Origin of the sequence: Agrobacterium vaccinii (genome assembly GCF_021310995.1) — a bacterium.
GTDB classification, from domain to species: Bacteria; Pseudomonadota; Alphaproteobacteria; order Rhizobiales; family Rhizobiaceae; genus Agrobacterium; species Agrobacterium vaccinii.
In genome coordinates, this window is sequence record NZ_CP054150.1 from 1 (window position 1) to 228,212 (window position 228,212).

Genomic DNA, 228,212 nt, shown 5'->3' on the forward strand with positions numbered 1-228,212 from the left:
ATGCAATTGAATTTGGTGATGGGTGCGGTATCAAACGGGGACCGCACACCAAAGGCATGTGATGCAGCTGGTACTGATGCGGCAAGGGACAACCAGGTTATGAAGCAAGACGCGCTGTTTGAACGTTTTAGCGCGCGGCTTAAGGCGCAGGTCGGACCGGAAGTTTATGCGAGCTGGTTTGCTCGCCTGAAGCTCCACTCCGTTTCCAAGAGCGTCGTACGGTTTACCGTTCCAACGACATTTTTGAAATCATGGATCAACAATCGCTACATCGATCTCATCACGACGCTCGTTCAGAGCGAGGATGCCGATGTCTTGAAGGTCGAAATTCTCGTGCGTTCGGCAAGCCGTCCTGCACGTCCTGCTCCGGTCGAAGAACGCGCCCAGCCCGCCGCTGATGTGAGCGCATCCGTCCAGAGAGCAAAGCCCTTCATTCCGCCACAGCCATCGTCAAGCGCGCAGATCTCAGGTGCTTCCGCACCGGTGACCCGCCACGCTGGCTCCGGCCCGCTTTTCGGTTCGCCGCTCGACAGCCGCTTTACCTTCGACACGTTCGTTGAAGGTGCGTCCAACCGTGTGGCTCTGGCTGCTGCAAAGACCATCGCTGAGGCCGGTGCGGGTGCCGTGCGGTTCAATCCGCTTTTCATCCATGCAGGTGTGGGTCTCGGAAAGACCCACCTTCTCCAGGCCATCGCCAACGCTGCCGTCGACAGCCCGCGCAATCCGCGCGTCGTCTATCTGACCGCAGAATACTTCATGTGGCGCTTCGCAACCGCGATCCGCGACAACGACGCGCTGACCCTGAAGGACACACTGCGCAATATCGACCTTCTGGTCATCGACGACATGCAGTTCCTGCAGGGCAAGATGATCCAGCACGAGTTCTGCCATCTGCTCAACATGCTGCTCGACAGTGCCAAGCAGGTCGTGGTTGCCGCTGACCGCGCACCATGGGAACTGGAATCGCTTGATCCACGCGTTCGCTCGCGTCTTCAGGGCGGCATGGCCATCGAAATCGAAGGCCCCGACTATGATATGCGCCACGAAATGCTGACCCAGCGCATCGCGACTGCCCGTCAGGAAGACCCAGGCTTCGATATTCCAGAAGAAATCGTCTCCCACGTGGCCCGTAGCGTTACCGCCAGCGGTCGCGAACTGGAAGGCGCTTTCAACCAGCTGATCTTCCGCCGTTCGTTCGAACCGAACCTTTCGGTGGAGCGCGTCGATGAATTGCTGGCGCATCTGGTCGGCACCGGCGAAGCCAAGCGTGTGCGCATCGAGGACATCCAGCGCATCGTTGCCAGACACTACAACGTCTCGCGCCAGGAACTGGTCTCCAACCGCCGCACCCGCGTTATCGTCAAGCCGCGTCAGGTGGCCATGTATCTCGCCAAGATGCTGACACCGCGCTCCTTCCCGGAAATCGGTCGCCGCTTCGGCGGACGCGATCACACAACTGTTTTGCATGCGGTCCGCAAGATCGAGGAACTGATCGGCGGCGATACGAAACTCGGCCACGAGGTCGAGCTTTTGAAGCGGTTGATCAACGAAAACAACGCGTGAATGTGGTGGTCGGGGAACCCCGACCATTCCATCAAAGACCGGCCGCATTTTCAAAAGCGAAAGCCGGTCTTTCTACTTGTAATTGAGCCATACGTGTGATTATTTCACGACAGCTTTAACGCTGCTTCTTTTCAATTCAGCACCCTTACGGGTGCAAAATGCATATATTTTCACTGTGATTTGAGACGACGGAAAGGCACGATATGTCGGCTTGGCATTTGATTGTTATCATTGCTCTTATTGCCTTCCCGCTGATCTTCGTCTTCAGGCCGCCGCCACCCGGACCCAACAGGTTCGGTGCACCGGCCATGCCGATGACGTTTGGAGAGGCTTTTGCCAGCTTCTTCAGAAACTACGTCAATTTCCGCGGCAGGGCGTCCCGATCGGAATACTGGTTTTCTTTCCTATTTGTGTCGGCCAGCTCGTTGGGTGTCGACACGATTGATAGTCGTGGGTTCCTGAGTCTGATCTGGTCTTTCATTCTGTTTTTACCGATGATCGCAGTGTCTACGCGTCGCCTTCACGACATCAATCGCAGTGGATGGCACCAGCTTCTCTCGGGATTTTTCCCGATCGGATCGATCGTCGTGATCGTCTGGTATTGCACGGCGGGCCGAGACGAGACCTGATCTAGGCTAAGGAGTGGAGTTTCGTCATCGACCCGCGTTCTTCGTGAGGCTTGCGCATCGCGATCCAGAGGTGGGTGACGGGTACGAGCAATGTGCCGCCGCCAATGATGGCAAAAGGCAAATTTGTCCAGCCACCATCGCTGACGCCCACAGCCGCCATGACGGTCGTCGCGAAAATGAGCGGCGCCAGCCCGCAATAAAAACCGATCCGAAAATCACGGCGGTGTGCTGACAGCTCCTGCGCACCCTTGAAGAGATAGATGTGCGAGAGCTTTGCCAGTTTCCATAGGGCGATGACACCGGTCACGGACAGCGCCGCGGCTAAGATGACGATTACTCCGATGAGAAGAACAGGCGCAGCTTCTCCATTCGCATCAACGAAGTAAGTCATGAGCCAAACCGGACTGAACAGGATCAGTAAGCCTGCGTAAGGCGCGCTGATCACCGCCACCAGTCCATATGTCAGGTAGAAGGGCGCTGCGAAGATAATCAGTTCCACGAAATAGACGACGCGGGCCACGATCTGCGATGTCTGACGCTCCTTCATAGTAAGACCTCCAGTGTCTGATCGGCAGCCTGCTTTTCACTGCTCAATCTGCGCCAGTTCTTTGAGGCGTAGCGGTGGGCCTGTTTCAGGGCGACCCAGAGTGCCAATTGCTTGACGGGTGCCAGCCATCCATGTGCGACGAATTCGCTTCGTCGCTCGACACGGGTCATGTTCGGCCCGATGGCAACCAGTGTGAATTCATCCTCCAGATTGCCGATCCAGTCCTTGCACCAGACGGTGCTGCCGATCATGCGGTAACGCAGTTTCTCGTTGGGAATGTAATCCAGAATGCGCTGATCGATGGTGCCGCGATCCGTGGTGCATTGGCGCGTGTTGCCCAGAGCACCGTATCCCTCCAGCACCTTGCAACTGACGGGCTTGGGAATGCCGAAGCGAAACAGGAAGGGTTTCGAGCTGTCCATTCTGGCATGGAGAAAATGCGGCCAGATATGGTGCGGGGCGCTGTTGAAAATCCATTGCGAGTGAATCTGCATGATCTGATCTCCTTCATTTCTACAATTAGGTAATCAACTAATTATTGTCCTGTCAATAGTTAGTTGATTGTCTAATTGATTAATGGTAGAAAGAGCCATGTCCATTCAGTTGATTTTCGAGGCACTGGCCTCCCCCGTCAGGCGAAAAATCCTGGCTTATGTCGCGCATCATGAGATGAACGCAGGCGATATCGCCGCCCGTTTCGAGATGTCGAAACCGTCGATTTCACAGCATTTACAATTGCTTGAACATGCGGGACTGGTCTCGTCTGAGAAGCGTGGCAAGTATGTCTATTACCGACAGGTGTCGGACACACTGGCCAATAGCCTGACCGGTTTCGTGCAGGACATCTGCCCGATTGGCGCACCCTTGCGGCGCGAAAGTGCGGAGAATGCGCGTAAGGCGCAGGAAAACGATGTGGGTGCGAAGTCCGAATAACGGACTACCTCAACACGCCAGATCAGCCACCACGGAATCCAGAATGAGCATGCCTGATGGTGTGCAGCGCAGGCGTGAATTGCCCAGACGCTCGATGAAGCCGTGTTGCAGCAGGAAGTCTTCCTTGTCGGGATCGAGGTCGCGGCCGGAGAGATCGCTCCAGCGGGCAAGATCAACGCCTTCGCGCAGGCGCAGGCCCATGAGCAGAAGCTCATCGGACTGTTCTTCGACACCCAGCATTTCCTGATCCAGAATGCCATGGCCATCGCGTTCGACGGCCTCAAGCCAGGTTTCCGGGTGGCGTTCGGTGGCGGTGGCGAGTTTTGCGCCGCCTTTGGTCAGACGCCCATGCGCGCCGGGGCCGATGCCGGCATAGTCGCCGTAGCGCCAGTAGGTCAGGTTATGGCGGCTTTCAGCACCCGGTATGGCGTGGTTGGAGACTTCGTAAGCGGGCATGCCGTGTCGCGCGGTGATTTCCTGCGTTGCCTCATACAGCAGCGCGGATTGGTCCCCATCGGGCACGATCAACTTACCTGCCTTGTGCAGACCGTAAAAAGCGGTGCCTTCCTCGATGGTCAGCTGGTAGAGCGACAGGTGATCGACGGCATAGGAAATGGCTTCGACGAGTTCCTTTTCCCATTCCTCGACCGTCTGGTTGGGGCGGGCATAGATGAGATCGAACGACATGCGCGGGAAGATCTCGCGGGCCAGCCGGATGGCTTTCAGCGCATCGGTGACATCATGCAGGCGGCCCAGAAATTTCAGGTCACGGTCGTTCAGCGCCTGCACGCCCATGGAGACACGGTTGACGCCAGCGGCGCGATAACCGCGAAAACGCTCCGCTTCGACGCTGGACGGGTTGGCTTCCATGGTGATTTCGATGCCATCGGGCACATGCCAGAAACGGGCGATGCCATCCAGAATGGCGCCAACGGTCTGCGGGTCCATCAGCGATGGCGTGCCGCCGCCCAGGAAAACGCTGGTCACGACCTTTGCGCCGCTCAGCTGCCGCATCGTGTCCATTTCACGCAGGAAGGCGGCAACGAAACGGTCCTGATCCACAGGCTTGTGGCGGACATGGCTGTTGAAATCGCAATAGGGGCACTTGGCCGCGCAGAAGGGCCAATGCACATAGATGCCGAAACCGGGCTCACCGGTATCGGGCAGCAGCGTCGCATCGGGGGCAGGGGAGAACCTGCTCCCGAGATCGATCATCATGCGTCCAGACAGGTTTCGACGAATGTCTTGAAGGCGCGGGCGCGGTGGGAGAGCGCCTGTGCGTCACCGGGCTTCCAGCCATGCTTTTCCTCGGCTGTCATCTCGCCGAAGGTCGTCTCGTGTCCTTCCGGCTGGAAGATTGGGTCGTAACCGAAGCCGCTGGCACCACGCGGTGGCCATGCAACGGTCCCTTCGATCTCGCCGCGGAAGAATTCGGTATGGCCATCGGGCCATGCGAGGCACAGCACGCTGACAAAGCGGCAGGTGCGGGCGGAAGGCTCCGTCGCGCCGCGCTCCTGCAACGCATCCTCCACCTTCTGCATTGCCATGGCGAAATCGCGGGTACCGTCAGCCGTTTCCGCCCAATTGGCGGTGTAGACGCCGGGATTGCCGTCGAGCGCATCGATCACCAGACCGCTATCATCGGACAGCGATGGCAAACCGGACGCTTGCGCAGACGCCAGCGCCTTGATGGCGGCGTTTTCCTCGAATGTCGTGCCGGTCTCGTCGGGTTCTGCGAAATTCAGCTCCGCAGCCGACTTGGCGGAAAAACCGAGAGGGCCGATGAGATCGGCGATTTCAGTAATCTTACCCTTGTTGTGGCTGGCAACGACGATGGTTCTGGTGTCGAGTTTGCGCATGGTTTTGATGTCCTGGCTCAGGCAATCGTCTGCTTTTGCAGCTCAACGAGTTCCGCGCAGCCGGTCTTGGCAAGACCGAGCAGCGTCAGGAATTCCTCTTCCGAGAAAGGCGCGCCTTCAGCCGTGCCCTGAATTTCAACGATGCCACCGGAACCGGTGATGACGAAGTTGGCGTCGGTTTCAGCCGAAGAATCTTCTAGGTAATCGAGATCGATCACCGGCTGGCTGGCGAAAATACCGCAGGAAATGGCGGCGATATGGTCTTTCAGGACCTTCTCGACCTTGATCATGTTCCGCGTTTCCATCCACTTCAGGCAGTCGTGAAGAGCAATCCAGGCGCCGGTGATGGAGGCTGTGCGGGTGCCGCCATCGGCCTGAATGACATCACAGTCGATGCTGATCTGGCGTTCGCCCAGCGCCTGAAGATCGACCACGGCGCGCAGCGACCGACCGATCAGCCGCTGGATTTCCTGGGTGCGGCCACCCTGCTTGCCGGACGCGGCTTCGCGACGCATGCGCTCGTGTGTGGAACGCGGCAGCATGCCGTATTCGGCTGTCACCCAGCCCTTGCCGCTGTTGCGCAGCCATGGTGGCGTCTTTTCTTCAAGGCTGGCGGTGACGAGAACATGCGTATCGCCAAATTTGACCAGACAGGAGCCTTCTGCGTGCTTGGAGAAGTTGCGCTCAAAAGAAACTTTGCGCATCTGATCGAGTTTTCTGCCTGAAGGCCGCATGTGGTTCGTCTCCGTGTTGATCTGCGCCTTCTAAGGCCGCAGCACCGGTTTTGCAAAGGAAAAGCGGGTCTCAGCACCGCCACCTTGGAATTTCCGTTTTCACTTGTGCAAGCGAATGACTATATTCCTTACAGTACTGAATTGATGAAGAGCTGGCGAATGGGCGTTTCTCCTCCGATTGGAACAGAACCGGGTGCGCTGCTGGATGATCGCTCACGCGAGATTTTCCGGCGCATCGTCGAAGGCTATCTCGAAAATGGCGAGCCACTGGGCTCGCGCAGCCTTTCGCGCCTGCTGCCAATGTCTCTGTCTCCCGCCTCCGTTCGCAACGTCATGAGCGATCTGGAACAGCTTGGCCTGATCTATTCGCCGCATATCAGCGCCGGCCGCTTGCCGACGCAAAGCGGGCTTCGCTTCTTCGTAGACGCCTTTATGCAGGTGGCCGATCTGCCTGCCGAACAGCGCGCCAGCATCGACCGGCAGATCGGCCCGGTCTCAGGGCGCGAACAATCGATAGAGGGTCTTCTGACGGAAGCGAGCCGCATGCTCTCGGGCATGTCGCGGGGCGCCGGTTTGGTGCTGACGACCAAAAGCGACGCCGTTCTCAAGCACGTGGAATTCATTCGCCTGGAGCCGACCAAGGGTCTCGCCATTCTGGTCGGCGACAACAATCAGGTCGAGAACCGTATCATCGAACTGCCCGCCGGGATTACCTCGTCGCAATTGACGGAAGCGGCCAATTTTATCAACGCGCATCTTTCCGGGCAGACGCTGCCGGAACTGCGCAACCAGCTTCTGCGTCAGAAGTCTGAGCTGCAAAGCGCGCTGAGTACGCTCGCGCAGGATCTGGTGGAGCGCGGCCTGGCTGTCTGGTCGGGCGATAATGAAGAGGGTAAACTCGGGCGGCTCATCGTACGCGGACGCTCCAATCTTCTGGAAGGGCTGGCCGGCGAAGAAGACATCGACAGGGTGCGGCTGCTGTTCGATGATCTCGAGCGCAAGGACAATCTGATCGAGGTTCTCAATCTGGCCGAGACAGGGTCTGGCGTGCGGATTTTTATCGGATCGGAAAACAAGCTGTTTTCCCTGTCGGGCTCATCTCTGATCGTCGCGCCCTACAGGGATGATGAGAACCGGGTGGTGGGTGCGGTCGGCGTCATCGGTCCGACACGGCTCAACTACTCCCGTATCGTGCCGATGGTAGACTATACCGCCCAGATTATGGCCCGACTTTCCAGCCAAAGACGCTGATCCTCAAAAGACATCACCGAATCCGAAACGGATTTGCCCGCGAGCCTTGATTTTTGCCCGGCAAAGCTCGATATCGGGCTCAACCCATGAACACATGTGAAGCTGGAGAACGTCATGACCGATGACAACAACAAGACCGGACCTGACGCAGACGTCGTAGACGAGGCTGCCGACACTGCTGCTGTTGAAGACGCAGGGCAAGAGCAGGCAGAGCCAGATCCAATCGACGTCTTGAAGGCCGAAAACGCCGATCTGCGCGATAAATTTCTGCGCCTCGCTGCGGAAATGGACAATCTGCGCCGCCGCACCGAGCGCGACGTGAAGGATGCCAAGGCCTATTCCGTTGCAGGCTTTGCCCGCGACATGCTGGCCGTTTCCGACAATCTGCGCCGTGCCCTCGACACCATCCCCGAGGAGCTGAAGACGAATTCCGAAGCTGGCATTGCCGGGCTGATCGAAGGCGTCGATATGACTGAGCGCTCGATGCTATCGGCGCTGGAGCGTCATGGTGTGCGCAAGATGGATGCGGAAGGACAGAAGTTCGATCCGAATTTCCACCAGGCTATGTTCGAAATTCCCAATACGGCGGTTCCGAACAACACGGTCGTGCAGGTCGTCCAAGCGGGCTTTACCATTGGCGATCGCGTGCTGCGCCCAGCGATGGTCGGCGTTGCCAAGGGCGGCCCCAAGGGTGATGCGCCCACAGCGGCTGAGCCGGGCACGAGCGGCCTGAACGAAAAAGACGCGTAATGTAGACGGTCCACCCCGGTCTATGGCCGGGGTGGACCGCTATCAGGCGGTTTTATGTCTTGGCTAGATCGAACTGGCGATCCAGCCAGTCATAGGCGTAATCCTGCTGAACAGCTTCGAAGGCATGGCCACCGGGCCAGATTTTGCTCTCGAAACCATGCCCAGCGCCCCACGCGTCCCAAACCCCACTCATTTTCTGAAAAGCCGTTTTAACGGACGCGAGCGGAAACAGCGTGTCTTGCTCGCCTGCGAAGATCAGCATCGGGTTGGGTGCGCAAAGGCTTGCCACATCCGGGTAGTCCATATGCTGCATCAGCCCCGGATGGGTCATGTGCCAGGCTGACCCTCCACGACAATGATTATTGCCGGGTTCCATCAGGCCCTCAGCCGTCGCCATCCAGTTGACCGCACTCACAGCCTTGATTGTATCGCTCAGCGCTGCTGCCTGCCAGGCGCGGAACGCACCCATTGAAAAGCCGATAGCCGCGACACGGGTGCTATCCACTTGGCGGAGGCTACTGAGAAAATCCGCAGCGCGCGTATCCTCCAGTGCCATCAAGCCCGCCAATGAACTGCCCATGTTGAAAAGATTGGCGGCAAGAGCCTGCTGGCCATCATAGGTCAGGGGGCCGCGGTCTCCCCAGCCCAGGGCATCGGTCACCAGCACGACATAACCACGGCGGGCAAGTTCATCCGCCGGAAAGCGCCCGGAAAAGAACCTTGCCGTCCATGCCTTGGCGGATGTCAGGCGGGCATCGTCGTCCCAGGGCTCCACAAGCTTTTCCTTGCCGATATCGAACTGCGATCCATGGTCGTGATAAAAAATCGCTGCTGGAAACGGGCCTTCGCCCTTTGGCACCAGCAGAAAGGCCTGTACCCGACTGTCAGAGGTCAGGTTGAAGGCGATCTTGTGTGCGATGTAGCTGCCACGATCCTTGGAGGCCATCGTGGACGGTGTGAACGGGGTATCGTCTGGCTGTTGCTGGGTCAACGCGTGAAGTTTGGCCCGTGCCGTGGCCTTCCACGCGCAAACATCGTCTTCGCCGGGTCGCCAGCTAAGAGGAAAATGAAGTCTTTGCTTTAGCGAGGCGGAGAAGACCGGCAGATGATCGGGCATTACACCCTGCGTCTGGGCGCGAGTACCCGTTTCAGACGTAGGGTCGCTGCTGTTCTCCATCAGCCCGTGACCTGTGCCACGCACTCAGGCCGCTGTGGCCTGTTCCTGGTTGAGGAAGGTATAAATCGCCGTGTCGGATTCCGTTGCCCGCAGTTTGGCAACCAATTCAGGGTCACGCAGCACGCGCGCAATACGCGACAGCGCCTTCAAATGGTCGGCACCAGCGCCTTCTGGCGCCAGAAGAAGGAACACCAGATCGACCGGCTGGTCGTCGAGCGCTTCGAAATCGACGGCATTTTCCAGGCGTGCAAAAACGCCCACGATGGTGTTGATGCTGGCCAGCTTGCCGTGCGGGATGGCAATGCCATGGCCCACGCCGGTCGAGCCCAGCCGCTCACGCTGCAATATGACGTCGAAAACTTCCCGCTCAGGCACTCCGGTGATCCTGGACGCTCTTGCCGCCAATTCCTGAAGGAGCTGCTTTTTGGAATTGACCTTGAGGGCGGGAATAATCGCATCTTGTTGCAGCAAATCTGCCAACGCCATTCTGTTTATCCTTCATGCCATCGAGACGAAGGGAGTGCCACCGCATGGCGGCTGCACTCCCGATGTCCTGTCAGACTATTCAGTTCTTGATCGTCGCCGCGTCAATCCAGCCGATGTTTCCATCGTTGCGGCGGTAAACGATATTGAGTTCCTTGCCCGGGCTGCGGAACAGCAACACCGGCTCGTCTGTCATGTCCAGCGCCATGACCGCGCTTGCAACCGTCATCGTCTTGACCTGCTTGGAGGTCTCGGCAACGATGGTCGGTGCGAAATCTTCCGGCAGCTCGTCGTCCTCATCCGGCACGGCATCCATCACGGTATAGGGAAATTCTTCCATGATACCATTTGCCGAAGCGCCGTTGTGGTGGTCCTTCAGTTTTCTTTTATATCTGCGAAGGCGCTTTTCTATCCGCGCCGCTGCCGCATCGAAACTCGCCTGTGGATCGTTGGCCTGTCCCGCTGCATGCAAGACGACCCCGGTATCGAGGTGGATCTTGCAATCGGCATCGAAACGCGCGCCAGATTTCTCCACAGTCACTTGACCGGAATACCCCCCGTCAAAGTATTTGGTAATCGCCAGGCTAATGTTGTCCTCGATCCTCTGACGGAACGATTCGCCGATATCCATATGTTTACCAGATACACGCACACTCATGGAATTTTTCCTTTTTCAGTGATTTGCGTGTACCAGCTTACGTCAAGCGACGCGCTCATCCAAGCGTTTCGAGTCCGTTTCGGTCTCATTCCGGCTTGGCGCAAAAGCGCCGCATGTATTTAACGGTTGATCCGGCCCCTGCCCTCTATGCGGCGAGCTTCTAGCCTCGCGGGCATCAAGAGTCAATTAACATTATTAACAAATTGAAATATATGAATTTTTCGTTACGAAGCGGTAACTTTTGCCATGGCTTTTTTCTCCCGACGCCGCTGTACGGATGACGGAATATTCATCGCTTCACGATATTTTGCGACCGTTCGCCGCGCCAGTTCGACACCGTTTTTTTTCAGAATTTCGACGATATCATCGTCTGAAAGTACGGCATCTGGCGCTTCTTGCGTGATCATGATCCTGATGCGGTGCCGCACGGCTTCAGCCGAATGGCTGTCGCCGCCCTCAACCGCCCCAATTGAAACGCTGAAGAAATATTTGAGTTCGAACAGGCCGCGCGGCGTAAGCATGTATTTGCGTGACGTGACCCGGCTGACGGTGGACTCGTGCATCTTGATCGCGTCGGCCACCTGTCTGAGGTTGAGTGGGCGCAGGTGATCGACACCGTGCAGCAGGAATGCGTCCTGCTGCCGCACGATTTCGCTTGCAACCTTCATGATGGTCTTGGCGCGCTGGTCGAGACTGCGGGTCAGCCAGCTTGCGGTCTGCATGCACTCGGACATAAATTCTCCATCCTCGCCCTCACGGCATTTGAGTTTGGAGACCTGAGCAAAATAGGTCTGGTTGACAAGGACGCGGGGGAGGGTTTCCGGGTTGAGCTCTATCAGCCAACCTCCGTCGGAGGACGGCCTGACGATGATGTCGGGCACGATGGTTTCCGAAATCCCGGTCTCAAAGCCTGCGCCCGGTCTGGGGTTGAGCGACCGGATTTCGGCGAGCATGTCGAGGAGGTCTTCTTCGCCCACCCCGCAAAGCCGCTTCAGAGAGACGAAGTCACGTTTCGCCAACAGCTCGAGATTGCTGACGAACGCTTTCATCGCCGGATCGAGGCGATCCTTCTGTGCCAGTTGGATGGACAGGCATTCGCTGAGCGAGCGGGCAAAAATACCGGGTGGATCGAGTGCCTGTAGCGCGGTGAGGACGGCATTCACGTCACGCTCGTCTTTGCCAAGGCGCTCAGCAATCTCGTTGACGGCGTCCGCAGCCAGATAGCCGGTCTCATCCAAGTGATCGAGCAGGGCATCCGCGATCACCCGGTGCTGAAGAGAGGTGACGGTAAAGGGCAATTGTTGACCAATATGGTCCCGCAGACTGGGCTTGCCCGCAACAAAATCGTCGAGATCATAGGCCTCGGAAGACTCGGCGCCCGGCATGGATTTCCACTGGCCGATCAGCTCCGGTGCATCCGCCTTTGGCGCTGCGCTATCATCTGGAAAGACGTTCTCGAAATTCGTGTCGAGCTGCTCGTTGAGACTGCTGGCGCGGTCGCCGTACCACTCTTCGGGATCGTGAGCGCTTTCGGAGAACTGGTCTGTGGTGAGTTCCGCCTGGGCATAGCTGTCTTCGACGGATGCAGAAGCGCTGCCCAAATCGCTATCGTTTGCCACAATTTCCAGCAGCGGATTTTTTTCAACTTCCTGAGCGATGAATTGTGTCAGCTCGATATGGGTCATCTGAAGCAGCTGGATCGACTGCATCAGTTGCGGGGTCATGACCAGAGACTGGCTCTGACGCAGCAAAAGACTGGCGGACAAGGCCATGGCGGACGCTAAACTCCCATAAACCCTTTACCCGTCGATATTTTTGAAAAAATCTGAACGGGGAGGTAGAACTTGGCCCAAAAATTGCTTTTTATTTTTGTTTGGTCAAGCTCAACTGTCAGGTCGAGTGGAAGATTCTTTGCGTGGACCGTTAACCGGACCTAAGTTTTACGGCCAAGTGACTTACAGGCTGAAATTATTGCCGAGATACAGGCGGCGGACGTCAGCATTGTTGACGATTTCCGAAGCGCGACCATGGGTCAATACTTCCCCCGCATGGATGATATAGGCGCGGTCGATCAGACCCAGTGTTTCACGAACATTGTGGTCGGTGATGAGAACACCGATGCCGCGGGCTGTGAGGTGACGCACCAGATTCTGGATGTCGCTGACCGAAATCGGGTCAACACCTGCAAAGGGTTCATCCAGCAGCATGAAGGTCGGGTCGGTCGCCAGCGCACGGGCGATTTCCAGACGGCGACGCTCACCACCAGACAGCGCGACCGCTGGCGACTTGCGCAGTTGCGAAATGTGAAACTCTTCCAGGAGTTCATCAAGCTTGCGATTGCGCTTCTTCTCGTCGCGCTCATGCACTTCGAGAACCGCACGAATATTGTCTTCGACCGTCAGTCCACGAAAGATCGATGCTTCCTGCGGAAGATATCCGACGCCGAGCCGCGAGCGGCGATACATCGGCATGCCGGTCACGTCATTGCCGTTGATGGCGATCTTGCCGCTATCGACGGGAACGAGGCCGGTGATCATGTAGAAACATGTGGTCTTGCCAGCGCCGTTGGGGCCTAGAAGGCCCACGGCCTCACCACGACGCACGACGAGCGAGACACCATTGACGACACGGCGGGTGTTGTAGGTCTTGGTCAGGCCGTGGGCGATCAATGTGCCCTCGTACCGCGCCTTGTCACCGGGAGCGATATCCGCCTCGAGTGCGCGTGCGGAGCCTGCGCCGAACAGCTTTGACATGGATGGTATCTTCACGGGCTGGGAACTACTGCTTTTTCTGGGACTTGGGGTCGAGCATGATGCGGACAGGCCCGCCACAGCTTTCGAGCTTTGCTTCACCCGTGTTCATCAGGACGGTCAACTTACAGCCGGTGAAGACATTGGTGTCCTGCGAGAGAACGACCTGTTTTCCCGAGAGAATGAACGTCTGCGCCGCCATGTCGAATTCACCCTTGTCGGCTGTCGCCTTCTGGGTGCCCGATGTCAGGTAAACAGAGTTATCGACGAAGATCTTGTCGATATCCGCACCGCCGCTGGTGATCGATGAATTGGCAGCAGCGCCTTCGCCGTTGCTTTTATAAAGCACGGTCATCTTGCCCGCCTGCAACGTCGTCGTTCCCTGCACGACCTTCACATTTCCAGTGAAATAAGCCTTGCGCTCTTGATCGCGCACTTCGAGCTGGTCGCTCTCGATGGCGATGGGCTGATCGTTGGAAAGCTTCAGGCCCTCCATCTTGCTCGTCGCATTTTGCGCCGCAGCAGGGCCTGCAAGACAGGCCAGAGCGATGGCAGAAGCGAAATAGGCAGCATTGACGTAACGGGCTGGGCGCGAAATCTGCATCATCTGGGTCGGGCTCTCACTTGCCTGCGTTCTGAATGGTGGATGCAGCTATACGTGCCCGTACCTGCCCCGAGAATGTAATCGTCTTGCCATTATCTGCTATATGCAAACTTTCTGCAACAATTGAACCTTGAGTGGTGGTGATGGTAACAGGCGTCGAGCTGTCCATCGTTCCGGCTTTCAGGTCCACATCCGCAGACTGGAACTTTGCTTGTATGCCATTGCTGAGATTGATGTCAAAGGGCGCTGTCATTTTCAGCCGGTTGGTGGCGCGGTCGAAAATGCCTTCCTGCGCCACGACCTGCGCGACGATGTCGTTCATCGGCACCGCTGCAAGCACTTTTTCCAGCGTCATCAGGTTGGGGCTGGCAATATCCTGCAAGGCCCGTTCGGCGTTCATCGAATAATCGAAGCCCTTGTTGTTGCGTCCCGCAAGTGCGGGCTTTTCCATGACGATCTTGCCATTCTCGACCGTCGCGCTTTCCAGCGAAACCTCATCCGGCAACCATGTCCGCGCCAGCGAGACAGCAATAAAGGTGAGCGATATCAGTGCTGCGCCAAGCGGAAGAATGATCTTCAGCTTCTTGACGCGAGACGAATGACGCAACGCCAGCGCATAGGCGCTTGCCTGTCCGTCAGACAGGGGAAAACCGGGCGCTGGCTGGCTAAGTCGTTCAAGCATCATCTGGGTCCGGGGCAAATCTCGTCGCTATAACGCACATATTAGCGACTTTATCATGGGTTGCACTTGTCTTTGGCACGCGGCACTTGCCCTGCCAATATGGTTTTTCTCAGAATGAGCGCAAGAGCTACGATATTTTTATCAAAACAAAGCTTTCCGTTTGTTTCTTGGCAAGAGGTGGCTACAAGGCTCATATGGCTGGCATAAATCGTTGACGGCGTCCTGAGTTAAGGTGAGCAAATGGATCAGACAGCAATCGCAGATCGCAGACAATTGCGGCGCAAGCTGACATTCTGGCGCGTCGCTGCCGTTCTTCTTCTGGTGGCGGGATGTTTCGCGATCTACCGCTTCGCCTTTGCCGAACCGACGACGAGTGTGCGCCCGCACATTGCACGTGTCGAAATCAGTGGTCTCATTCAAGACGACACCGAGTTGTTGGAGCGCTTGCAAAAGATTGCAGACAGCGACAGCGCCAAGGGCCTGATCGTTTCCATCTCCTCTCCCGGCGGCACCACCTATGGCGGCGAGCGCATTTTCAAGGCGATCCGTGCGGTGGCCGAAAAGAAGCCTGTTGTTTCCGACGTCCGCACATTGGCAGCTTCCGCTGGCTACATGATCGCCACGGCGGGCGACACGATCATTGCCGGTGACACATCGATCACTGGCTCGATCGGCGTTATTTTCCAGTATCCGCAGGTCAAGCCTCTGCTCGACAAACTTGGCGTCTCCTTGCAGGAGATCAAGTCATCGCCGATGAAGGCGGAGCCTTCGCCGTTCCACGAGCCGCCGGAAGAATCGAAGACCATGATCCGCAACATGGTCATGGACAGCTACGGCTGGTTCGTTGACCTTGTCGCAGACCGCCGCAAGCTGCCGCGTGAAGACGTGTTGAAGCTTGCCGATGGCTCCATCTTCACCGGTCGTCAGGCCGTTGCGGTCAAGCTCATCGATACGCTGGGTGGTGAAAAGGAAATTCGCAGCTATTTCGAGAGCCGCAAGGTCGCCAAGGATCTGCCCATCGTCGAATGGACGGCTCCGCCCAAGCGCTCGCCATTTTCACTCTTCAGTCTTGCGGGCATCGCAAAAATGCTCGGATATGACGAATTTCTGCCTTTCAACGTGCCTCGCCAGCTGGGTGCCGACAAGTTGTTTCTTGACGGTCTTGTTTCGGTTTGGCAGGTTGGGGAACGTTAAAAATCCAATTCTTTCAGGGGGCAACCGTGATTAAGTCTGAACTGGTGCAGATTGTTGCTGCGCACAACCCGCACCTTTACCACCGTGACGTGGAAAATATCGTCAACGCCGTGCTCGATGAGATCACGGATGCGTTGGCGGCGGGCAACCGTGTGGAGTTGCGCGGCTTCGGTGCCTTTTCAGTCAAGAATCGCCCCTCACGTTCGGGACGGAACCCACGCACGGGTGAGTCCGTTTTTGTCGAGGAAAAATGGGTTCCCTTCTTCAAGACCGGCAAGGAGCTGCGCGAGCGTCTCAATCCGGGCATGAGCGACGTCGAAGACGAGGACTAAAAATCCATGGTGCAGATCGTTTGGCGATTTGCGCTTTGGAGAACGGTTGAGACCGAGCAGTCGGGCTCCTATCTGACGTCCATGCAGGTTTGTCTGAAGGCCCCTAAAGACGGAGTATCGTTGGATGTCTAAGAAGATCGTCAATCTCGTGGTTCTGGTGCCACTCGCCATCATTCTGGTGGTGTTGTGCGTGGCCAACCGGCAGACCGTGACACTCGCGCTCAATCCTTTCCGGCCCGATGACAGCGTTCTGTCCTTCTCCGCGCCGTTCTTCGTCTTCATATTCCTCGCCGTTATTTTCGGCATCTTTCTCGGCTCTCTGGTCACATGGTTTTCGCAGGGTAAGTATCGCAAGCGCGCCCGCACCGAAGCTAAGGAAGCCGTGCGCTGGCATGACGAAGCCAACCGGCAGAAGGCAGCCGCTAATGCGGTGGTCATCGCCCCGTCCACGGATGTGCGCATCGCCGCCAAGTGAGGTCTCCACGACGTGATCGGTGTTGAAACCGCAGCCCTTTGATAATATTGCGCTGTGATGCTATTCGCTGTCGCATAAAATGCGGTCAGACTTGGAAAGAACCCCGTTGAAGAAAAAAGACAACCGCCCGGGCGCCAAGTCGCGCGCGGGGCAGGAACCCCGGCAGCGCAATGCCGGTAAACCGGCAAGGCAAAAAGAGACCGCTCCTCGCAGCCGCGCGCCGGACCATGTTCGCGCTGCCGCCAGCGCGCCGTCCAAACCCGGCAAACCAGCTGCAAAGGCGGGCGTTCAGGACAGTGTGAAGATCAAGGTCGCGCCACAAGAGACCGAGCAGGTTCCGCCACGGCCCCTCAAGCAGCGGACGGGTGATCTGCCGGGTGAACAGGTTCCGGTCATCCTGGAATCGCTGGGCGCTGGTGATTTTCACCTGATCGATACGGGCAACGGTCTTAAACTCGAGCAATATGGCAACTACCGCATCGTGCGGCCCGAGGCGCAGGCGCTCTGGCGTCCAAGCTTGCCCGAGCGCGTTTGGGAAAACGCCGACTCCATCTTCACCGGCGATACGGATGAAGACGGCATGGGCCGCTGGCGCTTTCCCAAGGAGCAACTGGGCGAAACATGGCCGCTTTCGCTTCTCGGTGTCAACTTCCTCGGTCGTTTCACCGCCTTTCGCCATGTCGGCGTGTTCCCGGAACAAATCGTTCACTGGGAATGGCTGAAACACACGATCGAGACGGCGGGTCGCCCGCTCAGGGTTCTCAATCTCTTTGGTTATACCGGTGTCGCCTCTCTGGTGGCTGCGGCTGCCGGTGCGGAAGTGACCCATGTGGATGCTTCCAAGAAAGCAATCGGCTGGGCGCGGGAAAATCAGGCGCTGGCGGGGCTGGAAAACGCACCGATCCGGTGGATTTGCGAAGACGCGATGAAGTTCATCCAGCGCGAAGAACGGCGCGGCAACACGTACGACATTATTCTCACTGATCCGCCGCACTTCGGCCGTGGCACCCATGGTGAGATCTGGCAACTGTTCGAGCATCTGCCACTGATGCTGGACGTCTGCCGCGATATTCTGTCGCCCAAGGCGCTGGGTCTGGTGCTGACGGCCTATTCGATCCGGGCCAGTTTCTATTCCATGCATGAGCTGATGCGCGAAACCATGCGCGGCGCAGGTGGCGAAGTTGTCTCCGGCGAACTCGTCATCCGCGAGGCCGGTCTTGACGGCAAGACGCGTGGCCGTGCGCTTTCCACCTCTCTCTTCAGCCGCTGGGTGCCGAAATGATCGATGACCGCCGTGAAAACAGACCGGGCCGGGTAGGGCAGGTCAAAGAGGTCACCAGCCTTGCCAATCCGATCATCAAGGACATCAAGAACCTGACCCAGAAGAAGGGCCGGGAAGAAACCAGCACCTTCATGGCCGAAGGGTTGAAGCTGGTGATCGATGCGCTGGAACTAGGCTGGACGATCCGCACGCTGGTCTACGCCAAAAATGCCAAGGGCAAACCGCTGGTCGAACAGGTTGCAACCAAGACGGTTGCCAAAGGCGGGCTTGTTCTGGAAGTGACCGAAAAAATCCTGTCCTCCATCACACGCCGCGACAATCCGCAAATGGTGGTCGGCATTTTCGATCAGAAATGGACGCCGCTGAGGGATATCCAGCCGCAGGACGGTCAGACCTTTGTTGCGCTTGACCGCGTGCGTGATCCCGGCAATCTCGGCACCATCATTCGCACCGCCGATGCGGCGGGCGCATCCGGCGTCATCCTCGTCGGCGATTGCACCGATCCGTTTTCGCTGGAAACAGTGCGCGCCACCATGGGTTCGGTCTTCGCCATCCCCGTCGCGCATGCGACAGTAGAGGAATTTCTGGCCTGGAAGAAATCCGCTGGTGCCAGTGTCGTTGCCACCCATCTTGCCGGTTCGGTCGATTACCGAACCATCGATTACAAGCGCAAGCCGACCGTGATCCTGATGGGCAACGAACAATCCGGCTTGCCGCCGGAACTGGCGGCGAAGGCAGACCAGCTGGCGCGCATTCCGCAGCAAGGGCGTGCCGATTCTCTTAATCTGGCGATTGCAACGGCAGTGATGCTGTTTGAAGCCCGCCGTCATCTTCTCGAACTCGCACCGGTAAAATGATGGCCAAACCCGCTCTGTTCTCCAAGCCTATCCCGGCAATCGCGCTGATCGTCTGTGCGCTGATCGCAGACCAGATCATCAAGCTTCTGGTAGAAGCCTATCTGCCCTTGCAGCAGATGGTGCCGGTCATGCCCTTCTGGGCGCTCTACCGCACCTATAATCTCGGTGTTGCCTTTTCCATGCTGGCTGACATGGAAGGCTGGTTCATCGTCACCATGCGCCTGGCCATCGTCGGTTTCGTCATCTGGCTGTGGCGCAAGACGGATGCGGACCGCACCTTCGCGCATCTGGGCTTCGCGCTCATCATCGCTGGTGCCGCCGGTAATATCTTCGACCGTTTTCTATACGGCCATGTCATCGATTATATTCTCTTCCACACCGACACATGGTCCTTTGCCGTGTTCAACCTTGCCGATTCCTTCATCACCATCGGTGCCGGTTGCGTCATTCTGGATGAGATATTGCACGCCAGGGCAACCCAGCGCGCCAAAAACGAGGAACGCTAAAAGTTTAGCGTTCAAGCCAAGCCAATCCAAACGGCTGGCGTGGTAGCTATGTGGCATGAGCGAACTGGCGAAACTGAAAGATCAGCTTTCCGAAGCCTTCGGCCCGACTAAGGCGGATGCGGTTTTGCCCGTCGTTTCGAAAACGACGAGTCCGCCAGAAGCGGGCGCACTTGCCTTTTACAACAAAATCCTGCGCCGGGTGACGCTGTTTACCGCAGGCTGCGGCTTTGCGTTTGCAAGCGCTGTCTATCTCGGTGGAGATGCGGCGCTCTATATGGCGGCGATCTCCGTTGCTATCTGCGTGTCCTGCGCCTTTTACATGATGGTCCGGTCCTCCATGCTGCGTCAGGCCTCCATGCGCGATGCGACGGTGATCGAGGCGCGACAGAGGCAGAACGCGGCACTGATGGCTGAAATCCATGAGGCCATGGGCGACATCGTGGTCACTCGCGATCTGGAGCGGCGTATCCTGCACACCAATACGGCCTTTTGTGAAATGACCGGCTGCGCCTCACCGCAGGGCAAAACATGCGAGGAAATCGGCATCGCCTTTCGCCCCGGCGGCAAGGCGCATTGTTACGACGTGGAAATCGCCACGCCCTACGGCCAGCGCATTTTCACTTGGCACGACGTCGTTGCCAATGATGCAACGAGCAGCCGTCTTGTCATCAACAGCATCGCGCGTGATGTTACCGATGAAAGAGCCGCCATCGTCAGCCGTGAAGATGCGAGGGTCCGGGCTGAGAATGCCAATGCTGCCAAGGGCAGGCTGCTGGCAACGGTCAGTCACGAAATCCGCCTGCCACTATCGGGCATCCTCGGCATGAACCATCTGCTCGCACAAACGCAGTTGAACCACGAGCAGCGAAACTATTTGAATGGTATGCGTGAATCTGGGCAAGCACTGGTGCAGCTCGTCGAGGACCTCTTAGATTTTTCGACCATGGAGGCCGGTCGTTTCAGGCTGAATCCGCGCGCCGAAAACCTTCGTCAATTGATCGAAAGCGTGGTGGAGATGCTGGCCCACCGCGCCCATGAGAAAGGCATCGAGATTGCCTCCATCGTGACGCCTGATGTTCCCGATTACCTGGATTTCGACCCGGCACGGCTTCGCCAGGTGCTGTTCAACCTCATTGGCAACGCGGTGAAGTTCACCAGCAAGGGCGGCGTGCTTGTTCAGGCCCAGATGGCGGATGGCGAACTTTCAATCGCTGTCGAGGATACCGGGCCGGGCATGAGCGGCGCGGAGCAGGCGCGGATTTTCGGTGAATTCGAACAGGCCGGGCCAACCTCCCAGCGCAGCGCTGGCACCGGGCTTGGCCTCGCCATATCGGCCCGGATCATCCGTGAGTTTGGAGGCGCACTCAAAGTCGCCAGCCAACGGGGCAGGGGAAGCGTGTTCACGCTCACATTCAAGCCTGCCCCGTTGGCGCAGACCCTGCCGTCACATCGCGCGGAGGCTCTGAGAAAGGCAAACGTTCTGCTGCTTTCTCCGTCAGGCACGGTCGCAAAGGCAACGGTGACCTCTGTCGAAGCGCTAGGTGGATCGTGCCTGCACGCTTCGACGCGGCGCGAACTGGAAGCATTGCTTAGCCGATCGCCTGACGCATTCCAGCGATTGACGGATATCATCATAGACCACCGTGTGGCCCCACTGTTTCAAGAGACTTTGGAAACTTGGCCGAAAGAGCCGGACCGCCCTGTGAGACGCATTCTGTTGGTCAACCCGGAAGAGCGCGCTGCGCAAAAACAGGATGCCTTCGACGCCTGGCTGATCCGGCCTCTGCGCGAAAAGTCGCTGACAGATGTCTTGTCGGGACGCTTCAGCGGCGTTGAGGGTCGCGATGCAATCAACGACAATCACCATCCTGGCTTCGGTTTTGCCAACGTCCTCGATGACACGGCGTATGAGCTCGATGTGCTGGTGGCGGAGGACGACCCCGTCAACCTGCGCATTCTACGCGCTGTTCTGGAAAAATCCGGCTGCAAGGTGCGTTCGGTTGCTGATTTTACAGGCCTTACTCAGAGCCTCGCCAGTGGACCGGATAATCTGCCGGACCTCATCATCTCCGACCTCAATATGCCGGGTGGCGATGGCATCGATATCCTTCCCGGCCTGTGCGCGTCGCTGAGCGGTCATAACATTCCGATCATCGTGCTCAGTGCAGATACGACGCCGGGTATGCAATCGATTTTATTGGCTGGGGGCGTCGATATCGTGCTCGCAAAACCCGTCGAACCAAAGCGCCTGATCGAGGAAGTGCTTCGATTGTTTCCTCAAAAAGGGACTGGCAGATTTTAGGTGTCACCGCAGGCCATTGCGCGGCTAACTGTCACTGTTTTGTCGTCAATAAGTGATTTATGACAGCCAGAACGAAACGGTGGTGGGGCGATTCTCCATGGTCACGGAAATTCTCGAACACGACATTCGCGAGCGCAATGTCATTGCTGGCGTCAGACCTGCGTCGCAGACGCGGAATGATGATGTCTTCGGGCGTATCGGCTCGCTGGAAACGCGGCTTGCCAGAAACGAGCGCGAAGTCGACGCTGCCCAGCATGTTCGCTACCGCGTCTTCGTCGAGGAAATGGGTGCGCGTCTTCCAGCAGACGCCATGCGCCGTAGCCGCGACATCGATGCTTTCGATGCGGTGTGCGACCATCTCCTGGTTCTCGACAACGCCATCGAAGGCGACTCGGAAGATCAGATCGTCGGCACCTACCGTCTGTTGCGGCAGGAAACCGCCTTTGCCCATAACGGCTTCTACTCCGCAAGCGAGTTCGATATCGAGGGTTTGATCGCCCGCCATCCCGGCAAGCGATTCATGGAATTGGGTCGCTCCTGCGTCCTGCCGGAATATCGCACCAAGCGAACCGTGGAGTTGCTTTGGCAGGGAAATTGGGCCTACGCCGTCAGGCACCGCATGGACGCCATGATCGGTTGCGCCTCCTTTCCCGGTGTTCAGCCGGAAGCCCACGCTTTGCCTCTGTCTTTCCTGCATCACAATTGCGGTGCCAAGGGCGAATGGTCGGCATCTGCCTTGCCTGAGCTTTACCGTGAAATGGACATGATGCCCACGGAAGCCATCAATCCGCGCCGTGCGCTTTCGGCCATGCCCCCCTTGATCAAGGCCTATATGCGCATCGGCGCCACATTCGGCTCCGGTGCCGTGGTCGATCACGCTTTCAACACCACCGATGTGCTGGTCATCTTGCCGGTCTCATCCATTGCTGGGCGGTACATCAATTATTACGGCGGCGAGGGCTATCGTTTTAACGGATAGGGCCTGAATATCAGCAGCTTCCTGTGGGCAGGTGGTCCGGGTGTGTTGTCCTGATGGGGCGGGACCGTTAGTCTCTGCGCTCGTTTCCCGCAACACACAGCGATATTGAAAAGCCATTGACGGACGTTCACTCCACTGCCTCGCTCATCTCAGAGGAAAGCCGCGCCTCGGCTACTCCGATGATGGAGCAATATATCGAGATCAAGGCGAACAACCCCGGTTCGCTTCTGTTCTATCGCATGGGCGATTTTTACGAGCTTTTCTTCGATGATGCGGCGGAGGCGTCGCGGGCACTGGGCATTACACTGACGAAACGCGGGCAGCATCTGGGGCAGGATATTCCCATGTGCGGTGTTCCCGTCCATGCCGCTGACGACTATCTGCAAAAGCTCATTCTGCGCGGCTATCGCGTTGCCGTTTGCGAGCAGACCGAAGATCCTGCTGAAGCCAAGAAGCGTGGCTCGAAATCCGTTGTTCGTCGTGATGTCGTCCGGCTGGTCACACCCGGCACGCTGACGGAAGACAAGCTGCTCTCGCCGACGGAATCCAATTATCTGATGGCGCTGGCCCGTATCAAGGGAAGTTCCGAAGCGCAGTTCGCACTTGCCTGGATCGACATCTCCACGGGTGTTTTCCGCTTGGCAGAAACGACGCTGACGCGGCTTCTGGCCGATATATGGCGCATCGATCCGCGCGAATTGATCGTTGCCGACAGCCTGTTTCATGATGAGGAACTGAGGCCGGTTTTCGATGTGCTGGGTCGTGTCGCCGTGCCGCAGCCCTCCATTCTGTTCGACAGTGCAACGGCCGAAGGACGCATTGCGCGCTATTTCGGTGTCGCCACGCTGGATGGCTTCGGAAGTTTTTCCCGCATCGAAATGGCTGCCGCAGCCGCAGCCGTTGCCTATGTCGAAAAAACGCAGATCGCAGAACGCCCGCCCCTGGGCGCACCGGAGCGCGAAAGTGCGGCCTCGACCCTGTTCATAGATCCGGCCACCCGCGCCAATCTGGAGCTGACGAAAACCCTTTCGGGTGAGCGCGATGGATCGCTGCTGCACGCCATCAACCGCACCGTGACAGGTGGGGGCGCGCGGCTCTTGGCCGAGCGGCTGATGTCGCCTTTGACGGACCCGGAGCAGATCAATACCCGTCTCGACGCCGTTGCCTATCTGCTTGATGATGTTCCCCTGTGTGACGAGTTGCGGGAGGCGTTGAAGCATGTGGCAGATATGCCGCGCGCGCTTTCGCGTCTTGCACTTGACCGTGGCGGGCCGCGTGATCTGGGTGCGATCAAGGTGGGGCTTTCTGCCGCTGCCGACGTCGCGACATTGCTGGATCACGGCTTGCTGCCGGATGAGTTGGCCGATGCGCTTGCAAATTTGAAGGCGCTTCCGACGACGCTTGAGCAGACGTTGAATGCGACGTTGTCGGATGAATTGCCGCTCTTAAAGCGCGATGGCGGTTTCGTGCGCGATGGTTGGAGCAACGAGCTGGACGAAGTCCGCGCACTACGCGACCAGTCCCGTCGGGTCATCGCTGGCTTGCAACTGCAATATTCCGAAGAGACTGGTATCAAGTCGCTGAAGATCAAGCACAACAATGTGCTGGGTTACTTCATCGAGGTCAGCGCCGGACATGCCGATGTCATGATGGTGGGTGATGAGGCGAAGGCCCGCTTCATCCACCGCCAGACGATGGCTGGCGCCATGCGCTTTACCACGACTGAGCTTGCCGATCTGGAAAGCCGCATTGCTAATGCCGCAGCGCAGGCCCTGACCATGGAATTGCAGGCCTTCGACCAGATGGTGCGCGCCGTCGTATCGCATTCAGAGGTCATCAAGGCTGGTGCTCTGGCGCTTGCGGTGATCGATGTTGCAACAAGCCTTGCCTGTCTGGCGGCAGAGCAGGCCTATTGCCGACCGGTCATCGATGGCTCCATGATGTTTGATATCAAGGGCGGACGCCACCCGGTGGTGGAGCAGGCGCTTCGCCGCCAATCGAGCGGGCCGTTCATCGCCAATAACTGCGATCTGTCATCGGTGGGCGGTCATCGCAACGGCGCCATCTGGCTGCTGACAGGCCCGAACATGGGCGGTAAATCGACATTCCTGCGCCAGAATGCGCTGATTGCCATTCTCGGCCAGATCGGCTCCTTCGTGCCGGCAGAGTCTGCCCATATCGGCATCGTCGACCGCCTGTTTTCCCGTGTCGGCGCATCGGATGATCTGGCGCGCGGTCGCTCGACCTTCATGGTGGAGATGGTTGAAACGGCGGCTATCCTTAATCAGGCCACGGATTGTTCGCTTGTCATTCTGGATGAGATTGGACGCGGCACGGCAACCTTTGACGGGCTCTCTATCGCCTGGGCCGCGGTGGAGCATCTCCATGAGGTCAACAGGTGCCGTGGCCTCTTCGCCACTCATTTCCATGAGTTGACGGTGCTGTCGGAAAAGCTGGGGCGTCTCTCCAACGCAACCATGAAGGTGCGGGAATGGGAAGGCGACGTTATCTTTCTGCACGAGGTCGGGCCCGGTGCTGCCGACCGTTCCTACGGTATTCAAGTCGCGCGGCTGGCGGGCCTGCCGGCGTCTGTAGTCGAGCGTGCCAAGGACGTTCTGACCAAGCTGGAGGATGCTGACCGCAAGAATCCGGCAAGCCAGTTGATTGACGATCTGCCACTGTTTCAGATGGCGGTGCGGCGCGAGGACAGCCGCTCGGCTGGCAAATCGAAAGTCGATGAAGCGCTCAAGGCTTTGAACCCGGATGAAATGACGCCGCGGGAGGCGCTCGATGCGCTTTATGCCCTCAAGAAACAACTTGGCAACGCTTGAGCCTTACAGTGCCTGTCCATCACGTCTTAAAATCGCTATAGGGCTATGGCAAAAGCGCAGTCCGTATGAAATGGATATCGGCATCAATGGCCATCAAGGACCTGGATTTTACCGCAATATTGGACGTTGCGGCTCTCAAGCATGAGTGTGACGCTATCTTTCAGGGAGAAGGGAAGCGCGTTTCCGATGTCCGCGCAGACCTTTTGCCGATCTTCAAGAGGGCAAGCGGGCAAGGACGCGACAAGGCCCGCGAGCTGTTGAATACCGAAGGCGGTGGCATCGATTGCGCCCGTCGCATTTCCTGGCTTCAGGATCGCCTCATCGAAGTTCTCTATGATTTGGCCTGCCAGCATGTCTATCCGGCTGACGCGCCCCAGGTGGCGATCACGGCTGTGGGCGGATACGGGCGTGGCACTCTGGCGCCGGGCTCCGATATCGATCTCCTGTTCCTGCTGCCGCCCAAACACACGGCGGATATGAACAAGGCCATCGAATTCATTCTCTACATTCTGTGGGATGTCGGCTTCAAGGTTGGCCACGCGACCCGCACAGTGGACGAGTGCATTCGTCTGTCCAAGGCCGATATGACCATCCGTACCGCCATTCTTGAAATGCGGGCCATCTGCGGAAAACAGACGCTGGCCGATGAACTCGAGCGTCGGTTCGAAACCGAGGTCGTCACCAATAGCGGCCCGGAATTCATTGCCGCAAAGCTGGCGGAGCGCGATCAGCGCCATCGCAAGGCAGGCGACACGCGCTATCTAGTGGAGCCCAATGTCAAGGAAGGCAAGGGCGGTCTGCGCGACCTCCATACGCTGTTCTGGATTGCCAAATATTACTACCACGTGCGTGATACCGCAGAACTGGTGAAGCTGGGCGTGCTCTCCAAACGCGAGCTGAAGCTGTTCGAAAAGGCGGATGATTTCCTCTGGACCGTGCGTTGCCAGATGCATTTCATCACCGGCAAGGCAGAGGAACGCCTGTCATTCGACATCCAGCGTGAAATTGCGGGATCACTGAATTACCAGCCGCGTCCCGGCCTGTCGGCTGTCGAGCGCTTCATGAAGCACTACTTCCTGGTCGCCAAGGATGTCGGCGATCTCACGCGCATTCTCTGCGCCGCCTTGGAAGACAAGCAGGCGAAAGATGTACCCGGCCTGTCGGGCGTGTTCAGCCGCTTTGCCCATCGTTTGCGCAAAATACCGGGGTCTGACGAATTCGTGGAAGATCGTGGCCGCATCGCGCTTGCCAATGCCGATGTTTTTCGCCGTGACCCCGTCAGCCTTATCCGGCTGTTTCATGTGGCCGATATCAACAATCTGGAACTGCACCCGGATGCGTTGCGGGTGGTGACCCGCTCGCTGGCGCTGATCAACCACGAACTGCGCGACAATGAGGAAGCCAACCGGCTGTTCCTGGCAATCCTCACCTCGCGACGGGACCCTGCACTGACGCTGCGCCGCATGAACGAAGCCGGTGTGCTGGGCAAGTTCATCCCGGAATTCGGCAAGATCGTCGCGATGATGCAGTTCAATATGTATCATCACTACACGGTCGATGAGCATCTGATCCGTTCCGTTGCCGTGCTGTCCGAAATCGAGAAAGGACAGGCGGTCGATACCCATCCGCTGGTCAACCAGTTGATGCCTGCTATCGAAGACCGCGACGTCCTCTATGTCGCGGTGCTGCTGCACGATGTCGCCAAAGGCAGGCAAGAGGATCACTCCATTGCCGGTGCCCGGGTGGCGCGCAAACTCTGCCAGCGCTTCCGCCTGACCAGCAAACAGACGGAAACCGTCTTCTGGTTGATCGAGCAGCATCTCTTGATGTCGATGGTGGCGCAGACCCGCGACCTTCACGACCGCAAGACGATCACCGACTTTGCCGACAAGGTGCAGTCCATGGAGCGGCTGAAAATGCTGCTGATCCTCACCGTCTGCGACATCAGGGCCGTGGGGCCGGATGTTTGGAACGGCTGGAAAGGCCAGTTGCTACGCACGCTCTACTACGAGACCGAGCTTCTTCTCTCCGGCGGTTTCTCGGAAACGTCCCGCAAGGAACGCGCCAAGATCGCCCGTCAGGCACTTTACGATTCCCTGACGGATTGGGGTCAGAAGGCACGCCGCAAATACACGGCGCTGCATTACGAGCCCTATCTCTTGTCGGTCGATCTGGACGATCAGATTCGCCATACGCGGTTTTTGAGAGAAACGGACAAACAGGAAAAAGTCCTGTCCACCATGGTCCGAACGCACTCCTTCCACGCCATTACCGAAATTACGGTGCTGGCGCCTGACCACCCGCGTCTGCTGTCGATCATTACAGGTGCTTGTGCCGCTGCCGGTGCCAATATTGCCGACGCGCAAATCTTCACGACGTCGGACGGGCGGGCGCTGGACACCATTCTCATCAACAGAGAATTTCCGATCGACGAGGATGAGACGCGGCGTGCCAACAATATCGGCAAGATGATCGAGGAGGTTCTGGCGGGCCAGAAGCGTATTCCAGAAATCATCGCGACCCGCACCAAGAGCCGCAAGAAAAGCAAGACATTCAACATTCCGCCATCCGTCACCATCTCGAATGGTCTGTCCAACAAGTTCACGGTCATTGAGGTCGAATGCCTCGATCGTACCGGCCTTCTGGCAGATATGACGGCTGTGCTGGCCGATCTTTCGCTGGATATCACATCGGCGCGCATCACCACCTTCGGCGAGAAGGTGATCGATACGTTCTACGTGACCGATCTCTTCGGTCAAAAGGTCATGACAGACAATCGCCAGGCGAGCATTGCCTCACGCCTGAAGGCCGTCATGGCCGAGCAGGAAGACGAATTGCGCGACCGCATGCCGCCCGGCATCATCGCACACCCCGATGTCGCAGCCTTGCCTGCCGCACGTACCGCGAAGGCTTGAAGATAGAATGGGTTTGATCGCCAAATTCGCAACGGTCGGCGCCGCGACGCTGGGCAGCCGCCTCTTCGGTTTCGTCCGTGAAATGCTGATGGCCGCCGCAGTCGGTACCGGGCCGGTGGCGGATGCGTTCAACGCAGCGTTTCGGTTCCCCAACACCTTCCGTCGCCTGTTTGCCGAGGGTGCCTTCAACTCCGCCTTCGTGCCGCTGTTTGCCAAGGAAATCGAAGCCAACGGCATGGAGGGCGCAAAGCGCTTTTCGGAAGAAGTCTTCGGCGTTCTCTTCACGGTGCTGATGGCGCTGACGATCATCATGGAACTGTCGATGCCCTTCATCGTGAAAACGGTGATTGCGCCGGGCTTCGTTGAAGATCCAACCAAATTCGACAATACCGTGCGTCTCGCAACCATCATGTTCCCCTATCTCGCCTGCATGTCGCTGGCGGCGATGATGGGCGGCATGCTGAACTCGCTTCATCGCTATTTTGCAGCGGCCATCGCACCTGTTTTTCTCAACATCATTCTTATCGGCGTGCTGGGTATGGCCTGGTGGAAGAGTTTCGATCCGCTTCAGGTCGGCTATGCTCTCTCCTGGGGCGTGATGGCCGCCGGTTTCGTGCAACTGGCCATCGTTTGGATTGCCGTGCGCAACGCCGGTATCAAGATAGGCTTTCGCCGCCCGCGCATGACCGGCAACGTCAAGCGCTTGTTGGTGCTGGCCCTGCCTGCTGCGATCACAGGCGGCATCACCCAGATCAACCTGTTGATCAACACCAATATTGCATCCGGCGGTGAGGGCGTTATCTCCTCCCTGGCCTATGCGGACCGTATCTACCAGTTGCCGCTTGGTGTGGTCGGTATTGCCGTTGCAACGGTGCTGTTGCCGGAACTCGCCCGCGCGCTACGGGGTGGGCAGCAGGTCGAAGCTGCCAACCTGCAAAACCGCTCCGTCGAATTCGTGATGTTCCTGACCCTTCCGGCCGCTGCCGCTCTGCTGGTCATGGCCGAACCTATCGTCCGTTTTCTGTACGAGCGCGGCAACTTCTCGCCATCTGCAACCGTGACAGTCGCTGAAATTCTCGGAATCTATGGCCTCGGGCTTCCAGCCTTCGTGCTGATCAAAGCCTTCATCCCAGGCTTCTTCGCCCGTGAAGATACCCGCACGCCGATGATCTTTGCAGCGATTTCGGTCGTCGTGAATGTGTCCATGGCGCTCACCCTGTTTCCATCCTATGGCGGACCGGGCATTGCGACGGCGGAGATCACCGCCGGTTGGGTCAATGCCGCTCTTCTCTTTGGCATGCTGTTGTGGCGCGGACACTGGAAACTCGATATTCCGCTCCTGACCCGCATTCCCCGGCTGCTGGTTGCTGCCGGTGTGATGGCGGTCGCCATTCACTATGCGCTCGCCCATCTGTCCTTCGAATTGTCAGCCGCATCCTCTATCGCGGTGCGAGCAGGCACCCTCGTCGGCCTCGTCTTTGCGGCAATGGTGCTGTATTTCGGTCTTGCCTTCCTGTCCGGTGGCGCAAGCCTTGCCATGGTCAAACGCGGGTTGAAGCGGCGTCAGATGAAGAAGGAAACTCAAACCGAGCCCACCGAAATCCCTTGATTGCAGGCCGTTGCGGGTGCATAAGCGCGGCCAATTTGAAACCCAATCCGAAACATGGGGCAAGGCCCTCCACAAGCCTTATCGAGGACGATGATGAACGCATTCAAGCCACTGGTTTTCTCAGGTGTTCAGCCAACCGGAAACCTGCACCTCGGCAATTATCTCGGTGCCATCCGCAAATTCGTTGCGCTTCAGGAAGACAATGACTGCATCTACTGCGTCGTGGATATGCACGCCATTACTGCGCAGCTGGTGCATGCGGACCTGAAGGCGCAGACACGTTCCATCGCGGCGGCCTTCATTGCGGCAGGTATCGATCCGGTCAAGCATATCGTCTTCAATCAGTCCGCCGTGCCGCAGCATGCGGAACTGGCATGGGTGTTCAACTGCGTTGCGCGCATCGGCTGGATGGAGCGCATGACCCAGTTCAAGGACAAGTCCGGCAAGAATGCCGAACAGGTCTCGCTGGGTCTGCTTGCCTATCCAAGCCTTATGGCTGCGGACATTCTGGTGTATCGCGCGACCCACGTTCCCGTCGGTGACGACCAGAAACAGCATCTGGAACTGGCGCGCGATATCGCCCAGAAATTCAACATCGACTTTAGCGCCAATATTCGCAATGCCGGTCTCGGTGTTGATATCACTGTCGGCAACGAGCCCGTTCACGCCTATTTCCCGATGGTCGAGCCGCTGATCGGCGGACCCGCTCCACGCGTGATGTCCCTGAAGGACGGCACCAAGAAGATGTCGAAGTCCGACCCGTCGGATCTGTCGCGCATCAACCTGATGGACGATGTCGATACGCTGTCGCGCAAGATCAAGAAGGCGAAGACGGACCCGGATGCCTTGCCAAGCGAAGTCGAGGGTTTGAAGGGTCGCGCCGAAGCTGAAAACCTCATCGGCATTTATGCGGCCCTGTCCGACAAGACCAAGGCTGAGGTTCTCGCGGAATTCGGCGGGCAGCAGTTCTCGGCCTTTAAGCCTGCGCTTGTAGACCTGGCCGTCAACGTTCTCGCGCCCATCAACAGCGAGATGCGTCGCCTTCTGGATGACACCAGTCATATCGATGCGATCCTGAAGCAGGGTGGAGAGCGGGCACGTGCGATTGCGGAAAAGACGATGGACGATGTGCGTGACATCATCGGCTTTCTGCGCTGAGGTGTGACGCTTGCTTGCGCAAGAGCATTTTTTAATCTCTGCATCTGATATAAGGTCCGCCCGGGCCACCGGGTGGCTTTGTCCTGCCGCTGCGAAATAGGAGTGCGCTATGGTATCGAAACGACTTTCGCGTCTCGAAGGACACCGTCGTAAGTTTCTGGCGGTCATCGATGGCACCCCCGAATGCGAGCGGGCCGTCCACTATGCCGGTCGCCGCGCCAAGAACTCCAACGGCGCACTCGTGCTTCTCTATGTCATCCCTGAAGGGGACTTTCAGCAGTGGCTGGGCGTGGAGCAGATCATGCGCGCCGAGGCTCTTGAGGAAGCGGAAGCTTCGCTGGCGAAAGTGGCTCAGAGAGTGCGAGAAAGCGTCGGCATCGAGCCGGAAGCAGTGATCCGCGAAGGCAACGCGGCCGACCAGATCCATGGCCTGATTGAGGAAGACCGCGACATCGCCATTCTCGTGCTGGCCGCTGGCTCCACCAAGGATGGTCCCGGTCCGCTGGTATCGTCGATCGCTGGACGCGGTGCTGCGTTCCCCATTCCCGTGACGGTGCTGCCCGATACGCTGAGCGATGAGGAAATCGACGCCCTCTGCTAAAAGGCGACAACGAAGCATTGATGTGTCGGGTAGATTTCTTGACTATCATTATCATGTCAGCACTTGAAGTGAGCCCATATTCGGCATACTTTGGAAGTGTTCTAAATTCCGGGCTGTCTGAGGATTGTCCCGAAGGAGATTGAGATGTTCATTCAGACAGAATCCACGCCCAACCCGGCAACGCTGAAATTTCTGCCGGGAAAGGTCGTTCTGGAAAACGGAACGGCGGAATTCCTGAATGCAGCGCAGGCGCAGGCGTCGCCTCTGGCCGCGGTTCTGTTCGAAATTCCCGGTGTGACGGGCGTTTACTACGGGTTCGATTTTATCACTGTCTCCAAGGATGGCGCCGAATGGCAGCATCTCAAGCCAGCGATCCTCGGCTCGATCATGGAGCATTTCATGTCGGGTCGTCCCCTGATGGGCACGGCCGTATCGGCAGAAATTTCCGATGAAGAGGAAGAGTTCTTCGAAGCGGGCGATGAGACCATTGTCGCCACGATCAAGGAACTTCTTGAGACCCGCGTTCGCCCGGCTGTGGCGCAGGATGGCGGCGACATCACGTTCCGTGGTTTCCGCGATGGCACGGTGTTCCTCAATATGAAGGGTGCGTGCTCCGGCTGCCCATCCTCCACCGCAACACTCAAGCATGGCGTTCAGAACCTGCTTCGCCACTTCGTTCCCGAAGTGCAAGAGGTCGAGGCCGTCTGACCAGCGGATGCTTTGGCGATGATTGTTCTGTCCATCGATACCTCGGGTGTGGATTGCTCCGCCTGTCTCTATGACAGCGCGGGTGATGCTGTGCTGGGCCAGGTCACCGAAAACATCGGCAAGGGCCACGCCGAATTGCTGATGGGCATCATAGAAGGCGCCTTGCAGCAGGCTTCGCTAACCCTGCAGGATGTCGGGCGCATCGCGGTCACCATCGGACCGGGCTCTTTTACGGGTATTCGGGTCGGCGTTGCCGCGGCGCGCGGATTTGCTTTATCCCTGGGCATAGAGGCCGTGGGTGTCACGACACTGGAAACGTTGGCCGCACATCACCTGCGTACGCATCCCGGACAACCGGTCGCAGTCGGGCTCGATGCCAAGCGCGACGAAGCCTATCTCCAGATGTTTGCTGCAGATGGATCACCATCAACTGAGGCCGCCCTTGTTTCGTTGACGGATGCGAAAGCGGCGCTCGTCGGCTTTAACGGTGAGGCCATCGGCTCAGCCGCGCCGCTTCTGGCCGGTGGCGAGACCGGCTCAGGCCCAGATCATTTCGACATCGCGACGGTCGCCCGCCTCTGCGCTTCGAAGCCACAGGGCCTGCCCAAGCCGGCTCCTCTTTATCTGCGTGGGCCCGATGCCAAGCCGCAATCGGGATTTGCACTGGAACGCCGCTCGGTTGCCTGATAGTGCCCGTTTCTATTGTGAACGCGGATGATTCCCTGAAATGTTCGACGATTATCTAAGCTGGAAACCCTTTTTCGAGATCGTGCCGATGGAGCATGGCGACTGCGTCGATATCGCCGCACTGCACGCGACGCGCTTTCCACGCGCCTGGAACGACGGCGAATTTTCCGGTCTTTTGAGCCAGTCCAGCGTTTTCGGCGCGGTTGCCCGCCAGACGAATGCCTTTTTCAGCAAGCCGTTGGGGGGCTTCGTGCTCTCGCGCGAGGCAGGCGGCGAGGCGGAAATCCTCACCATTGCGGTTTCCGACAAGTTTGCGCGTGTCGGCCTTGGCTGGCGGCTGATGCAGACGGCCATGCGTGAAGCGTCGATGCGGGGTGCCGAAACCATGTTTCTGGAGGTCGATGGTGCCAATGGATCGGCCATCGGCCTCTATCAGAAGCTTGGGTTCAAGACGGTCGCGGAACGCCGGGCCTATTACACCGCCAAGGATGGCACGAAATCCATGGCGCTTGTCATGCGGCGCGATCTTCGCTAGTTCGTGATGCAAGTTAACGCAGCGCAGTGGCGCATTCCAACGGACGAGCCTGGAAGACGAGACGTGATAGACCTTTCAAAAACGCTGGAAGAATTATGTGCCGAGCGCGGTATGCGCATGACGGATCAGCGCCGCGTCATTGCGCGTGTCCTTCAGGAATCGGCTGATCACCCGGATGTCGAAGAACTCTATCGCCGCTCGTCCGCTGTCGATCCGCGCATTTCGATTTCCACCGTCTATCGCACGGTGAAGCTGTTCGAAGATGCGGGCATTATCGAACGGCACGACTTTCGTGATGGTCGCTCGCGTTACGAGACGATGCCGGAAGAACACCACGATCACCTCATCGACCTCAAGCACGGTGTTGTGATCGAGTTTCACTCTCCCGAAATCGAAGCGTTGCAGGAAAAGATTGCCCGCGAGCATGGGTTCAAGCTGGTGGACCACCGGCTTGAACTCTATGGTGTGCCGTTGAAGCCCGAAGAGCGTTAGGCAGACCGGGCTGCGGAGCAGGTGAAGCGATGACGTGGCTGCGGGTTATCTATCTGGTTGTCCTGATGTCGCTGGTCACGCTGGTTCTGTTACCGGTGCAAGTGCTTGGCCTGTGTTTCGATTGGCCCCTCCGTCGCACGTTGCCGAGAGTGTGGCACAGCTTTGCCTGCCACGCGCTGGGCATCAAGGTACACGTTCACGGCAGCGTCGAAAGCGCAACGCCGCTGTTGCTGGTGGTGAACCACGTCTCCTGGAAAGATATCATGATACTCGGCAGCATCGCCGACGTGGCCTTTATCGCCAAGACCGAAGTGCGGGATTGGCCGGTTTTCGGCTTGTTGGCACGGCTGCAAAAAACCATTTTCATTGCGCGTGAACAAAAGCGCAGCGCAGGCGCGCAGGTCAACGAGATCGCCGAACGGTTGGCCGCCGGTGAAATTGTCGTTTTGTTTCCCGAAGGCACGACGTCTGACGGCAATCGTCTTCTCACCGTCAAATCCTCGCTTTTCGGCGCGGCGTCGAGCGCGGCAGAGCAGGTGCCTGGGCGCATCGTTCATGTGCAGCCGGTTGCGATTGCCTATACCGGCATCCAAGGCATGGCGATGGGCCGATATCACCGCAGCGTTGCGGCCTGGCCGGGCAGCTTGGAGCTTCTGCCCTCGCTGTTCGGTCTGCTGAAGGCAGGCGCAATCGATGTCGATGTGTCCTTTGGCGAAGCGATCCCTTTCCGCGAAGGCGACAATCGCAAAGCCTTGAGCACTGAGGCGACCTTGGCAATCCGGTCCATGCTGAATTTTTCTCTGCGCGGCGGCTGGCGAAAGTCCCGCTGATCCCGCATTTTTCTATTTAATATAGCGACCGAAATCATTAGATAAGCGTCATGACCCAGGAAATGATTGGCCTAGAGGCCGCCCCGCTTGCCGTGCGCGAAGGTGCTAACAGCCGCAAGGTCTTCATCAAGACCTATGGCTGTCAGATGAACGTCTACGATTCCGTGCGCATGAGCGATGCTCTGGCCAAGGACGGCTACGTGCAGACCGAAGACATGGGCGAGGCCGATCTGGTTCTTCTCAACACCTGTCACATCCGCGAAAAAGCCGCCGAAAAGGTCTATTCCGCGCTCGGCCGTCTTCGGGATATGAAGAAGACCCGTGAAGAACAGGGCCGCGAATTCGTCATCGGTGTTGCCGGTTGCGTGGCTCAGGCAGAAGGCGAGGAAATCCTTCGCCGCGCGCCTGCCGTGGATGTCGTCATCGGTCCCCAGACCTATCACCGCCTGCCGGATGCCCTGAAGCGTGTTCGTGGCGGTGAACGGGTCATCGAAACGGACTATGCGGTTGAAGACAAATTCGAACATTTGCCGCTGGCGGAAAAGCAGACGCTGCGCAGCCGCGGTGTCACCGCATTTTTGACGGTGCAGGAAGGCTGCGATAAATTCTGTACCTTCTGTGTCGTGCCCTATACGCGCGGATCGGAAGTATCGCGTCCGGTGCAACAGATCGTCGACGAAGCGATGAAGCTTGTCGATGCCGGTGTGCGAGAAATCACGCTGCTTGGCCAGAACGTCAATGCATGGCGCGGCACAGGTGCTGCTGGAGAACAACTGGGCCTGGCCGAGTTGCTATATAAACTGGCGGAAATTCCCGGCCTCGCGCGGTTGAGATACACGACCAGCCATCCCCGTGACATGGATGAGCAACTGATCGGTGCCCATCGTGATCTGCGCATTTTGATGCCGTATCTGCATCTGCCCGTTCAGTCCGGCTCGGATCGTATTTTGAAAGCTATGAATCGCCGTCACACGGGTGACGAATATATTAGGCTTATCGAAAGAATTCGTTCTGCCCGCCCTGATATCGCCATGTCGGGAGACTTTATTGTTGGCTTCCCGGGCGAGACGGATCAGGATTTCGATGATACGCTCGCTCTCGTGGAACAGGTGAAATACGCACAGGCATTTTCGTTCAAATATTCCACGCGACCGGGAACGCCCGGTGCGGATTTGACCGATCAGGTGCCTGAGGAGGTAAAGGCTGAACGGCTGGAACGCCTGCAAGCCTTGTTGATGAAACAGCAGCACGAATTTGCCGGTTCGCTGGTCGGCAAGACGATGGATGTGTTGCTGGAAAAGCCCGGTCGGATGCCAGGACAATTAATCGGTAGATCTCCCTGGCTTCAATCTGTGAATCTTGATGCAAACGACATGAAAATCGGCGACATTATTCATGTACGAATCACCGCAACGGGTCCAAACAGCTTGTTTGCCGAGGTGGCATAAAGCTAGAGTGAGGAACCGACACTGATTAGGACGGGAGCCTGACCGCTTGAACGCACACGAATTGGTATCACCCCCATCGCGCCAGCCACGCACAGCCGCGACCGACGCCAATCACTTCGTCCTCACGTTCGAGAATAACAGGATAGCCGGAGAGCTATTCGGTCAGTTCGATCAAAACCTCAAATTGCTGGAGCAAAAGCTCAATATCGATGCCCGCCCGCGTGGAAACTCGGTCGCGATCACCGGCGATGTCGTTGCCATCAATCAAGCGCGACGCGCACTGGATTCTCTTTATGAGCGGCTGCTGAAGGGCGGCACTGTGGAGGTTTCCGATGTCGAAGGTGCCATTCGCATGGCGATGGCTGCCGACGACCAGCTCACTCTTCCTACAATGGAACGCAAAGCCAAGATATCGATGGCTCAGATTTCCACGCGCAAAAAGACCATCGCTGCCCGCACGCCGACGCAGGATGTTTATATGCGGGCGTTGGAGCAGTCCGAACTCGTCTTCGGTGTTGGTCCTGCTGGTACGGGCAAGACCTATCTCGCCGTGGCTCACGCAGCGCAGCTGCTGGAGCGGGGCGTGGTGGATCGCATCATCCTGTCGCGTCCAGCCGTCGAAGCCGGTGAGCGACTGGGCTTTCTGCCCGGCGACATGAAGGAAAAGGTCGATCCTTATCTTCGTCCGCTCTACGACGCGCTTTACGACATGATGCCGGGTGACAAGGTGGAGCGTGCCATTCAGGCTGGCGTCATCGAAATCGCACCGCTCGCCTTCATGCGCGGACGCACGCTCGCCAATGCTGCCGTCATTCTCGATGAGGCGCAGAACACCACGACTATGCAGATGAAGATGTTTCTGACGCGTCTGGGTGAAAACGGCCGCATGATCGTGACCGGTGACCCAAGCCAGGTGGACTTGCCACGCGGCGTGAAATCCGGCCTCGTGGAAGCCCTTCAAATCTTGCCGGATGTCGAAGGCGTATCGGTCGTCCGCTTCAAGGATGTGGACGTCGTTCGCCATCCGATGGTCGCACGTATCGTCCGCGCCTACGAAGCCCAGACGGCGGTGCCGGACGAGAGCCTGCCCAGAGGCGCATGAAGCAGAACGATGACGTTACTGGATATTCAGATCAGCGTAGAGGCTGAGCGCTGGTCTTCTGAAGAAGAATTGCTGACATTCAGCAGCCAGGTTTTAAATCCGGCTGCTGAATTCTTGCGGGAAAAGGAAGAGCAGCCTTTTCCAAAGATGCCAACGGAACTGTCTCTGGTTTTCACCGACGACGCGGCAATTCGCGAAATCAATGCGGAATGGCGTGACAAGGACAAGGCAACCAATGTGCTGTCTTTTCCCGCCTATCCGCTGGAACCGGGCGGTATGCCGGGCCCGATGCTGGGTGATATCGTCATCGCCCACGAGACCGTTGCTCGCGAGGCTCTTGATCTGGAGAAGAGTTTCGAGGATCATCTGACCCATCTTCTGGTGCACGGATTTTTGCACCTCTTTGGTTACGATCACATCGAAACCGATGAAGCCGAAGAAATGGAGGGGCTCGAGACTCGCATTTTGGCGACGCTTGGTCTATCTGATCCGTATGCGGGACAAGATCCGCTTTGATTTAACAGTTTGGGACCATGAACGAACATTCTGCAAGGCCGCCCCAGGAGGGCAAAGAAACCGGGGAGCAATCCTCATCGGAGGAGGGCAGTAGTCCCTTACGTCAGGACTACCAGGCCAAACCCAGAGCCACGCTCTGGTCTCGCATTTCGCGGCTGTTGAAGCCGTCGCAGGGCGAGCGTCTTCGCGAAGACATTACGGACGCGTTGATGACCGATACGGAAATCGGTGCCGCGTTCACGCCCGAAGAGCGGGCGATGCTCAACAATATTCTACGTTTCAGGGAAGTCCGGGTCGAGGACATTATGATCCCGCGTGCCGATATCGACGGGCTGGATCAGGATATGACCATCGGCGAAGCGATGATCCTGTTTGAAGAAACCGGGCGCTCCCGTATGCCGGTTTACGATGAAACGCTGGATAACCCAAAGGGCATGATCCACATTCGCGACCTCTTGTCCTTCATCGGAAAGCAGGCCCGCAACAAGCGTCGCGTCGGTTCCCGCCAGACGACGAATGCCGAAGGCAAGGTCACCAAATCACCACGCGCCAACTTCGACCTCGCCCGTGTCGATCTGGAAAAGACGCTGGCGGAAGCCGGTATCATCAGAAAAATTCTCTTCGCACCGCCGTCTATGCTGGCATCAAGCCTACTGAAAACCATGCAGGCGCAGCGCACGCAGCTTGCGCTCATCATTGATGAGTATGGCGGCACGGATGGTCTCGTGAGCCACGAAGACATCGTGGAGATGGTTGTCGGCGATATCGATGACGAGCATGACAAGGACGAGACGATGTTCTCGCGCCTGTCCGCGGATGTCCTGATTGCCGATGCACGCGCAGAATTGACCGAACTTGCCGAGGCCATCGGCCACGATTTCGATGTGCGTGAGCATATCGAGGAGATCGATACGCTGGGCGGGCTGATCTTTTTTGCGCTTGGTCGTATCCCGGTCAAGGGCGAAGTCGTTCGTGCCGTGGCAGGTTTCGAGTTCCACATTCTCGATGCCGACTCCCGCCGAATCAAGGGCGTACGCATCGTTCGCAACCAGTCTTCGGAAGGTGAAGACGATCAGGCTCCGGCGGATGCAGCGAGCAGTGTCGTTCTGGCACTGCCACCACCATCACAAAGCCATGCAGATAACGCTACTGCGTAAGCAGTGACGTCGATCGATCAGAATGGCTGTAGAATAATAATTCTGCGGCCATTCTGGTTTTGGAACGACGTCATCCTGTGGCGCGGGATGCTGTGGACGCGCGGTTTTTTTTACAGTAAATCCCGTTGAGCAGACGGTGTCGCCTCCCGTGTATCTTGTGTCGGATGGTGCCTTAAAAAGGTGGAGACTAAGATGGAGCGACTGGCGGGCAGGATCATGCTGAGCAGTGGTTTTGGCCGTGTTGTCATGACCATCGGTGCCGGTGCCATCGGTGCTCTTGCGTTTCCACCCTTTGGCTTTTTCGCGTCTCTGTTCGTCTCGTTCACGCTGCTGGTCTGGCTGATCGATGGTGCCACGGGCAATCCCGATGGCGGCCTATCGTCGCGTGGCTGGAAAACCTTCGTCATCGGCTGGCTGTTCGGGTTCGGCTACTTCGTGGCGGGTCTGTGGTGGCTTGGCAACGCCCTGCTTCTGGAGGCAGACGAGTTCGCCTGGGCCTTGCCGCTTGCCATCCTTGGATTGCCCGCCTGCCTCGCCATCTTCTACGGCTTCGCCGTCATGCTCGCCAATCTGCTCTGGTCGGACGGATGGGGACGTATCGCCGCTTTGGCCGCTGCCTTCGGCCTGATCGAATGGCTGCGCAGTTTCCTGCTGACGGGGTTTCCGTGGAATACGGTCGGCTACGGGCTGATGCCGTTCCCTTTGATGATGCAGACATCGAACCTCATCGGCATATTCGGCATGTCGATGCTGGCTGTTTTCGTGTTCTCCAGTCCGGCGCTGCTTGGGACGAAAAAAGGCTTGCTTCCGGGCCTTGGTATCGCGCTTCTCATGATGGCGGTGCATCTCGGATATGGTGCCTATCGCCTACAGCAGCCATTGAACTCAGACAGTGATGCGCTGACGGTCAGGATCGTACAGCCGGGGATCGACCAATCCCGCAAGATGCTGAATGCCGACCGCGCCGAGATATTCAAGGAACATCTACGCCTGTCAGCACTGCCGGTGAAGGACGGCGAGAAGCGCCCTGACATCATTGTCTGGCCGGAAACCTCCGTACCCTTCATTCTGACGCAGAACCCGGATGCGCTGGAAGAGATCGCCAAGACACTGGACGATGGTCAGATATTGCTGACCGGTGCGGTGCGCATGGAAGATGCGGGTGCAGGACACGCGCCGCGGTATTACAATTCCGTCTATGCCATCGATAGTCAGGGGCAGATCATCGGTGCGACGGACAAGGTGCATCTTGTACCCTTCGGAGAGTATGTACCGTTCGAAAACGTGCTGAGAAACTTCGGCATCGACAATCTGATCAGCCTGCCCGGCGGCTTTTCGCCAGCCGCAACACGCGAGCCGATCACGCTGCCCTCGGGCAAGAAGCTTCACTCGTTCATCTGCTATGAGATCATCTTTCCCGGCGAGGTGCCCGCCGATATCGCCACGTCGACGGCGATCGTCAACGTGACGAATGACGGCTGGTTCGGCGATACGCCGGGTCCCTACCAGCATCTCCAGCAGGCCAGAATACGTGCTGTCGAAACCGGTATTCCGGTGATTCGCGCGGCCAATACCGGCATTTCTGCCATTATCGACCCTCTGGGGCGAATTGCCGCAGGTCTTGACTACGGTCAAAAGGGAATAATCGGTTCCACTTTAAGTGGTGCCGCCACTGGCGCGTTCACTGGAGATATGCGACAGATACACTTTTGGTTGTTCTTTGGAATATTGCTCGTGTGCGCGGTGATTGCTCGGACTGGTTTGATGAAATCGAAGAATTGACCAAAAACCCCTAAAATTGCATAGTGAACTTGTTAGGTTGCACAACGCACGTGATATGTTTCGTGCGGCGACAATCCTACTATTCAGGATTTGAACAGGCGTGTAGTCGATAACCCGAATAAACTGAATGTCAGGACCACGACAATGACAGAGAACAAGAAGAAGCCAAACCCGATCGACATTCACGTCGGAAGCCGTATTCGCCTCCGCCGCACGATGCTGGGCATGAGCCAGGAAAAGCTGGGCGAAAGCCTCGGCATTACATTTCAGCAGATTCAGAAATACGAAAAAGGGACGAACCGCGTCGGCGCCAGCCGTTTGCAGAACATCTCTGGAATTCTCAATGTCCCCGTGTCGTTCTTCTTTGAAGATGCGCCGGGCGATCAGGGCGTCAGCGCCACCGGCATGGCCGAAGCAAACAGCTCCAACTATGTCGTGGACTTCCTGTCCTCGTCCGAAGGGCTCCAGCTGAACCGCGCTTTCGTCAAGATCAACGACCCGAAGGTTCGCCGCCGTCTCGTCGATCTGGTCAAGGCTCTCGCTGCCGAAGGCGACGCGGAATAACGCATTTACCATTGCGCGATTTTTAAAACGGTCCTTCGGGGCCGTTTTTTATTGCGTAAGGATGAGTTAGGAATTCCGATATAAAGATATATTTATGTCGTTGTGTCCTTGTTTTTTGCGAGCAAAATGACTAACAAACCGGAAGACACTTCTTTGAGGGGAATCCCGCATGCGCGCTAATTACCTGTTCACCAGCGAGTCTGTTGCTGAAGGTCACCCTGACAAGGTGTGTGACCGTATTTCCGATGAAATCGTCGATCTCATCTACCGCGAGGCCGCTAAGACCGGGGTTGATCCCTGGACAGTGCGCATCGCCTGCGAGACCCTCGCAACGACGAACCGCGTGATCATCGCCGGTGAAGTGCGTGTTCCCGACACGCTGTTGAAAAAGGACAAGGACGGCAACGTTCTCAAGGACGCGAGCGGCCATCCTGTCATCAACCCCGCCAAGTTCAAGGCCGCCGCCCGCAAGGCCATCCGCGATATCGGCTACGAGCAGGACGGCTTCCACTGGAAGACGGCCAAGATCGACGTGCTGCTGCACCCGCAGTCTGCCGACATTGCGCAGGGCGTGGACAACGCGTCCGACAAGCAGGGCGACGAAGGCGCTGGCGACCAGGGCATCATGTTCGGTTACGCCTGCAAGGAAACGCCGGACCTGATGCCGGCCCCGATCTATTATTCGCACCGCATTCTCCAGCTTCTGGCAACTGCCCGCAAGAGCGGCGAAGGCGAAGCAGCCAAGCTCGGCCCCGACGCCAAGAGCCAGGTGACCGTGCGTTACGTCGATGGCAAGGCATCTGAAGCCGTATCCATCGTGCTTTCCACGCAGCATCTCGATGCCAGCTGGGACTCCAAGAAGGTCCGCTCCGTCGTAGAGCCCTACATCCGCGAAGCGCTGGGCGAATTGAAGATCGCCGACGATTGCCAGTGGTACATCAACCCAACCGGCAAGTTCGTGATCGGTGGTCCTGACGGCGACGCTGGCCTGACCGGCCGCAAGATCATCGTCGACACCTATGGCGGTGCTGCCCCTCACGGTGGCGGCGCATTCTCCGGCAAGGACACGACCAAGGTCGACCGTTCCGCAGCCTATGCTGCCCGCTACATTGCCAAGAACGTTGTGGCTGCCGGATTGGCAGAGCGTTGCACGATCCAGCTGTCCTACGCCATCGGCGTTGCCCAGCCACTGTCGGTCTATGTTGATTTCCACCAAACGGGCAAGATGAGCGAAGACGAGGTCGAAGCCGCGATCCGCAAAGTCATCGACCTCTCGCCGTCCGGCATTCGTCGCCACCTTGACCTCAACAAGCCGATCTATGCCAAGACGTCGTCCTACGGCCATTTCGGTCGCAAGGCCGGTCGTGATGGATCCTTCTCCTGGGAGAAGCTGGATCTGGTCAAGCCGCTCAAGGATGCGTTGAAAGCCGCTTAAGGCTTGTCAATCGCTACCGATTGAGAGATACGGTCTGAACGTTTTGAGACCCGCACAGCGCAGATGAACAGGCGCGGTGCGGGTTATCCATTTGTCTGAGAGTGTTGAAATGACGGAAGAGCGACGTTCACGCGCAACGGAAGCGTTTTTTGGTCGGCGTAAAGGCAAGCCACTGCGCAACCAGCAGGTCGATACGATCGAAAACCTCTTGCCGTTGCTGAAAGTCGATCTTGAGACGCAGCCGCCGAAAAATCTCGCGGCCCTGTTTCCTGCGGATGTGAAAACCATCCGCCTCGAAATCGGCTTTGGCGGTGGCGAGCATCTCATACACCGTGCCTCCGAAAACCCTGCCACCGGCTTCATCGGCGTCGAGCCCTTCGTCAATTCCATGGCGAAGCTTCTCGGCAGCGTGAAAGAGCGCGAGCTGATGAACATCCGTCTCTATGACGATGACGCGACGCAGTTGCTCGACTGGCTGCCGGATGCCTGCATCGACCATATCGATCTGCTTTATCCCGACCCGTGGCCGAAAAAGAAGCACTGGAAGCGTCGCTTCGTCTCAGACGTCAATCTCGCGCGGTTTCATCGTGTGCTGAAGCCCGGCGGCAAGTTCTGCTTCGCCTCGGATATCGATACCTACATCAACTGGACGCTACAGCATTGCGCTAGCCATGGCGGGTTCGAATGGACGGCGCAGACATCCGCCGACTGGACGACGCCGTTCGATAACTGGCCGGGCACGCGTTACGAGAACAAGGCGAAGCGCGAGGGTCGCAGCTCCGCCTATCTCACCTTCATCCGCACCTGAGTTTAGATTTTAGCATCTACCTCGGATGCGACGGGTATCGACGGCTGTGCTCCGGGCCGGGTGCAGGCCAGAGAACCGGCAACGGCGGCGCGACGAAGGGCTGCCTCGAAATCGAGACCCGCATCCAGGCTCGCAGCCAGATAACCGCAAAACGTATCACCCGCACCGACCGTATCGACCGGCTCGATCTTCAGGCCCTTGGCCTTGACGAGCTTGCCATTGCGAACGGCGATTACGCCTTCCGCACCCAGCGTGACGATCAGCGTCTGGCCGGTTTCGTCATGAAGGGCGGCGAGTTCCTTTTCCCGCTGGTCAGCGGAAAGGCCATTTCTGCCGATCAGCAATTCGAACTCGGTTTCATTGGCAATGACGACATCCGTCAGTCGCGACAGGCGCTGCGCCTCAGATGTCAGCGGCGCGGTGTTGATGAGCGTCGTGACACGTTTTGCCTTGGCGGCCTTGAGTGCTGCTTCGATGGCCTCGGCTGGTATTTCGAACTGCAACATCAGGATGTCGCCTGCCGTCATCTCTGAAACAGTTCGTTCCGCATCGGCTGCCGACACTTCGCCATTGGCGGCGGGGATGACCGAAATCATGTTTTCCCCGCCCTCACCAATCAGAATAACGGCGGTTCCGGTTGGCACGGCAACGGACTTGACCAGCGACAGATCGGTTCTGGCATCGCGAAGCAGGGTCAGGGCCGGGGCTGCGAAGGCGTCGTCGCCAACGGCACCCGCCATTTTCACCGTGGCACCGGCACGTTTCGCAGCCAGCGCTTGATTGGCGCCCTTGCCACCGGCGGCGGTGGAGAAGGTCTTGCCGGTCACGGTTTCACCCGGTTTTGGCAGACGGTCGGAAATGGCAACGAGGTCCATGTTGATGGAGCCGAAAACTGTGATCATGCGGGTCATTCCATAAGAGGCGAAAACGAAGGCGACTTTGCAGAGTGGATCACTCGTCGTCAACCACCCTCAGCTTGGTGGCACCGGCGCGCACATCCGCGATGCGCCGCAACTGTTCGGCTTCGAGATGAGCAATTTCCTTTTGCGACGGCGCGAAATCGAGGCTTTCGATCTTGATGCCGCGCGCCAAGACCTTGTCGGACGAGGTCAGCATCATGTCCACGTCCTTCTGCACCAGCCCGAAATGCGCCTGCAATTTGCGCGTCCGCTCATCCAGACGCCGCACATCGTCCATCAGCATCGCCACTTCGCCTTGAATGAGATGCGCCTGTTCGCGCATGCGCTGGTCTTTCAACACCGACTGGATGACCTGAACCGACAGCATCAACAGCGACGGCGAAACGATGACGACGCGCGACCGGTGGGCGCGCTGCACGAGGTTTTCGAAGTGTTGATGAATATCGGCAAAGATGGATTCAGAGGGCACGAAGATAAAGGCGGTGTCCTGGGTTTCGCCTGAGATGAGATATTTGTCCGCCACATCGCGGATATGCACTTCCATATCGCGACGAAATTGCTGGGTGGCGGCGCGTTTGGCCTCTGGCGTATCGTCGGCCTTCAGCGCATTCCACGCTTCCAATGGAAATTTCGCGTCGATGACCAGTGGCGGCGCGTTGTTCGGCATTCGGATGGTGCAATCGGGCCGGAAGCCGTTCGAAAGCGTCGGCTGCAAACTGTAGGAGCCGGAGGGCAGGGCGTCGGCAATCAGCGCTTCCATACGCGCTTGGCCAAAAGCGCCGCGCGTCTGCTTGTTGTTGAGAATGGCCTGCAGGCCGATCACGTCCTTGGCCAGATCCTGAATATTGCCCTGCGCGGCATCGATGACGGCGAGGCGTTCCTGCAATTTGCTGAGGTTTTCGTGCGTCGAGCGGGTCTGCTCCGTCAGCGTGGTGCCGATGCGCTGAGACATGCCATCCAGCCGGTCGTTCAGCGTCTGGCTCATTTCGTTCTGGCGGGCGCTGAGGCTCTCCGTCATGGCGGCGATGCGGCCATGCAGCTCCGACTGGGTTCTCAAAAGCTCGGTGATTTCATCCCGCGATTGATCGGGCGCGGGCGGTTTGCGCCACATGAACGCCGCAGCCACCAGACAGCCCGCAATGAGAATGCCGAGGAGAGCGCCAACCGATATCTGGAGGCTGCCGAGACTGAAAGCTGTCGTACCAAGCGCATTGAGATCGATGTTCATATCCAAATCTAACAGATTTCGTGTGATTCGTCAGATCAAAACAAGAACATTTCTGGGGCGTAAATGAGTCCCGTTTGCCGCTGCTCATGTCGCTAATATTGGCCTTTATTTTTTGTTTCCTCCAAAGATGAGATGCGTTATGGGGAAGCCATGACGATCAAACCTCTTATTATTTTGCCTGATCCACTGCTGCGCCAGCAATCCAAGCCCATCGAACAGGTGGATGCCGAGATCACGCGTCTGGCCGACGACATGCTGGACACGATGTATGATGCGCCGGGTATCGGCCTTGCCGCCATCCAGATCGGCGTGCCGCGCCGCATGCTGGTCATCGACATCTCACGCGAGGATGAAGACCGCAATCCGGTTGTGTTCATCAACCCGGAAATCCTCAAAGTGTCGGACGATGTCTCGGCCTATGAGGAGGGCTGTCTGTCCATTCCCGACTATTATGCCGAGGTTGAGCGCCCGGCTTCGCTGACGGTTGGCTATATCGATCGCGATGGCAAGCAGCAGACGGTGGAAGCCGATGGCCTTTTGGCAACCTGCCTTCAACATGAAATGGACCATCTCAACGGTGTTCTGTTCATCGACCACATTTCCCGCCTGAAACGGGATATGGTCATCAAGAAATTCACCAAAGCGGCCCGCGCAAAAATCTGATCTGCCTGTCTACAAGCATTGGCAGATCAGGCAGCAGGGCAGGGGGCGAGCATGGCACTGCGCATCATTTTCATGGGAACGCCGGAATTTTCCGTTCCCACCCTGCGCGCACTGGTCGACGCGGGCCATGAGATCGCCGCTGTCTATACACAGCCGCCACGACCCGGCGGTCGTCGCGGGCTCGACCTCCAGAAATCACCCGTGCATCAGGCCGCCGAACTGCTCGGCATTCCGGTTTTGACGCCGCTGAATTTCAAGGCGGAAGAAGACCGGGCGGAATTCAAGGCGTTCAACGCAGACGTGGCCGTCGTCGTCGCCTATGGCCTGCTGCTGCCTGAGGCCATTTTGAACGGCACCCGTCTCGGCTGCTACAATGGTCACGCCTCGCTGCTTCCGCGCTGGCGGGGTGCCGCCCCCATTCAGCGCGCCATCATGGCTGGAGATACCGAAACCGGCATGATGGTAATGCAGATGGAAAAGGGGCTGGACACTGGCCCCGTGGCGCTGACCGCGCGCGTTGCCATCGGCCCGAACATGACGGCTGGCGAATTGCATGACAGCCTGATGCTGGCGGGCGCGCGGCTAATGCGCGAGGCGATGCTGAAGCTGGAAGATAATGACTTGTCACTGACACCGCAGTCGGAGGAGGGCGTTGTCTACGCCGCCAAGATCGACAAGGCCGAGACCCGCATCAATTTCTCCTGGTCCAGCCAGGATGTGCACAATCACATTCGCGGCCTCTCGCCTTTTCCAGGTGCGTGGTTCGAAATGCAGATCGGCGGCAAGGCCGAACGCGTGAAGGTGCTGGAAACGCAGTTGGCAAGCGGCATGGGCGAGGCGGGCTCCGTTCTGGACGGTGCCCTGACCATCGCTTGCGGCAGCGGCGCGGTTAGGCTGGTGCGTCTGCAAAAGGCGGGCGGCAAGCCGATGTTGGCGCAAGATTTTCTGCGCGGCACTCCAGTTGCTGTCGGAACGAGGCTCGGCTGATGCCACGCTTCCGCATGACCGTCGAATATGATGGTTCCCCTTATTTCGGCTGGCAACGGCAGACCAATGGGCCGTCGGTTCAAGGCGCGCTGGAAGCAGCCGTTCTGTCGTTGACGACGGAAGTCGTGAGCTTTCGCGGCGCGGGCCGTACAGACTCAGGCGTTCACGCCAAGGGACAGGTCGTGCATGTTGATCTCACCCGCGCCTGGGAGCCCTACAAGCTGCGCAACGCACTAAACGCGCATCTTGCCATGGCGGGAGAGGCTGTCTCGGTTCTGGACGTGGAAGCCGTCACCGAGGATTTCGACGCGCGCTTTTCAGCACTCCGCCGCCATTACCTTTACCGCATCATCTGCCGCAAATCCCGGCTGGCGCTGGAACATAAGCGGGCCTGGTGGGTATCGAAAGACCTCGACCATGAGGCCATGCATGCGGCGGCCCAAACGTTGGTGGGTCGGCATGATTTTACAACCTTCCGCTCCGTGCATTGCCAGGCCAACAGCCCGGTCAGAACGCTCGACCGGCTGGATGTGACGCGCGACGGCGACCTGATCGAAATACGCGCGACGGCACAAAGCTTTCTGCACAATCAGATCCGATCTTTTGCCGGCACGCTGAAACTGGCCGGTGACGGCGGCATGACGGTTGAAGACGTGAAGGCAGCACTGGAGGCGCGTGACCGCAAGGCCTGCGGCCCGGTTGCGCCGCCGGACGGGCTCTATTTCATGCAGGTGGATTATCCCGATGTGATACCGCCACGGAAACCCAGACCGGAGATGACCAATGACGGTGACGATCTATCATAACCCCGCCTGCGGCACCTCGCGCAACACGCTGGCCATGATCCGCCAATCGGGCGAAGAACCTATCATCATCGAATATCTGAAGACGCCGCCGTCGCGCGATGAGATCGTCTCTCTTGCTGAAAAGATCGGTGTGCCGCTGCGCGGCCTTCTGCGGGAAAAAGGCACGCCCTATGCGGAGCTTGGGCTTTCGGACGAGAGTTTGAGCGATGATGCCTTGCTGGATGCCATCGAAGCACATCCAATCCTGCTCAATCGGCCTATCGTGGTGACGGACAAGGGCGCACGTCTTTGTCGCCCATCGGAACTGGTGCTGGAGATTCTGGACGAAGGCAGCATTGGTAGCTTCACCAAGGAAGATGGCGAGGTTGTACCTGGGCGCTGATTTTTGCAGAAGCCAGGCGAAAAGTAGGCGTTGCGGGTTTGGCTTACCCCCCTCTGTCCTGCCGGACATCTCCCCCACAAGGAGGGAGATCGACTCGTGGTTAGCGCTCGCCCATCTTGAATGCTGCGGATAGAATGGTGAGCGTGCGCCTAGCCTATCTCCCTCCTTGTGGGGGAGATGTCCGTCAGGACAGAGGGGGGTAAGCCAAGCCCGCCATCGCCTATAATGAAAAGATTCACACCCCGGCGTCAGCTCGGATAGACGCCCAGAAAGCGTTGCAGCACTTCAGACAGGATCATGCCGGGAATAAGCAGCGTCATAACGAGTGCGGCGACCAGCAACGGCTGGTCCCGCACGAAGAATTTGACGATGCGGGAAAAGCTGAACACCAGCGCCAGCAGCAGCGAAAACCACAGGATTGCGACCAGCCCCTGCAAGGACGGCACCAAAAGCGCAATCAGGATCAGCGTGGCATAGGCATAGGAAAATGGCAGCGATAGCCAGTTGGCGACGACCACGAGCGCCGGGAATTTCTGCTTTGCGCCAAATGCCACCAGCAGAAACCCGATGAGGATCAGCGGCACCATCCAGCAGATGGCCTCGACCATCGCCAGCCGCAGGAAGAAGATGGCCCCGGTGCCGACACCCTTCGGCAGGACCGACAAATAGGCTTCATGCCACCAGTACCAGGACAGCGCCATGGACGGCAGACACCAGAGCGCCGCATAAAACGACCGCCCCACGCCCCGATCCGTCAAATCCAGCAACCGCCCCCCGGCCGGATCGCCCAGAAACAGCAGCCACAGGCCTCTGACGTAGAGGGTTATCTCGTTATACGAAGGCATGATGTTCCCGTGTGCTAACCGCAAATCTATTCATAGGCAGCGGATACCCCTAGAAAGCTCGCGAGAGCAGTGTTGATCACATACTGCGGTGCGAGTGTTAGAACGAGAAGACAAAGGATTTGCCAAGCATGTGCGCCACTTGCAGTTCTCAAGACAGTCCAGAGCCATGCGGCGAGAAAAAGAAATCCTAAAGCAAGTACAATAAGAGAGACTGTCGAACTCAAATTGTCTACCTGATCCAAGAGATATGCGAGATAAATGATCGCCACTGACAGGTAGTTTGATGGGACCAGAAACCAGTTCGTGATGACGATCAGTGCGCTTGCGGATAGGTTTATTCTCAACAGCGGAACACACAAAAAGATCAGAAGCGGCGTTACAACGAGGGCGACGGCTTCGATTGCGCCAACTTTGGCGTAGAACCCGACGCTGCCTTGATCGGCATCCGGCATTTCAGTGAGAAATTCCAGTCTTTGAAAGATTAAGTAGGCGATGATTGCCGGAAGCGACCAGATCATCGCAACAAACGAACGTGCTACACTAACAAACGATGTACCAAAAGCCTGCATACCCCGGGGATCGCCTTTTCCCAGCAACCAAAGGCCTCTCAAACTGCGCGTCGCCTCGCTACGCGACGGCATGGTCAAACCAGCGTTTGATGAAGACCTCGTAGATGCGGGTCAACGTTTCCACATCCGCAACCGCCACGCGCTCATCCACCATGTGCATGGTCTGGCCGACGAGGCCGAACTCGACCACCGGGCAGTAATCCTTGATGAAACGGGCATCCGACGTGCCGCCTGTCGTTGACAGCTTCGGCTCGTTGCCGGTGACCTCTGCGACGGCGCCCGACAGCGATGAGATCAGCGCATTGTTGCGGGTCAGGAAGACGTGGGAGGGGCGGTCGGCCCAGATGATGTCGTAGTTGACCGGCGAGCGTCCCGGGCGCAGCGCGCCGTCGGCGGCAGCCTCATCCAGGCGACGGATGATTTCGGCGCGTAGTGTCTCTGCCGTCCACGTATCGTTGAAACGGATGTTGAAGGCAGCCGTCGCCTTGGATGGAATGACGTTTGTGGCCGCATTGCCGGTGTCGATGGTCGTGACTTCGAGGTTGGATGGCTGGAAATTATCCGTGCCTGTATCGAAGGGCGGATTCATCAGCGCCTGGGTCAATTGCAGCATGCCGCGAATGGGATTGTCGGCGAGATGCGGATAGGCGGCGTGGCCCTGCACGCCATGGACGACGATGCGACCGGACAGCGAGCCGCGGCGACCGATCTTGATCATGTCGCCCAACTGGTCCGGGTTGGTGGGCTCTCCCACCACGCAGGCATCCCATGTCTCGCCCTTGGCTGCCGCCCACTCCAGAAGCTTGGAGGTGCCATTGATGGATGGTCCCTCTTCATCGCCGGTGATGAGGAAGGATACGGAGCCCTCGGGCTTTCCATGTTTTTCGATATGGCGGGCGATGGCCGCGACGAAGCACGCGATGCCGCCCTTCATATCCACGGCGCCGCGCCCGAACATCTCACCACCTGCGATTTCAGCCGCAAAAGGCGGATGGCTCCAGGCGGTCTCGTCACCCACGGGCACGACATCGGTATGGCCTGCAAACATCAGATGCGGACCTTGATCACCAAGCCGTGCATAGAGATTTTCGACGTCAGGCGTTCCCTCTTCCGTTGCCATCACACGCTCCACCGCAAAGCCGAGTGGCGTCAGCAGCGTGTCGAGCAGCGTAAGCGCTCCACCTTCCGCTGGTGTGACCGACGGGCAACGGATGAGGGCGGCGAGATTGGCGACGGGATCGGTGGCGTGCATGGATATCTACTTTATCAGTCGCGCAGCAACTCGTTGATGCCGGTCTTGGAGCGGGTCTTCTCGTCAACGGTCTTGACGATGACCGCGCAATAGAGGCTTGGACCCATCTCGCCATTCGGGAAAGGCTTGCCCGGCATGGTGCCAGCAACGACGACCGAGTAAGGCGGCACTTCGCCATAGGTGATTGAGCCGGTGGCGCGGTCCACGATCTTGGTGGACTTGCCGATGAACACGCCCATGCCGAGGACGGCACCTTCGCGAATGATGCAGCCTTCAACGACTTCCGAACGAGCGCCGATGAAGCAATTGTCTTCGATGATGGTCGGGCCAGCCTGAAGCGGCTCGAGTACGCCACCAATGCCGACGCCGCCGGACAGGTGCACATTCTTGCCAATCTGCGCGCAGGAGCCGACGGTTGCCCAAGTGTCGACCATGGTGCCTTCATCGACGTAAGCACCGAGATTGACGAAGGACGGCATCAGGACGACGTTCTTGGCAACGTAGGCAGAGCGACGCACGACGGCATTCGGTACGGCGCGGAAGCCTGCCGCGCGGAACTGGTTTTCACCCCAGTTTTCGAATTTCGAGGGCACCTTGTCCCACCATGTGGATTCGCCGGGGCCGCCGGTTACGATTTCCATGTCGTTGAGACGGAAGGAGAGCAGCACGGCTTTCTTCAGCCACTGGTTCACGGTCCAGTTGCCATCGGCCTGCTTTTCGGCAACGCGCACTTGGCCGCCATCCAGCAGGTTCAGCGCGGTTTCGACGGCATCGCGCACTTCGCCCTTGGTCGATATGTTGACACTATCGCGATTATCGAATGCGGTTTCGATGATTGTTTCAAGGGAGCCAAGATCCGAGATGCTCATGAGAATTCCTTAAACTTCGCTGACTATCGTCACATACAGGGAAACATCCGCACCGCTGGCCGGACATGGTCAATTGCTCTAAGCGAGTGTTTCAAGGGCGTCAATGTGATTTGGCGCGGCTATACGAAAGGCATGGACATGGCAAAACTGAAAAATGGCAAGTTGCGTCGCAAGGACGGCGTCTGGGACCCTTTGAAATCCAGCTCGGATGACAAGCAACAAGCAGAAGGCCTGCCCAAAACCCCGCAATCCGCTTCGCCATCCTATCGTCTGGCCTATGCCGACACCGATTTTCTATGCCGCGAAGAGTTGCGCCCCATCCGGCTGCAACTGGAACTGATGAAGCCGGAAATGATCCTGACCGAGCGCGGCATCAAATCCACCGTCGTGCTGTTTGGCGGTGCGCGTATTCCCGAGCCGGGCGGCAAGGCCTGGGCGGCGCGCAACGAAACGCAGAGGAAGAACCTGGAAGCTGCCTCGGTTTATTATGACGAGGCCCGCAAGTTCGCTAAACTCTGCGCCGGCGAATCCGAAAAGCATGATCACCGCGAATATGTCGTGATGACGGGTGGCGGACCGGGCGTGATGGAAGCGGGCAACCGCGGTGCATCGGAAGCCGGCGCCCCGTCCATCGGCCTCAACATTCTGCTGCCGCACGAGCAGGCACCCAACCCGCATGTGACGCCGGAACTCAGCTTCAATTTCCACTATTTCGCCATCCGCAAGATGCATTTCCTGATGCGCGCCAAGGCGGTCGTGGTGTTTCCCGGCGGCTTCGGCACCATGGATGAGCTGTTTGAAACACTGACCCTGATCCAGACCAAGCGCATGGCACCCATCCCGCTCATCCTGTTCGGTGAGGCTTTCTGGCGTTCCATTATCAATTTCGAAGCGCTGGCCGATTTCGGCACCATTGCGCCCGATGATATGGAGCTGCTGCATTTCTGCGAAACGGCTGAGGATGCGTGGAAGGTTGTTGCGGATTTTTATGAGCTTTGAATGAAGGCGCTGCTTTGCCACCGTCATCCCGGCCTTGAGCCGGGATCCAGCCGCCGCGCGTCTGCGCGGCGACAAGAGTCTTTTGCGATCAAGGACTTGATCGCACTGGACCCCGGCTCAAGGCCGGGGTGACGGAAAAAACGAATCAAATCCGCGCAAAACGCTCCGTCAGAAGCGCAAAGAACCCATTCGCGTCCACATCGCGCATCACGCGGGCGTTGGGCGCGCGGCCTGTCACCTTCCACCAGTCGACAACCGTCATTCCGATTGTGAGTTCGGAATTCACTTCGATTTCGACGTTGCAATCTCGGCCATCGAAGAGTTCCGGCTTGATGAGATAGGCAATCACGGTCGGGTCATGCAGCGGGCCGCCGTCGGAGCCGTATTTCTCCACGTCGAAGCGCTCGAAGAACTCCAGCATTTCCGCCATGGCAATCGCAGGGCGCGTGCCGATATCGCGGATGGCGGCAACGCGGGCCTTGGTGGTCAAAAGCTTGTGCGTCACATCGAGTGGCATCATGACCAGCGGAATGCCGGAGCGGAAGACGATGTCGGCGGCCTGCGGATCGACATAAATGTTGAATTCGGCAGCAGGCGTGATGTTGCCGCCTTCGAAGAAACCGCCGCCCATCAGCACCAGTTCTTTCACGCGCGGTGCAATATCGGGCGCCTTCTGCAAGGCGGTGGCGATGTTGGTCAGTGCGCCCAAGGTGCAGAGCGTGATGGTGCCCTCTGGCTCGCGGCGGATCGTGTCGATGATGAAGTCGATAGCGTTTTGCGATTGCGCTTCGAGAACCGGCTCCGGCAGAGTAGGGCCGTCCAGCCCGGTGCTGCCGTGCACGTGTTCGGCGGTGATCGAGGCGCGGACCAGTGGGCGCTCGCAGCCTTCATAGACAGGGATTTCGGTGCGGTCGCACAGTTCCAGCATGATGCGGATGTTGCGGCTTGTCAGTTTCAGCGGCACGTTGCCGGCAACGGCACACAGACCGAGGACTTCGATTTCATCCGGGCTCGCCAATGCCAGCATGATGGCGGCTGCGTCGTCCTGTCCCGGGTCGGTGTCGATGATGATTTTTCTGCGCTCGGCCATGATTGTCCTGTTTTTTATATGACACGCCTTTTCAAGCCTGTTTCGGAGCCTTGTCAAGCACGCGGCAGTTCAGCCTTTTCGCGGCGTGACGTTCTTGCGTTGCAAACAGCATGTTCCCATATGAGGGAGTGCCGCCGCAACGGGGCACAGGATCGTCGCTTGGGTACAAGGACTGAACAGATGAGTCGCATGACACCTTTCACGCACCCGCTGATGCTGGGTTTCGATGCCATGGAAAAAACGCTGGAGCGCATGGCAAAGGCGAATGATGGTTATCCCCCCTATAATATCGAACGCCTGGCAGCCGAGGGAAACAGTCCTGAGCGCCTGCGGATCACCATTGCGGCCGCTGGTTTTTCCGAAGACGATCTGGAGGTGACGACGGCTGACAATCAGCTCGTCATCCGTGGACGCCAGCAGGAACAGGATGCGAAGGACTATCTTTATCGCGGTATTGCCGCGCGGCAGTTCCAACGGGTTTTCGTGCTCGCGGATGGCATGCAGGTCAATGATGCGCGTCTGCGCAACGGGTTGCTATCCATCGATCTGACGCGCCCTGAAATCTCCAACGTGGTGAAGAAAATTAACATTTCCGTCTCACAGTAGGATTCTGACGCCAAACGATTCATCACGTCGCTGCGTCTTAAGAATGTGGAGGCTGAAATATGCTCTTGAAAGAAGCGCATGCGCGTTTGACCAAGTCACAGCTGGCTCATATCGGGGCAGGCGAAGTCGGATACATCAGAAAGATGCGTGCCGAAGAAGTGAACCGTTGTTTTCCAGAAGCACCCAATATCGATCCCGGCCTTGATCTCTGGGCGCTCTTTGGTGCCGATGGTACGCCGATCCTTTTGACGGACAACCGCTCCAGCACCTTCTTCAAGGCCGCCGAAGACGAGCTCCGCACCATCAGCGTGCACTGAGAAAAGTCTTTCAGTAGATCATGTCTAAGGCGCCCTCGGGCGCCTTTTGCGTTTGCCTTACATCACGTCTTCGGGCGGTCTGCCGGGGCGGGGATGATAACGCGGAAAGGTCCAGCCGAAGATCAGCGCGCCGCTTCTGATCGCGAATGCTGTGAGAACCCCAGCAGCGGACGCGGCCAGAAGCGGCAGGCCGATTGCATGGGCCGCTGTGAAAACGCAGGCTCCTGCCAAAGCGCAGCTGATATAAACCTCTGGCCGCAGCAAAACGGATGGCTCACCGGCCAATATGTCACGAAGAACGCCGCCGAATGTTGCGGTCAAGGTGCCGGTCACGATCGCCACGGTGGGTGATCCGCTAGCTGCAAGTCCTTTTGCGGCGCCCATGACGCAATAGGCCGAGAGACCGATAGCGTCGAGCCAGATCAGCAGCTTGTACCGCGATTCCATCAGGTGCGCAGTGAGATAGACCAACGCTGCGATAACGACGCAGACGAGAATATAGGTCGGGTTGACCACCCAGAAGACCGGAGCGCGGCCCAGCACCAGATCTCGCAGCGTACCGCCGCCAATGCCGGTGACGGCGGCAAAAAACAGAAATCCGATAAGATCGAGCTGTTTGCGCGAGGCGGCAAGTGCGCCGGTTGCGGCAAAAACGGCAACGCCCGCATAATCGAGAAAGGCCAGAAGGGTCATGGGCAGGCGCTCCTCAGAGATATGTCGCGCAGGGTCAGTGTCACGCAAGGGACGGGATGTATGCTTCGTCGCCGGATCGAATAGCGACTGGCCGATGCTGTCGCATCCATAGCCCAAACAGACCTAAAGGAAAATGCCGTGAAACGCCTTCTCTTCGTAACGCTTCAAGCGCTGGTATTTCTGGTCGTTCCGGTTGCGGCACTGGCGCAGCAGGAACTCGTCAGCGATCCTGAAATTTACGAAAAGGACCATTTTCGCCAGGAATGCAAAGTGGCGGAATTCGGCGAGGGTTTCATCACCCGGCTGGATATCAACAATGATGGGCTTATGGATGCCATCACCAATCGCGGCGAGTTGACCTGCGATGGCGACAAGGCGCGCAGCTGCAACGATGATGGCTGCCCCTATAATTTCTACGTGCAGGTCAAGGAAGGCGGCTATCTGATGATCGCCACCGCTACGATCTACAGCTATGATTTCGTCCAGCGTTTCGGAAACATGGTCTTCGTGCTGAAAATGCACCCGCGATATTGCGAGCGGACGGACAGCGAGCCTTGCGAAATGACGGTGCGCGTTCGCGGCACGAATTTCGTCACCATATCCCGCAAATAGACGGCGCTTGTTTATCGTGTGGTCTTGATCGCAACGCCTTGATTGTATCGGCGTCGCAGCGCAGGCGGCATGAACAGGCTGGCAAGTGCAACCACAAAGACCAACAGGCTGACGCAAGCCAGCGCAATCGTGGCATAGGTCGTCGCAAGAACAGCGCCGCAGATCGCGCCCGCAACCATGCCGATCCAGGGCACCATCTGGATCGTCCAGTCCAGTTTGCGTTCGCCTAGAATGAACCGTCCGATGCCGCGCCCGAAACGGGAGAGCGCACCTGTGACATAGGTGAGCCCAATGGGCAGGCCTTCGATATGTTCGACGGCGGCATTGATCATGCCCATGGCAAACACGACCAGATAGAACTGGGTCAGCTTCATATCCTGCGTTTGCAGAAGAGCGGCGGCGGCGAGCAACAGGCCGACGCAGCACAGAACCGTAAACACGCGCCTTTGCGACTTGTAGGCGATCACGATGCCGCCTGCATTGCCAGCGACGAAGGTGACAATGGCTAGTAGCAAAATGCTGGCATGCGCGTAGTCGCCAGCCTGAAGCGACAGCGCCGCGCGGGTGGTGTTGCCCGTCATGAACGACACGAAATCTCCAGACATCGTCAGGCCGATCGCATCCGTCATTCCGGCGATGAAGGATAGGGCAGCCACCAGCGCAATGCCGGTTGCCGTGCGTCTTGCGCGGATGATCTGTCGCCGTCTCTGTCTGGTCATGGAAATCTCGCGATCCGCGGTCCGGTATGGTTCAGAAAGGGTAGGCTCACAAGATTTCAACCTCGTTAAACGGAGTGTCGGCCAAGCCATATGGCTATGAGCAAGCCGGGATGATATCAGGCATTACAAATGCAACGGGATGATTGGGCCTATGGCTGAAACCCCTCGGGTTCAGGAAAAATCGCTACATGACCGCATCATCGGTGATGTCGAGGGCCGAATTCTATCTGGCGAATGGGCGCCCGGGCATCGTATCCCGTTTGAGCATGAGTTGACGCAGGACTATGCCTGTTCACGCATGACGGTGAACAAGGCGTTGGGCGAGCTTGTGAAAAAAGGGCTGATCGAGCGGCGTCGCCGATCGGGTAGCTTCGTCACCCAGCCGCACGCGCAATCCGCAGTTCTGGAAATTCACGATATCCAGCGCGAGGTACAGGCGCTCGGTCTCGTCTACGCCTATCGGCTGGATAATCGGGAGCTGAGAAAATCGACTGCGGCGGATCGAAAGGCATTGGAGGTCAAGGCAGGGGCACCGGTTCTGGCTTTGGCGTGTCGTCATTTTACCGGCGAGGTGCCCTTTTGCCTCGAGGAACGCGTCATCAACGTCGCATCCGTGCCGGAAGCACGCAATGCAGACTTCTCCACCATCGGGCCGGGTTCATGGTTGTTGAAAATGGTGCCTTGGAGTGCTGCCGAACACCGCATTCGCGCTGTTTCCGCCGATCGCAGGGTGGCCGAAGCCTTGGCAATACCCACGGGAACCGCCTGTCTGGTCATCGAGCGACGGACATGGAATGGCCAGACCTACATCACCCATGTCACCGTAACATACCCCGGCGACCGCCACGAATTGGTCGCGCAATTCATGCCATCACAACAAATGTGAACGCCTCAGTGAGGCTCTTTTCGTAAAAGAAGAGTTTACACCGCAGGTTTTAGCAATGTATTAGTTGCCAATCGCACTCAACTTTGTTAGCGGCTTTTCAAGAAGGCTGGCTTAGCCGAGGTTTGGGGTTGCTGGCTCTGGCCAAAGAAGATCGGCGCATTGTTACGGACATCCGGGAATATCATGATGGCATCTGAAAAATTGACCCTTTCGTCAAACTCAACGGCTCTGTCGAGCAGACGGCGCGCGTCTGCCGCAGCCCTCATGCTGTCGGTCGTTGCCTGCCTCTATGCCGGATCAACGGTGGCGCAGACCACGGCACCCGCCCCCAACGAGCCAGCTCCCGCAGCTCAGACGGCAACGCCGCCTGCCCCATCACAGGCTCAAGAGCCTGCCGCCGCGCCTGCGACGGAAAATTCGGCGCCGCAGACCCCCGCAGCGCCAGCACAACCATCCCAGCCAGCGGCACCTTCAGCGCCCACGGCACAGCAGCCAGCCTCTGGTACGGTCGATCAGCCACTCGTTCAGCCCACCATTGCGGACCAGGCCCCACAGACGCCTGCCACGCCTGAGCAGCGCACCGACATCCCGCATAACCTGTCCCCCTGGGGCATGTTCATGGCCGCCGACTGGGTGGTGAAAAGTGTCATGATCGGGCTGGCGATTGCCTCGCTGATCACCTGGACGGTCTGGGTTGCGAAAACCATCGAACTGGCGGGCGCGCGCATTCGCGCCAAGTCTACGCTCAAGATCGTTCACAAGGCCAAGACCTTGTCGGAAGCCACGGATGCTGTGGAAAAGAAAGGTGGCCCGAGCGCGCTCATGTTGCGCATGGCGACCCACGAAATGCAACTGTCCGATGCCGTGGTGGAGCACACCGACGGCGGCGGCATCAAGGAGCGTGTGTCCTCCGTTCTCGGACGTATCGAGACCCATGCGGGCCGCCGCATGTCGCGCGGCACCGGCATTCTGGCGACCATCGGTTCGGTATCGCCTTTCGTCGGCCTGTTCGGCACGGTCTGGGGCATCATGAACTCGTTCATCAGCATCTCGGAATCGCAGACGACCAATCTTGCCGTCGTCGCACCTGGTATTGCCGAAGCGTTGCTGGCAACCGCCATCGGTCTTGTTGCCGCCATTCCAGCGGTGGTGATCTATAACGTGTTTGCGCGCTCGATCACCGGTTATCGCCATCTGCTGGCCGATGTCGCCGCCGGTGTCGAACGCCTCGTCAGCCGCGACCTCGACTTCCGCCGCATTCCGCCCGGCAACGCCGCCAAGCCAGCCGTTTCGCTCGTGGGACGCTGATCATGGCTGGCGGCATTCGTGAAAGCGGTGGAGACGAACTCTCCGAAAACCATGAGATCAACGTCACGCCTTTCATCGACGTGATGCTGGTATTGCTGATCATCTTCATGGTCGCGGCCCCGCTGGCGACGGTGGATGTGAATGTCGATCTGCCCGCCTCTTCGGCCAAGCCTGCGGAGCGCCCGGACGAGCCGCTGTATCTGACGGTCAAGGACGACCTGTCGCTCAATCTTGGCAATGACGCCGTGGCGCGCGAGGCGCTGACTGCAAGCCTCGATGCACGCACCGGCGGCAACAAGGATACCCGCATTTTCCTGCGGGCTGACAAGGCTGTCGATTACGGGCATTTCATGGAAATCATGAACATGTTGCGCGATAGCGGTTATCTGAAGATCGCGCTGGTGGGACTTGAGAATGCTGCCGCCGCAACGCAGCCTGCACCGTCTGCTCCCGGTACGCCTGCACCCGCACCCGCTGGAGCCACGCCATGAGTGCCACGTCTTTTCCCCGTTCCGGACGCTCCCGGCTGGGAGAAGTGGCACTTTGGACGGCTGCCGGTCTGCTGACATTGTCCGTGCATGCGGGCGCTGCCTATTATCTTCTACAGGAGCAACCTGAGCCCGATGCCGATGGTGGACCGCCAGCGGCGATCATGATCGAGCTCGCGGCCCTTCCCGAAGCTGTCGAAACCGAGGAGACGGTGGAGGCAAACGATATGGAAGACGCGCAGGAGGTGCAAAGCGAGGTTCCTGAAAAGGTGGAAGAAGTCCCGCCAGAGGAGGCACCCCAGCCACAGCCACAGCCCGAACCCGTTGTCGAGGAAACGCCGCCTGAACCGGAGCCGATGCCTGAACCGCCACAGGAAGTGACGGAGCCTCTGCCGCAAGAGGTGCCCGAACCGGTGGAAGAAATCGACCCCATTCAGCAAGAGCAGATGGCCGCCCTCGAAAATGTCGAGGTGCCGTTGCCTGTCATGCGTCCACCACCGGCTCCGGTCGAGAAAAAGGTGGAAAAGAAGAAAGAGCCTGAGAAGAAGAAGGTGGAACGCAAGCAGACAGCCGCACCGCAACCGTCGGCTGCGAAGGAAACCGCCAAGGTCGAGACGACGCAATCCAACCGCACGGCGGCCTCACGGACAAGTTCCGGTTTGTTTTCGTCTTCCATGACGCCAGCGAAATGGCAGTCAAGAGTCGTTGCTCAGATCAGACGCAAGAAGCCGCGAGAGCTCCCTGCTTCAGGTGTGAAAGTTTCCGTTTCTTTCAAGGTCAGCGAATCCGGGACTTTGAGCGGGGTCAGGCTACTTGGTTCAACCGGGGATGCATCACTCGACCAGCAGATCGTAGCCTGGGTCGAGCGCGCTTCGCCGGTCGCCGAGCCACCGCCGGATGTGAACCGAAATGTGACGCTTCCCATCACAATCAAATAGAACGTGCCGCGGTCGTCTAAAAAAGATTTCGCTTCGCTGCTGCGCGCGCTATGGCTGGATTTTACCCACCGCAGGTCAAGCCAGCCATGAAATTCAGCATTGCCCAGGCGGAAGAATTCGTTTCTTCCATTTTTGAAAAGAACGGCGTTTTGCCGGAGAATGCACGCTCCGTTGCGCGTGCGCTCATTGCGGCAGAAGCCGCAGGGCAGGGCGGTCACGGCATTCGCCGATTGTCCGCCTATATCAGCCAGTTACGCGTCGGCAAGATCGACGGTCAGGCGAAGCCCGTTGCATCGCAGCCGCGTCCTGCGGTTCTCAGCGTCGATGCCGGTCACGGCTACGCTTATCCGGCTATTGATATGGTCGTCGAGCGGCTGCCAGCCATCGCGCGCACTCAGGGCATCGCGCTGGGGGTCATCGGCAGATCACATCATGCCGGCGTGATGGCGTTGACGGTCGAGCGTTTTGCAGACCAGGGTCTTGTCGCCTTCATGGTTGCGAATGCACCGGCATCCATGGCGCCTTGGGGCGGAATAAAGCCGCTCTATGGCACCAACCCCATCGCATTTGCGGCACCGGTTGAAGGCGCTGACCCGCTCGTCATCGATCTGGCGCTCTCCAAGGTCGCACGGGGACGAATCATGGCGGCGCGGCAGAAGGGTGAGACGATACCCGATGATTGGGCGCTTGATGCCAGCGGGCGCCCGACGACCGACCCGGATGAAGCGATCAAGGGCACGATGTCGCCTGCGGGCGATGCCAAGGGTGCCGCCCTTGCCTTGATGGTGGAGGTCATGGCCGCAGGGCTGACCGGTGGCAATTTCGGTTTTCAGGCATCATCGCTGCTGGATGATACCGGGACTGCGCCGTCGCTTGGACATACCATCATCGCCATCGACCCGACGATTGCGGGCGATCATATCTTTGCCAAGCGACTGGCCTTGATGGCAGCCGAGATCGAGGGACAGGAAAATGCGCGTTTGCCGGGGCGAAGAAGCCAGGGCATTCGCAAGCAGTCACTGGAATATGGCATCGTCATCGACGACGATATCATGGCCGAGATACGAACCCTGTGATCACCGCCGGGCGCTGATGTGGTGCTGAAGCAACTCGACGAAAGCGGTGCCCGCTGTCTCCAGCGCGCCGCTGTTGTCGATCGTGACGACATCGAAATCACCACGGACATCGAGTGAACTGCGTTGCAGCCTGCGAAGAATGTCGTCACGGCTTTCTCTACCGCGACCCTCAAGCCGCGCGGCCAAAACATCAGGGGTGGCGACGACATTGACGACTGTCAAGTTGGGAAAAACAGCCTTGAAATGTCCTAGCGCGGAGCGTGAACCGTTGGCGATGACGATGTTGCCTGCGGCAAGCTTGTTCTGCACCGATGCCGGAATACCGTAACTGAGACCATGAGCCTGCCACGACACGCAGAGTTCGCCCTCCGCGAGACGACGCGCAAACGTCTCATCGCTGACAGCGTCATGATTTTCCCCTCCCGCATCGCTGTCCCGGGTGATGACGCGGCGCACGAAATGGACATCGTCGCGATCGCGAAACCGGCCTGCGGCGAAGTCCATAATCGTATCTTTCCCCGCGCCGCTTGGTCCCACGACCACGATCATCACGCCGGAGCGCGGAGAAAGACGAGTGGAAGTCGGGGCAGGGTCACTCATGCCACGCGCCTGCCCTGTCGCCACACGGAACGAACAACGGGCACGCCATCGTCCCGATGGACGCGCACGAGATCGGCTCGCAGACCGGGGGCGATGCGGCCACGATCGGCAAGCCCCACCGTACGGGCCGGTGTCGCGGTCACCATGGAAAGCGCCCTTGGAAGGGTCATGCCTTCGACCTGATCCGCCAGAAGGAAAGGTGCATGAAGCAGACTGAATGGGACATAATCGGACGACAGGACGTCGAGAACACCGATCTCGGCGAGATCTCGCGCGGCGATGTTGCCGGAATGGGATTTGCCCCGGACGATGTTCGGCGCACCCATCAAAACACTCATGCCTGCACCGTGTGATGCCTTGGCGGCTTCGACGCTGGTGGGAAACTCGGCCAGCTTCACACCGTGACCGATGGCCTCATCGACATGCGCCAGCGTAGCATCGTCGTGACTGGCAATGGTTATGCCGCGTGCCAAGCACTGCGCGGAGAGGTAGTCGCGGTGCTTGGTGGAGTATTTTGTCGACGCCGCGACGCGGCGATCCACGAACGCCTTGAAGACCTCGTCGCTGAGGCCACGTTTTTTTTGATAGAAAACGACATACTGATCCATGGTCTGGAATTGCCGTTGGCCCGGCGAATGGTCCATCAACGAAATCAGCTTGACCTGCGGATCGCTCTCGAAGTCTTCGAAATGATCCAGCACATCGGCAGACGCGACTTCACAGCGAAGATGCAGAAGATGATCGGCCCGCAGCCGATTTTCGCTCTGGGCCTGCTCTATGGCATCCGCCATGTCGCGCATCTCGCCACGGGCAAAGCCGCCATCCTCATCCGAGCCAAGCCGAAGGCAATCGAAGACGGTGGTGATGCCTGACGATGCCACCTGCGCATCATGGGCCTGAATGGCTGCAATCTTGTTCCACGTCACACCGGGACGGGGAGAATAGTGTTGTTCGAGGTGGTCTGTATGGAGTTCCACCAGTCCGGCGATGAGGTAATCGCCTTCGAAGTCCTCGCCCATACGTGATGCGCCTTCGCTGATATCGGCAATCACGCCATCACGGATCAAAACCGAGCCTTGGATGATCTCGTCTTCTAGGACGATGCGGGCGTTGGAGAATACCTGTTCGGTCATGCTGTCGCTTCTTTCGTATCATCTGCGTTCGGCGCGGCAAGTGGCAACCACGTGTGAGCGATGAAGGGCTCGCCACGCGCCTTTTCAATGAATAGACCAAGCCCGGAAATGGTGAGTGGACGATCTGTAAACTCGGAAAAAGTCATCGTCAGAACCGTCGACATATGGTCGCGCTCGACCTCATCCACCGGCCCGGTCAGCGTCATATGGAAACGAAAATCATCCATGACATGCGGATAGCCCCAGAGAGAGAGGTTCTGCCGCTGGCTTTCCGTGAGGTTTTGCGGCCTGCGGCGCGCGATGTCGCTGTCGGACAATGGCGCACGGAAAGGATCGAAGTAATCCACGACGTCAGCTGCAAAATCCTGAAGCGGCTGGTAGGGCGCTTGCGGCACCAGCGCGAAGAACGGCCCCAGAGAACCAACCACCAGTGTAGGAATGTCTAGGGTATGCCGTGTCGCGGCAAAAGCGTGAAGGGCGGCCAGAAGATCGGCTTCGCGGCGCTTTTCGGAAAGCTCGAAGGGTGCTTTCAGCGTGGCGTGGAAACCGTACCGACGTGGCTCGGCGGTGATATCCGCATAGGCCTCGTGTTCATTATGGGTCACACCGGAAAACGCGTTGCGCCCCAGCCATCGAGATGCCTTTTCGGTGAGGGCATCATGTTCGGCGGGTGTAAAATAGATGGCGTAGCGCACGTTGGTCGCACTTTCGGTATCAAGGATCAGGATAGTATCTGGAATGACTCGCCCTGGCGAAGCAAGGCCGCAAGAGCGAATTAGAGCCTCTACGTGACGGAATGATGATAGAGCCGAAAAACTCCGCGTGGCGGATGCGTTTTAGGGTGAGGTGGCCAGCTTGCTGGATGGTCTCCGAAATCGAGATGAAACTTCTTCAAACATTGTGCGTTAGTCTTGCAAGTATTCACGGATGCAAGGAGCACAGGCTCATGGAAATCGGAATTCTCGTCGCACTGTTCTTTACAGTATTTGCCGCATCAAGCGTAGGTTGCGCCTATTGGTTCGGCGAACATCGTAATTTTTAAAGTCAGTCACAGCGCAATATTTTTTATTGTGCTTAATCGTTCCGACTATATTGCCTATAAAATAACGAAAGCGCCGCAAGCTTTAAATTGCAGCGCTTTTTTGTTTCTGCGCAATATCAATGCGCGGCGGACATATCGCCCAGCACTTCCTTTGAAGCAACGGTGGAATCCTCATTCAGCTTGTAGACCATGGGAACACCCGTCGCGAGGTTGAGCTTGAGGATTTCTTCCTTGCTCAACTTATCCAGCACCATGACCAGCGAGCGCAGCGAATTGCCGTGGGCGGCAACCAGAACCTTTTCGCCACGCAGCACGCGCGGCAGGATTTCCGTCAGGTAATAGGGCCAGACGCGGGCACCGGTGTCGCGCAGGCTTTCGCCGCCTGGAGGTGGAATATCGTAGGAACGGCGCCAGATATGAACCTGGTCTTCGCCCCATTTTTCACGCGCATCATCCTTGTTCAGACCGGACAGATCGCCGTAGTCGCGTTCGTTCAGCGCCTCGTCCCTAATGGTCTGGAGGTCAGGCTGGCCGACATTGTCGAGCACCATCTGGCAGGTTCTCTGGGCGCGGATGAGCGACGAGGTGTAGGCGATATCGAACTTGATGCCGTAATCGGCAAGTGCCTTGCCGCCTGCATTGGCCTCCTCAACGCCAAGCTCCGTTAGATCGGGGTCGCGCCAGCCGGTGAAGAGGTTCTTGAGGTTCCAGTCACTTTGACCGTGACGAACGAGGACGAGGGTTCCGCTCATATCGATTGCTCTCCGAGTTGATTATTGGTCTTTCGCCAGACCGAGAACGTCCAGCATGGAATATAGGCCGGGCTTTTGCCCATGCGCCCAGACGGCAGCAGCGATGGCGCCGCGCCCGAAAATCGTGCGGTCTGCCGCGTGGTGGGTGAGCGTGACCTGCTCTCCCTCTGCGGCAAAAATAACCGAGTGGTCGCCGACGACCGACCCGCCGCGCAATGTCGCAAAGCCGATCGTCCCGCTTTCACGAGGGCCTGTGTGGCCATCACGCACGCGCACGGAATTGGATGCGAGGTCGATATCCCTGCCTTTCGCAGCCGCCTGGCCCAAAAGCAGGGCAGTGCCAGAGGGGGCATCGACCTTGTGCTTGTGGTGCATTTCGAGAATTTCGATATCCCAGCCATTGGCGTCCAGCGCTTTTGCCGCCTGCCGCGTGAGAACGCTGAGCAGGTTGACGCCGAGGCTCATATTGCCGGATTTGACGACGCGGGCGTGGCGGGCCGCCGCTTCGAACTTCTCCTCATCCGCCACCGAGCATCCCGTGGTGCCGATCACATGGACGATGCGGGCCTGCGCGGCAAGACCCGCGAAAGCAACGCTGCCAGCGGGCGAGGTGAAATCGATGACCCCCTCGGCATGAACGAAAGCCTCGAGCGCATCGCTTGTTATTGCAACGTCGATAGGACCAAGACCGGAAATCTCACCGGCATCACGACCGATAAAGGGTGAGCCTTCGCGCTCGACGGCGGCATGAAGCTGGACACCCGGCGTTTCGTGGATCAGACGGATCAGGGTTTGACCCATCCGTCCAGCCGCGCCGACCACCACCAGTTTCATGCCATTGCCGCTCATACTGCCCTACCTGTAGGTTTCGTTCAAAGACCGCGAACGCCCGTCGCCTGAAGATTGTTTAGGCGAGCGTAAAGACCATCTTCCTGCCGCGCAAGCGTCTCGTGAACGCCTTCTTCCACCACCAGTCCTTCGTTCATCACCACGATCTTGTCAGCCTTGACCACGGTCGACAGACGGTGCGCAATCACAATGACCGTGCGACCCGTCATTGCGGTATCGAGTGCTTTTTGCACCACGGCCTCCGACTCCGTATCCAGCGCTGATGTCGCTTCGTCCAGTAGCAGGATCGGTGCATTGCGGACCAGAGCGCGGGCGATGGACAGGCGCTGGCGTTGACCGCCGGAGAGCGTCATGCCGTTTTCGCCGACCGCCGTTTCGTACCCTTGTGGCTGGGCAAGGATAAAGTCATGCGCAAAGGCCAGCCGTGCTGCCTCTTCGATCTCCGCATCTGTTGCCTCGGGCCTGCCATAGCGGATGTTATCGCGGATCGTTCCTTCGAAGAGATAGGGCTGCTGCGAGACATAAGCGAGGTTCTGGCGGACGGACATGGTCGTGACATCGGCGATATCTTGGCCATCGATCAGAATCGTACCGGCGCTTGGATCGTAAAAGCGCGGAATGAGATTGATGATCGTTGATTTTCCGGCACCGGATGGACCCACGAGAGCGGTCGTCTTACCGCCCTCTGCAATGAAACTCACGCCACGCAGGATCGGGCCGCCGTCTTTGTACGAGAAGACCACGTCACGCAATTCCACCGTCGCATTCGAAATCTTCAACGGTTGCGCATCGGGCTTCTGGCGTTGCACCGGCTCCATATCGAGAATGTCGTAGATCATCTGTGCGTTGACGACAGCGCGTTCCAGCGAAATCTGAACGCGTGCAAGACGGCGTGCAGGATCATAGGCAAGAAGAAGCGCCGTTACGAAGGCAAAGAAAGCGCCCGGAGGGACATTGTCATAGATCGCACGATATGCGGCATAGGCAAGAACACCTGACACCGCGAGACCAGCAAGGGTTTCGGTCAAGGGCGCGCTTTTTTCGGTCAGCCGTGCGATGCGGTTGGCACGCGATTCGGCGGAATCGATCACCGCATCGACACGGGTTTCCAGCTGCTTTTCCATCGTGAAGGCTTTGACGATGGCAATGCCCTGTAGCGTTTCCTGCATGGCACCCAAAACGCGGCTGTTGAGGATAACGGCATCGCGCGTTGCGCTACGAAGTCGCTTGGAGATGTAGCGTAGTCCCAGCACGAGCGGCGGGGCGATGAAGACAATGACGATGGAAAGGATGGGATCTTTTATGATCATCACGCAGACCAGCGCGATGAAGGTGAGCAGATCGCGCGCAACCGTCGTCACTGTCAGATTCATGACATCGCGAATGCCGCCGATATTTTGACTGACCTGGGCTGCCAAGTGCGCGGAACGAGACTCGCTCAGATATCCAACCGACAATGTCATCAGGTGGGAATAGAGCCGCTTCTGATAGCGCGCGACAATATTGTTGCCGATCTTTGAGAGGGCTACGGACTGGCCGTAAGTCGCTATTCCGCGGATGAAAAATGCGGCAAAGATGGATGCGCAGATGATCCAGACAAGATCGGCCCGTCGGTTGACGAAGGCCTCATTGATGATGGAATCCATGATCCACGCTGTGAACGCGGTTGTACCAGCGACGGCCAGTAGGCAGAAAATCGCAAAGGCATAGCCGCGCATATGATCACGGGCATTTTCGGCAAAAATGCGTTTCAGGACTGACGTGATGGTATCGGTATCCATAGGATGCCGTTTTTTGGCGGTCTTCAAGCGTTCATCCACCTTGTGCGGTTGCGGCGGACATGCCGCCCATTCAAGCGGCGTCTATATCCACTCGGGCCGGATTTGACCAGTCCTGACTTTACCCTGGGTGCTGCCAGCGCCGCCCATCCAGCGTCAGGCCGAAATCCGAAGGTGTACGGGCATAGGTCGAAAGACCCGCCAGCGCCGCCTGGGGGTGGGTGACCACATGAGTGGGGATGGCGCGCATGAGGACCTTGTGCGGCGCCTTGTCTTCGAACGCGGCGCGGAACTCCGGCAGTCGCAAGGCGGGAATGATTTTCTGCGATATGCCACCCGCCAGATAAACGCCGCCACGCGCCATGAAGATCAACGCCATGTCGCCCGCGATGCGGCCGAGATAGGTGCTGAACAACGACAGGGTTTCCTTGGCTTCCCGGTTTTCGGCGCTCAGGCCCTTGGCCGTTACGTCTGCGGGATCGGAAAAGACGGGCGTTATGCCGTCGGCCTTACAAATGGCGCGGTAGAGATTGACGAGCCCGCGTCCACAAAGGATTTGCTCGCCTGCGATACGCCCTTCAATGGCGTCGAGATGCGGAAACACCTGATAGTCGCGTGCGCTGCGCGGGCCGATATCGACATGGCCGCCTTCACCGGGAACCGGAAACCACATGTTGCGGGCGTAAACCAGGCCTGCGACGCCAAGCCCGGTACCGGGTCCAAGCACGACACGCGACGCCGTCATATCCGGATTATGGGGGCCGATGGTTTCTCTGTTGTCGCCATCAAGCGACGCAATGGCCAGAGCCTGCGCTTCGAAGTCGTTGATGACGATCACGTCCTTGAGGCCGAGATTGACGAGCATTTCCTTCGGCTTGACGACCCAGTGGCAGTTCGTCAGCGGTATCTCGTCGGTCTCGATCGGACCGGCGACAGCAAGGATCGTGGACACCGGCAGCAAGGCGGTGTGGTTCAGAACCGCATTCTGGATCGCATCATCGATCGATGCGTAATCGGCGGTCTTGACGCTGGTCAGCTGGGTGGGTTCGGCGTTCGCATCCGGCAGAATGCAGAAGCGCGCATTGGTGCCGCCGATATCTCCGATGAGAATCGGAAAGGAAAGTGTGTCGTTCTGCTTGGTCATCGCTGCTCCTGGATGGCCCTGAAATCAATGTGTCGAATGAAAATCGGTCAGCTGTTCGGCCGTGGCGCGGTTCAAGGCCATGGGGATGTCATAGACGGTCGCAAGGCGTGTCAAAGCCTTGACATCGACGTCGTGGGGTAGGGAAGACAAGGGATCGATGAAGAAGATCAGCATGTCCACATCGCCCGTCGCGATCATCGCGCCGATCTGCTGATCACCGCCCAGCGGGCCGCTTTTCAGGCGCACGACGTTCAGACCCGGGCAGGCATCCTGCACCCGCCCGCCGGTGGTGCCGGTGGCAACGATCCTGAATTGCGAGAGAGCGGCCTGATGCCGACGGGCGAAATCCGCCATGTCGTCTTTTTTCTGGTCATGCGCGATCAATGCGATACAGCGTTGCCCTGTCATATGGTATCTGCGCCCCAGCCTTGTTCAGATCGCATTTTCTAAATCGATTTGAAGCCTTCTAGCGCAATTTCACACCGTTTGGAAAGCCGGGCTACCTTAATTCGACGAAGGGCGGGACGATGGTCGCGGCACATCCGCAGGCGGCATGGGCACGCTTGATCTGGACGATTGCGGCACGATGTCCTGTGCTTGGGACGACGGCGCAGACGGCGCGTAGGAATTTTGAGCCGCGACACTTGCCCTGCCTGCCGAGGGAGCCGCTGCGATCGCCGCACAGGCTTTCGGCAAATCGGACACCATCATTGGACGCGGCGGCTTTGGTGGCTTGGCATTCGGGTCTTTCTTCGGTGTCGCCCAAGGCTCCTTGGTAAACCACCATGCCAGCGACTTGTCGCAGCCATCGCCCGCGCCCACGGGTGCCTGCGGCTTGCAGTTCGTTGCGCCGGGCGGGCATTCCAGACGCACATGGAAGTGCTCGTCGTGCCCGTAGATCGGCCTGATCTTGCCCATATAGGTACGGTCGCCGGTCCATGTCTGGCAGAGCTTCTGCTTGATGGCCGGATTGACGAAGATGCGCTCCACCTGCGGATAGCTCGCTGCCATCATCACCAGCTTGGCATTGAGCGGCGACCATTTGCGATCATCCACCGTCAGGAACTTGCTTTTGTCGAGCATGGAGATGAACGGCGTGCTTTCGCGCTGTTCTGCGCTCATGATGCGATCCGGCATGGGACGCCACCAGATGTCGGCATCGAGACCGATCTGGTGCGAGGCATGACCCGTCAGCATCGGGCCGCCACGCGGCTGCGAGATATCACCAATCAGAAGGCCGGGCCAGCCGATCTTTTGGGCATCCTGCGCAAAGCGCTCGATGAAGGAAATCATCTGTGGCTGGCCCCAGCGACGATTGCGAGAAAGGCGCATTGCCTGAAAACCCTGGCCTTCGGTGGGAAGCGCCACGGCACCCGACTGGCAACCCTTGGCATAGGAACCGTAAGAAGCGGAGGGACCAGCGGAGGGAAGGGCGATATTGCCGAAAACCTGTTTTGCCGGACCATCCTGCGCAAAGGCTGAAACGCTATCCATGGCCAGCATGGACATCATCGAAAGTGCCAGGAATGATGCCTTGCCCACGCCTCTTGCCATTTTTTCCATATCGTCCGCCGCCTGCGATGCTTGAAATGATTCTGTCGGAAATATTACGCTGGAACCGGAATTTGGTGAAAGCATGTTTGGCCGATTTTCGCGGCGTAAACGGCTTGTGACCCAAATCCCCTATATTTTGCCAATGTTTGTCTTATGGTGCACGGCAATGAAAACGAAAAGGACTGTCGCTTTATGGCATTGGCAAAGTTGAAATCCGGTGTGTTCGCTCTGGCTGCTCTATCATGTGTTATGACGCCGATAGCGGCACGGGCTCAAGACAGCGAAAACTGGCGCAGCGGGATTTCGACAATTGGCGAACTGAAGCACCCTAATGGGTTTGAACGATTTGATTACGTAAACCCGAATGCGCCCAAGGGTGGAACGCTACGCCTATCGACCGCTGGCACCTTCGATACGGTCAATCCGCTTCTGGCAAAAGGCGAACTTGCGACGGGGCTTGGCGCTGTTTTCGATACGTTGATGAAATCCTCAGAAGAGGAACTATCCTCATCGTATGGCCTTCTGGCCGAGGCGGTCAGCTTTCCAGACGATATTTCCAAGGCCAGTTTCCGGCTGCGAAAAGAAGCGAAGTGGTCCGATGGTCAGCCGGTGACGCCCGAAGATGTCGTTTTCAGTTTCGAAAAGGCGAAGGATTTAAGCCCGCAACTGGCAACTTATTACACCCATGTCACTAAGGCCGAAAAGACCGGTGAACGTGAAGTCACTTTCACCTTCGATGAAAAGAATAATAAGGAACTTCCTCAGATCGTCGGCCAGATCATGGTCGTTCCGAAACACTGGTGGGAAGCCAATGGTGCCGACGGAAAGCTGCGCGACATTTCCCGTGGCACGCTGGAGCCCGTCATGGGGTCTGGCCCATATAAGATCGCGTTCATCGCACCGGGTTCGACCATTACCTATGAGCGGCGCGACGATTATTGGGGTAAGGACGTCAACATTAATGTTGGGATGAACAACTTCAAGACGATCACTTACACCTTCTATACAGACCGCGATGTCGAGTTTCAGGCGTTCAAGGCCGGGAATACGGATTTCTGGCAGGAGAATTCCGCAGGGCGCTGGGCAACGGGTTATGATTTTCCGGCCGTGAAAGACGGTCGTATCAAGAAAGAAGAGTTGCCCAACATCTATCGTTCCGTTGGCATAATGCAGGCACTCGTGCCGAATGGACGACGCGACAAATTCAACGACCCAAAAGTCCGGCTGGCCTTGAACTACGCCTTCGACTTCGAAGAAATGAACCGCACGCTGTTCTATAACCAGTATCAACGCATCGGCAGTTTCTTCATGGGTAGCGACTTAGCATCGTCTGGCCTTCCTCAAGGAAAAGAGCTGGAAATTCTGAACGAAGTCAAAGATCAGATTCCCGCCGACATTTTTACAAAGGAATATACGAACCCGGTAGGCGGCGATCCCTCAAAACAGCGCGACAATCTTCGTGAAGCCGTAAAGCTCATGAAGGAAGCCGGTTATGAGCTTCGTGGCAACCGAATGGTCAACGCGTCCACGGGCCAGCCTTTTGAGTTCGAAATCCTCGTTGATTCCGCAGCGATGGAGCGCGTAGTGGTCACTTACGCGCAAAATCTAAGAAAGATCGGAATCAACGCCACAGTCAGAGTGGTGGATACGTCGCAATACACAAATCGTACCCGGTCTTTTGATTTTGACATGATCGTCAATCTCTGGGCTCAGAGCGCGAACCCAGGAAATGAGCAGGCAGATTATTGGGGCTCGAAGGCGGTCGATCGCCAAGGTTCCAAAAACTATGCGGGCATCAGCAACCCAGCTGTCGATGCAATCGTTCGCAAGATTATCTTTGCCGCAAACCGCGATGACCAAGTCGCAGCCGTCAAGGCGCTGGACCGCGTGCTTCTTGCTGGAAACTACGTGATCCCGCAATTTTATCGCGGTGAAATGACGCTGGCCTACTGGAATACGCTGGTACAACCCCAGACACTGCCCCGATACGGGATCGGTTTCCCCGATGCTTGGTGGTCTGCAAACGCCGCAAAATAACGTGGGCCTTGCTTTATAAGGCAAGCCTTGATTCACATGAGCGATTACGAATCACGACGCCTGCGGTCCTTACCGCAGGCCCGAAAGGAAACGGTTTGACGAAGCCGATGACAACCGAGCCTCTTGCCATGCTGGGACGCGCCTGATGGGAGCCTATATTCTGCGGCGTCTGGCCCTGATGATACCAACCATCATCGGCATCATGGGCATTTCCTTTCTCGTCATTCAGTTTGCACCCGGTGGTCCGGTCGAGCAGGTCGTCGCTCAGCTTTCCGGCTCAGGTGACAGCGCGTCTGACCGCCTGTCTGGTGGTGGTGACCTCATGGGTGGAGGGATGGATGAAAGCGGCTCGAAATATCGCGGCGCGCAGGGTCTCGATCCGGACCTGATTGCCAAGCTGGAAAAGCAGTTCGGTTTCGACAAGCCGCCGCTCACCCGCTTTCTTGAGATGATGTGGAATTACATCCGCTTCGATTTCGGCGACAGTTTCTTCCGCAATTCCTCCGTCATCGACCTCATCATCGACAAGCTACCGGTGTCGATCTCGCTCGGCTTCTGGATATTGATCATCTCCTATGCCATTTCGATCCCGCTCGGCATCAAGAAGGCCGTTTCGGATGGCTCGAAATTCGATGTCTGGACATCGGGAATCGTCATCGTCGGCTATGCGGTGCCGAGCTTCCTGTTCGGCATTTTGCTGATCGTGGTGTTTGCGGGCGGTTCGTTCTTCGACTGGTTCCCCTTGCGAGGGCTGACATCGGATAACTTTGCCGAACTGACATGGTGGCAGAAGATCATCGACTATTTCTGGCACCTGGCGCTGCCGCTCACCGCGCTCGTCCTTTCGGCTTTCGCCACCACAACGCTGCTGACAAAGAATTCCTTCATCGATGAAATCAAGAAGCAATATGTGGTCACGGCCCGCGCCAAGGGTCTGTCGGAACGAAAGGTTCTCTACGGCCACGTCTTCCGCAACGCTATGTTGATCGTCATTGCCGGTTTCCCGGGCGCCTTCATCTCGGCTTTCTTCACCGGGTCGCTGTTGATCGAAAACATCTTCTCGTTGGATGGCCTTGGACGGCTCGGTTATCTCTCGGTCGTCAACCGCGACTATCCGATCGTGTTCGGCACCCTGTTCATCTTCTCGCTGATGGGTCTCGTCGTCAGCCTCATCTCCGACATGATCTACACCTGGATCGATCCGCGCATCGACTTCGAGCGGAGGGACGTGTGATGACCATGACAACGAGTCTCGTAACCGATGCTCCGCCTCAAAAGCGTCCGTTCTTCTCGCCGACAAGCGTGCGGCGCTGGCAGAATTTCAAGGCCAACCGCCGTGGTTACTGGTCCTTCTGGCTGTTCCTCGTGATCTTCGGTCTCAGCCTGTTTGCCGAGTTTCTGGCCAATGACAAGCCGATCATCGCCTCCTACAAGGGCGAGATTCTGGTGCCTGTGATGGTGGATTACCCGGAAGAGAAATTCGGCGGCTTTCTGGCCCAGACGGATTACAAATCCTCCTTCATTCAGGATGAAATCAACGCCAATGGCTGGATGATCTGGCCACCGATCCGCTATTCCTATCAAACGGTCAATTCCAACATTCCGCATTCGGCACCCACAGCACCCTTCTGGCTGATGGATGAGCAGGAGCGTTGTTCCGGTTATCCGCAAGGCGCGGCTGATCCAGGCTGCACGCTCGGTAATCTCAATTGGCTGGGCACGGACAATCAGGCGCGCGACGTGGCTGCCCGTGTCATCTATGGCTTCCGTATCTCCGTGCTGTTCGGTCTGGCGCTTACCATTGCTTCTGCCATCGTCGGTGTCAGCGCCGGTGCGGTGCAGGGCTATTTCGGCGGTTGGACGGACCTTCTGATGCAGCGTTTCATCGAAATATGGTCGTCCATGCCGGTGCTCTATATCCTGCTCATCATCGCCGCTATCCTGCCGCCCGGCTTCTTCGTGCTGCTGGGTATCATGCTGTTGTTTTCCTGGGTGGGCTTTGTCGGCATCGTGCGTGCCGAGTTTCTGCGCGCCCGCAACTTTGAATATGTTAACGCCGCCCGCGCGCTGGGCGTCGGCAACGGCACCATCATGTACCGCCACCTGCTGCCCAATGCCATGGTCGCGACACTGACCTTCCTGCCGTTTATCCTCTCAGGCTCGATCACGACACTCACCTCGCTCGACTTCCTTGGCTTCGGCATGCCGCCCGGCTCGCCATCGCTGGGCGAACTGATCGCGCAGGGCAAGAACAACCTTCAGGCCCCCTGGTTGGGGCTCACGGCCTTCTTCACCATGTCCATCATGCTGTCGCTGCTGATTTTCGTCGGTGAAGCGGTGCGAGATGCCTTCGATCCGAGAAAGACATTCCGATGAGTGCCGTAAAGGATACGATGACCGCTCCGCTTCTTTCCGTCCGTGACCTGTCCGTTGCCTTTCATCAGGGCGGCAAGGAGAGCGTGGCCGTCGATCATGTGTCGTTCGATATCATGCCCGGCGAGATCGTCGCGCTGGTGGGGGAGTCGGGCTCGGGCAAATCGGTAACGGCGAATTCCATTCTGAAGCTTTTGCCATACCCTGCCGCCAGCCATCCCTCCGGGCAGATTCTGTTCGAAGACAAGGATCTGCTGAACGCCTCGATCCGCGAGCTTCGTGCGGTTCGCGGCAACGACATCACCATGATCTTTCAGGAGCCAATGACCTCGCTCAATCCGCTGCACAGCATCGAGCGGCAGATTGGCGAAATCCTCGAGCTTCATCAGGCCATCACCGGCATCGAGGCGCGCAAACGGACGCTGGAACTGCTGTTGCAGGTCGGTATTCGTGAGCCGGAAAAGCGGCTGAAGGCCTATCCGCACGAGCTCTCCGGCGGCCAGCGTCAACGCGTGATGATTGCCATGGCGCTCGCCAACCGGCCGAAGTTGCTGATTGCGGATGAGCCGACGACGGCCCTCGACGTGACGGTGCAGGCGCAAATTCTCGAATTGCTGGGCGATTTGAAGAACCAGCATGACATGTCCATGCTGTTCATCACCCATGATCTCGGCATCGTGCGCAAATTTGCTGATCGCGTGTGCGTGATGACCAAGGGTAAGATCGTGGAGACCGGCACGGTCGAGCAGGTCTTCACCGATCCGCAGCACGCCTATACCCGTCACCTTCTGGCCGCCGAACCGAAGGGCGAACCGCCGCTGTCCGATAGCAGCAAGCCCGTGGTCATGCAGGGAGATGACATCAAGGTCTGGTTCCCGATCAAGGCCGGACTGATGCGCAAGGTGGTGGATCACGTCAAGGCGGTGGATGGAATCGATATGACCCTGCGCGCCGGTCAGACGGTGGGCGTTGTGGGCGAATCCGGTTCGGGCAAGACGACGCTAGGACTGGCGCTGTCGCGACTGATTTCGTCCAAGGGGCGGATCAGCTTTATCGGCCAGTCCATCGATGGCTATTCCTATGCGATGATGAAGCCGCTCAGAAACCGGCTTCAGGTGGTGTTTCAGGACCCCTATGGTTCGCTGAGCCCACGCATGTCGGTGGGTGAAATCATCGCCGAAGGTCTGCGGGTGCATGAAAAATCGCTGTCTGCGGATGAACGGGACCGGCGCGTGGCGCAGGCGCTGGATGAGGTGGGCCTGGATACCGCCACCCGCTGGCGCTTCCCGCACGAATTCTCCGGCGGCCAGAGACAACGCATCGCTATTGCCCGCGCCATGGTGCTCAAACCGCGCTTCGTGATGCTGGACGAACCGACATCGGCGCTGGATATGAGCGTGCAGGCGCAGGTGGTAGACCTGTTGCGCGATTTGCAGGCCCGGCATGATCTGGCCTATCTCTTCATCAGCCACGACCTGAAGGTTGTCAAAGCGCTCGCCAACGACATGATCGTGATGCGCCACGGCAAGGTGGTGGAGAGTGGCCCAGCAAAGTCGATCTTCGAAGCGCCGAAGGAAGACTATACGCGCGCGCTGATGGCGGCGGCTTTCAACATCGAGGCGGTCAAAACGGCAGCGATCAGCGAGTAGGCGTTTTCAAGAACATGCTGGCCTTCTTGGGCCAGCCCACGTACGATGCAACGAGAACGTGGAAAACAATGAGGCGTGATGTCATCATGACGGCGCGAGATATACTTTATCAGCTTGTGGATGCTTTCCGTTAGCGACTCTGCCGCGAACCGAAGATGAAACAACCTGCTGGTGAATGATGGTCGATATTGATTACGCAAAAAGATTTTTCGAAGAAAACCCCGATATTGAAATTCTTGAAGCCTTTGTCATTGACGTAAATGGTGTGCCGCGCGGCAAGTGGATACCGCGTGAACGGGCCATCGATGTGCTGGAAAAAGGCATGGCCGTGCCGCGCTCCGTCTACGCGCTGGACATCTGGGGCCGCGATGTCAACGCAGCCGGTCTTGCCGAAGGCACCGGCGACCCCGATGGTCTATGCTTTGCCGTACCTGAAACGCTGTCACGCGTGACATGGCTGGGGCGTCCCACGGCGCAGGTTCTGCTGGCCATGAAAGACCCTGACGGCAACGGTTTTTACGGCGATCCGCGCAATGTGCTGGCGCAGGTTCTAGCAGGGTTTACCCGACGCGGACTGACGCCGGTCGTGGCTACCGAACTCGAATTTTATCTGATCGATCCTGTTCGCTCCGCGCTAGACCCCGTGCGCCCGCCGCGCAGCCGCGAGGGACGCTGGCATACGGGCCAGACGCAGGTTCTTTCCATCTCGGAATTGCAGGATTTCGAGGGTGTCTTCCACGATATCTCGACGGCGTGTCGCGCGCAGAATGTCGGGGCTGACACGACGTTGCGCGAAAACGGTCCTGGCCAGTATGAAATCAACCTCAACCATGTGCCGGATGCCCTGCGGGCAGCGGATGATGCCGTCTTCCTGAAGCGCATCGTTAAGGGCGTGGCCCGCAAGCACGATCTCGATGCCACCTTCATGGCCAAGCCTTACGGCATGCAGGCGGGCAATGGCATGCATGTGCATTTTTCCATGCTGGATAGAGACGGCAACAATATCTATGCGGGCGAAAACGGACCCTCCGAAGCGCTGATGCATTCGGTCGGCGGCCTCCTAGAGAATATGGGAGAGAGCATGGCGGTGTTTGCACCGCACGCCAACTCCTACCGCCGCCTGCGCCCCAGCGAACACGCGCCGACCTATGCCTCCTGGGGTATCGATAACCGATCTGCCGCCGTGCGTGTCATCGTCGCCAGCAAGCCTGCGACCCGCATTGAACACCGTGTGGCCGGTGCCGACACCAACCCCTATCTGGTGCTGGCCATGATCCTGAGTGCCGCCCTTGCCGGCATGAAGGAAAAGCGCCAGCCTGGTGGCGCGATCTCGGGCGACAGCCACGCCATCAACCATGAGCCGCTGCCGACCAACTGGGATTATGCGCTTCAGCGTTTCACCCGTTCCAGCTTTGCCTACGCAACCTTCGGGCAGAAATATCGCACGCTATACTCGGCCTGCAAACAGCAGGAACTCTCCGAATTTTCTCTACGCGTAACCGACGTCGAATACGACGCATATATCAGGACGGTTTGAGATGGCGAAAGTGACTGACACTCCAAATCCCGGCCACACCACGTCATGGTACGCGGCGTCCGCCAACACCAAGACCGTCCGCACAGCGCTTCAGGGCGATCAGGATGCTGATGTCTGCATTATAGGTGCAGGTTTTACCGGCCTGTCGGCTGCGTTGGAACTGGCGCAAAAGGGTTTCTCCGTCATCGTTCTGGAAGGTGAGCGGGTTGGTTTTGGCGCGTCCGGGCGCAACGGCGGCCAGATCGTCAACGGCTACAGCCGCGATCTTTATACGATTGCCCGACGTTATGGCGCGCAGAAGGCGGCGCAGTTAGGCGCGATGTCGCTCGAGGGCGGGCAGATTATCCGCGAGCGGGTGGCGAAATACGGGATCGATTGCGATCTGGTCGATGGCGGCTTCTTCGCGGCGTTCACACCAAAGCAGATCACCGAGATGGCGGACAATAAGGCCAATTGGGAAAAGCACGGCCATACCGGGCTTGAAATGGTCTCCAAGGCCGAGGTCGGTAAATACGTGAAGTCGGATCGCTATGCGGGCGGCATGATCGACCGCTTCGGCGGGCATATCCATCCGTTGAACTACGTTCTGGGCGAAGCAGCAGCGATCGAAAGCCTCGGCGGGCGCATCTTCGAAAACTCGCGCGTGATTGCGGTCGAGCAGGGCACGAACCCGGTGGTGCGGACGGCGCAGGGCAAGGTTGCTGCGAAATATGTGCTGGTCTGTGGCAATGCCTATCTCGGCGGACTGCTGCCGGAAATCGGTGAGCGGATGATGCCGGTGTCGAGTCAGGTGATGGCGACGGAGCCGCTGGATGCGGCTCTGATCGAAGATCTCCTGCCTGCCAATTACTGCGTTGAAGATGCCAATTACATCCTCGATTATTACCGCCGCACCTCCGACAACCGCCTGCTCTATGGCGGCGGTATCGGTTATGGCGGCAGCGATCCCGCTGACCTCACCAGCGTCATCCGCCCCAATATGCTGAGAACTTTCCCGCAATTGAAAGATACCAAGATCGATTTTGCATGGAGCGGCAACTTTGCGCTGACGCTGACGCGTATTCCGCATATCGGGCGGCTGTCATCCAACGTCTATTTTTCGCACGGCGATAGCGGCCATGGCGTGACGACCACGCAACTTCTGGGCAAGATTTTGGGTGAAGCGGTTGCGGGGCATGCGGAACGCTTTGATGTCTGGTCGTCGCTGCCGAACTATCCGTTCCCCGGCGGCAAGACATTCCGCGTGCCGCTGACCATGCTCGGCGCATGGTGGTACGGCCTTCGCGACAAGCTGGGTGTTTAGAGTAATTCAAGCAAAAGTATGAAGCGGCTTTGTGTCCGGAATTGCGTGAAAACCTATAACGCGGATAAGCCCTTCAAGGCGTTGTCGGTGATCTCGTCTGGCGTGGCGTCGATACTGACCGTGACAACGCCGGGTTCTCCGGTTGGCACTTCCAGCGTGGCGAGCTGCGTCTTCAAGAGCGAAAGCGGCATGAAGTGGCCGGTGCGCGCCCCCATGCGTTCGGTCAGAAGCGCTTCGCTGCCTTCGAGATAGACAAAGGCCAAGGGGCCGCCGCAGGCGCCACGCAGGCGGTCGCGATAGGTCCTCTTGAGGGCAGAGCAAGAAACGACGATGCCACCTGCTTCAAATCCTTTGCGCAGTTCAGCCCCGACGAGATCAAGCCATGGCCAGCGGTCATCATCGGTGAGCGGCGTCCCGGCAGCCATTTTCTCGACATTGGAGGCCGGGTGAAGCTTGTCACCCTCCATAAAGGGAATGCCCAACCGTTCTGCCAGCTCTTCGCCAACGGTAGACTTGCCGCAACCGCTGACGCCCATGACGATGATTGCCTGTTTCACGATGACCTCTGCATTTCAAATTCGATCTTCATCCGCTTACAGCATGAGGCTATCGGGCGGACATCTTTTCTCTTCACAAATCAGTAGCCCGCACGCCGGGCCGCCTTTGCCTCCAGCATGGATAGCCCGCTATGGATCAGCACGGCAAGGGCTGCGACGATCATACCGCCCTGAAGAATGAAAGCGAGATTGTTGGATTGCAGCCCGGCAATGATGACTTCGCCCAGCGTGCGTGCCGCAACCGTCGAGCCAATGGTGGCGGTGGACAGACTGATGACGGCAGACAGGCGGATACCTGCTAGGATGGCGGGAAGCGCGAGCGGCAGCTCGATCCGCCACAGGCGCTGGAAGCCGGTCATGCCAGACCCACGCGCCGCTTCGACAATAGCGGGGGGAAGGGTGGTGAGGCCGGTGATCGTGTTTTCGAAGATCGGCAGCAGGGCATAGAGAAACAGCGCCATCAGCGTCGGCTTCTCGCCAAAGCCCATGATCGGCACGGCAAGCGCCAGCACCGCGACGGGCGGAAAGGTCTGGCCGATATTGACGATACTGCGTGACAGCGGCAGGAATTCCCGCCCGAATGGCCGGGTGACGAGAATGGCCAACGTCCCGGCGATGATGATGGCCGCACCCGTAGCAATCGCGACCGTCGTCAGATGAGACAGCGTTAGCGAGAGAAGATTGGCCTGTATGTAGATGGCCGGAGCATTGGTCTGAACAAGAGGCTTGAACACGGGTTCGAAAAGCTCTGGCTTCACGAGGAAGGTTATGAGCAAGAGGCTGAGTGCGGCCAGCAGAAAGGGACCAAGCCGCTTTGTCATGCAGACCCCGCCGCATTGTGCAGCAAGACCTCGCGGCGAATGCGCCCTGCCGCCTGTCCATCCGGTCCGGTTACGGGAAGCATGTCACGTCCGGTCCACAGCATGGCCGACAGCGCATCGCGTTGGCTGGTCGCTGCAGGCAAAGGCTCACCTTCGGCCTCTCCCGGCTCCACGATCTCGCCGACGGTTGCGACCGATAGCAGCCGCAGCGGTCTCTCCCTCTCACCGATCATGGTGCGCACGAAATCCGTCGCCGGTTTGCGCACCAGTTCGGCGGGTTTGCCGTATTGAACGATTTTGCCCTTGTCCATGACGGCGATGCGGTCTGCCAGATGAAAGGCCTCGTCCATATCATGGGTCACGAGCACGATGGTAACGCCAAGCTTTTTCTGGATCGCCAGCAAATCGTCCTGCGCCTTGGCGCGGATGATTGGGTCCAGCGCGCCGAAGGGCTCGTCCATCAGGAGAATATTCGGCTCTGCCGCCAGCGCGCGGGCCACACCGACGCGCTGCTGCTGGCCGCCAGAGAGCTCGTTGGGAAAGCGGTTTGCGTAAAGGGCCGGGTCGAGCTGAAAAAGCTCCAGAAGTTCGGTCACTTTGGCATCGATCCGGGAACGGTCCCAGCCGATCAGTTCGGGAACGGTGGCAATGTTCTGCGCCACGGTGCGGTGCGGGAAAAGCCCATGACCCTGAATGGCGTAGCCGATGCTGCGGCGAAGCTGATAGCCGGGCATATCCAGAATATTCTGCCCATCGATGCGGATGATGCCGGATGTTGGCTCGACCAGACGGTTGATCATGCGCAGAAGCGTCGTCTTGCCGGAACCCGAGGTGCCGACGATGACGGTGATGCTACGGGCATCAATCGTTAGTGAAACATTATCGACAACGGTCGCGCCGTCATAGTCCTTGGTCAGATTTTCGACCTCGATCATGCGTTGCTCCCGCGCCTGAAAAGATTGCTGTCGATCAGCGCATCCAGCAGGATGGCGGCTGTGAAACCGAGAATGACTGTGGGGATTGTGCCCAGCAGAACGAGATCCATAGCCGTCTGGCCGATGCCCTGAAACACGAACACACCGAACCCGCCGCCGCCGATGAGGGCTGCGATGGTGGCAAGGCCGATATTTTGGACGAGAACGATGCGAATTCCGGTGAGAATGATCGGCAGCGCCAGCGGGAGATCCACTTTGATCAGCCGCTGCGCGCTCGTCATGCCAAGACCACATGCCGCTTCGCGCACGGAATTCGACACGCCATCCAGACCGACGACAGTGTTGGAGACGACCGGCAGCAGTGAATACAAGAACAGCGCAACGAACGCTGGCGCCATGCCGATGCCGCGAATACCGAGGTCGGATGCGCCGGGGACATTGGCGGCAATCCAACCGAGCGGCGCGATCAGAAGGCCAAACAGCGCGATAGAGGGAATGGTCTGGACGATGTTGAGGCTGTTCAGCACACCGGCGCGGAGCTTCCGCACCTTGTAGCAGAGAACGCCGAGCGGAATTCCAACTAGAACGGCGGCGACAAGTGAGCCGATGGCGAGCTGGACGTGCCGGAAGGCTTCCGTCCAGAAAATATCGGCGCGGCTTTGATATTCCTTCAACAGGGAAAGATCGTTCCATTGCCCGGAGGCGAGCATGGTGCCGACAAGGGCGAGCGCGATGACAAGTAGCAGCACGCGAATGGCGGGTTTGGGATCGAGCCGTGCAATCGCGTCCGTCGCCATAACGATCAAACCCGCCATCAACAACCAGAAGCCGCTGGCCGGGGAAACGCGGGCGTACGTGTTTTCAGCGGGGGTAAGATGGGAGGCGGCAAGGCCAATTACGAATGCGAGGGTGGCAAGGCCAATCAGTGCCGAAACGAGCCTGAGTTTCGTTTCACTACAAAAAAACGCCATCGCCGCTGCGGCTATGACGATCGCGATGAGGCCATATCCGGCAAGGGGCGGCAGCGCATCGAGAATGCCGCGCGTCTCGCCCTGGATGATGCGGTTGGCGCGAAATGTTGCGAAAGGCAAAGCTACCAGAGCATAGATCAGCAATGCAGCGATCAGCGCCCCCACCTTGTCGGGCTTAAACGTCAGACGTTCAGGGGCAGGGAGGGCGCGCTGCAAAGTCGCCTCTTATTGTATGAGGCCGTTCTTCGTCAAAAAGTCCAGCGCCACGTTTTTCGCCTGTTCACCACCGACCTGTACGCGACCGTTCAGTTCCTGAAGGGTCTTGAGATCGAGTTTTTCGAACACCGGCTTCAGCAGCTGCTCGATATTGGGATGTTCTTTTAGAACCGCTTCGCGAATGATCGGTGCGGGCTGGTAGACCGGCTGGACATTCTTGTCGTCTTCCAGCACCACGAGACCGGACGGGGCAATGCCGCCATCCGTACCATAGACCATCGCCGCATTGGCGTTGTTGGTCTGGTTGGCGGCTGCAGCAATAGTTGCTGCCGTATCACCGCCAGAGAGGGTGATGAGCTGATCGGACTTCAGCGTGAAGCCGTAGGTTTTCTGGAAAGCTGGCAGCGCGGCTGCGGAATTGACGAATTCCGACGACGCGGCAAGAACCATCTGGCCGCCACCAGAGACGTATTTTCCGAGGTCGCTCAGCGTCTTCAGATTGTTCTTATCGGCAATATCCTTGCGGATGGCGATGCCCCAGGTGTTGTTGGCAGGCGAAGGTGCCAGCCAGACGATCTTGTTGGCGTCGTAATCCAACGTCTTGGCCTCTTCATAGGCTTTCGCGGAGTCCTTCCAGAGCGGATCGTCGGCCTTTTCGAAGAAGAAGGCGGCATTGCCGGTGTATTCTGGATAGATATCGACCTCACCCGCTGTGATCGCCTTGCGAACGACTGGCGTTGCACCAAGCTGGATGCGGTCTGTCGTTTCGATGTTGTTTTTGTTGAGAACAGTCAGAATGATGTTGCCGAGAACGCTGCCTTCGGTGTCGATTTTGGACGATACGACGACCTGGGCCTGTGCAATCGATGCATAGAGGGCGAGCGCCAGTCCGGCGCCAGTCAGCTTCATCAAACGCTTCATCAACAATCTCCATGGAAACGGGTGCGGGCCGAGGGGAACGCGCTATGTCGATGAAATCCATGTTCCCCAATTCAGTAGGCGGTAACGAAACCGAGAGCCAAATGGTTCCATGCGAATTTTAATTTATGCGTAGAGGCTAATTTGACTTCAGTCTGGTTTCCGGCGCGCATCTTTTCCCATGACAAGCGGCATCAACACAGAGAGGAAAAGCAGCCGCAGCACGTGGTGGGAACCGACATAGGCGGTGTCAGCATGCATCATGACAGCCATGGCGGCCATGGTTTCCAGACCGCCCGGTGAAAACGCAATCATGACCGTGTTGAGCGGCACGCCAGTCAGTCTCGACACGAACACTGCAATCACAGAAGCGAGCAGCATAACGACAACCGTTACGACGCCGCCTGCGACGAAGGCCTTGCGCATGTCGCGCAGTGACGCACGGGAAAAGCGTGTGCCAATGAGGCTGCCGAGAACAATATAGGTGGGCTGGCTGAGCCAGTTCGGCACACCACCGCTGGTCAGGCCGGTAATATGGATGCCGATCGATACGGCGACACCACCTAGCAACAGCGCTGCCGGAAAGCGCCAGCGCATGAACAACCAGCCGACGGCCAAGGATGCCAGAATGGTAAGGCCCAGAACGACCGGATGCATTGGTGCAGCCAGGATAGGTGGTTCAATGCTGATGAGATCGAGATATTCAACGATTAGGGGCACGGCGAGGGTGAGGGCCAGCACCCGTACGCTCTGGATGACGCTGACGGTTGCCAGATCGCTCTTGGTCTCCGCCGTCAGGCTGATGATGTAACTGAGGTGGCCAGGAGAGGCGCCCAGCATGGCCGTGGTGCGGTCGTAGCCAAAACCGCGCAAGACCCAGTAGGCGACATAAAGAAGAATGACGACGGTGACGAGAACAGCCAAGAAGCTGAGCGGCCATGCTTTCGCGGCATCAATCACCTCCGGGGTTACGCTCGTGCCCATGGAAATGCCGACGATGACGAATGTAGCGTTGCGCAGCAGATTGGGCACCGAGAGCCGCAAACCCGCAAGTCCTGCAAGCGTGACAGCCAGTGCAGGGCCGCAGAGAAACGGAGCCGGAAAGTTGAGGGCGAACGCAACCAGAGCGCCGATGCTGCCGATTATGGCAGTGAGGATAAAACTCTGGAGGTCTGGCTTGATGATCATTGCAAATACTAAAGGAATCGAAGAGGCGAATTTCGGTTTCCAGTTGCACCTTTTGGGCCGCCACCGTCAACCTTCAAGCCGTGGAAAAAAGAAAACCCGCGAACGAGGTCCGCGGGTCGAAAAATATCGCTGTTGTCTCGTTCAGGCTGCGGGCGCTGCCACCACTGCGGCGGGACGGCGCTTGGCCATCGTGTCTTCCAGACCCAGCAGGAAGCTGATCTGTGGGCGTGCCTTGACGAGATCGTCAATGGAATATTGCGTCAGGACATCGAAGAATGCGTTCAGCGCCTTGCGAAGTGCGGAGTTGAGGCCGCAGCTATCGACCAGTGGACACTCGACTGCACCATCTTCGAAGCACTCGGCCATGGCAAAGCTGTCTTCGGTAACCTTGACGACGTCGAACAGGCTGATCTTGTCCGCCGCACGACCAAGCCTGACGCCGCCATTGCGACCACGAACGGTTTCGACCAGGCCAGCCTTGTTCAGCGGCTGAAGAATCTTGAACAGGAAGAGTTCCGAAACGCCGTAAGCCTTGGCGATCTCTGGAATGCGGCTGAGGTGGCCATCGTTGGCAGCGCAGTACATCAACATGCGGACGGCGTAATTGGTCTGTTTGGTCAAACGCATGCTGGTCTCCTAACTCCTGTAATGTGGAGTTATATAGTCGCTTTTACAGTTTAGAACAATTCCAGAAATTAAAAATTCTCTAACGGAATTTTCAAACTCAAAATTGCCCCGTTGACCGCCCATTCGATTCATGAACAAACAACTCAAGAATCCAACTTATCGGAGGCATTCCCCATGGCAAGGACGAAATCCATCATTTGTGCGATTGCGGCGACGGCATCGGTTGTTAGTTGCGGAATGTCCACAGCTTTTGCGGGTGGGGAGGTCAACGTCTACTCCTATCGCCAGCCGGAGTTGATCCAGCCGTTGCTGGATGCCTTCACTAAGGAAACCGGTATCGAGACCAATGTGCTGTTTCTGGACAAGGGACTGGTCGAGCGCATTCAGGCCGAGGGCGTCAATTCGCCCGCCGATATTCTGCTGACCGTCGATATCGCCCGTCTGGTCGAGGCAAAGGAAGGCAAGGTTACACAGCCCGTCTTGAATGATCCGGTCATCGAAAAGGACATTCCCGCTAATTTGCGTGATCCAGAAGGCGAGTGGTTCGGACTGACGACCCGCGGGCGTGTGGTCTATGCCTCCAAGGAGCGCGTTACGCAGAAAGACATCACCTACGAGGAGCTTGCCGACCCGAAGTGGAAGGGCAAAATCTGCATTCGTGATGGCCAGCACTCTTATAACATCGCGCTGTTTGCATCCATGATCGCTCATCATGGTGTGGATTACACACGCACATGGTTGACCGCGCTCAAGAACAATCTGGCCCGCAAGCCCGATGGGACGGATCGCAGCCAGGCGAAATCGATCTATTCCGGTGAATGCGATATCGCTCTCGGCAACACCTATTACGTCGGGCTCATGCTGACCAACGAGCAGGAGCCGGAGGAAAAGGTCTGGGGTAATGCTGTTCGCGTTATTTTCCCGAATGCGCAGGATCGTGGCACACACGTCAATATTTCCGGTGTGGCAATGACCAAATATGCGCCCAACAAGGACAATGCCCTGAAGCTGATGGAATTCCTTGCATCCGGTGAAGCGCAGGAAATCTATGCCAAGCAGGTGTTTGAGTATCCCGTTTTGCCTGGCGCTCAGCCCTCAGACGTCGTGAAGAACTTCGGACCGATCAAGCCCGATACATTGTCGCTGACGGAAATTGCCGCTCACCGTAAGGAAGCATCCGAACTGGTGGACGAAGTTGGCTTTAATGATGGTCCGTCGAACTAGCGAGCAGCAAAGCAGCTGGGGAGTGCCGTTTTCAAAGCGGCACTCGACGTGAAGTGATCAGCGGCGCTTGCGGCGCAGGCGAATGACCACGTCCACATGGGCAATTTCCATGCCTTCAGGCGGCTCCGGCAGATTGCCGATTTGCAGATTGTTGACCGGAATATCGAGCACTTCGTTTTCACCTTCGACAAAGAAGTGATGGTGATCCGAAACATTGGTGTCGAAATAGGTTTTTGCACCCTCGACCGCCAGAACGCGAATGAGACCTGCCTCGGTGAACTGGTGCAGCGTGTTGTAAACCGTCGCAAGCGAGATGGGGACACCAGCAGTCACTGCCTCATCATGCAATTCCTCGACGGTCAGGTGACGGTCACCCTTGGCAAACAGAAGGTCGCCCAGCGCGACGCGTTGGCGCGTCGGGCGCAGGCCGAAACGGCGCAACCGTGTTCCAATGTCCAATGTGGCGTCAAATGCCATACAATGCTGCCCCAAGCGGTAAATAAAACCCAATCGAAGTAGCATATAACTTTTACGCGCAGTCCTTTCAATAGTTTCCGGTGTGGCGGGCGCGGCAATTGGCTGCAAACCGGTGCTTTTTGCAATTTTCCTCTGGTTCCTGTCTTACGCTTCCTGTATGCGGGCGCCATATTGAGGCAAGGCTTCGACGGAAGACATGAAGGTTTCCAAATGCAAGTTGCCCTTGTGGCGCTTCATTTTAAACCTAACTTGATCTACAGAAGTCGTGCAACGAACAGTCAACGGGGAAACGGAAGCGATATGGCAACGAGGCAATCCAGCTATAACTATGAGGAAATTCTCGCATGCGGACGTGGCGAGTTGTTCGGCCCGGGCAATGCACAGCTTCCTCTGCCTCCTATGCTTATGGTTCACCGCATCACTGAAATTTCCGAAACCGGCGGCGCCCACGACAAGGGCTTCATCCGCGCGGAATACGACGTCTCGCCGGATGACTGGTATTTCCCATGCCACTTTCAGGGCAACCCTATCATGCCAGGCTGCCTCGGTCTCGACGGCATGTGGCAGTTGACGGGCTTCTTCCTCGGCTGGCTGGGTGAAGAAGGTCGCGGCATGGCGCTGTCCACCGGCGAAGTGAAGTTCAAGGGCATGGTTCGCCCTGAAACCAAGCTCTTGCAATACGGCATCGATTTCAAGCGCGTCATGCGCGGTCGCCTTGTGCTCGGCACCGCCGATGGCTGGCTGAAGGCCGATGGCGAAACCATTTATCAAGCGTCTGACCTGCGTGTCGGCCTGTCGAAAGAAAAGACCGCCTGATCCCTGACGTTTGAAACGGGCGGTTTTTTCGCCCAAAACAGACACGTCAGTCGGCAAACACAGAAAAGGTCAACTTTATGAGAAGAGTTGTAGTCACCGGCCTCGGTATTGTTTCATCCATCGGCAGCGATGCCGCAGAGGTTACGGCGTCCTTGAGAGATGCAAAGTCGGGAATTTCGTTCTCGCCGGATTTTGCCGAGCATGGCTTCAAATGCCAGGTCTGGGGCAAGCCGTCTCTCGACCCGACCGATCTGGTTGACCGTCGCGCCATGCGCTTCCTGTCCCAGGGCGGTGCGTGGAACCATGTGGCCATGAAGCAGGCGATTGCAGACTCCGGTCTGGAAGAGAGCGTCATCAGCGGCAACGAGCGCACCGGCATCATCATGGGCTCGGGCGGTCCGTCCACCCGCACCATCGTTGAAGCCTCCGACATCACGCTGAAGAACAACAGCCCCAAGCGCATCGGCCCGTTTGCCGTGCCGAAGGCCATGTCGTCCACAGCATCCGCGACGCTTGCCACCTGGTTCAAGATTCACGGCGTCAACTATTCCATCTCCTCGGCCTGCTCGACATCGGCGCACTGCATCGGCAATGCCGCTGAAATGATCCAGTGGGGCAAGCAGGACGTGATGTTTGCTGGCGGACACGAAGACCTCGACTGGTCCATGTCGAACCTGTTCGATGCCATGGGTGCCATGTCGTCCAAGTATAACGACACGCCATCGGTCGCCTCTCGCGCCTATGACGTCAACCGCGATGGCTTCGTCATCGCTGGCGGTGCCGGCGTTCTGGTTCTGGAAGAACTGGAACATGCCAAGGCACGCGGCGCCAAGATTTACGCAGAAATCGTCGGTTACGGGGCAACATCGGATGGTTACGACATGGTCGCGCCATCGGGCGAAGGCGCCATCCGCTGCATGCGTCAGGCGCTGGCAACGGTGAAGGGCGATGTCGATTACATCAACACCCACGGCACATCCACACCCGTTGGCGACAGCAAGGAAGTCGGCGCGATCCGCGAAGTGTTCGGCGACAAAATCCCGCATGTGCAGTCGACCAAGTCGCTCACCGGCCACTCGCTGGGTGCCGCAGGCGTTCAGGAATCCATCTACGGTCTTTTGATGATGCAGGAACGTTTCATCGGCAAAAGCGCCCATATCGAAACGCTCGATCCGGAATTCGAAGGCGTGCCAATCGTTCGCGAACGCATCGACAATGCCAAGATCGATACGGTTCTGTCGAACTCCTTTGGCTTCGGCGGCACCAACGCCACGCTCGTCTTCCAGCGCTACAACGGATAATTGCCCATGAACGGCATCATGCAGGGAAAGCGCGGCCTCATCATGGGTGTCGCAAACAATCACTCTATCGCCTGGGGCATCGCCAAGGCGGTGGCTGCTCAGGGCGCAGAACTGGCCTTCACCTATCAGGGCGAAGCGCTGGGCAAGCGTGTGAAGCCGCTTGCGGCGGAAGTCGGCTCTGACTTCATCGTACCCTGCGACGTGGAAGACATCGCCTCGGTGGATGCCCTGTTCGAAACTGTGCGTGAACGCTGGGGTTCCATAGATTTCGTGGTCCATGCTATCGGCTTTTCCGACAAAAACGAATTGAAGGGGCTTTACGCCAACACCACGCGCGAAAACTTCAGCCGCACGATGGTCATCTCCTGCTTCTCGTTCACTGAAATCGCCAAGCGTGCCGCCGAACTGATGACCGATGGCGGCTCGATGTTGACGCTGACCTATAATGGTTCGCAGCGTGTGATCCCAAACTACAACGTCATGGGGGTGGCAAAGGCGGCTCTCGAAGCGTCCGTGCGTTATCTGGCTGCCGACTATGGCCCGAAGGGCATCCGCGTCAACGCCATCTCCGCAGGTCCGGTTCGCACGCTTGCCGGTGCCGGTATTTCGGATGCGCGCGCCATATTCTCGTGGAACCAGAAGAACGCACCGATGCGTCGTACGCCTGATATTGATGATATCGGCGGTTCCGCGCTGTATCTCCTGTCGAACCTGTCACGTGGTGTCACCGGTGAGTGCCACTATGTCGACGGCGGTTTCAACATCACCTCGATCCCGACGCTCGAAGTGCTCTACAACGCTGACAGCGAGTAAGGCCCGTCATACTCCGTCATCCCGCACGTGATGCGGGATCCAGTGTGATCAAGTCCTTGATCACAGAAAGACTCTTTCGCACAGCAGACGCGGTGCTGCTGGATTCCGGCTCGAGGCCGGAATGACGGAGAGTGTAAACGGGTCATTTGCATTTTCGCATTAGACCGTGCCGAAACCAAACAACTCTTCCGGGTTGGTCACCAGCGCCTTTCGGCGGGCCTCGTCCGAAGGCAACCACGACAATACGGTATCCATGAGATCGGCATCGTCAGGATACTCTTCCTTCGTCTTGGCATTGTTGTGCGGCCAATTGGTGCCCCAGATGATGCGATCCGGTGCATAGGTGGCGATGTCATGGGCAACGGCTGCGATGTCTTCGAAGTCAGGCCCACCGGAATGGCTGGACTCGTAGCAGCCAGCAAATTTGAACCAGCAATTGCCTTTGTCGATCAACCGCTTCAGCGCTGCGATCTGCGGGCTGTCCGGCGTCACGCCTGCGAAGAACTTGCCGTGATGGTCCAGTATCCAGCGGCTTTTGATGGCGCCGAGACGTGTCTCGTGGTCGAGAATGTTGGAGCCGTCGAGCTGAACTGCGATGCACCAGCCGAGTTCCTGCGCAAGACTATCGACCTCTTCCAGATGGCTGAGATCGACAGCACCACCCGGCAGATCCATGATCCGTGCTCCAACGACACCCACATCGCAAAGCTCCTGCAGTTCGTCGAGGGGTGTATCACGCGTAATGACGGCAACGCCGCGCGCCATAGTGCCCATGGCCCGCAGACAGGCGATGAGATTGCCGTTATCGCGTTGATGAGCATTGCCCTGCGTGATGACGACACGATCGATGCCGAGCCAGTTCATCAGACGGCGGTACTCATCCGGCCCCGGCGTGCCCTCGGGAACAGGTGGACCACCTGCCTGCTGGGGAAAGCCCGGCAAATACATGTGCATCTGCGTATCGATCGTGCCCCTCGGCACGGTCACGCGTGGCGACCGACCTTCGAATGTTCTGGTGATGGTCATGATTCTCCTCCGGGCGAAAACGCCCCCTCGATTTGGCGCGACGGGCGCGTGCCCTCCACGGACGCCACCGCGCTCACCTTCCTTACTTGATTAGCGGTCCGTCTGCCGCAGCATGGCACGATAGCGCTGCTGGCTGCCCTTCAGATGCTGGCGCATGGCTTCCCGGGCGGCAGCTGCGTCTCCATCCGAGATGGCGTTGACGATGACCTCATGCTCCTTTTGAAGCTGCTGAAGGTAGGACGCGGCTGTTTTCTCGGACTGTGACGAGCGCAGGGCTGCGCGCGGAATGACGTTCTGGCCCATCACTTCCAGGAACTCACGGAAGCGCGGATTGTTGGTGGCGTCGGCAATAGCGAGATGCAGCTTGAAATCCGCCTCCGATGTCGGCTCGCTGTTTTCGATGCAAGTCTGCACGGCCGACAGACAGCGCATGATCGCTTCTTCCTGGGCGGGCGAGCGGCGAACGGCAGCAAGTTCGGCGGCTTCGGTTTCGACGGCTGCGCGCAGTTCAAGCAATTCGATGATCGATGAAATGCGGTCGTGATCCACATCCTGAAAAGGCTGGGGTTGCTGCGTCGGCAGCGTCAATACGAATATGCCTGCGCCGTGGCGGGCTTCCACCAGCTTGTCTGCACGCAATGCTGCGACAGCTTCACGCACGACGGTCCTGCTGACCTTGTAGAGTTCCGTCAGGCCCGCCTCGCTGGGCAGCTTGTCTCCCGGCTTGTATTCTCCAGACAAGATGGCGTGCCGCAGCGCATCTGCCGTCTGGCTGACGAGCGAGCCACCGGAACGACCGATTGAGGATTGTTCTTTCACGCCGCTTTCGGCGGTTTCATGGACGCTGGCCAAAATGAACTCCGGGCAATTCGAGACATCGCTGACGCGCGTCGTCTCCATTATTGATTAAGATTTCTGCAAATATCCCGTAAATGCGGGGAATTGGCAATATTTATATTATTTCCAGCATCCATTGATATGATCTCCGGCTGCTGGCTCTGAACGCCAAATCACACTGATACTGGAAATGCAAAGTTTTCAGGAAAGACAATTTAAACGAAGCCGCGCTACAGTTCTATCGCATAAAAGCTTTGCGGCAGACATGCTTTCCCGTCATGAAGATAGAAAAAGCTCTATGCGATCACTGTTTTCCAAAGCAAAATTGGCTCGGAAATTTGCACGCTCGCGCGATGGCGCAGCGGCTATCGAGTTCGCTATTCTTGCCATTCCCTATTTTCTCATCGTTTTTGCCACGATCGAAACCTTTCTGGCCATGATGGGCGAGCAGCTTGTGTCCAATGCCACCGACACGATGGCGCGCAGATTGCGCACCGGGCAGATTGCCAGCACGATCACAAGGGACGAGTTCAGGAAGCAATTCTGCGCGGAAGTGTCTATCCTCATTACCTGCTCGACGGATGAGATCAGGACGCCGAAAAAACTCTACATCGATCTTAGAAAGTTCTCGACCTTTGCCGATATTCCAAAGACGGTTCCGTTGATGCTGAACGGTCAGTTCTACGATCTAGACGAATCGGCGTTCGGGTTTTCGCCGGGTGGGCCCAAAACGATCAACATGCTGAGGGTCTATTACCGCTGGCAGGTAACCACGGATCTGGTCCGCCCATTCCTCACCAGAATTCGCCCTAAAGATGGCTCCATGCCCTCGCATTTTCTGATCGTCGCGACGGACGCCTACCTCAATGAGGCCTATCAGTGAGGGCGCGGATATGAAAAGCGGGATATCTTCCATTCTTCGCAAATTTATAGAGACACTGACGCGCCTCAAACGTGACCGCCGGGGCGTCGGCGCGGTGGAGTTTGCGATTGTCTTCCCGCTTCTCGTTGCCCTCTACATCACGGCCTTCGAGCTGACGATCGGCTTTAGCATCTACAAGCGCGCCACGCGCGCTGCCGGTGCCATCGCCGATCTGGTATCCCAGCCTCAGACGGTCAACAAGGCCTATCTCGGCACGATGAGAGATGTGGCCGGTGCCATATTCGTGCCCTATAAAACGACGGGAATGAAGTTGAAGATCACCGGCATACAGGTCGATGCCAACAAGGTGGCGAAAGTCAGTTGGTCATGGGATGAGAGCGACCGAAAGCCCTATCCTGTCAATTCCATCGTCAACATTCCCGCCAACCTGAGACAGGCCAATGCCTTTCTCATCCACGCGGAACTGACCGTGCCACACACATTGCTCATGGTGATGTCGACACTGTCGTCGAAACTGACACCGATCACCATCGGGCGCGACTATTACTTCGCCAAGCGTGAAGCTGACCCGATTACCTGCTCAGACTGCTGAGCGTATGTGAAGCACGTTCGTAGATGATAAAAAGCCGCGACCACTTTTCAGCAGTCGCGGCTTTTTCATTCATATAGTTCTGCCACTTAGTCCGCCGGCATGTCCAGTGTTCGGCTGAAGTAGAGCGCGACGATGGTGCAGAGCGCGCCGGACAGAAGATAGATGCCCACCGCAAACAGGCCGAACTTGGACGAGAAGCCGAGCGCCACGAGCGGTGCAAATCCTGCACCGATCAGCCACGAAATATCAGACGTCAGTGACGCGCCGGTATAGCGGTACTCGCGGCTGAACCTGGAGGCGAGGGCTCCACCCGACTGTCCGAAGGAAAGACCAAGCAGAGCAAAGCCGATAAGGACGAAGAGATAACGGCCGATATCGCCAGATGACAACAGAACCGGCGCTATGAAGCTGAAAACCGCGATAAGACAGGCCGCGATACCGATCAGCTTGCGACGACCGATTTTATCCGAGAGCACGCCGGAAACGACAATCATGCCGCCAGCGATAATGGCGCTGACGAACTGCACGAACAGAAAGTCTGATACCCTCTGGTTCGTGTTGAGCGATACCCAGCTAAGCGGAAACACCGTGACGAGGTGGAAGAGTGCAAAGCTTGCCAGCGGCACGAAGGCACCTGTCAGAACCACGCGTGATTGGTTGCGCAGCATCTCGAACATCGGCTTCGGCTCCAACTCATGCTGTTGCAGCATGGTCTGGAACTCTGGCGTCACGATCATGCGCAGCCGGGCAAACAGTGCCAGAACGTTGAGCGCGAGTGCGACGAAGAACGGGAAGCGCCAGCCCCAGGCGAGGAACTCCGGGTTGGACAGCTGCGTGGTGAAGATGATGAAGAAGGCGCTTGCCAAGCCAAAGCCCATGGCTGCACCCAATTGCGGCATCATCGCATACCAGCCGCGCTGCTTCTCCGGCGCATTCATGGCAAGCAACGATACCAAGCCATCCCACGCGCCACCCAGGCCAATGCCCTGGCCGATACGGAACAAAGCCAGAAGAAGAGGCGCGAGCATGCCTGCATCCGCATAGGAGGGCAGGAAGCTGATGGCCATGGTGGAGCCACAGAGAGTGAAGAGCGCGAGTGTCAGTTTGACGGCGCGGCCGAATTTGCGGTCAACCTGAAGGAAAAGCAGGGAACCGATGGGCCGTGCAATGAACGCAAGCGAGAAGACGGCGAAGGAATAAAGTGTTGCGGTCAGCGGATCGACGAAGGAGAAGAAGACGTGAGGGAAGACCAGCGCAGATGCGATGGCATAGACGAAAAAGTCGAAGAATTCCGTCATTCTGGCGAGAATAACCGCGATCGTAATGCGATCCGGGTCTACAGCCACCGGCGTTGTCGGTTGGCCTTTGCGCCCATTGTGGTCCGTATAGGACGTATCGGTGTAGCTCATAAATTCCCTCCTGCGTATGGGCATGCCATGACCATAACGACCGACGCTCCTCTATCGCCGACGTTATGCGACGGATTGTCACACAGGGGTTCAAGGGCGTCAAATGAAGATTACAGATGAGGGGTTGCTCGCACGCTATCCTATGAGATAATGGCTCATTCTCTGCGTTCCGGTGCCCCTCCGAGCGCCGCAATGATTGCGGTTCGAAAACTTATGTTGCACCGCGACAAACTACCTCATGTCATTTATGACGTTTGATAAGTATACGCCACAATACCAAAAACAGTACGAGTACCAGAACGTGCGCACGCTCATGAAAATTCCATCTGCCCTCCTGGCCATTTCGTCTCTGCTGCTGTTAAGCGGCTGCGATCTCGTTGTGATGAATCCTTCGGGTGATATCGCCGTCCAGCAGCGCGACCTCATCATCACCTCCACCGTGTTGATGCTCCTCATCATCGTTCCGGTCCTTGCTCTCACGCTGTTCTTTGCGTGGAAGTACCGCGCATCCGCCAAGGCGGAGGATTACGATCCGGAATGGCACCACTCCACGCGTCTCGAAATGGTCATCTGGTCTGCGCCGGTCGCGATCATTCTGATGCTCGGCACCGTGACGTGGATTTCCACGCACCGTCTCGATCCTTACCGCCCGATCGAACGCATCGATCAGGACCGTCAGGTCACCGCCGACATGAAGCCGATCACGGTCGAAGTCGTGGCGATGGACTGGAAGTGGCTGTTCTTCTACCCGGAACTGGGCATTGGCAGCGTCAATGAATTTGCAGCGCCCGTCGATGTTCCCATCAACTTCAAGATCACCGGCACCACGGCGATGAACTCGTTCTTCGTGCCAGCGCTTGCCGGTCAGATCTACGCCATGGGCGGCATGCAGACCAAGCTTCACGCTGTGATCAACAAGGAAGGCGTCTATGACGGCTTCTCGGCCAACTTCTCCGGTCCCGGTTTCTCGCACATGCGCTTCAAGTTCCATGGCATGAGCCAGCAGGGCTTCGACCAGTGGGTTGCCAAGGCGAAGGATGGCGGCAAGGGCTTCGGTCGCATGGAGTATCTCGAATTCGCAAAGCCGAGCGAGCGCGAGCCCGTGCAGTATTTCGCCAATGTCGATCCAGAGCTTTACGACGCCATCCTCAACCGCTGCGTCGAGCCCAACAAGCTGTGCATGCGTGACATGATGCACATCGACGCCAATGGCGGCGGCGGCAAGGAAGGCATCGATATCGCAAAGGCGCTGAACTCCGTGGTCTGCACGCCGCTTTCGCCTTACGGCGTCGCGTCCGGCCCACAGTCTGTACCGGCGGCCATCGAAGGCCAGACATTCGAACCGGCAGCTCTGCCCGATACGAAGGCAGCACTGCCGTCCGCAGGCAAAAGCGCGGGCTGAGTGATGAATTGCATGGGGGCCGCGCGAAGTTCGCGCAGCTCTGGGCGTCCCGGTTCGTCGGGAACGTAGATTCAATGATGTGGGTGCTGCTGTTCGCCAAGTGGACGAACGGCGCCCCGAAAATCGCAAGAGGCTAAAATGGTCGTCAATACCGATCAAACGTCGTTCCTTTTCGGGAAGCTGACGTGGGAATCCATCCCTTTCCATGAGCCCATTCTGATCGTGACCTTCGCGGTCGTGGCGCTCGGTGGCGCAGCCGTTCTTGGCGCGCTCACCTACTTCCGGCTCTGGGGCTATCTCTGGAAGGAATGGTTTACATCTATCGATCACAAGAAGATCGGTATCATGTACATCATTCTGGCCCTCGTCATGCTGCTGCGTGGCTTTGCCGACGCCATCATGATGCGCCTCCAGCAGGCCATCGCCTCTGGCGGTTCCGAAGGTTATCTCAACCCGCATCACTACGACCAGATTTTCACCGCCCACGGCGTGATCATGATCTTCTTCATGGCGATGCCGATGATCACCGGTCTGATGAACTATATCATTCCGTTGCAGATCGGTGCGCGTGACGTTTCCTTCCCGTTCCTAAACAACTTCTCCTTCTGGATGACCACGGCTGGTGCCGTCATCACCATGATCTCACTGTTCATCGGTGAATATGCGCAGACCGGTTGGCTGGCCTATCCGCCGCTGTCTGGTATTCAGGGAAGTCCGAGTGTGGGCGTCGACTATTATATCTGGGGCTTGCAGATCGCTGGTGTGGGAACGACGCTGTCGGGTATCAACCTGATCGTCACCATCATCAAGATGCGCGCGCCGGGCATGACGCTGATGCGCCTGCCTATCTTCGTCTGGACATCGCTGTGTTCGAACATCCTGATCGTGGCGTCCTTCCCGATCCTGACCGGCACACTCGCTCTGCTCACGCTCGACCGTTATGTTGGTACGAACTTCTTCACCAACGATCTCGGTGGCAACCCGATGATGTATGTCAACCTCATCTGGATCTGGGGTCACCCGGAAGTTTACATTCTCGTGCTGCCAGCCTTCGGCATCTTCTCCGAGATCGTGTCGACCTTCTCCAACAAGCGCCTGTTCGGTTATGCCTCGATGGTCTATGCGACGGTGGTTATTACCATTCTCGCTTACGTCGTGTGGCTGCACCACTTCTTCACCATGGGTTCGGGTGCCAGCGTCAATGCCTTCTTCGGCATCACGACGATGATCATCTCGATCCCGACGGGTGCGAAGATCTTCAACTGGCTGTTCACGATGTACAAGGGTCGCATCACCTTCGATGTGCCGATGCTGTGGGCCATGGGCTTCATGATCACCTTCGTCATCGGCGGCATGACGGGCGTTCTGCTCGCTGTTCCTCCTGCTGACTTCGTGCTGCACAACTCGCTGTTCCTGATCGCCCACTTCCACAACACGATCATTGGCGGCGTGGTCTTCGGTGTTCTGGCTGGTATCGCTTACTGGTATCCGAAGGCTTTTGGTTACCGTCTCGATCCTTTCTGGGGCAAGCTGTCCTTCTGGTTCTGGTTCGTCGGCTTCTACTTCGCCTTTATGCCGCTCTACGTGCTCGGCCTGATGGGTGTCACTCGCCGCCTCAGCCAGTTCGAAGACACGTCGCTTCAAATCTGGTTCATCGTTGCCGCCTTCGGTGCATTCCTCATCGCACTCGGTATCGCCTCCTTCCTCATCCAGCTCGTCGTCAGCTTCCTGCGACGCGAAGAGCTGCGTGATGTGACCGGCGATCCCTACGGTGGTCGTACGCTGGAATGGTCCACGTCTTCGCCGCCGCCTGCCTACAACTTCGCTTTCACGCCGGTCGTGCATGAAATCGATGCCTGGGCGCACATGAAGAAGCACAATGCGGAGCGTCCGGTCGATGGTTTCATCCCCATCCACATGCCGAAGAACACCGGCACAGGCGTCATCATCAGCGCGATCAGCGTCGTTCTCGGCTTTGCCCTGGTGTGGCACATCTGGTGGCTGGCAATCGTATCCTTGGTTGCGATCATCGCGGTCTCCATCGCCCACACCTTCAACTACAATCGCGACTATTACATCCCGGTTTCGGATGTGACGGAAGTCGAAGCAGAACGTACGAAGCTGCTGGCAACTCAGGCGTAACAGAATGTCTCAAGCACCTGCCCAGAGCGCCAATGGCGCGGAAAAGCCGGTCTTCTACCTGAAGGAAGACCACCACCCGGAAAACGGTACATCCATCGGTTTCTGGCTGTATCTGATGAGCGACTGCCTGATCTTCGCAACGCTCTTTGCAACCTATGCCGTCGTCGGTCGCAGCTATGCGGCTGGCCCATCGGGCGCTGATCTGTTCGATCTGAAACTGGTAGCGATCAACACCGGTTTCCTTCTCTTCTCATCCATCACCTATGGCTTTGCCATGCTGGAGGCACAGAAGAAGAAGATCAACACGACGCTGATCTGGCTCGCCATTACCGGCCTGTTCGGTCTCGCCTTCCTCGGGCTGGAACTTTACGAGTTCTACCACCTGATCCACGAGGGTGCGACACCGCAGCGTTCGGCGTTCCTGTCCGCCTTCTTCGCATTGGTCGGTACGCACGGTCTGCACGTCACTTTTGGCGTCATCTGGCTGGTGACGCTCATGGTGCAGGTCAAGAAGTTCGGTCTGCATCCTGAAAACATGCGCCGCCTGACGTGCCTGTCCATGTTCTGGCACTTCCTCGACGTGATCTGGATCGGCGTCTTTTCCTTTGTCTATCTGGTTGGAGTTCTGTGATGAGTGCAAACACACACGACCATAGCCACGATCACGGTCATGCACACACACATGGCGACGATCACCACCACGATAGCGGCGAAGATCACGGCTCCTTCAAGAGCTACATGATCGGCTTCATCCTCTCGGTCATCCTGACGGCGATTCCGTTCTGGCTGGTCATGGGCGATGTTCTCGAAAGCCGTACCACCACTGTCATCGTCATCATGATCTTCGGCGTGATTCAGGTGTTCGTGCACATGATCTACTTCCTGCACATGAACACCAAGTCGCAGGGCGGCTGGACCTTCATGTCGCTGCTGTTCACGCTTGTTGTGGTAATGATCACGCTCGTCGGCTCGCTCTGGGTCATGTACAACATGAACAAGAACATGATGCCGACCATGACCATGGAGCAGATGCGCAACATGCCGTAACCGGTACCGTTGCAACAATATGGTGGCCCGCTCGAAAAGCGGGCCGCTCTTCTCCGAGAGACAGAAAACCCCATGAATCGGAGAGCGGATTCATGGGGTTTTCTGTTGAGCGGGAAAGCTCCGATGACCATTCAAAATGAAACAGCGTCCCGCAAGGGGATCCGCCCTGCGGCCATCGTCGTCATCTTCATGACAATTGTCCTGACCGGCTGCCTGCTGGCGCTCGGCACATGGCAGGTGAACCGCTTGGCGTGGAAACGCGATCTGATCGCCCATGTGGAAGAGCGTGCCCATGCCGCCCCCGTGGAAGCGCCTGTGGCCAGCGAGTGGCCCACTCTGACCGACCCGTCGCGATACGAATATCGCCGCGTTCATCTGTCTGGCACCTTCCGCCATCAGGATGAGGTTCAGATCTATACGGTCTCCGATCTCGGCCCCGGCTACTGGGTGCTGACCCCACTGCAACGCGACGATGGCTCCTCTGTCATCGTCAACCGCGGCTTCGTCCCCACCGACAAGCGTGAGCCTTCCGCACGCCCGCAAGGCGAGGTCGAAGGCCGCGTCGATGTCGTGGGCTTGATGCGTGCGCCAGAGACGGGCGGGCTGTTCCTGCGCACCAACGATCCGAAGAACGATCGCTGGTATTCGCGCAATATTGCCCAGATTACCGAGACCAAGCAGATCGCAAATGCCGCGCCCTTTTACGTCGATGCGGATGCGACACCTAATCCGGGCGGCTTCCCCATCGGTGGCAAGACCATGCTTACCTTTCCCAACAACCACCTGTCCTACGCCATCACTTGGTACATTCTGGCGGGCATGGTGGTGGCTGCGGGATGGTATGTCACGCGCAACCTCAATGCGCCGAAGACAGCCAGCAAGGACGACCCCACGGGCGTTCAAGAGAGTGCTTAAAGAAAGCGTTTCACCTTTTCTCTCGCGGTGATTATATCACTCGTTTGTTATCGCGGCCCTTTGCGCCGCGCTTTTTGTGGTGACGTATGGCACGGGCTTTTCTCCTCGTTCTGGATTCCTTCGGTGTCGGTGGCGCGCCGGATGCCGAGCAATATGGCGATCTCGGCTCCAATACGCTGGGCCACATCGCCGAGTTCTGCGCCGCTGGTGCTGCGGATCGCGCGGGCCTGCGCTCCGGGCCGCTGAAATTGCCGAACATGTCGGCGCTCGGCCTTTTGAACATCGCCCAGCTTTCCAGCAGTGAGGCGCCAGCGGGCATGGAGCCGCCCGAACGCATCTATGGCATCCACGGCTGCGCCAACGAGGTCTCGAAGGGCAAGGACACGCCATCTGGCCATTGGGAAATTGCAGGCACGCCGGTGCGTTTCGATTGGGGTTATTTCCCGACGGAAGGCGAGGCCTTTTCGCCCGAACTGGTTGCTGCCATTTGCGAAGAGGGTCATGTCCCCGGCATTTTCGGCAACTGCCACGCATCCGGCACGGACATCATCGCCCGGTTTGGTGCAGAGCATATCAGGACCGGAAAGCCGATTTGCTATACCTCATCGGATTCCGTGTTGCAGATTGCAGCGCACGAGACGCATTTCGGGCTGGAACGATTGATCGCCCTTTGCCAGACCGTCCGAAAGATAGTCGATCCGCTTAATATTGGCCGCGTCATTGCCCGGCCCTTTGTCGGTGAAACCGCCGCGACCTTTGAGCGGACCGGCAACCGCCGCGATTTTTCCGTTCTGCCACCGGAGCCGACTTTGCTCGACCGCCTGGTAGAGAGGGACCGCAAGGTGCTCGCCATCGGCAAGATCGGCGATATCTACGCCCATCAGGGCGTTACCCGCGTCATCAAGGCCAATGGCAATGACGCGCTGATGGATGCGACATTGCAGGCGATGGAAGAGGCCGAAGACGGCGATCTCGTCTTTACCAATTTCGTCGATTTCGACATGATCTACGGCCACCGCCGCGATGTGGCGGGTTATGCGGCAGCTCTCGAAGCCTTCGATGCGCGTCTGCCGGAAATTCACCGCAAGATGCAGCCCGGAGATATGGCCATCCTCACCGCCGACCATGGTTGCGACCCGACATGGCGCGGCACCGACCACACCCGAGAGCGCGTGCCGATCATGGCCTTCGGTCCCGGCATTCGAGAACGCAATATCGGGATCCGCTCATCCTTTGCCGATATCGGCGAAAGCATCGCGTCCCATCTCAGCATACCCACGGGCCGCCACGGCAGGAGTTTCATGTGACGTCGCATTTGTTGAAAGCAGAGATACATTGCCATCTGGAGGGTGCCGCCCCGCCTGTGCTGGTGGCACGGCAGGCAAAGAAATACGGCATAGACAGCAGCGGATTCCTGCGCGATGGCGCCTACATCTGGACGGATTTTGCCGAATTCATCCGCTGCTACGATGCCGTGGCCCAGGTCTTCAAGACCGAGGAAGATTACGCGCTTCTGGCGGAAACCTATCTGAACGAACTCGCCGGCGAAAACACCATCTACAGCGAACTCATCATTTCGCCCGATCACGGCGACCGTATCGGCCTGGGCGCGGATGCCTATCTCTCTGGGATCGCGGCAGGCATTGCGGCGGCGAAGGAAAAGACCGGCATCGAAGCGCGCATCATCGTGACAGGCGAGCGTCACTTCGGCCCCGAAAGCGTGATTGCCGCTGCCGAATACGCAGCGCGTGTCAGGCACCCGTTGATCACCGGCTTTAACATGGCAGGTGAAGAACGTATGGGCTGCGTGGCGGATTATGCCCGCGCCTTCGATATTGCCCGCGATGCCGGGCTTGGGCTCACCATCCATGCGGGCGAAGTCTGCGGCGCGTTCAGCGTGGCGGATGCCCTCGATCTCGTCAAACCGCAGCGGATCGGCCACGGCGTGCGCGCCATCGAGGACGATGCACTGGTTGCGCGGCTGGTGGACCTCGGCACGGTGCTGGAGGTTTGCCCCGGCTCCAATATTGCACTCAACGTCTACCCGGATTTTGAAAGCCACCCCTTGAAGCGCCTTCGCGATGCGGGCGTGCGTGTCTGCATCAGCTCCGACGATCCACCGTTTTTCCACACGTCGCTGGCGCAGGAATATGAGATCGCCCGCCATGCTTTCGGCTTCAGCGATGCGGAGATCAATGCCATGACCCGTACATCGCTGGAGGCCGCTTTCGTGGATGAGGACACACGCGCGACGCTGCTTGCCACGCTGTATGCGCAGTCTGAAGCAGCATAAATCGAGCGGGACCGGAGGTGCAAAATGTGCTTCCGGTCTTGCGAAAACCGCTCATTCGGTGAAATACAGAGACATCATAGATAAAAGAAAAGGCCAGCTTCATGGACGGCGTCACCGTTATCGCTCATCCCCTCGTGCAGCACAAACTCACCATCATGCGCAAGAAGGAAACCTCGACCGCCGGTTTCCGCCGTCTGCTGCGGGAAATCTCGACGCTGCTGTGTTACGAGGTCACGCGCGATCTGGAAATGACGATGGAGACCATCGAAACGCCGATGCAGACCATCGACGCGCCGGTTCTGGAAGGCAAGAAGCTAGTCTTCGCCTCCATCCTGCGCGCTGGTAACGGCCTGCTGGAAGGCATGCTGGAGCTCGTGCCATCTGCCCGCGTCTCGCATATCGGTGTGTACCGTGATCACGATACGCTGGAAGCGGTGGAATATTTCTTCAAGGCACCCGATAATCTCGATGCACGCCTGATCATCGTTGTCGATCCGATGCTGGCAACCGGCAACTCCTCCATCGCTGCCGTGGACAAATTGAAGGAACGCGGCGCAAAGAACATGCGCTTCCTCTGCCTGCTCGCCGCTCCCGAAGGCATCAAGAATTTCCGTGAAGCGCACCCTGACGTGCCGATCTTCACGGCCTCGATCGACAGCCATTTGAACGAACAGGGCTACATCATGCCCGGTCTCGGTGACGCGGGTGACCGCATGTACGGCACGAAATAAACAATAAAAAAGCGCCCTCAACGAATTGAGGGCGCTTGGTATCTCGGTCGGCGTTACTTCATCGTCGGCATGACGAATTCAGCACCGCTCTTGATGCCCGAAGGCCAGCGTGCCGTGACCGTCTTGGTCTTCGTCCAGAACTTGATCGAATCTGTGCCGTGCTGGTTGAGATCGCCGAAGCTCGAAGCCTTCCAGCCGCCGAAGGAGTGGTAGGCCAGCGGAACCGGGATCGGAACGTTGATACCGATCATGCCGATATTAATGCGGCTGGCAAAATCGCGGGCCGCATCACCATCGCGGGTGAAGATCGCAACGCCGTTGCCGTATTCATGCTTCATCGGCAGATCGAGCGCGTCCTCATAGTTCTTGGCACGAACGACCGAGAGAACGGGTCCAAAGATTTCCTGCTTGTAGATGTCCATGTCGGTGGTGACGTGGTCGAACAGGCAGCCGCCGACGAAATAGCCGTCTTCATAGCCCTGAAGCTTGAAGTTGCGGCCATCGACAAGAAGCTTCGCACCCTGTTCCACACCGCTATCGATCAAGCCTTGAACGCGGGTCTGAGCTTCCTTGGTGATCAACGGGCCCATATCAGCCTTGTCATCGGTATAAGGGCCGATTTTCAGTGCTTCGATCTGTGGAATAAGCTTTTCCACCAGACGGTTAGCTGTCTCGTCGCCCACGGGAACAGCAACGGACACCGCCATGCAGCGCTCGCCAGCGGAACCGTAACCGGCACCCATCAGGGCACTGACGGCCTGATCGAGATCGGCATCCGGCATGATGATCATGTGGTTCTTCGCGCCACCGAAGCACTGAGCGCGCTTGCCGTTCATCGCTGCCGTGCCATAAACATAGCGGGCGATCGGTGTGGAGCCGACAAACGAGATCGCGCCAATATCCGGGTTGGTCAGAATGCCGTCAACCGCGCTTTTGTCGCCATTGATGACATTGAGGATGCCAGCGGGAAGACCAGCTTCTATCATCAGTTCTGCAAGACGGATCGGGAGCGATGGATCGCGCTCGGAAGGCTTTAGGATGAAGGCGTTGCCGCAGGCAATGGCTGGCGCAAACATCCACATCGGGATCATGCCGGGGAAGTTGAACGGCGTAATGCCAGCGCCGATGCCAACCGGCTGGCGGATGGAATACATATCGATGGCAGGGCCAGCACCTTCGCTGAACTCACCTTTGGAGAGATGCGGAATGCCACAGACGAATTCGCAGACTTCAAGACCGCGAATGATATCGCCCTTTGAATCTTCCACCGTCTTGCCGTGTTCGCTGGAGAGCAGCGTGGCCAGCTCATCCATGTTCTGGTTCAGCAGCTCAACAAATTTGAAGAACACGCGCGCACGGCGCTGCGGATTGGTCGCTGCCCATTTCGGCTGGGCGGCCTTGGCGCTCTCGACGGCGGCCAGAATTTCCGCATCGCTAGCCAGAGAAAGCGTCGCCTGCACTTCGCCCGTTGCCGGATTGTAGACATTGGATGTGCGGCCGCTGGTGCCAGCAACATGCTTGCCGTCGATGAAATGGCCGATCTGCTTCATGGGTGTTCCTCCTGATTTTTTGATGGTCCCACCTTTGCGCTTTGAATTGCACAAATCAATAACCTCGCATAATCATCCGTTGTGCGTAAATTAAAGCGTGACGTCACTTGAGATAAAAGATGTACCTCAATTTTTGCAAACCGGAGAAGCAGTTCAATGGCGGACAATCGAGGTGTCAGGATGGCCGAGATCGAAATAGACCCATCTTATCTGGAAGACTATCGACGCCAGTTGGCGGAGGAAATTGAAGCATCCGTCAGGATCGAGGATGGTGTGCTGGCGTTAAACGCTGTCGCCATTAAAGGCAGCCCCGAGAAAATTCGGGTTCTCGAAATCTACCGGGACGTCGCGGCATATGAGGCACATCTTCAGACGCCTCACTTTCTGACATACAAGAACGGCACCGCTGGCATGGTCACGAAGCTCACGCTTTTCGAGGTCGATGCTATCATGATGTGCAGCAAATCATGAACTGGGATGATGTCCGCATCTTTCTGGCCGTTGCGCGCACGGGGCAGATCCTGGCTGCGTCCCGGCGTCTCGGGCTCAATCACGCGACCCTGTCCCGGCGGCTGACCTCTCTGGAAGAGGCGTTGAAGACGCGGCTCTTCATTCGCGGTACCACTGGCTGCGAGCTGACCGAGGAGGGCGGGCGCTTTCTTGTCTCCGCCGAGCGGATGGAGGCAGAAATGCTGGACGTTCAGGCGAGCCTTGGGCGGGGCGATGCGGCAGTCAGCGGTACGGTGCGGATCGGCGCACCGGATGGTTTCGGCGTCTCTTTTCTGGCGCCGCGGCTGGGGCAACTGACGGCTCGTCACCCGGAACTGAAGATCGAACTCGTGCCGGTACCGCGCTCCTTTTCGCTTTCACAACGCGAGGCGGATATCGCCATCACCATCGAAAGGCCGGAGCAGGGGCGGCTGGTCTTTTCGAAGCTCACCGATTATTCGCTCGGCCTCTATGCCTCAAGGGCTTATGTCGAAAAACATGGGCGCCCGGAAGATATCGATGCGCTAAAGCAGCATCGCCGCATCGGTTATGTAGAAGATCTGATCTTCTCCCCATCCTTGAATTTCACCGGCGAGATCATGCGGGATTGGGATGCAAGCTTTGCCATATCGAGCGCCATCGGCCAGACCGAGGCGGTGCGGTCAGGGGCAGGCGTCGGCATACTGCATGACTATATAGCACGGGGAGAGGCAGAACTTGTGCGCCTTTTGCCCGGCATTTCCATCCGCCGTTCCTACTGGACAGCCTTTCACGAAAACGCGCGACAACTCGCCCGCGTCAAGACGGTCGTAGAATTTCTGCAAGAATGCATTGCCGGGGAAAGGCGGATGTTCCTGTAACTGGTCTTTCGGCAGCGTCCTGTCAGACGGCCCGCAAAGAGATCAGATGGAAAGCCGCATGTCCGGTGATGATCTGAGCTTGCCTATCGATCAATGCGGCATCCAGAGCATCGAGAACGACGACCTGACCCTCCGTTTTCAAGGAAATTTGACCCGTTGCGAGGATAAAAATCGTGTCGCCGATTGGTGAGGGATCGATGAGGACGTCCGAGGACTTCCGTTCCACCCGATGCGAAAACCTGCCGCGACGGGTCATGACATTGAGATCGGTAATGGGTCCATCGACAAGGACAGCATCGACCGGAACATCGGCAGTAAAGCTGAGAGGTTCGCTGGTTTCGGTCAGCACGATCGGCACGGCCCCATTTATTGACAGCGACATGCCGCTTCCGTCCAAAATGGATAGCGTTCGATCAATACCGGGAAAAATCGAAAATGGCCCGTCACTGGCAACCATCGCCATGCTGATGCGCCAGTCGAAATCATCGACTGAGGCATCTGGCGGAAAGACGGCGATCTCCACCGTCTCCCCGCCACCGTTCTTCCAAGGCATGCGCTTGTATTCACTTGCGCGGTAGAGCTTCATGGCGTTCAGTTACCGAGAATACCTGGCAGACGAAGTCCCTTTTCCCGGGCGCAGTCCAACGCAATTTCATAGCCTGCATCGGCATGACGCATCACGCCGGTGGCCGGGTCGTTCCACAACACTCGATCCAGACGCCGTGCCGCATCTTCCGACCCATCGGCGCAGATGACGACGCCGGAATGCTGCGAAAAGCCCATGCCCACGCCGCCGCCATGGTGCAGGGAAACCCAGGTTGCACCCGATGCGGTATTCAGCAGCGCGTTCAACAGCGGCCAGTCGGAAACGGCATCTGATCCGTCCTTCATTGCTTCCGTTTCACGGTTGGGTGAGGCAACGGAACCGCTGTCGAGATGGTCGCGGCCGATGACGACGGGGGCTTTCAGCTCGCCGCTTTTGACCATGTCGTTGAAGGCGAGCGCCAGACGGTGACGATCACCCAGGCCCACCCAGCAGATGCGGGCAGGCAGGCCCTGAAAGGATATGCGCTCGCGCGCCATATCAAGCCAGTTGTGCAGATGCGTGTTGCCGGGGGTGAGTTCCTTCACCTTGGCATCGGTCTTGTAGATATCTTCGGGATCACCCGAAAGCGCTGCCCAGCGGAACGGGCCGATGCCCCGGCAAAACAGTGGGCGGATATAGGCAGGCACGAAACCGGGGAAGGCGAAGGCATTTTCGAGGCCTTCTTCCTTGGCGACCTGGCGGATATTGTTGCCGTAATCGAGTGTCGGAACGCCTGCATTCCAGAAATCGACCATGGCCTGAACCTGAAGCTTCATGGAAGCGCGCGCCGCAGCTTCTACTGCTTTCGGGTCGCTCTCCTGTTTGGCGCGCCACTCCGCGACGGTCCAACCGATAGGCAGATAGCCGTGAACAGGATCATGTGCCGAGGTCTGGTCGGTGACGATATCAGGGCGAATGCCGCGCTTGACCAGTTCGGGGAAAATCTCCGCCGCATTGCCAATGAGGCCAACGGATTTCGCCTCACCTGCCGCCGTCCATTGGTCGATCAGCGCCAAGGCCTCATTCAGCGTATGGGCTTTGGCATCGACGTAGCGGGTGCGCAGACGAAAATCCACGCGTGTCTCATCGCATTCCACCGCAAGGCAGCAGGCCCCGGCCATGACGGCAGCCAGCGGCTGTGCGCCGCCCATGCCGCCCAGCCCGCCGGTCAGGATCCATTTGCCCTTGAGATTGCCGTCATAATGCTGGCGACCGGCTTCCACGAAGGTTTCGTAGGTGCCCTGCACGATGCCCTGCGTTCCGATGTAAATCCACGAACCGGCGGTCATCTGGCCATACATGGCCAGTCCCTTTTTATCGAGTTCGTTGAAATGCTCCCACGTTGCCCAATGCGGCACGAGGTTGGAGTTGGCAATCAGCACGCGCGGCGCATCCGTGTGAGTGCGAAACACGCCCACGGGCTTGCCGGATTGGACCAGCAACGTCTCGTCCTCGTTGAGGTCCTTCAGCGTTGCGACGATGCGGTCGAAATCCTCCCAGGTGCGGGCGGCCCGGCCAATGCCGCCATAGACGACCAGTTCATGCGGTCGCTCCGCCACGGCAGGGTCGAGATTGTTCATCAGCATGCGCAACGGCGCTTCGGTCATCCAGCTTTTGGCGTTGAGCTCGGAGCCTCGGGGACTGCGAACTTCCCGTTCGTTGTGGCGCGGATTGGTCATGATGGTCTCCCCATATCGTTGGCGTGCAGCGCAAAGTCTTCCATGCGGGTCAGAATGTCTTTGAGGTGAATGCGAAGCTTTCCAGCCTTTTCAGCATCATAGGCAAAGGGCGGTGCTTCCGTTGCCAGATGCGTGGATTGCGCCAGTTCCATCTGAATGGCGTGAACCCCGCTTTCCGGCTTCCCATACTGCCGCGTCGTCCAGCCACCCTTGAAGCGACCATTGAGCACAGACGTGTAGCCTTGTGCATGCGCTGTCACATCGACGGCGATGGCTTCGATAACGGGGTCGCAGGTGCGGCCCATATCCGTGCCGATATTGAAATCCGGCAAGGCACCGTCGAACAGGAAGGGAATATGCGAGCGGATGGAGTGGCAATCATAGAGAATGGCGATGCCATGGATGGCTTTTACTCGCGCAATTTCCGCGGCAAGGGCTGCGTGATAGGGCGCGTGGAATGTCGCCAGACGTTGGGCGATATCCGCTTGCGTCGGCTCTTGCCCCTCTTTCCAGATCGGCTTGCCATCGAAATCGGTTGTCGGAACCAGACCGGTCGTGTTCTGGCCCGGGTAGAGGCTGGAGCCCTGCGGATCACGATTGGCGTCGATGACATAGCGGTGGAAGGTCGCGGGCACGGTGGTCGCATCATCCAGCAACCCGGCATAGAGATCGTGAATGTGCCAGTCGGTATCGGCAAGAATTTTTCCGTTGTCGTTCAGACGGTCCCAGATATCCGGGGGCACATCGGTTCCCGTGTGCGGCAGGCCGAGAATGACCGGCGAGGAGCCATGGTGCGTTTCGAAAACAGGCATCCTCACGCCTCAAGCTTCGGCAGAATGCCCTGGGAGATGACGGACACCAGCGCACCGGACGCGATCAACTCCGAGGCTGCTTTCAGGTCGGGGGCCATGTAGCGGTCGTCATCCAGCGACGGGATGACAGCGCGCAACACGGCCATCGCCTTTTGTAGCTCCGGGCTCGTCTTCAGCGGGCCGCGCAGTTCCACGCCCTGAACGGCAGACAGCGCCTCGATGCCGATGATAGCAAACAGGTTGTCCGTCATCGCCAGCAGGCGACGCGCGCCGTGGCAGGCCATGGACACATGGTCTTCCTGATTGGCGGATGTGGGCGTGGAATCGACGGATGCCGGGTGCGACATCTGCTTGTTTTCGCTCATCAGGGCCGCAGACGTGACCTCGGCAATCATCAGGCCGGAGTTCAGCCCCGGCTTTTTCGACAGGAAGGCGGGCAGTCCGTAGGACAAGGCGGGATCGACCAGCAACGCGATGCGACGCTGGGCAATCGCACCGATTTCGCAGATGGCGAGCGCCGTCTGGTCAGCAGCGAACGCCACAGGTTCGGCGTGGAAGTTGCCGCCTGAGACGACAGAATTGTCCGAGAGAACCAGCGGGTTGTCGGTGACGGCATTGGCTTCGATTTGCAATGTGTGAGCGACCTGACGCAGCAGATCGAGGCAGGCACCATCCACCTGTGGCTGACATCTGATGCAATAGGGGTCCTGCACCCGCTCGTCGCCTTCGATGTGGCTCACGCGGATTTCAGAGCCTTCCAGCAGATTGCGAAGTGCTGCACCTGCATCGATCTGGCCCTTGTGGCCACGAAGCGTGTGGATATCAGGATGGAACGGCGCGGATGAGCCCATGGCCGCATCGGTGGACAGCGCGCCGGTAATCAGCGCTGCCTGCGCGGCGCGATGGGTGCGGAAAAGGCCTGCCAGCGCCAATGCAGTTGAGGTCTGCGTGCCGTTGATCAGCGCCAGACCCTCTTTGGCGGCCAGCACCACCGGCGTGAGTCCCGCGTTGGAAAGCGCGTCGGCTGCTGGCATGAGCATGCCGCCATAAAAGGCTTCGCCTTCACCCATCATCACCGCGGCCATGTGCGCCAAGGGTGCAAGATCACCAGACGCCCCGACCGAACCCTTTTCCGGGATGGACGGGATCACGCCCTTTTCCAGCATGCCCTCGATCAGCCGCACCAGTTCCAACCGCACGCCAGATGCACCGCGACCCAGTGAAATCAGCTTCAACGCCATAATCAGGCGCACGACATTTTCGGGCAGTGCTGAACCCACGCCGCAGCAATGCGACAGGATGAGATTGCGCTGAAGGGTAGCCACATCGGCTGAATCGATCTTGATGGAGGCGAGTTTGCCGAAGCCGGTGTTGATGCCATAGACAGGGGCGTTGCCTGCCGCGATTTCAGCGATGCGTTTCGCTGCGCGCTCAATGCCTGCATCGAAGGATGGGTCGAGCTTAGCCGAACCATTGTTCCAGTAGATATCGGCAAGATCGGCCAGCTGTACGGAGCCGGGATGAAGCGTGATGGTCATGATGTGATCTGTCCCTTGAAAATACGGGCATGAAGCGGATTGAAACCGATGCGGTAGACGAGCTCGGCGGGACGCTGGATATCCCAGATCGCGAAGTCGGCGGATTTCCCGACCTCCAGCGTTCCGGTCTCTGACAGCAGACCCAGTGCTTTGGCGGCATTGCGCGAGGTGGCAACAAGGCATTCCTCGACCGTCAGGCGGAACAGGGTGGCACCCATATTCATGGTCAACAGCAGCGAGGTCAGCGGCGATGTGCCTGGGTTGCAGTCTGTGGCGAGCGCGATATCCGCGCCCGCATCGCGAAGAGCCTGCACCGGTGGCACCTGCGTCTCGCGAAGCGCATAGAACGCGCCGGGCAGCAGCACCGCAACCGTTCCGGTCTTGCCAAGCGCTTCGGCACCCGCCTTATCCAGATATTCGAGATGATCGGCAGACAATGCCCCGTAGGTGGCTGCAAGTTGTGAGCCGCCGAGATTGGAGAGCTGCTCCGCATGCAGCTTCACCGGCAGACAAAGCGATTTGGCTTTGTCGAAAACCATGCGCATCTCTTCAACGGAAAAAGCGATTCCTTCGCAAAAGCCGTCGACCGCATCGATGAGACCCTCGGCATGGCCGCGTTCCATTCCCGGCAGTACGACGTCCGCTATGTATTCGGCATTGCGGCCTTTGTATTCGGCGGGTGTGGCATGGGCCGCCAGATAACTGGTCAAGATTCGAACGGACCGCACTGTGGCCAACCGGCGCGCCACACGCAGCATTTTCAGCTCTGTCTCGATATCCAGCCCATAGCCGGATTTGATTTCGATGGTGGAAACGCCTTCCGCCAGCAGCGTATCCAGTCGCGGCAGAGCCTGCGCAAGCAACTCGTCTTCTGACAACGCCCGCGTATCGCGAACCGACGACACGATGCCGCCTCCTGCCCTGGCGATGTCTTCATAGTTCGCGCCCTCCAGCCGCATCTCGAATTCCATGGCGCGGTTGCCGCCGAAGACGAGGTGGGTGTGGCAATCGATCAGGGCAGGGGTAATCCAGCGTCCCTCGCAGTCGAAGCTCTCGGTTGCCCGCTTGAACTCGGCGGGCAAATTCGCCTCCGGGCCAGCAAAAACGATCCGCCCATCCTGGACGGCAAGCGCGCCTTTTTCGACAAATCCAAGGCCCGGCATCGAAGGATCGAGTGTCGCAAGCCGCGCGTTTCGCCACAGCGAAACAGCTGTTCCGCGTTCGCTATTTTCTGGAATGGAGTTGCCGTTCATGCTGAGTTTTCCCTTCCCTTATGTTTTAATATGTATATACATAATGGATGGAGAGGCAAGAGCCGTGATGTAAAAATTGGGGAGCCGAAATGATCCTTCATGCTGAAGCCGCTTTGTTGTCAGATGGTTGGGCGGATAATGTCCGGGTGAAAATTGCCGATGGCAAAATCGTTTCGCTCGACATCGGCGCACCGGCGCAAGGTACTGACGAACGGGCAAAGGTCATCCTCCCCGCAATGCCGAACCTGCACAGCCACGCTTTTCAACGGGCCATGGCAGGCATGGTGGAAAGGCGCGGCAGCACCGCAGACAGTTTCTGGAGCTGGCGCACCCTGATGTACCGCTTCGCGCTGACCATGACGCCGGACCAGATGGAGGCGGTGGCTGCGCAGCTTTACATGGAAATGCTGGAGGCCGGTTTCGGTCGTGTCGGCGAGTTTCATTACCTTCATCATGACAAGGGCGGCGGTCATTACGCGAACATCGCGGAACTCTCAGAGCGCATAGCGTCGGCAGCGTCCCAAACGGGTATCGCGCTGACACTCCTTCCGGTCCTCTACGCTCACTCCGGCTTCGGCGGGCTCGAACCGTCGGAGGGGCAGCGACGATTCATCAATTCGACGGAGAGCTTTGCGCGTGTTCTTGAGGGCGCTGCGAAGACCGTTTCCTCGTTGCCTGAAAGCGTCGTCGGCGTTGCGCCGCACAGCCTGCGCGCAGTGACCCCGCACGAGTTGACTATCGCATCGCAGCTTGCCCCATCAGCACCGCTTCATATCCACATATCCGAACAGGTGAAGGAAGTCGAAGATTGCATTGCGTGGTCCGGCAAACGACCGGTGGAATGGTTGCTGGACAATGCCGATGTCACCGATCGCTGGTGTCTGATCCACGCCACCCATATGACCTCAGAAGAGACGGTAGCCGTGGCCCGAAGCGGTGCAATCGCAGGCCTATGCCCCATGACCGAGGCCAATCTGGGGGATGGTACATTCCCGGCCCGGGAGTTTCTGGCATCAGGCGGCGCTTTCGGCATTGGCTCAGACAGCAATGTGCTGATCGGTGTTTCCGATGAGCTTCGGCAACTGGAATATTCCCAACGGCTTCTGCATCGCGCCCGCAATGTGGTGGCACCCGCAAATGGCTCCACCGGCAGGACGCTTTTCGATGCTGCCTTAAAGGGTGGCGCTCGTGCATTGGGAGCCAAAGCGGGTATCGCAGTAGGGCATGCCGCCGATTTCGTTTCGCTGAACACAGCAAATGCGCCGTATCTTGAGTGCGACAATCTGCTCGACGGCTGGATATTCGGTGGCTTGGTAAAGCCGGAAACGGTGTGGATCAACGGCAAGGCTGTCGTTCGCGATGGCCTCCATGTAAGGCGTGAAGCGATCTCAGCGCGTTTCCGTGAGACGATGAAAGAACTTTTGTCGCAATAGATAACTCTAATGTACGCATGGAAGCGTCCTTGGGCTTGACTTGGAAAAGGACCTCGCGGAGATCATTGTGATCTAGGGAGTCCGGAGGCAAAATGCCCAATTTCATTCGTCAGCTTTCTCCCACGGGTCTCGGGGTGGCTGTCATGCTGCTCGGCATGCTTCTTTTTGCGTTGAATGACGCCATGGGCAAATGGCTGGTATCGACCTACAGCCTGGGGCAAGTCGTTCTGGTGCGCAGCGCTGCTGCCATTATCGTGCTGATTCCCATCCTGTCGCGAGCGGGTTTAAGCAATGTCATCCGCGTCGAGCGTCCGACCTTGCAGGCCGCCCGCGTGTTCTTTTCCACAGCTGAACTCTTCTGTTTCTATTTCGCCGTCAAAGCGCTTCCCTTGGCGGATGTCATGACCTATTGGCTGGCGGCCCCCATTTATGTTGCAGCGCTGTCGCCGTTTCTGTTGGGGGAGAAGGTTGGCTGGCGGCGCTGGACGGCGATTGCGATTGGCTTTTTCGGCGTAGTAATCGCGCTGCAACCAAGCTCGGCATCCCTGACGTCGGCGGCGCTCTTTTCCATTCTCGGCAGTGCGGCTTTTGCTTTCATGATGCTGTCTGGTCGTCAGTTGCGCAACACGCCGGATACGGTGCTGGCCTTCTGGCAGATCGTCGGGGCAGCGGTTGCCGGTGTTGTCGCCATTGCCATCACGCCTTCGGGTTGGGTGCCGCTGAAATCCGGCTTTGACCTGTCCCTGCTGGCTCTGCTGGGCATCGTTGCCATGACGGCGCATGTGCTGGTCAACCGCGCGCTAAAGCTGGCCGATGCCGCAACGGTGGCGCCCTTGCAATATACGCTGCTGCTCTGGGCCGTGGTGTTCGGATGGCTGATCTTTGGCGATGTGCCGCAGTCCAGCATCGTCATCGGCGCTGGACTGATCGTGCTGGCGGGCCTTTATATCTTCTTTCGGGAGAACACACTCAAACGCAGGCAGGCGAAGTCCGCCAGCCCGCCTCTGGATGACCTAGTCTAGGCTTTCAGATCAACGCGCCAGCCAGCCGCCATCGACCGGCAGAACCGTGCCGTGAATATAGTCCGCAGCGCTGGAGGCGAGGAACACGGCGGCGCCGCCAAGCTCTTCCGGCTTGCCCCAATGGCCAGCGGGAATGCGCGCCAGGATCGCCGCATTGCGATCCGGGTCGTTGCGCAGGGCTTCCGTGTTGTTGGTGTCGAAATAGCCAGGCGCGATGGCATTGACGTTGATGCCCTTGGCCGCCCATTCACAGGCCAGAAGGCGGGTCAGACCCGCGAGCCCGCTTTTGGATGCGGTGTAAGATGGAATGCGGATACCGCCCTGAAACGACAGAAGCGAGGCGATGTTGATGATCTTACCCGGCTTGTTTTCCGCAACAAGGTGGCGGGCGAAAGCCTGGCTGAGGAAGAAAACCGTCTTCAGGTTCACATCCATCACCGCGTCCCAATCGGCTTCGGTGAAATCCAGCGAATCGGCGCGCTTGATGATGCCCGCATTGTTCACGAGAATATCGGCGCCGCCAGCAAGGCGCACAGTCTCGCTGATGACCTCTCCAACAGGCGCGATGGATGACAAATCCGCCTTGATGCTGTGGCTCTTGCCGCCAATGGCTGCAATTGCCTCTTCCGTCTCCGTCATGGAGGACCGTCCGACCAGCGCCACCGTTGCGCCCGCGCCAGCCAGCGCCGTGGCGATGCCCTGTCCAAGCCCGGTATTGGCACCCGTGACAATCGCTGTCTTGCCGGTCAGGTCGAAGGAAATCGTCATTGCGCTGCTCCATGCATCATGAATTCGTTGGCTTACCCGTATTTATCGCAAGCAGATTAGGTGAGCAAGAAACAAATAGTATCTCTTTTTAAAATGATACTACAACATGACGTCCCGCAACTTTTGTTTGTAAAACAGGCTTGGAAAAACTTGAAACAGTGGGATTACGTCGAAAAAACAACTTTTATCTTGACGAAATCACGAAGTTGCGAGACTAACAAAGGCATTCCCAATCCCCTGACATCGGGATTTGGGAACCGAACTTTGGTGCCGGGCCCCTCTGGCGAGAGTTTTACGGCGCTCTCGCGATGTCGGTACCGCCTGCTTATGACGCCGGCGGATTTAAACCCATGAAAAATCTGACCATGCATTCCATGCGTGCGCTTTGTGCCATGCCTGCTCCACGTTTTCCCGTTCGCCCAGCCAGCACGGGAGCCCTGTGATGACACCGACAACCAAATCCTCACTCACCTATTTCAAATGGGCCTTCATCGTCACGGTCGTCGGCCTTCTGCTGGGCGGTTGGCTCGGCTGGGAAATGACGGGCACCGTCAGCGGTACGGCCACGATTTTCTTCATCTGCGCGGTTCTGGCGGTTCTTGAGATATCGCTGTCCTTCGATAACGCCATCGTCAACGCCAACAAGTTGAAAGACATGACGCCTGAGTGGCAGCATCGCTTTTTGACCTGGGGTATTCTCATTGCCGTTTTCGGCATGCGTATCGTCTTCCCGCTGCTCATCGTCGTTATCGCGGCCAATGTCGGTCCGTGGACGGCCATGGTCATGGCGGCGACCGAACCGGAACGTTATGCGCAGATCATGAAGGACGCACATCTGCCGATCGCGGCCTTTGGCGGCACCTTCCTGATGATGGTGGGTCTCAGCTTCTTCTTCGATCATGAGAAGGACGTGCATTGGGTGCGCTGGTTCGAAGAGAAGATCGCGACCTATTCGTCGATCAAGGGCATCGAGATCGCTTTCGTGCTGATCGTCATGCTGGTCTTTTCGCGCATCATCGCCAATAGCGCTGATCCAGCGCTGGGTCCTGAAGCAGCTACTCTCTTCTTCAGTTCGGCGGTCTGGGGTCTGTTGACCTTCCTTCTGGTCGAAGTTCTCGGCGGCATTCTGGACCGTAGCCAGCAGGTGCTGGAAGGCGCGGCAAAGGGCGGCTTCGGCGCGTTCCTTTACCTTGAAGTGCTGGATGCCAGCTTCTCCTTTGATGGCGTCATCGGCGCTTTTGCGCTCACCTCAAACCTCTTCATAATCGCCATCGGTCTTGGCATCGGTGCCATGTATGTGCGCTCTATGACCATTATGCTGGTCGAAAAAGGAACGCTGGCGGAATACCGCTATCTCGAGCATGGCGCGTTCTATGCCATCCTCATCCTCTCGGTCATCATGTATGTGCAAAGCCTCGTCCATATTCCAGAAGTCATCACCGGTCTGGGTGGCGCAACGCTCATCGGTATCTCGCTGTGGTCTTCCATTCGCTACAACAAGCAGGAAAAAGCACGGGAAGTCGAAGGCGCGCAGGGTGCCGAGATTTAACGCTATTAACGCCGCTTAACTCTTCGAGTGAACGGCGCGGAATTGTGCGATTGAAGAATATCGCTTAAAATATGAGCTTCGGCGGTGCCTCCGCCGAAGCTTTTTGTTTGTAAGGGCAGGATTAGCGGGCATTTCTGCTGCAAAACCTAACTGGCACGCTTGATGCGTGTATCTCTTCAAGTCCAGAGGGGACGCTAGCTCGAAAACGAGCGCAAGAGCCGCCGCCACATCGATGCGCACGTCAGTGCAGACACGGTGGGCGGCGGTTTTGTTTTGTTCATTGATTTGCGCCAAAATCCGCTGGTGACTTTTTGGGATTGCAAACGTACGGAGTTGGATACGTGTCTGTCGAACTGTCGCCAAGTCAGGCGCTGAACCTCTGGCACCGGGTGGTGCTGGCGCAGGTCGAGGAAGATGCCCCGGATCTGACAGCCCGGCAGATGGCGATCCTGCTGCATATCTACCTCGTGCCACCGCCGCATACCGTCAGAGGGCTGGCCTCGGTCCTGGGCGTCACCAAGCCCGTCATCACCCGCGCACTGGACAGCATGGGTGCGTTAGGGCTTGTAGACCGCGCGCGCGATGAACGCGATCGCCGCAATGTCGTCATCAAACGCACAGTGGCCGGTGCGCTTTATCTGGAAAAATTCGGCGATCTGATCATCGAGCATGCCCGCAGGGCTTAGCGTGCCGCTTCAAAAAGGTGTATGCCGGTGAGAGAATACGCAAATGACGGCGAGCAGGACGCATCGATATGACACCCACGGAAACCACACTCGACCGCCGCCTCAACATCTTCCGCTCCGATCTAGCCGATGAGGCACTCAAGGGTCAGGTGGAGGCGGAACGGTTTGTCAGCGGTACTCCATCGCAGATCACGGTTCCGGTCATCGGTCTCCGTCCAAAGCCGGATTTGACTGCCGGCATCGATACGGAATTGCTGCTGGGTGAAACCATCAGGGTGTTTGAAAAAGCCAATGGCTGGGCCTGGGTTCAGGCGGATGCAGATGGCTATGCTGGCTATCTGCCGGAAACCGCATTCGGTGAGACGGTTGCACCCACCCACCGCATCATCGCGCCCCGCACCTTTCTTTACCCCGCTGCTGAACTCAGAAAGCCACCGATTGCGGCACTGTCTATGGGCAGCCAGCTACACTTTGTCGGAGAAGCCGAAACACGCGGCACACGGTATCTGATGACCGAAAACGGGGAGGGAGTCATTGCTGCCCATTGCATTAGCGTCGAGCAGGTGCTGGCGGAAGACTATGTGTCCATAGCCCTGCGCTTTGTGGAAACGCCCTACCTCTGGGGCGGGCGGTCAGGCTTTGGTATCGATTGCTCCGGTCTGGTCCAGTTTTCGATGGCCATGGCGGGCAAATCGGTTCTGCGAGATACGGATATGCAGGTCCGCTCCCTCGGCACCGAGATCACCCGCGAAGAACTGCGGCGTGGCGATCTTGTGTTCTGGAAGGGCCATGTCGGCATCATGGAAGACGAGGAGACGCTTCTCCACGCCAATGGCCGCACCATGACTGTCTCGCGGGAGAATCTCGATGAGGCGATCAAGCGTATCGGCTGGCTCTACGAGATGCCGACGGCCTACCGCCGCCCTTGAGTTTTCACGAAAACGTTTGCATCCATCCGCTGGCTTGGCGCGGTGACCGTTCTATATAACAGGGATAGAACATTCGGCAGGACCATTCCTATGGCACGACCAGCACTCCGCATCGCGGCTTTTCTTTTCGCCAGTTTCTCACTTGCTTCGAGCGGTCAGGCGCAGACCGTTTATGAAAATGGTTACCTGCCAGCGCCGGATGCCTACGCCAATCTGCCGGGTGTGAAAGACCCTAAGACGCTGCAGCCGAAGGAGCGCTACAACTGCCACTCCGCCCCTGTGATTTCGAGCTATTCGGATGGCCCTTACCGCGATGTCTTCGGCAATCGTGGTCTGGCAGTGCAGGGCTACCGTTGCACCGGTTCCGCCGGCGTGACTGCGACAGGCAACCGCGTGCCGACATCGAAGGACTGGTATCCCGGCATCAATCCGCCTGCGGTGGATTTCTAACGGTCAGCGAGAACCGTCTTTGCTGAAACCGGTCTGGACTTGCCGCTGTTTTATCAGATAAGTCTTTTTCTCGGGAGCAGATCAGGCTCCTGAAGGCTTAAAGCCTTTCGAAATGCGCGGCGACATCGGCCCTTCTTAATTTATGGAGCCCGGTGCGGGGGATAGCAGCAGCAATGACGAAGACAGACATAGCGACCCGTGTTCACAACCACACCTGGAAGCTGGACCCCATCGTCCGCAGCCTCATCGATACCGACTTCTACAAGCTATTGATGTTGCAGATGATCTGGAAGCTCTATCCAGAGGTGAACGCGACATTCTCGCTCATCAACCGCACCAAGACAGTCAAGCTTGCCGATGAAATCGACGAGATGGAACTGCGTGAGCAACTTGATCATGCCCGGAGCCTGCGTCTTTCCAAAAAGGAAAGCATCTGGCTGGCGGGTAACACGTTCTATGGCCGTTCGCAGATTTTCGAGCCAGAGTTTCTCTCGTGGCTGGATAGCTACCAGCTGCCGGAATACGAACTGTTCAAACGCGATGGGCAGTACGAACTGAATTTCCATGGGCGCTGGATGGACACCACACTGTGGGAAATTCCCGCCCTTGCTATCATCAATGAGCTTCGCTCGCGCAGCGCCATGCGGTCGCTCGGCTATTTCACGCTTGATGTTCTCTATGCGCGCGCAAAGGCCAAGATGTGGGCAAAGGTGGAGCGTCTGCGCGAACTTCCCGGCCTTCGTATTTCCGATTTCGGCACTCGCCGTCGCCATAGCTTCCTGTGGCAGCGCTGGTGCGTGGAAGCGTTGAAGGAAGGCATCGGCCCGGCATTTACCGGCACGAGCAACGTTTTGCTGGCGATGGATTCCGACCTAGAAGCCGTCGGCACCAATGCGCATGAGCTGCCGATGGTTGTCGCTGCCCTCGCACAGAACGACGAAGCTCTGGCCGCAGCGCCCTATCAGGTCATGAAGGACTGGAACCGGCTTTATGGCGGCAACCTTCTGATCGTGCTGCCGGATGCTTTCGGCACTGCTGCGTTTTTGCGCAATGCGCCGGAATGGGTGGCGGACTGGACGGGTTTTCGCCCCGATAGTGCACCGCCGATCGAAGGTGGCGAGAAGATCATCGACTGGTGGCAGAAGATGGATCGCGACCCGAAGAAGAAGCTGCTGATCTTTTCGGACGGTTTGGATGTGGATGCCATTATCGACACCTATAAGCATTTCGAGGGACGCGTCCGAATGAGTTTCGGTTGGGGCACCAATCTGACCAATGATTTTGCCGGATGCGCGCCCAACACGATTGAAAGCCTGAAGCCGATTTCCATCGTCTGCAAGGTTATCGACGCCAACGGACGCCCCGCCGTCAAGCTTTCCGATAACCCGCAAAAGGCGACCGGAGAACCTGAGGAGGTTCAGCGTTACCTGAAATTCTTCGGTCAGGAAGACCGTAAGGAGCAGGACGTGCACGTCTGAGCAGGGAGCGGTTTGCCGCTCCCTTGCCAGTTACTTCTTCGCGAAATTGCGTGAGATATATTGAAACAGCGCGCGAATGGCCTGCGCTTCTCCGCCGATGGAGGAATGTGGACGCTCGCTGAGCGACCACCCGTAAATATCGAAATGCGCCCATTTCTTCGTCTGCGTTACGAAACGCTTGAGGAAAAGCGCTGCCGTGATCGAACCGGCCATGCCTCCTGCTGGCGCATTGGTGATATCGGCTGCACGGGAGCGGATATCCTTGTCGTAGCCCATGTAGAGCGGCAGGCGCCACAAGGGATCATCCACATCCATGCTAGCATCGCTGATGCTGTGTGCGAGATCTTCATCATCCGTGAAGAACGGTGGCACATCGGGGCCGAGCGCCACGCGGGCGGCACCTGTCAGCGTCGCCATGTCGATGATGAGATCCGGCGCATCCTCGTCGGCATAGGCAAGCGCATCCGCCAGCACGAGACGGCCTTCCGCATCGGTATTGTCGATCTGAACGGTCAGGCCTTTACGGCTCTGATAGATATCGCCGGGGCGGAAGGCGTTGGCCGAAATGGAGTTTTCCACGGCAGGCACGAGAACGCGCAAATCGATCGGCAGGCGGGCGTCCATGATCATGAGCGCCAGACCAAGCACATTGGCCGCCCCACCCATGTCCTTCTTCATCAACGCCATCGAAGACGATGGCTTGATGTCGAGGCCGCCGGTGTCGAAGCATACGCCCTTGCCCACCAGCGTCAGGCGCGGATTGCCCTTTTTGCCCCAAGTCATCTCCAGCAGGCGCGGCGCGCTTTCGCTGGCACGACCGACCGCATGGATCAGCGGAAAGTTTTCTTTCAGCAGGTCTTCGCCTGCCACAACCGAAACCTGCGCCTTGTAGTGGGCAGCCAGACTGCGGAATGCGATCTCAAGCTGGTCCGGCCCCATGTCGTTGGCAGGCACGTTGATGAGGTCACGGGCCAGATAAACACCCGCCAGAATCCGCTTGATCTCCGCATCTTCTGCGTCGCGGGGGATTAACAGCTTCGCGCCGTTGCTCTTTGACGTGCGGTATTTATCGAAACGATAGGCGCCAAGGCCAAAGCCCAACATCAGACGGTTGACCGTCAGCGGGGCGGTCTCGATGTGCCAGTCGCCTTCGGGCAGCTCCCGCGCCAGCTTGCCGGTAATGAAAGGAAGCTCCGACGGGTTGGTGCCGAGCCCTAGAAGTGCGCCGCCGAGGGCACCTTCTGCGGATGGAATGAGCAGAATTGCGCCTGCATCTGCCTTGAAGCCCGCTTTACGCGCCCAATCGAGAGCAATCGGATCAATCGCGCCCTGTTCGATGTGAGCGGGTGTCACTGCAAAGACAGGCAGTGTTTTTCCCGCTTTGGAACTGAAAGGCGTAGTGCGATCGATAAATTGATAAGGAGGCATTCGACTGCTTTCGTAAAGGTCTGAATCGGCAAATTAACATTCTGTTAGGGTTAACAGATTATTGCTGGAGCGAGGGTTGCGTCGAGCGAAATCGCTTCGTGTCACCCGTTTCGATCATAACCGAGAGCCGGGGGCAATGTCGTGATTGCTGTTTCTTCCCTTCCAGAGCGCCCAAACGTGCTGTTGCGCGGCGTCTGCGCGGCCGTGCTTGCCCTGTCTCTTGCGGGATGTTCCACCAACAAGCCAGACCGTATGTCGACCGGCTCGGTGGCGCCGGTATCCCGTTCCTACGACCAGATGAACATGGAGCAGTTACGGCAGGCGGAAGCATCCACCGGCAAGGCCTATGAGCATAATCCAAGGGATCGCAACACGGGCCTCAACTACGCCAATCTGCTGATGATGACGGGGAAGAACACGCAGGCCCTTGCTGTCATGCAGCAGGTCGCCATCGCTTATCCGACAGATCGTGACGTTCTTTCTTCCTACGGCAAGGCACAGGCCGCTGCCGGTCAGCTGGAACAGGCACTCAACACCATCAACAGGGCGCAGACACCGGATCGCCCGGACTGGCGTCTTTATTCGGCAGAAGGCGCTGTGCTGGATCAGCTTGGCCGCTCATCCGAAGCGCGGGCAAAGTACCGGCAGGCGCTCGATCTGAAACCGAACGATCCGAGCATTCTCTCCAATCTGGGAATGTCTTACGTGCTTCAAAGCGATCCGCGCACGGCTGAGACCTATATGCGCTCCGCCGCGTCCCAGCCCGGAGCCGACAGCCGTATCCGCCAGAATCTTGCACTGGTCGTCGGGCTTCAGGGACGCTTCGAAGAGGCGGAACGCATTGCGATGCAGGAACTGTCCGCCCAACAGGCGCAGGCCAACCTGACCTATTTGCGCGGCATGCTATCCCAGCAGAATGCATGGTCGCAGCTTTCCGACAAGAACAAGAGAACGGCAACGAATTAAGTTTGTTGCCATGGTCCTCAAAAGGCGGTCTGCGGGCCGCCTTTTTGCTGCGCGCAGACCGGTTCAGAACGTATCCGAAATACGAATTCCAGCAGGGCCGAGAATGACGGCGATCAGCACCGGCAGGAAAAACAGGATCATCGGCACGGTGAGTTTGGGCGGCAGAGCGGAGGCTTTCTTCTCGGCTTCGTTCATGCGCTCGTCGCGGCCTTCCTGTGCAAGAACGCGCAGCGCCTGCGCCAGGGGCGTGCCGTAACGCTCTGCCTGGATCAACGCCTGCACCACGCTTTTTACGCCATCCAGCTGCGTGCGAAGTCCCAGGTTTTCGAGTGCGGTACGCCGATCCTGAAGGAAGGACAGCTCTGCCGTGGTCAGCACCATTTCCTCGGCAAGTTCAGGCGACTGCTCCGCTAGTTCTTCGGCCACACGCCGCATCGCCGCTTCCATTGATACGCCCGATTCCACACAGATCAACATCAGGTCCAGCGCATCCGGCCATGCGCGTTTGATCGATTTCTGGCGCTTGGACATTTGATTGGAAACGAAGATGTTGGGTGCATAAAAGCCCAGATAGCCAAAGCCCAGCACCGCCATCAGCCGAATTCCGAACGGCCTGCCGTCGAGATTTCCCATGACGAAGACCCAGAGAAAAGCCAGCACGAGGAACACGAAGGGCAGAATGAAGCGGGCGGCCAGAAAAGTGTTCAAGGCGTTTTGGGATCGGTAGCCCGCGGCCCGCAGCTTGTTGACCGTATTGGCGTCAACAAGCGCTTCGCGCAGATTGAAGCGTTCGACGATCCGGCGAGCGGATTTGTTGTTGTTCGACCGTAACGAGGCCTTTTCGCCTTTGGCTGCCTCGCTCATCCGGTTGCGTTCCCGGCTTCGGATCAGGTCGCGTTCCGTGGACACGGCTTTCATGCGTTTGCCCAGATCGCCCTTCTCGAAATAGGGAATGGCAAGCGTGTAGAAGGTTGCAAAAACAGCGACGGCAACGAGGACGGCCACGATGAGATGCGGGTTGGTGAGGCTGGATGCGAGTTGCTGGAACATAGTGCTACCGCCTCAAATATCGAAGTTGATCATCTGGCGCATGACGATGATGCCGATGGACATCCAGATCGCCGACGCGCCGAGAATGAGATGACCGCGCGGATCGGTGAACAGCACCATGATGTAATCCGGCGATGTCAGATAGACGAGCAGCGCCACGATAAAGGGAAGGGCGCCGATGATGACGGCGGATGCCTTGGCCTCCATCGAGAGCGCGGAGACCTTGGCCCTCATCTTGCGTCGTTCACGCAGCACTTTGGACAGGTTGGCCAGCGCTTCGGAGAGATTGCCACCCGCCTGTGCCTGAATGGTGATGACGGTGCCGAAGAAGTTGACCTCGGGCAGTGGCATTGTCAGCATCATGCGGTTGATGCCTTCGGGAATGGTCATGCCCACCTGCTGCGCTTCCACCACGCGCTGGAACTCGGTTTTGACCGGCTCCTGCCCGTCCGAAGCGATCAGCCGTACGGAATCGTTGAGCGGCAGGCCGGATTTGATGGAGCGGTACATCACATCGAGTGCATTCGGAAACTCTTCCAGAAACCTGTTCTGTCGGCGCTTGACCAGAAAACCGAGGATCCAGCGAGGAAGGCCAAGCGCGCCGACAAAGCCGCCACCGAGTGCTAGATAGATGGGCGCACCGTAAAGCAGGGCGACGAGGAAGACGGCGATCCCAAGACCACATCCCAGGACATAGAATTTGCGCACCGAAATCGACAGTCCGGCCTGAACCAGCCTGCCGCGCACACTCGTGTCCCGCCGATCCTTGGTTTTCTCGTTCTGCTTCTTTTCAAGATCCTTGAGGGTGTCCTGCACGGATTTGCGACGCTTGCTCAGTTCCTGAACACGGTCACGTGCGGCCTTGATCTTGGTATGGTCGGTTTCTGCGGCCTTGACCCGGCTCACGCGGCTTGCGGTTTTCTTTTCAACTTCGATCTGCGGGAAAAGGAAGACATAGGCCATCGCTCCTGCCGATATGGCGACCAGGATCACGAGCAACACCACCGTCATATTCATTCTACAGTTCCGTTCTGATCCTGCTTATTGAGACTGGCTTTCCATTTCATCGAGGGCGGCGGCCAGGCGCTTTTCCTCGTTGAAATAGCGTGCCCGATCCCAGAAATGCGGTTTGCTGATGCCGGTCGAAACATGGCGGCCGATCAGACGTCCGCTCGCATCTTCGCCATCCATCTCGTAGCGCATCAGATCCTGAGTGATGATCACGTCGCCTTCCATGCCCAGCACCTCGGTGACCTGCGTGATGCGGCGCGAACCGTCGCGCAGACGCGCAGCCTGAATGATGACATCGACGGAGGAGGAGATGATTTCGCGGACGGTCTTTGCCGGAAGACTGAAGCCACCCATGGCGATCATCGATTCCATACGGCTTAGGCATTCGCGCGGGGTGTTGGCGTGGATCGTTCCCATGGAGCCGTCATGGCCCGTGTTCATCGCCTGTAACAGGTCGAAGACTTCGGGCCCACGCACTTCACCGACGATGATGCGCTCAGGGCGCATACGCAGGCAGTTCTTGACGAGATCACGCATGGTGATTTCACCTTCGCCCTCAATGTTGGGCGGACGGGTTTCAAGCCTTACCACGTGGGGCTGCTGCAACTGAAGTTCGGCAGTGTCTTCGCAGGTGATGACACGTTCGGTCTTGTCGATATAGCTCGTCAGGCAATTGAGAAGCGTCGTCTTGCCTGAGCCGGTGCCGCCGGAGATGACGACATTGCAGCGAACACGCCCGATGACCTGAAGAAGAACGGCACCCTCCGGTGTGATGGCTCCAAAGCGCACCAACTGGTCGAGCGTGAGTTTGTCTTTCTTGAACTTCCGGATCGTCAGTGCCGGGCCATCGATGGCGAGCGGCGGGGCGATGACGTTGACGCGCGAACCGTCCGGCAGGCGAGCGTCGCAGATCGGGCTCGATTCATCGACGCGGCGACCGACCTGGCTGACGATACGCTGGCAGATCGACAGGAGCTGAGCATTGTCGCGAAACCGTATGTCGGATTCGATGGTTTTACCGCCCACTTCGATGAAGGTCTGGCCGGAACCGTTAACCATGATGTCGGCGATGTCGTCACGCGCCAGAAGCGGCTCCAGCGGACCGTAACCCAGAACATCGTTGCAGATGTCTTCCAGCAGTTCTTCCTGCTCGGAAATCGACATCGCGAAATTCTTGATGGTGATGATATCGTTGACGATATCGCGGATTTCTTCGCGCGCACTTTCAGTGTCGAGTTTCGCCAGTTGCGACAGATCGATGGTGTCGATCAGCGCCGAGAAGACCTGCGCCTTTGTCTGGTAATATTCGTCGGTCCGCGTGCGCTTGCGCACCTGTGGGGGCGGAGAATGAGACGGGGCTGCTGGCGAGGGTAGGACCAGTGTCTCCACCGGCTCAGCACGCGGAGCCGCGACAACGGGCGACGGGGCAGGGGAGGATGCCGCCGGTCCACTGTTTGTGCTTCGTGAGAAGCCTTCGTTGCCACGTTTTCCGAACATAGATGTCTTCCGGTCTGTCTTTGCACGGCCATGCCGCGCATCACTTGCGTTTTATAAGGTCCATGAATTTGCCAAGCCCCGCCCGCTTCGCCTTTCGCGCCGAAGAACGGCCCGTGACGATGTGGGAAATCTGAGAGAACGTCTCGGCAATCGGCGACTTTGCATCGATTTCGCTGATCATCCGCCCGCTATTGGCAGCGTTGCCGAACAGTTGAACATCGAATGGAATGATGGCGATCGGCTCGATCTCCAGCGGTTCGAAAAAGTCGGCAGGTGCAATCTCGGGCCGCTTCACCATGCCAACCTGATTGAGCACCAGATGCGGAACCTTGTCGTTGGGTCGAAGCTTTGTCAGCGCATCCAGAAGGTTCTTGGTGTTGCGCAGATTAGCGAGGTCCGGCACTGCCGTGATCACCACCTCGTCGGCTTCGGCCAAAACGGTTTGCGTCCAGTCAGACCAGATGTGCGGAACATCGAGAACCGCAACCGGCGCACTGCGCTGTAAAAGCTCAAGCAGAGGCTGGAAGGCCAGCCGCTCGAAATCATAGGATCGGTCGAGAAGCGACGGCGCGGCAAGCAGCGAAAGATGCTCGGAGCATTTGGTCAGCAGACGGTCGAGAAACATTTCGTCCAGACGCTCGGGCGCGTAAACCGCCTCGGCGATGCCCTGAGCAGGGTCCTGATCGAAGTCGATATTGGCGGTTCCGAACGGCAGGTCCAGATCGGCGAGAATGGTTTCCGTGGAAAACAGCTGCGAGATGCCGAAGGCGCAATTGTGCGCGATGGTCGACGAGCCGACGCCGCCCTTCGCGCCGATGAACGCGATGTTACGACCCAACGGTTCGGCCTCCGGGTCAACGAAGATCGCCGAGATCGACGCCAGCAGATCCGGCATTTTCACCGGCGCAACGAGATATTCCGAAATGCCATTGCGGATGAGATCGCGGTAGAGCGTGATGTCGTTATGGCGGCCGATGATGATCACGCGGGTCGTCGGGTCGCAAACTTCTGCCAGCGGTGCCAGGTCGTTCAGCAGCGTCGAAGGCTCGCGCGCCGTTTCCAGAACGATTAGGTTGGGCGTCGGGCTTGACGAAAACATCGTCGCTGCCGCTTCGATCTCGCCATTGGTGACGCGCAGGCTGACCTTGTTCATGCGGCGGTCGCCCGAAAGGCGCTCCATCAGGCGCTGCATGCCCTCGCTTTCGCAGAATGCATGGATGGAAATGCGGGGCAGAGGTCGCAGACCCTCCAGATCGCCCGTGCGCAGGGGCTCTTCGGCGTAGGGTTCGTCCGGGTTTGCGTGCTGAATATCGTAGTTTACCGGGTTCATTGTGTTTCCTGTTGCCGCATCCGCTCTGGCTTCACGTCACTCTGTCGTTGCCGTTGTCTTGCCTGCGCGATAGTTGCCAATCACCACAGAACGACGCTCTGCATCGATCGGGCTCATACCGCGCGGACCGACAAGGTCCATCGGGTTTGCCACCTGCGCTGCCAGATTGTTTTGTGATGCACAGCCGAAATTGTACCAGTTCTTGTTGGAATAGGTGTTATCCGAAAGGTCTTCCGGCCATTGCCCGCACTGCCCGGTCATCGCCGTGATGGCCACGTAGCTCAACCGGATGGGAGCAGCATCCCCCGAGGGTGCGGCACCATAGGGCGTCTCCACGATCTTGGTTGCCGGAATGCCGGAAGAGGCCAGCACGGACCGAATTTGCCGTTTCAGGATCGAAGCCGCAGCGGAGTTTGCCGAGCCCATGGGAATCTGCATCTGCACGACGCCCGATGAGGTGGAGGAATAGCTCTGCGCAAAGCCCTTGATGCTGTCGGCCATGCCGACCGTTAAACGGTTGTCGCCAGCAGAAACCGGGATATCCAAGGAGTGCTGCGCTTCCGAAAGCGTGATCGGATGGCGGGTGCGGTAGTCATCTGGAATGGCGCCTGTCGACATCGGGTCGCGTGCGCAGCCCTGCGCCAGCATTGCCGTCGTCAGTAGCGCGGCAACGAGGCTGACGCGGCGGATCGTGTGGCGTTGCGCGAGAGGTTTCATCTGGTGCATCTTTGTCATTTGTAGATAAACCCTACCGAGCCCTGATAGGGCTGTGTGTGAGCCTGCTGCCTGTTGCCGTAAACCTTGTTGACCCGGTTCATGAAGTACATGGCGGCATCGTTTTCCGGGTTGAAGTTGTCGTCGGGCCGGGCGATCTCGTTGCGCGATACCGGTCGCACCAGATAAGGCGTGGCGATGATGACGAGCTCTGTTTCGTTGCGAATGAAGTCCTTGCTGCGGAATAGGGTGCCGAGAATCGGAACCTTGGACGCGCCGGGCAGACCGGACATCGCCTGACGCACATTGTCCTGCACCAAACCAGCAATGACGATCGAGCCGCCAGATGGAAGCTCGACGCTTGTGGAGGCCTCGCGCTTTCGTATTGACAGGTAGGTGCTACCCGGAACGCGAACGCTGCTGCCATTGCCCGTCACGGCACTGCCCTCATATGTCGGTTCGGAGACGTTGGTCTCGATCTTCAGGCTGATACGACCGGGAGACAGAACGACAGGACGAAAATTCAGCTCGATCCCGTAATCGACCTTGTCCGTCGTTCGAGTGACAGTCGGTCTTCCCGTCGTTTCATCGAATGCAACTTCCTGTTCAGCGGGCAACCGGAACTCGCCACCTACATAGAACTTCGCCTGTTCGCCTGAAATCGCAGTGAGGCTCGGCTCGGCCAAGGTGCGCATGACACCCGCCTGCTCCATCGCATTGAAATAGCTGCCAAGGGCCAGTTTTCCGACTGTGCCCGCCACGTTACCAGTACCCGCCAGGCCAATCGCATTGCCCAGGTTTGCGGGATTGGAAAACGCAATTTGACTGGAGTTTGAGCCTGTACCGCTTATGGAGCCATTGAAACCAAGCTGCTTCAAAACCTGACGGCTGACTTCTGCAACCGTGACCTTCAGCGTCACCTGATCTTCACCTTCGATCGTCAACATATTGACGATGGAGGATTGCTGGCGGTCTTCCGCGAAGATCGCAACCGCGCCGTCACCATTGCTCTGGCTTGTCTCGGTAATATTGCGCGTGGTCGCCTCACCACCCTTCAGGAAGGCGGAAGCGAGCTGGACGGCGCGGGCAGAATCCTGCGGGGTGCGAACGCTGCCTGAGAGCACGATGTTATCGGAGACGATTTCGACGCGTATGTCCGATTCAGGAATGAAGCGGCGAAGGTTGGCCTGAAGACCGGAAATGTCACGCTCGACTTCAAGATCGAGACTGACGATCTCCTGGCCCTGATCACCGAAAATGAAGATATTCGTCTGGCCAACCGACTTGCCGAAAAGATAGATGCGTCGCGAACTGCGCGTTACGGCATCCGCCATGGAGGGGTCTGCCACGAGAATATCGTGAGCGTCTTGCGGCAGATCGATGACCAGCGCCTTGTTGAGCCCCAGCTTAAGGCGCTTTCGCACGCCCTGACCGCTTTCATTGATGCGTACGATGCTGGCGCTCTGGGCGAGGGCTTCGTTGGTCGAAAGGCCAAAAGGCGCATTCATGCCGGGAAAACCGGAGAATGCGATACAGAAAGCCAGCCCGCCAGTGACGGAGGAGCGCATAAGGGTCTTCAGGCTGTTGCGTGCTCGATAGGTCATTGTGCCGATCCCCCTTGTCCTTCCTTGACGATTGAGCCGGATTTGATGACCTGAATGGCTGGCTGTCCCGCACCACGGTTCAGAAGGTATTCGGCAGATGTGGTGTCACTATCCTGTGCATCGGCAACGGAGCGTAGCGACAGCGTCAGACGATCCGCCATCTGCTGTGCGACAGTCATGATCTTTGCCTGTTCCGGTGACAGTTCCAGCGTGGCTGTTGCGCCGACAACAGCGCTCGTGCCGTCTTCGCCTTCCTTGATCTGCTGATCAATGGCGAGAACGCGGACATTGTTGAGAACGTTTTCTGTCAAAAAGCCGCCATTGTCTCCTTTGCGAACCATGATCACGTCGACCCGGTCGTTAGGAAGCACAAAGCCACCGGCGCCGGTGGCGACCGAAATCTCTGTCGAGACGGCACGCTTGCCCGCAGGCAGCAACGCGGACATGATACGGGAGCTGGAATCGACGACCTTTTCGGGCCGCAAGGGTTCGCCTTCGAACAGCGGCAGGCGCACGATAGAACCGGTCAGTTCGGCAATGGCCTCCGGGCGCTTTGCTTCGGTAACGAAGCTCTCATTGATGCTGCCCTGTGGCCATGCTGCCCAGCGCACCGAGTCTGCGCTCAGGCGGCTTCCAACCGGCAAATTGACCGAGGAAACCAGGACATTGACGGTCGGTTCTTTCTGAATGATGGCTTCGGCCTGCTCCACGACCTGTTGGGGAGCGCCAAGCTGCATGGCCAGCAAACCGGCAAGACCGGCGGCGACCACAGCTACGGAAAGAATGACGACACGCGACGGTTTCATGTTCGGGCCTTGAAAGAGTCAGAATCTCTGTTCCGACCATGGCCCGCCATTGGTGTAATTATAGTTAATAAAACGTCTCGGCGTGTGGTTAATGGAAAATAAACAGGCCCGTTTCAGGGCTGTTGCTTTACATCAGGCGCTGCATCGCGAGCTGAACGATTGGCGCTTCGGGGTAGGTCAGCAGACCCGCTACCGCGATCGCTATTCCGTAGGGAACCTTTTTAGCCACCAGCAGCGAATCTGGAACCGGAAGGCCCGTCACCATGATTTCCTGTCGATAGGACCTGATGAACAGGATGCCCATCGTCAGCACACCGCCAAGGATGGCGACTGCCAGCATATAAAGCGCAAGCGGCATGTCGAAGCCGAACCAGACCGCAGATGCCGTCAGCAACTTCGCATCCCCGCCGCCCATCGTGTTCGTTGCAAAAAGAATGAAGCTCACGAAAAATACGGCGAGACCTGCAACGAGGCTCATGCCGAACGTCTGCATGTCCATGCCCGAAAGCGGTGCGACCACGAGGAATGAAGCGATGAGGATCGCCGAAATGCGGTTCGGAATCGTCATTGTGAACAGGTCATTGAGCGCCGCGAATGCAAGACAAAGCGGAACGATCAGGAATATCGCAGCGATAACCATGTGATGCACCTTATCCTACTCGCCAACATACCAATGCGATACGCCGCCTTGTTCAGGCGGCGCAAATACTATCGAACCCGAGCCAAACCTTAGTTGTTGGCAGCAGGTGCTGCCGTCGTCATTCTGGTGGCGATTGTACCGAAGATTGCGCCAAGACGTGTACCGATAGTCGTTGCGCCAGTAATGATCGCAACGGAAATCAGGGCGGCAATCAGGCCGTATTCGATGGCGGTCGCGCCGGACTCGTCTTTCATGAAGCGAGCGAAAATCTGTGTCATGCGGGTTCTCCTAAACTCTGTCTTATCGTTGAGCACGCCGACAACTGTTTTCCGTTGTTCGGTTGACCTCAAACTAGCGAATTTGGATTTCCAACCACTTAAAAAAGCTGATTAAAAAAAGATTAACGGGCAGTGAAATCGAGCATAGTAAACAATAATTCAAAGTAGAAATTCAATTTTTATGTGTTGCAGAACATGCCTATTCTTAGGGGCTGTAGCGACAAATGACGCCAGCGGAATGCACTTTAATAGGACATATCCGCTGTTTTGTTTTGAGGCATGTAGCATAATGGAGCGACGTTTTTCAGCGAAGGCGTATCAACCATTTCATAATGGGATTCTCGTTTAACGCTTCATTCACCAATCCCGCGCATGGTGCTTTTGATCATCACAACGCCGCACCAACCAAGGCTGTCCGAACTCATGCTGTCCGTTTCAATGGCTAGACTTGCTATGACCCTGGCGGCGCTGCTTGCGACGTCCACAATGGCGGTTTCGGCTGAGGATGAGTTGCTGCGTGTTTCGATGAACCACGCCCGCGTACTGAAATTGGATAGACCGGTCAGCAAGGTCATCATCGGAAACTCCAAGGTAGCCGATGCAACGGTCGCAGATGCCACCACCATCGTCCTGACAGGCCGAAGCTTCGGCACCACGAACCTTGTTCTGCTGGACGCCGATGGCAATGCGATTGTGGATGAACGCGTGCTCGTTTCCATCGATGAAGGCAACACAGTCCGCGTTTTCCGCCAGACGGCCCGTACCGTCCTCTCCTGCACGCCGAACTGCGAAGAGCATTCCCCGAACGAAGGCGCAGCGGCGAGCGGCCAGTAAGATTTCAATTTTTGGGGTCGAGGCACGCCGCGCATTCAGCGACGAATATTTCTGTCGCATGACAAAATCCGCACATCATAGGCGAATTTCAGGCACAGATTTACCGCGCCCCGAGGGCGATACATCTTTACAGATTTTTCGATAAGTCATTGATCTGGCTAAGATCAAAAATGGAATGGTGCCCAGAAGAGGACTCGAACCTCCACACCCTTTCGAGTACCAGCACCTGAAGCTGGCGCGTCTACCAATTCCGCCATCTGGGCGACGAGGAGCGATGTACGGGGGGAGCCTCTCGGTGTCAACAGGGATTTTGAAGTTTTGTGACGATCATTGATTTTTCAGTGAAAAAACTTGAGGAGGCGGTGTTAAGGCCTCGTTGGAGAGTTCCAAAGGATCGTGAAGGGCCTCCGCGAACACCACCAAAAGGGAATCAGCTATCCAACCCTTCGTTCTTAGAGCGGTCGAGATGGCCGAGGTCGCGACCGGGGTCTATGACGTCACGGACGCGCTGCTTGAGTTCCTTTGGTCCGGGGAAGCCGCCATCGCGCTTGCGCTCCCAAATAACGTTTCCGTCCAGAAGGATTTCGAAGCGTCCGCCGGTTGCGGGCACCAACGAGACTTCTGCGAGACTGTCGGAAAATGTGTGCAGTAGTTCCTGCGCCATCCATGAAGAGCGCAGGAGCCAGTTGCACTGGGTGCAATAGATAATGGAAATGCGTGGCTTGGCCGCTGTGTCTGTCATATGGCCCCTCATTGGTTTCGGAACGAGGCCATGTTCTGCGGTGAAGCAAATCTTTGCAAGCGCCTATGTGCAGGAAATCTAGCCGATTTCTTTGTAGAACCATGTCGCGTCGCAGTAGCGACCATCGGGGTGCATCGCATAATTGGGGATGACTCCGACGCGCTGCCAACCGTAGCGAGGATATATCGCTTCCGCCGTGCTGCCCGACGCCGTGTCCAGCACCAGAAGCGTCCGGCCACGGGCCACAGCTTCGGCTTCCACCCGTTCCATCAGCAGGCGTGACAGGCCAAGCCCGCGCGAGGAGCGATGCACCAGGAGTTTCATCAGGTCACCGCGATGAGGCTGATTGGGTTTGGAGGCGAGCCCCACCTGCACGGTGCCGACGATCTTGCCATCCACCTCTGCCACCACATGAAGTGTGTCGCCACTTTCCACCGACCTAGCCACACTCTGCCAGAATGCTATCGCATCTGCAGGCACGAAAGGCAGCATATAGCCAACGGAGGCGCCGTCATTGACGCAATCGGACAGGACTTCGCAAAGGTCTGGTAGTGCGGCCAGGGTCTCCTCGCCGTTCAGCATGCGGATACGTGTCATTCGAAACTCCTGAGATGTCAGCGCTTGCGCTGGTCCAGCACCACGGCATAGCGGGCAGGGTGGTCGGACGGATTGTGAAAGATGTGCCCTTCGCCCACAGGCATGAACAGGCAGTCGCCGGGCTCCATTTGGTGGATCTCGAAGCCTGTGGTCATTTCGAGGGTTCCCTCCAGCAGCCAGACATATTGCGTCATGCCACGGCTTGCCGGGTGGGGTGGGAAGCTGACCCGTGCGTGGGCTGGAAAATCGACCTCAACGATATCGATGTCTGACTCGACGCGTGGCGGAGAGATGGCCCGGCGCGTGTAACCGGTTTCAGGATCCTGCCAGGTCGGCTGATCGCGTTTCCGCGTCAGCGGTGAGGTGGTCGTTTCGTTCTCGGCAAAAAAGCCTGACAGCGAAAGCCCCAGTGCTGCGCAAATCCGGGCCAGAAGAGCTGCGGTTGGGCTGGCTTCGCCGCGTTCTATCCGAGAGATCATGGCACGGCTGACGCCAGAGGCGCTGGCGAGCTGGTCGAGTGTCAAATTGCCTTGCGTTCGCAGGTGCTTGATGCGTGCGGCAATAGAGTGTTCGAAGGTGTCGATTTCGTTTTCCATTATCGGAGAATATTAATCTTAAATGATAGAGTCAATATCCACGATAATGGAATTTGTCGTCTGGAGCGTAAAATCCGGTCATGTAAATTCATGATGCTGCTCGCACACAACCGTAGTCTCCCGATCACTGACTGAAAAAGCCCAACTTAAAAGGCTTTTAACCAAATTCCCGCTTTTCCAGCGCAAGGGCCCCTGCTATAGCGCGGGGCATGAGCACAAATTCGACCCGCACCCCGCTTGACCATATCCGCAACTTCTCCATCGTTGCCCATATCGACCATGGCAAATCGACATTGGCTGACCGGTTGATTCAATCGACGGGCGGCCTTGCCGAACGCGATATGTCCGAGCAGGTGCTCGACAACATGGATATCGAGCGCGAGCGCGGCATTACCATCAAGGCACAGACCGTACGCCTGCATTACAAAGCGAATAACGGCGAAATCTATGTGTTGAACCTCATCGACACGCCCGGCCACGTCGACTTTGCCTACGAAGTGTCCCGCTCGCTGTCGGCCTGCGAAGGCTCGCTGCTGGTGGTCGATGCGTCCCAGGGCGTCGAAGCGCAGACTCTGGCCAACGTCTATCAGGCTATCGATAACGACCACGAACTGGTCACCGTCCTCAACAAGATCGATCTGCCCGCTGCTGAACCGGACCGCATCAAGGAACAGATCGAAGAGGTCATCGGCATCGATGCCAGTCAGGCTGTTCTGATCTCAGCCAAGACAGGTCTTGGTATTCCCGACGTTCTCGAAGCCATCGTACACCAGTTGCCGCCCCCAAAGAGCGAGCTCGGCGAAAAGGGTCCGCTGAAGGCGCTGCTGGTGGACAGCTGGTACGACACCTATCTGGGCGTCATGGTTCTCGTGCGCGTTCTCGATGGTGTACTGACCAAGGGCCAGACCATCCGCATGATGGGCACTGACGCAAAATATCAGGTGGAGCGCGTGGGCGTTCTGACCCCGAAGATGGTCGCTGTCGATAGTCTTGGTCCGGGCGAGATCGGTTTCATCACCGGCTCGATCAAGGAAGTGGCAGATACGCGCGTCGGCGATACCATTACCGAAGACAAGCGTCCGACCGCGACCGCACTGCCGGGCTTCAAGCCCGCTCAGCCTGTCGTCTTCTGTGGTCTCTTCCCAGTGGATGCGGCTGACTTCGAAGATTTGCGCGCTGCCATGGGCAAGCTGCGTCTCAACGACGCGTCGTTCTCATTCGAAATGGAATCGTCCGCTGCACTTGGCTTCGGCTTCCGCTGCGGCTTCCTCGGTCTGTTGCATCTGGAAATCATTCAGGAGCGTCTCGAGCGCGAATTCGATCTCGATCTGATCGCGACGGCTCCTTCTGTGGTCTATCAGCTAACGATGACCGATGGTTCGGAACGCGAACTTCACAATCCGGCCGATATGCCTGATGTCGTGAAGATTTCCGAGATACGCGAGCCGTGGATCAAGGCGACGATCTTGACGCCGGACGATTATCTTGGTGGCATTCTGAAGCTTTGCCAGGACCGTCGCGGTGTTCAGACCGAGTTGACCTATGTCGGCAAGCGCGCCATGATCACCTATGAACTGCCGCTCAACGAAGTCGTTTTCGACTTCTACGACCGCTTGAAGTCGATCTCCAAGGGCTATGCTTCATTCGATTACCATCTCGATGGTTATCGTGAAGGCAACCTCGTGAAGATGTCGATCATGGTCAATGGCGAGCCGGTTGACGCTCTTTCTATGCTCGTGCACCGGACTGCTGCTGAAAAGCGCGGTCGTGACATGTGTGAGAAGCTGAAAGATTTGATCCCGCGCCACATGTTCAAAATCCCGATTCAGGCGGCCATTGGTGGCAACGTCATTGCGCGTGAGACGATCTCTGCCATGCGCAAGGACGTGACCGCGAAATGCTACGGCGGCGACGCGACACGTAAGCGCAAACTTCTGGACAAGCAGAAGGAAGGCAAGAAGCGCATGCGCCAGTTCGGCAAGGTGGATATTCCGCAGGAAGCGTTCATTGCAGCTCTGAAAATGAGCGACGACTGAGAACGACATCATCCAAACGAAAAACCGCCTGTCTAGCGACAGGCGGTTTTTTATGAGTAAATGATGCTGCCCGTTATGGCTGCGTCTGGGTGCCATTGGTGTTTGGCGTAGCAGGCGCTGCGTCGTTCGTTGGTGCACTCGGTGTCATCGGTGCTGGCGCTGGTGCCTGATCGGTCACGGCTGGCGGAGTTGTCGACGACGTTGTGGTCGGGTCAGTTGTGGATGGTGCGCTCATCTGCATCCAGATGAAACCGCCAACCAACAGAACCGCGATCACGGCAACCCATGGAGCCCAGCCGGCAGGCTTGCGTGCGGCTTCCGGTGTCGTGCGCAGCTCTGGACGGTCAGGGCGAAGATTTGGATCACGTGGTAGGTTTGGATCGAATGTCATGGTGTTTTCTCCTCTTTGCTACTGAGGAGAAAATGCAAATCTGCGTGATTGGTTCCAGACATGTAAGAAACACGTAATAGACGTCATGCACCGGCTCGCTGCTGAAACAGGGAAACTTCGAGCACATCGAACACGGCTGGATCGTCGCATTGCGAAACATTAAAGCGCATAAAACCTGATGCGGTCTTGGCCTGACTGAAGATATTGCCCGGCGCCAGCACCACCTTCTTCATCAGAGCGTGGCGCGCGACCGAGGCAGCATCTACGTCATCAGGCAGCTTGCACCACAGAAAAATGCCTGCGCTTGGTTCGATCCATGGTGTGATGCCGAGTGCTGCGAGCCGCGCAGTTGTTGCTTCCCGGGCCTGCGTCAACTTTATATTCACGACGTCCATATGGCGACGATAGTGCACGTCCTTCAGCGCCGAATACACCAAAACTTCAGACAGTTGACTGCCTGAAAAGCCGGTGGCGATTTTCATGTTGGTCAGCGGTTCGATCCAGTCCTTCGGTGCCGCTATGTAACCGCAGCGCACGGAAGCCGATAGCGTTTTGGAGAAGCTGCCGATCTGCACGACCCGGCTCAGACCATCGAACGCCGCAAGGCGAGGCGCTTTGTGGTGTTCGAAATCGGCAAATATGTCGTCTTCGATGATCGTCACGCCAGCGCGCTCCGCCAACATCAGAACACGATGCGCGGTGGAGGGTGAGAGGACCGCACCCGTTGGGTTATGGATTGCAGAGTTGGTAATGTAGAGCCGGGGCTGGTGCGTCGTCACAGCCTCCTCGAAAAGAGCGATATCCGGCCCCGTCGGCGTATAGGGCACACCAACCACCTTGACGCGGTGGGCACGCAGCAGGGCGTGGAAGTTGAAGTAGCAGGGATCGTCTACCAGTACGGTTTCGCCCGGCTCTAGCAGGAAGCGACAGAGGTGATCGATGGCCTGCGTTCCCGAATCCACGAGAATGATCTGCTCAGCATCGGCCTGCACGCCTTGATCCGCCAATCGACGCGAGAGCAATTGTCGGAGCGGGGCCAGCCCGAGCGGGGTGCTGTAATCCGTCAGATGATGAGCGTCGCTGCGGCCCAGATTGCGCATCGCGCGTCGCAGAACATCCTGCGGCATCCATGACGCGGGCATCCAGCCGCAGCCGGGCTTCAAAAGATCGCCACGCCCGTCCAGCGCCAGACGTGAGACCCAGAAAGGATCGACGGCCCGGTCCAGCTTTGGTCCGATGTCGGCAAGAGATAGGGGTGCCAGCGTGTTGGCCACATAAAAACCGGAGCCGGGCCGGGACCGGATGGCACCCTCTGCGACCAGACGTTCATAGGCCTCCACCACGGTGGATGTGGAAACCTGCATGACCTTGGCAAAGGCCCGTACGGACGGAAGCTTGCTGCCGGAGGTCAGATGGCGAGAGGCAATCCGGCGGCGGATTTCTGCCATGACGGTGTCGATGCGGGGTGCGGTGCTTTCGGTTTTCAAGGTCGCATCGGTCATCTGTACTGCTCTTCGCACCATAACGGTTTTTCAAAACCGTATCGCACTGTCACTGGCAGCGCTACCCCCGGCAGTAGCATAGCTGGCTGAACTGGAGTGATGGTATGAAACAGGTGTCGAGCGGATGGTGGAGCGGATTGATAGGCGTGCTGATTTTCAGCGCGTCACTGCCCGCCACGCGGATGGCCGTTGCAGGCTTTGACCCGGCGTTTCTCACGCTTGCGCGCGCCAGCATCGCAGGCATTCTGGCTTGCGGTCTGCTCGTGGTGTTCAAACAGAAGCGCCCGGCTGGCGCCGATTTGGGATCGCTCGCCGTGGTCGCGTTGGGCGTCGTCATCGGCTTTCCGTTTCTCACGGCCCTTGCGCTGAAACATATCACCGCGTCCCACTCTACCGTTTTCATCGGCCTCCTGCCGCTCTCGACAGCAATTTTCGCCGTGATGCGGGGCGGTGAGAGACCGCGTCCCATTTTCTGGGTCTTCTCATGCCTCGGCAGCACGCTGGTCGCAGGCTTCGCCCTGATGCAGGACGGCACCGCATCGTTGACGGGTGACCTCTTGATGCTGAGCGCAATCGTCGTCTGTGGGCTGGGTTATGCAGAAGGTGCCGCGTTGTCGCGGCGGCTGGGCGGTTGGCAGGTCATCTCCTGGGCGCTGGTTCTGTCGCTGCCGCTCATGTTGCCGCTCGCGCTTTTCTTTATGCCCGCATCCTTGAGTGGTATTCCTACCAGTGCGTGGGTTGGGCTCTGCTACGTGTCGCTATTCAGCATGCTGATCGGCTTCATCTTCTGGTATCGCGGGCTGGCACTCGGCGGCATTGCAGCCGTGGGCCAGTTGCAATTGCTGCAGCCGTTCTTCGGGCTGATATTGTCGGCGACATTGCTGGGCGAAGCCGTCAGCCCCGCAATGCTCGTCGTCACGATGGGCGTGGTGGCCTGCGTTGCAGGCGCCCGACGCGTTTCAAGGCAGGTCGCGGTGCCACGGAATTAGCCGCGACCGCGCGTCCAGCGTTGCCATGCTTCTTCGTTGCCGCTGAACACGTTGAGGTCGATCTTGCCCTCTACGCCATGCGACAGGCCGGAACCCGAATATTGCCAGAACAGCCACTTGCGGTCCGGGTAGACCTTGGACGGATGCTGCGCCACGGCCCGAAGCCAGAATGGGTAGTTCTTGAACTCACCCGATAGGTGGTCCTTGTAGAAATCAGGGGCCGTATAGATGATTGGACGCTGGCCATAATGGCGCTCCAGCATGTCCATGAAGACCTGCATCTTTTCCAGCACCTTGGCGCGTGGCAGGCGCATTTTGCAGCTGGATTCCCCGTTATATTCCACGTCGATGACGGGTGGCAGCGCCTCCGGGTCACGCGGCACGTTGCGAATGAACCAGTCGGCCTGATGGCTTGCCGGACGGCACCAGTAGAAGAAGTGGTAGGCACCGCGGCGAACACCCGCCGCCTTGGCGCGGTCCCAATTGGTTCTGAACATCGGGTCAAGATGGTCACCGCCATCCGTTGCCTTGATGAAGGCGAAGTTGGCGCCGCGCGATCTCAGTCTCTCCCAGTCGATATTGCCCTGCCAGCGCGACACATCAACGCCGTGGACCGGGAAATGACGGGGCGTGACCCTGCCGAAATTGATGGGCTTGGCATCGCTGAAATTGGATTTGAAAATGCGGGAGCGGACCGCAGGGCCGGCATTGATGGCCGGCGCTGCGGCCATCGCCAATTGCACTGGTCTTTCGTTCGGCATGGCCACACCCGCCTGCGGAGCTATCGGTCTCTCCATCTCCGGTGCCGCGCGGGGTGCCGTGGTCTGCTGGTCGACAGCGGCAAAGGCGGGAGAGCCGGACGGCATCGGGCCACCCCAGGCCAGCACTTTTTGCGCGGGTTCGGCACGAAGCGGCGCGCCGACACTGGCTTGCGGCACGGGTGCCGAAGGCGTCACCGAACTGGTGGTTTCCTTGGAAGGAATGCCCGCCATAAGGCCTTCCGGCCCGGAACTGGACGTACAGCCGGCGAGGGATAGGCAGGCGAGTATTAAGGCTGGCACTGTCGATCGATGCATGAGAATCCGTACGCAAAACAAGCGGATAAGCACAACACGCGCCAACCCTGAGACCATGAAAAAATATGACTAACGACAAATTATCAAAAAAGGCTGAATCCAATCTTTACGACCGGACATCTGGTTAAAAACACTGATCACACCTGCGCGAGGAGGACTGTGCATGCTCGTAGAAAGCAAAACGCGCGGACGAAGCCGCCCGCGCGCCGTTTTGTTTGGAAGTGGTGTTTATTACGCTGCGAAACGAGTGTCGCGATAGCCAGCGTTGGTATCGAGTTTGAACTGCTCGAGAAGTCCCAGCAACTGGTCCGTCTCTTCGTTCAACTGCTCGCTCGCCGCACTCGTTTCTTCCACCATCGCCGCATTTTGCTGCGTGAGAAGATCCACCTCACCCACGGAGCTGTTGATCTGTTGCAGGGCGACAGCCTGATCGTGCGTTGCCTGCGTGATCTTTTCGACGTGGTCGCTGACGTGGGAAATCTGCGAGCCGATCTGCGCCAGAGCATCGCCGGTCTGGTGGACCAGGCTGGAGCCTGCGGCAACCTCGGTGGAGGAAACGGCGATCAATTGCCGGATTTCCTTTGCAGCCGAGGCAGAGCGCTGCGCCAATTCACGCACCTCATGGGCAACCACCGCGAAGCCCTTGCCTGCTTCACCCGCACGTGCTGCTTCAACGCCTGCATTCAGCGCCAGAAGGTTCGTCTGGAACGAGATGGAATCGATGACTTCGGTGATATTTCCGATGGTCTGCGATGCGTTCTCGATGCGTTGCATGGCCGTAACGGCGTTGCGCACGATAACAAGCGATTCCTCGGTGTTGCGGCGTGTCTTGTCGACAATGGTATTGGCTTCGCGAGCCCTGTCTACGGCATTGCGCATGTTGGTGTTGACCTCATCCACAGCCGCTGCGGTTTCCTCCAGCGATGCGGCCTGACGTTCGGTGCGACGCGCGAGATCGACGGCGGATTCCGACATCTGCTGGGCATTGCCCCTGATGACGCTGACATTTTCCTGAATGCCGCCGATGGTTTCGCGAAGGCGCAGCATTGACTGGTTGAAGTCCACACGCAACTGCTCAAGACGGTCGTTGAAAGGCGTATCGATGGTCGTGGAAATATCGCCTGAAGACAGTCGCTTCAAACCACCGGCAAGTGCGGTGACGGCGAACTGAATCTGGCGGTCCAGTTCCTTGCGCTCGCTGTCGTTCGACTGCCGCTGCGCTTCCGCCGCTGCCCGCTGCTCTTCTGTTGCGACCTCGAGACGGACGCGCTCCTCGGCATTTTCCTTGAAAACTTCCAGCGCACGCGCCATGTCGCCAATCTCATCGTAGCGATTTTTAGCGTTCAGCGGAATATTCGTGTCGCCCTTGGCCAGGCGTTTCATCGCGCTGACGATGCCTAGGATCGGCCCCTTGAAGGTCATCACCAGACCGATGCCTGCAAAGATGGCAACGAGGACGCCAATGACCATGGCAGAGAGCGAGATACCATCTGCCTTGCTGCGTTCCGTATCAGCGGCCAGACGCTGCTTTCCGGCAAAATCCGTCAGGCTGACCCAGACGCGGCGAATTTCTTCTTCCGCCATGCCGAATGCCACCTTGCGTTGCTCAGACACTGCCAGAAGGTCTGCTGCAGCGCGGTCCAACTTGGTTGCGGTGTCGTCGATGGCCTTTGCACTCTTGCGCGTCGATTCCGACATTGCGGCATCGCTGGTCATGGCGCCTGCCGAGACATTCAGGCGGAAGGCGGCGTCGCTGAATTTTTCCAGTGCGGCCTTGGTCTGGGCGGCAACATAGCCTGCCATTTCCAGTTCGAGGTTCTTGGCATCATCGCCGATCTGCCGGGCCGTTGCCAGAAATGTCGTCGCCTGTTCGATGGGCTGGTCGAGCTGGCCGAAGACCTCTGTAGCCTGTCGCGATTTGACAGTGGCAAAGCCTTGGAGACGAATGGTGGCCGGGCGCATCAGGTTCACGACGCGGTCTACGGCACCAACGGTACTGTCGTTGACGATGCCGATGTCGAGCTGTGCGCGGATTTGCGAGACGGACTCCGCCATCTGTTCGATCAGGACTTTCTGGTCGACGGATGCGATTGCGACGAGGTCCTTTGCGGTTGCTTCCAAGGTGCCGATGGCCGCCTTGACCACTGCCATTTTTTCTTCCGGCAACATGGCCTTGTTGAAGTCGGTGACCACGGTTGCGATGACGTTTGCGCCACGGTTGAGTTTATCGGCCTCGCGCAACAAAAGCTTGGCTCTTGCTTCGTCCGTTTGCAGCGTGTTGCGGGTGTTGGTGGCGTTGGACAGAAGTCCATTCAGCTCGCGCAAAACAACGGCCAGGTCGGCGCTCATACCGGCACGGAGCGCCTGTTCCTTCTGGTGGCTGGACCACAATTCATTGACCTGATCATCGATGATTTTTGTGCGGTCGATTGCATCTTTTATCTCGGGAGAGGCGGCGTCTGCCGTGGCGCGCAGAAAATTCGCCTGCTCGGACAGCTGACGGTGCAATGTGGTGCGTGTGTCATCGTTAGTATTGTTGAGAAACGATGTCATGCCGCCATAGACTTCCTTGAACCCGGTCAGCGACTGCAGGATCGTGTTGGAAACATCCATGCGGCTTTGCAGCAGATTTGATGCGTATAGGCCGGAAAGCCCCACTGCAAGAATGCTTGCAATGAAGGGAGCAATGAAAACGATGACTTTCGTTTGTATCTTGAAGCGTGCGAGCAGATTATCGATTACCATAATTTTCCCCAAGGCCCGTTTTTAGTTTTTATGTCGCTTTTCTCTGGCGCAATCGCCGTTTCTAACTTCTGCAATTCAGGTTTGAAAAAACGGTTAAGAGCGCGGCGATTTCAAGCGGTTGGCAAGGACGTAGACCGGCACGGGAGTGCCGGTCCGGGTGGTAAAAACGTGTCAGGCTGACCTCAGTGGTCTGCTTTTAGCGTCTTGCCGAAGGCATCGACGATGAGCCTCTTCAGTTCTTCATGAATGTCGACCCTGTCGCGCGGACCGGCAGGTTCGCAGATCGGATCGATCTCGCCGACCGATTTCAGGAAATCGGCAGCGCCTGGCTTGCACACGGGCAGAAAGCTGAAATGGTCTGCGTCATCAACCTGCGCGTAGCTTGCCTTTGCCACATCCTTGGCAAGCTGGTCCGAAATCACCGAAACCGGGATTTGACCGACACTGCCCAGATTGATGAAGGTCAAGGGAATGTCGATTGCCGCAAGGCTGTCCTTGGTGAAGGCCACCTCCAGACCGGGATCGACGAGCACCGCCGTGCGGATACGGGCGTCTTGGTTCGATTGCTCGAAGCGCGTCTTGTCCACGCCGCGCAAATCCAATTTCGGGACTGAGATTGGCTCGTCGTTCTTGAAACCTTTGCCACCGGCAAACCACTGGCAATCCATGGAGGCCGCATAGTCCACGCAATATTGCACATAGGCGTCAAGATTGGCCCGACCGCCCACCAGCTCCAGTGCCGTGCTGCCGCCGAGGGAAAAGCCGAGAATGCCGATACGCTTGGCATCGACGGATTTCGACAGTTCGGGATCAGATGTCAGCGACGTGATGATGGTAGAGATGTCATCCGTGCGCTCCCATATTTTTGGCGTTTCTTCGGGAGTGGAATCGCCACTGGTGGTGCCGGGATGGTCAGGTGCTGCAACGACGTAGCCTGCCTGCGCAAGTGCGGTGGCAATCCACGCCATGGCGACCGCGCGGGAACCCGAGCCGTGCGAAAGCAGGATCAGTGGCTTTGGGCCGGACGAAAGCGCGACATTCTTGACCGCTTGCGCTCCGTCAAAAATCCTGTTTTCGCCGACACTAATTGTTTCGCCCTCTCCGCTGGAAGGGTACCAGAGAGTGACGGACAAATCCCTGTTGCGGGCAGGGGAGTGTATCGTGATGTCACGCGTGCCGACGACATCATCAGCCAGTGCGGACTGGAGGGTGAAAGCGGTCAGCAGCAGAGCGGTGGGGAGTATAAAGCGCATCGTAAAACCTCATGGTTGGAGCAACGAGGCCGGTGTCTGCGCATGGCAACTTTTTCACGCCCTGAAACACGATTGAGGTCGTCCGTAAACGCGATCTGGTCCATGTAGAAAGCGTCGTCTTTTCAGCGCGAGGCTGTCACCTTGATTTTCGTACCCATGCCCTTCGTCGTCGCATTGCTGTTGGTTCTCATGCTGCTCTCGATCATCCGCAGCAATGGCGAAGGCCGCGCCAACCGTCCGTTTCTTGCAATGATTTTGCTGAGCGCCGTGCAATCGACCATTGTCGGCCTGCGCTGGGGTTACCAGATCGAGGAGTTGAAATACGCTTTGCCGGTCATGGCATCGGTTTTGCCACCGCTGGCTTATGCCAGCTTCAGAAGCCTCATGCACAGCTGGCGCTTGAAAAGTGCCGCCAACATTGTGAGCATCGCCGCGCCGCCCATCGTGGTCGCCGTCTTGCTCGTGACCTATCCCGTCGCGATCGATGGCATTCTCATCTTGCTGTTCGTGGGGTATGCGTTTGCCATCGTGTTGTTGGGCAAGCGCGGTCCGGATGGGCTGGAGGAGGCGCAGTTCGCCAGTGTGACCTCGGTTCACCGGGCGCTTTTTATCGCCGCCTTCGCTCTGTGCCTTTCCGCCGCTTTCGATGTTCTCGTTCTGCTCGACTTTGAGTGGGCGCAGGGCCAGAACGCTGCCGCCATCATCAGCAATGGAAATCTGCTAGGACTGCTTCTGATCGGGCTGACGTCATGGGTGGCAGGAGATAGCAGGCCGGAAAAGCACAGGGATGTAGAACCTGCACCGGCTGATCCTGCCGCTGCGACGCCCGAAGACCACGAGATCATGGGTCGATTGGAGGAGATGATGAGCAGGCATAAGGTCTATCGCGACGAAAACCTCAATCTCTCCCGTCTGGCGCGCAAGATGGTACTGCCCAGCCGTCAGATTTCACAGGCCATCAACCGCGCAACGGGCGGAAACGTATCACAATATATCAACCAGCTGAGAGTGAAGGACGCATGCCGACTGCTGGAGGAAACGGACCAGTCGGTGACGTCGATCATGCTGGAAAGCGGCTTTCAGACAAAGTCCAATTTTAATCGCGAGTTTCGACGTATCACCGGCATGAGCCCCGTCGCATGGCGCGACCGGGAAGTCTGGACGCTGGTCTCCAGCCATAAAAATGGCCACCCGGCATAACCGGATGGCCCAAAGCGTCTCAGCGAGACTGGTAATCAGAGATTACCGTTGCGCTGCTGGATCATCATGTAGGTATCATAGGTGTATTCGGCGATCTGCGCCCAGAGATAGGCGTCTTTTTTGAAGGCCTGTTGGCTTTCGTAAATCTTCTTGAAGTTCTCGTTGACGGCCGAAATCTCCGCGTAAGTCTCAAGCGCTGCCTTGTGGCACACGTCGAGAATTTCCTGGCTGAACGGGCGAAGGATTGCGCCCTGGGCCACGAGTTCCTTCAATGCCTTGGGGTTGCGGGCATCGTAGCGTTCCAGCATGGAAGCGCTGCCAGCAGCACAAGCGTCCTTCAGAATACGCTTGTAGTTCTCCGGCAGGCCGTTGAACTTTTCAAGGTTGACGAAGGCGTGGCAGGCCGGGCCACCTTCCCACCATGCGGGATAGTAGTAATATTTCGCGACCTTGTAGAAGCCGAGCTTCTGGTCGTCATAGGGGCCGACGAATTCCGTCGCGTCGATGGTGCCCTTTTCCAGCGCGGCATACACATCACCGCCTGCGATCTGCTGCGGTGTGATACCGACCTTCTGCATGACCTGACCGGTAAGACCGGCGATGCGCATCTTTAGACCCTTCAGGTCATCGATGGTGTTGATTTCCTTGCGGAACCAGCCGCCCATCTGCGCGCCGGTGTTGCCGAGCAGAATTGAGTAGATGTTGTGCTTGGCCAGAAATTCGTTCAGCAGCTCGTTGCCGCCAGCCTGATTGAACCAGGCATTGGTCTGGCGTGCGTTGAGGCCGAAGGGGACCGATGTGCCCAGCGCAAAGGTCGGGTCTTTGCCGACGTAATAATAGGAGCAGGTGTGGGCCATCTCGACCGTGCCGGATGTCACCGCATCCGCAGCTTGTAGAGCAGGCACGATTTCGCCACCGGCAAAATGCTGGATGACGAAGTTGCCGCCGGATGCTTCCTTCACGTGGTCGGCCACGATCTGGCCTGCGCCGAACAGAATGTCGAGACCCTTGGTGAAGGAGGAGGTCATGCGCCAGGTGATCTTGGGGTTTTCCTGGGCAATGGCGGGTGCGGCGAGAGCGGTTGCTGTGACGCCTGCGCCAACGGCACCGGCCTTGCGGATGAATGATCTGCGATCCATGTCGATTGAGCCCTAATATGAAGATTCAAGGCGAACCGCATGGTACGCCTCCCATAAACTACTAACCATGTCCGGTTGCAGTCTTCAAGACAATCTTGATGATATTGAGTCGGCAGTCTCTGTCTCGCAGTAGAGGCGATATGTTGCCTTCAACTACCGGATGAATGAGCATTCCTGCGGACCTCCAATGCCCTTTGGTTGAGAGACCGAAAAGCCAACGGCTCCGATTCATAAGGCTAGAATTAGAATTATTCTAAATTGACTTGCGCAAATTATTCGGCGGGATTATTTAGAATTATTCTAAATCGGACGCCTCCCATGTTTCGCAATCTGTTCTCCCGTTCCAAACGTCCTTTCGCCTCCTTGAGCGAACAGGAAATTCTCGCCCTCGCTATTTCCTCCGAGGAGGACGACGCTCGTATCTACCGCTCCTATGCGGGGCATCTGCGGGCTCAATATCCCCAGTCGGCCAAGGTCTTCGAGGATATGGCCGAGGTCGAACAGGCCCATCGCAACATGCTGATCGGCATGCACCAGGACAGATTTGGTGACATGATTCCCTTGATCCGTCGCGAGCATGTCAGCGGCTTTTACGAGCGTAAGCCCGACTGGTTGGTCAAGAACCTGTCGCTTGAGACCATGCGTAAGCAGGCCGAACTGATGGAAGGTCAGGCCATCCGCTTTTACGACCAAGCCGTAAAACACGTGACCGATGCCTCCACACGCAAGCTCCTGGGCGATTTGGCTGAAGCCGAACGCGGGCATGAAGATATTGCCGGTATGCTGAACGGCAAGCATCTGCCCGAAGACGTAAAATCCGACGAAGAGGAAACTGCAAAACGGCAATTCCTGTTGACCTATGTTCAACCAGGCTTGGCAGGTCTGATGGATGGCTCGGTCTCGACGCTGGCCCCCATTTTTGCTGCCGCTTTCGCCACGCAGGACACATGGCAGACCTTCCTCATCGGTCTGTCCGCCTCCGTTGGCGCTGGTATCTCCATGGGCTTTACCGAAGCCGCCCATGATGACGGCAAGCTTTCCGGCCGTGGATCGCCTTTGAAGCGCGGTCTTGCATCCGGCATCATGACGGCCATCGGCGGTCTGGGGCATACGCTGCCCTATCTCATCTCGCATTTCTGGACGGCGACCGCCGTTGCCGCCGTCATCGTCTTCATGGAACTCTGGGCGATCGCCTTCATCCAGAACCGCTATATGGAAACGCCGTTTCTGCGCGCCGTCTTTCAGGTGGTGTTGGGCGGTTCGCTGGTGTTGGCGGCAGGCATTCTCATCGGCAATGGCTGATGTGAGGGAGGGCTTCGTTCGTAATGAAGCCCTCCTAATAAGTCACGCCTGCGGAATGTGGGCGATGACTTTGATTTCGAAGTCGAAACCCGCCAGCCAGTTCACGCCAACCGCAGTCCATGTGGGGTAGGGCTTTTCACTAAAAACAGTCGCTTTTATACCCATGATGGTTTCTAGCTGATTTTCAGGGTCAGTGTGGAAGGTGGTGACATCGATTATGTCATCGAAGGTCGCGCCTGCTGCCGCCAGAACAGCCTTCAGATTGTCGAAAGCAAGCTGCACCTGTTTGGCAAAATCCGGTTCGGCGGAGCCGTCTTCGCGGCTGCCGACTTGGCCGGAAACGAACAACAGGTCGCCGGAGCGAACTGCTGCCGAATAACCGTGGGCTTCGTAAAGCGCGTGGCGGTTCGCGGGGAAAATTGCGTCGCGTTTGCTCATTTTTGTGACTCCAGAGTTCTAGGCAGCAGTATCCGTGCCTCGGCTCGACGTGAAAAGCGTCGGGCGAGGTCGTGCGATCTGGCCTACGATGACTTTACTGTTCGAGACAGAGTTTGATATACGTCTCGTATGTTTAAATAGCCAGCATACGACGCGTATGTCAATATGTATACGCATCGTATGTTAATTTCGAGGATGAGATATGACACCGAAAACGCGGTCGCAAATGGTCGAGGAGACACGCGCAAAACTCATCGCGGCGGCACGAAAGGCCTTTGCATCAAAGGGTTATGCCGCGTCGTCCATGGATGACCTCACAGCGGAGGCAGGCCTGACCCGCGGTGCGCTCTATCACAATTTTGGTGACAAAAAAGGCCTGCTACAGGCCGTTATCGACCAGATCGATGCCGAAATGCTGGCGAGAATGCGTGTCGTTCAGGAAGAAGCCGAGACGCCTTGGCGCGGTCTGCTTGCCGAAAGTGTGGCTTATATCGAAATGGCTTTGGAGCCTGAAATACAGCGCATCATGTTGTTGGATGGACCTGCAGTGCTGGGCGATCCGGCCAAATGGCCCAACCAGACGGCTTGCCTCAAGCGAATTGAGAAAACGGTTCAGGAACTGATTAATGATGGCGCGCTCAAGCCGCTGGATGCCAGGGCCGCAACGTGGTTGCTGAATGGCGCCGTGTTGAATGCGGCTCTCTGGATTGCCGCAGCCGGCGATCCTCGCGCGGCCTTTCCAAAGGCCATCGAAGCCTTCCACTCCATGGCCTCCGGTTTGCTGGCGAAGCCATGATTGCCCCGGCCGTCATAACCTGTTTATCGGCATTGGCTGATAGCGCTCGATACCGATAGCGTCCAGAAACGCCTGATCGTGGCTGACAACCAGAAGCGCGCCGTCATAGGCGCGCAAGCCCGCCTCGACAGCCTCTATTGCGTCGATATCGAGATGGTTGGTCGGTTCATCCAAAATCAGAAACGGCGGCGGGGCTTCACCTCCCAGGGTACAGGCCAGACCCGCCCGCAAAAGCTGGCCGCCGCTCAATGCTCCGACCAACTGCAAGGCCGCATCGGCGCGAAACATGAAGCGGGACAGCGCCGCGCGGCACGCATTGTCGTCGAACTGCGGGTTTAGTCGTCGAAAATTGTCCAGAATGGATGTCGTGGCGTCGAGAATACTTACCTGCTGATCCAGCATGGCCCAGTCCGTGAAAATCCTGATCTCACCGCTCCACGGTTTCAACGCACCTGTCATGACAGAGAGCAGCGTGGATTTGCCCGATCCATTTGCGCCGGTCACGGCAATCCGTTCCGGCCCAGTGATGGAAAAGGAAACATCACGCAAGACCGGCAGACCGGGCAGATATCCCGCCGTAATCCCGTCCATCTGCAACACCATTTTCGATGCGGGGAGGCCGGTCGAGGCAAGCGATACCGAAAGTGGCTGAAGTATTTCTATTTTGCGGCGTGCCGTTTCGAGTGTCTGCGTAGCATCGGCCTCTCGGCTTTCCGCCAGCCTTGAATGGCTGCCGCTGGTGCCTTCGCTTCGGTTTTTCATGGCTCCGAGGAGGATTCGGGGCTGGTCGCGTTTGGCGGCCTTGCGTCGCCCGGTGCTGTCTTTGCGTGCCTTGGCCTCGGCTCTCTCCTGTGTTTTGCGAGCGACGTCGTTGAGCTGTTTCTCAGCCTCGGACATGTCGCGCTCCACGGCAGCAAGCTCCAATGCTTTCAGGCTCTGATAATGGCTCCAATTTCCGCCGTAGCGTTTCGCCCCAAGCGAGGTCAGGTCCACGATGGTGTCCATGCTCTCCAGCAATTCGCGATCATGGCTGACGACCAGCGCCCCGCCGCGCCATGCCCTCAGAAAATCAATGATGGCTGTGCGGCCCTCGCGGTCGAGATTGTTGGTCGGCTCGTCCAGCAGCATGAAATCCGGCTTGCGGAACACCAGCGCGGCAAGTCCGGCGCGTGTGCGTTGCCCGCCGGACAGGCATGACAGGTGCGTCTCGGCACTGGCATCAAGGCCGAGAAGACCAAGGGCTGACCGCATGCGGTCCTCTAACGTCCAGTCGGCAATTTCCAGTTCCGCAAGCGTTGCCTGACCGCTTTCGGCCTGCCTGATAATGGCCAGCGCTTGAGATACACCAAAGAGATCAGCGATGGTGTGATGTGCATCCACCTGCACGGTTTGCTGCATCGTGCCGATGCTACCCGAGATGGAGACGCTCCCTGCATGCGGAATGAGGTCGCCAGCGATCAGTCTCAGCAATGTGGATTTTCCAACACCGTTACGACCCACAAGACCGGTTCGTTCACTGTCGAAGCTGAGTGTCAGGTTTGAAAAGAGGATACGCCCTTCAGGCGTGGACCAGCTGAGATTGGAGAGTGTTATGGAGGCAGGCATGAGCAACGACTTTCCCGAAAACAACAAAATGGGTGGCTGTTGTTGTTGGGGAGAAATCCATGTCGAACACATCCTGCGAGAATTGGCTGAGACCCCATAATAGGATCGGCTCAATGTGTGTTCAAGCTAAAATGAGATGTTGGACGGCGCGGTGACGCACCATTTCCAAGTTGCGGCAGGCACAAACCTGCCGCAGCACGTCATCAACGCAGTGCGCCTACCAGAACGTCGCGACCATCCTCGATGGAAACCCAGCGGCCCGTGTTGAAGGACGCCTGACGCTTGAGATAGGTGTAGGTGGTGTTCGTCCACAGTTTGACCTCATCCGACAGGTTGTCGAGAATGAAGTCGCCTTCATTGGTGCGCAGAGTGAGTACGGCGTGGCCTTCACCATCGGGCTTGCGAACGACCGTTATCAGCAGATCGGATACGGCAAAGCCGCGCTCCATCAGCTTGCGGCGCTTGAGCAGCACGAAGTCTTCGCAGTCGCCAGCGGTGGTCGGGTATTCCCAGACCTCGTCGCGGCCGTAAACTTCCAGATCGGTCATGGCGACGATCGTGGAGTTCACTTCCTTGTTGATGTCGTGAATGACCTTCCAGCCATATTCCGTCACACGCGGTGGGGGCGTCAGCTTGCTGCGAATGTCGCATTCCGATTGGTACTTCTGGCAGAACTCGTAATGGCCGATCGGCTGGGACGTGATGCCGCCTGTGACCATAGACAGGCTACCCTTGTTTTCTGCCTGCACGGAGGCCGCAGACAGTAGTCCGGTCACAAGTGCTACAAGCAGAGCACGCGCCCACGGTGCGTTCTTCATGAAACCCGTCCCTTAAAATCTTAACGAAAAGTTAAGAGAGGAAGGGGGTGCAAGTCAATCGGAACTCAGCGCCATGAACGCAAGATGAATAATATGGTTAAGATCGTTGCGTTTTTGCCGACAAAACAAGGCTTTTGGCCGCCGTCAGCATGCGCTCGATGTCCTGTGGACGGGACAGTCTGTGGTCTCCGTCGCGGATAAGGCTCAGCACGACGTCGTCGGCGGGCAGATGGTTGAGCAGCTTGAGAGCATGTTGGTACGGCACGTCGTCGTCGCGCATGCCCTGTAGGATGTGAACCGGGCACCCGGTTTCGATGATCCCCGTCAGCACGAGGTTGTTGCGCCCGTCTTCGATCAGGTCCCGAGTGAAAATATTGGGCTCATCGCTGTATTCCGACTTTTCCTCGAAGAATCCACGCTCTGCAAGTGACGCCTTTTCAGCTTCCGAAAGGTTGGGTTCGATCAAATCAGCCGTGAAATCCGGGGCTGGCGCAATCAGCAGCAAGCCGGCCACCTGCGGACCATTCGTAACCTTGCGCAGTTCTTCCACCAGCCGAAGTGCAATCCAGCCGCCCATGGAAGACCCTGTTATAATGATACGCTTCGGGGCTTTGTGGCGCAGAACCGCCATGGTTTCATTCAGCCAGCGCGAAATCGTACCCTCGTTGAAGTCGCCGCCGGATGCGCCGTGGCCGGAATAATCGAGGCGAATACAGGCTAGTCCGTTTTCTACAGCGAATTTGTCCAGTTCCACCGCCTTCGTGCCTGTCATGTCCGAGCGATAGCCACCAAGCCACACCAGCGTGGGTGCGTCCGTATCCGTCACTGCCGCGCGTGACAGTATAGCGATCTCGCGCGCATCACTGGTTGTGCCGACGGTAATATACTCAATGGTTTGCTCAGTCATAACGACGCGATTCTCCTCGGTTCCACTCCCCATGTAGAGCAAATTCAGAAAAAGCACGACAGGAGGTGATTTTTTTGAGCGGCTGTGCTATTGACTTCGCGGCGGCATTCACGACATTTCCGCCATTTGCACCGACAAGCTGTTTTTGCCGACGCGATCCCGAAACAGATCAGGAGAATACGACCATTCGCAGACCGTTCAAAGCCGATGCCCCCGTCAAAGAGGGCCCGCGCTCCAACAGGGAAATCCGAATTCCCAAGATTCAGCTGATTGATGAAGAAGGCCAGAACCTCGGCGTGATGCCGACGGACCAGGCTTTGAAGATGGCAGAAGACGCCGGTCTCGATCTCGTTGAGATCTCGCCGAACGCGGAACCGCCGGTCTGTAAGATTCTCGATCTTGGCAAGCTGAAGTATTCGACCCAGAAAAAAGCGGCCGAAGCGCGCAAGAAGCAGAAGATTGTCGAAGTCAAAGAAATCAAGATGCGCCCAAATATCGACACCCATGACTATGAGGTGAAGATGAAGGCGATGAACCGGTTCTTCGATGAAGGCGACAAGGTAAAGGTAACGCTGAAGTTCCGTGGCCGTGAAATGGCTCACCAGGAACTCGGTATGAAGCTCCTTCTGCAAGTCAAGGAAGACACCCTAGCCATTGCCAAGGTTGAAGCTGAACCGAAGCTCGAGGGACGTCAGATGATGATGGTTCTGGCACCGAAGTAAGTCTAGAACGTCTGAATTGTAGGCGTTTACGCACAGTCGCAGGGGAATTTATCATTCCCCGTTGCTCTTTTTCATAACTGAGGTTATAGGAGCGCGTCCGAACGGTCCGGCAGGGCATGCCGTGTCCGTTCCAGAATAGCTTGAAAGCAGGCTTCGTCTGCCTGCCTTCGATACAAAAATGGAGTAGCAAAATGCCCAAGATGAAGACGAAGTCCGCTGCAAAGAAGCGGTTCAAGATCACAGGTACCGGCAAGGTTCTCGCAGCCGCTGCCGGCAAGCGCCACGGCATGATCAAGCGTTCCAACAAGTTCATTCGCGACGCGCGCGGAACCATGGTTCTGGCCGACGCTGACGCCAAGAAGGTCGTCAAGAACTATCTGCCGAACGGTCTCTAAGACTTTTCCGCGTATTTGGACATTTTAAGGAGATCATGACATGGCACGCGTAAAACGTGGCGTAACTTCCCGCGCCAAGCACACCAAGACACTCAAGGCAGCCAAGGGCTTCTACGGCCGTCGCAAGAACACCATCCGCGCAGCCAAGGCTGCTGTGGACCGTTCCAAGCAGTACGCTTACCGCGACCGTAAGGTCAACAAGCGCAACTTCCGCGCTCTGTGGATTCAGCGTATCAATGCTGCTGTTCGCGAATTCGGCCTGACCTATGGCCGCTTCATCGACGGCCTGAACAAGGCTGGCATCGAAGTGGACCGCAAGGTTCTGTCCGACATGGCTATCCATGAGCCAGCAGCGTTCGGCGTTCTCGTTGACACAGCAAAGAAGTCTCTTGCGTACCTCAAGGACGCAGGCACCACCAACGAATTTGAAGCCGCTGTAAAGTAATTACGGCGCGGACAAATTGTTGTTCATTTGAAACCCGCGCCGGGCCACCGGTGCGGGTTTTTTTATTCGGATGGCGGTCTTTGCTGGCCGCGAACGGGCGATTTGCGCCCAAGAGTAATGAATGCTGCAAGCGGCTGACCCGGAGGAAAAGGCTAGAGGATTCCATGTCCACCTCGAGGACGCGGATATTGCTGCCTTGATGCAGGTTTTGCTGACCAGCGACAACCGCATTCAGCAACTCAATCTTTCCGCAGGTTCTGTCTGGATCAAGCGACAGGGCACGGAAACTGCGCCCTGGTGGCTGAAAATCCAGGCGTTTTTCGCCGCAGCGTTGCCCTACAAGTTTCTGAAGCCATCGCCCATCCTCAAGCCCACGGAGATGATGGCGCGTGAGAAGCGCCGGATGATGACGTTTGGAGAAAATGGTTTCCCCGTCCCAGAGATCATCTATTCGTCTCAGACCGCCATCGTCATTTCCGATGTTGGGCCAACGGTCCAGCGCATTTTGAAAACGAAACGCGGCGCGGGCGCGAGTGATCACGACGGGCTTTTGATCGATTGCGCCGCTGCCATCGGGAATCTCCATGCGGCAGGCCTGTGCCATGGCCGCCCGCATGTGCGCGACTTCTTCTTGCAGGACGGACGCATCGGCTTCATGGATTTCGAGGAGGAGCCGGAGGCCGTGATGCCGCTCGAAACCGCGCAGGCGCGCGACATCTGGCTGCTGTTTCTGCCGCTGGTATCACTTGCGCAAAACGGCAAGACAACACTCGATGCTGCCTACCAGGCATGGTCAGCGCGCGCGCCGAAAGAAACGATAGTAGAATTACAGCGGTTGGTGCGTGTTCTCAGCCGCTTTTTGCCGCTCGCACGGTTGATTGGACGCGTGCGGATGGGTAGTGATCTGCAACGCTTTATCGTGGCGACTGATTATCTGAAGAATGCCGTTAAACCCGAAGCCGCAGGCTAAAGCCTGACGAGGCAGGAAAATATGACCGAACTGGATACCTTGAAATCGCAATTGATGTCGGACATCACAGCTGCCGGGGATGAAGCATCCATCGAAGCCGTGCGCGTTTCCGCTCTGGGCAAAAAGGGCTCTGTTTCCGAGCTGTTGAAGACGCTGGGCTCCATGACCCCGGAAGAGCGCCAGACGCGCGGTGCCGCCATCAACCAGTTAAAGACCGAAGTGACGGACGTCATCACAGCCCGCAAGGCCGAGTTGAAGGATGCGGCAATTGAAGCGCGCCTGAAGGCCGAAACGCTGGATATCAGCCTACCGGTGCGCCAGTCGCCTGCCGAGCGCGGTCGCATTCATCCGATCAGCCAGATCGTTGATGAAATCACCGCCATCTTTGCCGATATGAGTTTCTCCATCGCGGAAGGCCCGGATATCGAGACGGACTATTACAACTTCACAGCCCTGAACTTCCCCGAGGGTCATCCGGCCCGCGAAATGCATGACACATTCTTCTTTCAGCCGGACGAGAACGGTGAGCGCAAGGTGCTGCGCACGCACACCTCGCCCGTCCAGGTGCGCACCATGGAATCCCAGAAGCCACCGATCCGTATCGTCATTCCCGGCAAGACCTATCGTCAGGATAGCGACGCCACCCACTCACCGATGTTCCATCAGGTCGAGGGCCTAGTGATCGACAATAAGGCGAATGTCGCAAACCTGCGCTGGATATTGGAAGAGTTCTGCAAGACCTTCTTCGAAGTCGACAGCGTCACCATGCGCTTCCGCCCATCCTTCTTCCCCTTCACGGAGCCAAGCTTCGAAGTGGATATCCAGTGCGACCGCTCCGGCCCCATCGTCAAGTTCGGCGAAGGCAAGGACTGGATGGAAATCCTCGGCTGCGGCATGGTCCACCCTAATGTCCTGCGCGCCGGTGGCCTCGACCCCGACGAGTTCCAGGGCTTTGCCTGGGGCATGGGGCTCGACCGCATCGCCATGCTGAAATACGGCATGCCCGACCTGCGCGACTTCTTCAACGCCGACGTCCGCTGGATGACCCACTACGGCTTCCGTCCACTGGACATGCCGACATTGTTTGGTGGTTTGAGCAGCTGAGTCATGCCGACCGTTCTTCGCAAATACGGCTTTCGTTTTCACTTCTACTCAGGTGATGGCCATGAGCCGCCGCATATTCATATTGATGGAAACGGTGGCGAAGCGAAGGTTTGGTTGGACGCGGTGAGACTAGCGCAGGCAAAGGGCTTCAATCAGCGCGATATCGCCCGTATATTGGAAACAGTTGAGGAACACCGGCAGCAGATGATGGAGGCGTGGCATGACTACTTCGGATGATGCATACCTAGAAAGCGATCGCCCTGTCGAAGCATGGTGCGATCCGCATGAGGTCCACGTTCGTCTAGCAGACGGTAGACACGTTTCTACGCCGCTTTGGTGGTATCCGAGGCTTTTGAACGCGACGCCAGCTCAGCGCAACACGGTTGAATTGATGCTTGCAGGGGTGCATTGGCCTGAAGTTGATGAGGACCTGTCTGTCGATGGCATGCTGAAGGGCCGCAAGGCTCCGGGTGCGACGGCCCCACAGAAAGCTGCATAATTGATGAAGAACTTCACGCCCAAGATCGCCAGTCCAGAAGAGACAAATACCGTTAAGGACAGACCCACATGAAATTCACACTCTCCTGGCTGAAAGAGCATCTGGACACCGATGCGTCTCTCGAGCAGATCTGCGAACGCCTCACCGCCATCGGCCTCGAAGTCGAGGATGTCGATGACAAGGCGGCCTACAAGCCCTTCGTTATCGCCAAGGTTCTGAGCGCCGAAAAGCATCCGGAGGCGGATCGTCTCAAGGTGCTCAGCGTCGATGCGGGCGACGGCAAGCCGGTGCAGATCGTGTGCGGTGCGCCGAATGCGCGCGCCGGTTTGGTCGGAGCGCTGGCGCGTCCGGGCGACTATGTGCCTGGCATCGATGTCACCCTGGCGGTCGGCAAGATCCGCGGTGTGGAAAGCCATGGCATGATGTGCTCGGAGAAAGAGCTCAACATGTCCGATAGCCATGATGGCATCATCGATCTGCCTGACGATGCGCCGGTCGGTACGTCGTTTGCAGCCTATGCCGGTCTTGACGATCCCATGATTGAGATCAACCTCACGCCGAACCGCCCGGATTGCACGTCGATCTACGGCATCGCGCGTGATCTTGCTGCTTCGGGTCTCGGCACGCTCAAGACAAAGCCTGCTCTGGCTTTCAAGGTTGAAGGCGCAACCCCGGTTGACGTGACGCTCGATCTCGATGACGCCGCACTGTGCCCTGGCTTCGGCCTGCGCCTCGTGCGTGGCGTGAAGAACGGTCCGAGCCCAAAGTGGATGCAGCAGCGTCTTCTCGCCATCGGTCTTCGCCCCATCAACGCACTGGTCGACATTACCAACTACATGACCTTCGATCAGGGCCGCCCGATGCACGTCTTCGATGCGGCAAAGGTCAAGGGCAATCTCGTCGTTCGCCGCGCCAAGGATGGTGAAACCATTCTTGCGCTGGATCAGCGTGAGTACAAGCTTGGGCCCACCAATGTCGTGATTGCCGATGATAACGGCATCGAATCCATCGGCGGCGTCATGGGTGGCGAGCATTCCGGCTGCGATGAGAACACCACCGATGTCCTGATCGAATCGGCTCTCTGGGACCCGATCAACATCGCCAAGACCGGCCGCTCGCTCGGCATCATCACCGATGCCCGTTACCGGTTCGAGCGTGGCGTCGATCCCGAATATATGGTGCCGGGTCTGGAGCGAACGACCGAACTGGTGCTGGAGCTCTGTGGCGGCACGGCGGCAGAAGCGAAGGTCGTCGGCTACAAGGGCTTCGAGCCCAAATGGCTCGATTTCCCGTTGTCGGAAGTCAAGCGCCTGACGGGCCTTGATGTTTCCGCGCAGGAAACACTCGATATTCTCAAGGGCCTCGGCTTCGGCATCGAAGGTTCGGGCGAGCGCGTGAGCGTCTCGGCTCCCTCATGGCGTCCCGATGTGGATGGCAAGGCCGATCTGGTGGAAGAGGTGATGCGCATTCATGGCGTCGATAACATCAAGCCGGAACCGCTGGAAAGCTTTGGCGCGGTCAATGGCCGTATTTTGACCACGCTGCAAATCCGCACCCGCACGGCCAAGCGTTCGCTGGCGAGCCGCGGCATGCTGGAGGCGGTGACGTGGTCGTTCATTCCCGAAGCCCAGGCAAAGCTCTTTGGCGGCGGTTCGCCTGCGCTGAAGCTCGCCAACCCCATCGCTGCCGATATGTCGGACATGCGCCCTTCGCTGTTGCCCGGCCTGTTGACGGCTGCCCAGCGCAATGCCGACAAGGGCCATGGTGATGTGGCGATCTTCGAAGTCTCCGGCACCTATGAAGGTGACACGCCGGAAGCCCAGCGTCGCGTGGCCGGTGGCGTTCGCCGTGGCACGGCATCGCTGGCTGGTTCCGGTCGCATGTGGTCCAACACGGCCAAGGGCGGCGGCAAGCCGGTGGATGTCTATGATGCCAAGGCCGATGCACTCGCCGTCATCGAAGCCTGCGGCCTGCCGATGAGCAATGTGCAGATCGAAGCAGGTGCGCCTAACTGGTACCATCCTGGTCGCTCCGGTACGATCAAGATGGGGCCGAAGGTCATCCTGGGTTACTTCGGTGAATTCCACCCGAAGACGCTCGCCGAACTGGATGTCTCGGGCGTCTATGCCGGTTTCGAGATCTATCTCGATGCCATGCCCGAGCCGAAGAAGAAGGCGACCCGCACCAAACCCGCTTTGGAACTGTCACCCTTCCAGACCGTCAAGCGCGACTTCGCCTTCGTGGTGGATCGCTCCGTAGAAGCTGGCTCCATCATCAAGGCGGCGACCAGTGCCGACCGCAAACTCGTCACCGGCGTCAATGTCTTCGACGTCTTCGAAGGCGCATCCGTCGGCGAAAACAAGAAGTCCATCGCCATCGAAGTCCAGATCCAACCGGTCGACAAGACCCTGACGGATGAGGACTTCGAAGCACTGACGGCCAAGATCGTCGGCAATGTCGAGAAATCGACAGGCGGCGTTTTGCGCGCCTAAGCGGCGTGGTGATAACGCCGTTCCTGGGTCAGACCGCCGTAACCATAGGCGGTCGCCCGCACGTCCTCGACATAGACATAGCTCTCCTCGTGAAGGTTTCCGAGGAGAGCTGAAAAGCCCTTGAAGACCTCGGCGATATAGGTTGCCTTTTCGGCCTTCGTATTTGTTTCATCTGTAATTTTGATGTCGAGATAGACGCTGGACTTGCCCTGTGCGGCAAGAGTCTTGCCGCCGACAATCCAGTCGAGTGGATCGATGTATTGGATTGTGATGGCTGTGAGGGCCGGGTTCTTTCCCAGAATGCGATGCGTCAACTCCGAGAGAAGCGCGGAAATCTTCGTTGTCATCTCCTCAGTCTTCTCGGCACTCACCTTAACATTCAAAATCGGCATCTTCTTCTCCATGTGGTTAGCTATGCAACTATTTGTCTGGCATCAGCTTATCTGCCTGTTGATGGACTTTGCCTGGTCTACGAATTGTTCAAAAGAACCGTCTCCGAGTTCCGTTCGCAAACGTTTGGTCACCGCAGCACTGGCCGCATCCAACGATGCATGCAGTGCCAAAGCCTCTGCGGTCGGGTGAATCTCGCACTCTCGCTTGTCACGCTTGGCTGTTTGGCGCGTCAGAAAACCGCGTTTCTCAAGCCCATCGATCGCTCGTGTGGCCGTTGCTCTGGCGATCTGCAACGTGTCTGCCAACTCGCTCTGCAACATGCCGGGCTTGTTCAGCGCCGCGCGCAGCGTAAAGGCTTGAGCGGGAGTCAGGTTAAAAGGCTTGAAAGCCTCAGTCCAGACGCGCTCCAGTTGGCGGCTCAAGGCCATGGTGTTGAAGTAGATACAATGATCAAACATGGCCTACAATATCACGAATGATTGTATATGCAACTATATTAGAAGCGTACACTTAATTTTCGTCCGGTGCGTTCACCTTGACGTGGCGCAAGTCCTGGAATTTCCTCTAACAAACTGTTCTAAAACGGTTTTACACCCTCGCTCCAATTCTTGCGGTACGAGGGTGTAAAATTCAATAAAAACAAATAGATAAATTATCTATTCGCCATCGCTGCCATCTGCGCGGGATATCGCCCGCCCGCGACCTTCGCCGGAGACAAAAGCTCACCGAGCTTCGCAGCTTCCTCCGCACTCAGTGCCACATCGGCCGCTGCCACGTTCTTTTCCAGATTGGCGATCTTCGTCGTGCCGGGAATAGGGACGATGAAATCGCCTTGTGCCAGCACCCATGCCAGCGCTAGTTGGCCCGCCGCCACGCCTTTTTCCGCGGCCATCTCTTCAAGAAGCGTTATGAGCGCCAGATTAGCGTCGAAATTCTCCGCCTGGAAGCGGGGGAGGGAGCGGCGGAAATCGGTGTCGGAGAGGCCGTCGAGCTTCTTCAAGGCGCCGGTCAGAACACCGCGACCGAGTGGACTAAACGGCACGAAGCCGATGCCGAGTTCGCGGCAGGTGTCGAGCACGCCGTTTGTCTCGACATCGCGGGTCCACAGCGAATACTCGCTTTGAAGTGCGGTGATAGGGTGGGTGGCGTGCGCTTTGCGTACCGTCTCCGCATTGGCTTCGGATAGGCCGAGATGACGAATCTTACCCGCCTTTACCAGTTCGGCCATTGCACCGACCGTCTCTTCAATCGGCACGTTGGGGTCAACGCGGTGCTGGTAGAAGAGATCGATTACATCGATGCCCAGACGCTTGAGGGAGGCGTCGGCCACGGCGTGCACATTCTTAGGTCGGCTGTCGGTACCCACCATCATCTGTCCGGCTGGCTTGCTGGCATCGATCTTGAAGCCGAATTTGGTGGCGATGATGACCTTCTCGCGGTAAGGCTTCAAGCCCTTGCCGACCAAAACTTCATTGGTGTGAGGTCCATAGACCTCAGCCGTATCGAAGAAGGTCACGCCAAGTTCGACGGCGCGGTGCAGGGTCGCGATGGAGGCAGCTTCATCTGCAGATGGGCTGTAAGCATGGCTCATGCCCATGCAGCCGAGGCCAAGCGCTGAAACGGAGAGATTGTTTCCGAGAATTCTGTTTTGCATCTGTCTGTCCTTGAAAACGGCACCCGTTTACATCGTTGCAACGGGTCCGATGGATCGCTGGGAGCCAGGGATCGATAGAAAATGCATGAGATCAGAACTTGATCCGGTAGCGGATATGGCCATCGCTCTTGATATAGCTGTCATAGAGCTTGCGGGCCTGGGCATTATCCTCGTTGGTATGCCAGTAGAGGCGTGACCAACCCTTCTCTCCACAGATGGAAATCAGGTCATCGATCAGGGCGCGACCGATCCCTTTGCCGCGAATGGTGGCATCGATGAACAAGTCTTCCAGATAGCAATCCGGCGTCTTGACCCAAGTGCTGTCATGGAAGTGGTGGATGGCAAAGCCAACCACCTGTCCATCCAGCACTGCCAGACGCGCAGACACGCGCGACGTGGGGTCGATGATGCGCGCCCATGTGTGGGCGGTTACGTCGTCGGCGAGATCAACACTGTAGAAGGCAAGGTAATCCTGCCAAAGCCTAAGCCACTGGCCGTAGTCTTCGCTACGGGCATCGCGAATGCTGAGATCCATTATGCGCCAGCCTTGTCCAGAAGCGCCACCATCTTGTCGGTCAGTTTCAGTTCCGTGGCGCGCTTGAAGCTTTCCAGCTGCGAAAGGCTGGTGGCGCTGGCGATGGGTGCAGTCACGGCCTTTTTGCGCAAAAGCCAGGCGAGTGCGATATCGGCAAGCTTTGCCCCGGTTTCAGCGGAAATCGTGTCCATGGCACCGAGAATATCGAGGCCGCGCGAGTTGACGTAATCGCCGACACGGTAGGAGCGCGCCACGCCTTCCGTATCTGCCTTGCTACGGTATTTGCCGGTCAGGAACCCGGCGGCAAGGCTGTAGTAGTTGATGACGCCGATGTCTTCCTTCGCGGTCATTTCGGCCAACGGTCCTTCGAACCTCTCGCGGGTGTAGAGGTTATATTCCGGCTGTACGACATCGAAGCGCGCCAAACCGGTTTTCGCGGAGACGTCGAGCGCTTCTTGCAGGTCCGGTGCATCGTAGTTCGAGCAGCCGATGGAGCGCACCTTGCCTTGTTCTTTGAGTTTGGTGAAAGCCCCAAGCGTTTCCTCGATCGGCGTTCCGGCGTCCGGCTTATGGGCCAGATAAAGGTCGATATAATCCGTCTGCAAACGGCGCAACGACGCCTCAACGGCTTGCGCGATCCACTCGGCCTTCAGCCCCTTATCATATCCGACCTTGGATACGATGATCGCCTTGTCGCGGGGTACGCTGCCGCGCTTCAGCCATTTGCCGATGATGGTTTCGGACTCACCGCCCTGATGACCATCAACCCATGCGGAATAGACATCCGCCGTGTCGATGGTGTTGAAGCCTGCATCGAAAAAGGCATCTAGCAACTGGAAGGAGGTGTTCTCATCCGCCGTCCAGCCGAAGACGTTGCCGCCAAAGACGATCGGGGCGATGGAAAGGCCGGTCCGGCCAAGCGCGCGTTTCTCCACGGATGATACTCCCTTTATTTCTTCTGATGTCTACAACAGTAGCAAGCGCATGCAGGCATCACCATTGAATTTCCTTGATGGCTGGCCGTGGCTTGCGTGATGGAAACGACGCTCAGGAGGAAAGGGTTCGGTAAAAACTGGGCGGCGCATCATGATGCTGCTGCCACACGCGACGAAGATGGCGGGCAGAGGCAAAGCCAGAGCGCTCAGCCACTGCTTCCATATCGAGCCTGGAATGGGAGAGAATATCGCGGGCAAGGTTGACGCGCATCAGGTTGATGTAGTCCACCACGCTGACGCCGGTGTGTTCGCGAAACAGCCGCGACAGGTGCCGTTCGCTCAAGGCCGCCGCCTTGGCCAGCCTTCCCAGTGACCATTCGGCGGCGGGATCGGCGACGATGGCATCCTGTGCCTTGTGGACGGATGGGTGAATGTGGTTGCGTCCTGAAAGCCAGGGCGAGATTTGTGGGTCGTTCGCCGTGCGCCTGATATAGATGACCATGATCTGGGCGATCCGTGCCGCAATCACCGGGCTGGTGAGTGACGACACGATGTGCAGCAGAAGATCGATGCCGGTGGAAATGCCAGCGCTGGAAAAGCGCCTGTTGTCTTCCACGAACAGACGGTTGTCCAACACCTGTGCCAAGGGCGCGATCCGTCGCAATTCACCAATGCAATCCGCATGGGTGGTGCATTGATGACCGTCGAAGAGACCGGCCTCGGCAGCAATCAACGCACCGGAGCAGATGGAAACGATGGTGGTATCGTCGCGCACTGTCCGCCGCAGCCAGGCTGCCAGATCGCGCCGCTCCCGCCTTGAACCGGACTGCATCGTTTCTATTAAGGAACCGCCGGAAATCAGCACCATGGCATTCTCGGGCAGCACTTCCGGCAAGGCCTCCAGCCCTGCCAGCGAAAGCCCGATGGTCGTCGTCTGGGTCTTGGCTGCCGCGACATATTGGCAGTCGAACCGCACGGCATCCTGCTGTTCGTTTGCATAACGCAGCACTTCCAGCGGTCCCGCGACATCCAGCAACAGCGTCTGCGGGGGCAGCACCACGAACACCGGAACGATCTTGGTATGCAGTCCGCCGCCACTCGTCATCAGGCGGCTTCTTTCTGCGCCTGCAACGCCTCGTCCACAGTGGCGATGCGGGCAAACCGACCAGAGAGCACCAGTTCAGTGCGCATGGCGATATCCTCTGCCGAAAAGACTTTGCCGGACGCATGTGTCATCGGAAATGTCAGTGTCGCCTCGGTCACGAAATCGACGGTGTAGCCAAGATCGGAGCCCTGCCGCGTGGTGGTTTCGCAGCATTGCTCGGTGCGAATACCGGAGACGATCAGCCGGTTGATGCCATGCTGGGTCAACCACACATCGAGACCCGTGCCGATAAACGCCGAATGGCGGTTCTTACGAAACGTCACTGTGGGCTCGATGCGGATACCCTCCAATGTGCGGATGAAACCGCTGTCTTCGGCAAAGGCCCAGTCGCCATCGACATGGAAGATCTGGATGACGGGAATCCCCGCCGCCTCAGAGCCGTCGATCAGCTTTTGCTGGGCGGCGAGGTAGGCGGAAAGACCGCTCTCATCGAAATAGGGCGCCTGACGAAAGGATTCCTGCACATCGATAACCAGAAGCGCTGTGTGTGAATGGGACATTTTCTGTATTTCCGATTTCTGATGATTACAGTCTTTCCCATTCGCTGAGAAGCCGAAAGTACAGGTTGCGCCGAAGAGAGGACATTTTCAGCCATCATTATGATTCATGCACCTGGGCGTGTCGAACGGTTGCGTGCTCGCTCTGTCGTGATAAAGTGCCGCCCATCACAGTGGAGGCAAGCATGTTGCGTTTTGGAATTCTATCGACGGCGAAAATCGGCCGGGAGCTCGTCATTCCCGCCATTCAAGATGCGGAAAATGCCGTCGTCACCGCAATCGCCAGCCGGGATTTGAGCAAGGCGCGGCAGCTCGCCGACCGCTTCTCCGTGCCACATGCTTTCGGTTCCTACGAGGAGATGCTGGCGTCTGATGTCGTCGACGCGGTCTACATCCCGCTTCCCACCGCCCAGCATGTGGAGTGGTCTATCAAGGCTGCCAATGCGGGCAAGCATGTGCTCTGCGAAAAGCCGATTGCGCTCAAAGCCGACGAGATCGACAGCCTGATTGCCGCACGAGACCGCAACAAGGTGCTGATCTCGGAAGCCTATATGGTGACCTATGCCCCGGTGTGGCTGAAGGTGCGCGAGCTGCTGGCCTCGGGTGCCATCGGAACGCTCAAGCACGTCCAGGGCTCCTTCACCTATTTCAACCGCGATCCCGGCAATATGCGCAACATTCCCGAACTCGGCGGCGGCGCGCTTCCGGATATCGGCGTCTATCCCACCATCACCACCCGCTTTGCCACCGGTAAAGAGCCGAAACGCGTTCAGTCCACGGTGGAGCGTGACCCGGAATTCGGCACCGACATCTACGCGAGCGTCAAAGCAGATTTCGGCGATTTCGAACTCAGTTTCTACATCTCCACCCAGCTTGCGGGCCGCCAGCTGGTGGTTCTGCACGGCACGGAAGGTTTCATCGAGGTCAAGTCACCCTTCAATGCAGATCGTTGGGGTGCCGAGGAAGTGGAGCTCACCAACCAGACCCACGGCCAGTCGCAAATCTTTCGCTTTCAGGATAGCCGCCAGTATCGCAGGGAGGTCGAAGCCTTCGCGACAGCAGCGAGCGGTGGCGATGCTGAGGTCGTGTCTCTGGAAAGCTCCAAGAACAGCCAGCGCTTTATCGACGCGATCTACCGCGCTGCCGACAAGGATGGCTGGGAAACGGTCTAAGACCCGCCACCCAGCCTTTTCCTCGCTCTTAGATAGCCGATAACGGCGAGAGCGAGGCCACCGAATGATGCCGCAAGAAAGGCGACCGGCGATTGCACGAACGGGTTTCGGCTGATGATCAGCGCAAAGATGCCGAAGCTGACGCATGTGCTGATGACGCTGACGAGTATCAGCAAAACGCCGCCCACAGGGGCGGCTCGTTGTAGGCGGTTTACAGTATAGGTGAGAACAGGCAGCGTAATCGCCACACTCAGCAAGCGCGCAAACACAATATCCAAGCCTGAACCAGCCGACAGGGCGAGGGTCAGCAAACCATCCAGCACAGTGAAGGCAACAGTGATCACAATGAATGGTGGTAAGTTCACGCGTTTACGTTCCGTTTCAAGACCCTCGAAACGCATTCTGACGCAAACCTGACGCGCCGCTAGAGATTAAGCGGTGCGCATGCCCCGCATCGCCAACATTGCCCCAAAGGCACCTGCGATACCGACATTGTAACCGGCCAACGCAATCAAAAGTGACAACATATGCACGCCGGATGCAGAAACGAGAGCCGCTACCGCGAACGCAGCTGCAATCAGCATGCCCGTTGCGGCGAGAGCCGTCAGAGAGCGCAAAGCAAGCGCAGCGACGCCAAGTGAGATTCCGAGAACAAATACCATGATGCCGCTCCTCCTCCAGGGGGCCTGAGGAAAGGCACCGTCATCCTCAAAAGCCCTTATTTCTCCTCTTCCAACCGTCCATATATCAGATTGTTGCAATTTTGTGAAATTTAATCGTCAGAAAATTGTCAAATCCGCGTCATGAAGCCGATTTGCGAATCGTGCGCCATGGGGTAGAAACGGGCATGAGCGATATTTTCAGCCAGCCTCTCACCAACCTTGCCGAGTTTTCCGTTTCGGAACTGTCCGGTTCCATCAAACGCACGGTGGAAACCGCGTTCGATCAGGTTCGGGTGCGCGGTGAAATCTCTGGTTATCGCGGCCAGCATACGTCGGGGCATGCCTATTTCTCGCTGAAGGACGACCGCGCCCGCATCGATGCCGTCATCTGGAAGGGCAGTTTTTCCAAGCTGAAATTCCGCCCGGAAGAGGGTATGGAGGTCATCGCCACCGGCAAGATCACCACCTTCCCCGGCTCGTCCAAATACCAGATCGTCATTGAGAGCCTGGAGCCTGCCGGTGCCGGTGCACTGATGGCGCTGCTGGAAGAGCGCCGCCGCAAGCTGGCCGCCGAAGGTCTGTTCGATCAGACGCGTAAGCGCCGTCTGCCCTATATGCCTAGAGTCATCGGCGTCGTCACCTCGCCCACGGGCGCCGTCATCCGTGATATCCTGCACCGCATTTCCGATCGTTTCCCCGTGCATGTTCTGGTCTGGCCGGTGAAGGTACAGGGCGAAGGCTCGGGCGAAGAGGTGGCCAACGCCATCAGGGGCTTCAACGCGCTTGAGATCGGCGGAGACATTCCGCGCCCTGATGTGCTGATCGTTGCACGCGGTGGCGGCAGTCTGGAAGACCTGTGGAGTTTCAACGACGAAATCGTCGTGCGCGCTGCTGCCGAAAGCCAGATACCGCTGATATCAGCCGTCGGCCACGAAACCGATACGACAATCATCGACCACGCAGCCGATGTGCGCGCGCCCACGCCCACGGGTGCTGCCGAAATGGCCGTGCCGGTAAGGGCCGATCTGGAAGCCCAGCTTGCGGGCCTTTCAGCCCGTCTCTCCGGCTCCATGTCCCGCCAGATGGACAACCGCCGCCAAGGCGTGCGTGCGCTCGTCCGCGCCCTGCCATCGCTCGATCAATTGCTGGCCCTTCCACGCCGCCGTTTCGATGAGGCGGCCAGCGGTCTCGGTCGCGGGCTGGAGCTGAACACGCTCAACAAGCGCCGCAGCTTCGAGCGCACGGCTTCAGGCCTGCGCCCGGATGTGCTGGCCCATGGCTTGAAACAGCAGCGCCAGCGCATTCAGGAGCGCATGCAGCGCGCCGAAAGTCTGGTGGAACGCCGCTTGCTGCAAGCGCAATCGCGCGTCTCATCGTCGGACTCGTCGCTGCGTGCTTTGCCCGCCCGTCTCCTCGGCCAGCTGGAGCGCCAGAAGGAGAGGGTGGCCACCGCCACCCGCCGCACCGATACCGCCGTTCTGCACCGCATGTCGCAAAACCGCTCCGGCCTCGCCGCCCACGACCGCATCCTGCAATCGCTGTCTTACAAGAACGTGCTGAAACGCGGTTATGCGGTCATTCGCGACGAAGACAATCGCCCGCTGACACGCGCTGCTGCCGTTGCCTCAGGTGCCGTTGTGTCGATGGAGTTTGCAGACGGTCGCGTGTCTGCCGTCGCTGGCGGTGCGGATGTCCAATCCGCTGACACAGTGACGGCAGCACCGAAGAAAAAGCCGGTGAAATCGACCACATCATGCCCGGTTGATCAAGGCAGTTTGTTTTAGGCGACAACACACTCAGTCATCCTGCACTTTCCCTGGTTTAACTTCAGCCATTGCATCGCCAGCTGCTGTGGGTGCGCGCTTGTGTACCTGGGCTGCTTGAGAAGCTAGTCTGTTGGTTTGTGGTGTAAGAGATTTGCGGGCAAAGGCGAGGGGGCTTTCGACTTGGCTCTGCTTTTGCCCAACGGAAGAACATTTCGATCTGCCAGCGACGTTTGTAGAGATGGGCAATCTCCTAAGCCGGTGCCTTCAGATCGCTGGTGACGATGCCAGAGCCTTTAGCTTGGCTGTTGGCCGGAAGGCAGCAAACCGAGCGATCGAACGCGGACTGAGGAATTTACTTCAAAAGACCGTGAAAAACGCTACTCGCGTGCTGCATGTTTTAATCGCCTGTTCGTGTCCAGAACGTCACCAAGCGCCTGAACACGAGTAGAGTCAGAGTCATGCATCATGTCTAAAAATTGAAACCGAACAGGACTGCATCAAGTGCGGGCGACGGAGAGTGAGGCAGCGATCAGCCCTGCGCGTCGCGTTTGCGCTCTATGGCATCCCACAGTAAACTTGCAACATCAGCACCGCCGAATTTTTTCACTTCGCGGATGCCGGTTGGCGACGTGACGTTGATTTCGGTCATGTAGTCGCCGATGACATCGATGCCGACGAAGAGGAAGCCGCGTTCGCGGAGCGCCGGACCGATGCGCTCACAGATTTCCTTTTCGCGGTTTGTCAGTTCCGTCGGTTCGGGGCGTCCGCCGGCGTGCATGTTGGAGCGGGCATCGTTTTCCGCAGGCACGCGGTTGATGGCGCCGACAGGCTCTCCATCCACCAGCAGGATGCGCTTGTCGCCCTTGCGGACGTCGGGCAGGTATTGCTGGGCGATGTAGGGTTCGCGGAACATTTGGCCGAACATTTCCAGAAGCGAGGAGAAGTTGCGGTCATCACGGGTGGAGTGGAACACGCCAGCGCCGCCATTGCCATAGAGCGGCTTGAGAATGATATCGCCCATTTCTTCGCGGAAGCGGGAAATCTCGGCCACGTCCTTGGTGATCAGCGTGGTGGGCATGAGGTCGGCGAATTCGGTGACGAAGATCTTTTCCGGCGAATTGCGCACCCAGGCCGGGTCGTTCACCACCAGCGTCTTGGGGTGGATGCGCTCCAGCAAGTGCGTGGAGGTTATATAGGCCATGTCGAAGGGCGGGTCCTGGCGCAGATGGATGACATCCATGGTGGCGAGGTCGACGCGTTCCGGTTCGGCTAAGGAGAAGTGATCGCCGTTGATGTCACGAAGCTGCATCTGCTCGACGGTGGCGTAAATCTTGCCATCGCGCATGGACAGGCGATCCGGCGTGTAATGGAACAGGCGGTAGCCACGGGCCTGCGCCTCAAGGCTGATCGCGAATGTGCTATCGCCAGCGATGTTGATGCCGGAGACATGATCCATCTGGATCGCGACGTTCTTGATTTTGGCCATGCGCAATTTCCTTTTGAAAGCCCGAAATGTGTAGGGCAGGCAAGCTTCAAAGGCAACTGCTACGCGGTGGCATATCTATGAGTTTTATTGACGTGAGAGCGCTTTAAAGCGATGGCGTCTTTGCGGGCATCAGCTTGTTTTTCAAACGGAAAGCGATGGCGACCGGCCAAGGGAAAGGGCGGCGCAGGAAGGCGACTTTGCGAACGTAAGTGTCCACTCGCCATGTGGCCCAGGTGCCTGCTTTGAAATAGGCGACGTCACCCGCGTTGAGGTGATGCACCGAGCCATCTTCCGCCGTGACATGCACCCCACCTTCGAGGATGTGCACGGTTTCGTCCCAGGCGAAGAACCAGCGGAATGTGCCCGCCGTGCAATCCCAAAGAGCGGTATAGGCGGCGCGGTCGCTGCTGCGGGAATGGTCGGCCATGCGGGCCTGCGGCTGACCTTCGATGATCCAGTCCGGGTTGATCGGGGCAGGTTGCATGTCCAGCGCGTGTGATGCGGCGGAGACTACGGTCTGCGCCCCGGCACGGCTTTTTGCGCGTGGCACCAAAGGTACAGCGCGACCGGCCATTGCGGCCACACTTGCGATCATAACATGCAAAACCATCGAGCGTCCCCACCTCGTAACGGGAACGCTTTAACACAAATCCGGTAAGAATGCTCTTCCATAAATTGAATCAATTGTAACGAAAGTGCATTTCAAGCCTATTTCAATGCGCGACAGCCAGTTGCTCGGCTGGCTGGCGCAAGGTGCTGGTTGCAGCCCGTTCGATACGCTTACCCGTTTCCTTGTCGAAGAAGTGGAGCTTCTCCAGCGCAATCGCCAGCGACATTTCCTGCGGCATGTCCGTTTCGGCGGAGCAAGCAACTGTCAGGGCCTGATCTGCCACCATGCCGTGGACGAGACGCTGTGAGCCGAGCTCTTCGATGTAATCCACCCGGAATGGTAAGCCCTGCTCATCGGTGCGAGCGATGCGAAGGTCTTCAGCACGCATACCGACGGTGACAGAGCCAGACGTCGGGGCGTAGCCATTGAGCGACAGCACGACGGGGCCAATGGCAAGACTGTCGCCGTGCAGTTCGCCCGACAGCAGGTTCATGGCGGGTGAGCCAATGAAGCTGGCGACGAAGGTGGAGGCGGGCTTGTGATAGACCTCCAGCGGCGCGCCGATCTGTTCGATGCGACCGGCATTCAGCACCACAAGGCGATCCGCCAGCGTCATGGCTTCGAGCTGATCGTGGGTGACATAGATGGAGGTGGTGCCGAGACGGCGTTGCAGGCGCTTGATTTCGCCGCGCATGGACACGCGCAGCTTGGCATCGAGGTTCGACAGCGGCTCATCGAAGAGGAAGGCGGCTGGTTTGCGCACGATGGCACGACCCATGGCGACACGCTGACGCTGGCCGCCGGAGAGAGCGCGCGGCTTGCGATCCAAATAGGGCTGAAGCTCCAGCATGCGGGCGGCTTCCGCCACACGCGCATCGATCTCTGCCTTCGGCGTCTTGCGGTTTTTCAGGCCGTATTCCAGATTCTGGCGCACCGACATATGCGGGTAGAGCGCGTAATTCTGGAAGACCATAGCGATGTCGCGGTCGGCCGGTTCTACGTCATTGACGACGCGGTTGCCGATGCTGACCTTGCCATCGGAAATTTCCTCCAGACCCGCGACCATGCGCAAAAGCGTGGACTTGCCGCAGCCCGAGGGGCCGACGAGCACGATGAACTCGCCGTCCTTGATGGAGATATCCACATCGTGGACGGCGCGCATGCCGTTGGAATAATCCTTGCAGACCTGACTGATTTCGATCTCGGCCATATCAATATCCTTTATTTGTCGCTTTCGGTAAGGCCCTTGATGAACCAGCTCTGGAAGATCACGACGATCAACACAGGCGGCAGCATAGCCAGAACGGCGAGCGCGAAGGCTTCGTTGTAATCGGGAATTTGCGAGCCGACCCAGACTTGCAGGATCGATTTTATGCCGCGCATGATGGTGAAGAAGCTCTCATCATTGGTCATCAGCATGGGCCAGAGATACTGGTTCCAGCCATAGACGAACATGATGATGAAGATGGCGGCCATCATGGTGCGGGACAAGGGCAGGAGAATATCGATGAAGAACTTCACGGGACCTGCGCCATCGATACGGGCGGCCTCCAGAATTTCATCTGGCACTGCCTTGAAGAACTGGCGGAAATAGAAAGTCCCAGTGGCCGAGGCCAGAAGCGGCACGATGAGGCCTGTATAGGAGTTCAGCAGTCCAAGTTTGCTCATGACCTCATAGGACGGCATGATGCGCACTTCGAGCGGCAGAAGCAGGGTGGTGAAGATGATCCAGAACGCGAACGTCGCAAAACGAAAGCGGAAATAGACGATGGCGTAGGCCGCGAGCATCGACAGCACGATCTTGCCAACGGCAAAGCCGATGCCGAGGATCAGCGAGTTTATGACCATGTTCAGGCCGGTGATCTGACCGGTGAACCCACCCTTCTGGGTTAGGACCTTTTCGTAGGTGCCGACGAAATTATCGCCTGGTAAAAGGGTCAGGCCATTCATGTGAATCTGGGCTGCCGTGTGGGTCGATGTCATGAAGGCTACGAGGACCGGCATGATCAGAAACAGCGAACCGATGATGAGGATCAGATGATCGAGGGGTTTTGTCTTGTACATATCGGATATCCCTCAACCGTAATGGATGCGTTTTTCGAGGAAACGGAACTGAATGACCGTGAGCACGAAGACGACGATCATCAGAATGACCGATTGCGCCGAGGAGCCACCGATATCGTTGCCGCGGAAGCCGTCCAGATAGACCTTGTAGACAAGGGTAATCGGGTTGTTGGCAGCCTTGTCCTTCACCATCACGTCGATAACGGCGAAGGTATCGAACAGCGCGTAGGTGATGTTGATGATGAGCAGGAAGAAGGCAGTGGGCGCGAGCAACGGCATGATGACCGTCCAGAAACGGCGAAAGCCGTTGCGGCAATCGATGAATGCGGCTTCGCGCACCGAGACGGGCACGCTTTGCAGGCCTGACAGGAAGAAGATGAAATTATAGGGGATTTGCTTCCAGACCGACACGAAGATCATGGCAAAGGCGGTGTCGAAATAATTGACGCCGACCTGCATGTGCCATCCGAGGAAGGCGGCCATCTTGACGAAGGTGCCAATATGCTGATCGAAAAACATCATGCCGATGAGGCCAGCCACCGGCGGCGCGATGGCATAGACCGAAATCAATATCGTCTTGTAGGCGGCGCTGCCCCTGATAATCGCATCCGCTTTGACCGCCAGCAGAAGGCCGAGCGCCAACGAAAATATTGTGACCAGCGTGGTGAACAGCACGGTGAACTTGGCAATGTTGAGATATTCGGCGCTGAACAGGACGTCGGTGTAATTGGCCAGCCCGACAAAGGTGGAGCCGAAGCCGAAGGGGTCTTCGATATAAAAGGACGACTGCACCGCCTGTACCGACGGCCAGTAGAAGAAGACGAAAATGACGATGAGCTGCGGCGCAATCAACAGGTAGGGGAGCGGGGATGCGGAGAATTGCACCCGTTTTGCTGGTTCCGCCATCGCGATAGGCTTCTTCGCCTTGGTGGCGTTGCCGGGAATGGGTCGGACGAGACCCGGCTGGGACGAGGTATAGGCCACGCGCGCAAACCTTTGTGTGTTATGGACCTTGATTTCAGTCTCGAAGAAAGGTCCGTGGATTGAGGCAGGACGTCCGCCTCTTCACGGCGTCATCCTCGGCCTTGTGCCGAGGATCCATTCCCGTTGCGACAGCCGCTACGTGGGTAGATGCCCGGGACAAGCCCGAGCATGACGACAGAATGTGAGGCACGCCTGTAAACAGTTCACGGACCTCTCCTCATCAAGAGGAGAGGTCCGCCTATTTTCACGTATCAGCCAGCCGTCTTTGCGAAACGGGCCAGCAGTTCGTTACCTTCCTTCTCGATGATCTCGAGGGCTTCCTTTGGCTGTACTTCGCCAGAGAAGATGCGGCCGTATTCACGTTCCATCACAGTGCGGATCTGTGGGTAGAAGCCGAGGCGGTAGCCCTTGGACCATTCGCCGCCTGGAAGGGAAAGCTGCTTGATGCCGACTTCGGCAACCGGCTGCTTTTCGTAGTAGCCTTCCTTCTTTGTCAGCTCGTAAGCAGCCTGTGTGATGGCGACGTAGCCGGTTGCCTGGTGGTAGAACTTCTGGATTTCAGGCGATGTCAGGAACTGGAAGAAGTCTGCAACGCACTTGTTTTCTGCTTCCGGCTTGCCGGACATGGCAAACAGTGCAGCGCCACCGATAAAGGAGTTGGTGCCAGCACCCTTGATGGAGCCCCAGTACGGAAGGAACGTTGCCGAAAACGGCATCTGTGCCGTCTTCTGCAGGCCACCAAAGGAGCCGGAAGAACCGATCCAGAGTGCAACCTTGTTTTCTTCGAATGGCTTCTGGTTATCGTTCCAGCCAGCACCGTAATAGGCGAAGTAGCCCTGATCCTTCCAGGATTTGAGCTTTTCGAACATCATGACGAGGTTCGGGTCGGTCACCTTCAGCTTGGTGTCGACAACGCTGTCGTAACCATTGTTGTTAGTGGCGAATTGCAGGTTGTTGCGCGAGAAGAAGTTCTCGGTGAACTCCCATGTCAGCTGCGTCTGAACGAGCGGAATGAAACCGGCTTCCTTCAGCTTGGGGGCTGCTGCTTCGAATTCTTCCCAGGTCTTTGGTGCTTCGACGCCAGCCTTTTTCAGGGCTTCGGTGTTGAAATACATGATAGGGGCGGAGGAATTGAACGGCATGCCGACGAACTTGCCATCAGCGGCAGCGAAGAAGCTGCGTACGCCGGGAATGAAGGCTTCGCGGTCGAACTTGTAGCCGGCTTTGGTGATGATGTCTTCAGCAGGAATGACAGCGCCCTTGGCGTTGATGATGGTGGCAGCACCGGCATCAAAAACCTGAAGAATGTTCGGCTGATCGCCGGAGCGGAAGGCAGCGATGCCGCTGGCCAGCGCTTCTTCATAGGTACCCTTGGAAACCGGCGTTATCGCGCAGGCGCTCTGAGCGGCGTTGAACTTCTGGGACACTTCATTGATGACTTCGCCATTGCGGCCACCCATGCCGTGCCACCAGGTGATGTTGGTCGCCGCCATGGAAGACGTCGCCGAAAACGTGATGGCCATTGCGGCCATGGAAAATTTCTTGATCATGGTTTCGATCCTTTACCGCCCTTGTTTGGGTGAGGATGCGAATAGGCCCCTTCCGTGACGGGCCGTTTACAGTTTTATGGCAGATTTATTACAGGTTAAACCGATTAGACCGCTCAAAAAGACAAGGATGGCGCCGGGCCGCAACCCTAAAATGCATCTATGAAATGTTTTGGTAGGCGGCGCGGTAGAACGGCGACGATATCGAAGCGTAGGGATAGCGTTGCTGCATCTCGGCGACGCGACAGCCAGAGATCGGCGGCAGCGCGGATGCGTTTTTGTGAGGCGTAACTAACCGCGTCGACGGCACCGGTTTCAGAGGCACGTGCCTTGACCTCGATGAAGGCGATCACGTCCCTCTTGCGGACGATGAGGTCGATCTCGCCGAGCTTTGTTCGGTGGCGTAGGGCAAGGATGCGGTAGCCCTTGAAGATGAGATAGAGGGCGGCCCAATATTCCGCAGCATGGCCGCGCCTTTCCGCCTTGCGTCTTTGCCCCGTTCGCCCCTCAGCCGCCATCGCTGCCCTTCATATCCAGCAGGCGCTGATAGAGTTCCTTGCGCGGCAGACCGGTGAGCTTTGCTGCCTCTGCCGCTGCCTTGGCGGCGGGCATGGTGGAAACGAGGTCTTTCAGCAGCTTTTCGACATCTTCCATATCGGGAATTTCATCATAGGACGGCGGCTCGATGAGCAGCACGATCTCGCCTTTAACGACGCGGTCTTCATTATAAAAGTCGGCCAGTTCAGCCAGCGTGCCACGTCGGAACTCTTCAAAGGTTTTCGTCAGTTCCCGGCACACGACAGCACGGCGGTTCGGCCCCAGCACGTCCGATGCGACCTTGATCGTGGCGCAGATACGGTGCGGGGATTCGAAGAACATCATGGTCGCCGGTATCTTCGACAGTTCCGAAAAGCGGTCGCGTTTGCCCTTGTCCTTGACCGGCAGAAAGCCTGCAAACATGAAGGCGTCGCTCGGCATGCCGGAACCGACAAGCGCTGCCAGAGGTGCAGAAGCGCCGGGGATCGGCACGACACGGTGGCCTGCGTCCAGCGCCATCTGGCCCAAGCGATAGCCGGGATCGGAGACGAGCGGTGTGCCTGCATCCGACACCAGTGCCACGGATTTTCCGGCATCCAGCGCGGCAATGAGCTTGGGGCCTGCCTCTTCGGCATTATGTTCGTGATAGGAATACGGGCGGTTGCGGATGCCATAACGGTCGAGCAGAATGCGGGTGACGCGGGTGTCTTCGCAGGCGAGGACATCGGCAGACGCCAGCGTTTCCAGCGCGCGAACGGTGATATCGCCGAGATTGCCGATGGGTGTCGCCACCAGATAAAGTGCTGCCTCTATCGGCCGGGCCGGTATGGTATGTCCGCCAACCTTGAAGCCGCGTCCGTTACCATCAGGGCCTTCGCCATTTTCACCAACAGGTGCTTCATCTGTCACTGCTTCATTCCCGTCATGTCTATTCCAAGCCTTTATGGGCAAGACGGGGCCTATGAACAAGGGCAGTTGTGGCGCGCCGGGCTGTGGACCGTGTTGTATTGCGTGGAAATAAGGGAATGAAGTGGCATGGCCTCTTGCATTTTCCTTGGGAACTCTGCCATTTTGCCCGTCCACATTATCCGGCCCTCAAGCTGGAGAAGACTATCTTGGTGATCCGGATGATACGGGTTGCAACGGTTGAAAGCGGTAGTGTCCATGCGTATTACTCTCGAGCGGTCGAACCTTCTGAAATCGCTGAACCACGTTCATCGCGTGGTGGAACGGCGCAACACCATCCCCATTCTGTCCAACGTGCTGCTGCGCGCATCCGACGCCAAGCTGGACATGAAGGCGACCGACCTCGATCTCGAAATTACCGAGGCGACACCGGCCATGGTCGAACAGGCCGGATCGACCACCGTTCCTGCGCATCTTCTCTATGAAATCGTGCGCAAGCTGCCGGATGGTTCGGAAGTGCTTCTGGCGACCAATCCTGATGGTTCCTCGATGACGGTGACCTCGGGCCGCTCCAAGTTTTCGCTGCAATGCCTGCCGGAAACCGATTTCCCCGACCTGACGGCGGGCACCTTCAGCCACAGCTTCAAGCTGAAGGCTGCCGACCTGAAGATGCTGATCGACCGAACCCAGTTTGCGATTTCGACCGAAGAGACGCGTTATTACCTGAACGGTATTTTCTTCCACACCATTGAAAGCGACAACGACCTGAAGCTGCGCGCCGTGGCTACCGACGGTCACCGTCTGGCGCGCGCCGATGTCAAGGCACCCTCGGGTTCCGAGGGCATGCCGGGCATCATCATTCCGCGCAAGACGGTTGGCGAGTTGCAGAAGCTGGTGGACAATCCCGAGGTGGAAGTGACGGTCGAAGTGTCCGACGCCAAGATCCGCATCGCTATCGGCGACATCGTTTTGACCTCCAAGCTGATCGACGGCACTTTCCCTGATTACCAGCGCGTCATCCCGACCGGCAACGATAAGGAAATGCGCGTCGATTGCCAGACTTTTGCCAAGGCCGTGGACCGCGTGTCTACGATTTCTTCCGAGCGTGGCCGTGCGGTGAAGCTCGCGATTACAGAGGGGCAGTTGACACTGACGGTCAACAACCCAGATTCAGGCAGCGCGACTGAAGAAGTCGCCGTCGGCTACGAGCACGACGGCATGGAAATCGGCTTTAACGCCAAGTATCTGCTAGATATCACAGCTCAGCTGTCCGGCGAAGATGCGATTTTCCTGTTGGCCGATTCCGGCTCTCCGACACTGGTTCGCGACACCGCAGGCGATGATGCGCTCTATGTTCTGATGCCAATGCGCGTCTAGCACCAACATCTGCTAGAGATAAATTCGACGCCGGTGAGCCTCCTCACCGGCGTTTTTGTTTGCGGTTTTTTTCACTTTCGTTAAGATTTCCTCGCTGCGACATTTTCCATTGTCTTTACGACAAGGCGACAACATATCGCCATAGTTTCCACAAATGTTGTCGCGCATAATCAAAGGGGGACCATGATGGGACTGAGCCTGAAAGAGCGCTTCGGCAGAAAATTCGAAGAAGAAATCCGTTTCTTCAAGGGAATGGTGAACCAGCCGAAAAAGGTGGGCGCCATCGTTCCGACCTCTGGCGTAACCGCGCGGCGCATGGCGAGTGTCATCACCCCGCAATCGGGCCTTCCCGTGCTGGAACTGGGACCTGGCACAGGCTGCATCACCAAGGCGATCCTCGGACGCGGCGTGAAGCCTGAAAATATCACTGCCATCGAGTATTCTACCGATTTCTATCAGCAGCTTTTGCGCAGCTATCCCGGCGTCAACTTCATTAATGGGGATGCCTTCGATCTGGATACGACGCTTGCCGCACAGAAAGATCAGATGTTCGACTGCGTGATTTCAGCCGTGCCGATGCTGAACTTCCCGATGGCTGAGCGCATCCGCCTTCTGGATGACCTGCTGAACCGCGTGCCGCATGGCCGCCCGGTGATCCAGATTTCCTACGGCCCGGTCTCGCCCATCGTCGCCCAACCGCATCTCTACCACATCCGCCACTTCGACTTCGTGGTACGCAACATTCCACCGGCCCAACTGTGGACCTATACACGGGCCTGAGCTAGGCTTCGCGTATGTACGCGCTTTACATTACCCATCCGCAGGTCCGGATCGAGGCCGATGTGCCGGTTCCGGACTGGTCTCTTTCCGATATCGGAGCACATCGCGTCCGAAGGGCAGCAGCCCTTCGCTGGGCCAAAGCGTTGCGGCGTATCGTTTCGAGCAGCGAGAAAAAGGCGGTGGAAACGGCGCGGATCTTCGCTAGGGCGGGCGGTGTCGAGGTCGAAACCGCCGCCAACATGCACGAGAATGACCGCAGCGCGACCGGGTTTTTACCACCCGATGAGTTCGAGCGCGCGGCAGACTGGTTCTTCGCCAACCCGCAGGCAAGCTACAAGGGTTGGGAGACGGCAGCGGATGCGCAGATGCGGATCGTCGGCGCTGTCGAAGCCGTTCTCGCCAGCCATGATCCGGCAGAGCCCATTGCCTTCATCGGCCACGGCGCGGTCGGCACTCTGCTGAAATCACACCTCGCGCGCGACGTCATAAGCCGTCGCGGCGACCAGCCAACGGGTGGTGGCAATATCTTCTGTTTTGCTCTTGCAGACCGCAGCCTCACATGCGACTGGACGGCAATGGAACAGTGGCAGGGGATGACGCTATGACTGCACGTGAACGCCTGATCGTTGGGCTTGATCTTCCAACCGTGGCCGAGGCCGAGACAATCGTCAACGCCCTTGGCGACGACGTCCTGTTCTACAAGATCGGCCACCAGCTGGCCTTTGCGGGCGGTCTCGAATTTGCCCGTGACCTTGCTGAAAGTGGCAAGAAAATCTTCCTCGACATGAAGCTTCTCGACATCGACAACACCGTCGCATCCGGCGTGGAAAACATTGCCAAGATGGGCATGACCATGCTGACGCTGCACGCCTATCCCAAAGCCATGCGGGCGGCGGTGAAGGCGGCGGAAGGCTCGGGACTGACGCTTCTGGGCGTGACCGTTCTGACCTCCATGGATGATGCGGATTTGATCGAGGCCGGATATCAGGGCGACGCACGTTCGCTGGTGCTGAAGCGGGCGCAACAGGCACGGGACGCAGGCATGGGCGGCATTGTCTGCTCGGCTGAAGAATCCGCTGCGGTTCGCGATATTGTCGGCTCCGATATGGCTGTCGTAACCCCCGGCATTCGCCCGAAGGGTGGCGATGCGGGCGACCAGAAGCGGGTAATGACGCCATTCGACGCCATTAAAGCCGGTTCGAGCCACCTCGTTGTGGGCCGCCCTATTGTGAAGGCTGCCAACCCCAAGGCGGCTGCGCGCGCCATTCTGGATGAAATGACACAGGCGCTTTAAGGAGAAAACGATGGCCAAGGGTTACTGGATTGCCCGCGTGGATGTGAATGACGCGAAACGCTATAAAGACTATGTTTCCACAGCAAAGCCTGCCTTCGAGCGGTTTGGCGCAAATTTTCTGGCACGCGGCGGTGCGGTGACGCAGCTTGAAGGGCAAGGGCGCGCACGCAATGTCGTGATCGAGTTTCCTTCAGTACAGCATGCGCTGGATTGCTATCACTCCGAAGAGTATCAGGCTGCGCTGAAAATTCGCAAGGAAACCGCCGATAGCGACCTCATGATCGTCGAGGGCGCTTGACCGTCATCGGCTCTGTAGTCATGGGACTTTCAATGCGAATGCGGTTCTCTCTTCCCGTTGCATCGGCTTTGAGCTAAGAGACGGAAACGCTATATTCAACGCTTCGCAGGAGCCTCCCATGCCTTTGGCCAACCTTCCCCCTCTCGTCACCGTTTTTGGCGGTTCGGGCTTCGTCGGACGGCATGTGGTGCGTTTTCTGGCTAAGCGCGGTTACCGCATTCGCGTCGCTGTTCGCCGCCCTGATCTGGCTGGCTTTTTGCAGCCGCTGGGCAATGTCGGGCAGATTTCCTTTGCCCAGGCCAACCTGCGTTACAAGGACTCCGTCGCCAAGGCCGTCGAAGGTGCGGACCATGTGGTCAACTGCGTCGGCATTCTGTTCGAGAGCGGTCGCAACACATTCGACGCCGTGCAGGAATTCGGTGCGCGCGCCGTGGCCGAAGCTGCCAAGAACGCCGGTGCGACGCTGACGCATATTTCTGCCATCGGCGCTGACGCCAATTCCTCGGTCGGCTATGCCCGCACCAAGGGCCGCGCCGAAGCCGCCATCCGCTCGGTTCTGCCGGATGCTATCATTCTGCGCCCTTCTATCGTGTTCGGACCAGAAGACGATTTCTTCAACAAATTTGCGGGCATGGCGCAACGCCTGCCGTTCCTGCCGCTGATCGGCGGCGGCCACACCAAGTTCCAGCCCGTCTATGTCGAAGACGTGGCCGAAGTCGTTGCTCGCAGCGTCGATGGTGCTTTGAAGGCTGGCGCGACCTATGAACTCGGCGGTCAGGACGTCATGACGTTCCGCGACTGTCTTGAGGCGGTACTGGCTGCAACCTATCGCCAGCGCCCGCTGGTCAACCTGCCCTTCGGCATTGCCTCGCTGATGGGTAAGATCGCATCGCTCATCCCGCTGGTGACGCCACCTTTGACGTCTGATCAGGTGACGATGCTGAAGACCGACAATGTCGTTTCCAGCGACGCGGAAAGCGCCGGTCTGACGCTGGATGGCCTTGGCATTACGCCTGTTCGGGTCGCTTCCGTTCTGCCATCCTATCTGGTGAGCTATCGCACGAACGGCCAGTTCAGCAATGCCGGCAAGGCTGCCTGAAAAAAGATTGCAACCAATCTGAAGCTCGTGCGTTGAGCCCCCAACGAGTGGCGGCATACGTCGTTACTTTGCATCGTCATGTGGGGGCACATCATGAAAATTGTATTTCTCGGCACTGAGCGTGGCACAAGGGCAACTGTGGACAAGAGTTCGCATTAACCCGGTGTTCAGCAAGCTGCTTTATTGATAAACGCCACATCCAACACACATTCCCCAACCTAACAATCAAAGCGCTGCGGCTTGAAGCCGTTTCGTTCATCGTCTGAAAGGCAAGTATCAAATGGGCAGGTCTATCGCACTCTTTTTTGCGTGTGCGGCGTTGGTTGTTCTGGCAGGTTCGTTCATGGCACCCGGTACGGTGGCAGCTGGCAAAACCGGTTGTTCGCCTGCATATGGCGTCGATCCATGCGCAACGAGCTCAATCTCGGCAAACTGATCTCTCAAACACAGAGCGTGTTGCAGGATTTTCTAAAAGCGCCATCGCTCCCACGACGGCGCTTTTTTCATGGGTCTAAACCCAGCATGGTACGGCGAAAGTGCCGTTGCATAAGCGCCATCGTTAAACATGTCTTAAAAAAGCTGAACTTATAGTTTCTGGACAGCGCCAGCTTTCCACGCCACGTGGCGATAAAAGACAATCCATTCCTTGAATCCAAAAAAAATTGAGTGCCGATGCCAACTCTCTATCATTCCTCGATGTCGACGGCTTCCCGTTTCGTTCGGCTGATCCTGACCGAGTATGGTTTTCAGGCCGATCTGGTCGAAGAGCAGCCATGGGAAAAGAGACGCGAGTTTCTGGCACTGAACCCGGCGGGAACGCTGCCGGTCTATCTCGATGACAATATGCGCTCGCTCTGTGGGCCCTATGTTCTCGCAGAATTCCTGGACGAGACCCATGGTGTGTTGAAACGCGACAGGCGTCTGCTGGCCGAAGACCCGTTTCAGCGCGCGGAAATCCGCCGCCTGACGGAGTGGTTTCTGCAGAAGATGGAGACCGACGTGACACGCCCGCTTGTGCGTGAGCGCGCCTACAAACTGCAAATGTCCACCGCGCAGGGTGGAGGCCCGCCAGACAGCAAGCTGCTGCGCACCGCGCGCTCCAACGTGCACCAGCACATGAAGTATCTGGAATGGCTGGCCGGTTCCCGCACCTGGCTTGCAGGCGAACGGTTGAGCTATGCCGACCTTGCCGCAGCAGCCTCCGTCTCGATCCTCGACTATCTCGGCGAGATCAACTGGCTGGAAGCACCGATTGCCAAGGAGTGGTACCAGCGGATGAAATCGCGGCCATCCTTCCGGCCACTGCTGGCCGAGCGCGTGCCTCGCCTTGCGCCCTCCTCGCACTATGCGGATTTGGATTTTTAAGTCTGGCGCGCGAATTCAATATATACGGGCTTCATATATAATGATGCACGGTGCGGCTTGCCTGCGCTTCACATCAGGAGAGTAGCCATCGAAACGGCACAGGCAAAGCAGGAGCTGAAAGCCCGCAAGCTGACGGACTTCGTTCGTGCGGAAGCGGCGTCGCTCGGCTTCGATCTCTGTCGCATAACATCTCCCGACAGCATTCCGCTCGCGCCCGAACGACTGCGCGAATTCCTCGACAGCGGTTATCATGGCACGATGGGCTGGATGGAGGAGACGGAGGCGCGGCGCGCGGACCCGAAGACCCTGTGGGGCGACGTGCGGTCCGTCGTCATGTTCGGGCTGAACTACGGGCCGGAAGAAGACCCACGCGGTATTCTGAACAAGCCCGACAAAGCTGCTATTTCCGTCTATGCCCGCAACCGTGATTATCACGACGTGATCAAGGGACGGCTGAAGGAGATCGCCACCCGCTTTGCGGCGCGCGCGGGTGAAAACGTGAAGGTCTTCGTGGATACCGCGCCGGTCATGGAAAAGCCGCTGGCGGAAGCCGCTGGGTTAGGCTGGCAGGGCAAACACACCAACCTCGTCAGCCGCAGCCACGGCTCCTGGCTGTTTCTGGGCAGCATGTTCACCACAGCTAACCTCTGTCTCGACGAGGCGGAGCGCGACCATTGCGGTTCCTGCCGGGCTTGCCTCGATGCCTGCCCGACAGATGCTTTTCCAGCGCCCTACAAGCTGGATGCACGGCGCTGCATTTCCTATCTTACGATCGAGCACAAGGGTTCGATACCCCACAAGTTCAGACCGATGATCGGCAATCGCATCTATGGCTGCGACGACTGTCTTGCCGCCTGTCCGTGGAACAAGTTCGCGGCAAGCGCTTCCGAGATGAAATTGCAGGCCCGCGATGACCTGAAGGAGCCGGATATTGCCTTTCTTCTGACGCTTGATGATGCGGCGTTTCGCGCCTTTTTCAGTGGATCGCCTGTCAAGCGCATTGGTCGAAACCGGTTCGTGCGTAACGTCCTGATGGCAGCAGGAAACTCTGGCAATGCCGAATTCATTCAGCAATGCCAGATACTTGCGCAGGACGCATCGCCGGATGTGCGGGGCATGGCGGTGTGGGCGCTGTCAAGATTGATGGACAGGTCATACTTCAATGCCTACGCTGAAGGCCGCATGCCCGAAGACGATTCGGACGTGCTGGACGAGTGGAGCATGGCAGGAGTTTAGATGTCGCATCTGATGATTTTGGGCGCTGGGTATTCCGGCAAGGCCATTGCCAGGGCGCTTCAAGGCAAGATCGACAGGGTCTCCGGTACCACCCGCAGCGAGCTCAATATCTCCACCTTGCAATGTCTGGCTATCGCCCCCTTCATTTTCGATGGTGAGACGTTGAACGACGAATTACGGACGGAGTTGCGCAGCGTGACGCACCTCGTGCAATCCATCGCACCCGGCGCATCGGGCGATCCATTTCTGCGCCTTTGCCAAGGCGATCTGAAAAACCTGATGCCGAACCTGCAATGGACGGCCTATCTTTCGACCGTTGGCGTCTATGGAAACCATGACGGTGCCTGGGTGGACGAGGAAACGCCATGCCGCCCGGTCTCGGCCCGCTCGCGTGAGCGTGTGGAAGCGGAGGAGGCATGGGCAGCCGCAGCGCGGGATGCCGATGTGCCCCTATGCGTGCTGCGTCTTTCCGGCATTTACGGCCCGGGCCGCAATGGTTTCGTCAATCTTGAAAAGGGTACGGCGCGGCGTCTGATCAAGAAGGATCAGGTGTTCAACCGCATCCGCGTCGAGGACATTGGCAGCGCGACGGCGTTCCTGATTGACGCCCACGCCAACGGCATTTTCAACGTGACGGATGACGAGCCCGCACCGCCACAGGATGTCGTTACCTTCGCCGCCGACATGATGGGCGTGGAGCCGCCGGAAGAGCAGGAGTTCCAAACTGCTGAACTCAGCCCTATGGCCCGTTCCTTCTATGGTGAGAACAAGCGGGTCTCGAATGGCAAGTTGCGCGAGATGGGTTTCGATTTCGCTTACCCGGACTACCGTCACTCGCTGCGGGAGTTGTGGCAGGACGGTCTCTGGCGAGATGAATAACCGTTCATATTCGATGCGATGGAAAATCCATCCAAGGGCACTTCTGGAGAATATTTTAATCGCATTTTCGCCGATTTAACCAATTGTTAAGGGGCAAATTGGCTAAAATTTTCATGCTTTGGAAAATTATTTCACTACGAATTCGTGATTGGACCGACGTTAACGACTCCCTGCAACGCTATTCCCGCTAATTGTTGATTCTAAATAAATTTTTGCTGAATCCATCGAAGGCTATCAAAATTCACAAACGACTTTCTCATCACGAATATTACAGTCTGTAACACTTCGTGATTAGCCCTTGGCCATTTTTTGCCATTTTTCGCTCGCCCTACACTCATCGCAATTCATTTGCCTAAAGTTTATCGGCCCAGTCTACGGGGATCGAGCCGAGTATCAGGGAAGCACAGTTTGACGAATATCCGACGCATAACTATCGCGGCTGCAACTATAGCTGCCTGTTCCATCATCACTCCACTTCAGGCAAATGCCGGTACCGGCTGCGGCGGCGCATCATGGTATGCACTGACCTCCAAGACGGCTTCAGGCGAGCGGATGAATCCTTCCAACCTCACTGCCGCGCATCGCTCCTTGCGCTTCGGCACCAAGGTCAAGGTTACCAATGCACGCAACGGCAAGGCCGTCGTGGTTCGCATCAACGACCGTGGCCCGTTCATCAAGGGACGCGTGCTCGATTTGTCCAAGGCAGCCGCCAAGAACATCGGCATGGTCAGCTCCGGCACCGCCAAGGTCTGCTACGAGATCATGGCATCCAACTAATCCGACTCCCTGAAAGCGTTTTTTAGGGAATTCTTGGTGAAGGCTTGCCCTTGCCACCATTCGCGTCTACCAACCCGGACACATTGTGAATGAGGTAGAAAATGCGATTGGGCGGACGTTTGGCCGGGGCTATCGAAGTGTTGGCGGATATCGAGGCGCGCAGACGCCCCGTCGCCGACGCACTGAAGGACTGGGGACTGGCGCATCGTTTTGCCGGTTCCGGTGACAGGGCTGCCATCGGCAACATCGTTTACGATGCCCTGCGCATGAAGCTTTCCCACGCATGGCTGATGGACGACGAGAGCGCGCATGCGCTGGGGTATGCCGTGATGTTGCGCCAATGGGGCAAATCCGCCGAACAACTGGTTGCCGAATTCGATGGCGACAAGTTCGCGCCGGAACCCTTGTCGGAGGTGGCTCTATCAGCATTTGCCTCGCGTGCGCTGTCGGACGCACCGTCTCATGTCCAAGGCGACATTCCCGACTGGGTGCAGGCCTCCTTCGAGGCAACATTCGGCGACGACTGGCTGCGCCAGGCCAAGGCGCTGAACGAGCGTCCAACGCTTGACCTGCGCGCCAACACGTTGAAGGCCAACCGCACCAAGGTCATCAAGGCACTGGAAGACGCCAAGGCAGAGGCGACCCGTCTTGCCCGCCACGGCGTGCGCATTGCCGCCGGTGAAGGCCCATCGCGTCTACCCAATGTCACCGCCGAGCTGTCTTTCCAAAAGGGCTGGTTCGAGGTGCAGGACGAGGGATCGCAGATCGTGGCCGATCTGGCCGGTGCGCAGGAAGGTGAGCAGATTCTCGATTATTGCGCAGGCGGCGGTGGCAAGACGCTGGCGATGGCTGCGACCATGAACAACAAGGGGCAGGTTCACGCCTTCGATGCCGACCGCAAGCGTCTGGCTCCCATCATCGAACGCCTGAAGCGGGCAGGCACACGCAATGTGCAGGTACATGACCGCGCGGATGCACTGGAGCGCTATCAGGGCAAGTTTGATCGCGTGCTGGTGGATGCCCCCTGCACCGGCACCGGCACATGGCGTCGCCGACCGGATACGAAGTGGCGGTTGAACGAACGCAATCTCGAAGAACGGGTGGAACAGCAGGCTCAAGCGCTGGATCAAGCCAAGCTTTACGTGCGCCCGGGCGGTGAGCTCGTCTACGTCACGTGTTCCGTGCTACCAGAGGAAAACGAACGTCAAGTGCGCCGCTTCTGCGCCGACAATCCCGAATTTTCCATCCGCTCGGCCCTAGACCGCTGGACCGGTCTGTTTGGTGCAGATGCCGTCAAACCCCATTCAGTGGATGGCGAGACACTGACGCTGACACCGGCGACGACGGATACCGATGGGTTCTTCTTCTGCGCCATGAAGCGCAAGGCCTGATTGGCGCCGCCAAACGCTTATCTGAAACTTGTCACAACCCTTGTGAAATGACGGATTTGACCAAAGTCAAAATCCGGCAGTCTGGTTGGAAAGCTTCTAAACTAGAATATTTGACACAAGTTTGTGATTGGTTCAGAACTCGCCTTCACGGCCTCGTTACGAGAGGGCTGATAGGAGAGATCATGTTCCGCAAAACCTTATCCAGCGCAAGTCTGGCGCTTCTGGCCGCATCGGTGGCCCTCACCGCACTTCCTGTCCGCGCTGCGACTGATCCGGCTGCCGTGGTCAAGCATTATGCGGAACTGGGTCATGCGAAATATCAGGATGCGCTGACGATGGCCGAAACGCTCGACAAGGCCATCGACGCGCTGATCGCGACGCCCAGCGACGCCACGCTGAAAGCTGCGCGTGAAGCCTGGATCAAGGCCCGCGTCCCCTACCAGCAGACCGAAGTCTACCGCTTCGGCAACCCGATCGTTGACGAGTGGGAAGGCAAGGTCAACGCCTGGCCGCTGGACGAGGGCCTGATCGACTATGTCGATGGTTCCTATGGCACCGAAAGCGACGAGAACGAGCTTTACACCGCAAACATCATCGCCAACAAAAAGATCAAGGTCGGCGGTGAAGAGGTCGATGCCTCCAAGATCACGCCGGAGCTGATCCAGAGCCTTGCGGAAGCGGGCGAAGTGGAAGCCAACGTCACAACAGGTTACCACGCCATCGAGTTTCTGCTGTGGGGCCAGGATTTGAATGGCACCGGACCGGGTGCGGGCAACCGTCCTTACACCGACTACGACACCAAGAACTGCACGGGTGGCAATTGCGACCGCCGTGCCGATTACCTCAAGGCCGCCTCCACGCTGCTGGTTTCGGACCTGAAGGAAATGGTTGCCAACTGGGCACCGGATGGCGAAGCGGCAAAGACGGTGGAAGCCGACCCGAAAAAGGGCCTGACCGCCATTCTGACCGGCATGGGCTCGCTGTCCTATGGCGAGTTGGCAGGCGAGCGCATGAAGCTCGGCCTTCTGCTGCATGATCCCGAAGAAGAGCATGATTGCTTCTCCGACAACACCTATAACTCGCACCTCAATGACGCCATCGGCATCGCCGCTGCCTATAGCGGTGAATACACGACGGTAGACGGTAAGAAGTTGACCGGCCCTTCGCTCTCCGAACTTGTTGCCGCCAGCGACAAGGCGCTGGATGCGGAAATGAAGGCGAAGCTGAACAAGACGCTGGACGCCATGCATGCCATGGAAAAGCGCGGCCAGACCGTGGAAGCCTATGACCAGATGATTGCCGAGGGCAACAAAGAGGGCAATGCCGTTGTGCAGACTGCCATCGACGGGCTTCTGGACCAGACCAAGACCATTGAGCGCGTGATTGCGGCGCTGGATCTGGGCAAGATTCAGCTGGAAGGTTCCGACAGCCTGGACAGCCCGAACGCCGTGTTCAAGTAAGACGATGATGCAGGCCGCGTGGGTGACATGCGGCCTGTCTATTGCTGCCAGACGTTTTGCAGGCGGATCATTTTGCGAAGAACGAGGTTCACTCCCCCCGAACTGGCATGGCAGTGGGACTACCGCTCCCCCAAACCCGATGTGTAAGGTTTCATGAGACATTTGCGGCAACGACGCCTTTTCTGTCTTCTGTTTATCTTGGCAGCGTGCAGTATCGCCATAACCTACGACAGTGCGCTTGGTTTAACCCCCTCTGTCCTGCCGGACATCTCCCCCACAGGTGGGGAGATTGGCCAGTCTCACGCTCTTCGCTTCATCCGCGACGTTGAAGATGTGGAAGAGGTTGCCGCTTGTCGATCTCCCCACCTGTGGGGGAGATGTCCGGCAGGACAGAGGGGGGTAAGCCAAGCGCACTGTTGTGTATTGGGCGGCCCCGGAGCCGAAACCATCACCCGCACCGATCTCTCCACCAAGGATTTGGTCCGCGTGCGGCAGGTCACCCGCCCTACCAGCGACTTCTCCAAGGCCGAACCATCCGAGGCCCTTTCGGCGGGGGCAGCGACCACCACGGCCACAACCGATCCTTTCTCGCAACCATCCGCCAATATGAGTTTCGAGCGCGGACATGATTTCAAGCTGGGCAATGCGCTGTTTCAGAAATTGTGGGTGTCCTCGCCATCCTCCACGCAGGCGTCTGACGGGCTGGGGCCGCTTTACAATGCGCGATCTTGTCAGACCTGCCACATCAAGGACGGGCGTGGGCGTCCGCCTGACGGGAATGAGGAGGCGGTGTCGATGTTCCTGCGCCTTGCCCGCCCTGCCCGTACGCCTGACGAGATAAAGGCAATCGCTGACCATGATGTGCTGAATTTTCCAGATGCGACCTATGGCGGGCAGCATCAGAACCTTGCGGTGCCCGGCCTGAAAGCCGAGGGCAGGCTTGCCGCCTCCTATGACGAAAAGAGGGTTACGTTGGGCGATGGCGAGATCGTATCGCTCCGCAAGCCGACCTATAGCCTCAAGGGTCTGAATTATGGCCCGCTGGAGCCTGATACGACACTGTCCCCCCGCATCGCCCAGCCGACTTTGGGTTTGGGCTTGATCGAGGCCATAGCGGATGAGGATATTCTGGCCAATGCCAGGCGTGACGGCGGCAGACCGGCATGGGTGCGGGACCACCGCAATGGCGCGTTGAAGCTCGGTCGGTTCGGCTGGAAGGCACAGAATGCCATTGTGCGGGATCAGGCAGCCAATGCGCTATCTCATGATATCGGCATATCCTCGCCGGATGCGCCAAATGCCTTTGGCGATTGTACCGATAAAGAACCGGACTGTCTTTCCATGCCGACCGGCGTGCAGAAGCGGCTGGGCGATGTGGAAGCGCCTTCGCCTGTTCTCGATCTGATGACGTTCTACACCGAAAATCTGGCCGTACCGGCGCGCCGCAATGTCGATGACCCCACCGTTCTACATGGCAAGCAGCAATTCTACGACGCGGGATGCGCGTCCTGTCACGTGCCGAAATTCGTGACGAAGCGCGATGCCAACGATCCGCTGCATTCCTTCCAACTGATATGGCCCTATTCCGATTTTCTGCTGCATGATATGGGCGATGGCCTGGCAGATGGTCAGCAGGTGGGTGAGGCAGGTGGGCGTGACTGGCGCACTCAGCCGCTCTGGGGCATCGGGTTGACGCAAGCCGTGAATGGCAATGGTTTTTATCTGCATGACGGGCGGGCGCGCAGCCTGACCGAAGCGATCCTGTGGCATGGTGGCGAAGCACAAAAGGCGCGCGATGCTTTTGCTGCCTTGCAAAAGTCTGACCGGCAGGCTTTGCTGACATTTCTGGAGTCTCTGTGATGGACAATGCGATGCGAAAATTTCATGCCCTTCTGCCGCTCGCTTTTCTGATGAGCTTCGGCACCGCACTGGCGCAGGATGTGGAGCTGATGCCACCACCCCCACTCGACCCGGTGAAGGTGCGCAGCGTGATGGAAAAGGCCGTGGATGGCTTTATCCGCCCCGGCTATGACGGCTTTCGCGATAGCGCCAAGGCGCTGACGTTCAAGATGCAGGCGCTGTGCGCCGCCCCTTCCGCTGACACGATTGCGGCAGCGAAAGCGGCATTTTTGGACGCGACCCACGCATGGTCGGGTATCGAGATCGTGCGCGTCGGTCCCGTCATCGAGCAGAACCGGTTCGAGCGGGTGCTGTATTATCCTGACAAAAAGGGTCTTGGTCTCAAACAGGTGCAAAAATACCTTTCGGACAAGGATGAGACCGTGACGACACCACAGGGTCTGCGGGCAAAAAGCGTTGCCGCGCAGGGCTTCGGGGCGCTAGAATATGTGCTTTACGGCACAGGTTCCGACGATGTAATGGCCGAGAAAAACAGTTTCCGTTGCCGGTACGGCGCAGCCATTGCGGGCAATATTGCCAATATCGGCACCGAACTTTCCGATCTCTGGGATGCGCCTGACGGGACGGCAAAGAACTGGAAGGAACCAGGGCCTGACAATCCGGTGTTTCGTGACGAGCGCGAGGCCCTGGTGGCGCTGCTGGGCATCCTGGTGCATGGCTCCGAAGCCATTCGCGACCAGCGCATCGAAACCTTCTACAAGGGTCCCGATAATGCCAAATTTCCGCGTACCGCGATCTACTGGCGCTCAGGCCTGACATGGAAAAGCATCGGCGACAACGTGGCTGCGGTACAGGGCCTGCTGCACAAAGCTGGCATGAGCGATCTCCTGCCGCCCGACCAGCGCTCCATCATCGGCTCCATCGACTTCATCGCCAAATCAATGGTCCGAGTCTCCGGCAACATCGAGCCTGACGTCGAAAAGGCGCTTGGCGACGACAAGGAGCGCGCCAAGGTGGATTATCTGCTGCTGAACGGCAAGGACCTGATCTACCGCATCAACGACCAATATGGCGGGGCCATTGGCCTTAGCTCCGGCTTTTCCTTTGCGGATGGGGACTGAACCGTGGCGCGCGACAAGCGACTGCTGATCGACCGGCGCTCCTTTATCAAGGCGGCGGGATTGCCGTTTCTGGCGTCGCTTGCGCCGCGTTCGCTTTACGCGCTGGAGCGGACGGATGCGGTCTTCGCATCGGCGTTCCGCGACCGCGATGGCGCTTATGGTGTGGCAACGGTGAGCGAAGCGGGCGAGATCATCGACCGGATGGTGCTGCCTGCCCGCGCCCATGGCATGGCGACCAGCCGCGCCACCGGGGTTACGGTTGCCTTTGCGCGCAGGCCCGGCACCTTCTTCATGGCCTTCGACCCGGCGAAACGCCGCGAACCCATCGTCATGCACACGCCGGAGAACCGCCACTTTTACGGCCACGGACAGTTTTCACCCGATGGCTCGATCCTCTACGCTAGCGAAAACGACTTCGACCGCAATCGCGGTGTGATCGGCCTTTACGATGCCCGCGACGGCTTCAGGCGCATCGGCGAATATGACGCGCGTGGCATCGGTACGCACGACATGACGGTGAGCGACGACGGACGGATGATCATCATCGCCAATGGCGGCATCGAGACCCACCCGGATTTTGGGCGTACGAAACTGAACCTCGATGCGATGCAGCCTTCTCTGGTGCTGCTGGATGCGGCCACGGGACGGTTGATCCAGAAACACGGCCTTGCAAAGGATCTCAGCCAATTGTCCACCCGGCATGTGGATCTCGGTAATGATGGGCGCATCTGGTTTGCCTGCCAGTATGAGGGACCGCGCAACGAATTGCCGCCGCTGGTGGGGTATTTTTCCAAAGGCGAGGATCTGCGTTTCATCGATCTGCCCGAAGAAACGACGACGCGGCTGGCGAACTATGTCGGGGCGATCGCCGTCAACCGGCGCGATGGCATCATCGGTCTGACGTCGCCCAACGGTAATGCCGCGGTGATGCTGGACGAGAAAAGCGGCAGGGTTGTCGGTGAGACTGCTCTTCGCGAGGCGGCGGGTGTTGCGGCGGCGCCAAAAGGCATTGTCACCTCGTCTTATGACGGGCAATTCGGGGCAAAAACCAGTGCTGTAGCATGGGATCAGCATATCGTTCGGCTTGCCGGATGAATTGCTAAAATAACACCGGAACAGAAGGAACGTCTGTGCATTTCATGCCTATGAAAAAAGCGCTGGTCTATCTCATTTTCGTCTTTGTCGTCGTCACCATCGGGGCGCTGATCGGCATGAACAATGTGCCGGGCGAATGGTACCAATCGCTCAACAAACCTTTCTTCAACCCGCCCAACTGGATTTTTGGCCCAGTCTGGACCGCGCTCTACGTCATGATTGCCATTGCTGGTGCGCGCACGTGGTTGCAAAGCCGCATGGGCGGGCGCATGCAACTGTGGGGCAGCCAGATGCTGCTGAACTTCATGTGGTCGCCGATCTTCTTCACGATGCAGAGCCCCATCGGTGCGCTCATTCTCATCGTGCCGATGCTGATCTGCGTCATCGCCTTCATCATCATGACATCCACGCGTGACCGCATTTCGATGTGGCTCTTCGTGCCCTATGCGGTGTGGGTTGCCTTCGCCACGCTGCTGAACGCCAGCATCGTTTACCTGAATTAGCACACGTCCTCCCTTGCCATGTCGCGATCAACGCGCCATGTCTTGTCAAAGAACAGGAAAGGCAGGGGAATGGATTTCACCGATCCCGGCGATTTTCGCCAGCGGATAGAAAAGAGCTTCGCACGCCAGGGCGTCGTTCAGGCCATCAACGCCGAGATTTCGCGCATCGAGCACCGGCTGGTGGAAATCGAGCTTCCGTTTCACCCCAAACTCACCCAGCAGCACGGCATTCTGCATGCGGGCGTCATTGCTGCAGCGCTGGATACCGCCTGCACCTATGCCGCCTATACGATCATCGAGCCTGACACCTCGCTGCTGACCATCGAGTTCAAGGTCAACCTGATGTCGCCGGGGCGTGGCGAGCGATTTCTGTTTCGCGGTGAAATCACCAAGCCGGGCAGCAACATTATCGTCGCCGACGGTCGCGCCTATGCGCTGTCGGATGGCCCGGCCAAGCTGATCGCCTCCATGACCGGTACGATGATGGTGATGAAAGGCCGCGAAGGGTTCGATGAATGAGTTATGAGACTGTGGATGTGGCGGGCAAGCGCCTGCTGTTCGTCATGGCAGCAGATGCCGAATATGGCCTGCATCTGAAAGCCCGCTTCAAGCCGCTTATGACGGGTGTCGGCCCGGTGGAGGCGGCGGTTTCGCTGACAGCGGCACTGAGCGAGCTGAATTACGCCGGTCGATCTCCCCATCTCGTCGTCTCGCTGGGTTCTGCTGGCTCGCGCGTTCTGGAGCAAGCGGAGGTCTATCAAGCCATGTCCGTCTCCTACCGCGATATGGATGCGTCCGCCTTCGGTTTCAAAAAGGGCTGCACGCCGTTCCTCGATTTGCCCGCCGAAGTTTCCCTGCCGCTGCGCATTCCCGGCGTGGCGCAAGCTAGGCTTTCCACCGGCGCCAATGTCGTATCCGGTGCTGCCTATGACGGGGTGGACGCCGACATGGTTGAGATGGAAACGTTTGCGTTATTGCGCGCCTGCCAGCGTTTTGACATTCCGCTCATCGGGCTCCGTGGAATCTCGGACGGAAAGGCGGATGTGCACCATATTTCCGACTGGACGGAGTATCTGCATGTGATTGATGAGAAGCTGGCCGACGCTGTGGACAGGCTGTGCCGCGCGATAGAAGACGGCAGCATTTCGCTCTAAATCTCTTGCGCAACCGCTTATTTTCTGGCTTTTCAGGCCATGTCACGGGTTGCCTAAAGCCCCGGATTTCTTTAAAGGCTCGCCATGACCCAGATAGCCCATCCCGACAGCATCCTCATCATCGATTTCGGCAGCCAGGTGACGCAGCTTATTGCGCGCCGTGTTCGCGAAGCCGGAGTCTATTGCGAAATCCACCCGTTCCAGAATGCCGCAGAGGCATTCGAGAAGCTGGCGCCCAAAGGCGTCATCTTCTCCGGCGGCCCGGCATCGGTGACGGCAGAGGGCAGCCCGCGCGCACCGCAGGCGGTGTTTGATTCCGGCATCCCGATCCTCGGCATTTGCTACGGCCAGCAGACGCTGTGCACCCAGCTGGGCGGCACGGTCGAAGGTGGTCACGCAGCGGAATTCGGTCGCGCCGATATAGAGATCAAGAAGGCAAGCCCGCTGTTTGACGGTTTCTGGGAACTGGGCGGACGTTACCCGGTGTGGATGAGCCATGGCGACCGCGTCACGCAATTGCCGCACGGCTTCGAAGTGGCCGCGACATCTGAAAACGCGCCCTTTGCCATCGCCGTCAACGAAGAGCGCCGTTATTACACCACGATGTTCCACCCGGAGGTCATGCACACGCCTGACGGTGCCAAGCTGCTGTCCAACTTCGTGCACAAGATCGTTGGCCTGAAATCCGACTGGACCATGGCTGCCTACCGCGCCGAAATGATCCGCAAAATCCGCGAGCAGGTGGGCACCGAGCGCGTCATCTGCGGACTGTCTGGTGGCGTCGATTCCTCCGTTGCTGCGGTTCTCATTCACGAAGCCATCGGCGATCAGCTGACTTGCATCTATGTCGACCACGGCATGATGCGTCTGGCCGAGAGCGAACAAGTCGTGACCATGTTCCGCGACCATTACAACATTCCACTGGTGCATGTGGATGCGTCCGACCTGTTCCTGACGGAACTGGCTGGCGTGTCCGATCCGGAAGTCAAGCGCAAGACCATCGGTCGCCTGTTCATCGAAACATTCGAGGCTGAAGCTGCCAAGATCGCATCCGACGGCAAGGGCGCACCGGCATTTCTGGCGCAGGGCACGCTGTACCCCGACGTTATCGAGAGCGTGTCCTTCTCCGGTGGTCCATCCGTCACCATCAAGAGCCACCACAATGTCGGCGGTCTTCCAGAACGCATGAACATGAAGCTGGTGGAGCCGCTGCGCGAGCTATTCAAGGACGAAGTGCGCGTGCTTGGCCGCGAACTCGGTCTGCCCGAAAGTTTCATCGGTCGCCACCCGTTCCCCGGTCCGGGTCTCGCCATCCGCTGCCCCGGCGTGGTGACGCGCGAAAAGCTCGATATTCTGCGCAAGGCCGATGCCATCTATCTCGACGAAATCCGCAAGGCCGGTCTCTACGACACCATCTGGCAGGCCTTTGCCGTGCTGCTACCGGTGCAAACCGTGGGCGTCATGGGCGATTACCGCACCTACGACTTTGTCTGCGCGCTGCGCGCCGTAACCTCGGTGGACGGCATGACGGCGGATTTCTACCCTTACGACATGAACTTCCTTGGCCGCACCGCGACCCGTATCATCAACGAAGTCAAAGGCATCAACCGCGTGGTCTATGACGTAACGAGCAAGCCACCCGGTACGATCGAATGGGAATAACAAAAGGCGGGTTTCTATATCCGCTTGCTTGTTCTCATTTTGTTCTTTTTATTTTTACTGATTGATGATAGCTTTCTGGCCTTGGCATGAGGCCAGGGAGCATCACCATGGGCGATAGTGCAGCATCAGCGGATCAGCCGCGGCAACTGTCTTTTGACTGGCTTGCGCCTCATTCCGTGACGGGCCATAACCGGCAGAAACTCAGCAAATTGTTGCTGATGACGAAACCACCCGGCGCTGTTTCTGAGACAATTTTCCGCGACGCTGAGAGACATGCTCTGGGCCGGACGACGCGGAGCGCTTATCCTGCCGAACTCCTACATGTCAGCTTGCTCTGTATTGGGGCATTTCAAACCCGTCCTGACAGGCTGATTGCGCACCTTGCCGCAGCGCTACGGGATTTTTCTGCGCGACCAATCCCCATGACCCTGGACACGGTAACTCACTTCGGAAATCGCAAGAGTCTTGCTTTGAAGAGTACGTCCGTGCTTCCTGAGATGACGTGCCTCACACAGATGCTGCAAGCGAGGTTGCGCTCGCACAGTGTGCCCTACGTATGCCAAAGCGCTTTCACGCCGCATGTGACAATCATTTACGGATGTGGGGAGATAGAAGCGATGCCAGTATCGAAGGCATATGGCTGGACTGTGAGCAACTTTGAGCTCGTCTTCAGTCACTACGGCGAGGCTCAGCATGAACAATGCGGACGGTGGCCCTTACGGGCTGAAAGCCGTGACTATCCGGCCATTGCCGAACAAATGAAATTCCCGCAGTGGCAATAATCTATGAAAAGCTGAGATATGCAGGTTTACGTCAGTGCACAGGACGTAGGCGACATGCTAGGCACCAATTCAGGTACGCAAGTCCGCCACAAAAGGCGTATTTCGCCTTCTGCCAAGGCGAGGCCATCATGCCTCGCCAGCGTCAATTCGAGATTAGAGCTGAACCTTGTCGAAAGCCTTGCGGTCGATGCCGAGGGCGTCGAGGTCTGCGCCTGCTGGCTTGCGGTGGGAACGGACAGCGGCGGATACTGCAAGAGCCGCACCGAAAACGGCAAAGGTTTCGCCAAAGAATTTACGGGATGTCTTAGCAACGTTACGCATGTGGGTCTCTCCTTCGTGTTGCCCAGAATATGAGCATTCAAAGGCTTTTGCACAACTCATGATATAGCAGGCAAGCCATGCAGCTTAGCTCGAACTCATTTGGATGACAGCCCATGCAAATTTGCATGGCTCATTGGATGTTGAACGCGATGGCTATTTTGCTATTCATTGGGAGGAGCATGAAAAGGCTGATGATATGACGGTTACGATTTACGGTATCAAGAACTGCGACACGATGAAGAAGGCCCGCAACTGGCTGGAAGCTGAGGGCATTGACTACACGTTTCATGATTATAAAAGCGCTGGGATTGATGCGGCCCATCTCAATGCCTGGTGCGATGCCGCCGGTTGGGAAACAGTGCTGAACCGCGCAGGCACCACCTTCAAGAAGCTGGATGAGGCCGATAAGGCTGACCTTACGCGCGAGAAGGCAATTGCGCTGATGTTGGCACAGCCTTCCATGATCAAGCGTCCGGTTCTCCAGGCCAAGGGCAAGATCACGGTTGGCTTCAAGCCCGACACCTATGCGGCGCTGTTCGGTTAGGTAACGCCATGTCGAAGACGACGCGTGCGACACAGGTGCTGACCAAGGCCGGTATTTCCTTCACCACCGTGGCTTACGACTATGATCCGAACGCCGAGCGTATCGGTCTTCAGGCGGCGGAGGCCATCGGGGCTGAGCCGCATCTGGTGCTGAAGACCTTGATGGCCGAGGTGGATGGCAAAGCAGTCTGCGTTGTCGTGCCATCTGACCATGAAGTCAGCATGAAGAAGCTGGCGTCGGCCTTTGGTGGCAAGTCGGCGCATATGATGAAACCTGCCGATGCCGAACGCGCGACGGGGTATCATGTAGGTGGCATCAGCCCTTTCGGCCAGAAGAAGCAGGTGCCGACGGCCATCGAGGTGCAATCCATGGGCCATGATCTCGTCTATATGAATGGCGGACAACGGGGATTGCAGGTACGCCTTTCACCTCGGGATGCACAATCCGTCTTGAAAGCCGTGGCGGCACCGCTGGTAAGCGAATAGCAGAAAGCCGGTTGGCTTTCGCCGCGAATGGGCTATGTTTTGCGCCTCCTATTGAAGCATATGAAGGCGCATCATGACAGTTTCTCCCATCGATCCCGTCAAACTCGAAAAACTGGCCGAAGTTGCCGTCAAGGTCGGGCTGCAATTGCAGAAGGATCAGGATCTGGTCATCACCGCGCCGCTGGCAGCATTGCCGCTAGTGCGGTTTTTGACTAAGCACGCTTACATGGCTGGCAGCGGTCTGGTCACAACCTTCTATTCCGACGAAGAGACGACGCTTGCGCGTTACGCGCATGCCAGCGATGCCAACTTCGACCGCGCTTCCGGCTGGCTCTATGAGGGCATGGCGAAGGCCTACGCCAATGGCGCGGCACGGCTGGCGATCTCCGGCGACAACCCCATGCTGCTGGCGGACGCAGATCCGGCCAAGGTGGCGCGCGCCAACAAGGCGAATTCCACCGCTTACAAACCGGCGCTGGAGAAGATTTCCAACTTCGACATCAACTGGAACATCATCTCCTACCCCAACCCGTCCTGGGCCAAACAGGTGTTCCCCGGTATTCCCGAAGACGAAGCTGTCAAGAAGCTGGCGAACGCGATTTTTGCGGCTTCCCGCGTTGATCTGGCCGACCCGGTGACTGCGTGGGCGGAGCACAATGCCAATCTTGCCAAGCGCTCCAAATGGCTGAATGGTGAGCGTTTCGCCTCGCTACACTTCACTGGCCCCGGTACGGAGGTGACCATAGGCTTGGCCGACAACCATGAATGGCATGGCGGCGCGTCCATGGCCAAGAACGGTGTGACCTGCAACCCCAACATCCCGACCGAAGAGGTCTTCACCACACCGCATGCCCTGCGGGTGGATGGTTACGTCTCCAGCACCAAGCCACTGTCGCATCAGGGCACGCTGATCGACAACATCCAGGTCAAGTTCGAGGCAGGCCGCATCGTGGAGGCCAAGGCGTCCCGTGGCGAAGAGGTTTTGAACAAGGTGCTGGATACGGATGAAGGCGCGCGGCGTCTGGGCGAAGTGGCGCTGGTGCCGCATTCCTCCCCCATCTCGGCCAGCGGCATTCTGTTCTACAACACGCTGTTCGATGAAAATGCCTCGTGCCACATCGCGCTGGGCCAGTGCTATTCCAAGTGCTTCCTCGATGGCGCTTCGCTCAGCCAAGACCAGATCAAGGCGCAGGGCGGCAATTCCAGCCTCATCCACATCGACTGGATGATCGGCTCCGACAAAGTGGATATCGACGGTGTCAGAGCCGATGGCACGAAAGTGCCTGTGATGCGCAAGGGCGAATGGGCCTGATAGGCCCTATTGCGGGGCCTGACTTTTCTGGCTGAGCCAGACGCTGGACGGCACGATGATGAAACCGGCAATCTGTGCTGGCGCGAGGTTTTGACCGAGCGCCAGCCAGCATAGAAGCGTGGCGGTAACTGGCGCTCAAAAGACCAAGAGAAGCGGCAACCGAGGGTTGGACGCGTGTCAGTCCGCGGAACCATAGAAGAAGGCAGCACCGATCAGCCCCAGATAGGCCATGCCCAGCACATTCGTGGTGGTCAGAGCGTGCAAGGCCGGAATGACGCTGTACAAAGTCGATTATCACGCCGCCTTGGCGACGTGATACTCCTTGATCGCAGCCATCTTGATCGCGGGATACCGTTCCGACTCATAGCGCAGCGAAAACGCGTCCTGGGCCAGAAACACCGGATCGCCATCGAGGTCGCGGGCAATATCGCCGCGCTTGACCGTCAGGAACTTCTCCATATCGGCAGACTGCTCAGCAGAAATCCAGCGGCAGATCGAGAACCGCGACATTTCGAACGAGACCGGCAAGCCATATTCGCCCATCAGCCGCTCTTTCAAAACATCGAGCTGCAAAGCGCCGACGACGCCGACGATGGCTGGGGAGCCGTCTTCCGGCGAAAACAACTGCACGACGCCTTCTTCGGCCATCTGGTGCAGCGCTTCCTTCAGCTTCTTCGCCTTCATCGCATCTTCTAGCCGCACGCGGCGCAGAATTTCCGGCGAGAAGTTGGGAACGCCCTGGAACACGAGGTTTTCACCCTCGGTCAGCGTATCCCCGATGCGTAGTGTGCCGTGGTTGGGAATGCCCACCACATCGCCCGCAAAGGCGGTGTCGGCGATGTGACGCTGCGAGGCGAAGAAGAATTGCGGTGCCGTCAGGCCCATCTGCTTGCCGGTGCGCGCCAGCCGCGCCTTCATGCCGCGCTCCAGCTTGCCAGAGCAGATACGCGCGAAGGCAATGCGGTCGCGGTGGTTGGGGTCCATATTCGCCTGAATCTTGAACACGAAGGCCGTCATCTTGTCTTCATCGGCATGCACGGTGCGCGTATCGGCCACTTGGTCGCGCGGCGGCGGTGCGATATCGCCTAGCGCATTGATAAGGTCACGAACGCCGAAGTTGCGCAACGCCGAACCGAAGAACACCGGCGTCAGATGTCCCTCCAGAAACGCCGTGCGATCAAACGGACGGCAGGCCTCCAGCGCCAGTTCGGTTTCCTCGATAAAGGCGTCACGCTCGTTTTCCGGCAAGCGGCTCGCCACCGCCTGTGGGCCATTTACCTGCGTTGCATCAACCTCGTTATCGGAGCCGCGCACCCGGTTGCTGGCCAAGTGGTAAGAGCCGCAGAAGCTCTTGGAACGACCGATCGGCCATGTAATTGGGGCCGTATCCAGCGCCAACTTCTCCTCGACCTCGTCCAGAATCTCGAAAATGTCCCGGCTTTCGCGGTCCATTTTGTTGACGAAGGTGATGATGGGAATGTCGCGCATGCGGCACACTTCGAACAGTTTTAGCGTCCGTGGCTCGATACCCTTGGCGGCATCGATGACCATGATGGCCGCATCCACCGCCGTCAGCGTGCGGTAGGTATCATCCGCAAAGTCTTCGTGGCCCGGCGTATCGAGAATATTGAAAACCTTGTCGTCATATTCGAACGTCATCACCGAGGTCACGACCGAGATGCCGCGCTCGCGCTCGATTTTCATCCAGTCGGAACGCGTCTGGATACGGTCCTTCTTCGCCTTCACTTCACCGGCCAGCTGAATGGCACCGCCGAACAGCAGCAGCTTTTCGGTCAGCGTCGTCTTACCGGCGTCCGGGTGCGCAATAATAGCGAAGGTGCGGCGGCGGGAAACCGCCTCTGCGAGTGTTTCAGCCATTCTCAGAAATTCCTGTTGATTGGGGCCGTCTTTATAGATTTGGTGCCGGATATGCAATTGACCAAGACAGTGAGCGCGCAGCAAATGGATCACATGAACACACGCGCATCTTTTCAACCCTCGCTCAAGCTCGTTCGTCTCGAAAATGGCGCCGGTATCGACCTGCCCGCCTATGAGACGACTGGTGCCGCTGGCATGGATTTGCGCGCCGCCGTTGCTGCTGACGAACCGCTCACTTTGAAACCCGGCACCCGCGCACTGGTGCCCACCGGTTTCATCTTCGAAGTGCCGCAAGGTTTTGAGGCGCAAATACGCCCACGCTCTGGCCTTGCCATCAAGAACGGCCTTACATGCCTCAACACACCCGGAACGGTGGATAGCGATTATCGCGGCGAGGTCAAAGTCATCCTCGCCAATCTGGGCCAGGAGGATTTCGTGATCGAGCGCGGCATGCGTATCGCCCAGATGGTCATCGCACCCGTTACGCAGGTGGCCGTCTTCGAGGTCACGGAGACCTCTGATACCGCCCGCGGCACCGGCGGTTTCGGCTCCACCGGCGTTTGATACGTCACAACCGCACGCAATTTTCTGCGCGGCATAAGTGAAATTGTTCACTTCTTGTTCTTGTTTTATCATTCGCGTTGTGCAAGGTTGCATGGGCGGAAATTTACACGCTTAATTGCGTGTTTTCTAAAGTCCGCCTGTTGGGGGCTTATATGGTTGCGCGCGTCAATACAGTGGCATTTCAGGGTATAGAGGGCGTACCCGTCGAAGTTCAGGTCATGGTCGCACCCGGCAAGGTCGGCATGCAGATCGTCGGCCTGCCGGATAAAGCCGTGGCAGAAAGCCGGGAGCGAGTGCAAGCTGCTCTCCACGCCTCCGGGCTGGCGCTTCCCGCCAAAAAGGTCACCGTTAATCTCGCGCCCGCTGATTTGCCCAAAGAGGGCAGTCATTTTGATCTCCCAATTGCGCTCGGGCTGATGGCCGCTCTAGGCGCTATTCCGGCAGAAGCGCTGGATGCATATGTCGTTTTGGGTGAGCTCAATCTGGATGGCACAATCGGTGCCGTGTCCGGGGCACTTCCCGCCGCCATCGGCGCGAATGCGCAGGGCAAGGGACTCATCTGCCCGGCAGATAGCGGCGGAGAAGCCGCATGGGCGGGTGCCGAGTTCGATATTCTCGCACCTCGCAGCCTGATTGCGCTTGCCAACCATTTTCGCGGCACCCAGCGCCTGTCACGCCCGCTTGCCGCAATCCGCGCCAATCCCGCAAACCTGCCTGATCTTGCCGATATCAAGGGGCAGGAAAGCGCCAAGCGCGCGCTGGAAGTGGCTGCCGCCGGTGGGCATAATCTCCTGATGGTCGGCCCGCCCGGTTCGGGAAAGTCCATGCTGGCCTCGCGGCTTCCCTCCATCCTGCCGCCGCTCTCGGCTGCGGAATTGCTGGAGGTTTCCATGGTCCATTCCATCGCCGGTCAACTCTCCGGCGGAAAGCTGTCGGATCGCCGTCCGTTCCGCACACCGCACCATTCCGCCACCATGGCAGCCCTCGTAGGTGGCGGCCTGCGCGCCAGACCGGGCGAGGCCTCACTTGCCCATCACGGTATTCTCTTTCTCGATGAGTTCCCGGAGTTTTCGCCGCAAGCCCTGGATGCGCTGCGACAACCGCTGGAAACTGGCGAATGCATCATCGCCCGTGCCAACCACCGTGTCAGTTACCCGGCGCAAATCCAGCTCGTTGCTGCCATGAACCCTTGCAAATGCGGAATGGCAGGCGAACCCGGCTTCACTTGTGCCCGTGGCCCGCGCTGCGTGACGGATTATCAGCAACGGATTTCCGGCCCGCTGATGGACCGCATCGATATCCGCATAGAAGTTCCTGCCGTCTCGGCGGCGGACCTCATCCGCCCCATGGCCGCCGAAGCCAGCGCAGATGTTGCTATACGCGTGGCCCGCGCTCGTGAGCTGCAACAGGACCGTTTCGCCGCCGCAGGCTTCAACGGCATCCGCACCAACGCCCGCTGCTCCACGGCGCTGATCGAAAAATTCGGTGAACCCGATGCCCCAGGCCTGCAACTGCTCCGCGACGCCGCCGAAAAACTGAAATTCTCCGCCCGAGGCTACCACCGCATCCTCAAAGTCGCACGCACGCTGGCTGATCTGGACGACAAGGCTACCGTCACCCGCATTCACCTGGCGGAAGCGATTTCTTATCGGATAGCGGGGGAGCGACTGACGGCGGCGGCATGAGGGAGGGTTAGGCGGAACGTTCGCAACTCATGGCCGTCCCTCATTGGCGGTGCAGGACATGACAGCGAAAGCCTTCTAAGGAAGGCGCGAGTATGGGCGCAACGCAGCAACCCTCACCCTGAGGCGGGAGCGAAGCGACCCTCGAAGGGCGAGGGTTGCGGGCCAAAAGGGCAGAGGGCGAGGCGGATGCTTCGAGGCTTTGCCCTTCGATCAAAGCACCTCAGCATGAGGACGGCGGGTGTGGCAGCCCGAAATGCTCAGCATAAGGCGGAGGGCGAAGTGTTTGCAACGGGGCCGCTAGGTTGCCTCTACCCTTGTGGGAGAGGAAGAAAAATCATGACTTAGCGCAAGCTAAGTCATGATTTTTCAGGTGAGGGGTTTGCCGCTGGTTCCAACGCCAACGATAGACCACTCAAACAGCTCGGTAAGTCTAGAGCCCCAATCCCTCAAACAGTGCCGTCGACAAATACCGTTCCGCAAACGACGGGATGATCACCACAATCGTCTTGCCCGCATTCTCATCTCGCGCACCGATCTTGATAGCAGCGGCGAGGGCTCCGCCGGAGGAAATGCCGACCGGTACACCTTCCAGACGGGCAACCAGACGGGCGGTTTCGAAGGCTTCGTCATTGGTGACGGTGACGATCTCGTCGTAGATCTTGGTGTCGAGCACGGCGGGCGCGAAGCCTGCGCCGATGCCTTGAATCTTGTGCGGGCCGGGGTTTCCGCCTGAAAGCACGGGGCTGTCGGCTGGCTCTACCGCTATCACTTTCACGTCGGGTTTGCGCGCCTTGAGAACCTGGCCAACGCCGGTAATGGTGCCGCCGGTGCCGATGCCCGAGACGAAGATGTCAACATTGCCATTCGTGTCGTTCCAGATTTCCTCGGCTGTTGTCTTGCGATGGATTTCGGGGTTGGCGGGGTTTTCGAACTGCTGTGGAATGATCGCATCGGGCAGCGTTTCGGCCAGTTCATGCGCCTTGGAAATCGCGCCCTTCATGCCTTTGGGGCCTTCGGTCAGTACCAGTTCGGCACCCAGAAGTGCCAGCATCTTGCGGCGCTCGATTGACATGGTCTCGGGCATCGTCAGGATCAGTTTGTAGCCCTTGGCGGCGGCGGCAAAGGCCAGCGCAATGCCGGTGTTGCCGGATGTCGGCTCGATCAGCGTCGTCTTGCCGGGCGTAATCTTACCCTGGGCTTCCAGCGCTTCGATCATGGCAACGCCGATGCGGTCCTTGACCGAGGCGATGGGGTTGAAGAATTCGAGCTTTGCCAGAATGGTCGCCTTGACGCCTTTTTCAGCCGCCAGCTTGTTGAGCCGGACCAGAGGCGTGTCGCCGATCGTTTCCGTGATTGAGGAATAGATACGTCCGCGTCCGGGTTTTCTGGCTTCTGTCATGGCATGCTCCATTGTGCAAACAGCAGGAATTGGCCGCAGAATAGGAGGAATAGCATTTCGATTCCAGAGAATGAATGTGCGTATATAGAGATATTCAGGGCATAAAATTCTATGGGCGCGTCATTTATTGGAGCCTAGTTCTCAAGTTGCGCGCGTCGCGATCATAGCGGCAGTACCAGCCAGAATGCCTGCTGCGGTTCGGTTGAGGATCGTCAGGGCACTGGGACGTTTCAACAAAGTCCGGGCCTTTGAGGCCAGCAGAATATAGGGCAGCAGCACCGCCATCAGCACGGTGAAAGTGACCGCAAGGAGGGTCGCGTATTCACTGGTTCCGATCAGCCGGATGTCGATCAGCGTCGGTACCAGGGCCACGTAAAACAGCATGGTCTTGGGGTTGCCCAAAGTGATGAACAGGCCAGACAGGAAAGACATGCCCATGCTGGTGCTCTTTTTGGCTTGTAAATCCTGCGGCAAAAGCCCGGCAGTCCACAGTTTCCAGGCGATATAAAGCAGATAGGCGGCGCCTGCGAATTTCAGGATCATGAAGGCTTCCTGAAATGTCTGCGCCACGAAGGCGAGGCCGAGAATGACGGCGGTCAGGTAGACCATGTCGCCGAGAACGAGACCGAGCCCCATGAAAAACGTTTCGCGAAACCCGGAGCCCAGGGCGCGGGCGACGATGGCCGTCATGCCGGGGCCGGGGATGGCGGCGGCGATGAAGAGAGCGGTGGCGTAGGTCAGAAGCGTTGCAATGGTCACGACGGTGTCCCCCGAAAATCGTGACGTCGATATAGCATGGGGAACGGGCAAGAAAAGAGCCTTGCGAAAACGACAAAGCCCGGCGCGTGGCCGGGCTCTGCGAGAATTCACTCGAAAGAGTGATTACAGGAACGGGCGATCCGGCATGTCATCGATGCTGATGACGCCGTCGTTGTTCTTGTCGAGGCGTGTGAACATTTTTTCACCGGCGGCGGTAAACTCGGCCTTGCTGATCTGGCCGTTGCCATCGGTGTCGACCATGGAGAACATCGCGTTCACACGACCACCCGGACGTTTGCCACCTTCGCGGCCTTCATGCTTGCGGCCTTCATGCTTGCGGCCTTCATGCTTGCGGCCTTCATGCTTGCGGCCTTCGTGGCGCTTGCCGTCACGCTCTGCGTGTTCCGGGCCGCCCTTTTTGCCATCCATACCTTCGGCATTGGCACGCTCTGGACGTGGGTTGGCGGCGCGGAAAGCTTCCATCTTGGCTCTGCGGAAATCACGCATTTCCTTCGGAGTGATGAAGCCATCCTTGTTGGCGTCAATCTCGGTGAAAAGCGCGTCCTGGCGGGCGGCGAACTCTTCCTTGGAAACCTTACCGTCCTTGTTGGTATCAGCCGTCTTTAGCAGATAGACATAGGCCAGTTCAGGGCGCATCGGCGGGCCATCTCTGCCAGGGCCACGGGGTGCTGCCATGGACATGGGTGCTGTGGTGCTGAGCACCAGGGCCGCTCCAAGAGCCGTGAGCGCAAATTTTCGAATTGTCACTGGTCTGTACCTTTCAAATGCTGTCCCTGATTGAAAGGTAGTGAGCCTATTGTGCCTTCACCACTTAAACATCAGTAATGTGCATGACAAATCGGTAACCTGGCTCAGCCTGCTGCGTGGGACAGTACCTTTAGAAAGCCTGTCAGATCATCGGTGATGAAATCGATGTGCTCGTCGCTCGTTGCCGGAATTTCCCAGCGCTCCATGACGATGCCTTCGAGATTGCGCGGCACCAGAAGCACCGTCTTCATGCCCAAAGCCTTCGGTGCCACTAGGTTTCGCGGCAGGTCCTCGAACATGGCGGCCTTGGTCGTGTCCAGCTTGGCGAGAGCAGCGAATTTCTCGTAGGTCGCGCTGGCGGGCTTGGGCAGAAAATCCGCGGCGACGATGTCGAAGATATCCTCGAAATGGTTGAGAATCCCCAGCGCGCCAGCGGCGGCCTGCGCGTGCGGCACGCTGCCATTGGTCAGAATGAACTTGCGCCCCGGCAGGGCCTTGATCGCGTCACCCAGGTCCGGGTTGGGCAGCAGTGCTGAATAATCGATCGCATGCGCGCGTTCCAGAAAGGCGTTGGGGTCGATGCCGTAATGGATCATCAGGCCCTGAAGGGTGGTGCCATGCTCGTGGTAATATTGCTTCTGAAGCTTGCGGGCTTCATCCGGCTCGAGCTGCAGCAATTCGGCGACATAGGCCGTCATGTTCTTGTCGATCTGCGAAAACAGGTTCACCTCGTGCGGGTAAAGCGTGTTGTCGAGATCAAACACCCATTCGGTCACATGGGAAAAGTCGGCAGGGGTTGGTTCATTTTTCGGTTTCGTGCTCATGGCCCCTTATGCCCTGTCGTCAGCACAAAGAAAATCGAAAAGGCGACGTTCCAGCCGCTTTCCGACCTTGGGGCGGAAAGCTGGGGCGTGATAATCGTTTAGGCATGGAACTCTGGATACCCATCACCATCGCCGCTGCCTTCATGCAGAACCTACGCTCCGCCTTGCAAAAGCATTTGCAGGGCTCGCTTGGCACGCGTGGTGCCAGCTTCGTGCGCTTCGGTTATGGATTCCCGATTGCCGTCATGTACGTCTTGGCTCTGCATTTCGTGGCGAAGCAGATTTTCCCGACCTTCAGCGCGCCATTTTTCATCTGGGCGGTTATCGGCGGTCTGGCACAAATCTTTGCCACCATGATGCTGGTGCATCTGTTTTCCCTGCGCAACTTCGCCGTCGGCACCGCCTATTCGAAGACGGAGCCGGTGCAGGCGGCGCTGTTCGGTTTCGTCATCCTCGGTGAAAAGCTGACGCCGGGTGCTGTCGGAGCGATCATCGTCGGCGTCATCGGTGTGATGACGATATCCATGGCGCGTATGCCGCTCTCTTGGAGAAACACTGTAACGGCACTGACCAGCCGCACCGCGCTGATCGGCATCGCTTCCGGCGGCGTCTTCGGCATATCGGCGGTGGCTTATCGAAGCGCGTCCCTGTCCTTGCAAGGAACGGGGCCGATCATGTCGGCGGCGGTGACGCTGGCCTGCGTCACGACCTTCCAGACGGCCTTCATGCTGGTTTGGATGGCTTGGAAGGACAAGCGGGAGATCGTGCAGGTTCTGGTAACGTGGCGCTCGTCGGCTCTGGTCGGCATCGCCGGGGTATTGGGCTCGGCTGGCTGGTTCACGGCCATGACGCTGCAACAGGTGGCCTATGTGCGAGCGCTGGGCCAAATCGAACTCGTCTTCACCTTCATGGCGTCGTGGTTCCTGTTTCGCGAACGGGTCAACGCCATGGAACTGGCAGGATGCCTGCTGATCGTCAGCGGCATCCTGGGTTTGCTGTTCTGGTAATCAGGGCACGATGAGCGTGCCCGCACCTTCTGTAAAGATTTCCAACAGAACCGAGTGCGCCGTCTTGCCGTTGAGAATAACGACACCCTGAACGCCCGCCTTGATGGCCTCGATGCAGGTCTCGACCTTGGGGATCATGCCGCCGGAAATCGTGCCATCTTTGATCAGTGCGCGCGCCTGCGACACCGTCAGTTCCTTGATGAGTTCCTTGTTCTTGTCGAGAACACCTTCGACATCGGTCAGGAACAGCAGGCGGCTGGCGTGCAGCGCACCGGCAATGGCGCCGGCAAAGGTGTCGGCATTGATGTTGTAGGTCGCACCATCACGGCCAGGAGCCACCGGCGCGATGACCGGGATCATCTCGGACTTGGCGAGAAGATCGAGCAGCGTGCGGTCGACTTCCACCACTTCACCGACGAAGCCGAGGTCGAGAACGCGCTCGATGTTGCTGTCGGGATCGATGACAGTCTTCTTGGCCTTTTCGGCAAAGACCATATTGCCGTCCTTGCCACACAGGCCGATAGCCCATTCCCCGGTCTGGTTGATGAGGGCGACGATTTCCTTGTTGATGGAGCCGGCCAGCACCATCTCAACGATCTCGACCGTCTTGGCATCGGTCACGCGCAGGCCACCTTCGAATTTCGATTCGATACCCATCTTGCTCAGCATCGCGCCGATCTGCGGGCCGCCGCCATGAACGACGATGGGGTTGATGCCCGACTGCTTGAGAAGCGCGATGTCCTCGGCGAAAGCCTTGCCCAGGCCGCTGTCGCCCATGGCATGACCGCCATATTTTACGACGATGGTCTTGTTCTCATATTTCTGCATGAAGGGCAGTGCCTGTGCCAGAAGCCGGGCCTGCATTTCGCTTTCGGAAGACGCCATGGGAAATAACCTCGTCGTTGAATGCCGCGCTTTTAACCCAAGTTTTTGACGGATGAAACAACGCAGAGCCAATCTGGCGCAGAAAATTCAAACGTGATCACGACGATAGCGCCATGGAGATTGACATAATCGCACAATCGGACCAGCTTTATGCGTGGGGGCAAATGCGCGTGCCGGTTGGAGCAAGCCGGAAACTGCCATGATGGCGGTGTCGCACGATAGCCAGGAGTTCGATGACGGATGACCTTGCCAGATCGGGAGAAGCGTTGCGGTTTGCAGGATGAGGTGCTGGCGGGCGAATATGTCCTCGGCGCATTGAGCTCCGATGCCAGTGCTGAACTTGCCAAACGCATGAAGACGGATCGCCAGTTCGCAGCCACGGTCCGCCGCTGGCAGGAAAACCTCGCAGAAACAGATCGAACCGACCGTCGCGCTTTTTCAGCCTATGGTGCAGGGAGAGCAGTGGATCACGGCAGACGCAGATCGGACATCAAGGGACATCGCGGGCTTTACGGGCGTTTTGCAATCGCCTCGGCGTTGTGGAATTCCGTGCGTTTCTGGAGACTGACGACATCGGCAGCAGTGCTATGGGCAGCAGCGCTGCTATTTGCGGGTTTTTGAGCCGTTGCAAAAACGCATTGCTTATCATTCCCGTCATCAGCGCGGGAATTTGGGGCGGCAGTCCATTGTACTGCCAAGCCCCTGAACTCAGTTAGATACTGATCGTCCTGACAATTTCGTCTCGGACCATATCCAGCCCCGAGGATTTTTCGGAAGACGTGGCCAGCACTTCAGGATAGGCAGCCGGGCGCTTGCGAATTTTCTCCAGCGTTTCTGTCATCAAACGTGGCACACCGACGTCCTTGATCTTGTCGGTCTTCGTCAGAATGATCTGGTAGGAGACAGCTGCCTTGTCCAGCAGCGACAACACGTCCTCATCGTTCTTCTTGATGCCGTGGCGCGAGTCGATCAGCACGTAAACGCGCTTCAGCGTCGCGCGGCCCCGCAGATAATCGAACACCAGCTTCGTCCAGGCATCGACCTGATCCTTCGGTGCCTGTGCATAGCCGTAACCCGGCATGTCCACCAGCGCCATCGGCGGCAGGTCGCCTGCCTCGCCGGAAAAACCCTCGGGAACGAAGTAGTTCAGTTCCTGTGTACGGCCCGGCGTGTTGGACGTGCGCGCCAGCCCGCGATGGCCGACGAGCGCGTTGATCAGAGACGACTTGCCGACATTGGAACGTCCGGCAAAAGCGATCTCTGGCGGTCCTTCGGGGGGAAGGAATTTCATGGCGGGTACGCCGCGAATGAAAATCCAGGGCCGCCCGAAGAGCGGCTTTTCCGTTGCCGGCTGGCCGCCTTTGATGTCGCCGGTCATTTGGTTTCCACCGGCTTTCGCTTGAACAACGCTTTTATGTTGTCGAACAGCTCGATCTTGGCACCGTGGCGCTTCATGATCACGGCTTGCTGGGAAATCGACAGGGTGTTGTTCCATGCCCAGTAGATGACGAGACCGGCAGGGAAGGACGCCAGCATAAAGGTGAAGATCAGCGGCATCCAGGTGAAGATCATGGCCTGCGTCGGATCTGGAGGCGTCGGGTTCATGCGCATCTGCATGAACATGGTGATGCCCATGATGATAGGCCAGACGCCGATCATTAGGAAGTGCGGAACGTCGTAAGGCAGAAGGCCGAACAGGTTGAACAGCGAGGTCGGATCGGGCGCAGACAGGTCGTGAATCCAGCCGAAGAACGGCGCATGCCGCATTTCGATGGTCACGTAGATGACCTTGTAAAGCGCGAAGAACACCGGAATTTGCAACAGCATCGGCCAGCAACCGGCCACCGGATTGATCTTTTCTTCCTTGTAGAGCTGCATCATGGCCTGTTGCATGGCCATGCGGTCATCGCCATGCTTGGCTTTCAGTTCCTCCATCTTGGGCTGCACGCGCTTCATGTTGGCCATGGAAGCGTACTGCTTGCTGGCAAGCGGGAAGAACAGAACCTTGACGACGATGGTGGTCAGCAGGATAGCCACGCCGAAGTTACCAAAGTAACGGAAGAAGAAATCCATCAGTTTGAACATCGGCTTGGTGATGAAGTAGAACCAGCCCCAGTCGATCATGAGATCAAACTTCGGAATCGCGTATTGCGTTTCGTAACGGCTGACGAGCGGAACTTCCTTGGCACCAGCAAAAACGAGGTTCTTCAGCTCGACCGACTGGCCTGGAGCCACGGTAACCGCATCGCCACGGTAGTCGGCCTGATAACGCGGCTGACCATCGGTGAAGTGGGTGTAGCGGGTTTCGACAGGAACGGTCTGCGGCGGCACGATGGCAGCAGCCCAGTACTTGTCGGTAATGCCGAGCCAGCCACCGGTTGCCTTTGGCAGAGTGTAGGGCTTTTCTTCGACGTTCTTGTAGGATTCTTCCGTCAGGCTGCCATCTGCACCGGCAACGCCCAGAAAGCCTTCGTGAATGACGAAGACGGCAGGTGTTGCAGGCTTGTTGTTGCGGGTGATGCGGCCATAGGTCGAGAAGGACACAGGCTCCTGGCCGGGGTTCTCGATCTTGTCGACGATAGTGATCATGTAGTGATCGTCGATCGAAAGCGTGCGGTTGAAAACCACGCCCTTGTCGTTTGTGAAGGACAGCGTAACAGGCGTTTGCTCTGTTAGCTTGGCGCCTTCGGGAGCGGTCCAGATGGTGGAGGGGCCGGGAACCGTGCCCACAGCATCACCGGCGATATAGCCAAGCTCCGTGAAGTAGCCGTCATGGGTGTCGGATGGCGAGAACAGCGTGATGAGCGGGCTCGAGTCATCCACGGTCTCGTGGTAGTCCTTGAGCTTGATATCATCCAGACGAGCGCCACTGAGGTTGATGGAACCTGAAATGGCATTTGTGTCGATCTGTACGCGCTGCGATCTGGCAAGCGCTTCATCGCGAGACATGGTTGCGGCCTGCTGGCCGGAGGCGCCGGGCAGGGTGCCACCCGGTGCTGCTGCCGTTCCCGGCGCAGCGGCGGTGCCGGTGCCCGTTGTGGGCTGCGTCTGCTGCTGCGCGGCCTGCTGGGCCTGACGGGCCTCTTCGGTCCGACGCTGCTGCTCGATGCGCGGGTTCATATACAGGAACTGCCAGGCAAGCACGATGACAACCGAAAGGCCTATCGCGATAAAGTAGTTGCGGTTTTTTTCCATCATTCTTTCCTGGAGCGGGTCTCCCGGGAGCGTCCGGATTTCGCGCGTCCCTCGATCCGCTCTATGAGCAAGTGTTCCAGTACGGCAAATTCGGTTTTCAATGCGTCCCTTCGGGCGACAATCACATAGTCATGCCCGGGCTTCATTGCAAACCCGGCTTTAAGCCTGACGGCTTCCCTCAGACGGCGGCGCATTCGATTGCGTTCAACCGCATTGCCTTGGCGTTTCGTCACCGTAAAACCGACGCGGGGTTCGGTCTCGGGTGCCTGACGATCCAGTACCTCCAGAAGAAAGGTGCTGCCTCGCCTTTTTTCTCCTGCCTGAACAGCAAGAAACTCCGGTCGGTTTTTCAACCGACCGGGTATTTTCTTCTCATGCGTCATGTGCCGCGACTTTCATCGGGCTTGCGGCGCAATTAGGCCGAAAGACGGGCGCGGCCGCGTGTGCGGCGAGCAGCCAGAACCTTACGACCGCCGGCAGTTGCCATACGGGCACGGAAACCATGACGACGCTTGCGAACAAGCTTGGATGGCTGGAAAGTACGCTTAGACATTTATTTAATACCGCGGGGTGCGGCCCTTCTTGACTTTGCCCCTTATGGGACAAGAGCGTTTCGTTAATGCCGAGGCCTACCGCGCAAACGGTAAAATGCCCAGACGTGCGGGCTTATAAGGGCTTACAGGCCTTAAAGTCAATTGCTGAACCGCACGACCTCTTTGTGTTCATCCAGTCTGTATGACAGATTGAGTAATCTATGCTTGTGAAACGCCTGCGCCGCCTCTTCCAGGCGAGCAAAATGAATAAAATTGGAAAGTCTTTCTTAAGGGGAGGCAGTTAAAGGTTTTGCTGACGAACTATCGTCGGGGGATCGTTTCTTGCTTTTTGGCGAGATGACGTTTTTGAGGGGAATACGCAGTGAAAATTCGGGGTAAGATCAATCTTCTTGTGGGGCTTTTGAGCCTTGTTGCTTGTACCATAGGTGGATTGTCGATCTATGCCGTCAAGGAATATCATGCCCAGACATTGGCGCTGGATGCTGTTGCAGACCGCGCCCGGCATGGAGAAACCCTCAATCGTCTCGTCACGGCAGTGGTGATGGAATCGCGCGGCATCTACGCCGCCAAAGATACAGCCGCAGCGGCGAAATTTGCCGACGGCATCAAGACCAACCTCGATGACATGGCCGCTTTGCTGAACGACTGGAAATCGCAGGTTCCGGCGGCACAGGTCAGCCAGTTCGCCAGTCTCGAAAAGCGCTTCGCCGATTTCCGTACGTTCCGGACAGAAACCGCGCGCCTTGGCCGCGAAGCAAGTCCTCAGGACGCCAACGCGCAGGGCAACAACGAAGCCAACCGTGAAAACCGCAAGCTTTACCAGGCCGAGATCGATGCCGTCGTGAAGAGCGACCTTCAGGCCCTGGATGCGATCAAGGTAGAAATCGAGAACTTCGGCGACACGATTTTCCTCGTCGTTGCTTTCGTTACCGTGGCCGGTGTGGTCATCGGCGCGGCCTTTGGTCTCTATATCGGCTCCAGAGAACTCAGCGGCCCGATCCTGAAAGTTTCCAACGTCATGAACGCGGTTGCCGAAGGCAATCTGGACACGGACGTACCCTATCTCGACCGCAAGGACGAAATCGGTGAAATGGCCGCCGCCGTGGAAGTCTTCAAGCGCAACGGGCTGGAATTCCGCCGCATGAATGCGCAGGAAACCGCCATGCGCGCCAAGAGCGACGATTTGCAGGCTGGCATGGCAGAAGTCGTGGGTGCGGCTGCGGAAGGCGATTACAGCCGCCGCATCACCAAGGATTACGGCGACGATAACCTCAACCGTTTTGCCCATAACATCAATTCGCTTCTGATCAGCGTCGATAGCGGCGTGACGGAAACGGGCCGCGTCATCGAGAGCCTTGCGCATGGTGACCTGACGCAGACGATGAATGGCAGTTTCCACGGTGTGTTTGCCGAGCTTCAGTCCAACGTCAACGAGACATTCGTCAAGCTGAAGGGCACGATTTCCGAAGTTCGCGGCAGCACCGAAAGCATCAGCGGCAACGCCAATGAACTACGCGCCGCAGCCGACGATCTCTCCAAGCGTACCGAGCAGCAGGCCGCAGCCCTGGAAGAAACATCCGCCGCGCTGGATGAAATCACCGCTGTGGTTCGCAGCTCCACCGAGCGTGCGCAGGAGGCCAGCGCCATGGTTTCCGAAACCAAGGAAAAGACGGCACAGTCTGCCAAGGTCGTGCGCGACGCCGTCTCGGCTATGGGACGGATCGAGCAGGCATCGCGCGAGATCAGCCAGATCATCAATGTCATCGACGAGATCGCCTTCCAGACCAATCTGCTGGCGCTAAACGCAGGTGTCGAAGCCGCACGTGCTGGCGAGGCTGGTAAGGGCTTTGCCGTTGTGGCACAGGAAGTGCGCGAACTGGCACAGCGTTCCGCCAATGCCGCCAAGGATATCAAGGCGCTGATCACCAAGTCGGGCGAAGAGGTCGGTAACGGTGTAACGCTGGTGCAGCGCACCGGTGAGGTCTTGGACGAGATCGAGACGCGCGTACTCGGTATCAACGATCACATCCACTCCATCGCAACCGCTGCCAAGGAACAGTCCACTGGCCTGCAGGAAGTCAATACGGCCATCAATCAGATGGACCAGGTGACCCAGCGCAACGCGGCCATGGTGGAAGAAACCTCTGCCGCAACCCACAAGCTGAGCGGTGAAGCGCAGACCCTCGTCTCGCTGGTCGGTCGCTTCCGGCTCGGCAACGAGACGGGCGCCTACGCCGGTCAGTCTGGCCGACCCGCCGTCGCGTCATCCCGCTCTGCACCGGTGGCATCACCTGCGCGCAAGATGATGGGCAACGTGGCCCGCGCCTTCAACGGCAATGCAGCGGTCGCCCAAAGCCGCGATGAATGGCAGGAGTTCTAAGGCCCGGACCATCCAGGCCTCGTTTGAAGACGTCAAAACTGAAAACCCCTCGCCACCGGCGAGGGGTTTTTTTGGTACGGTGCACGTTGTTAGCTTACTCGGCAGGCACCACGGTCGGATCGAGTGCATCGATGCCCTCTTGCCGATCATACGCGGCCTGATCGAGAATACCCTGCCGCTTGGCCACGATGGTGGGGATCAGCGCCTGACCGGCCACGTTGACCGCCGTGCGGCCCATATCGAGGATCGGGTCGACCGCCAGCAACAGGCCGACGCCTTGCAGCGGCAGACCAAGTGTCGAGAGCGTCAGCGTCAACATCACGGTTGCGCCCGTCAGACCCGCCGTTGCAGCAGAGCCCAGAACCGAGACAAAGGCGATCAGCACATATTCCTGAATGCCGAGCGGCACGCCATAGAACTGCGCAACGAAGATGGCGGAAATCGCCGGATAAATGGCCGCACATCCGTCCATCTTGGTGGTCGCACCCAGCGGCACGGCGAAGGCGGCATATTCACGCGGCACACCGAGATTGCGCTCCGTGACCTGCTCTGTCACCGGCAGCGTGCCGATGGAGGAGCGGGAGACGAAGGCCAACTGAATGGCGGGCCAAGCGCCGGAAAAGAAGCGGACCGGGTTCAGCCCATTGGCCGCAAGAATGATGGGGTAAACAACGAACAGCACGATGGCGAGGCCGATATATATCGCCGCCGAATACCAGCCGAGCGAGGCCAGCGCTTCCCAGCCATAAACGGCAACGGCATTGCCCAGAAGGCCGATCGTACCGATCGGCGTCAAGCGGATAACCCACCACAAAATCTTGCGCGTAATCGCCAGCAGCGAGCGGTTGAAGGCCAGAAACGGCTCTGCCTTCTCGCCCACCTGCAAGGCAGCGATGCCGACCGCAATCGAGATCACCAGGATTTGCAGCACATTGAAATTAAGCGCAGTGGTAGCGCCACCCTGCGTGATCTTGGTCGATGCCTGGAGACCGAGCAGGTTGGCCGGGATCAGCCCTTTGAGAAAATCGAGCCACGAGCCTGTGCTGGACGGGACCGCCGCAGCCGTCGCCGCAACGCCCGAGTTGATGCCCGGCTGGATCAACAGCCCGAGCGCGATGCCGATGAGAACAGCAATCAGAGCCGTGATCGCAAACCACAACAGCGTCTGCCACACCAACCGCGCCGCATTGTTCAACTCGCGCAGATTGGCGATGCTGGCGACGATGGCGGTGAAAATCAGCAGCGGCACCAGAGCACGCAGCAGCTGAACGAAAATCGTACCGATGGTCGACAGCGTCTGAACCAACCAATTCGGCCCCGCCTCGGACGCGCCCATCTGCCGGGCGATATAACCCAGCACGAGGCCAACAACCATGGCGGCAAAAACCTGAAAGCCGAACGAGGTGTAGAAGGGCTTAGGCGCCCGTGTGGTGGATGATGCAGACATTTTGTATCCGTGAAAAACGAAAAGACGGTGAGGACCGCCTGACGTGACAATGAAGAGATTGCTTCTGTATCGAGCAGATTGCGTAAAATATCAACGAATGGAATTGCGCGATAAGAACGTTCGCCGGAAATTTGTTTCGTCAGCAGCGATTGGGATTACCGAACCCTTGGTGCTCAGCGCTGTATTGCAATATCAAAATTATTCATCGAAACGATATCTGCCACAAGATGGATTTGAAGGACCACAGTCAATAGCCTGTCTGCAATGGAGTCAGCAGGAAGGTTTCCAGTGGTTTTTCTCGATGCGAGTGCGGTTTATCCCATTACCTTGCCTGATGGGACTGTATACAGAGACACAGTTTATTTAAAAAACGTCGTCGATCATCCACGCATGGAAATCGGCGATTTCAGCTACTACACTCACTCTGGAAAGATCGAGGAGACGGCCATCATTCTGGCTCCTTATCTTGGTCCCGGTGTTCGCGAAAAGCTAGTGATCGGTAAATTCGTCCAGATCGCGCGGGGAAGCTACTTTATCACTAGTTCGGCCAACCATCCGATGACGGGTTTCACGACCTATCCGTTTCGCATCTTCAAGCCAGAGACATTCGGCTATAAAGACTTGCCTGTAAAGGACACTATTGTGGGCCACGATGTCTGGATTGGCCAGAATGCAGCCATCATGCCCGGAGTCCACATCGGTCACGGCGCAATCGTTGCCGCCGCCTCTGTTGTCACGCGCGATGTGCCGCCCTACGCCGTTGTCGGAGGCAACCCTGCTTCCATCATCCGAATGCGTTATTCAAGCGACATAGTTGAAGCGCTTTTAAGCTTAGGCTGGTGGAACTGGTCCCTGGATAAAATCGAAGCCAGCCTCGATGCACTAAATAGTGGCGATTTAGCCAAACTCAGGCTGGTCTATGGTGAGGACTCATTCAGGTCCACGCTATGATTGCTGATACGAGAGCAATTGCAGAGAGATAGTTTGCGGCGAGCCTGTCGTATCTTGTTGCGATGCGTCGCCAGTTTTTGAGCCTGCAGAACAGGCGTTCAATGACATTTCTGCGCCTATAAGCTTTGCGGTCGAGTGGATATGGTTTTTTCCGTGTCGCCGATGATGGGATGACGGCCTTGATCTTATGACCTTTGAGCCATCCGCGCAGGCTATCGGCATCATAGGCCTTGTCGGCGAGAAGGCGTCTGGTCGGGCGCACGGCTTCCAGCAAAGGAATGGCTATCCTGATGTCTGCGATGTTTCCTGGTGTCAGAGCAAACGCGACCGGTCTGCCGCAATGATCGGCCAGACAATGGATTTTGCTTGTTCTTCCTCCGCGTGACGTGCCAATCGCTTGCGCCCACGCCCCCCTTTTGAGCTTTGAGCGGAACGATGCGCCTTGATGTGCGTGCTGTCGATGGACAATTCCTCAGGGACGGGGCCGGTTGCAGCCATCTTTTCAAAGATGCGTTGCCAGATGCGCCGTCGTGCCCAACGGTGATAGCGATTGTAGATGGTTTTGGCAGGCCCGTATTCCGGCGGAACGTCACGCCACCGGCAGCCAATTTTCAGCACATGAAGAATACCGGAAATCACACGTCGGTCATCGACACGGCGAGCACCGGGCTGATTCTTCGGCAGGTACGGCTCAATCGCAGCCCAGGCCTCATCAGAAAGCCAGAAAAGATCGCTCATCATGAACATCCTTGCTTTGAAACTCAAACAAGCAAGAATCATGCAATAAAGACAGTTGTTTGATCAGGTCCTCATCCTAGGTAGCAAGAGTACTTTCACGCAATAACTCCGGCGACTAACGTTCGAAAAAGTGCAGTCGATTTCTTGCTGTGATGGAATTGCAAATGAAGCACAGGTCAATCGTTGCCGGTGAAAAACTTCAGAACTGGAGCAGTAGATGGTATTCTATGAGACTGTTTTTCTTGTCAAGAAGCCAGTCAAAAGCGACCGGTCTTTAGATGATCGTTGAAGCGTAAGATCTGTGCTTTCACTTGTAGATATCGCGAAATAATTTTCTCCGCCAAGCTCAGCTCGGTGCTGAAGCGAATAGCCGCAAAGGCTTCATCCCAACTAGCATCATCCCCGCGCCAATCGAGATCAAAACCCGTAGTCTCCACAAAAAGAAGTCCGATACGCTTCTCTTTATTGAAACGCCGCAACAAGGAGTCCACTTCCAAACGCTGATCTGGCGTCGGATGCGCGTTAGAGACAACGAACAGAGTCGGCTCATCGTCGGAAAGCATTCGTTTGGTGCGAAAACACATGGCATCATGCTTTTTACGCGCGTTTGCAAACTGCTCCTCCACGGAAACCATAGTCGAGTCCATTCTGAACTCGTGATGATGTTCCGTACCATAGACTGTATTGACCACTGTTCTTTTAGATGGGGCAAGGTGTTCGAGGCGCATCATACCTTCAAAATCCTGACGCAGGTAGACGATCAAGGCATCAATAGGTGTGACTTGCCAAGAGAACACAGAACTCGGACATCCAAGTGCGGCATTTTTTAAGCCGGACACTCGTCTACGACGTTCGGAAAAATCGCCTGTGAGTCGTCTAACTTGCGATTGCGCTTCGCAACTAGCTCCGAGACTAACAATCCGGCGGAAAACTTGCTCCATGCAAATCCCTCTTCACAACCCGATCTCATTCGCCCATGGCGGGTTCGCCCCCGCGCGCGACACCGTCACAGCCGCAGCCTTCGCGCCCAGCGCCAGTGCCTTGGCGATCTGCTCTTCCGTCAGTGCTGCGACCTGTGGCTTCGTCAGCAAGCCCTGAAGTTTCAACGAGGCGAGGATGCCAGCGTCGAAGGTGTCGCCTGCGCCGACTGTGTCCACCACCTCGACGCGTTCGCTCGGCACTTCCACGCGAAGGTTCGATGTATAGCCGACCGCGCCCTCTGCACCGCGTGTGACGACCACGAGTTTGGCGCCGTGGTGCAGCCAGTGACGGGCAAGGGTGTCCTCATCACCCTCTAGGCCGAACCATGCCAGATCCTCATCCGAGAATTTGACGATATCCGATTTGGCTGCCATGCGGTTGATGCGTTCCAGGTGCTTCTGCTTGTCCTTGATGAAGCCGGGGCGGATGTTGGGATCTAGCGAGATGACGCGTTTTTCGTGTTCGCGCATCAAAAGCGCTTCGTAGGTACCGCCGCAGGGTTCGGGGATGAGGCTGATCGCGCCGAAATGCATGGCTTCGCAATCGGCACCGATGTTGGGCAGATCGCTTTCGGAGAGCATGCGCAACGCCGTGCCTTCATCGTAAAAGGCGTAGGTCGCGTGACCATCCACCAGTTTGACGAAGGCGATTGTCGAGGGGCGATGCGAGAAGGCGCAGAGGCTGTAATCGACATTGCTGTCCCTAAGCGTGTCCTTGAGGATCTCGCCCATCATGTCATCGGCAATGCCGGAGAAGAAGGCGGAGGGAACGCCGAGGCGCCCCAGCGCGACGGCCGTGTTGAAGACCGCCCCGCCTGCATAGGGCGCAAAACCAGGCTCGCCTTTCGTGGTTTCACGCGGCAGCATGTCGATCAGGGCTTCACCACAACACAGGATCATCCGGTCCTCCTCCGTATCAAAAACTAAATCGATTTAAACAACTTCGCCCGAAATGGCCAGATGTCTGCAAATCGAAAATTCTCACCCAAACAAGATCAGGATTGCGGCAATTCGCTGACCCCGCCGCGCGCGGCAGACCATGGCAGCGGGTTGTCGAGGAAGGCTTCGACTTCCGACAAGGTCTTGTCATCGAACAGCTTTTCGCTGCGGGCAACGGCCAGAACATTGCGCCATGTGCTGAGGTAATGCAGCTTCACGTTTCCGTTGGCAAAGCGTGCTTCGGCCTCCGGGAAGATGCCGTAATAGAACAGCGCAATGCCGTGATCGACAATGCCACCCGCGGCCCTGATAGCATCGATGAAGGTGAACATGGAACCGCCAGCAGTCGTCAGATCCTCGATCACAAGCACGCGCGCACCCTCAGGCATATGGCCTTCGATCTGTGCATTGCGGCCATGACCCTTGGGCTTCTTGCGGCAATAGATCATCGGCAAGCCCAAACGTTCCGCCAGGAAGGCGGCGAAGGGAATGCCCGCCGTCTCGCCACCGGCCACGCAATCAAATTTCTCGAAGCCCGCATCGGCAACGATCTTGGCTGCGGCAAAATCCATCACGGCAGCGCGGATGCGTGGGTAGGAAATCAGCTTGCGCATGTCGATGTAAACAGGGCTCTTCATGCCCGATGCGAAGGTGTAGGGGCTTGCCGAGTTGAAATGCACCGCCTTGATTTCCCACAACATTTTCGCAACAAGCTCTGCCACAAGGGCGCGATCCGTGAATGTAAACTGGGACATCGGCATTTTCCTCTTTTGATCATCGAGTGCATAAAAAAACTGCCGGATAAACCGGCAGCGATTGAAATATTCAGGCAACGTCCCAATGCAGCGGGAACATCGGGTCGAACACCGTGACCGGGCCTGCACCGGTGTCGATCTTCTCCGGAAAGTTCACGGGCTCATCGCGCCTGACCATGGTAATCGTGTCTTCATTGGGTGCCAGACCATACCAGGCGGGGCCGTTCAGCGAGGCGAAAGCCTCCAGCTTGTCGAGCGCATTGTCCTGCTCGAACACATGGGCAAGGCAGCTCATGGTGTTGATGGAGGTGTAGACCCCGGCGCAACCGCAGGCACATTCCTTCAGCGGGTCCACATGCGGGGCGGAGTCCGTGCCGAGGAAAAATCTGCTGTCGCCGGAGGTGGCGGCAGCGCGCAGCGCCAGACGGTGCTCTTCGCGCTTGGCAACCGGCAGGCAGTAATAATGCGGCTTGATGCCGCCCACCAGAATGGCGTTGCGGTTGATGATGAGATGGTGGGTGGTGATCGATCCGGCAAGATTGGCCTTGGATTCCCTAATGTAATCCACGCCATCGCGCGTCGTCACATGCTCCATCGTCACCTTCAGTTCCGGCAGGCGCTGGCGCAGCGGATCGAGAACCGTATCGATGAAGACCTTTTCGCGGTCGAAAATATCAACTTCCGGCGTCGTTACCTCGCCGTGGACACAGAGCGGCAGGCCGATCTTCGCCATGCGCTCCAGCACCGCCATTGCCTTGTCCATATTCCCCACGCCGCCATGGGAATTTGTGGTGGCTCCGGCGGGGTAGAGCTTGACTGCGGTGATGAGGCCGCTGGTCTTGCCCTCTTCCACGTCGTCGGGGCTGGTGTGCTCGGTAAGGTAGAGCGTCATCAGCGGTTCGAAACGATCACCCGCTGGAATGGCTTTGACGATGCGGTCCTTGTAAGCGATGGCGTCTGCTGTCGTGACAACCGGCGGCACGAGGTTCGGCATGATGATGGCGCGGGCGAAATGGCGGCTGCTATCACCGATCACGCCTTCCAGCATCGCACCATCACGCAAATGCAGGTGCCAGTCATCAGGGCGGCGAAGGGTGATCGACTTCATCGTGAAACCTCGGGCTTGCTGGAATTGCGCCCGTTTAACACCATTTAACGCGAGAAGACAGCGCCCTAAGCGACTTTTCCGACGCAAAAACGGATGTTAAATCGCGCCCGCCTGCGGACCCCAGACATCCGTCATGGCAAAACCTTCTGCCAGCGGATCGTTCGGGTCTAGCCAGACCTGATGCAGGCCGAAGGTAAAACCACGCCCTGTGATGGTCGGAATGACCGCCGCCTTGCCCGCAACTTCCGTGACCGCAGATAAGCCCACCTCGAACTGCGTGCCGATGATGGAGCGGGATGTGTAGACATCACCCACCTGCACCTTGCCGCGCGCATGCAACGTGGCCAGATTGGCGGAATTTCCGGTGCCGCAGGGGGAGCGATCCGCACGGCCCGGCCACATGGTGGTGCAGGTGCGGATGGTGCCATCGGCTTCCGTATCGCGGAACATGACGTACGCCACGCCTGAAATGGCTGGAATTTCGGGATGCGCAACCGGTATTTCGCGGTTGACGATATCCTTCAACACCATGCCCGCCGCCACCAGCTTAGCCGCATTGGCCGTGTCGATGGTGAGGCCGATCTGGCTCACATCGACAAGCGCATAAAAAATGCCGCCATAGGCGATATCCATGCGGATGCGGCCCCAGTCCGGCGTTTCGATCTCGACATCCAGCTCGTGAACGAAGGACGGCACCATGGTGAGTTTCACCTTCTCGCAGCGCCCGTCGCGGCATGTGGCGGTGGCCTTCACCAGCCCGGCCGCCGTCTCCAGCATCACGATGGTTTCCGGCTCCTTCATCTCCACCATGCCGCTTTCCAGCAGTGCGGTTGTCGCGCAAATGGAGTTGGAGCCGGAGCTTGCATGTGCCTGATCCGGCTGGAGAATGACGAAAGCGGCATCCGCATCCGGGTGTTTAGGCGGCAGTAGCAGGTTGACGGAGCCGATGGGCGCGCCGCGCGGCTCCAGCGTCAGGAAGCGACGAAGCTCTTCGCCTTTTGGGTCGGTGTTCAGCCAGTGCAGTTGTTCAGCCACCGTGTTGCCTGGAATTTTCGGCACGCCACCGGTGGCAACACGCCCGATTTCACCTTCGCAATGAACATCGAGAAGCTGAATTGTGCGTTTGAAGCGCATGGCGATCACTCCGGTAAGATGAGAATAAGCCGGTCATAACTTATAAAATACTGTTTGTATATTACGTGTTCAGCGATCCCGGCATTCCGAGTTTCCACGATTGACGGAAAGGTTACAATCGCTCGACCGCCGCGTGCCGTTGTTCAACGCCTGCGGATCGACCACGCTCGTTGCCGTGTCTCCCACGGAACCAACGGTGTTGCCGACGGAGCGGCCAAGGCGCTCGACCTGTCGTCCATAATTTTCCCGCGTGCGTGGATCGAACACCGCAATCGGCGCGCTGACCACGACGCTTGCCGCCGTACCAACCGTTTGTGCGGCACCTATGCCCACGGCACCGATGGCTTCTCCGAGGCCGACATCGGAATCCGTTACCGTCTGACCATCGATCAACCGCCCACCGATGAGACGCACGACCTCGGGGCTTTCGGCGAATTTGCCGTGGTTGAGGCTATCGCCGGATTTTAGCTTGGTGAGGTCGAGAACCGTGATACCGGCACTTTCCAACTGGCTGCGATAGGGTTCAGCGCCGGGATCGATCTGGCCGAGGCGGTCGACATTGCCGGAAATACGCCGGGAAAGGCTGAGCGCCCGGTCATCCTGCGATACGAACAGCGTAAACTTCGGCTTTTCCTTGCCAAGGCTTGCATATTGGCGCGCAAACACATCCACATCGAGATCGGGTGCAGCCAGAATGACATTGTTGATCTTCGGATAAACCCGGCCATGGCGGATGGCCATCTGGCGCAAAGCCTCTACGGCGAGCCAGGTGCCCATGGAGTGCGCCATGATGGTCACGTCGCTCACCGCATTGTCCTTGGCCAGTCGCGTCAGCATCTCTTCCAGCGCATCACGGGAATAGTTGGTGCTTTCCTTGTCGTAATTGTAATCGAACACGCTGGCGCGCGATGGCCAGGTAAACACCACCGGCAGCACATTTGACCCGGAATCGTGGACGATCTGCGCAAAGCGATAGACCGATTCCTCATAGCGATTGTTGAAACCATGCACGAAGACCAGCACGCGCTTGTTCTTCAAGCTGTTGCGCTTGATCCAGCTTTGGGTGGCCGGATCGTTCTTCAGTGGTTCGACTGAAACGGTGGTGAAGCTTTTCAGCGGATCAGCGGGCAATTTCTTCGGCCATTGCACCTGACCCACCTTGCGGTTGGCCTCGGGCGGAATGGAAACGGAGATGGCATCGACCTTCAACCCCGTGCCGCGCTCGCCTCCGAACAAAATGGCCTTGTCATCGGACGGTGCACGCGTGGTGGCGACTAGAAGGTTGACCGCAGAGGTGCCCTGTACCCTCTGCCCGGTCGGTGTCATGACCCCAATGGGACGACCGCCGCAGCTGACAAGGAAGGCAAGCAGGGTGACTAATGCAACAAGCCTTGCGGCCATTCCGATACTCCGGGAACAAGGCAAAGCCCATGCGTCATAGTGACGGCTTGAAGCTTCAGCATTCAACAGGTCCCGTTATTACAGAATGCTTCGCTCTAAGCCAGCAGCGAGGCGCCGAATGGAATTGTATTTCGGATGTGGTGTGTCGCAACTGCCTCAATGCGCACGCACGACCAAAATGAAGCTGTGTTGTGCGGGGTCGCCTCACCCAACACAGTTTTCTTTAACGTATGACAGTCCGAATACGGTTTTGCCGGTATTACAGGTGGAGCACCTGAGGGGGCATCTGCGGAGCTTTTTCCACAACCACAAGGCCACGGCCAAATTTTATCGAAGCAATGGATTTGGCCAGCGCGATGACGTCATACTGGGTTCGAGAATCCGCTGAATGCACAGCGAAATCACTGTAGCCATAATCCTCGAAAATGCTGTTTTGAATATCGATCAGCATTTTAAAGAATTCTACGGCCGTTACAGATGCATCGCGGTACGCATCCGTATGTCCCCAATACATGCACTCCAGGTCCTCAACGAAATAAACGCCCGTTTCTTTTAGACCATTGTTGAAGAGCGCATTGAAAGAGGCAATTTGATGGGATGCAACATGGCTGCCATCATCAATGATGATGTCAAATGGACCATATTTATCGACAACGGACTGGAGGAAGGCGGCATCGCTCTGATCACCGATTTCCACATGAATATCATGTTGCGGCGCATTGAAGGCGGTACAACTTTCATCGATGTCGATGCCGACGATAACGGCGCCATCTCCAAAAAAACGTCTCCACAGTTGCAACGATGCACCTCGGTAAACGCCAATTTCGAGCACGCGAGGGCTTTTCCCGTGATACGCTCCGAACTCACGGTCATATGTCTGGAAATAGCTGAGCCACTTATGGCCGCCTGGAATAGTGGACCAAACCTGACCAGATACGGTGCGGTCGACAGCAGGGAAGGGAGGAAGCTTGTTGCTTTCCCAAGCGACCTTCGCGCGCATTTCCGCGTTAAGAAGATTGTAAATGCTTTTGGTTGCCATGATTTTCTACTCTCTCAGCTCTTATCGGGCGATATGTATTCGTTAATGCTGCAGGCATTGCATCCGTTGCGCGTGTGAACAGACAAGGCGGTCCTACGCATTGGCGGGATGCCAAAACGGAAGGTGGCCCTATTCACTCTGGCAATAGCTTGGCCAACTCCAGATAGCCGATACCAACTTGAACAAGTTGGCCAATTGCCTGTTGCAGTTGTTCGTCGGTCGCCGTTTCGGGCAAAACGACAATCGGCGATTCTTTTAAAATCGAAAGTGTAAGAGCAAATGCTTCCTGCAATTGATCGATCAGGCGTGCGGTCGCCGCACTGACTGGTTCGTGCTCGCGAAGAATTTTGAATTCCGCTCCCATAAACTCCACACCTATCGCGCGATCTTCATACGCAGCAGTGTTGAATCTTTCGAAGAGAAAGCGCTCCAGATCAATCGTCACTGCGCAATCGATCTGCACGTCATCTCTGGCCGGTGCGCGCAACTCCATCGGAGGATCTATCCGGTTTGACTTGAGAGCGACGAAAACGCTGGTGTCCTCCTGCGCCTCAAGGTGCGCGATGAAATGCGCAGGACTGCGGCCCGTCCCTGACACGTCCACTATCATCGTGCGCCGACCGCGCAATTGCGTAAAATAGGCGGCATAAGCAGGACTGTCGGCAAGCATAAGATCGCGCGACGAGGGGAAGTAGTGGACGGCCATTTTTTTAGCCGACAGACCCATCATCCACCGCACGAGATGAATCCACATATTGGAATCGCGCCCACACATCAACAATGTGTCCGCTTCCAAGGCGCTTGCACGCCTGAGGAGGAGAAGTCCTGCGATGATCAGGAGCGGGATGTTGGCGTCAAATTGCGCCAGTTGCGCCTGCCGCGCCATTTTATCGAAAGAGAAGCTCGTCAGCCGTGCCTTGCGTATAGCTTTGGCAAATTCCTCGAGCCCAACTGAGCAGAGAACCGCTTCTCCCTGCGACCAACCAGATGTCGTTACATATTCTGCCTCTACACCGGCTTTGGCGGCTTGCACGATATCGGAGTGGTGATTATCGCCATAGTGCCGCAGCACGCGATGAGAGCTTAATATCTTTGGCCATATTGTACCATGATGCTTGCCGTGATTGCTGAGGTGGATTGTCAATCCGGGCAGACTGCACTTCTCATCGACGACTTTGCGAATGAAGGACGCGGGTAGATACATGTCGGAAATGATAAGATCGTCATGCCTGACCCGAGATACGAATTCCTGAATGGGAAAGAGATTGTTCCACTCTTCAGAAAGTTCCAACATCTTCAGGCGGTTCAGCGTGCTGTCTGACCATCCGGTTACTTTGGCAAGATTTATGTAGATGTCATCAAGCGAGTAGTTTCCATTTCGCCAAAGCTCTGCCTCGACAAGCTGTCGATAACTTGCAAAACCTTCCACGCGTGACTTCGCTTCGACCAAGCTGAAGATGAGGAGTGGATTGACACAATAACGAGCGACAAGTGTATCGAAAAGGTCAAACGTCTGCACTGCCGGCAGAACTGAACGGACAGCCAGAGGTCTGAAATGGTGGAAATGTGTATCCTGAGAGTTCACGAGGGGCCCTACGATCTCCAGACTGCCGTCCGACGTTTGAACCATTATCGCGACGCACGAAAGAGATCCGTCCTCCCGCAAGATGAGCAGTCTGTTCTGATCAATGCGCCAAGCTGCTTCATTTGGATGGCGATAGCCGCCGATGCGACCATCCTTTTCAAACGTTAGGACAGATGTTATCCGCCGTCTTTCTGGCCCCGCTTCCAAACTGAAGACGTGCGTTGTTAGCCAGTCAGCCTCGATCGGCATCGCCAGAAGCTCATCGGTTGCGCTGTCCAGCACCTGCTGTTTTTCTGTGTTCAGCATTGGCGTTAAACGGAAGTTGACTTAACGAAAATAGCATTCACATCGGTTTGCGCCAGCAGACCGTAACCACGCGGTTTCAGGATTGAGGAAAACTCGTCAAAACGTCCTTCGTGCTCGCACTGTACGATGGTCGGCTGGAAGACGGTATCCATTTCAGAGAGAAGCGCCGCATCCAGTCCTTCGACGTCGACGGAAAGATAGTCGCAATACGCCCCGTAATATTGCTTCAGAAAATCATTGATATGCATATTCTTGCATGTGATCGTGTCGATGATTTTCTCTGTGCCGCCGAACTGTTGAAAGATCGAAATGTGATCCGCCGAAACCGAGGATAATTCACTTTTTTCATGGACG

The 228,212-nt window shown here is 57.8% G+C and carries 229 protein-coding genes, 1 tRNA gene and 2 pseudogenes (1 of these 232 running past the window's edge); 119 read left to right on the top strand and 113 right to left on the bottom strand.

All coding sequences use genetic code 11. From position 1 onward, the window contains the following. The first annotated feature begins 99 nt into the window (after window positions 1-99). On the top strand, window positions 100-1,563 hold the full coding sequence (gene dnaA / locus HRR99_RS00005) for a chromosomal replication initiator protein DnaA (protein WP_233122304.1): 1,464 nt from the start codon (window positions 100-102) through the stop codon (window positions 1,561-1,563). Window positions 1,564-1,766: 203 nt separating this feature from the next. After that, window positions 1,767-2,192 carry a DUF805 domain-containing protein gene (locus tag HRR99_RS00010; protein ID WP_233122305.1) on the top strand — a complete coding sequence of 142 codons (426 nt, stop codon included), beginning with the start codon at window positions 1,767-1,769 and terminating at the stop codon, window positions 2,190-2,192. 1 nt (window position 2,193) lies between these two features. Here the strand turns inward: HRR99_RS00010 and HRR99_RS00015 are convergent, their stop codons facing one another. Together HRR99_RS00015 and HRR99_RS00020 are read right to left on the bottom strand one after the other, a co-directional pair. Beyond that, complete coding sequence (locus HRR99_RS00015; protein ID WP_233122306.1) at window positions 2,194-2,739, bottom strand: hypothetical protein; 546 nt, start codon at window positions 2,737-2,739, stop codon at window positions 2,194-2,196. After that, a complete protein-coding gene (locus HRR99_RS00020; protein WP_233122307.1) occupies window positions 2,736-3,233 on the bottom strand; it encodes an SRPBCC family protein in 498 nt (165 codons plus the stop codon). The genes HRR99_RS00015 and HRR99_RS00020 overlap by 4 nt, the downstream gene beginning before the upstream one ends. A gap of 103 nt (window positions 3,234-3,336) precedes the next feature. Between HRR99_RS00020 and HRR99_RS00025 the strand changes: the two genes are divergently transcribed. After that, window positions 3,337-3,672 carry a metalloregulator ArsR/SmtB family transcription factor gene (locus HRR99_RS00025; protein ID WP_422387319.1) on the top strand — a complete coding sequence of 112 codons (336 nt, stop codon included), beginning with the start codon at window positions 3,337-3,339 and terminating at the stop codon, window positions 3,670-3,672. Window positions 3,673-3,681: 9 nt separating this feature from the next. Here HRR99_RS00025 and hemW read toward each other — a convergent pair whose 3' ends face one another. Genes hemW through rph form a run of 3 tightly spaced genes read right to left on the bottom strand, consistent with a single transcriptional unit; the run spans window position 3,682 to window position 6,265 of the window. Further along, the gene (hemW, locus tag HRR99_RS00030) at window positions 3,682-4,887 is read right to left on the bottom strand and encodes a radical SAM family heme chaperone HemW (protein ID WP_233122309.1); all 1,206 of its coding nucleotides are present in this window, start codon (window positions 4,885-4,887) and stop codon (window positions 3,682-3,684) included. Beyond that, window positions 4,887-5,531 (bottom strand): RdgB/HAM1 family non-canonical purine NTP pyrophosphatase, encoded by a 645-nt coding sequence (rdgB, locus tag HRR99_RS00035; RefSeq protein ID WP_233122310.1) that lies wholly within the window; start codon window positions 5,529-5,531, stop codon window positions 4,887-4,889. Before rdgB ends, hemW begins: the two co-directional genes overlap by 1 nt. A 17-nt stretch (window positions 5,532-5,548) precedes the next feature. Next, a complete protein-coding gene (gene rph, locus HRR99_RS00040) occupies window positions 5,549-6,265 on the bottom strand; it encodes a ribonuclease PH (protein ID WP_112497886.1) in 717 nt (238 codons plus the stop codon). A 159-nt stretch (window positions 6,266-6,424) separates the two neighbouring features. On the opposite strand from rph, the gene hrcA reads away from it, so the two are divergent. Further along, window positions 6,425-7,516, top strand: a complete 1,092-nt coding sequence (gene hrcA, locus HRR99_RS00045; RefSeq protein ID WP_112497885.1) for a heat-inducible transcriptional repressor HrcA — start codon at window positions 6,425-6,427, stop codon at window positions 7,514-7,516. Between the two features lie 114 nt (window positions 7,517-7,630). Continuing rightward, complete coding sequence (grpE, locus tag HRR99_RS00050; RefSeq protein ID WP_111840134.1) at window positions 7,631-8,266, top strand: nucleotide exchange factor GrpE; 636 nt, start codon at window positions 7,631-7,633, stop codon at window positions 8,264-8,266. A gap of 52 nt (window positions 8,267-8,318) precedes the next feature. Here the strand turns inward: grpE and HRR99_RS00055 are convergent, their stop codons facing one another. The 7 genes from HRR99_RS00055 to lptC all read right to left on the bottom strand — a co-directional run bounded on the left by HRR99_RS00055 (window position 8,319) and on the right by lptC (window position 14,620). Continuing rightward, on the bottom strand, window positions 8,319-9,443 hold the full coding sequence (locus HRR99_RS00055; protein ID WP_233122311.1) for a dienelactone hydrolase family protein: 1,125 nt from the start codon (window positions 9,441-9,443) through the stop codon (window positions 8,319-8,321). A 24-nt stretch (window positions 9,444-9,467) separates the two neighbouring features. Beyond that, the gene (ptsN, locus tag HRR99_RS00060) at window positions 9,468-9,929 is read right to left on the bottom strand and encodes a PTS IIA-like nitrogen regulatory protein PtsN (protein WP_111840133.1); all 462 of its coding nucleotides are present in this window, start codon (window positions 9,927-9,929) and stop codon (window positions 9,468-9,470) included. A gap of 79 nt (window positions 9,930-10,008) precedes the next feature. Then, window positions 10,009-10,584, bottom strand: coding sequence for a ribosome hibernation-promoting factor, HPF/YfiA family (hpf, locus tag HRR99_RS00065; protein ID WP_111840132.1), 576 nt, complete (start codon window positions 10,582-10,584; stop codon window positions 10,009-10,011). 224 nt (window positions 10,585-10,808) lie between these two features. Further along, window positions 10,809-12,356, bottom strand: a complete 1,548-nt coding sequence (gene rpoN, locus HRR99_RS00070) for an RNA polymerase factor sigma-54 (protein WP_233122312.1) — start codon at window positions 12,354-12,356, stop codon at window positions 10,809-10,811. 183 nt (window positions 12,357-12,539) lie between these two features. Beyond that, complete coding sequence (lptB, locus tag HRR99_RS00075) at window positions 12,540-13,337, bottom strand: LPS export ABC transporter ATP-binding protein (protein ID WP_233122313.1); 798 nt, start codon at window positions 13,335-13,337, stop codon at window positions 12,540-12,542. 25 nt (window positions 13,338-13,362) lie between these two features. Next, window positions 13,363-13,941 (bottom strand): LptA/OstA family protein, encoded by a 579-nt coding sequence (locus HRR99_RS00080; protein WP_111840129.1) that lies wholly within the window; start codon window positions 13,939-13,941, stop codon window positions 13,363-13,365. A gap of 13 nt (window positions 13,942-13,954) precedes the next feature. Next, entirely contained in the window at window positions 13,955-14,620 is a 666-nt protein-coding gene (gene lptC / locus HRR99_RS00085; protein WP_112497965.1) for an LPS export ABC transporter periplasmic protein LptC, read from the bottom strand. A gap of 240 nt (window positions 14,621-14,860) precedes the next feature. Between lptC and sppA the strand changes: the two genes are divergently transcribed. From sppA to trmB, 26 genes are all read left to right on the top strand, one after another. Beyond that, on the top strand, window positions 14,861-15,814 hold the full coding sequence (sppA, locus tag HRR99_RS00090) for a signal peptide peptidase SppA (RefSeq protein ID WP_233122314.1): 954 nt from the start codon (window positions 14,861-14,863) through the stop codon (window positions 15,812-15,814). A gap of 26 nt (window positions 15,815-15,840) precedes the next feature. Continuing rightward, window positions 15,841-16,146 carry an integration host factor subunit beta gene (locus HRR99_RS00095; RefSeq protein WP_042616207.1) on the top strand — a complete coding sequence of 102 codons (306 nt, stop codon included), beginning with the start codon at window positions 15,841-15,843 and terminating at the stop codon, window positions 16,144-16,146. A gap of 124 nt (window positions 16,147-16,270) precedes the next feature. Then, window positions 16,271-16,621: a DUF1049 domain-containing protein gene (locus tag HRR99_RS00100; protein ID WP_233122315.1), complete on the top strand. Its 351-nt coding sequence runs from the start codon at window positions 16,271-16,273 to the stop codon at window positions 16,619-16,621. A 106-nt stretch (window positions 16,622-16,727) separates the two neighbouring features. After that, window positions 16,728-17,903, top strand: coding sequence for a class I SAM-dependent methyltransferase (locus HRR99_RS00105; RefSeq protein ID WP_233122316.1), 1,176 nt, complete (start codon window positions 16,728-16,730; stop codon window positions 17,901-17,903). Then, window positions 17,900-18,760 carry a TrmH family RNA methyltransferase gene (locus HRR99_RS00110; RefSeq protein WP_233122317.1) on the top strand — a complete coding sequence of 287 codons (861 nt, stop codon included), beginning with the start codon at window positions 17,900-17,902 and terminating at the stop codon, window positions 18,758-18,760. Before HRR99_RS00105 ends, HRR99_RS00110 begins: the two co-directional genes overlap by 4 nt. Further along, window positions 18,760-19,266: a signal peptidase II gene (gene lspA, locus HRR99_RS00115; protein ID WP_111840235.1), complete on the top strand. Its 507-nt coding sequence runs from the start codon at window positions 18,760-18,762 to the stop codon at window positions 19,264-19,266. Before HRR99_RS00110 ends, lspA begins: the two co-directional genes overlap by 1 nt. Before the next feature lie 55 nt (window positions 19,267-19,321). Further along, a complete protein-coding gene (locus HRR99_RS00120) occupies window positions 19,322-21,568 on the top strand; it encodes a PAS domain-containing hybrid sensor histidine kinase/response regulator (protein WP_233122318.1) in 2,247 nt (748 codons plus the stop codon). A gap of 97 nt (window positions 21,569-21,665) precedes the next feature. Then, on the top strand, window positions 21,666-22,547 hold the full coding sequence (gene olsB / locus HRR99_RS00125) for a l-ornithine N(alpha)-acyltransferase (protein ID WP_233122319.1): 882 nt from the start codon (window positions 21,666-21,668) through the stop codon (window positions 22,545-22,547). Between the two features lie 179 nt (window positions 22,548-22,726). After that, window positions 22,727-25,378 (top strand): DNA mismatch repair protein MutS, encoded by a 2,652-nt coding sequence (mutS, locus tag HRR99_RS00130; protein ID WP_233123526.1) that lies wholly within the window; start codon window positions 22,727-22,729, stop codon window positions 25,376-25,378. 86 nt (window positions 25,379-25,464) lie between these two features. After that, window positions 25,465-28,293 (top strand): [protein-PII] uridylyltransferase, encoded by a 2,829-nt coding sequence (locus tag HRR99_RS00135; protein WP_233122320.1) that lies wholly within the window; start codon window positions 25,465-25,467, stop codon window positions 28,291-28,293. 7 nt (window positions 28,294-28,300) lie between these two features. Further along, window positions 28,301-29,902 (top strand): murein biosynthesis integral membrane protein MurJ, encoded by a 1,602-nt coding sequence (gene murJ / locus HRR99_RS00140; RefSeq protein WP_233122321.1) that lies wholly within the window; start codon window positions 28,301-28,303, stop codon window positions 29,900-29,902. A gap of 93 nt (window positions 29,903-29,995) precedes the next feature. Continuing rightward, window positions 29,996-31,060: a tryptophan--tRNA ligase gene (gene trpS, locus HRR99_RS00145; RefSeq protein WP_233122322.1), complete on the top strand. Its 1,065-nt coding sequence runs from the start codon at window positions 29,996-29,998 to the stop codon at window positions 31,058-31,060. 109 nt (window positions 31,061-31,169) lie between these two features. Next, complete coding sequence (locus tag HRR99_RS00150) at window positions 31,170-31,661, top strand: universal stress protein (RefSeq protein ID WP_111840118.1); 492 nt, start codon at window positions 31,170-31,172, stop codon at window positions 31,659-31,661. Between the two features lie 144 nt (window positions 31,662-31,805). Continuing rightward, the gene (locus tag HRR99_RS00155) at window positions 31,806-32,369 is read left to right on the top strand and encodes a NifU family protein (protein WP_111840234.1); all 564 of its coding nucleotides are present in this window, start codon (window positions 31,806-31,808) and stop codon (window positions 32,367-32,369) included. A gap of 18 nt (window positions 32,370-32,387) precedes the next feature. Next, entirely contained in the window at window positions 32,388-33,056 is a 669-nt protein-coding gene (gene tsaB / locus HRR99_RS00160; protein ID WP_233122323.1) for a tRNA (adenosine(37)-N6)-threonylcarbamoyltransferase complex dimerization subunit type 1 TsaB, read from the top strand. Window positions 33,057-33,096: 40 nt separating this feature from the next. Then, window positions 33,097-33,591, top strand: coding sequence for a GNAT family N-acetyltransferase (locus HRR99_RS00165; protein WP_233122324.1), 495 nt, complete (start codon window positions 33,097-33,099; stop codon window positions 33,589-33,591). Window positions 33,592-33,654: 63 nt separating this feature from the next. Further along, on the top strand, window positions 33,655-34,083 hold the full coding sequence (locus HRR99_RS00170; RefSeq protein WP_111840115.1) for a Fur family transcriptional regulator: 429 nt from the start codon (window positions 33,655-33,657) through the stop codon (window positions 34,081-34,083). Window positions 34,084-34,112: 29 nt separating this feature from the next. Continuing rightward, window positions 34,113-34,913 carry a lyso-ornithine lipid O-acyltransferase gene (gene olsA / locus HRR99_RS00175; RefSeq protein ID WP_233122325.1) on the top strand — a complete coding sequence of 267 codons (801 nt, stop codon included), beginning with the start codon at window positions 34,113-34,115 and terminating at the stop codon, window positions 34,911-34,913. 50 nt (window positions 34,914-34,963) lie between these two features. Further along, window positions 34,964-36,361, top strand: a complete 1,398-nt coding sequence (miaB, locus tag HRR99_RS00180; protein ID WP_233122326.1) for a tRNA (N6-isopentenyl adenosine(37)-C2)-methylthiotransferase MiaB — start codon at window positions 34,964-34,966, stop codon at window positions 36,359-36,361. 46 nt (window positions 36,362-36,407) lie between these two features. Further along, window positions 36,408-37,463, top strand: coding sequence for a PhoH family protein (locus tag HRR99_RS00185; protein WP_111840112.1), 1,056 nt, complete (start codon window positions 36,408-36,410; stop codon window positions 37,461-37,463). A gap of 9 nt (window positions 37,464-37,472) precedes the next feature. Further along, a complete protein-coding gene (ybeY, locus tag HRR99_RS00190) occupies window positions 37,473-37,979 on the top strand; it encodes an rRNA maturation RNase YbeY (protein ID WP_233122327.1) in 507 nt (168 codons plus the stop codon). Between the two features lie 17 nt (window positions 37,980-37,996). Further along, entirely contained in the window at window positions 37,997-39,136 is a 1,140-nt protein-coding gene (locus tag HRR99_RS00195) for a hemolysin family protein (protein ID WP_233122328.1), read from the top strand. A 192-nt stretch (window positions 39,137-39,328) separates the two neighbouring features. Continuing rightward, entirely contained in the window at window positions 39,329-40,918 is a 1,590-nt protein-coding gene (lnt, locus tag HRR99_RS00200) for an apolipoprotein N-acyltransferase (protein WP_233122329.1), read from the top strand. A gap of 144 nt (window positions 40,919-41,062) precedes the next feature. Next, window positions 41,063-41,482 carry a helix-turn-helix domain-containing protein gene (locus HRR99_RS00205; RefSeq protein WP_111840108.1) on the top strand — a complete coding sequence of 140 codons (420 nt, stop codon included), beginning with the start codon at window positions 41,063-41,065 and terminating at the stop codon, window positions 41,480-41,482. A 169-nt stretch (window positions 41,483-41,651) separates the two neighbouring features. Next, window positions 41,652-42,917, top strand: a complete 1,266-nt coding sequence (gene metK / locus HRR99_RS00210) for a methionine adenosyltransferase (protein WP_112497865.1) — start codon at window positions 41,652-41,654, stop codon at window positions 42,915-42,917. Between the two features lie 109 nt (window positions 42,918-43,026). Then, a complete protein-coding gene (gene trmB / locus HRR99_RS00215; RefSeq protein ID WP_233123527.1) occupies window positions 43,027-43,725 on the top strand; it encodes a tRNA (guanosine(46)-N7)-methyltransferase TrmB in 699 nt (232 codons plus the stop codon). 2 nt (window positions 43,726-43,727) lie between these two features. Here trmB and HRR99_RS00220 read toward each other — a convergent pair whose 3' ends face one another. Then, on the bottom strand, window positions 43,728-44,627 hold the full coding sequence (locus HRR99_RS00220; RefSeq protein WP_233122330.1) for a ribokinase: 900 nt from the start codon (window positions 44,625-44,627) through the stop codon (window positions 43,728-43,730). A gap of 49 nt (window positions 44,628-44,676) precedes the next feature. Beyond that, window positions 44,677-45,873, bottom strand: coding sequence for a DNA recombination protein RmuC (locus HRR99_RS00225; protein ID WP_233122331.1), 1,197 nt, complete (start codon window positions 45,871-45,873; stop codon window positions 44,677-44,679). A 150-nt stretch (window positions 45,874-46,023) separates the two neighbouring features. Here HRR99_RS00225 and def point away from each other — a divergent pair, with 150 nt between their 5' ends. From def to arsC, 4 genes are read left to right on the top strand one after another with little or no spacing between them, the layout of a single operon-like run. Then, entirely contained in the window at window positions 46,024-46,536 is a 513-nt protein-coding gene (gene def / locus HRR99_RS00230) for a peptide deformylase (protein WP_233122332.1), read from the top strand. Window positions 46,537-46,587: 51 nt separating this feature from the next. Continuing rightward, complete coding sequence (gene fmt / locus HRR99_RS00235) at window positions 46,588-47,523, top strand: methionyl-tRNA formyltransferase (protein WP_233122333.1); 936 nt, start codon at window positions 46,588-46,590, stop codon at window positions 47,521-47,523. Further along, on the top strand, window positions 47,523-48,329 hold the full coding sequence (gene truA / locus HRR99_RS00240; protein WP_233122334.1) for a tRNA pseudouridine(38-40) synthase TruA: 807 nt from the start codon (window positions 47,523-47,525) through the stop codon (window positions 48,327-48,329). Before fmt ends, truA begins: the two co-directional genes overlap by 1 nt. Then, window positions 48,307-48,711 (top strand): arsenate reductase (glutaredoxin), encoded by a 405-nt coding sequence (gene arsC / locus HRR99_RS00245; RefSeq protein WP_233122335.1) that lies wholly within the window; start codon window positions 48,307-48,309, stop codon window positions 48,709-48,711. The genes truA and arsC overlap by 23 nt, the downstream gene beginning before the upstream one ends. Before the next feature lie 248 nt (window positions 48,712-48,959). On the opposite strand, the gene HRR99_RS00250 is transcribed toward arsC, so the two are convergent. Genes HRR99_RS00250 through dapD form a run of 4 tightly spaced genes read right to left on the bottom strand, consistent with a single transcriptional unit; the run spans window position 48,960 to window position 52,246 of the window. After that, a complete protein-coding gene (locus HRR99_RS00250; protein WP_233122336.1) occupies window positions 48,960-49,556 on the bottom strand; it encodes a spermidine synthase family protein in 597 nt (198 codons plus the stop codon). Window positions 49,557-49,582: 26 nt separating this feature from the next. Continuing rightward, the gene (locus tag HRR99_RS00255) at window positions 49,583-50,197 is read right to left on the bottom strand and encodes a hypothetical protein (RefSeq protein WP_233122337.1); all 615 of its coding nucleotides are present in this window, start codon (window positions 50,195-50,197) and stop codon (window positions 49,583-49,585) included. Next, window positions 50,184-51,377, bottom strand: a complete 1,194-nt coding sequence (gene dapE, locus HRR99_RS00260) for a succinyl-diaminopimelate desuccinylase (protein WP_233122338.1) — start codon at window positions 51,375-51,377, stop codon at window positions 50,184-50,186. The genes HRR99_RS00255 and dapE overlap by 14 nt, the downstream gene beginning before the upstream one ends. 14 nt (window positions 51,378-51,391) lie before the next feature. Further along, a complete protein-coding gene (dapD, locus tag HRR99_RS00265; protein ID WP_111840099.1) occupies window positions 51,392-52,246 on the bottom strand; it encodes a 2,3,4,5-tetrahydropyridine-2,6-dicarboxylate N-succinyltransferase in 855 nt (284 codons plus the stop codon). 138 nt (window positions 52,247-52,384) lie between these two features. Between dapD and HRR99_RS00270 the strand changes: the two genes are divergently transcribed. Further along, window positions 52,385-53,245: an LOG family protein gene (locus tag HRR99_RS00270; protein ID WP_111840232.1), complete on the top strand. Its 861-nt coding sequence runs from the start codon at window positions 52,385-52,387 to the stop codon at window positions 53,243-53,245. Window positions 53,246-53,390: 145 nt separating this feature from the next. Here the strand turns inward: HRR99_RS00270 and HRR99_RS00275 are convergent, their stop codons facing one another. Further along, window positions 53,391-54,335: a nucleoside hydrolase gene (locus HRR99_RS00275; RefSeq protein WP_233122339.1), complete on the bottom strand. Its 945-nt coding sequence runs from the start codon at window positions 54,333-54,335 to the stop codon at window positions 53,391-53,393. Window positions 54,336-54,515: 180 nt separating this feature from the next. On the opposite strand from HRR99_RS00275, the gene HRR99_RS00280 reads away from it, so the two are divergent. After that, a complete protein-coding gene (locus tag HRR99_RS00280; protein WP_233122340.1) occupies window positions 54,516-54,941 on the top strand; it encodes an Hsp20 family protein in 426 nt (141 codons plus the stop codon). Between the two features lie 59 nt (window positions 54,942-55,000). Next, window positions 55,001-55,258, top strand: coding sequence for a BQ00720 family protein (locus HRR99_RS00285; RefSeq protein WP_062587710.1), 258 nt, complete (start codon window positions 55,001-55,003; stop codon window positions 55,256-55,258). A 57-nt stretch (window positions 55,259-55,315) separates the two neighbouring features. Here the strand turns inward: HRR99_RS00285 and HRR99_RS00290 are convergent, their stop codons facing one another. After that, on the bottom strand, window positions 55,316-55,951 hold the full coding sequence (locus HRR99_RS00290; RefSeq protein ID WP_111840096.1) for a trimeric intracellular cation channel family protein: 636 nt from the start codon (window positions 55,949-55,951) through the stop codon (window positions 55,316-55,318). A 138-nt stretch (window positions 55,952-56,089) separates the two neighbouring features. Between HRR99_RS00290 and HRR99_RS00295 the strand changes: the two genes are divergently transcribed. Continuing rightward, entirely contained in the window at window positions 56,090-56,563 is a 474-nt protein-coding gene (locus HRR99_RS00295) for a hypothetical protein (protein WP_111840231.1), read from the top strand. A gap of 11 nt (window positions 56,564-56,574) precedes the next feature. On the opposite strand, the gene HRR99_RS00300 is transcribed toward HRR99_RS00295, so the two are convergent. Beyond that, window positions 56,575-57,282 (bottom strand): YoaK family protein, encoded by a 708-nt coding sequence (locus HRR99_RS00300; RefSeq protein ID WP_233122341.1) that lies wholly within the window; start codon window positions 57,280-57,282, stop codon window positions 56,575-56,577. Between the two features lie 151 nt (window positions 57,283-57,433). Between HRR99_RS00300 and hutC the strand changes: the two genes are divergently transcribed. From hutC to HRR99_RS00325, 5 genes are all read left to right on the top strand, one after another. After that, window positions 57,434-58,168 carry a histidine utilization repressor gene (hutC, locus tag HRR99_RS00305; RefSeq protein ID WP_233122342.1) on the top strand — a complete coding sequence of 245 codons (735 nt, stop codon included), beginning with the start codon at window positions 57,434-57,436 and terminating at the stop codon, window positions 58,166-58,168. A gap of 186 nt (window positions 58,169-58,354) precedes the next feature. Continuing rightward, window positions 58,355-59,476 carry a tonB-system energizer ExbB gene (exbB, locus tag HRR99_RS00310; RefSeq protein WP_233122343.1) on the top strand — a complete coding sequence of 374 codons (1,122 nt, stop codon included), beginning with the start codon at window positions 58,355-58,357 and terminating at the stop codon, window positions 59,474-59,476. Window positions 59,477-59,478: 2 nt separating this feature from the next. Continuing rightward, a complete protein-coding gene (exbD, locus tag HRR99_RS00315; protein WP_233122344.1) occupies window positions 59,479-59,967 on the top strand; it encodes a TonB system transport protein ExbD in 489 nt (162 codons plus the stop codon). Then, window positions 59,964-60,902, top strand: coding sequence for an energy transducer TonB family protein (locus HRR99_RS00320; protein ID WP_233122345.1), 939 nt, complete (start codon window positions 59,964-59,966; stop codon window positions 60,900-60,902). Before exbD ends, HRR99_RS00320 begins: the two co-directional genes overlap by 4 nt. Before the next feature lie 86 nt (window positions 60,903-60,988). After that, window positions 60,989-61,978 (top strand): Ldh family oxidoreductase, encoded by a 990-nt coding sequence (locus tag HRR99_RS00325; protein WP_233122346.1) that lies wholly within the window; start codon window positions 60,989-60,991, stop codon window positions 61,976-61,978. Here the strand turns inward: HRR99_RS00325 and phnN are convergent, their stop codons facing one another. From phnN to mepA, 9 genes are all read right to left on the bottom strand, one after another. Continuing rightward, a complete protein-coding gene (gene phnN, locus HRR99_RS00330; protein WP_233122347.1) occupies window positions 61,979-62,578 on the bottom strand; it encodes a phosphonate metabolism protein/1,5-bisphosphokinase (PRPP-forming) PhnN in 600 nt (199 codons plus the stop codon). Next, window positions 62,575-63,711 (bottom strand): alpha-D-ribose 1-methylphosphonate 5-triphosphate diphosphatase, encoded by a 1,137-nt coding sequence (locus tag HRR99_RS00335; protein ID WP_233122348.1) that lies wholly within the window; start codon window positions 63,709-63,711, stop codon window positions 62,575-62,577. The genes phnN and HRR99_RS00335 overlap by 4 nt, the downstream gene beginning before the upstream one ends. Beyond that, window positions 63,708-64,406 (bottom strand): DUF1045 domain-containing protein, encoded by a 699-nt coding sequence (locus HRR99_RS00340; RefSeq protein ID WP_233122349.1) that lies wholly within the window; start codon window positions 64,404-64,406, stop codon window positions 63,708-63,710. Before HRR99_RS00340 ends, HRR99_RS00335 begins: the two co-directional genes overlap by 4 nt. Window positions 64,407-64,869: 463 nt before the next feature. Then, entirely contained in the window at window positions 64,870-65,505 is a 636-nt protein-coding gene (locus HRR99_RS00345) for a 2,3-bisphosphoglycerate-dependent phosphoglycerate mutase (RefSeq protein WP_233122350.1), read from the bottom strand. Between the two features lie 21 nt (window positions 65,506-65,526). After that, window positions 65,527-66,354 (bottom strand): 4-hydroxy-tetrahydrodipicolinate reductase, encoded by an 828-nt coding sequence (dapB, locus tag HRR99_RS00350; RefSeq protein ID WP_233122351.1) that lies wholly within the window; start codon window positions 66,352-66,354, stop codon window positions 65,527-65,529. A 23-nt stretch (window positions 66,355-66,377) separates the two neighbouring features. Next, complete coding sequence (locus HRR99_RS00355) at window positions 66,378-68,135, bottom strand: ABC transporter ATP-binding protein (RefSeq protein ID WP_422387320.1); 1,758 nt, start codon at window positions 68,133-68,135, stop codon at window positions 66,378-66,380. Window positions 68,136-68,253: 118 nt separating this feature from the next. Then, window positions 68,254-69,276: a glucokinase gene (locus HRR99_RS00360; RefSeq protein ID WP_233122353.1), complete on the bottom strand. Its 1,023-nt coding sequence runs from the start codon at window positions 69,274-69,276 to the stop codon at window positions 68,254-68,256. Window positions 69,277-69,300: 24 nt separating this feature from the next. Beyond that, window positions 69,301-69,684 carry a methylglyoxal synthase gene (locus HRR99_RS00365; RefSeq protein ID WP_045230101.1) on the bottom strand — a complete coding sequence of 128 codons (384 nt, stop codon included), beginning with the start codon at window positions 69,682-69,684 and terminating at the stop codon, window positions 69,301-69,303. A 96-nt stretch (window positions 69,685-69,780) separates the two neighbouring features. Further along, window positions 69,781-70,839, bottom strand: coding sequence for a penicillin-insensitive murein endopeptidase (gene mepA / locus HRR99_RS00370; protein WP_233122354.1), 1,059 nt, complete (start codon window positions 70,837-70,839; stop codon window positions 69,781-69,783). 183 nt (window positions 70,840-71,022) lie between these two features. Here mepA and HRR99_RS00375 point away from each other — a divergent pair, with 183 nt between their 5' ends. The 6 genes from HRR99_RS00375 (at window position 71,023) to HRR99_RS00400 (ending at window position 79,729) form a co-directional block, all read left to right on the top strand. Further along, the gene (locus tag HRR99_RS00375; RefSeq protein ID WP_233122355.1) at window positions 71,023-72,867 is read left to right on the top strand and encodes an extracellular solute-binding protein; all 1,845 of its coding nucleotides are present in this window, start codon (window positions 71,023-71,025) and stop codon (window positions 72,865-72,867) included. Window positions 72,868-73,012: 145 nt separating this feature from the next. Further along, window positions 73,013-74,101: a microcin C ABC transporter permease YejB gene (locus HRR99_RS00380; RefSeq protein WP_065699982.1), complete on the top strand. Its 1,089-nt coding sequence runs from the start codon at window positions 73,013-73,015 to the stop codon at window positions 74,099-74,101. 5 nt (window positions 74,102-74,106) lie between these two features. Beyond that, window positions 74,107-75,243: an ABC transporter permease gene (locus HRR99_RS00385; RefSeq protein WP_422387321.1), complete on the top strand. Its 1,137-nt coding sequence runs from the start codon at window positions 74,107-74,109 to the stop codon at window positions 75,241-75,243. Further along, window positions 75,240-76,889, top strand: coding sequence for an ABC transporter ATP-binding protein (locus HRR99_RS00390; protein ID WP_233122357.1), 1,650 nt, complete (start codon window positions 75,240-75,242; stop codon window positions 76,887-76,889). The genes HRR99_RS00385 and HRR99_RS00390 overlap by 4 nt, the downstream gene beginning before the upstream one ends. Window positions 76,890-77,064: 175 nt before the next feature. Further along, on the top strand, window positions 77,065-78,426 hold the full coding sequence (locus tag HRR99_RS00395) for a glutamine synthetase family protein (RefSeq protein WP_045230096.1): 1,362 nt from the start codon (window positions 77,065-77,067) through the stop codon (window positions 78,424-78,426). 1 nt (window position 78,427) lies between these two features. Then, entirely contained in the window at window positions 78,428-79,729 is a 1,302-nt protein-coding gene (locus tag HRR99_RS00400) for an NAD(P)/FAD-dependent oxidoreductase (protein ID WP_233122358.1), read from the top strand. 53 nt (window positions 79,730-79,782) lie between these two features. On the opposite strand, the gene HRR99_RS00405 is transcribed toward HRR99_RS00400, so the two are convergent. The 7 genes from HRR99_RS00405 to rirA all read right to left on the bottom strand — a co-directional run bounded on the left by HRR99_RS00405 (window position 79,783) and on the right by rirA (window position 85,962). After that, the gene (locus HRR99_RS00405) at window positions 79,783-80,265 is read right to left on the bottom strand and encodes a gluconokinase (protein ID WP_233123528.1); all 483 of its coding nucleotides are present in this window, start codon (window positions 80,263-80,265) and stop codon (window positions 79,783-79,785) included. Between the two features lie 101 nt (window positions 80,266-80,366). Further along, window positions 80,367-81,107, bottom strand: coding sequence for an ABC transporter permease (locus HRR99_RS00410; protein WP_233122359.1), 741 nt, complete (start codon window positions 81,105-81,107; stop codon window positions 80,367-80,369). Next, entirely contained in the window at window positions 81,104-82,042 is a 939-nt protein-coding gene (locus HRR99_RS00415; protein ID WP_233122360.1) for an ABC transporter ATP-binding protein, read from the bottom strand. The genes HRR99_RS00410 and HRR99_RS00415 overlap by 4 nt, the downstream gene beginning before the upstream one ends. Further along, window positions 82,039-83,199: an ABC transporter permease gene (locus HRR99_RS00420; protein ID WP_233123529.1), complete on the bottom strand. Its 1,161-nt coding sequence runs from the start codon at window positions 83,197-83,199 to the stop codon at window positions 82,039-82,041. The genes HRR99_RS00415 and HRR99_RS00420 overlap by 4 nt, the downstream gene beginning before the upstream one ends. Before the next feature lie 39 nt (window positions 83,200-83,238). Next, window positions 83,239-84,150 carry a glycine betaine ABC transporter substrate-binding protein OsmF gene (osmF, locus tag HRR99_RS00425; protein ID WP_233122361.1) on the bottom strand — a complete coding sequence of 304 codons (912 nt, stop codon included), beginning with the start codon at window positions 84,148-84,150 and terminating at the stop codon, window positions 83,239-83,241. A 147-nt stretch (window positions 84,151-84,297) separates the two neighbouring features. Then, window positions 84,298-85,335 carry an AbrB family transcriptional regulator gene (locus HRR99_RS00430; protein ID WP_233122362.1) on the bottom strand — a complete coding sequence of 346 codons (1,038 nt, stop codon included), beginning with the start codon at window positions 85,333-85,335 and terminating at the stop codon, window positions 84,298-84,300. 141 nt (window positions 85,336-85,476) lie between these two features. Then, complete coding sequence (rirA, locus tag HRR99_RS00435) at window positions 85,477-85,962, bottom strand: iron-responsive transcriptional regulator RirA (protein WP_111840076.1); 486 nt, start codon at window positions 85,960-85,962, stop codon at window positions 85,477-85,479. Window positions 85,963-86,199: 237 nt separating this feature from the next. Between rirA and HRR99_RS00440 the strand changes: the two genes are divergently transcribed. Next, complete coding sequence (locus HRR99_RS00440) at window positions 86,200-87,186, top strand: Fe(3+) ABC transporter substrate-binding protein (protein ID WP_422387322.1); 987 nt, start codon at window positions 86,200-86,202, stop codon at window positions 87,184-87,186. A gap of 57 nt (window positions 87,187-87,243) precedes the next feature. Here the strand turns inward: HRR99_RS00440 and irrA are convergent, their stop codons facing one another. Next, entirely contained in the window at window positions 87,244-87,663 is a 420-nt protein-coding gene (gene irrA / locus HRR99_RS00445; protein ID WP_111840074.1) for an iron response transcriptional regulator IrrA, read from the bottom strand. Window positions 87,664-87,963: 300 nt separating this feature from the next. Between irrA and fabA the strand changes: the two genes are divergently transcribed. The 3 genes from fabA (at window position 87,964) to fabI (ending at window position 90,593) form a co-directional block, all read left to right on the top strand. Next, window positions 87,964-88,479 carry a 3-hydroxyacyl-[acyl-carrier-protein] dehydratase FabA gene (fabA, locus tag HRR99_RS00450; RefSeq protein WP_111840073.1) on the top strand — a complete coding sequence of 172 codons (516 nt, stop codon included), beginning with the start codon at window positions 87,964-87,966 and terminating at the stop codon, window positions 88,477-88,479. A gap of 77 nt (window positions 88,480-88,556) precedes the next feature. Then, a complete protein-coding gene (fabB, locus tag HRR99_RS00455; protein ID WP_233122364.1) occupies window positions 88,557-89,780 on the top strand; it encodes a beta-ketoacyl-ACP synthase I in 1,224 nt (407 codons plus the stop codon). A 6-nt stretch (window positions 89,781-89,786) separates the two neighbouring features. Next, complete coding sequence (gene fabI, locus HRR99_RS00460; RefSeq protein WP_233122365.1) at window positions 89,787-90,593, top strand: enoyl-ACP reductase FabI; 807 nt, start codon at window positions 89,787-89,789, stop codon at window positions 90,591-90,593. A 159-nt stretch (window positions 90,594-90,752) separates the two neighbouring features. On the opposite strand, the gene HRR99_RS00465 is transcribed toward fabI, so the two are convergent. Beyond that, entirely contained in the window at window positions 90,753-91,619 is an 867-nt protein-coding gene (locus HRR99_RS00465; protein WP_233122366.1) for an amidohydrolase family protein, read from the bottom strand. A gap of 90 nt (window positions 91,620-91,709) precedes the next feature. Next, window positions 91,710-92,519, bottom strand: coding sequence for a FadR/GntR family transcriptional regulator (locus tag HRR99_RS00470; protein WP_233122367.1), 810 nt, complete (start codon window positions 92,517-92,519; stop codon window positions 91,710-91,712). Window positions 92,520-92,721: 202 nt separating this feature from the next. Between HRR99_RS00470 and HRR99_RS00475 the strand changes: the two genes are divergently transcribed. Then, on the top strand, window positions 92,722-93,339 hold the full coding sequence (locus HRR99_RS00475; protein WP_422387279.1) for a TadE/TadG family type IV pilus assembly protein: 618 nt from the start codon (window positions 92,722-92,724) through the stop codon (window positions 93,337-93,339). Between the two features lie 10 nt (window positions 93,340-93,349). Then, entirely contained in the window at window positions 93,350-93,931 is a 582-nt protein-coding gene (locus HRR99_RS00480; protein ID WP_112497828.1) for a TadE/TadG family type IV pilus assembly protein, read from the top strand. Window positions 93,932-94,017: 86 nt separating this feature from the next. Here HRR99_RS00480 and HRR99_RS00485 read toward each other — a convergent pair whose 3' ends face one another. After that, window positions 94,018-95,340 (bottom strand): MFS transporter, encoded by a 1,323-nt coding sequence (locus HRR99_RS00485; RefSeq protein WP_233122369.1) that lies wholly within the window; start codon window positions 95,338-95,340, stop codon window positions 94,018-94,020. A 313-nt stretch (window positions 95,341-95,653) separates the two neighbouring features. Between HRR99_RS00485 and cyoA the strand changes: the two genes are divergently transcribed. From cyoA to upp, 8 genes are all read left to right on the top strand, one after another. Beyond that, entirely contained in the window at window positions 95,654-96,742 is a 1,089-nt protein-coding gene (cyoA, locus tag HRR99_RS00490) for a ubiquinol oxidase subunit II (protein ID WP_233122370.1), read from the top strand. Between the two features lie 138 nt (window positions 96,743-96,880). After that, window positions 96,881-98,884: a cytochrome o ubiquinol oxidase subunit I gene (cyoB, locus tag HRR99_RS00495; RefSeq protein ID WP_233122371.1), complete on the top strand. Its 2,004-nt coding sequence runs from the start codon at window positions 96,881-96,883 to the stop codon at window positions 98,882-98,884. Between the two features lie 4 nt (window positions 98,885-98,888). Further along, on the top strand, window positions 98,889-99,515 hold the full coding sequence (gene cyoC / locus HRR99_RS00500; protein WP_045230080.1) for a cytochrome o ubiquinol oxidase subunit III: 627 nt from the start codon (window positions 98,889-98,891) through the stop codon (window positions 99,513-99,515). Beyond that, window positions 99,515-99,931 (top strand): cytochrome o ubiquinol oxidase subunit IV, encoded by a 417-nt coding sequence (gene cyoD / locus HRR99_RS00505; RefSeq protein WP_233122372.1) that lies wholly within the window; start codon window positions 99,515-99,517, stop codon window positions 99,929-99,931. Before cyoC ends, cyoD begins: the two co-directional genes overlap by 1 nt. Window positions 99,932-100,054: 123 nt before the next feature. Continuing rightward, window positions 100,055-100,846: an SURF1 family protein gene (locus HRR99_RS00510; protein ID WP_233122373.1), complete on the top strand. Its 792-nt coding sequence runs from the start codon at window positions 100,055-100,057 to the stop codon at window positions 100,844-100,846. 86 nt (window positions 100,847-100,932) lie between these two features. After that, window positions 100,933-102,153 (top strand): phosphopentomutase, encoded by a 1,221-nt coding sequence (locus HRR99_RS00515; RefSeq protein ID WP_233122374.1) that lies wholly within the window; start codon window positions 100,933-100,935, stop codon window positions 102,151-102,153. Next, on the top strand, window positions 102,150-103,139 hold the full coding sequence (locus tag HRR99_RS00520; RefSeq protein WP_233122375.1) for an adenosine deaminase: 990 nt from the start codon (window positions 102,150-102,152) through the stop codon (window positions 103,137-103,139). Before HRR99_RS00515 ends, HRR99_RS00520 begins: the two co-directional genes overlap by 4 nt. A 101-nt stretch (window positions 103,140-103,240) precedes the next feature. Further along, window positions 103,241-103,870, top strand: coding sequence for a uracil phosphoribosyltransferase (gene upp / locus HRR99_RS00525; RefSeq protein WP_077102204.1), 630 nt, complete (start codon window positions 103,241-103,243; stop codon window positions 103,868-103,870). 53 nt (window positions 103,871-103,923) lie between these two features. On the opposite strand, the gene HRR99_RS00530 is transcribed toward upp, so the two are convergent. Next, the gene (locus HRR99_RS00530) at window positions 103,924-105,420 is read right to left on the bottom strand and encodes a CoA-acylating methylmalonate-semialdehyde dehydrogenase (protein WP_233122376.1); all 1,497 of its coding nucleotides are present in this window, start codon (window positions 105,418-105,420) and stop codon (window positions 103,924-103,926) included. A gap of 156 nt (window positions 105,421-105,576) precedes the next feature. Here HRR99_RS00530 and HRR99_RS00535 point away from each other — a divergent pair, with 156 nt between their 5' ends. Both HRR99_RS00535 and HRR99_RS00540 read left to right on the top strand, forming a co-directional pair. Further along, the gene (locus tag HRR99_RS00535) at window positions 105,577-105,891 is read left to right on the top strand and encodes a putative quinol monooxygenase (protein WP_233122377.1); all 315 of its coding nucleotides are present in this window, start codon (window positions 105,577-105,579) and stop codon (window positions 105,889-105,891) included. Next, window positions 105,888-106,769: a LysR family transcriptional regulator gene (locus HRR99_RS00540; protein WP_233122378.1), complete on the top strand. Its 882-nt coding sequence runs from the start codon at window positions 105,888-105,890 to the stop codon at window positions 106,767-106,769. The genes HRR99_RS00535 and HRR99_RS00540 overlap by 4 nt, the downstream gene beginning before the upstream one ends. A 22-nt stretch (window positions 106,770-106,791) precedes the next feature. On the opposite strand, the gene HRR99_RS00545 is transcribed toward HRR99_RS00540, so the two are convergent. From HRR99_RS00545 to hutI, 5 genes are read right to left on the bottom strand one after another with little or no spacing between them, the layout of a single operon-like run. Continuing rightward, window positions 106,792-107,355: a HutD/Ves family protein gene (locus HRR99_RS00545; RefSeq protein WP_233122379.1), complete on the bottom strand. Its 564-nt coding sequence runs from the start codon at window positions 107,353-107,355 to the stop codon at window positions 106,792-106,794. Window positions 107,356-107,360: 5 nt separating this feature from the next. Then, window positions 107,361-109,034, bottom strand: a complete 1,674-nt coding sequence (gene hutU / locus HRR99_RS00550) for a urocanate hydratase (protein WP_233122380.1) — start codon at window positions 109,032-109,034, stop codon at window positions 107,361-107,363. Beyond that, window positions 109,031-109,846: an N-formylglutamate deformylase gene (hutG, locus tag HRR99_RS00555; protein WP_233122381.1), complete on the bottom strand. Its 816-nt coding sequence runs from the start codon at window positions 109,844-109,846 to the stop codon at window positions 109,031-109,033. Before hutG ends, hutU begins: the two co-directional genes overlap by 4 nt. 2 nt (window positions 109,847-109,848) lie before the next feature. Continuing rightward, a complete protein-coding gene (gene hutH / locus HRR99_RS00560; protein ID WP_233122382.1) occupies window positions 109,849-111,384 on the bottom strand; it encodes a histidine ammonia-lyase in 1,536 nt (511 codons plus the stop codon). After that, window positions 111,381-112,637 carry an imidazolonepropionase gene (gene hutI, locus HRR99_RS00565; RefSeq protein ID WP_233122383.1) on the bottom strand — a complete coding sequence of 419 codons (1,257 nt, stop codon included), beginning with the start codon at window positions 112,635-112,637 and terminating at the stop codon, window positions 111,381-111,383. Before hutI ends, hutH begins: the two co-directional genes overlap by 4 nt. 89 nt (window positions 112,638-112,726) lie before the next feature. Here hutI and HRR99_RS00570 point away from each other — a divergent pair, with 89 nt between their 5' ends. Both HRR99_RS00570 and HRR99_RS00575 read left to right on the top strand, forming a co-directional pair. Next, window positions 112,727-114,070, top strand: a complete 1,344-nt coding sequence (locus tag HRR99_RS00570; RefSeq protein WP_233122384.1) for a formimidoylglutamate deiminase — start codon at window positions 112,727-112,729, stop codon at window positions 114,068-114,070. A gap of 92 nt (window positions 114,071-114,162) precedes the next feature. Then, window positions 114,163-115,092 (top strand): DMT family transporter, encoded by a 930-nt coding sequence (locus tag HRR99_RS00575; protein ID WP_233122385.1) that lies wholly within the window; start codon window positions 114,163-114,165, stop codon window positions 115,090-115,092. 9 nt (window positions 115,093-115,101) lie between these two features. On the opposite strand, the gene kduD is transcribed toward HRR99_RS00575, so the two are convergent. After that, on the bottom strand, window positions 115,102-115,860 hold the full coding sequence (gene kduD / locus HRR99_RS00580; protein ID WP_112497811.1) for a 2-dehydro-3-deoxy-D-gluconate 5-dehydrogenase KduD: 759 nt from the start codon (window positions 115,858-115,860) through the stop codon (window positions 115,102-115,104). 442 nt (window positions 115,861-116,302) lie between these two features. On the opposite strand from kduD, the gene HRR99_RS00585 reads away from it, so the two are divergent. The 5 genes from HRR99_RS00585 (at window position 116,303) to pncB (ending at window position 120,952) form a co-directional block, all read left to right on the top strand. Next, window positions 116,303-117,409, top strand: a complete 1,107-nt coding sequence (locus tag HRR99_RS00585; protein WP_233122386.1) for a DUF475 domain-containing protein — start codon at window positions 116,303-116,305, stop codon at window positions 117,407-117,409. Window positions 117,410-117,750: 341 nt separating this feature from the next. After that, window positions 117,751-118,095 carry a MarR family transcriptional regulator gene (locus HRR99_RS00590; protein WP_112497809.1) on the top strand — a complete coding sequence of 115 codons (345 nt, stop codon included), beginning with the start codon at window positions 117,751-117,753 and terminating at the stop codon, window positions 118,093-118,095. A gap of 68 nt (window positions 118,096-118,163) precedes the next feature. Next, window positions 118,164-119,024 (top strand): C40 family peptidase, encoded by an 861-nt coding sequence (locus HRR99_RS00595; protein ID WP_233122387.1) that lies wholly within the window; start codon window positions 118,164-118,166, stop codon window positions 119,022-119,024. A gap of 90 nt (window positions 119,025-119,114) precedes the next feature. Continuing rightward, window positions 119,115-119,474, top strand: a complete 360-nt coding sequence (locus HRR99_RS00600; RefSeq protein ID WP_111840047.1) for a hypothetical protein — start codon at window positions 119,115-119,117, stop codon at window positions 119,472-119,474. Between the two features lie 173 nt (window positions 119,475-119,647). Continuing rightward, window positions 119,648-120,952, top strand: a complete 1,305-nt coding sequence (gene pncB / locus HRR99_RS00605) for a nicotinate phosphoribosyltransferase (RefSeq protein ID WP_111840046.1) — start codon at window positions 119,648-119,650, stop codon at window positions 120,950-120,952. A gap of 30 nt (window positions 120,953-120,982) precedes the next feature. Here pncB and HRR99_RS00610 read toward each other — a convergent pair whose 3' ends face one another. Beyond that, window positions 120,983-122,380 (bottom strand): leucyl aminopeptidase family protein, encoded by a 1,398-nt coding sequence (locus HRR99_RS00610; RefSeq protein ID WP_111840045.1) that lies wholly within the window; start codon window positions 122,378-122,380, stop codon window positions 120,983-120,985. Between the two features lie 252 nt (window positions 122,381-122,632). On the opposite strand from HRR99_RS00610, the gene HRR99_RS00615 reads away from it, so the two are divergent. Continuing rightward, window positions 122,633-123,346, top strand: coding sequence for a tetratricopeptide repeat protein (locus tag HRR99_RS00615; RefSeq protein ID WP_233123530.1), 714 nt, complete (start codon window positions 122,633-122,635; stop codon window positions 123,344-123,346). Between the two features lie 63 nt (window positions 123,347-123,409). Here the strand turns inward: HRR99_RS00615 and HRR99_RS00620 are convergent, their stop codons facing one another. From HRR99_RS00620 to HRR99_RS00660, 9 genes are all read right to left on the bottom strand, one after another. Further along, window positions 123,410-124,396 carry a type II secretion system F family protein gene (locus tag HRR99_RS00620; protein WP_233122388.1) on the bottom strand — a complete coding sequence of 329 codons (987 nt, stop codon included), beginning with the start codon at window positions 124,394-124,396 and terminating at the stop codon, window positions 123,410-123,412. 12 nt (window positions 124,397-124,408) lie between these two features. After that, window positions 124,409-125,413 (bottom strand): type II secretion system F family protein, encoded by a 1,005-nt coding sequence (locus HRR99_RS00625; RefSeq protein ID WP_233122389.1) that lies wholly within the window; start codon window positions 125,411-125,413, stop codon window positions 124,409-124,411. A 24-nt stretch (window positions 125,414-125,437) separates the two neighbouring features. Then, a complete protein-coding gene (locus HRR99_RS00630; RefSeq protein ID WP_112497803.1) occupies window positions 125,438-126,904 on the bottom strand; it encodes a TadA family conjugal transfer-associated ATPase in 1,467 nt (488 codons plus the stop codon). A 40-nt stretch (window positions 126,905-126,944) separates the two neighbouring features. Beyond that, window positions 126,945-128,234, bottom strand: a complete 1,290-nt coding sequence (locus HRR99_RS00635; protein ID WP_233122390.1) for a CpaE/TadZ family protein — start codon at window positions 128,232-128,234, stop codon at window positions 126,945-126,947. A 36-nt stretch (window positions 128,235-128,270) separates the two neighbouring features. Continuing rightward, complete coding sequence (locus HRR99_RS00640) at window positions 128,271-128,951, bottom strand: CpaD family pilus assembly protein (RefSeq protein ID WP_233122391.1); 681 nt, start codon at window positions 128,949-128,951, stop codon at window positions 128,271-128,273. A 14-nt stretch (window positions 128,952-128,965) separates the two neighbouring features. Then, entirely contained in the window at window positions 128,966-130,552 is a 1,587-nt protein-coding gene (locus HRR99_RS00645; protein ID WP_112497800.1) for a type II and III secretion system protein family protein, read from the bottom strand. Beyond that, entirely contained in the window at window positions 130,549-131,358 is an 810-nt protein-coding gene (gene cpaB / locus HRR99_RS00650; protein ID WP_233122392.1) for a Flp pilus assembly protein CpaB, read from the bottom strand. Before cpaB ends, HRR99_RS00645 begins: the two co-directional genes overlap by 4 nt. A 127-nt stretch (window positions 131,359-131,485) precedes the next feature. After that, window positions 131,486-131,998 carry an A24 family peptidase gene (locus tag HRR99_RS00655; RefSeq protein ID WP_112497798.1) on the bottom strand — a complete coding sequence of 171 codons (513 nt, stop codon included), beginning with the start codon at window positions 131,996-131,998 and terminating at the stop codon, window positions 131,486-131,488. Between the two features lie 89 nt (window positions 131,999-132,087). Continuing rightward, complete coding sequence (locus HRR99_RS00660) at window positions 132,088-132,276, bottom strand: Flp family type IVb pilin (RefSeq protein ID WP_233122393.1); 189 nt, start codon at window positions 132,274-132,276, stop codon at window positions 132,088-132,090. Window positions 132,277-132,729: 453 nt separating this feature from the next. Between HRR99_RS00660 and HRR99_RS00665 the strand changes: the two genes are divergently transcribed. Then, window positions 132,730-133,110, top strand: a complete 381-nt coding sequence (locus tag HRR99_RS00665; RefSeq protein WP_112497953.1) for a pilus assembly protein N-terminal domain-containing protein — start codon at window positions 132,730-132,732, stop codon at window positions 133,108-133,110. 176 nt (window positions 133,111-133,286) lie between these two features. Here HRR99_RS00665 and HRR99_RS00670 read toward each other — a convergent pair. The 4 genes from HRR99_RS00670 to HRR99_RS00685 form a co-directional block, all read right to left on the bottom strand. Continuing rightward, window positions 133,287-133,373 (bottom strand) — tRNA-Leu (locus HRR99_RS00670). Between the two features lie 167 nt (window positions 133,374-133,540). Then, a complete protein-coding gene (locus HRR99_RS00675) occupies window positions 133,541-133,852 on the bottom strand; it encodes an Rdx family protein (RefSeq protein ID WP_233122395.1) in 312 nt (103 codons plus the stop codon). A gap of 78 nt (window positions 133,853-133,930) precedes the next feature. Further along, window positions 133,931-134,449, bottom strand: a complete 519-nt coding sequence (locus HRR99_RS00680; protein WP_233122396.1) for a GNAT family N-acetyltransferase — start codon at window positions 134,447-134,449, stop codon at window positions 133,931-133,933. Window positions 134,450-134,466: 17 nt separating this feature from the next. Continuing rightward, window positions 134,467-135,045 carry a helix-turn-helix domain-containing protein gene (locus HRR99_RS00685; protein ID WP_233122397.1) on the bottom strand — a complete coding sequence of 193 codons (579 nt, stop codon included), beginning with the start codon at window positions 135,043-135,045 and terminating at the stop codon, window positions 134,467-134,469. Between the two features lie 197 nt (window positions 135,046-135,242). Between HRR99_RS00685 and lepA the strand changes: the two genes are divergently transcribed. Continuing rightward, the gene (lepA, locus tag HRR99_RS00690; RefSeq protein ID WP_162694564.1) at window positions 135,243-137,081 is read left to right on the top strand and encodes a translation elongation factor 4; all 1,839 of its coding nucleotides are present in this window, start codon (window positions 135,243-135,245) and stop codon (window positions 137,079-137,081) included. A gap of 73 nt (window positions 137,082-137,154) precedes the next feature. Here lepA and HRR99_RS00695 read toward each other — a convergent pair whose 3' ends face one another. Together HRR99_RS00695 and HRR99_RS00700 are read right to left on the bottom strand one after the other, a co-directional pair. Continuing rightward, window positions 137,155-137,472, bottom strand: a complete 318-nt coding sequence (locus HRR99_RS00695; protein ID WP_233122398.1) for a hypothetical protein — start codon at window positions 137,470-137,472, stop codon at window positions 137,155-137,157. An 83-nt stretch (window positions 137,473-137,555) separates the two neighbouring features. Beyond that, window positions 137,556-138,995, bottom strand: coding sequence for an aminotransferase-like domain-containing protein (locus HRR99_RS00700; protein ID WP_422387280.1), 1,440 nt, complete (start codon window positions 138,993-138,995; stop codon window positions 137,556-137,558). An 83-nt stretch (window positions 138,996-139,078) separates the two neighbouring features. Between HRR99_RS00700 and HRR99_RS00705 the strand changes: the two genes are divergently transcribed. Beyond that, window positions 139,079-139,963 carry a DMT family transporter gene (locus HRR99_RS00705; RefSeq protein ID WP_233122400.1) on the top strand — a complete coding sequence of 295 codons (885 nt, stop codon included), beginning with the start codon at window positions 139,079-139,081 and terminating at the stop codon, window positions 139,961-139,963. Here the strand turns inward: HRR99_RS00705 and HRR99_RS00710 are convergent. From HRR99_RS00710 to HRR99_RS00720, 3 genes are all read right to left on the bottom strand, one after another. Next, on the bottom strand, window positions 139,960-141,039 hold the full coding sequence (locus tag HRR99_RS00710; protein ID WP_233122401.1) for a glycoside hydrolase family 25 protein: 1,080 nt from the start codon (window positions 141,037-141,039) through the stop codon (window positions 139,960-139,962). The two genes, HRR99_RS00705 and HRR99_RS00710, sit on opposite strands and share 4 nt — an antisense overlap. Before the next feature lie 231 nt (window positions 141,040-141,270). Then, complete coding sequence (locus HRR99_RS00715; RefSeq protein WP_233122402.1) at window positions 141,271-143,784, bottom strand: methyl-accepting chemotaxis protein; 2,514 nt, start codon at window positions 143,782-143,784, stop codon at window positions 141,271-141,273. Window positions 143,785-143,966: 182 nt separating this feature from the next. Next, window positions 143,967-145,037, bottom strand: a complete 1,071-nt coding sequence (locus tag HRR99_RS00720; protein ID WP_233122403.1) for an alpha/beta hydrolase family protein — start codon at window positions 145,035-145,037, stop codon at window positions 143,967-143,969. 141 nt (window positions 145,038-145,178) lie between these two features. On the opposite strand from HRR99_RS00720, the gene HRR99_RS00725 reads away from it, so the two are divergent. Beyond that, entirely contained in the window at window positions 145,179-146,237 is a 1,059-nt protein-coding gene (locus HRR99_RS00725) for a helix-turn-helix domain-containing protein (protein ID WP_233122404.1), read from the top strand. 35 nt (window positions 146,238-146,272) lie between these two features. On the opposite strand, the gene HRR99_RS00730 is transcribed toward HRR99_RS00725, so the two are convergent. Beyond that, window positions 146,273-147,376 carry a TRAP transporter substrate-binding protein gene (locus tag HRR99_RS00730; RefSeq protein WP_111840026.1) on the bottom strand — a complete coding sequence of 368 codons (1,104 nt, stop codon included), beginning with the start codon at window positions 147,374-147,376 and terminating at the stop codon, window positions 146,273-146,275. A gap of 318 nt (window positions 147,377-147,694) precedes the next feature. Between HRR99_RS00730 and mbfA the strand changes: the two genes are divergently transcribed. Continuing rightward, a complete protein-coding gene (mbfA, locus tag HRR99_RS00735) occupies window positions 147,695-148,678 on the top strand; it encodes an iron exporter MbfA (RefSeq protein WP_233122405.1) in 984 nt (327 codons plus the stop codon). Between the two features lie 42 nt (window positions 148,679-148,720). On the opposite strand, the gene HRR99_RS00740 is transcribed toward mbfA, so the two are convergent. Then, a complete protein-coding gene (locus tag HRR99_RS00740) occupies window positions 148,721-149,116 on the bottom strand; it encodes a RidA family protein (RefSeq protein WP_233122406.1) in 396 nt (131 codons plus the stop codon). A gap of 202 nt (window positions 149,117-149,318) precedes the next feature. On the opposite strand from HRR99_RS00740, the gene HRR99_RS00745 reads away from it, so the two are divergent. Beyond that, window positions 149,319-149,912, top strand: a complete 594-nt coding sequence (locus HRR99_RS00745; RefSeq protein WP_233122407.1) for a TetR/AcrR family transcriptional regulator — start codon at window positions 149,319-149,321, stop codon at window positions 149,910-149,912. A 12-nt stretch (window positions 149,913-149,924) separates the two neighbouring features. On the opposite strand, the gene HRR99_RS00750 is transcribed toward HRR99_RS00745, so the two are convergent. The 3 genes from HRR99_RS00750 to HRR99_RS00760 all read right to left on the bottom strand — a co-directional run bounded on the left by HRR99_RS00750 (window position 149,925) and on the right by HRR99_RS00760 (window position 153,242). Further along, complete coding sequence (locus HRR99_RS00750; RefSeq protein ID WP_111840022.1) at window positions 149,925-151,517, bottom strand: ABC-F family ATP-binding cassette domain-containing protein; 1,593 nt, start codon at window positions 151,515-151,517, stop codon at window positions 149,925-149,927. 203 nt (window positions 151,518-151,720) lie between these two features. After that, on the bottom strand, window positions 151,721-152,335 hold the full coding sequence (locus tag HRR99_RS00755; protein WP_233122408.1) for a transglutaminase-like cysteine peptidase: 615 nt from the start codon (window positions 152,333-152,335) through the stop codon (window positions 151,721-151,723). A 97-nt stretch (window positions 152,336-152,432) separates the two neighbouring features. Further along, window positions 152,433-153,242 (bottom strand): alpha/beta hydrolase, encoded by an 810-nt coding sequence (locus HRR99_RS00760; protein WP_111840020.1) that lies wholly within the window; start codon window positions 153,240-153,242, stop codon window positions 152,433-152,435. Between the two features lie 185 nt (window positions 153,243-153,427). Between HRR99_RS00760 and infC the strand changes: the two genes are divergently transcribed. The 8 genes from infC to pheT all read left to right on the top strand — a co-directional run bounded on the left by infC (window position 153,428) and on the right by pheT (window position 159,869). Next, window positions 153,428-153,964 (top strand): translation initiation factor IF-3, encoded by a 537-nt coding sequence (infC, locus tag HRR99_RS00765; RefSeq protein ID WP_062587745.1) that lies wholly within the window; start codon window positions 153,428-153,430, stop codon window positions 153,962-153,964. Window positions 153,965-154,155: 191 nt separating this feature from the next. Next, entirely contained in the window at window positions 154,156-154,359 is a 204-nt protein-coding gene (gene rpmI / locus HRR99_RS00770; protein WP_111840019.1) for a 50S ribosomal protein L35, read from the top strand. A 40-nt stretch (window positions 154,360-154,399) separates the two neighbouring features. Further along, window positions 154,400-154,804, top strand: a complete 405-nt coding sequence (gene rplT, locus HRR99_RS00775) for a 50S ribosomal protein L20 (protein WP_111840018.1) — start codon at window positions 154,400-154,402, stop codon at window positions 154,802-154,804. Window positions 154,805-154,925: 121 nt separating this feature from the next. Continuing rightward, window positions 154,926-155,774: a BUD32 family EKC/KEOPS complex subunit gene (locus HRR99_RS00780; protein WP_233122409.1), complete on the top strand. Its 849-nt coding sequence runs from the start codon at window positions 154,926-154,928 to the stop codon at window positions 155,772-155,774. A gap of 21 nt (window positions 155,775-155,795) precedes the next feature. Then, the gene (pheS, locus tag HRR99_RS00785) at window positions 155,796-156,878 is read left to right on the top strand and encodes a phenylalanine--tRNA ligase subunit alpha (RefSeq protein ID WP_233122410.1); all 1,083 of its coding nucleotides are present in this window, start codon (window positions 155,796-155,798) and stop codon (window positions 156,876-156,878) included. Between the two features lie 3 nt (window positions 156,879-156,881). Next, entirely contained in the window at window positions 156,882-157,115 is a 234-nt protein-coding gene (locus HRR99_RS00790; RefSeq protein WP_112497783.1) for a DUF4160 domain-containing protein, read from the top strand. Further along, entirely contained in the window at window positions 157,099-157,377 is a 279-nt protein-coding gene (locus HRR99_RS00795; protein WP_233122411.1) for a DUF2442 domain-containing protein, read from the top strand. The genes HRR99_RS00790 and HRR99_RS00795 overlap by 17 nt, the downstream gene beginning before the upstream one ends. A gap of 68 nt (window positions 157,378-157,445) precedes the next feature. Continuing rightward, complete coding sequence (gene pheT / locus HRR99_RS00800; RefSeq protein ID WP_233122412.1) at window positions 157,446-159,869, top strand: phenylalanine--tRNA ligase subunit beta; 2,424 nt, start codon at window positions 157,446-157,448, stop codon at window positions 159,867-159,869. Here pheT and HRR99_RS00805 read toward each other — a convergent pair. The 7 genes from HRR99_RS00805 to HRR99_RS00835 all read right to left on the bottom strand — a co-directional run bounded on the left by HRR99_RS00805 (window position 159,866) and on the right by HRR99_RS00835 (window position 165,051). Then, the gene (locus HRR99_RS00805; protein ID WP_233122413.1) at window positions 159,866-160,261 is read right to left on the bottom strand and encodes a tautomerase family protein; all 396 of its coding nucleotides are present in this window, start codon (window positions 160,259-160,261) and stop codon (window positions 159,866-159,868) included. The two genes, pheT and HRR99_RS00805, sit on opposite strands and share 4 nt — an antisense overlap. A gap of 42 nt (window positions 160,262-160,303) precedes the next feature. Then, window positions 160,304-160,720, bottom strand: coding sequence for a MarR family winged helix-turn-helix transcriptional regulator (locus tag HRR99_RS00810; protein ID WP_233122414.1), 417 nt, complete (start codon window positions 160,718-160,720; stop codon window positions 160,304-160,306). Between the two features lie 194 nt (window positions 160,721-160,914). Further along, window positions 160,915-161,916, bottom strand: coding sequence for an aldo/keto reductase (locus HRR99_RS00815; RefSeq protein ID WP_233122415.1), 1,002 nt, complete (start codon window positions 161,914-161,916; stop codon window positions 160,915-160,917). 91 nt (window positions 161,917-162,007) lie between these two features. Then, window positions 162,008-162,451, bottom strand: a complete 444-nt coding sequence (locus HRR99_RS00820; protein ID WP_233122416.1) for a GNAT family N-acetyltransferase — start codon at window positions 162,449-162,451, stop codon at window positions 162,008-162,010. Next, complete coding sequence (locus tag HRR99_RS00825) at window positions 162,451-163,386, bottom strand: aldo/keto reductase (protein WP_233122417.1); 936 nt, start codon at window positions 163,384-163,386, stop codon at window positions 162,451-162,453. The genes HRR99_RS00820 and HRR99_RS00825 overlap by 1 nt, the downstream gene beginning before the upstream one ends. Before the next feature lie 112 nt (window positions 163,387-163,498). After that, window positions 163,499-164,491 carry a GlxA family transcriptional regulator gene (locus HRR99_RS00830; RefSeq protein WP_233122418.1) on the bottom strand — a complete coding sequence of 331 codons (993 nt, stop codon included), beginning with the start codon at window positions 164,489-164,491 and terminating at the stop codon, window positions 163,499-163,501. Beyond that, window positions 164,491-165,051: an isochorismatase family protein gene (locus HRR99_RS00835; protein WP_233122419.1), complete on the bottom strand. Its 561-nt coding sequence runs from the start codon at window positions 165,049-165,051 to the stop codon at window positions 164,491-164,493. The genes HRR99_RS00830 and HRR99_RS00835 overlap by 1 nt, the downstream gene beginning before the upstream one ends. Window positions 165,052-165,233: 182 nt before the next feature. Here HRR99_RS00835 and HRR99_RS00840 point away from each other — a divergent pair, with 182 nt between their 5' ends. Then, complete coding sequence (locus HRR99_RS00840) at window positions 165,234-166,220, top strand: Gfo/Idh/MocA family protein (protein ID WP_233122420.1); 987 nt, start codon at window positions 165,234-165,236, stop codon at window positions 166,218-166,220. Here HRR99_RS00840 and HRR99_RS00845 read toward each other — a convergent pair. After that, entirely contained in the window at window positions 166,217-166,621 is a 405-nt protein-coding gene (locus HRR99_RS00845; RefSeq protein ID WP_233122421.1) for a hypothetical protein, read from the bottom strand. The genes HRR99_RS00840 and HRR99_RS00845 overlap by 4 nt on opposite strands. Window positions 166,622-166,651: 30 nt before the next feature. Next, entirely contained in the window at window positions 166,652-166,882 is a 231-nt protein-coding gene (locus HRR99_RS00850; RefSeq protein ID WP_233122422.1) for a hypothetical protein, read from the bottom strand. Window positions 166,883-167,067: 185 nt separating this feature from the next. On the opposite strand from HRR99_RS00850, the gene xseA reads away from it, so the two are divergent. Next, window positions 167,068-168,666 (top strand): exodeoxyribonuclease VII large subunit, encoded by a 1,599-nt coding sequence (gene xseA / locus HRR99_RS00855; RefSeq protein ID WP_233122423.1) that lies wholly within the window; start codon window positions 167,068-167,070, stop codon window positions 168,664-168,666. Between the two features lie 172 nt (window positions 168,667-168,838). Here xseA and HRR99_RS23230 read toward each other — a convergent pair. The 9 genes and pseudogenes from HRR99_RS23230 to rsmI all read right to left on the bottom strand — a co-directional run. Next, window positions 168,839-168,931, bottom strand: a pseudogene (locus HRR99_RS23230) (transposase); the annotation flags it as partial. A gap of 246 nt (window positions 168,932-169,177) precedes the next feature. Next, complete coding sequence (gene gshB / locus HRR99_RS00860; protein ID WP_233122424.1) at window positions 169,178-170,134, bottom strand: glutathione synthase; 957 nt, start codon at window positions 170,132-170,134, stop codon at window positions 169,178-169,180. 103 nt (window positions 170,135-170,237) lie between these two features. Then, a complete protein-coding gene (locus tag HRR99_RS00865) occupies window positions 170,238-170,744 on the bottom strand; it encodes a cupin domain-containing protein (RefSeq protein ID WP_233122425.1) in 507 nt (168 codons plus the stop codon). Window positions 170,745-170,847: 103 nt separating this feature from the next. Beyond that, complete coding sequence (locus HRR99_RS00870; RefSeq protein WP_233122426.1) at window positions 170,848-171,954, bottom strand: sn-glycerol-3-phosphate import ATP-binding protein UgpC; 1,107 nt, start codon at window positions 171,952-171,954, stop codon at window positions 170,848-170,850. 11 nt (window positions 171,955-171,965) lie between these two features. Continuing rightward, a complete protein-coding gene (gene ugpE / locus HRR99_RS00875; RefSeq protein WP_112497766.1) occupies window positions 171,966-172,808 on the bottom strand; it encodes a sn-glycerol-3-phosphate ABC transporter permease UgpE in 843 nt (280 codons plus the stop codon). Between the two features lie 12 nt (window positions 172,809-172,820). Then, a complete protein-coding gene (locus HRR99_RS00880) occupies window positions 172,821-173,792 on the bottom strand; it encodes an ABC transporter permease subunit (protein WP_233122427.1) in 972 nt (323 codons plus the stop codon). A gap of 251 nt (window positions 173,793-174,043) precedes the next feature. Continuing rightward, on the bottom strand, window positions 174,044-175,342 hold the full coding sequence (locus tag HRR99_RS00885) for an extracellular solute-binding protein (protein ID WP_233122428.1): 1,299 nt from the start codon (window positions 175,340-175,342) through the stop codon (window positions 174,044-174,046). Window positions 175,343-175,488: 146 nt separating this feature from the next. Further along, complete coding sequence (locus HRR99_RS00890) at window positions 175,489-175,857, bottom strand: YraN family protein (RefSeq protein WP_233122429.1); 369 nt, start codon at window positions 175,855-175,857, stop codon at window positions 175,489-175,491. Further along, a complete protein-coding gene (gene rsmI, locus HRR99_RS00895; RefSeq protein WP_233123531.1) occupies window positions 175,847-176,704 on the bottom strand; it encodes a 16S rRNA (cytidine(1402)-2'-O)-methyltransferase in 858 nt (285 codons plus the stop codon). Before rsmI ends, HRR99_RS00890 begins: the two co-directional genes overlap by 11 nt. Before the next feature lie 336 nt (window positions 176,705-177,040). Between rsmI and dnaN the strand changes: the two genes are divergently transcribed. From dnaN to HRR99_RS00995, 20 genes are all read left to right on the top strand, one after another. After that, the gene (gene dnaN, locus HRR99_RS00900) at window positions 177,041-178,159 is read left to right on the top strand and encodes a DNA polymerase III subunit beta (protein ID WP_111839993.1); all 1,119 of its coding nucleotides are present in this window, start codon (window positions 177,041-177,043) and stop codon (window positions 178,157-178,159) included. A 186-nt stretch (window positions 178,160-178,345) separates the two neighbouring features. After that, a complete protein-coding gene (gene pmtA / locus HRR99_RS00905) occupies window positions 178,346-178,939 on the top strand; it encodes a phospholipid N-methyltransferase PmtA (RefSeq protein WP_233123532.1) in 594 nt (197 codons plus the stop codon). 14 nt (window positions 178,940-178,953) lie between these two features. Continuing rightward, the gene (locus tag HRR99_RS00910; protein ID WP_233122430.1) at window positions 178,954-179,544 is read left to right on the top strand and encodes a histidine phosphatase family protein; all 591 of its coding nucleotides are present in this window, start codon (window positions 178,954-178,956) and stop codon (window positions 179,542-179,544) included. After that, window positions 179,541-180,233: an orotidine-5'-phosphate decarboxylase gene (gene pyrF / locus HRR99_RS00915; RefSeq protein ID WP_233122431.1), complete on the top strand. Its 693-nt coding sequence runs from the start codon at window positions 179,541-179,543 to the stop codon at window positions 180,231-180,233. Before HRR99_RS00910 ends, pyrF begins: the two co-directional genes overlap by 4 nt. 10 nt (window positions 180,234-180,243) lie before the next feature. Then, a complete protein-coding gene (locus tag HRR99_RS00920; protein ID WP_233122432.1) occupies window positions 180,244-180,531 on the top strand; it encodes a DUF1330 domain-containing protein in 288 nt (95 codons plus the stop codon). 118 nt (window positions 180,532-180,649) lie between these two features. Beyond that, the gene (locus tag HRR99_RS00925; protein WP_233122433.1) at window positions 180,650-181,630 is read left to right on the top strand and encodes a complex I NDUFA9 subunit family protein; all 981 of its coding nucleotides are present in this window, start codon (window positions 180,650-180,652) and stop codon (window positions 181,628-181,630) included. Between the two features lie 672 nt (window positions 181,631-182,302). After that, complete coding sequence (locus tag HRR99_RS00930) at window positions 182,303-182,995, top strand: glutathione S-transferase family protein (RefSeq protein WP_112497758.1); 693 nt, start codon at window positions 182,303-182,305, stop codon at window positions 182,993-182,995. A gap of 87 nt (window positions 182,996-183,082) precedes the next feature. Further along, a complete protein-coding gene (gene queG, locus HRR99_RS00935; protein ID WP_233123533.1) occupies window positions 183,083-184,231 on the top strand; it encodes a tRNA epoxyqueuosine(34) reductase QueG in 1,149 nt (382 codons plus the stop codon). Beyond that, on the top strand, window positions 184,232-185,110 hold the full coding sequence (locus HRR99_RS00940; protein ID WP_233122434.1) for an SDR family oxidoreductase: 879 nt from the start codon (window positions 184,232-184,234) through the stop codon (window positions 185,108-185,110). A 408-nt stretch (window positions 185,111-185,518) separates the two neighbouring features. After that, the gene (locus HRR99_RS00945) at window positions 185,519-185,887 is read left to right on the top strand and encodes a septal ring lytic transglycosylase RlpA family protein (protein WP_233122435.1); all 369 of its coding nucleotides are present in this window, start codon (window positions 185,519-185,521) and stop codon (window positions 185,885-185,887) included. Window positions 185,888-185,988: 101 nt separating this feature from the next. Then, window positions 185,989-187,278: an RsmB/NOP family class I SAM-dependent RNA methyltransferase gene (locus tag HRR99_RS00950; RefSeq protein WP_233122436.1), complete on the top strand. Its 1,290-nt coding sequence runs from the start codon at window positions 185,989-185,991 to the stop codon at window positions 187,276-187,278. A gap of 182 nt (window positions 187,279-187,460) precedes the next feature. After that, window positions 187,461-188,738: an imelysin family protein gene (locus tag HRR99_RS00955; RefSeq protein ID WP_233122437.1), complete on the top strand. Its 1,278-nt coding sequence runs from the start codon at window positions 187,461-187,463 to the stop codon at window positions 188,736-188,738. A gap of 423 nt (window positions 188,739-189,161) precedes the next feature. After that, window positions 189,162-190,598, top strand: a complete 1,437-nt coding sequence (locus HRR99_RS00960) for a di-heme oxidoreductase family protein (protein ID WP_233122438.1) — start codon at window positions 189,162-189,164, stop codon at window positions 190,596-190,598. Beyond that, window positions 190,598-191,719 (top strand): imelysin family protein, encoded by a 1,122-nt coding sequence (locus HRR99_RS00965; RefSeq protein WP_233122439.1) that lies wholly within the window; start codon window positions 190,598-190,600, stop codon window positions 191,717-191,719. Before HRR99_RS00960 ends, HRR99_RS00965 begins: the two co-directional genes overlap by 1 nt. 3 nt (window positions 191,720-191,722) lie before the next feature. After that, entirely contained in the window at window positions 191,723-192,814 is a 1,092-nt protein-coding gene (locus tag HRR99_RS00970; protein ID WP_233122440.1) for a DUF1513 domain-containing protein, read from the top strand. A gap of 50 nt (window positions 192,815-192,864) precedes the next feature. Then, entirely contained in the window at window positions 192,865-193,317 is a 453-nt protein-coding gene (locus tag HRR99_RS00975) for a TspO/MBR family protein (protein WP_233123534.1), read from the top strand. Between the two features lie 69 nt (window positions 193,318-193,386). Continuing rightward, entirely contained in the window at window positions 193,387-193,836 is a 450-nt protein-coding gene (locus HRR99_RS00980; RefSeq protein WP_233122441.1) for a PaaI family thioesterase, read from the top strand. After that, window positions 193,833-194,471 carry a 5'-methylthioadenosine/S-adenosylhomocysteine nucleosidase gene (locus tag HRR99_RS00985; RefSeq protein ID WP_233122442.1) on the top strand — a complete coding sequence of 213 codons (639 nt, stop codon included), beginning with the start codon at window positions 193,833-193,835 and terminating at the stop codon, window positions 194,469-194,471. Before HRR99_RS00980 ends, HRR99_RS00985 begins: the two co-directional genes overlap by 4 nt. Before the next feature lie 84 nt (window positions 194,472-194,555). After that, complete coding sequence (gene guaA, locus HRR99_RS00990; RefSeq protein WP_111839979.1) at window positions 194,556-196,133, top strand: glutamine-hydrolyzing GMP synthase; 1,578 nt, start codon at window positions 194,556-194,558, stop codon at window positions 196,131-196,133. Between the two features lie 107 nt (window positions 196,134-196,240). Then, window positions 196,241-196,915, top strand: coding sequence for a 2'-5' RNA ligase family protein (locus HRR99_RS00995; RefSeq protein WP_233122443.1), 675 nt, complete (start codon window positions 196,241-196,243; stop codon window positions 196,913-196,915). A gap of 153 nt (window positions 196,916-197,068) precedes the next feature. Here HRR99_RS00995 and HRR99_RS01000 read toward each other — a convergent pair whose 3' ends face one another. Then, complete coding sequence (locus HRR99_RS01000) at window positions 197,069-197,236, bottom strand: hypothetical protein (RefSeq protein ID WP_164470680.1); 168 nt, start codon at window positions 197,234-197,236, stop codon at window positions 197,069-197,071. A gap of 196 nt (window positions 197,237-197,432) precedes the next feature. On the opposite strand from HRR99_RS01000, the gene HRR99_RS01005 reads away from it, so the two are divergent. From HRR99_RS01005 to HRR99_RS01015, 3 genes are all read left to right on the top strand, one after another. Continuing rightward, window positions 197,433-197,780 carry an ArsC family reductase gene (locus HRR99_RS01005; RefSeq protein WP_233122444.1) on the top strand — a complete coding sequence of 116 codons (348 nt, stop codon included), beginning with the start codon at window positions 197,433-197,435 and terminating at the stop codon, window positions 197,778-197,780. Window positions 197,781-197,788: 8 nt separating this feature from the next. Next, window positions 197,789-198,265 (top strand): Cys-tRNA(Pro) deacylase, encoded by a 477-nt coding sequence (gene ybaK / locus HRR99_RS01010; RefSeq protein ID WP_233122445.1) that lies wholly within the window; start codon window positions 197,789-197,791, stop codon window positions 198,263-198,265. 73 nt (window positions 198,266-198,338) lie between these two features. Beyond that, entirely contained in the window at window positions 198,339-199,577 is a 1,239-nt protein-coding gene (locus HRR99_RS01015) for an aminopeptidase (RefSeq protein WP_233122446.1), read from the top strand. Window positions 199,578-199,583: 6 nt separating this feature from the next. Here the strand turns inward: HRR99_RS01015 and HRR99_RS01020 are convergent. Together HRR99_RS01020 and HRR99_RS01025 are read right to left on the bottom strand one after the other, a co-directional pair. Then, window positions 199,584-199,859 (bottom strand): annotated as a pseudogene (locus tag HRR99_RS01020) (EamA family transporter); the annotation flags it as partial. A 12-nt stretch (window positions 199,860-199,871) separates the two neighbouring features. Beyond that, on the bottom strand, window positions 199,872-201,455 hold the full coding sequence (locus HRR99_RS01025) for a peptide chain release factor 3 (RefSeq protein WP_233122447.1): 1,584 nt from the start codon (window positions 201,453-201,455) through the stop codon (window positions 199,872-199,874). Between the two features lie 93 nt (window positions 201,456-201,548). Between HRR99_RS01025 and dut the strand changes: the two genes are divergently transcribed. Together dut and HRR99_RS01035 are read left to right on the top strand one after the other, a co-directional pair. Further along, entirely contained in the window at window positions 201,549-202,019 is a 471-nt protein-coding gene (gene dut, locus HRR99_RS01030) for a dUTP diphosphatase (RefSeq protein WP_233123535.1), read from the top strand. Window positions 202,020-202,171: 152 nt separating this feature from the next. Further along, window positions 202,172-203,704 carry a YifB family Mg chelatase-like AAA ATPase gene (locus HRR99_RS01035; RefSeq protein ID WP_233122448.1) on the top strand — a complete coding sequence of 511 codons (1,533 nt, stop codon included), beginning with the start codon at window positions 202,172-202,174 and terminating at the stop codon, window positions 203,702-203,704. Window positions 203,705-204,134: 430 nt separating this feature from the next. Here HRR99_RS01035 and cysK read toward each other — a convergent pair whose 3' ends face one another. The 4 genes from cysK to HRR99_RS01055 form a co-directional block, all read right to left on the bottom strand. Beyond that, entirely contained in the window at window positions 204,135-205,103 is a 969-nt protein-coding gene (cysK, locus tag HRR99_RS01040; RefSeq protein ID WP_233122449.1) for a cysteine synthase A, read from the bottom strand. A gap of 141 nt (window positions 205,104-205,244) precedes the next feature. Further along, window positions 205,245-205,862, bottom strand: a complete 618-nt coding sequence (locus tag HRR99_RS01045) for a LysE family translocator (RefSeq protein ID WP_233122450.1) — start codon at window positions 205,860-205,862, stop codon at window positions 205,245-205,247. A gap of 123 nt (window positions 205,863-205,985) precedes the next feature. Then, complete coding sequence (locus HRR99_RS01050) at window positions 205,986-206,630, bottom strand: EF-hand domain-containing protein (protein WP_233122451.1); 645 nt, start codon at window positions 206,628-206,630, stop codon at window positions 205,986-205,988. Between the two features lie 104 nt (window positions 206,631-206,734). Continuing rightward, window positions 206,735-207,454 (bottom strand): pyrimidine 5'-nucleotidase, encoded by a 720-nt coding sequence (locus tag HRR99_RS01055; protein WP_233122452.1) that lies wholly within the window; start codon window positions 207,452-207,454, stop codon window positions 206,735-206,737. Between the two features lie 104 nt (window positions 207,455-207,558). Here HRR99_RS01055 and HRR99_RS01060 point away from each other — a divergent pair, with 104 nt between their 5' ends. Beyond that, complete coding sequence (locus tag HRR99_RS01060; RefSeq protein ID WP_233122453.1) at window positions 207,559-208,461, top strand: DMT family transporter; 903 nt, start codon at window positions 207,559-207,561, stop codon at window positions 208,459-208,461. On the opposite strand, the gene argB is transcribed toward HRR99_RS01060, so the two are convergent. After that, window positions 208,462-209,346: an acetylglutamate kinase gene (gene argB / locus HRR99_RS01065; protein WP_062451011.1), complete on the bottom strand. Its 885-nt coding sequence runs from the start codon at window positions 209,344-209,346 to the stop codon at window positions 208,462-208,464. A gap of 240 nt (window positions 209,347-209,586) precedes the next feature. On the opposite strand from argB, the gene HRR99_RS01070 reads away from it, so the two are divergent. After that, window positions 209,587-209,967: a hypothetical protein gene (locus HRR99_RS01070; protein WP_233122454.1), complete on the top strand. Its 381-nt coding sequence runs from the start codon at window positions 209,587-209,589 to the stop codon at window positions 209,965-209,967. A gap of 91 nt (window positions 209,968-210,058) precedes the next feature. Here the strand turns inward: HRR99_RS01070 and yihA are convergent, their stop codons facing one another. The 4 genes from yihA to rpmH are packed head-to-tail and all read right to left on the bottom strand — an operon-like array spanning window position 210,059 to window position 213,094. Next, a complete protein-coding gene (gene yihA / locus HRR99_RS01075) occupies window positions 210,059-210,724 on the bottom strand; it encodes a ribosome biogenesis GTP-binding protein YihA/YsxC (protein ID WP_233122455.1) in 666 nt (221 codons plus the stop codon). Further along, a complete protein-coding gene (gene yidC, locus HRR99_RS01080; RefSeq protein ID WP_233122456.1) occupies window positions 210,721-212,541 on the bottom strand; it encodes a membrane protein insertase YidC in 1,821 nt (606 codons plus the stop codon). Before yidC ends, yihA begins: the two co-directional genes overlap by 4 nt. Continuing rightward, entirely contained in the window at window positions 212,541-212,924 is a 384-nt protein-coding gene (gene rnpA, locus HRR99_RS01085; RefSeq protein WP_233122457.1) for a ribonuclease P protein component, read from the bottom strand. Before rnpA ends, yidC begins: the two co-directional genes overlap by 1 nt. A 32-nt stretch (window positions 212,925-212,956) precedes the next feature. After that, a complete protein-coding gene (gene rpmH, locus HRR99_RS01090; RefSeq protein WP_111839965.1) occupies window positions 212,957-213,094 on the bottom strand; it encodes a 50S ribosomal protein L34 in 138 nt (45 codons plus the stop codon). A 362-nt stretch (window positions 213,095-213,456) separates the two neighbouring features. Here rpmH and HRR99_RS01095 point away from each other — a divergent pair, with 362 nt between their 5' ends. Next, window positions 213,457-215,475, top strand: a complete 2,019-nt coding sequence (locus HRR99_RS01095; RefSeq protein ID WP_233122458.1) for a methyl-accepting chemotaxis protein — start codon at window positions 213,457-213,459, stop codon at window positions 215,473-215,475. Window positions 215,476-215,569: 94 nt separating this feature from the next. Here HRR99_RS01095 and HRR99_RS01100 read toward each other — a convergent pair whose 3' ends face one another. Beyond that, complete coding sequence (locus HRR99_RS01100; RefSeq protein ID WP_233122459.1) at window positions 215,570-216,922, bottom strand: dicarboxylate/amino acid:cation symporter; 1,353 nt, start codon at window positions 216,920-216,922, stop codon at window positions 215,570-215,572. A 288-nt stretch (window positions 216,923-217,210) separates the two neighbouring features. Between HRR99_RS01100 and HRR99_RS01105 the strand changes: the two genes are divergently transcribed. Continuing rightward, on the top strand, window positions 217,211-217,873 hold the full coding sequence (locus tag HRR99_RS01105) for a CatB-related O-acetyltransferase (RefSeq protein WP_233122460.1): 663 nt from the start codon (window positions 217,211-217,213) through the stop codon (window positions 217,871-217,873). On the opposite strand, the gene HRR99_RS01110 is transcribed toward HRR99_RS01105, so the two are convergent. From HRR99_RS01110 to HRR99_RS01155, 10 genes are all read right to left on the bottom strand, one after another. Beyond that, window positions 217,857-218,611 (bottom strand): IS5 family transposase gene (locus HRR99_RS01110; RefSeq protein ID WP_233122461.1). Its coding sequence is split into 2 segments (ribosomal slippage): window positions 217,857-218,281 and window positions 218,281-218,611, totalling 756 coding nucleotides; the frame shifts between segments, so codons are not numbered across the junction. The two genes, HRR99_RS01105 and HRR99_RS01110, sit on opposite strands and share 17 nt — an antisense overlap. A gap of 257 nt (window positions 218,612-218,868) precedes the next feature. Continuing rightward, the gene (locus tag HRR99_RS01115) at window positions 218,869-219,552 is read right to left on the bottom strand and encodes a hypothetical protein (protein ID WP_233122462.1); all 684 of its coding nucleotides are present in this window, start codon (window positions 219,550-219,552) and stop codon (window positions 218,869-218,871) included. Between the two features lie 12 nt (window positions 219,553-219,564). Next, window positions 219,565-220,491, bottom strand: a complete 927-nt coding sequence (locus HRR99_RS01120; RefSeq protein ID WP_233122463.1) for a carbohydrate kinase family protein — start codon at window positions 220,489-220,491, stop codon at window positions 219,565-219,567. 95 nt (window positions 220,492-220,586) lie between these two features. Next, window positions 220,587-221,285 (bottom strand): orotate phosphoribosyltransferase, encoded by a 699-nt coding sequence (locus HRR99_RS01125; protein WP_233122464.1) that lies wholly within the window; start codon window positions 221,283-221,285, stop codon window positions 220,587-220,589. A 70-nt stretch (window positions 221,286-221,355) separates the two neighbouring features. Continuing rightward, window positions 221,356-222,393 (bottom strand): dihydroorotase, encoded by a 1,038-nt coding sequence (gene pyrC / locus HRR99_RS01130; RefSeq protein WP_233122465.1) that lies wholly within the window; start codon window positions 222,391-222,393, stop codon window positions 221,356-221,358. 96 nt (window positions 222,394-222,489) lie between these two features. Then, window positions 222,490-223,527: a 4-hydroxyproline epimerase gene (locus HRR99_RS01135; protein WP_233122466.1), complete on the bottom strand. Its 1,038-nt coding sequence runs from the start codon at window positions 223,525-223,527 to the stop codon at window positions 222,490-222,492. Between the two features lie 69 nt (window positions 223,528-223,596). Further along, window positions 223,597-224,928: an alpha/beta hydrolase gene (locus HRR99_RS01140; protein WP_233122467.1), complete on the bottom strand. Its 1,332-nt coding sequence runs from the start codon at window positions 224,926-224,928 to the stop codon at window positions 223,597-223,599. Between the two features lie 259 nt (window positions 224,929-225,187). Continuing rightward, window positions 225,188-225,967 carry a class I SAM-dependent methyltransferase gene (locus HRR99_RS01145; RefSeq protein ID WP_233122468.1) on the bottom strand — a complete coding sequence of 260 codons (780 nt, stop codon included), beginning with the start codon at window positions 225,965-225,967 and terminating at the stop codon, window positions 225,188-225,190. 133 nt (window positions 225,968-226,100) lie between these two features. Further along, entirely contained in the window at window positions 226,101-227,858 is a 1,758-nt protein-coding gene (locus HRR99_RS01150) for a hypothetical protein (protein ID WP_233122469.1), read from the bottom strand. Window positions 227,859-227,863: 5 nt separating this feature from the next. After that, on the bottom strand, window positions 227,864-228,212 hold the 3' end of the coding sequence (locus HRR99_RS01155; RefSeq protein WP_162694540.1) for an FkbM family methyltransferase. The gene runs 383 nt beyond the window's last position; only the last 349 of its 732 coding nucleotides appear in the window; its start codon lies beyond the right edge, outside the window; its stop codon occupies window positions 227,864-227,866.

Coding starts and splice junctions, on each gene's coding strand:
- dnaA (WP_233122304.1), top strand. CDS start 100: ATGAAGCAAGACGCGCTGTTTGAACGTTTTAGCGCGCGGCTTAAGGCG.
- HRR99_RS00010 (WP_233122305.1), top strand. CDS start 1,767: ATGTCGGCTTGGCATTTGATTGTTATCATTGCTCTTATTGCCTTCCCG.
- HRR99_RS00015 (WP_233122306.1), bottom strand. CDS start 2,739: ATGAAGGAGCGTCAGACATCGCAGATCGTGGCCCGCGTCGTCTATTTC.
- HRR99_RS00020 (WP_233122307.1), bottom strand. CDS start 3,233: ATGCAGATTCACTCGCAATGGATTTTCAACAGCGCCCCGCACCATATC.
- hemW (WP_233122309.1), bottom strand. CDS start 4,887: ATGATCGATCTCGGGAGCAGGTTCTCCCCTGCCCCCGATGCGACGCTG.
- rdgB (WP_233122310.1), bottom strand. CDS start 5,531: ATGCGCAAACTCGACACCAGAACCATCGTCGTTGCCAGCCACAACAAG.
- rph (WP_112497886.1), bottom strand. CDS start 6,265: ATGCGGCCTTCAGGCAGAAAACTCGATCAGATGCGCAAAGTTTCTTTT.
- hrcA (WP_112497885.1), top strand. CDS start 6,425: ATGGGCGTTTCTCCTCCGATTGGAACAGAACCGGGTGCGCTGCTGGAT.
- grpE (WP_111840134.1), top strand. CDS start 7,631: ATGACCGATGACAACAACAAGACCGGACCTGACGCAGACGTCGTAGAC.
- HRR99_RS00055 (WP_233122311.1), bottom strand. CDS start 9,443: ATGGAGAACAGCAGCGACCCTACGTCTGAAACGGGTACTCGCGCCCAG.
- ptsN (WP_111840133.1), bottom strand. CDS start 9,929: ATGGCGTTGGCAGATTTGCTGCAACAAGATGCGATTATTCCCGCCCTC.
- hpf (WP_111840132.1), bottom strand. CDS start 10,584: ATGAGTGTGCGTGTATCTGGTAAACATATGGATATCGGCGAATCGTTC.
- rpoN (WP_233122312.1), bottom strand. CDS start 12,356: ATGGCCTTGTCCGCCAGTCTTTTGCTGCGTCAGAGCCAGTCTCTGGTC.
- lptB (WP_233122313.1), bottom strand. CDS start 13,337: ATGTCAAAGCTGTTCGGCGCAGGCTCCGCACGCGCACTCGAGGCGGAT.
- HRR99_RS00080 (WP_111840129.1), bottom strand. CDS start 13,941: ATGATGCAGATTTCGCGCCCAGCCCGTTACGTCAATGCTGCCTATTTC.
- lptC (WP_112497965.1), bottom strand. CDS start 14,620: ATGCTTGAACGACTTAGCCAGCCAGCGCCCGGTTTTCCCCTGTCTGAC.
- sppA (WP_233122314.1), top strand. CDS start 14,861: ATGGATCAGACAGCAATCGCAGATCGCAGACAATTGCGGCGCAAGCTG.
- HRR99_RS00100 (WP_233122315.1), top strand. CDS start 16,271: ATGTCTAAGAAGATCGTCAATCTCGTGGTTCTGGTGCCACTCGCCATC.
- HRR99_RS00110 (WP_233122317.1), top strand. CDS start 17,900: ATGATCGATGACCGCCGTGAAAACAGACCGGGCCGGGTAGGGCAGGTC.
- lspA (WP_111840235.1), top strand. CDS start 18,760: ATGGCCAAACCCGCTCTGTTCTCCAAGCCTATCCCGGCAATCGCGCTG.
- HRR99_RS00120 (WP_233122318.1), top strand. CDS start 19,322: ATGAGCGAACTGGCGAAACTGAAAGATCAGCTTTCCGAAGCCTTCGGC.
- olsB (WP_233122319.1), top strand. CDS start 21,666: ATGGTCACGGAAATTCTCGAACACGACATTCGCGAGCGCAATGTCATT.
- mutS (WP_233123526.1), top strand. CDS start 22,727: ATGATGGAGCAATATATCGAGATCAAGGCGAACAACCCCGGTTCGCTT.
- HRR99_RS00135 (WP_233122320.1), top strand. CDS start 25,465: ATGGCCATCAAGGACCTGGATTTTACCGCAATATTGGACGTTGCGGCT.
- murJ (WP_233122321.1), top strand. CDS start 28,301: ATGGGTTTGATCGCCAAATTCGCAACGGTCGGCGCCGCGACGCTGGGC.
- trpS (WP_233122322.1), top strand. CDS start 29,996: ATGAACGCATTCAAGCCACTGGTTTTCTCAGGTGTTCAGCCAACCGGA.
- HRR99_RS00150 (WP_111840118.1), top strand. CDS start 31,170: ATGGTATCGAAACGACTTTCGCGTCTCGAAGGACACCGTCGTAAGTTT.
- HRR99_RS00155 (WP_111840234.1), top strand. CDS start 31,806: ATGTTCATTCAGACAGAATCCACGCCCAACCCGGCAACGCTGAAATTT.
- tsaB (WP_233122323.1), top strand. CDS start 32,388: ATGATTGTTCTGTCCATCGATACCTCGGGTGTGGATTGCTCCGCCTGT.
- HRR99_RS00165 (WP_233122324.1), top strand. CDS start 33,097: ATGTTCGACGATTATCTAAGCTGGAAACCCTTTTTCGAGATCGTGCCG.
- olsA (WP_233122325.1), top strand. CDS start 34,113: ATGACGTGGCTGCGGGTTATCTATCTGGTTGTCCTGATGTCGCTGGTC.
- miaB (WP_233122326.1), top strand. CDS start 34,964: ATGACCCAGGAAATGATTGGCCTAGAGGCCGCCCCGCTTGCCGTGCGC.
- ybeY (WP_233122327.1), top strand. CDS start 37,473: ATGACGTTACTGGATATTCAGATCAGCGTAGAGGCTGAGCGCTGGTCT.
- HRR99_RS00195 (WP_233122328.1), top strand. CDS start 37,997: ATGAACGAACATTCTGCAAGGCCGCCCCAGGAGGGCAAAGAAACCGGG.
- lnt (WP_233122329.1), top strand. CDS start 39,329: ATGGAGCGACTGGCGGGCAGGATCATGCTGAGCAGTGGTTTTGGCCGT.
- HRR99_RS00205 (WP_111840108.1), top strand. CDS start 41,063: ATGACAGAGAACAAGAAGAAGCCAAACCCGATCGACATTCACGTCGGA.
- metK (WP_112497865.1), top strand. CDS start 41,652: ATGCGCGCTAATTACCTGTTCACCAGCGAGTCTGTTGCTGAAGGTCAC.
- trmB (WP_233123527.1), top strand. CDS start 43,027: ATGACGGAAGAGCGACGTTCACGCGCAACGGAAGCGTTTTTTGGTCGG.
- HRR99_RS00220 (WP_233122330.1), bottom strand. CDS start 44,627: ATGATCACAGTTTTCGGCTCCATCAACATGGACCTCGTTGCCATTTCC.
- HRR99_RS00225 (WP_233122331.1), bottom strand. CDS start 45,873: ATGAACATCGATCTCAATGCGCTTGGTACGACAGCTTTCAGTCTCGGC.
- def (WP_233122332.1), top strand. CDS start 46,024: ATGACGATCAAACCTCTTATTATTTTGCCTGATCCACTGCTGCGCCAG.
- fmt (WP_233122333.1), top strand. CDS start 46,588: ATGGCACTGCGCATCATTTTCATGGGAACGCCGGAATTTTCCGTTCCC.
- truA (WP_233122334.1), top strand. CDS start 47,523: ATGCCACGCTTCCGCATGACCGTCGAATATGATGGTTCCCCTTATTTC.
- arsC (WP_233122335.1), top strand. CDS start 48,307: ATGACGGTGACGATCTATCATAACCCCGCCTGCGGCACCTCGCGCAAC.
- HRR99_RS00250 (WP_233122336.1), bottom strand. CDS start 49,556: ATGCCTTCGTATAACGAGATAACCCTCTACGTCAGAGGCCTGTGGCTG.
- HRR99_RS00255 (WP_233122337.1), bottom strand. CDS start 50,197: ATGCCGTCGCGTAGCGAGGCGACGCGCAGTTTGAGAGGCCTTTGGTTG.
- dapE (WP_233122338.1), bottom strand. CDS start 51,377: ATGCACGCCACCGATCCCGTCGCCAATCTCGCCGCCCTCATCCGTTGC.
- dapD (WP_111840099.1), bottom strand. CDS start 52,246: ATGAGCATCTCGGATCTTGGCTCCCTTGAAACAATCATCGAAACCGCA.
- HRR99_RS00270 (WP_111840232.1), top strand. CDS start 52,385: ATGGCAAAACTGAAAAATGGCAAGTTGCGTCGCAAGGACGGCGTCTGG.
- HRR99_RS00275 (WP_233122339.1), bottom strand. CDS start 54,335: ATGGCCGAGCGCAGAAAAATCATCATCGACACCGACCCGGGACAGGAC.
- HRR99_RS00280 (WP_233122340.1), top strand. CDS start 54,516: ATGAGTCGCATGACACCTTTCACGCACCCGCTGATGCTGGGTTTCGAT.
- HRR99_RS00285 (WP_062587710.1), top strand. CDS start 55,001: ATGCTCTTGAAAGAAGCGCATGCGCGTTTGACCAAGTCACAGCTGGCT.
- HRR99_RS00290 (WP_111840096.1), bottom strand. CDS start 55,951: ATGACCCTTCTGGCCTTTCTCGATTATGCGGGCGTTGCCGTTTTTGCC.
- HRR99_RS00300 (WP_233122341.1), bottom strand. CDS start 57,282: ATGACCAGACAGAGACGGCGACAGATCATCCGCGCAAGACGCACGGCA.
- hutC (WP_233122342.1), top strand. CDS start 57,434: ATGGCTGAAACCCCTCGGGTTCAGGAAAAATCGCTACATGACCGCATC.
- exbB (WP_233122343.1), top strand. CDS start 58,355: ATGGCATCTGAAAAATTGACCCTTTCGTCAAACTCAACGGCTCTGTCG.
- exbD (WP_233122344.1), top strand. CDS start 59,479: ATGGCTGGCGGCATTCGTGAAAGCGGTGGAGACGAACTCTCCGAAAAC.
- HRR99_RS00320 (WP_233122345.1), top strand. CDS start 59,964: ATGAGTGCCACGTCTTTTCCCCGTTCCGGACGCTCCCGGCTGGGAGAA.
- HRR99_RS00325 (WP_233122346.1), top strand. CDS start 60,989: ATGAAATTCAGCATTGCCCAGGCGGAAGAATTCGTTTCTTCCATTTTT.
- phnN (WP_233122347.1), bottom strand. CDS start 62,578: ATGAGTGACCCTGCCCCGACTTCCACTCGTCTTTCTCCGCGCTCCGGC.
- HRR99_RS00335 (WP_233122348.1), bottom strand. CDS start 63,711: ATGACCGAACAGGTATTCTCCAACGCCCGCATCGTCCTAGAAGACGAG.
- HRR99_RS00345 (WP_233122350.1), bottom strand. CDS start 65,505: ATGAGCGGAACCCTCGTCCTCGTTCGTCACGGTCAAAGTGACTGGAAC.
- dapB (WP_233122351.1), bottom strand. CDS start 66,354: ATGAGCGGCAATGGCATGAAACTGGTGGTGGTCGGCGCGGCTGGACGG.
- HRR99_RS00355 (WP_422387320.1), bottom strand. CDS start 68,135: ATGGATACCGATACCATCACGTCAGTCCTGAAACGCATTTTTGCCGAA.
- HRR99_RS00360 (WP_233122353.1), bottom strand. CDS start 69,276: ATGACCAAGCAGAACGACACACTTTCCTTTCCGATTCTCATCGGAGAT.
- HRR99_RS00365 (WP_045230101.1), bottom strand. CDS start 69,684: ATGACAGGGCAACGCTGTATCGCATTGATCGCGCATGACCAGAAAAAA.
- mepA (WP_233122354.1), bottom strand. CDS start 70,839: ATGGAAAAAATGGCAAGAGGCGTGGGCAAGGCATCATTCCTGGCACTT.
- HRR99_RS00375 (WP_233122355.1), top strand. CDS start 71,023: ATGGCATTGGCAAAGTTGAAATCCGGTGTGTTCGCTCTGGCTGCTCTA.
- HRR99_RS00380 (WP_065699982.1), top strand. CDS start 73,013: ATGGGAGCCTATATTCTGCGGCGTCTGGCCCTGATGATACCAACCATC.
- HRR99_RS00385 (WP_422387321.1), top strand. CDS start 74,107: ATGACAACGAGTCTCGTAACCGATGCTCCGCCTCAAAAGCGTCCGTTC.
- HRR99_RS00390 (WP_233122357.1), top strand. CDS start 75,240: ATGAGTGCCGTAAAGGATACGATGACCGCTCCGCTTCTTTCCGTCCGT.
- HRR99_RS00395 (WP_045230096.1), top strand. CDS start 77,065: ATGATGGTCGATATTGATTACGCAAAAAGATTTTTCGAAGAAAACCCC.
- HRR99_RS00400 (WP_233122358.1), top strand. CDS start 78,428: ATGGCGAAAGTGACTGACACTCCAAATCCCGGCCACACCACGTCATGG.
- HRR99_RS00405 (WP_233123528.1), bottom strand. CDS start 80,265: ATGGGCGTCAGCGGTTGCGGCAAGTCTACCGTTGGCGAAGAGCTGGCA.
- HRR99_RS00410 (WP_233122359.1), bottom strand. CDS start 81,107: ATGACAAAGCGGCTTGGTCCCTTTCTGCTGGCCGCACTCAGCCTCTTG.
- HRR99_RS00415 (WP_233122360.1), bottom strand. CDS start 82,042: ATGATCGAGGTCGAAAATCTGACCAAGGACTATGACGGCGCGACCGTT.
- osmF (WP_233122361.1), bottom strand. CDS start 84,150: ATGAAGCGTTTGATGAAGCTGACTGGCGCCGGACTGGCGCTCGCCCTC.
- HRR99_RS00430 (WP_233122362.1), bottom strand. CDS start 85,335: ATGATCATCAAGCCAGACCTCCAGAGTTTTATCCTCACTGCCATAATC.
- rirA (WP_111840076.1), bottom strand. CDS start 85,962: ATGCGTTTGACCAAACAGACCAATTACGCCGTCCGCATGTTGATGTAC.
- HRR99_RS00440 (WP_422387322.1), top strand. CDS start 86,200: ATGTCCACAGCTTTTGCGGGTGGGGAGGTCAACGTCTACTCCTATCGC.
- irrA (WP_111840074.1), bottom strand. CDS start 87,663: ATGGCATTTGACGCCACATTGGACATTGGAACACGGTTGCGCCGTTTC.
- fabA (WP_111840073.1), top strand. CDS start 87,964: ATGGCAACGAGGCAATCCAGCTATAACTATGAGGAAATTCTCGCATGC.
- fabB (WP_233122364.1), top strand. CDS start 88,557: ATGAGAAGAGTTGTAGTCACCGGCCTCGGTATTGTTTCATCCATCGGC.
- fabI (WP_233122365.1), top strand. CDS start 89,787: ATGAACGGCATCATGCAGGGAAAGCGCGGCCTCATCATGGGTGTCGCA.
- HRR99_RS00465 (WP_233122366.1), bottom strand. CDS start 91,619: ATGACCATCACCAGAACATTCGAAGGTCGGTCGCCACGCGTGACCGTG.
- HRR99_RS00470 (WP_233122367.1), bottom strand. CDS start 92,519: ATGGAGACGACGCGCGTCAGCGATGTCTCGAATTGCCCGGAGTTCATT.
- HRR99_RS00475 (WP_422387279.1), top strand. CDS start 92,722: ATGCTTTCCCGTCATGAAGATAGAAAAAGCTCTATGCGATCACTGTTT.
- HRR99_RS00480 (WP_112497828.1), top strand. CDS start 93,350: ATGAAAAGCGGGATATCTTCCATTCTTCGCAAATTTATAGAGACACTG.
- HRR99_RS00485 (WP_233122369.1), bottom strand. CDS start 95,340: ATGAGCTACACCGATACGTCCTATACGGACCACAATGGGCGCAAAGGC.
- cyoA (WP_233122370.1), top strand. CDS start 95,654: ATGAAAATTCCATCTGCCCTCCTGGCCATTTCGTCTCTGCTGCTGTTA.
- cyoB (WP_233122371.1), top strand. CDS start 96,881: ATGGTCGTCAATACCGATCAAACGTCGTTCCTTTTCGGGAAGCTGACG.
- cyoC (WP_045230080.1), top strand. CDS start 98,889: ATGTCTCAAGCACCTGCCCAGAGCGCCAATGGCGCGGAAAAGCCGGTC.
- cyoD (WP_233122372.1), top strand. CDS start 99,515: ATGAGTGCAAACACACACGACCATAGCCACGATCACGGTCATGCACAC.
- HRR99_RS00510 (WP_233122373.1), top strand. CDS start 100,055: ATGACCATTCAAAATGAAACAGCGTCCCGCAAGGGGATCCGCCCTGCG.
- HRR99_RS00515 (WP_233122374.1), top strand. CDS start 100,933: ATGGCACGGGCTTTTCTCCTCGTTCTGGATTCCTTCGGTGTCGGTGGC.
- upp (WP_077102204.1), top strand. CDS start 103,241: ATGGACGGCGTCACCGTTATCGCTCATCCCCTCGTGCAGCACAAACTC.
- HRR99_RS00530 (WP_233122376.1), bottom strand. CDS start 105,420: ATGAAGCAGATCGGCCATTTCATCGACGGCAAGCATGTTGCTGGCACC.
- HRR99_RS00535 (WP_233122377.1), top strand. CDS start 105,577: ATGGCGGACAATCGAGGTGTCAGGATGGCCGAGATCGAAATAGACCCA.
- HRR99_RS00540 (WP_233122378.1), top strand. CDS start 105,888: ATGAACTGGGATGATGTCCGCATCTTTCTGGCCGTTGCGCGCACGGGG.
- HRR99_RS00545 (WP_233122379.1), bottom strand. CDS start 107,355: ATGAAGCTCTACCGCGCAAGTGAATACAAGCGCATGCCTTGGAAGAAC.
- hutU (WP_233122380.1), bottom strand. CDS start 109,034: ATGACCAATCCGCGCCACAACGAACGGGAAGTTCGCAGTCCCCGAGGC.
- hutG (WP_233122381.1), bottom strand. CDS start 109,846: ATGCCTGTTTTCGAAACGCACCATGGCTCCTCGCCGGTCATTCTCGGC.
- hutH (WP_233122382.1), bottom strand. CDS start 111,384: ATGACCATCACGCTTCATCCCGGCTCCGTACAGCTGGCCGATCTTGCC.
- hutI (WP_233122383.1), bottom strand. CDS start 112,637: ATGAACGGCAACTCCATTCCAGAAAATAGCGAACGCGGAACAGCTGTT.
- HRR99_RS00570 (WP_233122384.1), top strand. CDS start 112,727: ATGATCCTTCATGCTGAAGCCGCTTTGTTGTCAGATGGTTGGGCGGAT.
- HRR99_RS00575 (WP_233122385.1), top strand. CDS start 114,163: ATGCCCAATTTCATTCGTCAGCTTTCTCCCACGGGTCTCGGGGTGGCT.
- kduD (WP_112497811.1), bottom strand. CDS start 115,860: ATGACGATTTCCTTCGACCTGACCGGCAAGACAGCGATTGTCACGGGT.
- HRR99_RS00585 (WP_233122386.1), top strand. CDS start 116,303: ATGACACCGACAACCAAATCCTCACTCACCTATTTCAAATGGGCCTTC.
- HRR99_RS00595 (WP_233122387.1), top strand. CDS start 118,164: ATGACACCCACGGAAACCACACTCGACCGCCGCCTCAACATCTTCCGC.
- HRR99_RS00600 (WP_111840047.1), top strand. CDS start 119,115: ATGGCACGACCAGCACTCCGCATCGCGGCTTTTCTTTTCGCCAGTTTC.
- pncB (WP_111840046.1), top strand. CDS start 119,648: ATGACGAAGACAGACATAGCGACCCGTGTTCACAACCACACCTGGAAG.
- HRR99_RS00610 (WP_111840045.1), bottom strand. CDS start 122,380: ATGCCTCCTTATCAATTTATCGATCGCACTACGCCTTTCAGTTCCAAA.
- HRR99_RS00615 (WP_233123530.1), top strand. CDS start 122,633: ATGTCGACCGGCTCGGTGGCGCCGGTATCCCGTTCCTACGACCAGATG.
- HRR99_RS00620 (WP_233122388.1), bottom strand. CDS start 124,396: ATGTTCCAGCAACTCGCATCCAGCCTCACCAACCCGCATCTCATCGTG.
- HRR99_RS00625 (WP_233122389.1), bottom strand. CDS start 125,413: ATGAATATGACGGTGGTGTTGCTCGTGATCCTGGTCGCCATATCGGCA.
- HRR99_RS00630 (WP_112497803.1), bottom strand. CDS start 126,904: ATGTTCGGAAAACGTGGCAACGAAGGCTTCTCACGAAGCACAAACAGT.
- HRR99_RS00635 (WP_233122390.1), bottom strand. CDS start 128,234: ATGAACCCGGTAAACTACGATATTCAGCACGCAAACCCGGACGAACCC.
- HRR99_RS00640 (WP_233122391.1), bottom strand. CDS start 128,951: ATGAAACCTCTCGCGCAACGCCACACGATCCGCCGCGTCAGCCTCGTT.
- HRR99_RS00645 (WP_112497800.1), bottom strand. CDS start 130,552: ATGACCTATCGAGCACGCAACAGCCTGAAGACCCTTATGCGCTCCTCC.
- cpaB (WP_233122392.1), bottom strand. CDS start 131,358: ATGAAACCGTCGCGTGTCGTCATTCTTTCCGTAGCTGTGGTCGCCGCC.
- HRR99_RS00655 (WP_112497798.1), bottom strand. CDS start 131,998: ATGGTTATCGCTGCGATATTCCTGATCGTTCCGCTTTGTCTTGCATTC.
- HRR99_RS00660 (WP_233122393.1), bottom strand. CDS start 132,276: ATGACACAGATTTTCGCTCGCTTCATGAAAGACGAGTCCGGCGCGACC.
- HRR99_RS00665 (WP_112497953.1), top strand. CDS start 132,730: ATGACCCTGGCGGCGCTGCTTGCGACGTCCACAATGGCGGTTTCGGCT.
- HRR99_RS00675 (WP_233122395.1), bottom strand. CDS start 133,852: ATGACAGACACAGCGGCCAAGCCACGCATTTCCATTATCTATTGCACC.
- HRR99_RS00680 (WP_233122396.1), bottom strand. CDS start 134,449: ATGACACGTATCCGCATGCTGAACGGCGAGGAGACCCTGGCCGCACTA.
- HRR99_RS00685 (WP_233122397.1), bottom strand. CDS start 135,045: ATGGAAAACGAAATCGACACCTTCGAACACTCTATTGCCGCACGCATC.
- HRR99_RS00695 (WP_233122398.1), bottom strand. CDS start 137,472: ATGACATTCGATCCAAACCTACCACGTGATCCAAATCTTCGCCCTGAC.
- HRR99_RS00700 (WP_422387280.1), bottom strand. CDS start 138,995: ATGGTGCGAAGAGCAGTACAGATGACCGATGCGACCTTGAAAACCGAA.
- HRR99_RS00705 (WP_233122400.1), top strand. CDS start 139,079: ATGAAACAGGTGTCGAGCGGATGGTGGAGCGGATTGATAGGCGTGCTG.
- HRR99_RS00710 (WP_233122401.1), bottom strand. CDS start 141,039: ATGCATCGATCGACAGTGCCAGCCTTAATACTCGCCTGCCTATCCCTC.
- HRR99_RS00715 (WP_233122402.1), bottom strand. CDS start 143,784: ATGGTAATCGATAATCTGCTCGCACGCTTCAAGATACAAACGAAAGTC.
- HRR99_RS00720 (WP_233122403.1), bottom strand. CDS start 145,037: ATGCGCTTTATACTCCCCACCGCTCTGCTGCTGACCGCTTTCACCCTC.
- HRR99_RS00730 (WP_111840026.1), bottom strand. CDS start 147,376: ATGGATCGCAGATCATTCATCCGCAAGGCCGGTGCCGTTGGCGCAGGC.
- mbfA (WP_233122405.1), top strand. CDS start 147,695: ATGTTTCGCAATCTGTTCTCCCGTTCCAAACGTCCTTTCGCCTCCTTG.
- HRR99_RS00740 (WP_233122406.1), bottom strand. CDS start 149,116: ATGAGCAAACGCGACGCAATTTTCCCCGCGAACCGCCACGCGCTTTAC.
- HRR99_RS00745 (WP_233122407.1), top strand. CDS start 149,319: ATGACACCGAAAACGCGGTCGCAAATGGTCGAGGAGACACGCGCAAAA.
- HRR99_RS00750 (WP_111840022.1), bottom strand. CDS start 151,517: ATGCCTGCCTCCATAACACTCTCCAATCTCAGCTGGTCCACGCCTGAA.
- HRR99_RS00755 (WP_233122408.1), bottom strand. CDS start 152,335: ATGAAGAACGCACCGTGGGCGCGTGCTCTGCTTGTAGCACTTGTGACC.
- HRR99_RS00760 (WP_111840020.1), bottom strand. CDS start 153,242: ATGACTGAGCAAACCATTGAGTATATTACCGTCGGCACAACCAGTGAT.
- rpmI (WP_111840019.1), top strand. CDS start 154,156: ATGCCCAAGATGAAGACGAAGTCCGCTGCAAAGAAGCGGTTCAAGATC.
- rplT (WP_111840018.1), top strand. CDS start 154,400: ATGGCACGCGTAAAACGTGGCGTAACTTCCCGCGCCAAGCACACCAAG.
- HRR99_RS00780 (WP_233122409.1), top strand. CDS start 154,926: ATGCTGCAAGCGGCTGACCCGGAGGAAAAGGCTAGAGGATTCCATGTC.
- pheS (WP_233122410.1), top strand. CDS start 155,796: ATGACCGAACTGGATACCTTGAAATCGCAATTGATGTCGGACATCACA.
- HRR99_RS00790 (WP_112497783.1), top strand. CDS start 156,882: ATGCCGACCGTTCTTCGCAAATACGGCTTTCGTTTTCACTTCTACTCA.
- HRR99_RS00795 (WP_233122411.1), top strand. CDS start 157,099: ATGACTACTTCGGATGATGCATACCTAGAAAGCGATCGCCCTGTCGAA.
- pheT (WP_233122412.1), top strand. CDS start 157,446: ATGAAATTCACACTCTCCTGGCTGAAAGAGCATCTGGACACCGATGCG.
- HRR99_RS00805 (WP_233122413.1), bottom strand. CDS start 160,261: ATGCCGATTTTGAATGTTAAGGTGAGTGCCGAGAAGACTGAGGAGATG.
- HRR99_RS00810 (WP_233122414.1), bottom strand. CDS start 160,720: ATGTTTGATCATTGTATCTACTTCAACACCATGGCCTTGAGCCGCCAA.
- HRR99_RS00815 (WP_233122415.1), bottom strand. CDS start 161,916: ATGCAAAACAGAATTCTCGGAAACAATCTCTCCGTTTCAGCGCTTGGC.
- HRR99_RS00820 (WP_233122416.1), bottom strand. CDS start 162,451: ATGGATCTCAGCATTCGCGATGCCCGTAGCGAAGACTACGGCCAGTGG.
- HRR99_RS00830 (WP_233122418.1), bottom strand. CDS start 164,491: ATGACGAGTGGCGGCGGACTGCATACCAAGATCGTTCCGGTGTTCGTG.
- HRR99_RS00835 (WP_233122419.1), bottom strand. CDS start 165,051: ATGTCCCATTCACACACAGCGCTTCTGGTTATCGATGTGCAGGAATCC.
- HRR99_RS00840 (WP_233122420.1), top strand. CDS start 165,234: ATGTTGCGTTTTGGAATTCTATCGACGGCGAAAATCGGCCGGGAGCTC.
- HRR99_RS00845 (WP_233122421.1), bottom strand. CDS start 166,621: ATGCGTTTCGAGGGTCTTGAAACGGAACGTAAACGCGTGAACTTACCA.
- HRR99_RS00850 (WP_233122422.1), bottom strand. CDS start 166,882: ATGGTATTTGTTCTCGGAATCTCACTTGGCGTCGCTGCGCTTGCTTTG.
- xseA (WP_233122423.1), top strand. CDS start 167,068: ATGAGCGATATTTTCAGCCAGCCTCTCACCAACCTTGCCGAGTTTTCC.
- gshB (WP_233122424.1), bottom strand. CDS start 170,134: ATGGCCAAAATCAAGAACGTCGCGATCCAGATGGATCATGTCTCCGGC.
- HRR99_RS00865 (WP_233122425.1), bottom strand. CDS start 170,744: ATGGTTTTGCATGTTATGATCGCAAGTGTGGCCGCAATGGCCGGTCGC.
- HRR99_RS00870 (WP_233122426.1), bottom strand. CDS start 171,954: ATGGCCGAGATCGAAATCAGTCAGGTCTGCAAGGATTATTCCAACGGC.
- ugpE (WP_112497766.1), bottom strand. CDS start 172,808: ATGTACAAGACAAAACCCCTCGATCATCTGATCCTCATCATCGGTTCG.
- HRR99_RS00885 (WP_233122428.1), bottom strand. CDS start 175,342: ATGATCAAGAAATTTTCCATGGCCGCAATGGCCATCACGTTTTCGGCG.
- HRR99_RS00890 (WP_233122429.1), bottom strand. CDS start 175,857: ATGGCGGCTGAGGGGCGAACGGGGCAAAGACGCAAGGCGGAAAGGCGC.
- dnaN (WP_111839993.1), top strand. CDS start 177,041: ATGCGTATTACTCTCGAGCGGTCGAACCTTCTGAAATCGCTGAACCAC.
- pmtA (WP_233123532.1), top strand. CDS start 178,346: ATGGGACTGAGCCTGAAAGAGCGCTTCGGCAGAAAATTCGAAGAAGAA.
- HRR99_RS00910 (WP_233122430.1), top strand. CDS start 178,954: ATGTACGCGCTTTACATTACCCATCCGCAGGTCCGGATCGAGGCCGAT.
- pyrF (WP_233122431.1), top strand. CDS start 179,541: ATGACTGCACGTGAACGCCTGATCGTTGGGCTTGATCTTCCAACCGTG.
- HRR99_RS00920 (WP_233122432.1), top strand. CDS start 180,244: ATGGCCAAGGGTTACTGGATTGCCCGCGTGGATGTGAATGACGCGAAA.
- HRR99_RS00925 (WP_233122433.1), top strand. CDS start 180,650: ATGCCTTTGGCCAACCTTCCCCCTCTCGTCACCGTTTTTGGCGGTTCG.
- HRR99_RS00930 (WP_112497758.1), top strand. CDS start 182,303: ATGCCAACTCTCTATCATTCCTCGATGTCGACGGCTTCCCGTTTCGTT.
- HRR99_RS00940 (WP_233122434.1), top strand. CDS start 184,232: ATGTCGCATCTGATGATTTTGGGCGCTGGGTATTCCGGCAAGGCCATT.
- HRR99_RS00950 (WP_233122436.1), top strand. CDS start 185,989: ATGCGATTGGGCGGACGTTTGGCCGGGGCTATCGAAGTGTTGGCGGAT.
- HRR99_RS00955 (WP_233122437.1), top strand. CDS start 187,461: ATGTTCCGCAAAACCTTATCCAGCGCAAGTCTGGCGCTTCTGGCCGCA.
- HRR99_RS00965 (WP_233122439.1), top strand. CDS start 190,598: ATGGACAATGCGATGCGAAAATTTCATGCCCTTCTGCCGCTCGCTTTT.
- HRR99_RS00975 (WP_233123534.1), top strand. CDS start 192,865: ATGAAAAAAGCGCTGGTCTATCTCATTTTCGTCTTTGTCGTCGTCACC.
- HRR99_RS00980 (WP_233122441.1), top strand. CDS start 193,387: ATGGATTTCACCGATCCCGGCGATTTTCGCCAGCGGATAGAAAAGAGC.
- HRR99_RS00985 (WP_233122442.1), top strand. CDS start 193,833: ATGAGTTATGAGACTGTGGATGTGGCGGGCAAGCGCCTGCTGTTCGTC.
- guaA (WP_111839979.1), top strand. CDS start 194,556: ATGACCCAGATAGCCCATCCCGACAGCATCCTCATCATCGATTTCGGC.
- HRR99_RS00995 (WP_233122443.1), top strand. CDS start 196,241: ATGGGCGATAGTGCAGCATCAGCGGATCAGCCGCGGCAACTGTCTTTT.
- HRR99_RS01000 (WP_164470680.1), bottom strand. CDS start 197,236: ATGCGTAACGTTGCTAAGACATCCCGTAAATTCTTTGGCGAAACCTTT.
- HRR99_RS01005 (WP_233122444.1), top strand. CDS start 197,433: ATGACGGTTACGATTTACGGTATCAAGAACTGCGACACGATGAAGAAG.
- ybaK (WP_233122445.1), top strand. CDS start 197,789: ATGTCGAAGACGACGCGTGCGACACAGGTGCTGACCAAGGCCGGTATT.
- HRR99_RS01015 (WP_233122446.1), top strand. CDS start 198,339: ATGACAGTTTCTCCCATCGATCCCGTCAAACTCGAAAAACTGGCCGAA.
- HRR99_RS01025 (WP_233122447.1), bottom strand. CDS start 201,455: ATGGCTGAAACACTCGCAGAGGCGGTTTCCCGCCGCCGCACCTTCGCT.
- dut (WP_233123535.1), top strand. CDS start 201,549: ATGAACACACGCGCATCTTTTCAACCCTCGCTCAAGCTCGTTCGTCTC.
- HRR99_RS01035 (WP_233122448.1), top strand. CDS start 202,172: ATGGTTGCGCGCGTCAATACAGTGGCATTTCAGGGTATAGAGGGCGTA.
- cysK (WP_233122449.1), bottom strand. CDS start 205,103: ATGACAGAAGCCAGAAAACCCGGACGCGGACGTATCTATTCCTCAATC.
- HRR99_RS01055 (WP_233122452.1), bottom strand. CDS start 207,454: ATGAGCACGAAACCGAAAAATGAACCAACCCCTGCCGACTTTTCCCAT.
- HRR99_RS01060 (WP_233122453.1), top strand. CDS start 207,559: ATGGAACTCTGGATACCCATCACCATCGCCGCTGCCTTCATGCAGAAC.
- argB (WP_062451011.1), bottom strand. CDS start 209,346: ATGGCGTCTTCCGAAAGCGAAATGCAGGCCCGGCTTCTGGCACAGGCA.
- HRR99_RS01070 (WP_233122454.1), top strand. CDS start 209,587: ATGACCTTGCCAGATCGGGAGAAGCGTTGCGGTTTGCAGGATGAGGTG.
- yihA (WP_233122455.1), bottom strand. CDS start 210,724: ATGACCGGCGACATCAAAGGCGGCCAGCCGGCAACGGAAAAGCCGCTC.
- yidC (WP_233122456.1), bottom strand. CDS start 212,541: ATGGAAAAAAACCGCAACTACTTTATCGCGATAGGCCTTTCGGTTGTC.
- rnpA (WP_233122457.1), bottom strand. CDS start 212,924: ATGACGCATGAGAAGAAAATACCCGGTCGGTTGAAAAACCGACCGGAG.
- rpmH (WP_111839965.1), bottom strand. CDS start 213,094: ATGTCTAAGCGTACTTTCCAGCCATCCAAGCTTGTTCGCAAGCGTCGT.
- HRR99_RS01100 (WP_233122459.1), bottom strand. CDS start 216,922: ATGTCTGCATCATCCACCACACGGGCGCCTAAGCCCTTCTACACCTCG.
- HRR99_RS01115 (WP_233122462.1), bottom strand. CDS start 219,552: ATGGAGCAAGTTTTCCGCCGGATTGTTAGTCTCGGAGCTAGTTGCGAA.
- HRR99_RS01120 (WP_233122463.1), bottom strand. CDS start 220,491: ATGATCCTGTGTTGTGGTGAAGCCCTGATCGACATGCTGCCGCGTGAA.
- HRR99_RS01125 (WP_233122464.1), bottom strand. CDS start 221,285: ATGTCCCAGTTTACATTCACGGATCGCGCCCTTGTGGCAGAGCTTGTT.
- pyrC (WP_233122465.1), bottom strand. CDS start 222,393: ATGAAGTCGATCACCCTTCGCCGCCCTGATGACTGGCACCTGCATTTG.
- HRR99_RS01135 (WP_233122466.1), bottom strand. CDS start 223,527: ATGCGCTTCAAACGCACAATTCAGCTTCTCGATGTTCATTGCGAAGGT.
- HRR99_RS01140 (WP_233122467.1), bottom strand. CDS start 224,928: ATGGCCGCAAGGCTTGTTGCATTAGTCACCCTGCTTGCCTTCCTTGTC.
- HRR99_RS01145 (WP_233122468.1), bottom strand. CDS start 225,967: ATGGCAACCAAAAGCATTTACAATCTTCTTAACGCGGAAATGCGCGCG.
- HRR99_RS01150 (WP_233122469.1), bottom strand. CDS start 227,858: ATGCTGAACACAGAAAAACAGCAGGTGCTGGACAGCGCAACCGATGAG.